The sequence below is a fragment of the Streptomyces sp. NBC_00239 genome (genome assembly GCF_036194065.1).
GTDB lineage: Bacteria > Actinomycetota > Actinomycetes > Streptomycetales > Streptomycetaceae > Streptomyces.
Genome location: NZ_CP108095.1, coordinates 5669915 through 5900600, shown reverse-complemented (window position 1 = coordinate 5900600; position 230686 = coordinate 5669915). Strand labels below are relative to the sequence as shown.

Genomic DNA, 230686 nt, shown 5'->3' with positions numbered 1-230686 from the left:
ACACCGTGCGGATCGGCGACACGGTCGTGGTCGACGGGGAGTGGGGGCAGGTCGAGGAGATCACCCTGACCTTCCTGGTCGTACGGACCTGGGACGAGCGCCGCATCACCATGCCGGTCTCGTACTTCACCGCAAAGCCGTACGAGAACTGGTCGCGCGGCGGGGCCGAGATGACCGGCACGGTCTTCCTCCACCTCGACCACGCGGCCCCGGTCGCCCTGCTGCGCGACCGGCTGGAGAGCGTGCTGCGCGAATGCCCGTCCTGGGACGGCCGCAAGAGCGGGCTGGTGGTCACCGACACCGGCCCGACCGGCATCCAGGTGCGGGCCACGGTCAGCGCGAAGGACGCCGACGACCTGTGGACGCTGCGCTGCGAGGTCCGCGAGCGGCTGATCGCCTGGCTGTGCACGCACCACCCGTACGCGCTGCCCCGGGTCAGCACCGCCGAGGCCCCGCCCCGGCCGGCCGCCGGCACGTCCTGACCCGGCCGTTTTCCCGAGCCCCGACCGTGCCCGGCCGGACCGGCCTTCAGGGCCGCAGGCTGCGCACGTCGAGGTGGCGCAGCACCCGGTCGACGATCTCCGGGTCGGCGCCGGGCTCGCTGCGGGCGGCCAGCACCTCGTGGCGGGCGGCCGACATCATCTCCCGCTGGATCCGCTGGACGGCGCGGACCCGTTCGACCCGCTTCTGGTAGGCCTCGCGGCGTTCCTCGTCGACCATGTCGGGGCTGATCCGGGCGCCGACGTCGTAGGCCCGGCGCAGCAGCGTCTCCATCAGGTCCTCGGGCAGCTCCTCGACTTCCTCGATCTCCTTGAGGCGGCGCTTGGCGGCCTTGGCCGCGCGGATCGCCAGGTGCCGCTCGAACTCCCGCTCCGCGTCGGTGTCGGCCTGCACGCCCAGCCACCGCACCACCCGGGGCAGCGTCAGGCCCTGCACCACGAGCGTGCCCATGACCACGGTGAAGGCGATGAAGACGATGACGTCGCGCTGCGGGAACGGGCCCGCGTGGTCGGTGCCGAAGGGAATGGCGAGGGCCAGGGCCACGGAGGCCACCCCGCGCATGCCGGACCACCACATGACCACGCTCTCCCGCCAGCTGAGCGGGATCTCCTCCTCGTAGTCGCGGCGCTTGTGCAGCTTCTTGGCGAGCCAGGCCGCGGGCAGCAGCCACAGCAGCCGCACCACGACGACCACGCCGAGGATCGCCGCGGCCCAGCCGGTCATCTGCTCGGCACGGCCGGTGGCGGTGCCGAACACGTGGTGCAGTTCCAGGCCGATGAGCCCGAACGCCACCCCGGTGACCAGGGTGTCGACGACCTCCCAGAAGGTGTGCCCGGCCAGCCGGCCGAGCACGTCGTCGGCGTCGCCCGCGTACTCGGCGAGGAACAGCGCGGTGGTGAGCACGGCGAGCACGCCCGAGCCGAGGAACTCCTCGGCGAGGACGTACGCGACGAACGGCACCAGCAGGGTGAGGCCGATCTGCAAGGTGGCGTCCCCGAGCCGGCCCATCAGGCGGCCGGTGCCCCAGCCGAGGCCGAGCCCGACCGCGAGCGCGACGACCGCGGACAGCGCGAACTCCCCCAGCGCCTGCGGCCAGGAGAAGGAGCCGCTGACGGTCGCGGCGATCGCCACGTGGTAGAGCACGATGGCCGTCACGTCGTTGAACAGCCCCTCGCCCTCCAGGATCGACACCAGCCGGCGCGGCAGCCCGAGGGCGCCGGCGACGGCGGTGGCGGCCACCGGGTCGGGCGGTGCGACGAGCGCGCCGAGCGCGACGGCGGCGGCGAGGGGCAGGCCGGGCACCATCGCGCGCGCGACCCCGGCCACGGCCGCGGTGGTCACGAAGACCAGGGCGACGGCGAGCAGCAGGATCGGCCGGGCGTTGGCCGCGAACTGCCGCCAGGAGGTGCGCTGTACGGAGGCGTAGAGGAGCGGCGGCAGCACCAGCGGGAGGATGTACTCGGGCGGGACGTCGACGTTCGGCACCGCGGGGATCAGGGCGAGCGCCGCGCCGCCGAGCGTCATCAGGACGGGCGCGGGCAGCCCGAGCCGGTCCCCGAGCGGCACGCTGACCACGGCCCCGAGCAGCAGGACGAACAAAAGGGCGAGCTGATCCACTCGCCCACCCTGCCACGCCGGTGCGAACAACCCGCGGATACAGGGCATCGCGGCGCCACGGGCCGGGCCGGCCGCGGGTGGCCCGTACGGCGGTCTCCCTAGGGCAGCGGGCGGCGCATGGCGCGGTGCGGCATGCCGGCGTCCTCGAACTCCGGGCCGTACGCGGCGTATCCCAGGCGCTCGTAGAAACCCAGCGCGTGCGTCTGCGCGTGCAGGTCGACCGAGGTCAGGCCGCGCCGGGCGGCTTCCGCCTCGACGGCGCGGACCAGGGCGGCGCCGATGCCGAGGCCGCGGGCGGCCTCGGTGACGGCGAGCCGGCCCAGCGAGCCGGTGCCGGGACCCTCGATGCCGGTGAGCAGCCGGGCGGTGCCCAGCGGCGCGCCGTCGGCGCCGACCGCCAGGACGTGCACGGCGGCCGCGTCGTGCGCGTCGTACTCGATCTCCTCGGGCACCGACTGCTCGGTCACGAAGACCGCGCGCCGGACGGCGAAGCACGCCGCCCGGTCGTCCGCCGTGGCGGCGACCCGCACCTGAGGAGCGGCGGTCACTCGCTCTCCGCCCGGATGATCTCCAGCGCGTGCTGGAGGTCCTGCGGGTAGGTGCTGGAGAACTCGACCCACTCGCCGTCCGACGGGTGGTTGAAGCCGAGGCGCACCGCGTGCAGCCACTGCCGGGTCAGGCCCAGCCGCTTGGCGATGGTCGGGTCGGCGCCGTACGTCAGGTCGCCGACGCAGGGGTGCCGGTGCGCGGACATGTGCACGCGGATCTGGTGGGTGCGGCCGGTCTCCAGCTTGATGTCGAGCAGGGAGGCCGCGCGGAACGCCTCGATGAGGTCGTAGTGCGTGACCGAGGCCTTGCCGTCCTGGATGACGGCCCACTTGTAGTCGTGCTGGGGGTGCCGGCCGATGGGCGCGTCAATGGTGCCGCTCATCGGGTCCGGGTGGCCCTGGACCAGCGTGTGGTAGCGCTTGTCCACGATCCGCTCGCGGAACTGGTACTTGAGCGAGGTGTAGGCGCGCTCGGACTTGGCGACGACCATCAGGCCGGAGGTGCCCACGTCGAGGCGGTGCACGATGCCCTGGCGCTCGGCGGCGCCGGAGGTGGAGATCCGGTAGCCGGCGGCGGCGAGGCCGCCGATCACGGTGGTGCCGGTCCAGCCGGGGCTCGGGTGGGCGGCGACGCCCACCGGCTTCATGATGACGACGATGTCCTCGTCGTCGTGGACGATCTCCATGCCTTCGACGGGCTCGGCGACGATCTCCACGGGGCGCGGGGCGCCGGGCATCTCGACTTCGAGCCAGGCGCCGCCGTGCACGCGCTCGGACTTCCCGACGACACTGCCGTCGACCGACACCTTGCCGGAGGCGGCGAGCTCGGCCGCCTTGGTCCGGGAGAACCCGAACATACGGGCGATCGCGGCGTCCACGCGCTCGCCTTCGAGGCCATCGGGTACGGGCAGGGTTCGGATCTCGGGAATCGTGCTCACCCGTCGAGTATGCAGGACTCCGTCGCCCGGCCCCGCCGCGTCAGTCCTTGTGGACGGTCCCGTCCGGGTCCAGACCCTTGAAGGAGAGCAGCACGATCAGGATGCCGCCGCACACGATCGCGGAGTCCGCGAGGTTGAAGACGGCGAAGTTCGCCGGCGCGATGAAGTCGACCACGGCGCCCCGGAAGATCCCCGGGGAACGGAAGATCCGGTCGGTGAGATTGCCCAGCGCGCCGCCCAGCAGCAGACCCAGCGCGATCGCCCAGGGCAGGCTGTACAGCTTGCGCGCCAGGCGCACGATGACCACGATCACGGTCGCCGCGATCAGCGTGAAGATGATCGTGAAGGCCTCGCCGAAACCGAAGGCGGCGCCCGGGTTGCGGATCGCGTCGAACCTGAGCAGGTCGCCGACGATCTCGATCGGCGCCCGGTGCTCCAGCTTCGCCACCACGAGCATCTTGCTGCCCAGGTCCAGCAGGTACGCGAGCACGGCGACGACCAGCAGGGCCGTGATCCGCCGCCGCCCCTTGGGCTGCGCGGCCTCCGGCCCGGCTTCGCCGACCTCTGGCGTACCGGTGATGCTCTCCGCCTCTGCCACGTGGATTCCCTCAACCTAGGTGCTCGACCACCACGAGGGTACGTCACACCCGTCGAGGCACCGCAGGTCGTCACGGCCTTCCTAGTGCCGGCGCTCCTGCTGCTGCTTGCACTCCACGCACAGCGTGGCCCGTGGGAAGGCCTGCATGCGCGCCTTGCCGATGGGCTTGCCGCAGCTCTCGCAGACCCCGTACGTGCCCGCCGCCAGGCGCTCCAGGGCCCGCTCGCTCTGCTCCAGCATCTCGCGGGCGTTCGAGGCCAGCGAGAGCTCGTGCTCCCGGGTGATGTTCTTCGCCCCGGTGTCCGCCTGGTCGTCGCCCGCGCCGTCGCCGGAGTCCCGCATCAGCCCGGAGATGGCCTGCTCGGAGGCGTCCAGCTCGGCGCGCAGCCGCAGCACCTCGCTCTCCAGCTCGGCCCGGGCCCCGGCCACCTCGTCCGGGGTCCAGGGGTCCTCGCCGGGGCGTACGGCGAGCTCGCCCGGCTCCACCGGCCCGGCGCCGGTCGCGCGGGTCCTGGGCAGGCCGCTGGTGGCCGCCTCGGCCGTCTTCCTCGCCGTGGAGGTGCGCGCCGTACCGCTTGCCGTGCCGGTGCTCTTCTTCGCGACCACTTCGGCTCCCGTCTCCTGCTGCTCGGCGGCCGCGGCCGCCTCGGTGGTGGCGGCCCCGGCCGGGGCCTTGCCCGCTGCGGTCCGCCGGGCGGGCGCGGCCTTCCCGGCCGCCGCCGGAGCCGCGTCGCCGTGCGCCGCCTTCGTCGGAGCCCGCTTCGCCGTTGCCCGCTTCGCGGCGGTCTTGCGCGGCGCGGCCTCGCCCGCCGCCTTGCCGGCCGCGGTCTTGACCTGCACGGTCTTGCCGGCCGCGGTCTTGACCGGTGTGGTCGTGGCGGCCGCGGCCTTGTCCACCGCCGTCCCGTTCGGCGCGGCCTTTCCGGAAGCCGTCTTGCGGGGCGTCGCGGAACCCTTCACGGCGGCCTTCTTCGCGGCCGTCGCGGTGCTCTTCTTGCCGGCCACGCCCTTGGCCGTGCCGGCGGACTTCTTGGACGCCGTCTTCTTCTCGGCGGTCTTCTTCGCCACCATGGCCGCGGCCCCTTCACATATTGTGATCTTGCGCGCGAATCGTGCTGGGACGATAAATCGACTCCGGCGCCGCGGCAACGGGGCACGCCGCCACCCGGACCCGCCCACTGCCCCCACCAGGTGTGTCTGCCCTCCCTTGTTCCCAGCTCGCCGCCCGGTAATCCGCTCCGCGGGAGCCACCGGCGCCGCGGCGGGCGCGTCGGGCCATTCGGGCGACGCCCGACGGCTCCCGCGCGCCCCCGCCCCGCGGCCGGGACCGCACCCCGCGCGGCGCCCCGCAAACCGGTCTGCCGAGCCGCCCCGCGGCCCTTACACTGGGCCCAGCGAGAGGCATGGATGGGGACGAGTAGCGTCGGACGCAGCCAGGAGCGACCCGGGGACGGTGAGAGCCCGGGGGCGAGCGCGATGCGAAGGATCACCCCGGAGCCGCCGGAAGAAAGCCCGCACGGGGCCCGCAGGGGTCCGTGCGGCGAGTAGAACCGGCTTCGCACCCCAATGAGGGGGTCATCGGGCGCGCACGCGCTCCGGCGGCCAAGGAGGGTGGTACCGCGGGAGCTGCGCGCTCTCGTCCCTCCGGACGGAGACGACAGCCCGCCGGAGGAAGAGTTCAGCCTCATGACCACACCGCCGCAGTACCGCCCGGTCCCCGCCCAGGTCGACCTGCCCGCCCTGGAACACGCCGTCCTGGAGTTCTGGCAGGAGAGCAAGACCTTCGCCAAGACCCTGGAGCAGTCCGAGGGCCGCCCGGAGTGGGTCTTCTACGAGGGCCCGCCGACCGCCAACGGCATGCCCGGCGCGCACCACATCGAGGCCCGCGTCTTCAAGGACGTCTTCCCCCGGTTCCGCACCATGCGCGGCTACCACGTCGCCCGCAAGGCCGGCTGGGACTGCCACGGCCTGCCCGTCGAGCTCGCCGTCGAGAAGGAGCTCGGCTTCAACGGCAAGCAGGACATCGAGGCGTACGGCATCGCCGAGTTCAACGCCAAGTGCCGCGAGTCCGTGACCCGCCACACCGACGCCTTCGCCGAGCTCACGACCCGCATGGGCTACTGGGTGGACCTCGACGACGCCTACCGGACCATGGACCCGGAGTACGTCGAGTCCGTCTGGTGGTCGCTTAAGGAGATCTTCAACAAGGGCCTGCTGGTCCAGGACCACCGCGTCGCCCCCTGGTGCCCGCGCTGCGGCACCGGCCTCTCCGACCACGAGCTGGCCCAGGGCTACGAGACGGTCGTCGACCCGTCCGTCTACGTCCGCTTCCCGCTGACCTCCGGCCCGCTCGCCGGTGAGGCCGCGCTGCTGGTCTGGACGACCACCCCGTGGACCCTGGTGTCCAACACCGCGGTCGCCGCGCACCCGGACGTCACGTACCTCGTCGCCACCAACGGCGAGGAGAAGGTCGTCGTCGCCCAGCCGCTGCTGGAGAAGGCGCTCGGCGAGGGCTGGGAGGCCACCGGCCAGACCTTCACGGGCAAGGAGATGGAGCGCTGGACGTACGAGCGCCCGTTCTCGCTCGTCGAGTTCCCGGCTCCGGCCCACTACGTCGTGAACGCCGAGTACGTCACGACCGAGGACGGCACGGGTCTGGTCCACCAAGCCCCCGCCTTCGGCGCCGACGACCTCGCCGTCTGCCGCGCGTACGGCCTGCCCGTCGTGAACCCGGTCCGCCCCGACGGCACCTTCGAGGAGGAGGTCCCGCTGGTCGGCGGCATCTTCTTCAAGAAGGCCGACGAGCAGCTGACCGCCGACCTCGACGCCCGCGGCCTGCTCTTCCGGCACATCTCGTACGAGCACAGCTACCCGCACTGCTGGCGCTGCCACACCGCGCTGCTGTACTACGCGCAGCCGTCCTGGTACATCCGCACCACCGCCGTCAAGGACGCGATGCTGCGGGAGAACGAGAAGACGAACTGGTTCCCCGACTCGGTCAAGCAGGGCCGCTTCGGCGACTGGCTCAACAACAACATCGACTGGGCGCTGTCCCGCAACCGCTACTGGGGCACGCCGCTGCCGATCTGGCGCTGCGAGGAGAACCACCTCACCTGCGTCGGCTCGCGCGCCGAGCTGTCCGAGCTGTCCGGCGCCGACCACTCGGCCCTGGACCCGCACCGGCCGTACATCGACGACGTCACCTTCACCTGCACGCACGAGGGCTGCTCGCTCGAAGCGGTCCGCGTGCCGGAGGTCATCGACGCCTGGTACGACTCGGGCTCGATGCCGTTCGCGCAGTGGGGCTACCCGTACAAGAACAAGGAGATCTTCGAGAAGCGCTACCCGGCGCAGTTCATCTCGGAGGCGATCGACCAGACCCGCGGCTGGTTCTACACGCTGATGGCGGTCGGCACCCTGGTCTTCGACAAGTCCTCGTACGAGAACGTGGTCTGCCTGGGCCACATCCTCGCCGAGGACGGCCGCAAGATGTCCAAGCACCTGGGCAACATCCTGCAGCCCATCCCGCTCATGGACCAGCACGGCGCGGACGCGGTCCGCTGGTTCATGGCGGCCGGCGGCTCCCCGTGGGCGGCCCGCCGCGTCGGCCACGGCACCATCCAGGAGGTCGTCCGCAAGACCCTCCTCACGTACTGGAACACGGTGGCCTTCCAGGCCCTGTACGCCCGTACGTCGAACTGGGCCCCCTCCGCGGCCGACCCGGCGCCGGCCGACCGCACGGTCCTCGACCGCTGGCTCCTTTCGGAGCTCCACACCCTCGTCTCCGAGGTCACGGAGGCGATGGAGTCGTACGACACCCAGCGGGCCGGCAAGCTGCTGTCCGCCTTCGTCGACGACCTCTCGAACTGGTACGTCCGCCGCTCGCGCCGCCGCTTCTGGCAGGGCGACAAGGCCGCGCTGCGCACCCTGCACGACGTGGTCGAGACGGTCACCCGCCTGCTGGCCCCGCTGACCCCGTTCATCACCGAGCGGGTCTGGCAGGACATGATCGTCCCGGTGACCCCGGACGCCCCGGAGTCGGTGCACCTCTCCACCTGGCCGGTCGCGGACACCTCGGCGATCGACCCGGTCCTGTCCCAGCAGATGCTGCTGGTCCGGCGCCTGGTCGAGCTGGGCCGCGCCACCCGCGCCGAGTCCGGCGTCAAGACCCGCCAGCCGCTGTCCCGCGCGCTGGTCGCGGCCACCGGCTTCGAGGCCCTCTCGCAGGACCTGCACGCGCAGATCACGGAGGAGCTGAACGTCTCCTCCCTGGCCTCCCTCTCCGAGGTCGGCGGCTCGCTGGTGGACACCACCGCCAAGGCGAACTTCCGTGCCCTGGGCAAGCGCTTCGGCAAGGGCGTACAGGACGTCGCGAAGGCGGTGGCCGCGGCCGACGCCGCCGCGCTGTCCCTGGCCCTGCGCGCCGGCAACGCCACCGTGACCGTCGACGGCGAGGAGGTGGCCCTCTCCCCCGAGGAGGTCATCATCACCGAGACCCCGCGCGAGGGCTGGTCCGTGGCCTCCGACGCGGGCGCGACCGTCGCCCTCGACCTGGAGATCACCCCGGAGCTGCGGCTGGCGGGCCTGGCCCGCGACGCGATCCGGCTGATCCAGGAGGCCCGCAAGAACTCGGGCCTCGACGTGGCCGACCGCATCGCCCTGCGGTGGTCCGCCGAGTCCGACGAGGTCGTCACGGCCCTGACGGACCACGCGGCGCTGATCGCGGACGAGGTCCTCGCCACGGACTACGCCGCCGGCGAGGCGGACGGCACGTACGGTGACCCGTTCACGGACGAGTCCCTGTCCCTGACCTTCCGCCTCCGCAAGGCGTAACCGCCCTGCGGCCCCGCCGCCCGAAACGGCGCCCCCTCCGGGGGGCGCCGTTTCTGTTTCCCCACCCCGCCCTTTCCCGAAAGCGGGGGCGCCGGACGGACTCGATGCTGCCGGGCAGCGGCACATTCCAGCCTCGCCGGCGTTTGAGGCGCGGGGGTGTGGCGCCGGACGGACTCGATGTTGCCGCACAGCGGCACATTCCAGCCTCGCCGGCGTTTGAGGCGCGGGGTCCGGGGCGGAGCCCCGGGAAACGGCGAAAGGGCGGGTAGGGGACCAGCCCCGCAGGGCACCCCACGCCGCCCGCCCGGGAACCGGCCCGCACGCGAAAGGGCCGGGCCCCCGGATCCACTAGGGGATCCAGGGGCCCGGCCCTGACAGCCTGCCGACGGCTATGCGCTCAGCGCGCGCCCCGTCAGTTGTCGTCCTCGTCGATCAGGAAGCCGCGCATGGGAGACGGCGCCTGCTGCATCGGCTGCGGAGCAGCCGGCCGCACCGGAGCCATCGGCTGCGTCATCGCGGGCGACATCTGCTGCTGCCCGCCACCGTAGGACGGTCCGCCACCCATCGGCGAAGGCCCACCCATCGGCGAGGGACCGCCCATGGAGTGGCCGCCCATCGACCCGGCGGGAGCCATCGAAGGCTGCGGAGCCGGCGGCAGCGAAGCGGTCGCGGGGGTACGCGGCGGCGCGAGCGAGTCGTCGGCCTGGGTCTCCAGCTGACGCAGCTGGCTCTCCAGGTACGACTTCAGACGCGTGCGGTACTCGCGCTCGAAGCCGCGCAGGTCCTCGACCTTGCGCTCCAGCGTGGCGCGGGCGGACTCCAGGGAGCCCATCGCGACGCGATGCTTCTCCTGCGCGTCCCGCTCCAGCGCGTCGGCCTTGGCGCGGGCGTCCCGCTCCAGGCCCTCGGCGCGCGAACGAGCCTCGCCGACGATCTTGTTGGCCTCGGAACGGGCCTCCGCGATCGCCTGGTCCGCGGTCTGCTGCGCGAGCGACAGGACACGGGCGGCGCTGTCGCCACCAGGACCCTGGCCCTGCGGCAGCTGCGGCGGCTGGTGCTGCTGCATCTGCTGCTGCATCGGCGGCTGCATCTGCTGCTGCATGGGCTGCTGCATCTGCTGACCCATGGGCTGACCCATCGGGTTCTGGCCACCCATGGAGGGGTTGCCCTGCATCGGGTGCTGCATCGGGCCGCCCATGGGGCCGCCCATCGGGCCGGGACCCTGCGGACCGTGTCCACCGGGGCCGGGCGGGAGCTGCGGCGCACCACCGGGCAGCTGGGGCGGACCCATCTGCGGGGGCTGCTGCTGGACCGGCGGGCCGGATATGGCGGCGGGCACGGGTGCACCGGGGCCGCGCTGGTCCTGGGGCTCAGGCTTGCGCATGCCCTGCTGCTGCTGGTTCTGCGCGGCGGCACGCGTCGCGGCGGCCAGCTTCGCGCGCAGGTCCTCGTTCTCGCGCAGCAGGCGGGTCAGTTCGCCTTCGACCTCGTCGAGGAAGGCATCGACCTCGTCCTCGTCGTAGCCTTCTCGCAGGCGGACGGTCGTGAACTGCTTGTTCCGCACGTCCTCAGGGGTCAGCGGCATCTCTTCTTCACCTCTACGTAGTCGTCGGCAGTCGGCAAGACCGTATCGTCCGCGGTCATCCTCATCTGGGTCATCTCGCGAAGCCGCTCACGATGGAGATCAGGATGTAGACGATGATCATCAGAACGAAGAAGGACAGGTCGAGTGCCACGCCCCCGAGACGCAGCGGCGGAATGAACCGCCGCAGAAGCTTGAGCGGTGGATCGGTGACAGTGTAGGTGGCCTCCAGAACGACCACCATCGCCTTCCCGGGTTCCCATGAACGTGCGAACTGGAAGACGTAGTCCATCACCAGTCGGAAGATCAGCACGATGAGGAAGCACATCAGAGCGATGTAGACCACCTGTAGTGCGACGCCCATCCCGCGCTTCCCTCTCCCCTGCCTTCACCGCTCCGGCCGCGTCGGCCGGACCGTTCGTTCCCGGTCTCTCTTCCGGCCCCAGGACCGAAAACCTGTCTAGCTCTGGTTGAAGAACCCACCCTCTGCAATACGGGCCTTGTCCTCCGCCGTGACATCGACGTTAGCAGGAGACAGCAGGAACACCTTCTGAGTCACGCGTTCAATGCTGCCATGCAGGCCGAAGACCAGACCGGCCGCAAAGTCGACAAGTCGCTTCGCATCGGTGTCGTCCATCTCCGTGAGATTCATGATCACGGGGGTGCCTTCGCGGAAGTGTTCCCCGATGGTACGGGCCTCGTTGTACGTCCGGGGGTGCAGTGTCGTGATGCGGTACGGCTCCCGCTCGGACACGACCTTGGGCATGATCACGGGGGCGTTCTTCTCCAGGCTCGGTCGTTCAGGTGTGATGGATGCCACGGGGGCGATTCGCGCCGGACGTCCACTTTCCACCGGTTGTGAGATGGGTTCGCGCTGCGCCGGCGGCTGTACAGCTCGTACCGGTTCGTCCTGTTGTGCGGGCTGATGCGGAGGCTGATGCCGCCGGCGGTCCCGTTCCGGTTCGGGCTCGGGCTCGAACTCGTCGTCGGGGTCGAACCCCGGGCCGTCGTATCCATCGTCCTCCACGAGGCCGAGGTAGACCGCCATCTTGCGCATCGCGCCGGCCATGCTCTGAGTCCTCCGCTCTGTGGTGGATCGGTCTGCCGCCAGTGTCAGTTTTGTCACCAAGGCGCCAAGTGCCCGCGATCCACGTGGTCTGCCCGCTCATCAGTGGGATTGACCATATTTTCTGCTGTGGTCCGACTTGCTTGGCGACGTTACCCGAGGCGGGGTCGGTCTCCGAGTACCGCAGTACCGACGCGCACATGTGTCGCTCCGGCCGCCACGGCCTGTTCGAGGTCACCGCTCATCCCCGCCGAGACCATCGTGGCAGTCGGATGAGCAGCGCGCAGGCGGGATGACAATTCCACCAGTCGTGCGAACGCGGCCTGTTCGCGACCCGCGTACGGACCCGAGAGCGGCGCCACCGTCATGAGGCCGTCGAGGCGCAATCCCGGAGCATCCGTCACGAGCCGGGCCAGTTCGTCGATCTGGTCCGGGGCGGCGCCGCCGCGCTCCCCCCGGGTGCCCGACTCCGCGTCGAGCGCCACCTGGAGGAGGCAGCCGAGTTCGCGGCCGGCCCGCTCGGCCGCCGCGGAGAGCGCGGTGACCAGCTTCGGGCGATCGACCGACTGCACGATCTGCGCATATCCGGCCACGGAACGAACCTTGTTGGTCTGCAACTGGCCGACGAAGTGCCAGGTCAGCGGCAGATCCGCACAGGCCGCGGCCTTCGGGGCGGCGTCCTGGTCCTTGTTCTCCGCCACATGACGGACGCCCAGCTCGGCCAGCAGCCGTACGTCGCTCGCGGGGTAGGTCTTGGTGACGACGACGAGCGTCACCTCTTCCCGCTTGCGCCCGGCCGCGGAGCAGGCGGACGCGATGCGTCCCTCCACCCGCGCCAGGTTCGCGGCGAGCTCTGACTTACGGTCCGTCATCTTTCAATCCAACCAGACATATCCGGCAAGCCGCCCGGTCACCCGGTCGCGGCGGTACGAGAAGTGGTCGCGGGACTCAAGGGTGCAGAACGGCGAACGCCGCACGTCCTCGACGCCCAGGGCGGCCAGCTGCGCGTGCACCCCGGCGACCACGTCGACGGCGGGCGTTCCCCAGCTGGTCTCCGCGTGGGCCTCGGGCACCACCGCCGCCACCTCGTCCCGCATCCGCGCGGGGACTTCGTAGCAGCGCCCGCAGACGGCGGGGCCGGTGCGGGCGGTGATCCGGCCGGGGTCCGCACCCAGTGCGGTCATCGCCTCGACGGCGGCGGGCACGACGCCCGCGACCAGTCCGGGCCGCCCGGCGTGGGCGGCGGCCGCGATCCCGGCGACCGGGTCGGCCAGCAGGACCGGGGTGCAGTCGGCGGTGAGCACCGCGAGCGCCACTCCCCGGCGGGCGGTCACCACCGCGTCCACGGCGGGGACGGCCGCGCCGTCTTCCCATGCCCCGTCGACCACGGCCACGTCCCGGCCGTGCACCTGGTTCATCCAGACCACCCGGCCCGGGTCGATGCCCAGGGCCTGCGCGGCGCGCGTCCGGTTGGCCAGCACAGCGGCCGGGTCGTCCCCCACGGCGCCGCCGAGATTGAGCTCCTCGTACGGAACGGCGCTCACTCCGCCCCACCGGTCGGTGAAGGCGAAGTGCGCGCCGCTCACAGTGTGCTGCTCGCCTATCACTTCAAGAAGTCCGGGACATCCAGCTCTTCGGCGGGGCTGTCCTGGTACGGCCGGGCCGTCGGGACCTGCGGGGCGGTGGCCGTCGGGGTGGCCGGCACCTCGACGACGGGGATCGCCTCGACCGGGGCCGGGGGATCCTCGCGCGGGGTGACCGAGCCGAGGCCGCCGAAGGCGGGCCGGGCCGGCTCGGCGGCGCGGACCGGGGCCGCGGGCTCCTCGCGCTTGGTGGACGCGGCGCCGATCACGTTGTCCCGGCGGGCAGGCGGCTGTCCGCCGTCGAAGCCGGCCGCGATGACGGTGACCCGCACCTCGTCGCCCAGGGCGTCGTCGATGACGGCGCCGAAGATGATGTTGGCCTCGGGGTGCGCGGCCTCGCTGACCAGCTGCGCGGCCTCGTTGATCTCGAAGAGACCGAGGTCCGAGCCGCCGGAGATGGAGAGCAGCACGCCACGGGCGCCGTCGATGGACGCCTCCAGGAGCGGCGAGGAGATCGCCATCTCGGCCGCGGCCACCGCGCGGTCGTCGCCGCGGGCCGAACCGATGCCCATGAGCGCCGAGCCGGCCTCGGACATCACGGACTTGACGTCGGCGAAGTCGAGGTTGATCAGACCCGGGGTGGTGATCAGGTCGGTGATGCCCTGGACGCCCGAGAGCAGGACCTGGTCGGCCGACTTGAAGGCGTCGAGCACGCTGACCTGGCGGTCCGAGATGGACAGCAGCCGGTCGTTGGGGATGACGATGAGGGTGTCGACCTCTTCGCGGAGCTCGGCGATGCCGTCCTCCGCCTGGTTCGCGCGGCGGCGGCCCTCGAAGGTGAACGGCCGGGTGACCACACCGATCGTGAGGGCGCCCAGCGAGCGCGCGATGTTGGCGACGACGGGTGCGCCGCCGGTGCCGGTGCCGCCGCCTTCGCCGGCGGTGACGAAGACCATGTCGGCCCCCTTGAGGACCTCCTCGATCTCCTCGCGGTGGTCCTCTGCCGCCTTGCGGCCGACTGCCGGGTTGGCGCCGGCGCCAAGGCCGCGGGTCAGTTCCCGGCCGACGTCGAGCTTGACGTCGGCGTCGCTCATCAACAGCGCCTGGGCGTCCGTGTTGATGGCGATGAACTCGACGCCCTTGAGACCGACCTCGATCATTCGGTTGATGGCATTGACACCACCGCCGCCGACACCGATGACCTTGATGACTGCGAGGTAGTTCTGCGGTGCTGCCACGTCGAAGGCCTCTCGCCTCGAGTTACGTGTCGCCGCCTCGCGGGCCTGCGGTGCGACGACTGATGCCGAAAAGGGGGCGGTTCGACAGCGCGACTGCCGACCCGAACCCTAACCCTGAAGTTTAGGGTTAACTGTGTGTCTGTTCCTTGGACTCTTCCGAACAGGACACTAAGTCGACAAGTGGCGCGCGTTCAACGAACACGCCGAACCTCCCGTTTTTCTTTTCACCCTATGTGATCACCCGGATCGCTGGCCAACCAGGGTGCGCCGCTGTTCGACCTCGCGTCAACTCCCGCTCACCGCAGGGGCGGTGGGAGCGCTCACATCGAACTGCGTCGCGCCCGGCGCCGCCTTCATCAGAGCGGTCAGCGTGCGGGCCTTCGACTCCCCCTGTTCGGCGCTGCCCCACACGACCGTACGGCCCCGGGTCAACTCCAGTACCACGGAATCGTACGAGCGGACCCGCATCGTCCGGGTGTCCCGCGCGACCGCCGGGGGCAGCTCCGCCGCGATGCCGACCGCCTCGTGCAGCAGCCGCTCCTCGCCGAAGCGTCGCAGACTCGGCGACTCCTCCGCGTCCAGCCGCAGTTCCGGAACGCCTGCGGGAGCCTTGGCGACCGTGGCGAATCGCACACCCGTGGCGTCCACTTCCACGTATCCCGTGCCCTTTTTGACCAGCAGGACGGGTTTGCGCTCCGTCACTTTCAGACCGATTCCGTGCGGCCAGGCGCGGACCACGTCGACGGTGTCGATCCGCGGCAGCGCACCGCGCACCCGGGCGGCGATCTCGTCGGTGTCCACGCTCGCCATCGGCGCGCCGACGGGAACGGCGGCGGCCGTGCGGACCTGTTCGGCGGTCAGCACCCCGGTGCCGGTGATGCCCACCTTTTCGACGCGCAGCCAGGAGGACCCGTACAGCACCCAGGTGCCGCCGCCCGCGAGGAGGACGGCGGCGGCCAGGACCGCCACCGCGAGGACCTTGCGGGAGCGCGGGCCCCGGGGCCGGGCGGCCGCGGAAACCCGTTTCGGCTTCCGCGGCTTCCTCGGGCCGGGCGACGCGGGAGGTCCGGCCGCGTCCTTGGTGCCACCGCGCTGCGCGGTCGTCGGTCCGGCCACTCCTGTCGCCTCCTGCGTCCGTGGTTCCCCTGACCTCGGTGTCAGCGGTTCCTGTGTGCGGCGATCGCCTCGTACACCATGCCGACCAGCAGCTCGTCGGCGTCCCGGCGGCCGAACTCGGCGGCGGCGCGCGACATCTCGTACAGCCGGTGCGGGTCCGCGAGCACCGGGAGGACCTGGCTCTGGATCCATCCGGTGCTGAGCTCCGCGTCGTCGACGAGCAGGCCGCCGCCGGCCTTGACCACCGGCTGGGCGTTGAGCCGCTGTTCGCCGTTGCCGATCGGCAGCGGCACGTACGCGGCGGGCAGCCCGACGGCGGAGAGTTCGGCGACGGTCATCGCGCCCGCGCGGCACAGCATCATGTCGGCGGCGGCGTACGCGAGATCCATCCGGTCCACGTACGGTACCGGGATGTACGGCGGCATCCCGGGCATGTTGTCGACACGCGGCAGTTCGTTCTTCGGGCCGACCGCGTGCAGGATCTGGATGCCCGAGCGCTGGAGCGTCGGCGCGATCTGCTGGATCACCTCGTTGAGGCGGCGGGCGCCCTGCGAACCGCCGGACACCAGCAGCGTCGGCAGGTTGGGGTCGAGGCCGAAGGCCGCCCGCGCCTCGGCGCGCATCGCGGGCCGGTCGAGGGTCGCGATGGAGCGGCGCAGCGGGATGCCGATGTAGCGGGCGCCGCGGAGCTTGCTGTCCGGGGTGGAGACCGCGACTCCGGCCGCGTAGCGGGAGCCGATCTTGTTGGCGAGGCCCGGGCGGGCGTTGGCCTCGTGGACGATGATCGGCACGCCGAGCCGCTTGGCGGCGAGGTAGCCGGGCAGGGCCACGTAGCCGCCGAAGCCGACGACGCAGTCGGCCTTGGTCCGCTCCAGGATCTGCTCGGCGGCCTTGATCGTGCCGCGCAGCCGCCCGGGGACGGTGATCAGTTCGGGGGTGGGCTTGCGGGGCAGCGGGACGGCCGGGATCAGTCCCAGCTCGTAGCCGCGTTCCGGCACCAGACGGGTTTCAAGGCCGCGTTCCGTGCCGAGGGCCGTGATGCCCACGGAAGGGTCCTGCCTGCGCAGGGCGTCCGCGAGGGCGAGCGCCGGCTCGATGTGGCCGGCGGTCCCCCCACCGGCGAGTACGACATGCACCGAAATTCACCGCTCTCCGGACGGACGCTTCTTGACGCGCCGTCTCATCGATTTCCATCTCAGCCCGGTCCGCTTCCAGCCGGTCTTCCTCGGCTGTCGCATCGCGAGCGCCGCGCGCGCCGCCGGTTCCTCCCGCGCGAAGGCGATGAGCAGTCCGACGGCGAACATGGTCGGCAGCAGGGCCGAACCCCCGTAGGAGAACAGCGGGAGCGGGACTCCGGCGATCGGCAGCAGACCGAGCACCGCACCGATGTTGATCACGGCCTGTGCCGTGATCCAGGTGGTCACGCCTCCCGCGGCATACCTGACGAAGGGGTCCTCCGTGCGTCCTGCCACGCGGATACCCGCATAGCCTAGGGCCGCGAACAGGGCCAGCACCGACAGCGTCCCCGCGAGACCCAGTTCCTCCCCGGTGATGGCGAAGATGAAGTCGGTGTGGGCTTCGGGTAGTTGTCCCCATTTTTCCACACTCGCGCCCAGGCCGGAACCGAACCATCCGCCGGACGCCAGAGCGAAGATGCCGTGTACGGCCTGCCAGCAGTCGCCCTTGGGGCCCAGGTCGGTGGCACCGATGCAGGCGAGCCGTTCCATCCGGTGCGGGCTGGTCTTGATGAGCACGGCCACGATGAGACCCGCGACGGCGAGCACGCCGACGAACAGCCGGGTCGGCGCGCCGGCCACCCACAGCAGTCCGAAGAGGATCGCGGTGAGGATGATCGCGGTGCCCATGTCCCCGCCGAGCATGATCAGTCCGAGCAGCATGAACGTCACCGGCACCAGCGGCACCAGCAGGTGCTTCCACTGGCTCAGCAGCTGCTTGTCGCCCTTGCGCGCCAGCAGGTCGGCGCCCCACAGGATCAGCGCCAGCTTGCCGAACTCGCTGGGCTGGAGCATGAAGGGGCCGCCCAGCGAGATCCAGTTCTGGTTGCCGTTGATCGACACCCCTATCCCGGGGACCTGGACCAGCACCATCAGGAAGACGGTCCCGGCGAGCGCCGGGTACGCCAGGGCCCGGTGCAGCTTCACCGGCATCCGGGAGGCGACGAGCAGCAGCCCGGTGCCGATCAGGGCGGCGAGGAACTGCTTCTGGAAGAAGTACGAGGCGGACAGTCCCAGCTGCAACGCCTTGATCATGGATGCCGAGTACACCATGATCAGGCCGAGCACCGTGATCAGCAGACCACTGCCGAAGATCAGGTAATACGCGGTGAGCGGCCGGTCCCAGGTGCGCCGCAACTGCCGGTACGTACGCCGGAACCGCTCAAGCGGTCCGCGGCCGCGGCCGGACGGTCCCGGCCGCGGGGACCTGGGGGTCCTCGGAGATCTCAGGGACCGCTTCCGGCCCGGTGCCTTCGGCACGGACGGCCGCCGCCCCGCGCCCACCGCGACGCGCTGCATGTCTGTTCCCCTCCACTCGTACGAGCAGCCGGCCGGACAGACCCTGCCCCGGCCTAGGCGCTCTCGGCGGCCAGTTCGCGTACGGCGTCGGCGAAAGCGTCACCCCGCGCGTTGTAGTTCGCGAACATGTCCATCGAGGCGCAGGCGGGGGCCAGCAGGACCGTGTCGCCGGGCTCTGCGAGCCGGGCCGCTTCCCGGACCGCCGCAAGCATCGCCCCAGTGTCGGTCCGGTCGAGGTCGACCACCGGGACCTGCGGGGCGTGTCGCGCGAGCGCTTCGCGGATCAGCTCCCGGTCGGCGCCCATCAGCACGGCGCCGCGCAGCCGCTTCGCAGAGTTGCGGACCAGGTCGTCGAAGGTCGCGCCCTTGGCGAGGCCGCCGGCGATCCAGACGATCGGTTCGTACGCGGCGAGGGAGGCCTCGGCGGCGTGGGTGTTGGTGGCCTTGGAGTCGTCGACGTACGCGACCCCGGCGACGTCGGCCACGTGCGCGATGCGGTGCGCGTCGGGGCGGAAGTCGCGCAGGCCGTCGCGGACGGCGCGGGGCTCGACGCCGAAGGCGCGGGCCAGCGCGGCCGCGGCGAGGGCGTTGGCGATGTTGTGCGGGGCCGGCGGGTTGACGTCCGAGACCTCGGCGAGTTCCTGGGCGTTCTTCTGCCGGTTCTCGACGAAGGCGCGGTCGACGAGGATGCCGTCGACGACGCCGAGCATGGAGGGGCCGGGGGCGCCGAGGGTGAAGCCGATGGCCCGGCAGCCCTCTTCGACGTCGGCCTCCACGACCAGGTCCTCGGTGGCCTTGTCGGCGACGTTGTAGACGCAGGCGACGGTGTTGCCCTCGTAGATGCGGCCCTTGTCGGCGGCGTACGCCTCCATGGAGCCGTGCCAGTCGAGGTGGTCGGGGGCGAGGTTCAGCACGGCCGCCGAGTGGGCGCGCACCGAGGGCGCCCAGTGCAGCTGGTAGCTGGAGAGTTCGACGGCCAGGACGTCGTACTCCTGCTCGCCGAGGACCACGTCGATGATGGGGGTGCCGATGTTGCCGACGGCGGCGGTGCGCAGGCCGGCGGCGCGCAGGATCGACGCCAGCATCTGCGTGGTGGTCGTCTTGCCGTTGGTGCCGGTGATCGCGAGCCAGGGCGCGGCGCCGGGGCCGCGCAGCCGCCAGGCGATCTCCACGTCGCCGACCACGTCGACGCCGGCGGCCGCGGCCGCCGCGAAGAGCGGGCTGGAGGGCTTCCAGCCGGGCGAGGTGACCACCAGGCCGGTGCCCTCGGGCAGGGTGTCGGCATCGCCGAGGCGGACCTCGATGCCCAGCCCGGCCAGTTCGGCGGCGCGGGCCCGGTGGTTCTCGCCGTCCCCGCCGTCGACCACGGTCACGCGGGCGCCGAGGCCGGCCAGGGCGCGGGCGGCGCTGATGCCGCTCACGCCGAGGCCGGCGACGGTGATGTTCATGCCCTGCCAGGAGGTCACTTCTCTGCTGCCCATCCCGCGTAGAAGAGTCCGAGACCGACGATCACGCACATGCCCTGGATGATCCAGAAGCGGACCACGACAAGGACTTCGGACCAGCCCTTGAGTTCGAAGTGGTGCTGGAGCGGCGCCATCCGGAAGACCCGCTTGCCGGTGAGGCGGAACGAACCGACCTGGATCACCACGGACATGGTGATGAGGACGAACAGGCCGCCGAGGAGCGCGACGAGCAGCTCGGTGCGGGAGCAGATCGCCAGACCGGCGAGCGCGCCGCCGAGGGCGAGCGAGCCGGTGTCGCCCATGAAGATCTTGGCGGGCGAGGTGTTCCACCACAGGAAGCCGAAGCAGGCTCCCATCAGGGCGGAGGCGACGATCGCGAGGTCCAGCGGGTCGCGCACCTCGAAGCAGGCGGCCGGGTTGGTGAGGGTCTCCGCGTTGGCGCAGGACTCCTGGTACTGCCAGACGCCGATGAAGGTGTAGGCACCGAAGACCATGACGGCCGCGCCGGTCGCCAGACCGTCCAGGCCGTCCGTCAGGTTCACGCCGTTCGACATCGCGAGGATCATGAACAGCGCCCAGATGACGAACAGCACCGGGCCGATGGACCAGCCGAAGTCCATGACGAAGGACAGCTTCGTGGACGCCGGGGTGAGGTTCTTGGAGTCGGAGAACTGGAGCGCGAGCACCGCGAAGGCGATGCCGACGATCAGCTGTCCGGCCATCTTCGCCTTGGCCCGCAGGCCCAGCGAACGCTGCTTGACGATCTTGATGTAGTCGTCGAGGAACCCGACCAGGCCCATGCCGGCCATCAGGAACAGCACGAGCACGCCGGAGAACGTCGGCTCGCTGGACGTGATGACCTTCGTCAGGGCGTACGCGATGAGCGTGGCCAGGATGAAGGAGATGCCGCCCATGGTGGGCGTGCCCTTCTTCCCGGCGTGGCCGCGCGGGCCGTCGTCCCGGATGAACTGGCCGTAACCCTTGCGCGCCAGCAGCTTGATGAGCAGCGGGGTGCCGATGAGGGTCAGGAAGAGCCCGATGACTCCCGCGAACAGGATCTGCCTCATCGGCCCGAGACCTGCCCCTCTGCAGCGGCGCCGTCGAGCAGCGCGAGCGCGACCCGCTCCAGACCGACCGACCTGGACGCCTTCACCAGCACGACGTCTCCCGGGCGCAGTTCACTGCGCAACAGGTCGACCGCCGCCTGTGCGTCGGACACGAGCACCGACTCCTCACCCCACGAACCCTCGTTATATGCGCCCAGTTGCAGCCAGGAGGCTTCCCTGCCCCCGACTGCGACGAGCTTGCTCACGTTGAGCCGGACGGCGAGCCGTCCGACCGCGTCGTGTTCAGCGAGCGAATCGTCACCGAGCTCGGCCATGGGACCGAGCACCGCCCACGTACGTCCCCCCTGCGCCCTGGTGGCGCCTCCCATGGCGACCAGCGCGCGCAGCGCTGCCCGCATGGACTCGGGGTTCGCGTTGTAGGCGTCGTTGACGACCGTCACGCCGTCCGAGCGCTCGGTGACCTCCATCCGCCAGCGGGACAGCGTGCCCGCCTCGGAGAGCGCGCGGGCGATCTCGTCGACGGACATGCCCAGCACATGGGCGACGGCGGCCGCGGCGAGCGCGTTCGACACGTGGTGCTCACCGTACAGCCGCAAGGTCACCGTGCTGCACCCGGTGGGTGTGTGAAGCGTGAAGGAAGGCTGTCCCTGCGGCGTCAGGCGGACGTCCTCGGCCCGGACTTCGGCGTCGGGCGCCTCTCCGAACAGCACGGTACGGGCCCGGGTGCGGGAGGTCATGGCGCGGACGAGCGGGTCGTCGGCGTTGAGGACGGCGACGCCGCCGTCGGCCGCCGCGGGCAGGGCCTCGACCAGTTCGCCCTTGGCCTGGGCGATCTGCTCGCGGCCGCCGAACTCGCCGATGTGGGCGGTGCCCACGTTCAGGACGAGGCCGATGCGCGGCGGGGTCAGGCCGGTGAGGTAGGAGATGTGGCCGATGCCGCGGGCGCCCATCTCCAGGACGAGGTGCCGGGTTTCGGCGGTGGCCTGGAGCGCGGTGAGCGGCAGGCCGATCTCGTTGTTGAGGGAGCCGGGGGTCCACACGGTCGGCGCGTGGTGCTGGAGGACCTGCGCGATGAGGTCCTTGGTGGAGGTCTTCCCGGCGGAGCCGGTCAGGGCCACCACGTCGGTGCCGAGGCGCTCGACGACCGCGCGGGCGAGGGCGCCGAGGGCCTCCTGGACGTCCGGGACGACCACGGCGGGCACGCCCACGGGCCGCGCGGCGAGGACGGCGGCGGCTCCGGCGGCGACGGCGCGCTCGGCGTAGTCGTGGCCGTCGACGTGCTCGCCGACGAAGGCGACGAAGAGGCTGCCGGGCCGCACGTCCCGGGAGTCCTTGACCACGGGCCCGGTGATGCGTGCGGACGGATCCGGTATGTCGTGGGCAAGCCCGCCGGTGATGTCGGCGATCTCGGCGAGGGAGAGGGCGATCACGGTTACACCTCGGCCTGTCGGGCGTGCTCGCGCTGTGCCTCGATGGCGGCGCGCAGCACCTGTCGGTCGTCGAAGGGGCGGACCACGCCGCCGGTGTCCTGGCCCTGCTCGTGGCCCTTGCCGGCGACGAGCACGGTGTCGCCGGGTTCGGCGCGGGCCACGGCCGCCGCGATGGCGGCGGCCCGGTCGGGGTCGACGAGTACGTCGCCGCGGTCGGCGGCGGGCACCGAGACGGCCCCTTCGAACATGGCGGCGAGGATGGCCAGGGGGTCCTCGGAGCGCGGGTTGTCGGAGGTCAGCACGGTGGTGTCGGCGAGCCGGGCCGCGGCGGCGCCCATCGGGCCGCGCTTGGTCTGGTCGCGGTCGCCGCCGCAGCCGATGACGATGTGCAGCCGGCCCTCGGTGACCTTGCGCAGGGCGCGCAGGACCGATTCGACGGCGTCCGTCTTGTGCGCGTAGTCGACGACGGCGAGGTACGGCTGGCCCGCGTCGACGCGCTCCAGGCGGCCGGGGACGCCGGGGACCGCGGCGACGCCGTCGGCGGCGGCCTGCGGGTCGATGCCGGCGGCGGCGAGGGTGACGATCGCGGCGACGGTGTTGGCCACGTTGAACGGGCCGGGCAGCGGGGCGGTGGCCCGCACCCGTACGCCGCCGGGGCCGGTCAGGACGAGGGTGGAGCCGACCGGGCCGGAGACGACGTCCTCGGCGCGCCAGTCGGCGGCCGGGTCGCCGTCGGCGGAGAAGGTGACGACCGGGATGGCCGACTCCTTCGCCAGCCGGCGCCCGTACTCGTCGTCGAGGTTGACCACGCCGAGGCGGGCGCGGCGCTCGGTGAAGAGCTGCGCCTTCGCCTGGAAGTAGTCCTCCATGTCGGAGTGGAACTCCATGTGCTCCGGGCTGAGGTTGTTGAAGACGGCGACGTCGAAGACGGTGCCGTCGACCCGGCCGAGCACCAGCGCGTGGCTGGAGACCTCCATCGCGACCGCCTCGACGCCGCGCTCGCGCATGACGGCGAAGAGGGCCTGGAGGTCGGTGGCCTCGGGGGTGGTGCGCTCGGACTTGATGCGCTCGTCGCCGATGCGCATCTCGACGGTGCCGATGAGTCCGGTGCTGCGGCCGGCGCCGCGCAGGCCGCCCTCGACCAGGTAGGCCGTGGTGGTCTTCCCGGAGGTGCCGGTGATGCCGATGCGCAGCAGTTCGCTGCCCGGGCTGCGGTAGATCGCCGCGGCCAGCTCGCCCATCCGGGCGCGCGGGTCGGGGACGACGAGGACCGGCAGTCCGGTGGCGGCGGCCCGTTCGGCGCCCGCGGGGTCCGTGAGGACCGCGGCGGCGCCGAGGCCGGCGGCCTGCGCTGCGAAGTCGGCGCCGTGCAGGCGGGCACCGGGCAGAGCCGCGTAGACGTCGCCGGGCCGCACGGCCCGCGAGTCGTGCGTGATGCCGGTGATCTCCGCCGGGGCGGAGGCCGTGACGTCGGTTCCCAGCAGCGCGGCCAGCTCACCCAGCGGGGTCGGGCGCAGCGTCGCGGGCCGGGGCGCGCCCGGCGGCACTGCCGGGGCGTCTTTCTGGGCGGTTCTGGGCTGATCAGCGTGGGGCACGGCGGTGAGCGTACCGGGCGCACCCGGCCCGCCGGGAATTGAGGGGGCCGGGGTGCGGTGGTTCCCGGGGTCCTGGGTGATCGTCGTCACTGTGGTGCCTTACGGGGTGAAGGTGACCGGCAGTCCTGCCGGGGCGGTGCCGGAGGGGGCGATCTGCTGGGTCTTGAGGGCGAACTCCATGACCTTCTTGTAGATGGGGCCGCAGATCTGGCCGCCGAAGTAGCTGCCCCTGGTCGGGTTCTGGATGGCGCAGTAGACGGTGATCCGCGGGTCGTCGGCGGGGGCGAAGCCGGCGAAGGAAGCGGTGTAGCCCTTGTAGCGGCCGGTGGCCGGATCCACCCGGTTGGACGTTCCCGTCTTGCCGCCGACGCGGTAGCCGGGGATGCGCGCCTTGGTTCCGGTGCCCTCCTGGTCGTCGACGACCGATTCGAGCATCTGGGCGAGCGTCTTGGCGGTGGCCTCGCTGACGACCCGGGTCTTGGGGGGGTCGGCGGCCGGCGTGAACCGGCCGTCGGGGCCGCGGCTGCCGCGCACCAGGGTGGGTTCGATGCGGACGCCGCCGTTGGCGATGGTCGAGTACACGGAGGCCGCCTGCATGGCGTTGAGGGACAGGCCCTGACCGAAGGGGATCGTGTACTGCTGCGAGGTGGACCAGTCGCGGGGCTTGGCGAGGATGCCGCGGGATTCACCGGGGTAGTCGAGGCCGGTGGGCTGCCCGATGCCGAAGTTCGTCAGGTACGAGTACAGGACGTCGTTGGCGTCGGACTGGGTCTTGCCGAGCCGGCCGGTGGCCATGATGGTGCCGATGTTGCTCGACTTGGCGAGGACGCCGTTGAGGGTCAGGTACCAGGTCGGGTGGTCGATGTCGTCCTTGAAGAGCCGGTCTCCGCGGTGCAGCCGGTTGGGCACGGTGACGTGGGTGAGCGGGCCGGCGGCCTTCTCCTCCAGTACGGCGGCCATGGAGATGACCTTGGCGGTGGAGCCGGGTTCGTACACGTCCTGGAGTGCCGCGTTGCCCATGGCCGCGGAGCGGGCCTTGCTGAGGTCGTTGGGGTCGAAGCCGGGGGCGTTGGCCATGGCCAGGACCTCGCCGGTGCGGGTGTCCTGGACGATGACGTAGCCGCGGTCGGCGGCGGAGGCGCGGACCTGTTCGGTGATGGCGTTCTGCGCGGCCCACTGGATGTCGCGGTCGATGGTGAGTTCGATGTCGGCGCCGGGCACGGCGGGCTTCTCGTGGGAGCCCGCGGTGGGCACGCGGCGGCCGCCGGCCTGGGCGTACCGCAGTTCGCCGTCCTCGCCCGCGAGCTTCTCGTCGAGGGCGGATTCGAGGCCGCCGGCGCCCTTGCCCTCGGCGTTGACGTATCCGATTATCCCGGCGGCGAGGTCTCCGTTGGGGTACACCCGCTTGCTGCTGGGCTCCTGGAAGACGCCGGCGAGGACGTTGGCGCCGGGGCCGGTGCCGCGCTTGTCGGCCTGGGCCTTCTCCGAGAAGGCCTTCTTGAGGTCCTTGATCTGGTTCCAGACCTGCGGGGTCTGGCGGCGGGCCAGGACGACGTACTTGGTGTTCGGCGTCTTCAGGCGGGCCGTGATCTCCTTCGGGTCCTTGTCGAGGAGCGGTCCGAGGAGGGCGGCGGCCTGCTCGGGGGCGTCGAGTGCCTTGCTCTCCTGGGGCGTGAACATCGTGGGGTCGGCCGTGATGTCGTACGCGTCGACGCTGGTGGCGAGCGCGATGCCGGACCGGTCGGTGATCCGGCCGCGCTCGGCGGCCAGGGTGTAGGTGGCGTACCGGTTCTTCTGTGCCTGGGCGGTGTACTCGGAGGCGTCCACGGCCTGCACCTGGAGCAGCCTCACCACGAAGGCCACCATGACCAGGGTCAGGCCGATGCTGACCAGCCGCAGGCGGGGCTTGGGGCTGCCGAGCCGGATGTTGCGCGCGGCCGCGGGCCGGGGCCGGCGGGGCCGCGCGGCGGCGGTCCGGGGGCGCTCGCCGCCGGTACGCGGCCGGCCGGGGCCGGGTACGCGCCGCCGGGGCGGTTCCTGGGGGCTCACCGGGCCTCCCCCGGGTGCCGGGGGCGGGGGGAGCGGGCGGGGCACGGGGCGGGGCCCGTGCCGCGGGCCGGTTCCTGGGCGGTCACAGCGTCACCTGCCGGGGGTCGGGGTGGGCTTCGCGTCGGGGTCGGGGGTGCCGGGTTGAGGGGCGGCGGGGGCACCGGCGCTGGCGCCGGCGCTGTTGCCGGTGCCCGTGGTGTTGCTGCCGGTACCGGCACTGCCCGTGCCGGTGGTGCCGGTGCCGGTGGTGCCCGTGCCGGTGGTGCCGGTGGTGCCGGTGCCGGTGGTGCCGGTGGTGCCGGTGCCGGTGGTGCCCGTGCCGGTGGTGCCGGTGGTGCCCGTGCCGGTGGTGCCGGTGGTGCCGGTGCCGGTGGTGCCCGCTCCGGTGGTGCCGGTGCCGGTCCCCGCGGACGGGGCGGGGCCCGCAGGAGTCGCGAGGGGGCTGCCGCCCGGGTGCGGGGCGGGGGCGGCCGCCGGCGGGGCGGCGACCGGGTCCTGCGGTGGGGCGGAGGCGGTGCTGGGCACGCCGTTGAGCTTGCCGTCGGGGCCGAGGAAGACCGGGCTGCCGCCGGGCACCAGGCCCAGTTCGCGGGCGCGGCGCTCCAGCGCGTCGGGCGCCGAGAAGGCGTCGACGTCCTTCTGCAGGGCCTGCTGCTCGTCGGTGAGCGCGGTGGTGTCCTTCTTGAGCCTGCTGAGGTGGAAGGAGCCCTCGTTGAGGGCCGAGTTCAGCAGCAGCAGGGTGATCAGGCCGCCGCCGAGGAGCACGACGACCAGCAGGACGAACGGGGTCCGCGCCGGCCCGGCGGGCCCGCCGGGCCGGGCCCGGAGCACCCCCCCGAACCGGCCGGCCGGCCCGCCCGCCGGCGTGGACCCCTTGTTCACGCGGCCTCCTCGGGCCCCGGTCCGCGTCCGTCGCTCACAGCTCCTCCTCGCGGATCCGCTCGACGCCGCGGAACCGGGCGGGGGCGGCGCGCCGGTTCTCGGCGACCTCCTCCTCGGTCGGCAGTTCGGCGCCGCGGGTCAGCAGCTTCAGCTTGGGCTGGTACTTCTCCGGGACGACCGGCAGGCCGGGCGGCGCGGTGCTGGTGGCGCCCGCCGCGAAGACCTGCTTGACCAGCCGGTCCTCCAGCGAGTGGTACGACAGGACCGCGATCCGGCCGCCCACGGCGAGGGCCTGCACGGCGGCCGGAACGGCCCGCTCCAGCACGCTCAGCTCGCCGTTGACCTCGATGCGCAGCGCCTGGAAGGTGCGCTTGGCCGGGTTGCCGCCGGTGCGCTTGGCGGCCTGCGGAAGCGCGTCGCGGATCAGCTCGACCAGCCGGGCGCTGTTGGTGAAGGGTTCCTTCTCGCGCTCCCGGACCACGGCCGAGACGATCCGCTTGGCCTGCTTCTCCTCGCCGTAGGCGCGCAGGATCCGTACGAGCTCGCCGGGCGGGTAGGTGTTGAGCACCTCGGCCGCGCTGATCCCGGTGGTCTGGTCCATGCGCATGTCCAGCGGGGCGTCCTGGGCGTACGCGAAGCCGCGGTCGGCCTCGTCGAGTTGCATGGAGGACACGCCGAGGTCGAAGAGGATGCCCTGGACGCCGCGGATCCCGAGCCGGGCCAGGACCTCGGGGAGTTCGTCGTAGACGGCGTGCACCAGGGTGGCTCGGTCGCCGAAGGGGGCGAGCCGCTCGCCGGAGAGCCGCAGGGCCTCCTTGTCGCGGTCGAGGCCGATCAGGCGCGCCTCGGGGAATCGGGTCAGCATGGCCTCGCTGTGGCCGCCGAGGCCGAGGGTGCAGTCGACGACGACAGACCCGGGCCTCTCCAGCGCCGGGGCCAACAGGTCCAGGCACCGCTGGAGCATCACCGGGACATGTCGGGTCTCGCTCATGCGCCCTCTCAGACAATGGCGCGACCTGCGATACGCGCCGCGCACGCGGGAAGATGGAGATGTCGGGCCGGACGCGGGACGGGGCCCCTGGCGCCAGCCGGTTCGCGTCACTTTAGTCCACCGGTCGGCTCGGTCAACGAACCGGCCCGCGCGCCGTGCGGCCCGCGTGACACGAGCCGACAAAAGCCGCGGATCACCCGCTCGGGCGCTTCCGGCCACGCTTGTGGGTTAGCTCACAACAACTGCGAGTGGTGGTCTTTGTCCGTCCTCCCCTCTGCTGCGCACGCCGGTGAGCATTAACGTCGTAGTCATGACGACTTCCGCATCCCTGCCTGCAGAGACCGCCTCCGCACCCGCGGGCGGCACGGTGACCGACCGGCTCGTCGAAGCCAACCGCCAGTACGCCGAGAAGTTCGTGGATCCGGGCATGGACGCCCGCCCCGTTCTCCACGTCGCCGTCGTGGCCTGCATGGACGCCCGAATAGACCTCCACCGGGCCCTGGGCCTGGAGCTCGGCGACTGTCACACCATCCGCAACGCGGGCGGTGTGGTCACCGACGACACGATCCGGTCCCTCACGATCAGCCAGCGCGCCCTCGGCACCCGCGCCGTCGTGCTGATCCACCACACCGGCTGTGGCCTGGAATCGCTCACGGAGGACTTCCGGCACGAGCTGGAGGACGAGGTCGGTCAGCGTCCGGCCTGGGCCGTGGAGGCGTTCCGCGACGTCGACCAGGACGTCCGGCAGTCGATGCAGCGGGTCCGGACCTCCCCCTTCCTGCTCCACCGCGACGACGTGCGAGGCTTCGTCTTCGACGTGACCACCGGGCTGCTCCGAGAGATCGATCCGGCCTCTTGAGTGACATAAGGGCGTAACGCCGTCAAGAATGCGGTGTGGCGCCCGCCCGGAACTCCTTTCCGGCCGGTGTTCCACGTTTCGGGGTGGGCCGGTCATGCGCAAAGGGCGTCGGCCCGGGAAAGGGCCGAGGAGGGCCGGTGACGACCTATGACGATCGAGCGAGCCTCGCTGATCTGACCACCACAGCCGATCGGGTGCGCCGATCGGTGGAGAGTGTGATCGAGGGCAAGCCCGAGGTCGTTCGGCTCGCACTGACCGTGCTGCTCGCCGAGGGCCATCTGCTGATCGAGGACGTGCCGGGCGTCGGCAAGACCATGCTGGCCAAGACGCTGGCACGGTCCATCGACTGTTCCGTGCAGCGGATCCAGTTCACGCCGGACCTGCTGCCGTCGGACATCACGGGTGTGAGCATCTACGACCAGCAGCGCCGCGAGTTCGAGTTCAAGCCGGGCGCGATCTTCGCCCAGATCGTGATCGGCGACGAGATCAACCGCGCGTCGCCGAAGACCCAGTCGGCACTGCTGGAGTCGATGGAGGAACGCCAGGTCACCGCGGACGGGCAGACGTACCAGCTGCCCAGCCCGTTCATGGTGGTGGCCACGCAGAACCCGGTGGAGATGGAGGGCACCTACCCGCTCCCCGAGGCCCAGCGCGACCGCTTCATGGCCCGGGTGTCGGTCGGCTACCCGAGCGCCGAGGCCGAGCTGCAGATGCTCGACGTGCACGGCCGGGTGTCGCCGCTCGACGACCTGCAGCCGGTGGCGCACGCCCACGACATCGTGAAGCTGATCGACGCGGTCCGCGAGGTGTACGTGGCCGAGCCGGTCCGGCGCTACGTCGTCGACCTGGTCGCCGCCACCCGCAGCCACCCGGACCTGCGGCTGGGCGCCTCGCCGCGGGCCACGCTGCACCTGCTGCGCGCGGTGAAGGCCTCGGCCGCGCTGTCCGGGCGGGACTTCGTGCTGCCCGACGACGTGCAGGCGCTGGCCGCGCCGGTCCTCGCCCACCGGCTGCTGCCGACCGCGCAGGCCCAGCTGAACCGCCGCTCGGCGGAGCAGGTGGTCGCCGAGATCCTGCAGCGCACCCCGGTGCCGACCGCGGCCGTGGGGGCCGGCGGCATCGGCGCCCCGGCCGGGCACGGCGATCGGTCGCCTGGCGTCCGGGGGTACTGATGACCGGGGCCGGGGTACGCCCCGCGGCCGGGAGCCGTGACGCCGGCGAGCGCGCGGGACTGCGGGCGGCCCTGTCGGGGCTGACCACGCGCGGCCGCTCCTTCCTGGCCGCGGGGGTCGCCGCCGCCGCGTGCGCGTACGTCCTGGGCCAGGGCGACCTGCTGCGGGTCGGGCTGCTGCTCGCGGTGCTGCCGCTGCTGTGCGCGGTGGCGCTGCACCGCACCCGCCACCGGGTGGCGGCGAGCCGCCGGCTGACCCCGCTGCGGGTCCCGGCGGGCGCCGAGGCGCGGGTGCAACTGCGGATGGACAACGTCTCGCGGCTGCCCACCGGGCTGCTGATGCTCCAGGACCGGGTGCCGTACGTGCTGGGGCCGCGGCCCCGGTTCGTGCTCGACCGGGTCGAGGCGGGCGGCAAGCGGGAGGTGTCCTACCGGGTCCGCTCGGACCTGCGCGGGCGCTACCCGCTGGGCCCGCTCCAGCTCCAGCTCACCGACCCGTTCGGGCTGGTCGAGCTGACCCGGTCGTTCAGCGCGTACGACACGCTCACCGTGATCCCGCGGACCGAGCCGCTGCCGTCGGTGCGGATGACCGGCGAGGCCTCCGGGTACGGGGAGGGCCGGCAGCGCTCGCTCGCGCTGGCCGGCGACGACGACGTGATCCCGCGCGGCTACCGGTACGGCGACGACCTGCGCCGGATCCACTGGCGTTCGACGGCACGGTACGGGGAGCTGATGGTGCGCCGCGAGGAGCAGCCGCAGCGGGCCCGGGCCACGGTCCTGCTGGACACCCGGCGGGTCGCGTTCCAGGGCGCCGGGCCGGACTCGGCCTTCGAGTGGGCGGTCGCCGCGGCCGCCTCGACCCTGACGCACCTGCTCGAACGGGGTTTCTCCGTAAGGCTGTTGACGGACACCGGCGACTCGGTGCCGGCGGAGGGCGCGGGCGGGTTCACCGCCGGCGGCCCGGAGTCGGCCGAGGCGGCCGGGATGATGATGGACACCCTCGCGGTCGTCGGCCACTCCGACGGCGCCGGGCTGTCCCGGGCGAACGACGCCCTGCGCAGCGGCACCGAGGGGCTGCTGATCGCCTTCTTCGGCGAACTCGACGAGGTGCAGGCCGAGCTGGCCGCGAAGATGCGCCGGCGCAGCGGCGCCGCCGTGGCGTTCGTCCTCGACCCGGCGGCGTGGACCGGCGGGGCGGCGGACGGCGGTGCGGCGCAGGAGCGGCTGCGGAGGCTGCGGGAGGCCGGGTGGACGGCGCTTGCCGTGCCGCCGGGTACCGCTTTCGGACAGGTGTGGCGGCAGGCCGGGGACACCCCCGGCGGCCGCGGATTCGCCGGGGACGACGGCACTGCAGGCACGACGGGCACGGGGGGCTGGGCATGAGCGGCCGGGCGAGACTGACACTGTTCGCGCTGCTGGCCACGCTGCTGACCTCGTGTTCGATGGTGCCGCTGGTGCATCCGGACTCCTGGCTGCTGCGGGCGATGATCCTCGTCTCGGTGCAGAGCGGGGTCGGCGCGCTGGCCCGGCGGGTGCCGCTGGCCCGGGTGCTGACCGTCGCCGCGCAGCTGCTGGTCTCCCTGGTCCTGCTCACGCTGTCGTACGCCGGCGAGCGCGCGCTGGCCGGTGTGCTGCCCGGCCCGGGCGTGCTCCGGGAACTGGCCGCGCTGTACGGGCAGGGCGTCGAGGACGTGGGCCACTACGCCACGCCCGCGCCGCTCACCGACGGGATCGGGCTGCTGCTCGTCTCCGGCGTGCTGGTGGTCGGGCTGTGCGTGGACCTGCTCGCGGTGACCCTGCGCAGCGCGGCGCCGGCCGGTCTGCCGCTGCTCGCGCTGTACTCGGTGGCCGCGGGGCTCTCGCCGGGCGGCGCCGCGTGGGGCTACTTCGTCCTGGCCGCGGCCGGCTACCTGCTGTTGCTGCTGGCCGAGAGCCGGGAGCGGCTCTCCCGGTGGGGGCGGGTCTTCGGCGGCCCGGCGGGCGGGCGGTCGAACGCCGGGCTGAGCGCGGGCGGGGCACTGGCCCCGGTCCGCACCGGCCGGCGGCTCGGCATGGCGGCCCTCGGGGTCGCGGTGGCCGTGCCGCTGGCGCTGCCCGCGCTGGACGGCGGGCTGCTGGCCGGGCGCGGCGTCGGTGACGGCGAAGGCAGCGGCGGCGGGACCATCTCGGCGGTCAACCCGCTGGTCTCGCTGCAGAGCAACCTGAACCAGCCGGAGAACCGCGAGGTCCTGCGCTACCGCACCGACAATCCCGACGCGCCCAACCAGTACCTGCGGATCGTGGCCCTCGACGAGTTCGACGGCACCTCCTGGCGGACCTCGGAGCGCGAGATCACGGACGTGCCGGACCTGCTGCCGCCCCCGCCGGGGCTGAGCCCGCAGGTGAAGACCACCGAGGTGCGGACCAGCCTGTCGGCGGCCGGCTGGTACGGGCAGACCTACCTGCCGCTCCCCTATCCGGCCACCCAGGTCGAGATCGGTGGGCGCTGGCGGTTCGAGCCGGTCGGGCGGACCCTGGTCGGCGACCGCAAGCAGGACACCCGCGGCGCCCGGTACACCGTGCGCAGCCTCCAGGTGCAGCCGACGGCGAAGCAGCTGGCGGCCGCGCCTCCGGCGCCCGAGGCGATCCGGGCCGAGTACACGGACCTGCCCGAGACGCTGCCGGCGGTGGTGCGGCAGACGGCCCGCTCCGTGACCCGCGGGGCGACGTCCGACTACGCGCGGGCGGTGGCACTCCAGGACTGGTTCGCCTCCTCGGGCGGCTTCACGTACGACACCAGCGGGACCTCGGGGACCGGCAGCGAGGCCATCGTCCGGTTCCTGAAGGCCAAGCGGGGCTTCTGCGTCCATTTCTCCTTCTCGATGGCCGCGATGGCCCGTGAGCTGGGGATCCCGGCGCGGGTCGCGGTGGGCTTCACCCCGGGCACGGCGCAGTCGGACGGCACCCGCTCGGTGGGGCTGCGGGACGCGCACGCCTGGCCCGAGCTGTACTTCGAGGGGGTGGGCTGGACCCGGTTCGAGCCCACCCCGACCCGGGGCAGCACCCCGGACTACACCGTGCGCGAGGCGACCCCGTCGCGGACCACCGGTCCCAGCGCCGAGGTGCCGACCGGTCAGCAGAGCGGCGCCGCGCCGGCGCCGTCCGCGTCGGGCGGCTGCACGCAGCAGATGCGGCGGCTGGGCGACTGCGGGCCGACCGCGGGCGCGGGCGCCGGGCCCACGGACGGCGGCGCCGCGTGGTGGAGCCGGGTCCTGGTGGCCCTCGCGGTGGCGGCGCCGGTGGCGCTGCTGCTCCTGCTGCCGTTCCTGTGGCGGCTGGCGGTGCGCCGGCGGCGGCTGACGGCCGCGGCGGGACCCGCGCCTTCGGCCCCGACGGTGGACGGGGTGCGGTCCGGCCGGGCCGGCGGCCCCGCGGTCGGCGGGGGGCCCACCCTCGCCGTCTGGCAGGAGCTGACCGACGCGGCCTGGGACGTGGGCATCCTGCCCGACGACGCGCTGTCGCCGCGCCGGACCGCGGAGCGCATCGTGCGGGACGGCCGGCTGGATCCGGAGCCCGCGGCCGCGGTGCACCGGGTGGCCGGCGCGGTGGAGCAGGTGCTGTACGCGCCGGTGGCGCCGCCGGTGGCCGGGCTGTCGGCCGACGTGCTGCTGGTTCGGGCCGCGCTGCTGGCGGAGGTCGACCGGTGGACCCGGCTGCGGGCCCGGCTGGCGCCGCGGTCGTCCGTACGGGCCGTGTGGGCGCTCTCGGACCGCTGGGCGGCGCTCACGGCCGCCGTGTCGGCCCGCGGCAGGGCCCTGCGCCTCAGGATCCCGCTGCGCGGCCGGGGCTGAGCCGGGGCTGAGCCGGGGACGGCGGCCGGGGCCCGGACGGTCCCGGCCGCCGCGGTCGGGCCCCCGGCTGCCCGGCAGGTGCCGGGACGGCGAAGTCCAGAACGCGAAGACGCCGGTGCGGCGAGGCTCGATCCCCCCGAGCCCCGCCGCACCGGCGTCCTGCTGCCGGGACGGACCCGGCACAACCCCCTGCACCTCCGAGAGGTGAACGGCCGAGGCCCGCTCCGCTCCGCCGCCCCGTGCCGGCGGTCCGGCGCGGGCGCCCGTTCCGTTGTCACCAGTCTCCCGTTTGTGCAGGTGGGAGCCCATCCGCGTACCTACTCATCTCTGCGTCTAGGTACGGATACTCAGTTCTACGCGCTCGGCGCCCGCCCGGGGCACCGCCGACCGGGCGTCACCCGTGCGGCCCTGCGATGCCGTCCGGCGCCGCCGGCTGCGTCAGCCGCCGCTGACGCGGCCGCGCAGGAGCAGGGACAGCGCCGAGTGGACGTCGTCGAGCGAGCGCTCGCTCTGGAAGGACTGCCAGTCCAGGGCGGCGACGAGGACCATGCCGACCAGCGCGGCCGCGGTCAGCGGCACGTCGATCTCGGCGCTCAGCTCGCCGCGCTCCACGCCCTCGCTGAGCACCTTCTCGACGACGGCGACGGCCTCGCCGCGGACCACCATCAGGGTGGACTGCCAGGCCCGGTTGGTCCGCCAGAGCTCGGCCACGTACAGCTGGGTGAAGGCCGGGTAGGCGTCGATGAAGACGAGGCCCGCCCGGATCATGGCGTCGAGCGCCTCGACCCGGGTGCCGCCGCGCTCCTCGGTCTCCTCGGCGGCGGCCTTCAGGGACGCGGTCAGCAGCCCGACCCCGTGCCGCAGCAGCTCCTCGAACAGGACGGTCTTGCTGGCGAAGTTGTAGTAGACCGTGCCCTTGGCGACCCCGGCGCGCTCGGCGATCTCGTCGACGGTGGTGGCGGAGAAGCCCTGTTCCGCGATGAGCGTGACGGCCGCTTCGTAGAGCTTCTGCCGCGTGGCCCGCCGTCTGGTGCTGCTGCTGTCCATGGCGCTGATTCTCACAGGTCTACAGGCTCAGTTCCGGGTGCAGCCGGTCCATGGTCCACACCTGCTTGCCGCGGGCGGCGAGGGCGGTGAGGGCGAGGGCCGCGGCGGTGAAGGCCACCAGGACCGCGCTGCCCGTCAGGACCGGGGTGAGGTCGCCGCCGGTGATGAGCCGGCGCAGGCTCTCCACCACGTACGACATGGGCAGGTAGGGATGGATCGCGTTGAAGAAGCCGGGGCTGGTCTGCACCGGGTAGGTGCCGCCCGCCGAGGTCAGCTGGAGCATCAGCGCCACCAGGACCAGGATCCGGCCGGCCGCCCCGAACTTGGCGTTGAGCCACTGCACGACGGCCGCGAAACACCCGGTGACCAGGACCAGGAAGCCGACGGTGAGGGCGGGCGCGGCCATCTCCAGGCCGAGCCCCCAGTGCAGTACGGACATCAGCGCGGCCACCTGGAGGGCGCCGATGCCGGCGACCGGCAGCCAGCCGGCGAGGGCGATCCGCCAGGCGGAGGCGCCCGCGGCCAGGGCCCGCCGGTTGAGCGGCTGGATCAGCATGTACGCCACCATCGCGCCGACCCACAGGGAGAGCGGGATGAAGTAGGGGGCGAAGCCGGTGCCGTAGTTCGGGGCCTTGTGCAGGGACTGCGCGGCGAGCTGGACCGGGTCGGCCATCACCTCGGTGCGCTGGTCGCGCTGCCGCTTGTCGTAGTCGGGGATCTTGGCGACGCCGTCGTGGAGGCCGCCGGCGAGTTCGTCGGAGCCGTCGACGAGCTTGAAGATGCCGCCGTCGAGGCTGTGGGCGCCGTCGTTGAGGCGGCCGACGCCGCTGTCGATGCCCGCGGAGCCGCTGGTGGCGGAGCCGAGGCCGGTGTGGAGCTGCGCCATGCCGGTGGCGACCTTGTGCGCGCCGGTGTTGAGCGCGTTGACGCCTGCGACGGCCGCGTCCAGGTCGTCGGCGAGGCCCGGGGCCTTCTCGACGAGCTCGCGGGCCTTCTTCTCCAGGGCCGCCAGCTGGCGGTCGAGCGTGGCCAGATCGCCGTCGGCGTCCTCGACCAGGGTGTTGACGTCGGTGGCGAGTTCGGCGGCCTCGGCGGCGGCTTCCTTGGCGGCCTTCAGCCTGGGGCAGGCGGCCAGGGGTTCGGCGCCGCCCGTGCAGAGGTCCGCGTACACGTCGTCGAGGTCTTCGGAGGCGGCCTTGGCGGCGCGCTCGGCGGCGGGGGCGGCCTTGGCGAAGGTGCCGAGGTGGTTGCGGACGGTCTTGGCGGTGTCCGCGACGAGTTCGGCGGTGTCCGCGATCTGCCGGGTGTTGTCCTTGAGGAACGGACGGGCCGTGCGGGACAGGCCGTTGACCTTGTCGGCGAGGGACTGGGTGCCGTCGGCGACGGCCTGCGTGCCGGTCTCCAGGCGGCCGGCGGCGGTGTTGAGCTTGCGCAGGCCGCCGGTGAGTTCGCCGGTCTTCTCCTTGGCGGTGGTCAGGCCGTCGGCGAGGCTCTTGGAGCCCTCCTTGGCCCTGTCGATGCCGTCGCTCAGCCGGTCGGCGCCGTCGGCGGCCTCCTGGGTCTTGCCGTGGAGGTCGGAGAAGGAGATGAAGATCTTGTCGAGGAAGGTGCGCGAGGCGTTGCTCGACGCGGAGGCGCGGACCTCGGAGAAGACGGCCTTGGAGATCGAGCCGACGACGTAGTTGTTGGAGTCGTTCGTCCGGACCTGGAGGGCGCCGGTCTCCGGGGAGTCGCCGGAGCTGGACGCGATCCGGGTGCTGAAGTCCGCCGGCATGGTCAGCGAGAGGTAGTAGCGGCCCTCTTCGAGACCCTCGCGGGCCTCGTCGGCGCCGACCTCACGCCAGTCGAAGGTCCTGCTGTCGTGGAGCCCCTTGGTGATCTCGTCCCCGGCGTCGATGCGCTTGCCGTCGACGACCGCGCCCCTGTCGGCGTTGACCAGGGCGACCGGGACCTTGTCCAGGCGGCTGTACGGGTCCCAGAAGGACCAGAGGTAGAGGGCGCCGTACAGCAGCGGCAGGAGGAGCAGCGCGACGAGCGCGGCCCGCGGCATCCGGCCCCGGGCGAAGCGCTTGAGCTCAAGAGCGGCGAGCTTCGGCGAGCGCATCGGCCGCCCCCTTCTCATCGGTCTCCTGCCCGGAGGCCCCACCGGGCTGCTTCTCGGAGTCGGACTCGGGGTCCGGGTCGGACTCGGGGTCCGGGTCGGACTCGGGGTCCGGGTCCGGGTCTGGGTCTGGCTCCGACTCCGGCTCGTGGTCGGGGCCCGGCTCCGGGTCGAGGCCCGGCTCCGGGTCGGCGTCCGACTTCGGGTCGGCCGGGGCGGCGGTCGTGCGCAGGACGACCGCGTCGGCCGGGGCCTCGCTGCACACCGCGAGGACGGTGGTGCCGCGGGCCGCGATCGAGCGGAGCAGCTCCCAGGCCTCGGCCCGCTCCGCGTTCGACAGCTTGAGGTCCGCGTCGTCCACGGCGAGCAGCCGGGGGCGGGAGATCAGCGCGAGGGCTATGGAGAGCCGCAGCTCCTCCAGGCGCGTCAGGTCGCGCACCGAGGTGCGGGGTCCCTTGGGCAGGGCGTCCAGTTCCAGGCCGACGGCGGCGAGGGCCTCCTCGACGCGGGCGGCGAGCTGCCCGGCGCGCTCGGAGCGGGGCCGCAGCAGGGCGCGGACCGGTCCGCCGAAGCGGCCCTGGAGCAGGGCCCGCTCCCGGAGCTGCTCGGCGACGGTCAGCGCGGGGTCGAGGTCCGTGACCCCGGGCACCGGCCCGAGCCCGCAGATCCGGCGGACGGCGGCCATCTTCTTCGGCAGCCGGTGGCCGCCGGTCTCCGCGTGGCCGGCCGTCGGCTTCATCCGGCCGGTGAGGGCGAGCAGCAGGCAGGTGCGGCCGGAGCCCGACGGCCCCTCCACCGCGATCAGCGAGCCGGCCCCGGCGTCGAGGTGCACGCCCTGGAACACCCAGCCGCGCGGGCCCTTCAGTCCGAAGTCCTCGGCCTTGACGGCCGCCCCGGGCGTGTGTTCCACGCCACTCCCCTCCCTTTTTTGAACTGACCAGTCAGTTCAAAAACTACGCAGCCCCGACCTCCCCGTCAAAGCCCCAGGTCAGACCGATTGTCAGTGGGGCCCTTCACGATGGACCCACACGACGAAGACAGGAGGCACGTCATGGCAGCACCTTCCCCCGGCTACGGCTGGGCGGTGCCCCCGATCGATGTCCACCCCGTCCTCCGCCGGGCCTCGGCCCCGCCCGCGGCACTCGACCTGCTCACCAAGGCCCACCGCGGTCTCGACGAAGCCGCCCTGCTGGACCTGCCGCACGAGCGCTACGCCACCGCCCACCTCGCCGCGCTGCGCACCGCGGCCGCCGTCCTCGCCGCCCGGGCCAGGCCCGAGCCCGTCCGGCCGCGCCGTCGGCCGCAGATCCGCAGCGCCTGGGAGCTGCTGCCGGAGCTCGCCCCCGAGCTCACCGAATGGAGCGCCCTCTTCGCCTCCGGTGCGGCCCGCCGGGCCCGTGCCGAGGCCGGCATAGCCGACGCGGCGACCAGTCGCGACGCCGACGACCTGCTGCGCGCCGCCTCGATGTTCCTGCGTCTGGTCGAGCGGATGCTCGCCCTGCCGCCGACCCTGCCCCAGCCGCGGACGGAGCAGCCCGACGCGGGATGATCCGCAAAGCGGTCCCGGGAAAGTGGGGTGCGTGAAGACGTGCCCCACGCCCGGAGCCCGCTCGGGGCGCGGGAGGCAATAGGGTGGATCACGCATGCCGTGTTCCCATCCCCGCCGCCCGCGGCGGTTCCCCGCCGAGGAGTCATCAGCCGTGTCGGACACTTCCCGCCCCCGCGCCTCCCTCCGCACCGCAGTGGTGTGGGAGGTCCTGAAGGAGGCCCTGGATCAGCAGGTCAAGGCGACCGGCAGGGATGTCCTGGACGTGCTCGACACGGGCGGCGGCACCGGGATGTTCGCGGTGCAGCTCGCCCGCCTCGGCCACCGCGTCACCGTGGTCGACCCCAGCCCGAACGCGCTGTTCGGCCTGGAGCGCCGCGTCGCCGAGGCCGGCGTCGCGGACCTGGTCACCGGGGTCCAGGGCGATGCCCAGGGCCTGCTGGACGTGGTCGAGCGCGACGCGTACGACGTCGTGCTCTGCCACGGCGTGCTGGAGTACGTGGACGACCCGGCCGAGGGCGTGGCCAACACCGTCACCGCGCTGCGCGAGGGCGGCACCCTGAGCCTGCTCGCCGCGGGCCTGGGCGGCGCGGTGCTGGCGCGCGCCCTCGCCGGCCACTTCACCGAGGCCCGCACGGCCCTGACCGACCCGGCCGGCCGCTGGGGCGCGGGCGACCCGGTGCCCCGCCGGTTCACCGCCGAGCAGCTCTCCGCGCTGGTCGGAGACGCCGGCCTGAAGGTGGGCTCGGTGCACGGCGTACGGGTCTTCGCGGACCTCGTGCCGGGCGTTCTCGTGGACACCGAGCCGGGCGCCGTGGAAGCCCTCCTGAAGCTGGAGGAGGCCGCGGCGGAACTCCCCGCCTTCCACGCGGTGGCCACCCAGCTGCACGTCCTCGGCCGGAAGCACTCCTGATCTGCGACGCAGTCCCGCATGGAGTACGCCACAGACCCTCCGTTCCGCCGGTCGGCCCCGTATGATCGGGGGACCGGACCGGCATGGCGGATCGATGGTTGGGGAATAAGCGCCTCAATGACCGCCCGCTCGACGGTACGGTTTTGGCGAAGTGGCGTAGAGGGCGGGTGTCACGGGGGCGCTTCCCTGCCTATCCTGGAGGGGACCCCCGGTCGCTACCCCGCGCGACCGACGGATGAGGAGGACTCCCGTGCCGCTCTCGGAGCACGAGCAGCGCATGCTCGAGCAGATGGAGCGAGCGCTGTACGCCGAAGATCCCAAGTTCGCGACAGCGCTTGAGGGAAGCGGGCTGCGTACGTACACCCGGCGACGGGTCTACCAGGCGGTCGCAGGCTTTCTGGTGGGTATCGCGCTCCTCATGACCGGTATGGTCGCGCAGAGCCTGATCTGGATCAGCGTGGTGGGCTTCCTCGTCATGCTGGGCTGTGCGGTCCTCGCGGTCACCGGTTGGCGCAAAGCCCCCAAACCGGGTGAGCAGCCTCCCCCCGGCACCGCCGGCGGCACGGGCCGCGGCGGTCAGGGCCGGCAGCGCCGGTCGGTGATGAACCGGATCGAGCAGCGGTGGCAGCGCCGCCGCGACGAACAACAGGGCCACTGAGCCCGCACGAGTTCCCGTGAGGGGGCGCCGTCCCGGGACGGCGCCCCCTCACGCGTCCGTGCCCCCGTGGGGCATGATGACCGGGTGAGTGTGCTCCCCCTGGTCTTCACCAGCGGCTGGGCCAGCGGGATCAACGCCTACGCGGTGGTCCTCCTGCTCGGCGTCTTCGGCGCGACCGGGCTGACCGACGAGGTGCCCGAATCCCTCCAGCGCACCGACGTGCTCCTGGTCGCGGGCGTGCTCTTCCTCTGCGAGGCCGTCGCCGACAAGATCCCGTACGTGGACTCGGCGTGGGACGCCGTGCACACCGTGATCAGACCCGTCTCCGGGGCCGTGGTGGGCGCGCTGCTCGCCGGCCAGAGCGGCTCGCTGTCCGATCTCGCGGCCGGTGCCGTCGGCGGTTCCACCGCGCTGGCCAGCCATTTCGTCAAGGCCGGCACCCGGATGGCGATCAACACCTCGCCCGAGCCCTTCAGCAACGTCGTGATGAGCACCGCCGAGGACCTCGGCGTCGCCGGCCTCGTGACCTTCGCGATCTTCTACCCGGTGGCCGCCGCGTCCATCGCGGCCGCGCTCCTGATCGCCGGGATCGTGCTGCTCGTCTTCCTCTGGACCCGGATCCGCCGCTACCTGCGCCGCCGGGCCCAGCGCAGGGAGGAGAAGCGGCTGGCCCAGGCCGTCAGGGCCGGGCTGCCACCCGGCTGACCACGGCCGATACAGTCGCGGGCATGGCACGAATTGCGGTGATCGGCGCCGGGATGGGCGCGATGGCGGCGGCCGCCCGGCTGGCCGTGGCAGGGCATCAGGTGACGGTCCACGAGCGCGGGGCGACCTACGGCGGAGCCGTAGGGCAGTACACCCGCGACGGCTTCGCCTTCGACACCGGGCCGGGGCTGCTGCACCTGCCCGCGGTCTACCGCGACCTGTTCGTCAAGACCGGCAAGCAGCCCCTCGAAAGCCGGGTGGAGACCGTCCAGGTCGACCCGGCCGTCCGCCATGTCCTGGCCGACCGGACGACGGTCACCCTGCCGGGCATCTCCCGCGGCGGCGTGGCCGCGGCCCTCGACGAGGCATTCGGCGAGGGCGCCGGCGAGCGCTGGGCGGCCTTCCTGAACCGCGCCCGGGACGCCTGGGACGCCACCCGCCGACCGCTGCTGGAAGAGCCCCTGCGGGCCGACTGGCAGGTGCTGGGCCGCGACCCGTACCCGGCGGTGCGCAAGAGCGGGCTGCTGCGCCGACGGCCCCCCACGCTGGCCGAGGCCGCCGCCCGCGAACTCGGCGGCCCGGTGGCCGAGCTGCTGGAGAACCGGGTGCTGGCCTACGGCCTGGACCCGCGGACCGCGCCCGCCGCCGCCGCGGTGCTCCCGTACATGGAGCAGACCTTCGGCAGCTGGTACGTGCGCGGCGGCATCCGGGCGCTGGCGACCGCGGTGTACGAGCGCTGCCTGGAACGCCGGGTGGAGTTCGCGTTCGGCGCCGAGGTGACCGGCGTGGCCGTCCGGGACGGCCGGGCGGCCGGCCTGGAGCTGGCCGACGGCCGCGAGAGCGCCGCCGACGCGGTGGTCTCCGGGATCGATCCACGCGCGCTGGCCGGGCTGCTGCCGGGCCGCGAGCTGTGGCCCGACGGCGCCCGGCGGCCCGAGCCCGGCGCGGCCGGCACCGGCCGGATCACCGTGTTGTGCGCGCTGCGCGGCGCCCGGCCCGCCGACGCCGTGCACCGCACCCTGGTGCACGCCGCGGACGGCCGACCCGCCGTCACCGTGCTGCGGCCCGACGACCCTGGCACCCGCCCGGACGCGGACCACGAGGCGGTGACGGTGCGCGCGGTGGCCGGACCCGGCGACCGGTTCGGCGCCGCCGAGCTGCTCGACGCGGCCGGGGCCGCCGTACCGGGGCTGCGGGAGCGGCTGCTGTGGCACGAGGTGCGCACCCCGGCCGACGACGAGGAGGCCACGGGAGCGCTCGGCGGCGCGGTGCCGGCCCCGGCCCTCGCGGGCGCGGACGGGCGGCTGCTGCACCCGGCCAACTCCACGGCGCTGCCCGGGCTGTACCTCGCGGGCGGCGGCGCGCACCCCGGCGGCGGACTCGCGCACGCCGGGATGTCCGGGGCCTTGGTGGCCGGGCTGATCGTGGAGGGCGCGGACTTCCGCGGCTCCCGGTAGCCGCCCCCGCGGACTTCCGCGGCTCCGGCCAGCCGCCCCGGAGAAAGCGACCGCCCCGCGCGGACCGGGTCCGGGCGGGGCGGGGTCGGCCGCGGAGGGCCGGCGGGCTCAGTAGCGGTACTGCTCGTACTCGCCGGTGCCCTGGTACGGGTAGGCCTGGCCCTGTTCCTGGCCCTGCTCGGGCACCTGGCCCGGGCCGGCCGGGTACGCCTGCGGCTCCACGTCGCGCTGGGCCGGCACCCACACCCCGCCGGGCGGGGTGTCCATCGCGTACTGGTGGCTCGTGTACGGGTCCTGGTAGCTCTGGTAGGTGTCCTGGCCCGCGCCGAAGTACGGGTCCGGCTGCGGGGCGTAGGCGGCGTACCCCTGCGCGTCCGGCTGGGTCGCCCCGCCGGTGCCGATGTACGGGTCGGAGTAGGCCGGGTAGGCGGGCTGCTCGCCGGTGCCGTAGTCGTACGTGGCCGCGTACGGGACGCCGTACGGGTCCTGGTGGCCGCCCGCGGGCTGCTGCGGGTCGTAGTAGGCGGCCTCGGGGTAGCCGGTGGCGGACTGCTCCCCGTAGGGCGCCGCGTAGGCGTCGCCGCCGCCGAACGGGGCGGGGAACGCGGCCGTCTCGGCCGGGTCCTGCCCGTGGCCCGCTTCCGACGGCATCCCGTCCGCCGCGTCGTCGGAGGTGTCCGCGTCGTAGTCGAGCGCGGTGACCCGCAGGGCGGGCTCCTCGGCCGGCCGCTCGGCGCCGCCGCGGCGGCGGGTGACGGCCGGCTTCTTGCGAAGCGCCCAGCCCGCGTCGAAGCCGCGCCGGAAGGAGAGGGTCACCAGGGTCTGGCCGACGGCGAAGGCGGCCGCGCCGACCCCGATGACGGGCACCGAGGACAGCAGCACGCCCGCGACCACACCGGCGAAGCCCGCGAAGGCGACCAGCCGCCAGCGCAGCCGCGCCTTGTTCTGGAGCAGTACTTCAGCCAGCAGCCACAGCGCGACGAACCCGAACGCGATGTAGAGGACCGTCCAGCCCATGCAGGCCCCTCTCCGTACGGCCGCCGCCTTACGGGGGCGGCCGGTCAGGGCCTCGTGTGCAGGCCCAGGTTCTCGTAGATCTCGAGGGTGGCCGTGGAGTTGTTCGTGATGAAGTGCAGCCCCGGCACGCCCTCGGAGAGCAGCCGCGCGCAGAACTCCGTGGCGAACTCGATGCCAATGGAGCGTACAGCGGCCGGATCGTCCTTGACCGCGAGGATGCGGTCTTTCACATCCTCGGGGAAGTGCGCGTTGCTGAGCTGGGGCAGCCGGTCGAGGGTCCTTGCGTTCACAACGGCCATGACTTCAGGGATGATCGGCGTCTCGCAGCCGGCCTTGGCGACGCTGTCGCGCAGCCGCAGATAGCTCTCCGGGTGGAAAAACATCTGTGTGATCGCATAATCCGCACCGGCGCGGCATTTGTCGACGAAGTGCCGGATGTCCGTGTCCCAGTCCGTGGAGCGCGGGTGCATCTCGGGGAACGCCGCGACGCCGACGCAGAAGTCACCGGACTCCTTGATGAGCCGGACCAGATCGGCGGCGTAGCGCAGGCCCTCGGGGTGCTCGACCCAGTCCGCGAGCGGGTCGCCCGGCGGGTCGCCGCGCAGCGCGAGCATGTTCCGGATCCCGGCGTCGGCGTACTGGCCCAGGACGTTGCGCAGCTCGGCGACCGAGTGGTCGACGGCCGTCAGGTGCGCGACCGGGGTCAGCGTGGTGTCGGCCGCGATCTCCTGGGTGGCCTTGACGGTGCCGCCGCGGGTGGAACCGCCGGCTCCGTAGGTCACGGAGACGAAGCTCGGGGCGACGGCCTCGACCCGCCGCAGCGAGTTCCAGAGGGTGCGCTCGCCCTTCTCCGTCCGGGGGGCGTAGAACTCGAAGGAGTACGAGGCCTTTCCGGACGCCAGGATGTCGCGGACCGTGCGTGCGCGGTCCGTCCGGGTGGACGCGGTTCCAAGGGCCATAACGGCAGGTTAGACGCGGTCCATGATCCCCCAAAGAAGCGTCCACGTATCGGACACGACTTTGGACACTTGGCGGGGCCGCGGCGATCCGGAGCCGGGGCCCGGTCAGGCGGTGCGGGCCCGGACCCTCTTCGCCAGGTCGGCCGCCGCGGCGCCGGGATCGGCCGCCTCGGTGATGGCCCGGACGACGACGACACGGGTGGCGCCGGCGTCCAGCACCTCGTCCAGGTTCCCCGCGTCGATGCCGCCGATGGCGAACCAGGGCCGGTCTTGGCGCAGGGCCGCGGTGTACCGGACCAGGTCGAGGCCGGGGGCGTGGCGGCCGGGCTTGGTGGGGGTGGGCCAGCAGGGGCCGGTGCAGAAGTAGTCCACGCCCGGCTCGGCCGCGGCGGCCGCCACCTCGGACTCGGCGTGGCAGGAGCGCCCGATCAGGACCTCCCCGCCGAGGATGGCGCGGGCGGCGGGCACCGGGATGTCGCCCTGGCCCAGGTGGAGGACGTCGGAGCCGATGGCGTGCGCGACGTCGGCGCGGTCGTTGACCGCGAGCAGCCTGCCGTGCCGGCGGGCGGCCTCGGCGAAGACCTGGAGGTGTTCCAGTTCCTCGCCCGCCTCCATGCCCTTGTCGCGGAGCTGGACGACGTCCACGCCGCCGGCGAGCACCGCGTCGAGGAATTCCGGGAGGTCTCCCTGGCGCTTGCGCGCGTCGGTGCACAGGTACAGCCGGGCGTCGGCCAGCCGGGCTCGGGCGCCTGCATGCGTCGTCGCGGACATCGGAGAACCCCCCGTGGTGGGCGGTGTACGGGCCGTTGCGGGCCCGCACACCGCGTGGAGCGGAATCAGGTCAGACGGCGAGCGCCTGGGCGCGGCGCTTCACCTCCGTGCCGCGATTCTCGCTCAGGGCCTGCGCGGGGGTGCCGGGCAGGGTCGGGTCGGCGGTGAAGAGCCATTCGAGGATCTCTTCGTCCCGGAAGCCGTCGTCCCGGAGCACGGTCAGGAGGCCGACGAGGCCCTTGACCACCTTGTCGCCGTCGATGAAGGCGGCCGGCACCTGGAGGGCGCGGTTCTCACCCCGCCGGACGGCGATCAGCTGGCCCTCCTTGACCATCTGGCGGACCCGGGTCACCTCGATGTCGAGCATCTCCGCGATGTCGGGGAGGTACAGCCAGTCGGGGACGAGGGCATCGATCTTTGCGTCAATCTCGGTCACGGGAACAAGCCTGCCATCTTGGACCGACAGCCGGTAACCGGGCCGGGCGGACGGGCGTCCGCCGGGCGGGTGGGGGCCCGCCGCGCGCGGCCCTTCCGGGGCCCCGCACCGCCCTGCCGCCCGAGCCCGGCACCGTGGCGCCCGGCCGCGGTGCTGCCCCGTACGGCTATCGGAGCGCGGACTTCAGCGGGACCGCGGGGTCCGCGGCGGCGGCCGGGTCGACGGCGGCGCCGCTCTCGATGAGCTTGCGGCCCTGCGCGAGGTCCCGCGGCCGGCCCACGGCGAGCACCGCGACCAGGGCCTCGCCGCGCAGCCAGCACACCGACCAGGTGTCCGCGGCCGGGTCGCCGCGCCACAGCAGGGTGTCGCCGTCGGCGTGGTGGCCGGCGTACTGCACGAAGCGTCCGAACTGCTCGGACCAGAAGTACGGCACCGGGTCGTAAACCGCCTCCGGCCCGCCCGCCGCGTCGGCCAGGATGTTCGCGGCGACCGTGCGGGGGCCCTGGAGGGCGTTGTCCCAGTGGTGGACGAGGAGCCGTTCGCCGTAGCGGGCGGAGGGGAAGGAGGCGCAGTCGCCGACCGCGTACACCTCGGGCAGCGAGGTGCGCAGCCGGCCGTCGGCGGTCACCGAGCCGTCCGCGCCGCGCTCGATCCCGGATCCGGCGAGCCAGCCGGTGGCGGGCCGGGCGCCGATGCCGACGACGACCGCGTCGGCGGGCAGTTCGGTGCCGTCGCCGAGCAGCACCCGGCCCGGCTCCAGGGCGGCGACCTTGGTTCCGGTGAGCAGCCGGGCGCCGGCCGCTTCGTACCAGGCGGCCATGGGGGCGGTGACCTCGGCGGGCAGGGCTCCGGCGAGCGGCCGGCCGGCGGCCTCGACGACCGTGACGGGGCAGCCGGCCTCGCGGGCGGCGGTGGTGAACTCGGCGCCGATCCAGCCCGCGCCGACCACCACGACGGAGTGCCGGTCGGCGAGGACGGGCCGCAGCCGGACGGCGTCGTCGACGGTCCGCAGCAGGTGGACGCCCGGGACGGGGTCGCCGGGCAGGGTGACGGGCTCGGCGCCGGTGGCGAGCACGAGCACGTCGTACGGGACCGGGCCGGCCTCGGTGTCGAGCTCGTGGTCGGCGGCGCGCAGCCCGGTGACCTCCACGCCGAGCCGCAGTTCGACGCCGAGGTCCTCGAAGTCCACCGCGAACGCGGAGTCCTCGGCCTTGCCCAGCAGGACCGCCTTGGACAGCGGGGGCCGGTCGTAGGGCTGGTGGGGTTCGGCGCCCAGCAGGGTCACCGGGCCGGTGAATCCCTGCTCGCGCAGGGCCACGGCCGTCTGTACGCCGGCCATTCCCGCGCCGACGATGACGACGCGCCGCTCTGTCCGACTCTGCTGATCGCTCACGCGGCCCACCCTAACGACCTGATGATTCGTTAGGTAGAGCATCGGTGGAGGGGTGTCCGGGCGGTCGGCGGGCGCCGCCGCCGGGCCGCCTCACCGCCGCTCGCGCCGGCCGCCGAGCGGTCTCGGGGAAGCGGGGCACGGCCCCGCGCCGCCCGGCACGCACCCCCGCCGCACCGGGCGAAGACCCGAGTACTCCGGTACGAGTGCCTTCGGCCGGCACGCCGATCGCACGCACCGGACGACGCGGAGCCGCACCCCGCTTCCCCGAGGCCGCTAGTCTGGCCACCGTACCTATCGCGGGAGTCCGGGCGCACCGGGCTGAGAGGGAGGCTGGGCGGCCTCCGACCGTACGAACCTGATCCGGGTCATGCCGGCGAAGGGAGGGGCTGGACACCCATGCTTGCATCCACTGTGAGATCCGCGGAGCGCCGCGGATCGGACGTCCTCGTCATCGGGGGCGGCATCATCGGCCTGGTCACGGCCTGGCGCGCGGCCCGGCTGGGGCTGCGCACCGCGCTGGCCGATCCGGCGCCGGGCGGCGGGGCCGCGCAGGTCGCGGCGGGCATGCTCGCCGCCGTCACCGAGCTGCACTACGGCGAGGAGACCCTGCTGGGTCTCAACCTCGCCTCCGCGGCCCGCTATCCGCAGTTCGCGGCCGAACTCGCCGACGCGAGCGGCGGCCTGGACATCGGCTACCGCGCCTGCGGCACCCTGGCGACCGCCCTCGACGCGGACGACCGTGCCCACCTGCGGGAACTGCACGCCCTGCAGCGGCGCTGCGGTCTGGAGTCGGAGTGGCTGACCGGCCGCGAGTGCCGGCGCCTGGAGCCGATGCTGGCGCCGGGCGTACGCGGCGGGCTGCGGGTCGACGGGGACCACCAGGTCGATCCGCGGCGGCTCGCGGCGGCGCTGGTCGCGGCCTGCGAGCGGGCCGGGGTGGTCTTCCACCGGGTCCGCGCGGAGCGGCTGACGGTCGTCCGCGACCGGGCCGCCGGCGCGGTGCTCGCCGACGGCACCGCCCTCACCGCCGGCCAGGTGGTCCTGGCCGCGGGCTCGCTCAGCGGCCGGCTGGCCGGGGTGCCCCCGCAGGTCCTGCCGCCGGTGCGGCCGGTCAAGGGCCAGGTGCTGCGCCTGACCGTGCCGTCCGCGTACGCGCCGTTCCTCCAGCGGACCGTACGGGCCGTGGTGCGCGGCAGTCACGTCTACCTGGTGCCGCGCGAGAACGGCGAGCTGGTCGTCGGCGCGACCAGCGAGGAGCAGGGCTGGGACACCACGGTCACCGCGGGCGGTGTCTACGAACTCCTGCGCGACGCCCACGAGCTGGTGCCCGGCATCACCGAACTCCCGCTCACCGAGACCCGGGCCGGGCTGCGGCCCGCCTCCCCCGACAATGCGCCGCTGCTCGGTCCCACCGCGCTGCCGGACCTGCACCTGGCCACCGGGCACTACCGCAACGGGGTGCTGCTGACGCCGCTCACCGGCGAGGTGATGGCCGAGGTGCTGACCACCGGCGAACTGCCGGAGGTGGCCCGCCCGTTCACCCCGTTCCGGTTCACCACCGTCCGTGAGGAGTCCCTCGTATGACCATCTCCGTCAACGGCGAGCCTCGCGAGATCGCCGCCGGCACCACCCTCGACTCGGTCGTCGCCACCCTGACCACGGCCCCGTCCGGGGTCGCGGCCGCGCTCAACGAGACCGTCGTGCCGCGCCGTCAGTGGCCCGCGACCGCACTCGGCGAGGGCGACCGCGTCGAGGTCCTCACCGCCGTGCAGGGGGGCTGACCGCGATGGCCGACGATCTGCTGACCCTCGGCGGGCGGACCTTCTCCTCCCGCCTGATCATGGGCACGGGCGGGGCTCCCAGCCTCGACGTGCTGGAACGCGCGCTGGTCGCCTCCGGTACGGAGCTGACGACCGTCGCGATGCGCCGGCTGGACCCGACGGTCCAGGGCTCGGTGCTGTCCGTGCTGTCCCGACTGGGCATCCAGGTGCTGCCGAACACGGCGGGCTGCTACACGGCCGGGGAGGCGGTGCTGACCGCGCGACTGGCGCGGGAGGCGCTGGGCACCGACTGGATCAAGCTGGAGGTCGTCGCGGACGAGCGCACGCTGCTCCCGGACGGCGTGGAGCTGCTGGACGCGGCCGAGGCGCTGGTCGACGACGGCTTCACGGTGCTGCCCTACACGAACGACGACCCGGTGCTGGCCCGCAAGCTGGAGGACGTGGGCTGCGCGGCGATCATGCCGCTCGGCTCCCCCATCGGCTCGGGCCTGGGCATCCGCAATCCGCACAACTTCGAGCTGATCGTGGAACGGGCCGGGGTCCCGGTGATCCTCGACGCCGGGGCCGGCACGGCCTCGGACGTCGCGCTCGCCATGGAACTGGGGTGCGCGGCCGTGATGCTCGCCTCGGCCGTGACGCGGGCGCAGGCGCCGGTGCTGATGGCTGCCGGCATGCGGGACGCCGTCTCGGCGGGGCGCCTCGCGTACCGGGCGGGCCGGATCCCCCGCCGCCACTTCGCCGAGGCGTCCTCCCCCGTCGAGGGCCGCGCCGCCCTCGACCCGGAACGCCCGGCGTTCTGACCGGGGGGGGCTCCGCCCCCGGACCCCGCGCCTCAAACGCCGGCGAGGCCGGATCGGGCTCTGCCCCGGGGGCGGGGAGGGGCGGGGTGGGGAAGGGTCCCGCGCAGCGGATCCGGGCGCGGACGTCACAGCTGGGCTGCAAGCGGGGACACCCTGGCGGAGCGTGCCGCGGGCGCTCGTAGAATCGGCGGGTGGACACGACCTTGGAAGACCCCCTCGTCGGGCGTGTGCTCGACGGCCGCTACCGCATCGACGCACGCATCGCAGTCGGCGGCATGGCCACGGTCTACCGCGCCGTCGACACCCGCCTCGACCGCATCCTCGCCCTGAAGGTGATGCACCCGGCGCTCGCCGCCGACGCCGCCTTCGTCGACCGTTTCATCCGCGAGGCGAAGTCCGTGGCCCGCCTGGCGCACGCCAACGTGGTGGCCGTCTTCGACCAGGGCATGGACGGCGGGTACGTCTACCTCGCGATGGAGTACGTCTCCGGCTGCACCCTGCGCGACCTGCTGCGCGAGCGCGGCGCACTCCAGCCGCGGGCGGCCCTGGACATCCTGGAGCCGGTCCTCGCCGCGCTCGGCGCCGCGCACCGGGCCGGTTTCGTGCACCGCGACATGAAGCCCGAGAACGTCCTGATCGGCGACGACGGCCGGGTGAAGGTGGCCGACTTCGGTCTCGTACGGTCGGTGGACTCGGTCACGAACACCACCGGCTCCGTCCTGGGCACCGTCTCCTACCTGGCCCCCGAGCAGATCGAGAACGGCGTCACCGACACCCGCGTCGACGTCTACGCCTGCGGCGTGGTGCTGTACGAGATGCTGACCGGCGCGAAGCCGCACTCCGGGGAGAGCCCGGCCCAGGTCCTCTACCAGCACCTCAACGCGGACGTGCCCGCGCCGTCCGCGGCCGTGCCGGGGCTGCCCGCCGGGCTCGACGAGCTGGTCGCGGCCGCCGCCGCGCGCCGCCCCGAGCAGCGCCCGTACGACGCCGTGGCCCTGCTGGGCCTGGTCCGGCAGGCCCGGGCCGCGCTGTCCGAGGAGCAGTTGGACGCCGTGCCGCCGCAGGCCCGCTCCGGCGTCCGGTCCGCCTCGGAGGACCGGACCGGCGTGGTCCTGCGCCCCGCCGGCTCCGGTGGCGCGGCCCCCGTCGGGGACGTGCAGCACACGGCCCGGCTGCAGACCCCGCCGCCGCTGCCGCCCGTACCCGCGTCGCGGGCCGCCGGGCGCGGGCGCCGGCCGGGCCGGGGCACGCTCATGGTGATCGCCGGGGTGCTGCTGGCCCTGGGGCTCGGCACCGGCGTCTGGTACATCAGCTCCGGCCAGTTCACGAGGGTCCCGAACCTGCTCGGCAAGACCGAGGCGCAGGCCCGGGACCGGCTGATCACGGCCGGGCTCGACGTGGAGCGGGTGGAGAAGGAGTTCAGCGACACCTTCGAGCGGGGCACCGTGATGGCCACCGACCCGGAGGGCGGCCAGCAGATCCGCGGCAACGGCTCGGTGACGCTGACCGTCTCGCGGGGACCCGAGATCGTGGCCGTGCCCGACCTGAAGCGGGTCCCGCTGGCCGAGGCCAGGAAGCGGCTGGCCGCGGCCGGCCTGGCCCCCGGCCAGGTGACGCGGGCCTTCAGCGAGGACGTTCCGGCGGGCGCCGTGATCAGCTCCGACCCGGCGGCGCGCGAGCAGCGGGCCCCGGACACGGCCGTGGCACTCGTGGTCAGCAAGGGCCGGCCGGTGCCGGTGCCGTCGGTCGTGGGTGCCCCCGCCGACGCGGCCCGCTCGGCGCTGGAGGACCTCGGCCTCAAGGTCGCGGTCGCGCCGGAGCAGATCCACTCCCCGCAGCCCGCGGGGGCCGTCGCCAACCAGTCGGTGGCCGCGGGCACCCGGGCGGCGGCCGGCGACACGGTCACGCTGACCGTGTCCAAGGGCCCGCGGATGGTCGCGGTGCCGGACGTCACCGGCCGGAACGTGGACGAGGCGAAGCGGATGCTGAAGGCGGCGGGCTTCGAGGTCAAGGTGGACCGGCCGTTCCTGTCCTTCAGCGACGACGTCGCGAGCCAGTCGGTCAAGGGCGGCACGGACGCCCCCGAGGGCAGCACCATCACCATCCGACTCAAGGGACTGTGACAGGCACGTGAGCACGAGCAAGGCCGCCGCACTGCGCAATCCGGTGGGCGGGCACGTCCCCGTGGCCGGCGGACTGGCGTCGACCGGACTGGCGTACGCCCGTGAGCTGGGCGCGGAGACCGTGCAGGTCTTCGCGGCCAACCCGCGCGGCTGGGCCACCCCGACCGGGAACCCGGCGCAGGACGAGCTGTTCCGCGCGGAGTGCGCACGCCAGGGCATGCCCGCGTACGTCCACGCCCCCTACCTGATCAACTTCGGGTCGCACACCGAGGCGACGGTGGAGAAGTCGGTGGAGTCGCTGCGGCACTCGCTGCGCCGGGCCCGGGAGATCGGCGCCCTGGGCGTGGTCGTGCACACCGGGTCCGCGACCGGCGGCCGACCGCGCTCCGCGGCCTACGCGCAGGTACGGGAGCACATGCTGCCGCTGCTCGACGAACTGACCCACGACGACGACCCGTTCCTGCTGCTGGAGTCGACGGCCGGGCAGGGCTCCTCGCTGTGCTCGCGGACCTGGGACTTCGGCCCGTACTTCGAGGCCCTGGACGCGCACCCGAAGCTCGGCATCTGCCTCGACACCTGCCACATCTTCGCCGCCGGGCACGACCTGGCCGCGCCGGGCGGCATGAAGCAGACCCTTGACCTGCTGACCGACACGGTCGGCCCGGGCCGGCTGAAGCTGATCCACGCCAACGACTCGAAGGAGGGCGTGGGCGCGCACAAGGACCGGCACGAGAACATCGGCGCCGGGCACATCGGCGAGGGGGCGTTCCGGGAGCTGTTCACGCATCCGGAGACGGCCGGGGTGCCGCTGGTCATCGAGACGCCGGGCGGCCCGTCGGGGCACGCGGCGGACGTGGCACGGCTGAAGGAGCTGCGGGAGATCCCGTGACACCGGGATCCCGGACGGCGGTGCGGGGCTACAGCTCCGGGCCGTCGCCCGGCTCCTCCTGGTAGGAGAAGCGCTGCTCGCGCCACGGGTCGCCGATGTTGTGGTAGCCGCGCTCCTCCCAGAAGCCGCGGCGGTCGGCCGTCATGTACTCCACGCCGCGCACCCACTTGGGACCCTTCCAGGCGTACAGGTGCGGCACGACGAGCCGCAGCGGGAAGCCGTGCTCGGCGGTCAGCGGCTCACCGCCCTGGTGGGTGGCGAAGACCGTGCGCGGCGAGCCGAAGTCGGCCAGGCGCATGTTGGAGCTGAAGCCGTACTCGGCCCAGACCATGACGTGGGTGACGTCGGGGGCGGGCGGCGCGAGCTCCAGCACGGTCCGTGCGAGCACCCCGCCCCATTCGGCCCCCAGCATGCTGAACTTCGTCACGCAGTGCAGGTCGGCGACGACGGAGGAGAAGGGCAGCGCCGCGAACTCCTCGTGGTTCCAGCAGTGCTTGTCGCCGTCGGCGGTGGCCCCGAAGACCCTGAACTCCCAGCGGTCCGGCTTGAATTTGGGCACCGGACCGTAGTGGGTGACCGGCCAGCCGCGCTGCAGGCGTTGTCCCGGAGGAAGCTCCGGCTGCTCTGCTCCCGGAGATTCCCGGCTTTCCGGCTGACCCATGCCTCCATGGTGACAGACTGGGTGGGGTGGTCATGACCAGGTTGGCCCCGATTCGGGCAACTCCTACTAAGCATGCACTTACTGGACGGCCTCCGGCGGGCGGTGCAAGGATGCGCGCACCTGGCCAGACACTTGCTTGGAAGGAGCCTCTGCAATGCAGGGCGACCCCGAGGTCCTTGAGTTTCTGAACGAACAGCTCACCGGCGAGCTGACGGCGATCAACCAGTACTGGCTGCACTACCGCATCCAGGACAACAAGGGTTGGACGAAGCTCGCCAAATACACCCGCGAAGAGTCCATCGATGAGATGAAGCACGCGGACAAGATCACCGAACGCATTCTGATGCTGGACGGTCTTCCCAATTACCAGCGGCTCTTCCACGTCCGGGTCGGGCAGACCCTGACGGAGATGTTCCAGGCGGACCGGCAGGTCGAGGTGGAGGCGATCGACCGCCTGAAGCGCGGGATCGAGGTCATGCGGGGCAAGGGCGACTTCACCTCGGCGAACCTCTTCGAGGAGATCCTGGCCGACGAGGAGCACCACATCGACTACCTGGACACGCAGCTGGAACTCATCGAGAGCCTGGGCGAGGCGCTGTACATCGCTCAGCTGATCGAGCAGCCCAGCTGAGCGGGCTTCCCGCACCGGGACGGTCGGGCTAGGCGGCTTCCGCGAGCTCCGGCTCGGCGGCGAGGACCTGTCCGCCGGCACCCTGGTCCAGCAGCTGCCGGCGGGGGCACGCCCCCCGGCCCAGGATGCCCTGGATGGCACGGACGCAGTTGCCGCAGTCGGTGCCGGCCTTCGTGACCGAGGCGATCTGGCGCGGAGTGCAGGCGCCGGCCTCCGCGTGCTCCTTGACCTGCTTGTCGGTGATGCCGAAGCAAGAGCAGACGTACACGCGGTTCACCTCCCGGGCGGGTGCGGAAACGATCGGTGCGCCTTCCCGTTCTTTTCGGTGAGGCTAACCTAACCTTACCCGGCAGCTCCCGGCTGTAAAAGTGCCGTGAACGACAGTGGGGCGCGGATCACATCGATCCGCGCCCCACTCTCGTAGATATCTACTTACTGATCGCGGTACATCTCCGCCACCAGGAACGCCAGGTCGAGCGACTGGCTGCGGTTGAGCCGCGGGTCGCAGGCCGTCTCGTAGCGCTGGTGCAGGTCGTCGACGAAGATCTCGTCGCCGCCGCCGACGCACTCGGTGACGTCGTCACCGGTGAGCTCGACGTGGATGCCGCCCGGGTGGGTGCCCAGCTCCTTGTGGACCTCGAAGAAGCCCTTGACCTCGTCGAGCACGTCGTCGAAACGGCGCGTCTTGTGGCCGGAGGCCGCCTCGAAGGTGTTGCCGTGCATCGGGTCGGTGACCCAGGCGACGGTCGCGCCGGAGGCGGTGACCTTCTCGACCAGGGCCGGGAGCTTGTCGCGGACCTTGTCGGCGCCCATCCGGACGATGAAGGTCAGGCGGCCGGGCTCGCGCTCCGGGTCGAGGCGGTCGATGTAGGTGAGCGCCTCGTCCACGCTGGTGGTGGGGCCGAGCTTGATGCCGATCGGGTTGGCGATCTGCGAGCAGAACTCGATGTGCGCGTGATCCAGCTGGCGGGTGCGCTCACCGATCCAGACCATGTGGCCCGAGGTGTCGTACAGCCGGCCGGTGCGCGAGTCGGTGCGGGTGAGCGCCGACTCGTAGTCCAGCAGCAGGGCCTCGTGCGAGGCGTAGAACTCGACCGCCTTGAACTCGGCCGGGTCGGTGCCACAGGCCTTCATGAAGTTCAGGGCGTTGTCGATCTCCCGCGCGAGCTGCTCGTAGCGCTGCCCGGAGGGGGACGACTTCACGAAGTCCTGGTTCCACGCGTGGACCTGGCGCAGGTCGGCGTAACCGCCGGTGGTGAAGGCGCGCACCAGGTTCAGCGTCGAGGCGGACGCGTGGTACATCCGCTTCAGGCGCTCGGGGTCGGGGATCCGGGACTTCTCGTCGAAGCCGAAGGCGTTGACGGAGTCGCCGCGGTAGGTGGGCAGGGTCACGCCGTCGCGGGTCTCGGTGCCCTTGGAGCGGGGCTTCGAGTACTGGCCGGCGATCCGGCCGACCTTGACGACGGGCACGGAGGCCGCGTAAGTCAGCACGGCCGACATCTGGAGGAGGGTCTTGAGCTTCGCGCGGATGTGCTCGGCGGACACGGCGTCGAAGGCCTCGGCACAGTCGCCGCCCTGCAGCAGGAACGCCTCGCCCTTGGCGACGGCTCCCATGCGGGCGCGCAGCTGGTCGCACTCGCCGGCAAAGACGAGCGGAGGATACGACTCGAGGTCCGCGACGACTTCGCGCAGAGCCTCGGCATCGGGGTACTCAGGCTGCTGCGCCGCGGGAAGGTCTCGCCAGGTCGCCTTGGCGGCGAGGGCTTGGGTTTCTGCGTTCACGGTCACGCAGACAACAGTAAGGGTTTGGGCACGTCCGATTCTCCGATGCCCGCTTTGTGAGACGGAGTTCTCAAGTCGGCCGTTCGTCGCTCCGCGGGCCCCCGGGATCCGCTACGCTCACGGCCATGTACACGCACTCCAACCAGAACTGGTGGTGGCTCGCTCATCCGGCGGCCCACTGACTGCGCGTACCCACACTGACGCGAAGGCCGCCCGAGGGGCGGCCTTTCTGCATGTCAGGGGCCGTTCCTCTCCACCTCCCCGGAAGGAACCGCACCATGATCGTCAGCCGTCTGCTCGACCGGCTCACCGAAGCCGACTGCCCGCCCTTCGCCCTGCTGCGCCGCCGCACCCCCGGCCGCGACCACGACACCGTCGAGCTGCTGATCGGCCCGGTGCACGAGGCCGAGCGGCTCGCCGACATCCCGATCGGCCCGCACGGCACGCTCGCACTGGTGCCGTTCCGCCAGATCCGCGAGCGCGGCTTCGACGTCCGCGACGACGGCACCCCGCTGAGCGTCCTCGTCGCCGACGAGGCGTACGAGCTGCCCCTCGACGAGGTGCTGGCCGCGCTGCCCGCCCACCGGGTACGGGTCGAGGGCGGCGGCTTCGACGTCCCCGACGAGGAGTACGCGCGGATCGTCGAGCGGGTCCTGCGCGACGAGATCGGCACCGGCGAGGGCGCCAACTTCGTCATCCGGCGCACGTACACCGGCGAGATCCCCGGCTTCGGGCAGGCCGACGCACTGGCCCTGTTCCGGCGGCTGCTCACGGACGAGCGGGGCGCGTACTGGACGTACGTCGTGCACACCGGGAAGGGGAACGGGCCCGAAGGGCCTTCCCCGGAAGGGCAGCGGGAGACGGGCGGGCGGACCCTGGTCGGGGCCAGCCCCGAGGTCCACGTCCGGATGTCCGGCAGCACCGTGGTCATGAATCCGATCAGCGGCACCTACCGGCATCCCGCCGAGGGCCCGACCGTCGGGTCCTTCCTCTCCTTCCTCGCCGACCGCAAGGAGACGGAGGAACTGTCGATGGTCGTCGACGAGGAACTGAAGATGATGTGCACGGTCGGGGACCAGGGCGGGGTGGTGATCGGACCGCGCCTGAAGGAGATGTCCCACCTGACGCACACCGAGTACGAGCTGCGCGGCCGGTCCTCGCTGGACGTGCGCGAGGTACTGAAGGAGACCATGTTCGCGGCGACCGTGACCGGCTCGCCCGTGCAGAACGCCTGCCGCGTCATCGAACGGCACGAGGTCGGCGGCCGCGCCTACTACGCGGGCGCGCTCGCCCTGCTCGGCCGGGACGCTGGCGGCGCGCAGACGCTCGATTCTCCGATCCTGATCCGCACCGCCGACATCGCCGCGGACGGGCGGCTGCGGGTGCCGGTGGGGGCGACCCTGGTACGCCACTCCGACCCGGCGGGCGAGGTCGCGGAGACGCACGCCAAGGCCGCGGGGGTGCTGGCCGCCCTCGGGGTGCGGCCGCCGGCCCCGCAGCCGCCGGCCGCGCAAGCGCGGCTGGCGGACGACCCCGGGGTGCAGGCGGCGCTGGCCGCACGCCGGGAGGACCTGGCGCCGTTCTGGCTGCGGATGCAGGACCAGGCCGCCGTCGAACCGGACGGGCACGCGCTCGTCATCGACGCGGAGGACACCTTCACCGCGATGCTCGCGCACGTCCTGCGGGCCGCCGGACTGGAGGTGACCGTACGGCGTTACGACGAGCCGGGGCTGCGGGAGGCGGCGCTCGCGCACGTGGGCCCGGTGGTGCTGGGTCCCGGGCCGGGCGATCCGGAGGACGGCACCGACCCCCGGATGCGGCTGCTGCGCCCGCTCGCCGCCGAACTGCTGGCCTCGCACCGGCACGGGCTGTTGGGCGTCTGCCTGGGCCACGAGCTGCTCGCGGCCGAGCTGGGGCTGCCGCTGGTGCGCAAGGCGGAGCCGGCGCAGGGGGCGCAGACGCGGGTGGACCTGTTCGGGCGGCCGGAAGTGGTGGGCTTCTACAACACGTATACGGCGCGCTGTGACGCGGAGGCGGCCGCGGGGCTGGCCGCGCGGGGGGTGGAGGTGGCGCGGGACGAGCGGACCGGCGAGGTGCACGCGATGCGCTCCGCGCACGGTTTTGCGGGCGTCCAGTTCCACCCCGAGTCGGTGCTGACCCTGCGGGGCGCGGAGATCCTCCGCGACCTCCTCACCGCGGTCCGCCCGGCCGTCACCCCCCACGGCTGACCAACCCCTGCTCCGGCCCGGCGGCCCCGATGCCCCCGCCGGGCCGGCGCCTCGGGGCGCAGCGTCCTGCCCCGCCGGTGCCCTACGGCAACCCCCAGCCCCGCCGGCGTTGGAGGCGCGGGGCGCGGGCCTGGGCAGAGCCCGCTCCAGCCCCGCCGGTGCCCTACGGGCAAAACCCAGCCTCGCCGGCGTTTGAGGCGCGGGTCCGGGCGGAGCCCGGTGCCCGGCGCCAGCCGGGTTGCCCCTCTGGGGCTCCGCCCCAGACCCCGCGCCTCAAACGCCGGCGAGGCTGGGGAATGGCCGTCGAGGCAGGGTTGCCCCCGCGCCGGCGAGGCTGGGGATGGCCGACGAGGCGGGGTTGCCCCCGGTCAGCGGCAAGGCTGGGGATGGCCACCGAGGCAGGGTTGCCCCCGGTCAGCGGCAAGGCTGGGGATGGCCACCGAGGCAGGGTTGCCCCCGGTCAGCCGGCAGGGCTGATGTCGCGTACGGAGGGCTACGGGCGGGGATGGAGGCGCCGGCGGGTGGCCATGACGGCGTAGGCGAGGGATCCGGCGAGGATGGCGGGGACGCTTTCGGCGGCCATGCCGAGGGCGAAGACGGCCGACCCCGCCCAGTCGAACGCCTCCGCGGCCCGCTGCCCCCGCACCCACCCCGGCCGCGCCCGCACCACCCGTACCAGATGGTCAAGCGTGCCGACGGCGAGGACCGCGCCCCACACCACGCACACCCACTGGAGCCAGTCAGGTATCTGCACACGGCGAATCTAGGGGCCCTCGGCGGCCGCCGCCCCGGCCGTCCGCTGAACGGAAGCGGAACTTCACCCAACGGGCGTGAGCGTGTTCTCCGAGCGCCGGCCCGCCACGTGCTCCGCCACGTTGGCGACGGTGGTGTCGATCGCTCTCGCCGTTCGCTGTTCCTCGCGCCTCGTGCCTCGTGCCGGACCATGGACCGTTGGTCGCGATACGGTCCATGGTCCGCACCCGCCGTCCGGCTCGGCCGCGGAGCCGGACGGGTCAGCCGAAGAAGACGCCGACCTCCGCGTAGAGCGCCGGGTCCACCGTCTTCAGCCGGGCCGTGGCCTCGGCGATCGGCACCCGGACGATGTCCGTGCCGCGCAGGGCGACCATCTTGCCGAAGTCCCGGTCGCGCACCGCCTCGATCGCGTGCAGCCCGAAGCGGGTGGCGAGCCAGCGGTCGAAGGCGCTCGGGGTGCCGCCGCGCTGGACGTGGCCGAGGACGGTGGTGCGGGCCTCCTTGCCGGTGCGGGACTCGATCTCCTTGGCCAGCCACTCCCCCACGCCCGAGAGCCGTACGTGCCCGAAGGAGTCGAGGGTGCCGTCCTTGAGGACCATGTCGCCGTCCTTGGGCACGGCGCCCTCGGCGACCACCACGATCGGCGCGTAGCTCGCCTTGAACCGGGAGGTGACCCAGGCGCAGACCTGGTCCACGTCGAAGCGCTGCTCGGGGATGAGGATGACGTTCGCGCCGCCGGCCAGGCCCGAGTGCAGGGCGATCCAGCCGGCGTGCCGGCCCATCACCTCGACGACCAGGACGCGCATGTGCGATTCGGCGGTGGTGTGGAGGCGGTCGATGGCCTCGGTGGCGATGCCGACGGCGGTGTCGAAGCCGAAGGTGTAGTCGGTGGCCGAGAGGTCGTTGTCGATGGTCTTCGGCACGCCGACGCAGGGGATGCCGTACTCCTCGTACAGCCTGGCGGCCACCCCGAGGGTGTCCTCGCCGCCGATCGCGACCAGGGCCTCGACCTCGAACTTGGCGAGGTTCTCCTTGATCCGGCGGACCCCGTGCTCGGTCTTGAAGGGGTTGGTGCGGGAGGAGCCGAGGATCGTGCCGCCGCGGGGCAGGATGCCGCGGACGGCGGGGATGTCGAGCGGCACCGTGTCGCCCTCGACGGGGCCGCGCCAGCCGTCCTTGAAGCCGATGAAGTCGTACCCGTATTCCTGGACGCCCTTGCGCACGACGCCGCGGATGACCGCGTTGAGCCCGGGGCAGTCGCCGCCGCCGGTCAGCACTCCGACCTTCATGGAATCATCCCTTCGCCAGAAGGGCCCAGGCACGCCGGGCCCGCTCGGCGGTCACGCTAGTGGTGACGCGGGTCACAGCAAGGGGCGCGGCAGGGGCAATTCCGGTCGGCGTACGGGGCGTTGCGTACGCCCGTTCACTCGTACGAGGGTCTACTCGTCGTCAAGTCCGCGTTCTATCGCGTACCGCACCAGCTCGACGCGGTTGTGCAGCTGGAGCTTGCCGAGGGTGTTCTGGACGTGGTTCTGGACGGTCCGGTGCGAGATGACGAGCCGCTCGGCGATCTGCTTGTACGACAGGCCCTTGGCGACGAGCCGCAGCACCTCGGTCTCGCGGTCGGTGAGTTGCGGTGCCTTCGGCTCGTCGGAGGCGGCGGGGGCCGGGTCGGCGGCCAGCCGCCGGTACTCTCCGAGCACGAGCCCGGCCAGGCCCGGGGTGAACACGGGGTCGCCGGCGGCGGTGCGGCGGACCGCGTCGATGAGCTCCTCGGCGCCCGCGGACTTCAGCAGGTAGCCGGTGGCGCCGGACTTGACGGCCTCCAGCACGTCGGCGTGCTCGCCGCTCGCGGAGAGCACGAGCACCCGCAGCGCCGGGTTGAAGGCGACCAGTTCCTTGCAGACCTGCACGCCCGGCATGCCGGGCAGGTTGAGGTCGAGGACGAGGACGTCCGGGTCGACGGCGCGGGCGCGGCGGACGGCCTGCGGGCCGTCCCCGGCGGTGGCCACGACCTCGCAGCCGGCGGCGGCCAGGTCACGGGCGACGGCGTCCCGCCACATCGGGTGGTCGTCGACGACCATGACCCGGATGGCGCCGGTGCTCCCGCCGCTCGCCGGGTTGCCGCTGCTCGTCGCGTTCTCGCTGCTCATCGGTTGTTCGTCCTCCCCCTGGAAACCTTCGGAACCTTCAGCTCTACTTCCGTCCCCTGGCCCGGCACCGAGACCAGCTCGGCGGTACCGCCCAGGTCCCGCAGCCGGCCGCGGATCGACTGGGCGACCCCGAGCCGTCCCTCGCCCTCGGCCTGGGCGAGCCGCCCGGCGGGGATGCCCGGCCCGTCGTCCCGGACGGTCACGATCACCTCGTCCGGCTCGTCCTCGATGAGGATCCAGGCCCGGGCGTCCTCGCCGGCGTGCCGGCGTACGTTCTCCAGCGCGGCGGCGGCCGCGGCGGCCAGCTCGCGGGCGGCGGCGGCCGGCAGCAGGACCGGGGCGCCGGGCTCGGCGAAGCTCACCGTCGACCCGGCGTGCGGGGCAAGCAGGGTGCGCAGGTCGACGTCGCCGGTCGGCTCCGCCTCCTCCACTGTCGTCACCAGCGCGCCGTGGGCCGCGTCCCGCGAGACCCGGGAGGCGGGCAGCAGCCCGCTGGAGACCAGGGTGCGCAGGGCGATCTCCTGTTCGCCCGCCATCCGGCCCAGCTCGGCGGCCTCGCCGCCGACCGCGGCGCCGCGCCGCTGCACCATGGCCAGGACCTGGAGCACCCCGTCATGGATGTCCCGGGCGAGCCGCTCGCGCTCCCGGGTGGCCGCCTCGATCTCCAGGGCGCGGGCGAGCGTGGCCTCACTGGCGCGCGCCACCTCGACCACGTAACCGACGGCGATCGAGGCCACCCAGACCAGCAGCACGTTGTGGGCGGTGTCCCGGGTGATCTCGCCGCGCTGGAGGACGTTGGCGACCGCCACGAAGGTGGAGGCGACACCGGCCCAGCGCCAGCCGCCCTTGAGCGCGAAGGCCAGTACCGAGCCGGCCGTCCAGATCGAGGGCAGGGTGGGGCCGCCGTCGGCGATGCGGGCGGCCGAGTCGGCGAGCGGGGTCAGCAGGACCCCGGTGAGGGCGAGGGCCAGGTCGGCGACCAGGAAGCGCCGGGTGCAGCTGACTGCGTTCGCGACCTTGGGCAGGGTCGCCAGCGTCCACCCCGCGAGGACCGCGAGGTAGCCGATGGCGAGCCAGGGCCGGACGAACTCGCCGTACGAGGACGCGAACAGCAGCGCCGCGTAGCCCATGGCGAGCACCCGGTACCCGGTCAGGGCCTGCCACAGCGGCTGCTCGACCGACATGCGCACGACCCGCTCGCGCTTGGTCATCCCCCCACCCCCCGGGGTGTCGCGGGCCTAGCGGCCCGGTTCCTCGGGCTGTTCCGGCGCCCCGGGCGTGCCCGCCGCGGCGGTGTGCCCGGCCTTCGCGGCCTTCTCCGCCTCCGCCTTGTCGGCCTTGGCGGCCTTCTCGGCGTCGGCGATCTGGCGCTTGGCGGCCGTCGCGTAGATGTCGACGTATTCCTGCCCGGAAAGCTTCATGATCTCGTACATGACCTCGTCGGTCACCGAGCGCAGGATGAAGCGGTCGCCGTCCATGCCGTGGTAGCGGCTGAAGTCCAGCGGCTTGCCGATCCGGATGCCCGGGCGCATCAGCTTCGGGACCACCTTGCCGGGCGGCTGGATCTTCTCGGTGTCGATCATCGCGACGGGGATCACGGGGGCGCCGGTGGCCAGCGCCACCCGGGCCAGGCCGCCGGGCTTGCCGCGGTACAGGCGGCCGTCGGGGGAACGGGTGCCCTCGGGGTAGATGCCGAAGAGCCCGCCGCCCTTGATCACGTCGATGCCGGCCTTGATGGCCGCCTCGCCCGCGCCGCGCGCGCCCGAGCGGTCCACGGGGAGCTGGCCGACGCCCTTGAAGAACGCCGCGGTCAGCTTGCCCTTGACGCCAGGGGAGGTGAAGTACTCCGCCTTCGCGATGAACGTGACCTTCCGGTCGAGCACCGCGGGCAGGAAGAAGGAGTCCGAGAACGACAGGTGGTTGCTCGCGAGGATCGCCGGCCCCTCGGCGGGAATGTTCTCGAGGCCCTCCACCCAGGGCCTGAAGGCGACCTTCAGGGATCCCCCGATGGAGAACTTCATTGCGCCGTAGATCAACTCGAATGCCTTCCTGTGTCTGTCGAACAGACCTTAACCCCTGGCGGGCCCGCGCTCCCGCCCGCACCGGGCGCACGGCGGGCCGCCGGTCCCCGTGACGGCCCTGGTCGGTGTCACCCCGGTCGCGTACCGTGAAGTACACACTGAGCGCACCCCCTCATCCGTGCTGATCGAACAGGAGATTCTGGTGCCCGTCCTCCCTGGAGCCGAGCCGTTCCGCCACGAGGGCGGGGAGGTCGGCGTCCTTCTCTGCCACGGCTTCACCGGCTCCCCCCAGTCCATGCGCCCCTGGGCCGACTTCCTGGCCGAGCGCGGGCTGACGGTCTCGCTGCCCCTGCTGCCCGGCCACGGCACCCGCTGGGAGGACATGCAGCTCACCGGCTGGCAGGACTGGTACGCGGAGGTGGACCGCGCGCTGCGGGAACTCCTGGACCGCTGCACGCAGGTGTTCGTCTTCGGCCTGTCCATGGGCGGGGCGCTGAGCCTGCGGCTGGCGGCGAAGCACGGTGACGCGATCACCGGCGTCGTGCTGGTCAACCCGGCCAACAAGGTGCACGACCCGCTCGCCGTCGCCCTCCCGGTAGCCCAGCACTTCATACGGTCCACGCCGGGCATCGCGAGCGACATCGCCAAGCCGGGCGTCGCCGAGCTGGGCTACACCCGCGTCCCGACCCGGGCCGCGCACTCGCTGCGGCAGTTCCTGCGGATGCTGGACACCGAGCTGCCCCAGGTCACCCAGCCGGTGCTGCTGCTGCACAGCCCGCAGGACCACGTGGTGCCGCCGGTCGACTCGGCGCGCATCCTGAGCCGGATCTCGTCGACCGACGTTACGGAGACTCTGCTGGAACAGAGCTACCACGTCGCGACGTTGGACCATGATGCAGAGCGAATTTTCGAGGACAGTCACGCATTCATCGGCCGGCTCGCTCCGAGTGTCGGCAAGGAGGGGACGGCCACCGTTGGCTGAGCACGAGGACCGCGATCCCCAGGCCTCCGGGAGCGGTGAACCGCTCGACGAGGAGGCGGCCTGGGCCGCCATCGTCGCGGGGTACGGGGAGGAGCCGCCGGACCCGCCGGGCTCGAAGCCGTTCAAGCCGATCGAGGACCTGCTGCTGCCCGAGGGCGATGTGAACGTGCTGCCCGGGCCGGAGCCGGAGGGCGCCGGCGGTGCCGGGGACGGCGGGGCCGCCGCGGACGCCGGGGACGGCGTCGGGAGCGGTGCGGGGAGTGCGGCGAAGCCGCCGCTGGGCAGCTCGGTGGTGTTCGCCCCCGGGGTGGGGCCGCGCGACCACTCGCTGCCGGAACCGGCCGAGGGCGACGACAGCGACGAGGGGCACTTCGTGCCGCCGGAGCCGCCGCCGCTGCCGCCGGCCGACGCGACGGCGAAGTTCGCGTGGCTGGCCGTGGTGGGCGGTCCGGTGCTGCTGCTGCTGGCGATACTGCTGCAGTGGGACATGACGTGGTGGCTGACGACGCTGGGCGTCGGCGGCTTCCTCGGGGGGTTCGCCACGCTGGTGGCGCGGATGCAGGGTGACGACGACGAGGACGGCGACGACCCGGGCCGCGGCGCGGTCGTATAGCGCCGGGCTCCGCCCCCGTGCCCGTGCGCCTCAAACGCCGGCGGGGCTGGATTTGTCCTTCGGGCAACCAGCGCCGCCGGCGTTTGAGGCGACTACGCAGCCGGGATGCGGAGGGCGGCCAGGACCGGAAGGTGGTCCGTGGCCGTGCGGAGGTCTTCCGGGCTGAGGCCCGGGACCGCGCCCGGGGTCGGAACCCCGCACCCCAGCACCTCGACCCCCTCGGTGGCGAAGACCGCATCGATCCGCTTACGCGGATCCCCCGCCGGCCAGGTCGGCCCCCCGCCCCACGGCCGCACCGCGTGACAGTCCTGGAGGTCGCCGGCCAGCCGGCGGAACGCCGCCCCGCCGGGCTCGTCGTTCACGTCCCCCGCGGCAAGCGCGTACTGCGCGTCCAGGCCCGCGATCTGCTTCAGCAGCGCCTCGGACTGTTTGAGCCTCTCATCGGCCCGCAGCGACAGGTGCGCGCTCACCACCCCCATCCGCGCCCCGGCGAAGCGGACGACCGCGGTCGCGAAGCCCCGCCGGTGCAGACCGGGGGTCCGCGGCAGCAGGACGTCCTCGGTGCGTTCGACGGTGGCCCGCAGGGAGCACAGCAGCAGCGGGCCCGCCGCGGTGGCGCCGCCGCTCAGCATCACCAGGTCGGTTTTGGCGGCGAGCCGGGCCGCGTGTTTGCGCCAGCGGAAGAAGATCGGGGCCTCCTGGACGAAGACGAGGTCCGGGGCGCAGGCCCGGATGACCCGGGCCAGGGCCTCCTCGTCGTCGCGCAGGGACCGGATGTTGTAGCTCAGCACCCGGATCACGGCGGAACCATCAGCTTCGGTACGGGAGTTGGGCAGATCCATAGCGCCCAACATATGCAGCTGCCCGCCGCGGCCACAGGGGGCGCGACGGGCAGCGTGGAGAAGAAAATCAGCCCTGGCGGGCCAGGTCGGCGGCGCCGACGAGCCCGGCCTTGCCGCCGAGCTGCGCGGCGAGCACCTGCGCGTGCGGCCGCCACTGGCCGCCGATCAGCCAGCGCCGGAAGGACTTGCGGATCGGGTCGAGGACGAGTTCGCCCTCGTCGGAGACGCCGCCGCCGACGATGAACGCCGACGGGTCGAAGAGCGAGGCCAGGTCTGCGAGCCCGGCGCCGGCCCAGCGGGCCAGCTCGCGGAAGGAGTCCACCGCGACCTTGTCGCCCTGCCGGGCGGCCGCGCTGATGTGCTTGCCCTCGATGCCTTCGACGGTGCCGTCGCCGAGGCCGAGGAGGATCTCCGCGTGCTCGGGGGTGGCGTTGGCACGCTGCTTCGCGTACCGGACGAGCGCGCGCCCGGAGGCGTACTGCTCCCAGCAGCCCTGGCTGCCGCAGCCGCACAGCAGGCCGTCGGGGACGACCCGGATGTGGCCGAACTCGGCGGCCACGCCGAAGCGTCCGCGGCGCAGCTTGTTGCCGATGATGATGCCGCCGCCGAGGCCGGTGCCCAGCGTGATGCAGATGACGTCCTCGTGGCCCTGGCCGGCGCCGAAGCGGTACTCGCCCCAGGCTGCGCAGTTGGCGTCGTTCTCGACGACGACGGGGAGGCCGATGCGCTGCTCGACCTTGTCCTTGAGCGGCTCGTGGCGCCAGTTGATGTTGGGGGCGAACAGCACGGTGGCGCGCTTGTCGTCCACGTAGCCGGCCGCGCCGATGCCGACGGCCTCGATGGTGTGGCCCTTGCCGACTTCGGCGACGGCGGTGCCGATCGCGTCCGTCACGCCGTCGGGGGTCGGCGGGGTGGGCACCTTGTACGTCTCAAGGATGGTGCCCTCTTCGTCGACCACTCCGGCCGCGATCTTCGTGCCGCCGATGTCGACGCCGATGGTGAGTCCCATTAGTCCCTCGGTTTCCGGTCAAACCCCGCCACGGCCCACCGTACCCGAGGGCGGGGGCCGGTCAGTCGAGGTCGATGCGCTGCGACGGGCCGGTACCGCCGTCGTCGGGCCCGTCGTCGTTCCCGGTGTCCGGGCCGCCGTCCTGCGGGCGCGGGCCGTCGGGGCCGCGGGTCCAGCGGCGCTCGTGGCCCTCGACCGCGGTCCGGTAGGCGGCGAGGAGTTCGGTGCCGGCGGCGGCGAGGTGGTCGAAGACCTGGGGGTTTCGCTCGATGACGGGCTCCACCGCGGACTTCGCCTGGTTGACGAACTGGCGTACGGCGCCCTGGGCGGCCGCCCCGAACAGCGGGTTGTTGAGCGCGGACACCTTGTCGGCGACCGCCTCGACCAGTTTGAACAGCTCCTCGGCGGCGCTGCCGGTGCTCCCGGCGCCGCCGCCCTGCTCCGCGCGGATCCGCGCCTGCTCGGCGGCGAGGTCCTCGGCGCAGGCCCGGGCCCAGGCGTCGTCGTCGGCGGGACGGTCGGTGGCCTCGCTCATGGGGGCTCCTGGGACGGCGGCGGGCTGGACCGCGGCGGGCTCTGTCACCTTCGACCGTACCCGAACGGGCGCACCGGGTTCAGCGGGCGGGCCACAGCGCGGGGTCGGGGGTGAAGCGGATGCTCAGCTCGCCGTCGCGCAGGGCGGCGCCGGAGACGGTGCAGCGGCGCAGCGCGGCCGGCAGGGAAACGATCCTTCGGAACGGTCCCGCCGTGAGGAGGAGTTCGTCGCCGCGCCGGACCAGGTCCAGCCCGTCCTTCGTGACGCCGGGCAGCGGGACCCGCCAGACCAGGACCCCGTCGGCGGCGCGCAGGTCCTCGACGTCCCACGGGGTGCGGGCGGCGGCCGTGCCGGGGCCGGGGTCGAGGAGGGCCAGGTCGGGGGCCTCCCGCGGGTCGCGGCCCAGGTGGGCGAGTTCCGCGACGGGGAGGTCCGCGGCGGCCCAGCCGGCCAGGCAGGCGTCCTGCTGGGCGGCCAGGCCCGCCAGCCACGGGTCGGCGGAGCCGGCGGAGCCGCGGGGCAGCACCCGGTTGGCGACGAGCAGGTCGAGGGGAAGCTGGTGGAGCGCGAGGGCGGTGACGGCGGCGCGGACCGCGTCGGCGCCAGCCGGTCCGGGTTCGGCGACCAGGCGGACGGCGGTGGTGTCCGCCTCGATCACCGCCTGGACCTCGGCCAACTCCTCGTGCCAGCGGGCGGCGGTCTCGTACAGCCACTGCGCGGGCATCGGCACCCCGGCGAGCTGGGCGAGGACCGGGCGCAGGGAGCGGGCGGCCTGCCGTTCGGCGGGGAGCAGGCGGCGCAGGTAGCGGCGCAGCTGGGCGGGGAGGGCGAGCAGATCGATCGCCTCGCGGACGGCGGGGAGGTCGGCGACGAGCAGGTCGTACGCGCCGCTCGCGGCGGCCCGGCGCAGGGCGCGGAGCAGGGCGAACTGTTCGGCGCCGGGCACCGCGGTCAGCTCCTCGGCCTGCAGCGGGCGGGCGCCCAGCAGGTCGAACACGGCGGAGCCGCGCTCTTGCAGGGCGACGATCTCCGCGCGGAAGCGGGCGTCGGGGTCGAGGTGGGAGACGTCCAGGAGCGGGTGCTCGGGCAGCTCGGGCAGCGCCCCGCCGACGAGCAGCACGCGCTCGCCCCGTGCGGCGGCGGCCAGGGCGGTGGCGGCGGCCACGGTGGTTCGGCCGGAGCCGCCGGGGCCGGTGACGAGGAGGGTGCGCATGCGGTGCTCACTTGCGTGGGGGGTGGACGTACGAAAGGACCTCCGGCCCGACCCGGCTGCCTACCCACGACCCCGGCCTTGCCGGTGCCCTGGCGCAATACCCAGCCTTGCCGGCGCTGCGTGCGGCAATCCCGGCCTCGCCGGTGCCCTGGGGCGCAACATCCAGCCTCGCCGGTGCCCTGGGGCGCAACCTCCAGCCTCGCCGGCGTTTGAGGCGCGGGGTTTGGGGCGGAGCCCCAAGACAACCCGGCTGACGCCGGGCACCGGGCTCCGCCCGGACCCGCTCCTCAAACGCCGGAGGGGCTCAAGGGTGCTAGCGCCGGAGGGGCTGGAGGGTGCCCCGAGGCCGGGCGGGGCGGGCCCGTCAGACGGATTCGACGCGCTTCTTGAGGCCGGCCAGGGCCCGGTCGATGATGACCTTTTCGGCCTTGCGCTTGATCATGCCCAGCATGGGGATCTTGACGTCGACGGTCAGCTGGTAGGTGACCTCCGTACGGTCACCGCCGAGCGCAGCGAGCCGGTACGACCCGTCCAGCACCCGCAGCATCTGCGACTTGACCAGCGTCCAGCTGACTTCGTCCGCCCCGGTCCACGTGTAGGCGAGCGTGTGGTCGTCCTTGATCGCACCCGCGTCGAGCAGCAGCCGCACCTGCTCCGCGCGCCCCGTCGCGTCGGTGGCCAGCACCTCGGCCTCCTTCACCTCTCCCGTCCACTCCGGGTAGCGGGCGAAGTCGGCGATCACGGCCATGACGTCGGCCGGGGCCGCCTCGATGGTGATGCTAGAGCTGGTGTGTTCCGCCATCGCTGCGGCTCCTCCAGAGGTGGGTTCGCGGGGAAGAAGCGCCGCGTGGCGCCGCGTGAAGGCTACCGCGCACCGCGCGGGTCACCACTCCAGGGCCCACGGCTGCCCGGTCGAGGCGAAGTGTCCGACGTTCACGCACTCGGTCGCCCCGATCCGCATCCGGCGGGCCATCGGCTGGTGGACGTGTCCGAAGAGCGCGTAGCGGGGGCGGACCCGGTGGATCGCGTCCAGCAGCGCCGCGCTGCCGCGCTCGAAGCGGCGGGCGACGGTGTCGTAGCAGAGCTCGGGGACCTCGGGCGGAATGTGGGAGCACAGGACGTCGACCTCGCCGAGCGCCTCGACCTTGGCCGCGTAGTCGTCGGGGTCCACCTCGTAGGGGGTGCGCATCGGGGAGGGCAGGCCGCCGCCGACGAAGCCGAAGACGAGGCCGCCGATCTCGACGCGCTCGCCGTCGAGCACGGTGGTGCCGGGGCGGGCGTACTCGGGCCACAGGTCGGGGATGTCCACGTTGCCGTACGTGGCGTAGGTGGGGGTGGAGAAGGCCGCGAACATCTGTGCGTACTGGCGGCGCACCGCCTCCTCGATGAGGGCCTCGCGGTCGAGCCCGGCCCACAGCCGGGCGCCGAGCACGCGGGCCTCCTCGAAGCGGCGCTCGGTGCGCAGCTGCACGATCAGGTCGGCGTTCTCGACCCCGAAGAGGTCGGGGAAGATGCCGCGCGAGTGGTCCGCGTAGTCGAGGAAGAGGATGAGGTCGCCCAGGCAGATCAGGGCGTCGGCGCCGTCTCCCGCCCGGGCGAGGGCCTCGGTGTTGCCGTGGACGTCACTGACGACGTGGACTCGTGTGCGCTGCCTGGTACCACCCATGCGGATCACCCTAGGGCGGGCCGGGCACGGCCGGTAGGGGCGCTGGTGGCGGCGGCTGTGGAGCGCTCCGGCGGCCGTCGGGGCCGGGCGTCCTACCTGCGGTTACTTCCGAGTCCTCGACCGCGTCGACTACTGTCGGCCAGGAAAGGCCGCGGTATGTGACGCATGGAACATCTGGCCGGTTCCCTCTATCCGGAACCCACTACCGGTGGGTAACGTCCGGTCGGTCCGCATCGTGGCGATGGCGCCCAGAGGAGCAGCAGTCTTGCGCGAGTTCAGCCTTCCGGCTCTGTACGAGGTCCCGTCGGACGGGAACCTCACGGATCTCATCCGCCGCAATGCCGCTCAGCATCCCGACACCGCCGTCATGAGCCGCAAGGTCGACGGCGTGTGGCAGGACGTCACGGCCACCGAGTTCCTGGCGGAGGTCCGGGCCACCGCCAAGGGCCTGATCGCCGCCGGCGTGCAGCCCGGCGACCGGGTCGCGCTGATCTCCCGTACCCGCTACGAGTGGGTGCTGACGGACTTCGCGATCTGGGCCGCCGGCGCGGTGACCGTGCCGGTGTACGAGACCAGCTCCCCCGAGCAGATCCAGTGGATCCTCGGCGACTCCGGCGCGGTCGCGGCCGTGGTCGAGGGCCCCGGGCACCACGAGGCCGTCGCCGGCCTGCGGGACCGGCTGCCGGACCTGGCGCACGTGTGGGAGATCGACCGCGGCGGGATCGAGGAGCTGCGCGCCTCCGGCGCCGGCGTCTCCGACGAGCTGGTCGACGAGCGCAGCTCGCTGGCGAACGCCGACGACCCGGCCACCATCGTCTACACCTCCGGCACCACCGGCCGCCCCAAGGGCTGCGTGCTCACGCACCGCAACTTCTTCGCGGAGTGCGGCAACGTGGTGGAGCGCCTGAAGCCGCTGTTCCGCACCGGCGAGTGCTCGGTGCTGCTCTTCCTCCCGGCGGCCCACGTGTTCGGGCGGCTGGTCGAGGTGGCGTCGGTGCTCGCGCCGATCCGGCTGGGCTGCGTACCGGACATCAAGAACCTCACCGACGAGCTGGCGAGCTTCCGCCCGACGCTGATCCTCGGCGTGCCGCGGGTGTTCGAGAAGGTCTACAACTCGGCGCGCGCCAAGGCGCAGGCCGACGGCAAGGGCAAGATCTTCGACGCGGCTGCCGACACGGCCATCGCGTACAGCCGGGCGCTGGACACCCCGTCCGGCCCGGGGCTGGGCCTCAAGCTCAAGCACAAGCTCTTCGGCAAGCTGGTCTACAGCAAGCTGCACACGGTGCTGGGCGGGCGCGGCGAGTACGCGATCTCCGGCGGCGCACCGCTCGGCGAGCGCCTGGGCCACTTCTTCCGCGGCATCGGCTTCACCGTGCTGGAGGGCTACGGGCTGACCGAGTCCTGCGCGGCGACGGCCTTCAACCCGTGGGACCGGCAGAAGATCGGTACGGTCGGCCAGCCGCTGCCGGGGTCCGTGGTGCGGATCGCGGACGACGGCGAGGTGCTGCTGCACGGCGAGCACGTCTTCTCGGGGTACTGGCAGAACGAGACGGCGACCGCCGAGGCGCTGACCGACGGCTGGTTCCACACCGGTGACGTCGGCACCCTCGACGAGGACGGCTACCTCGCGATCACCGGCCGCAAGAAGGAGATCATCGTCACCGCGGGCGGCAAGAACGTCGCTCCCGCGGTGATCGAGGACCGGATCCGGGCACACGCGCTGGTCGCGGAGTGCATGGTGGTGGGCGACGCCCGGCCGTTCGTCGGCGCGCTGGTCACCCTGGACGAGGAGTTCCTGGGCCGCTGGGCCAAGGAGAACGGCAAGCCGGCCGATGCCACGGCCGTCTCGCTGCGTGAGGACGCGGACCTGCTCGCCGCCGTGCAGAAGGCCGTCGACGACGGCAACGCGGCGGTCTCCAAGGCCGAGTCGGTGCGGAAGTTCAGGATTCTCGGCTCCCAGTTCACGGAGGAGTCGGGCCACATCACGCCGTCGCTGAAGCTGAAGCGGAACGTGGTGGCGAAGGACTTCGCGGACGAGATCGAGGCCCTCTACCGCGGCTGACCGCGGCGCGCGGACTCCCCTTCCGGATCAGGCGGTCAGCGCGGATCCTCGGCGAGGACCCGTTCCAGATTGCGCTCGGCGAGCGCGGTGATGGTCACGAACGGGTTGACGCCGAGGGATCCGGGCACGAGCGAGCCGTCGGTGACGTACAGGTTCCGGTAGCCCTTCACCCGGCCGTACGCGTCGGTGGCCCGGCCGAGCACGCAGCCGCCCAGCGGGTGGTACGTGAAGGTGTCGGCGAAGGCCTTGTTGTCGCCGAAGAGGTCGTAGCGGTAGATCGTGAAGTTGGCCCGGTTGACGCGGTCGAAGAGGCGCTTGGCGGCCTGCACCGACGGGGTGTTCTGGTCGCGGGTCCAGTTCAGGCGGGCCGAGTCGGTGGCCGCGTCGTAGCGGAAGGCGCCGCGCTCCGGGTTCTTGGTGATCGCCAGGTACATCGAGATCCAGTGCTCCAGGCCCATGGGCAGCGGGGCGATCTCGGCGAAGACCGGGTTCGCCGCGTTGTCCCAGTCGTCGATGCCGAGGGCCGGCATGGTGGCCTGGCGGGCGCCGACGGTGTCCCACAGGTGGTTGGCGCGGGCGGTCATGACGTTGCCGTTGGGTCCCCAGCCGAGGCCGACCTCGGGGCTGAGCCCGGGCAGCGCGCCGGTCTCGCGGGCGCGCAGCAGGATCTCGGTGGTGCCGAGGCTGCCGGCGCCCAGGAACAGCTGCCTGCAGCCGAGTTCGCGGGTTTCGACCACGCGGCCGGTGAGGTCGATGCGGCTGACGGTGAGCACGTAGGTGCCGTCGGGCTCCTGGCGGACGGCGGTCACCCGCTGGAGGGTCTCGATGGTGACGTTCCCGGTGCCCAGTGCGGCGGCCAGGTAGGTCTTGTCCAGGCTCTGCTTGCCGTGGTTGTTGCCGTAGATGACCTCGCCCGCGAGCGCCGACCGGACGGCGGTGCCGGCCGCCTCGCGCTGCATGTAGCCGAAGTCGTAGACGTTCGGGACGAAGACGGTCTTCAGTCCGGTGTTGGCGGCGTGCTTGCGGGAGATCCGGGCGAAGCGGTACCACTCGGTGGACTCGAACCAGGCCGGGTCGATGTCGTTGACGCCGAGCATCCGGCGGGCCCGCGGGAAGTACGTGCCGTACATGTCGTCGGCGTTCACCCCGGGGAAGACCTCGGAGAAGTACGCGCGCCGGGGCGTGGGCGCCATGCCGCCGTTGACGAGGGAGCCGCCGCCGACGCCGCGGCCGACGTACACGGACATGTCGCCGTGGTTCACGCGGTCGAGGACGCCCGGGTAGGGCGAGATGTTCCTGTTGACGACGTCGAGCCAGAGGAACTGGGCGAGCGGGGCCTCGGTGCGGGTCCGGAACCACATCGAGCGCTGGTCGGGCGCCGAGGTGGACGGGAAGACCTTGCCGTCGGGCCCGGCGGAGTCCCAGAGCCGGCCCATCTCCAGGACGACGGTGCGTACGCCGGCCGCGCCCAGGCGCAGGGCGGCGACGGCGGAGCCGTATCCGGAGCCGACGACCACGGCGGGGGCGTGGTCGCGGGTCGCGGGCTCGGCGGCGGCCGCCGATTCCAGGCCGATTCTGGTGAACCCGAGCGCAGCGGCCGTCTGCAGGGCGCCGAGACCCAGCAGGTGACGGCGCGTCAGATGAGGTGTCATGGCCGCATCATGAGCGGAATCCAGCCGTCCGCCCAGATGCGGCGTTGACAGACATCTGAGTGACAGTCAGATACGTCGCACGCCCCCCGGCCCCCGGGGGTACCCCCGGACCGAGTCTGGCGGAGTTCGACGAGCGGGGTCCGCGACGGAACCCCGGCTGCCGACCCCCAGCCTCTCCGGCGATTGAGGAGCGGGGCCCGGGGGCGGAACCCCGGCTCCCGACCCCCAGCCTCTCCGGCGATTGAGGAGCGGGGTCCGGGGCGGAGCCCCGGTTACGGGAAGGGGCGGGGAGGGGAACAGCCCCGCGCAGCGGCCCCCGGACGTGCCGGCCGACCGGCGACCGCGGGACGGCAGCCGGCACGACCCGACCCGACCCGCGGGTCAGAGCAGGTCGCGCAGCCGCTCCGCCAGCAGATCCCAGCGCCACTTCTCCTCGACCCAGGCGCGCCCCCGCTCGCCCATCCGGGAGCGCAGCTCCGGGTCCTGGAGGAGGCTCACGATCCGGTCGGCGCTCTGCTCGGCGTCACCACCGCGCACCACCCAGCCGGTCTCCCCGTCCAGCACCGCGTCCGGCGCACCGCCGGAGTCGCCCGCCACCACCGGCAGACCGGTCGCCGACGCCTCCAGGTACACGATGCCCAGGCCCTCCACGTCCAGGCCGCCGCGCCGGGTCCGGCAGGGCATCGCGAACACGTCGCCCGCCCCGTAGTGCGCCGGCAGCTCCGCCCACGGCACGGCGCCCGTGAAGCGCACCGAGTCCCCGACGCCCGTCTCGGCCGCGAGCCGGCGCAGGTCCTGCTCGTACGGGCCGCCGCCGACGATCAGCAGCACCGCGTCCGGCACCTCGGCCAGGATCCGCGGCATGGCCAGGATCAGCGTGTCCTGGCCCTTGCGCGGCACCAGCCGCGACACGCACACCACCACGGGCCGGTCGGTCAGGCCCAGCCGGGCGCGCACCTCGGCGCCGCCGGACTCCGGGTGGAAGGTCTTCTCGTCGACGCCCGGCGGCAGCTGCACCATCCGGGCCGCCGCACGGTCCGTCAGCGCGCCCGCGATCCGGGACCGGGTGTACTCACCCAGATAGGTGATCGTGTCCGTGCCCTCGCCGATCCGGCGGAGCAGCTGCCGGGCGGCGGGCAGCTGCGCCCAGCCCGCCTCGTGCCCGTGCGAGGTGGCCACCAGCCGCTTCGCACCGGCCCGGCGCAGCGCCGGGCCCATCAGCCCGAGGGGGGCCGCCGCGCCGAACCACACCGACTCGCAGCCGTGCGCGCGCAGCAGCCCGGCGGCCTTCCGGGTGACCGCGGGCGTGGGCAGCAGCATCGTCGTACGGTCCCGGACCACCCGGAACGGCTGCTCGGCGTCGAAGGCGGCGGTCGCCTCCCGGCCCTCGGCGCCGCGCTTCCACGTGGAGGCGTAGACGACGACCTGCTCGGGGTCCAGGCGCAGTGCCATGTTGTGCAGGAAGGCCTGGATGCCGCCGGGGCGGGGCGGGAAGTCATTGGTCACGATCAGCGTCTTGTGCATCGTCTGCGACAGTACCGAACGGCCGCGCCTGATCGCTGCGGGCCCCTTCCGACCGGCATCATGGCGCGATGCTCATCACCGCGTGGACCGCGAGCCGGGCCGTGCTGCTGCTCTGCGTCTTCCGGGTGCTCGTCGTACCCGGTCCGGACGTCACCACCGACGTCCACGTGATCTACCAGGGTTGGTACCAGGTGCTCCGCACCGGCACGTTCCCGCTGGACGACGTCACCTGGCAGTACCCGCCGGGCGCGGCGCTCGCGATCCTCTCCCCCGCCCTCCTGCCCTTCCTCGGCTACGCGGCCGCCTTCTTCGCGCTCTGCCTGGCCGCCGACGCGCTGGTCACCTGGCTGCTGGTCCGCGAGGGCCGCCGGACCGGGCGGCGGCGCCTGGGCGCCTGGGCGTGGACCACGGGCCTGCCTCTGCTGGGCCCCACCGGGTACGCCCGCTACGACCTGATGGTCACGGCGGTCGCGGTGGCCGCGCTCCTGCTGCCGCGGGCCCGCGGGCCGCTGGTGGGGCTGGGCGCGCTGCTCAAGGTGTGGCCGGCGCTGCTGCTCGCCGGCGTGCGCGGCCGCCGCACCCCGGCTGCGGCGGCGGCCACCGGCGCCGCGCTGCTGCTCGGCCTCGTGCTGGCGATGCCGGGGGCGCTGTCGTTCCTGACCTTCCAGCGGGACCGCGGCACCGAGGTGGAGTCGCTGGGCGCGATGGTCTTCCACGTGGCACGGTGGCACGGCTGGTCGGGACGGGTGCAGCTGAACTACGGCTCGGTGGAGTTCCTCGGCCCGTACGTGCCCCTGGTCAGCCGGGCCGCGCTGGCGCTGACCGCGGTGGCCCTGGGGTGGCTCGTGTACTGGCGGCTGCGGGCCCGGGTGTTCGGCGAGCACACGGTGGCGGACGCGGCGCTGACCGCCGTGCTGCTCTTCACGACGACCAGCCGGGTGCTCAGCCCGCAGTACCTGGTGTGGCTGGTGGGGCTGGCCGCGGTGTGCCTGACGCTGCGCTCCACGCGCATGGAGCGGCCGGCGCGGCTGGTCCTGCTCGCCGCTCCGCTGACGCTGCTTGAGTTCCCGGTCTGGTTCTCCGGGGTGGTGCACGGCGACTGGCCGGGCGTGACGGCGCTGTTCCTGCGCAACGCGCTCCTGGTCGCGGCCACCCTCACGGCGTGCCGGGCACTGTGGCGCGACACGGTGCCCGGCGCCCGGGCCGCCCCCGGTCAGCCGAACAGCTCGCGCAGGTACGCCCGCCAGGACGCGGTGAACTCCCGCTCGTCGGTGCCGAGCACCGACGCGAAGGCCGCCGCCGGGGAGGACCGCGACACCGCCGCGTAGAAGTCGGCCGGGGCCCGCTCGCCCCACCGCTGCGCCATCATCCGGCAGGCCAGCCAGGCCCCTTCGTACGAGGCGGCCAGCGCGTCCGCGTCGCCGCCGAAGGCGAAGTCCCGGTCGGCCGGCAGGGCGCCCGGCGGATCGCCGCGGCGCACGGCGCGCGCCAGCGCCGGCGCCGCCTCCTCGGGCGTCCGCCCGCTCCCCCGGTACGCGGCCCAGTCCGCGAACCCCTCGGACAGCCACAGCGGGGTCGCGGCCGAGGTCGCCGCCCGGGTCGCGACGTGCGTGACCTCGTGGGCGAGCACCACCCGGCGGCCCAGCGCGCCGAGCTCCCCGTACGCCTGCGGGTTGACGGTCACCCGGTCCGCCGGGACCGGGCCGTCGCCGACCCGGCCGGTGGTCACGGCCGCCATCCCCCGGTACGTGGCCGGCGGCTCGCCGAGCAGCGCCGCCATCGCGTCCAGCGAGCCGGGCACCAGGACGACGGCCTTGCGGGCCCACGGGCGCGGCCAGGCCGCCGACGCCGCCGGAACGGCCCGCTCCGCCGCGGCCGAGACGTCCGCGAGGAGTTCCCGGCGGGCGGCGCCGCCGCCCTCGACGCCCAGGACCAGGCTGTGCGCGCCGCGCACGGCGGTCACCCGGCCCTGGTCCCACAACTGGGGGTGCGCGCCGGGGCCGGGCCGGTCGGCGACGATCCGCCAGCGGCCGCCGGTACGGGCGAGTTCGAGGTCCCGGGCGGTGGTCGCGGGGACGGTGTCGTACCCGGCGAGCCGGTAGCGGAGCTCGGCCGCGGCGAAGGCCCGGCCGCCGCCTTCCGTACGCAGCGAGGTGAGGGCGTACTCCCAGGAGTCCAGGGGCAGCGCGGCCGGCCGGGCGAAGTCCTGCCGGGCGGTGGGCCGGGCGTCCTCGGCGAGGTACCCCGCCGCGTCGCGGGCGAGCAGCGCGGCCGACCACCGGCCGAGCACCGCCCGGACCTCCCCCCGCTCGCCGCCGTCCGACCCCGCGGTTCCGGCACACCCGGTGAGGGCCAGAGCGAGCACCACCGCGATCGCCGCCCGCCCCACCCCACGCCGCTCTGCCGCCACACCCCGATCGTACGTCCGCCCCCCGGGCCCCCTCGCCGGCGCCCTGCGGTGCGACGTCCAGCCCCGCCGGTGCCCCGGGGCCCAACCCCCAGCCCCGCCGGTGCCCCGGGGCCCAACCCCCAGCCCTTGTCGGCGCTACGTGCGGCAATCCCAGCCTCGCCGGTGCCCTGGGGTGCAACTTCCAGCCCTTGTCGGCGCTACGTGCGGCATCCCAGCCTCGCCGGCGCCCCGGGGCGCAACCCCCAGCCTCGCCGGTGCCCCGGGGCACAACATCCAGCCTCGCCGGCGTTTGAGGCGCGGGGTTTGGGGCGGAGCCCCAAGAACAACCCGGCTCCGCCGGGCACCGGGCCCTGCCCGGACCCGCTCCTCAAACGCCGGAGGGGCTGAAAGGTGCGGGGGGGGGTTACCGGGCTCCGCCCGGACCCGCGCCTCAAACGCCGGCGGGGCTGGATGTTGCCGCCCAGGCGGGCTGTGCCGCCCGGGCACCGGGAAGGCGGGCTGGGGGCGGTGCGGGCGGGCGGGTCAGACGCGGGTGATCGCGGAGACCGGCATCATCCCGACGGGGTCATACCGCACCGGCGCCCCCGGATACGGCGCGTGCACGACCTGGCCGTTGCCGACGTACATGCCCACATGGCTCGCATCGGACCGGTACGTGACGAGGTCACCGGGGCGGGCCTCGGAGAGGGACACGTGCCGACCCGCGTGCCGCTGCGCCTGCGAGGTGCGCGGCAGCGCGACACCCGCCTGCCGGTACGACCAGACCATCAGCCCGGAGCAGTCGAAGCCGGAGGGACCCGTGGCACCCCAGACGTACGGGCGCCCGACGGCGGCCCGCGCGGCCGCCACGGCGGCCGCGGCCCGGCCCGACGGCGCGCCCGCACCGGACAGTTCGGGCATCGCCATCGACTGGCCACGGTCGGAGGACCGGTTCGCGCGCTCGAACGCCGCCCGCTCCTCGGTCGGCATCGCGTTCAGGATCCGCCGCGCCGCGGCCAGCTTCGCCGTGACCGCGCGCTTCTGGCGGGCCACGTCGGCGCGCAGCGCGTCGAGCTCGGCCAGCTTGTGGGAGGCCTCGTGGCGCTGCTGGGCGAGTTCGCGCTGGGCCTCGCGGAGTTCGGCGAGCTTGCCGGTCTGGCGGCTGGTCAGCCGGTCCAGGGCGGCGGCCTTCTCCAGGTAGTGGTCGGGGTCCTCGGACAGCATCAGCTCGACCGCGGGGTCCACCCCGCCGGACCGGTACTGGGCCCCGGCGTAGCTGCCGAGCAGGCCCCGCATGGTGTTGATCCGGTCCTGGCCGCGGGCCACGGCGTCCTGCACGCGGCGGATCTCGGCGCGCACCCGGGCGGCCTTCTCACCGGCCTCGTTGAAACGCTCGGTGGCCTGCTCGGCCTCCTCGAAGAGCCGGTCCACCCGCGCCCGGGCGCTGTCGGCCGGGTCGTGCGGCGCCGCGCTCGCGGGGGCGGCGGCCAGAGCGGCCGCCGCGGTGGCAGCGGCGGCGGACAGGACCGTGATCGTGGTGCTGCGGTCCGCGCCCGATGACACGGGCCGGCGATGGGACGTCACAGGAAGCCCCACTCCCTTCCGCGGTGCGGGCCCCGTGTCCGCCCCCGTGGACGGCCGTGTCCGGGTGCCGCGCTGGCCGACAGTAGCCCCGGGAGCACACCCCCACCAAAGACCCCAGCAGCCACAGAGAGTGACGCCCCGCCGGAGAACACAGGTCACCGGCGGGGCGCGAGGTCAGCGAAAGGCGCGTTAATTCGCCCGGATGGGCGGTGTCGGCGTGTGGGGACCGAGGAGGTCAGCCCCCGACGCGGACGCCGAACTGGAACGGCATGTTGTCCATCGACTCGTACTTGACGCCGCTGCGCGGGTTCGAGGCGTGCAGCGTCATGTTGTTGCCCGCGTACAGGCCGACGTGGTGCAGGTCGCCGTAGAAGAAGACGAGGTCGCCGGGCTGGAGCTCGCTGCGGCCGATCCGCTTGCCGTCGTTGACCTGCGTGAAGGTGACACGGCTGATGTCGACGCCGGCCTGCCGGTACGCCCACTGGGTCAGACCCGAGCAGTCGAAGGAGTTGGGGCCCTCGTTGCCGGAGATGTACGGGAAGCCGATCTTGGTCTGCGCGGCCGCGAGGGCGGCGCCGGCCCGGCCGGAGGCCTTGACGTTGCCGAGGTCGGGGCGCTCGCCGCCGCCACCGCCGCCGGCACGGCTGGCGCGGTTCTCCTGCTCGTCGAGCTTGGCCTTCTCCGCGGCGGTCAGGGTGTTGAGGAGGCGCTGCGCCTCGCCGAGCTTCGCCTGGACCTGCTTCTTCTTCTCGCCGAGTTCCTTGCGGGTCTCCGCGAGGTCCTTCAGCTTGCCGGCGGCCTCCTGGCGCTGCTGCGCGAGGGTCCGCTGCTTGGCCTGGATCTGGGTGACGGCGTCGGCCTGCTTGGCGCTCAACTGGTCGAGGACCGAGGCCTTCGACAGGTAGTCGTCCGGGTCAGCGGAGAGGAACAGCTGTATGGAGCTGTCCATGCCGCCGGAGCGGTACTGGGCGCTGGCCATCGAACCGAGCGTGGAACGCAGGTCGTTGAGCTCGCCCTGGCCGCGGGCGACCTTGTCCTGGAGCTGGCCGATCTGCTTTTCGAGCTTGGCCTGCTGCTCCTTGGCGGCGTTCCACTTCTCGGTGGCCTGCTCCGCCTGCTCGTAGAGGGCGTCGACCTTGGCCTTGACCTCACCCTTGCTCGGCTGCGCGGGGGCAGCGGAGGCCCCCTGGGAGGACAGGGCGACGGCCGCGGCGGCAGTAGCGGTGAGCACGGTCACACGAGCGCGGGTCGGCTGCTTGGGTCGACGGTGGGACGCCACGGGGGCGAGCTCCTTCTTCCTAGAGCCGCCGACCGGGACAACCCCGGAGAACACAGACTCGGCGGTCCTCCGCCCGTCACCCCGAATGGGTGATCAACCGCACGAAGGTTTGAGCCCAGACCCTAGTGACCTTCTTGTGATCAGTTCAAATCCTGTTGTGCAAAATCTCGCCGCTCGACCAGGTTATTTACGCACTCCGCACGCGCAGTAGCGGCCACTTGACCGTCTGTTCCGTGAAATCGGGCATTACACCCAGGAGTTACGAGATGCGCGAAAGCCGCTTCAGCAACAAGGCGGAAGCAACCGGACGCGCGCCCGATTTGGCCACGCCGTCGGCGACCTCGCGGTCGGTGGACACCACCACCACCGGGCGGCCCGCGGGCTCGGCCCGCACCAGCTGCCGGATCAACTCGTCCGCGGTCACACCGGGCTTGGAGAACAGCACCCGCACCCCGCGCGGCGGTGCGAGCAGCACCGGGGCGGCCAGCTCCGCGCCGTCGAAGACACAGGTCATCTCCGCGCCGGTCTGGGCGGCCAGCATCGACAGCCCGCCCAGCAACCGCAGCCGCTGCTTCTCCAGCGGCATGGTCGGGTAGCCGGTCTTGGTGACGTTGTAGCCGTCGACGACCAGGTGCACCTGCGGCAGCGCCAGCAGCTGGTCCAGGAGCGCCGGGTCGGTCTCCGACAGCGCCCGGGCCGCGATGTCCTTCGGCGTCATCCGTCCCGGCTCGACCGCGTCGACGGTCTCGGCGGGGCGCACCGACACCGGCGGCAGCGCCAGTTCGCGCCGCAGCCCCTGCGCCGACTCCAGCACGGTGTCGAGCAGCAGCCGCACCCGCATGTCCTCGACGCTGCGGCCCTCGCGGGTGGCCCGCCTGCTGGCCTCCAGGGCCGCCTCGGTCTCCGACAGCCGGGACTTGAGCCGTCGGCTCTCGCTCTCGGCGGAGGCCACCTGGTGGGCGGTCTCGGTGCGGATCACGTCGAGTTCCGCGGACGCCTTGCGCAGCGCCGCTTCGGCCCGCTTCACATCGCTCTGGGCGCTGCGCAGCTTGCGCTGAAGCGATTCCGCTTCCTTCCGGGCGGCCTCCAGCTCGTGCCGCAGGTGCTCGCCGCCGGACTTGTGCTGCTCGCGGACGGCGGCGAGTTCCTCGCGCAGCCGCTCCAGCTCCCGCTGCGCTTCTTCGCCCACCCGCTCGGCGTCGGCCCGCTGGGCCTCCTCACCGGCGGCGGCGACCAGCTTGACCCAGCCCGCCGGGCGCAGCACGTACGCGGCCGCCGCCACGTCGAGGGGGTCGGCGGCCGCGGGCGGCGCGCCGGAGTCCAGGGCGCCCGCCAGCTCCGGCTGGGCCTCCTTCAGCTTCTCCCCGATGCGCCCGCGGAAGACCGGGTCGCTCTCCAGCGCCGAGGCCATGGCGTTGCCGGCGAACTTGGCCCGCCGGGTCGGGGTGAACCGGGCGTACTGGCGCAGCTGCGCCGGAAGGTCGGCGAGCGTCAGTCCGCCGAAGGCGTCCGACACGAAGGCGACGACCCGGCGCCGTACGCCCTCGGGCAACGGTCGGTCGAGCGCCTCGGCGGCGTCGCCGGCGCCGCTTGCAGGCTCCACAATCCGTCACCCCTACCGTCAGAAACCATCCGTGCCGCGACTCCCTCAGGAGTCCGAGCCCGGCCTGTCCACGAGTTCGATCTGGTCCACCGCGTTGCACCAGCGGCAGCGGACCGACTCGATGGTCTCACTCACCACCTCACGCTCCTCGACCTTCGGCTCCCCGGCAAGGTCGAGGTGCACGTACTCCACCACCTTCGACGAACGGGTGACGTCGAACCGGGTGAGGTTGCCGCACAGCGTGCAGCGCCACCGGGTCGTGGCGGTCGGGAGGGGAACCGTCATCGGGAAGTCGTCTCCTTCAAGGCGCGTCCTGTGTACCGCTCGTAACCCTACGGCCTTCCGGCGTCCCCGCGCGGGCCCCCGTCCCGCATGCGAGACACGGCGGGGCAACCCGTCCCCTTCGCCCCCGTACGACATGCTCTGGTCATGATCGCTCCGGACCTGACCACGAAGCGGGGATCCGGCCCCGTGATCACCCACTCCCTGATCGCCGTCTGCTCCGTGATCTTCCTGATCGGCCCGCTGTCGGGCATGAATCCGCTGTACGGCACCGGGGACGAACTGCTCGCCGCCCAGACCGCCTACCTGCGCCGCTGGGGCGTGATCCCGGACGAGCTCTTCACCGTCACGGCCCGCACCGCCCTCACCCCCCTGACCGCACTGTTCGTCCACGGCAGCTGGCTGCACCTGCTGGGCAACATGCTCTTCCTGCACGTCTTCGGCGTGATGGCCGAGGAGCGGATGGGCCGCCTGGAGTTCACCGCGTTCTACCTGGTCTGCGGCTACCTCTCCCTCGTGGCCTACGCGGCCGCCAACGCGAACTCCGACCAGACGCTGGTCGGCGCGTCCGGTGCGATCTCCGGCGTGCTGGGAGCCTTCCTGCTGCTCTTCCCCCGCGCCCGCGTCACCAGCCTGTTCCCCTTCCTCTTCTTCCTCCCGCTGCGCTTCCCCGCGTGGATCGTGCTGGTGTTCTGGTTCGCCCTCCAGGGCCTGGCCGCCCACCGCGCCGGCAGCGGCCCCGGCGTCGCCTACCTGGCCCACCTGGTGGGCTTCGCCCTCGGCTTCGGCTACGCGTGGGTCCGCTACCGCCATACGACTAGAGTGAAGAACCCAGCCCCGGCCACCGAGGGAGACTTTCCACCGTGATCACCGCTCTTGTCCTCATCAAGACCAGCGTGGACCGGATCCCCGAGATCGCCGAGTCGATCGCCGCGCTGGAGAACGTCAGCGAGGTCTACTCCGTCACGGGTACGTACGACCTGATCGCCCTGGTCCGCGTCGCCCGCCACGACGACCTGGCCGACATCATCCCCGGCCGCATCAGCAAGATCCCCGGCGTCGAGGGCACCGACACGCACGTCGCCTTCCGCACGTACTCCCAGCACGACCTCGAAGCGGCCTTCGCCATCGGCCTCGACGCCTAGCACCGGTCCGCTGCGCTTGGCGGGCGGGTCCACGTGTCACGCCCGCGCCGGGCGGGGCGTACGTGCCCGGCTCCCGCCGCGGCTGTGCCCGTGCCGGGCGGGGCTTTCGTGTCCGGCTGACCGCCGGTGGGCGTTCCCGCGCTCCGCGCGGTGGTGTTCTCCCACCTGCTCCACCCGTACAGCGGCATCGAGTTGCCGAGGTTTCCAGTGGGGGCCGGGGCGCCGTCGGCGGCTGCCCGCGCCTCGATCGACGATTCGGGGCCGCTGAGCGGCTGGGACACGATTCGTTTCCGAGATCCCCCACCCTCCTCGCCCAGAGCAATCACCCCTCCACAAAACCGCAGGTCAGAGGCCTGAACCGCAGACGGTCCGGCTGCCGCCGAGACGAGTGGTGGGAGCAGCCATCCGACGCGTGCCTGTGTCCAGGCACGGACGGTCCGGCTGCCGCCGAGACGAGTGGTGGGAGCAGCGATCTGATGCGGGTCCTTCGCCCGGAGGGCGGGCCTAGCCGTCATCCCGCGCGCCTATCCACAAGGGAGTCGAAGGGTGGGCCGTCCCCCATGCCGCTTCTTCCCCCGGGGGGTGGTCGCAAGGCCTGGGGCCTTCCGGGGCGGGGCGTGGTGTCAAGGGTGGCCCGAAGGGCCATCGCGCAGCGACGCGACCGAAGGGAGCGCCCTTGACGCCACGACCCGACCCGGACGGACACTGGACTGGCGGGCAGCCACCGGAACCCTCACAACCCCGCCCGCCGACAACCCCCGCCCCCGCCCCCATCCCCACCCCTCACACCGCCGGCACGCACCTTCCGTCCTCCGTGCGGTACTGCCACCGGGCGCCGTCGGCGACGAGTTCGCGCACCGCGCCCACGAACCGCTCGACGTGCTCGTCCGGCGTGCCCGCGCCGAAGCTGACGCGGATGGCGTTCAGGGACCGCTCGCCCGGCGCGGCTTCCGGCGCACCGCACTCGCCCGGCTCCTGCGGCTCGCTGCCGAGGAGGGTCCGTACCAGCGGGTGCGCGCAGAACAGGCCGTCGCGTACTCCGATCCCGTACTCCGCGGACAGCGCGGCCGCGAAGTGGGAGCTGTTCCAGCCTTCGACCACGAAGGAGATGACGCCGACCCGCGGGGCGTCGTCGCCGAACAGCGAGAGGACCTTCACCTCGGGGACTTCCGCCAGCCCGGAGCGCACCCTGCGCACGAGCTCCTGCTCGCGGGCGACCAGGCCGTCGAAGCCGGCTTCGGTGAGCGCCCGGCAGGCGGCGGCGATGGAGTAGACGCCGATGACGTTCGGCGAGCCGGCCTCGTGGCGGGCGGCGGTGGTGTGCCACTCGACGTCCACGCCGCCGTCCTCGCGCCGGGCGACCTTGCGGGAGGCGCCGCCGCCGGCCAGGTACGGCTCCGCCGCCTGCAGCCAGTCGGAGCGTCCGGCCAGGACTCCGGAGCCGAAGGGCGCGTACAGCTTGTGGCCGGAGAAGGCCACCCAGTCCACGTCCAGCTCCTGTACGGACACAGGGTGGTGCGGGGCCAGTTGGGCGGCGTCGAGCACGATCCGGGCGCCGTGCGCGTGCGCCGCCGCGGCGAGTTCCCGTACCGGCCACAGCTCGCCCGTGACGTTGGACGCGCCGGTGACGCAGACCAGGGCCGGGCCGTAGGGGTCGCGGTCGGCGAGCGCCCGCTCCAGGGTGGCGACGGCCTGCCCGGGCGTCCGGGGGGCGTTGAGGTAGGTGACCCGGGCGTCGCGCCACGGCAGCAGCGAGGCGTGGTGCTCGGTCTCGAACACGAAGACCTGGCAGTCGGCGGGGAGCGCCTGGGCCAGCAGGTTCAGGCTGTCGGTGGTGGACCGGGTGAAGATCACCTGGTCGTCGGCGCGGCAGTCGAGGAACTCGGCGACCGTGACCCGGCTCTGCTCGAACAGGTCCGTCGACAGCTGCGAGAGGTACCCGGCGCCGCGGTGCACGCTGCCGTAGTACGGGGCGTACGCGGCCACGTCGTCCCAGACCCGCTGGAGGGCCGGCGCGCTGGCGGCGTAGTCGAGGGCCGCGTACGTGACTTCGCCGCCGGTGACGAGCGGCACCGTGACGTCGCGCCCCAGCACGGGCAACGGCTGCCCGGCACAAACGGACTCACCGGCGGCTTCGGAGGTGTCGGCGTGAACGGCGGCGGTGGCACGGGTGGCATCGGCGGAGGCGGAGTTCGGGTACGAGGACATGGCGGTATCTCCCGGCAGGCAGGTCTGAATGGCTTCGTGCGGCCCGTACGCGAGGACACCGCGGCGGGTACGCCGAACGCGGCACGCAGGTACGGGAGTTGCCTCGACACACAGACGGGGATCCGCCACCGAACCAAGACAGCTCTGCGCTGACGGGAAACGACGGAATCCACGGACGGGACGGGATGGACCGGACGAATCAGCCGCCCGACCCGGTCTGTGCGGAGGGGTGAAGAAAGGGCGCCAGGCGCCTATCGCATTCGCTTGCTCACGGAAACGCTCCTCGAGAGACCAGGATCCCTGGTGTCGAGGGATCCGCGCTTGCCGTAGACCTCGCTGCCTACGACCTGGTCATCACCCGGGGCACCCCGCCACGGAAGGAGGGTTGCCGGACAGCAAGCCGGGGCCTAAACGCTGTCACTCGTGACCTGGTCAGCATCCTGCCACATGATCCGCGGCCCGCAAGCGGCTGTCCGCATGCCGGACTTATAGGGCACCACCGGTGGCCGAATTCCGCCCGTCGACATCAGGCCACCCGGGGGGCGGGTCAGTCCACCCCGGCACCGGGGGGGTGGGCCAGACCACCCCGGCACCCCGGGGGCGGGGTCAGCCGCGCTCCCAGACCCGCACGCCGAGAGTGAGCGTCTGGGAGTCCGGCGCGTCCACCACCCGCGCGTAGCCGACGCGGCCGCCCTCCGTACCGAAGCAGGCCCGGTCCCCCACCCGTACGGACAGCCCGCGCCCGCCCGGCTGGCTGTTCAGCAGGGCGGCGCACTGCTGCCGGGTGGCAGCGCCGCCGCCGGTCCACGCGGCGAGCCCGTAGTTGCTGTACATCTCGTACGCCCCACGGATGGCGAGGTCGCCGACCGGCGCCCGGGACGGCGGCACGCCGTCCAGGAACCAGCCGCGGACCCCGGCGCTGCCGTCCAGGGTCAGACTGCCGCTCCACTGCTCACGCGCGGGCCGCGGAGCGGGGACGGGGGGCTCCACGGGCGGCGGGTCGGGCAGGGTCGGATCCGGCGGGTCCGGCGGGGCGTCGGGGGTCGGGGCGGGCGACGGCGGGGTCGGAGACAGGGAGGCCCTGGACGGGGACGGGGACGGGGAGGGCGGGTCGGACTCCTCGGACGACGAATCCGGCCCTCCGGCCGTCCCGCCCGCGGGCGGCGAGGACTGGGAGGGAAACGGCCGGGGAGACTCGGTCATGGCGGACGAATCGCCGTCCGGCGCGTTCATCACGACGACGAGGGTTCCCACCAGGCCGATCAGCGAGGCGAGGAGACTGCCGACGAGGGCGATGAGCGCCGCCTTCACCGAGGTGTCCTGCCTGCGGTACCAGGCGGCGAGCTTGCGCAGGCCACCACCGGCCCCCGGAGCCGGGCCGCCGGCCGGACCGCCACCGGAACCGCCACCCGAACCGCCGCCGGATCCTCCCGGCCCCAACGGACGCCCCCCGCCCGGACCAGGCCCCGGACCCCCGCCCAGACCCCCGCCCGGACCGCCCCCGGGCCCACCCTGAGGCGCGTGCTGATCGCCCATGTCTTCCCCCGCGAAGATGAGGCCAACGAGGGGTCAACTCTAGTCAGACCGAAGGCAGTTGCACCCGGAGATCACACAGCCCGGCGAGGCCGGGCAGACGACCGCAGCCGCCCGCCCACCCACCGCGTCACCGCACCACCGGATAACCGCGTCACCGGATCGCCGCGCCCCCGGAACCGGGAACCGGATCACCGCACCCCCCGCCCCCCGGAACCGGGAACCGGGAACCAGATCACCGATTGCTGCAAGCCACCCACCGCTCCAGCGCCGCGCGCGCCGCGCCGGAGTCGATGGCCTCGGCCGCCCGCGCGATCCCGCCGCGGATCCGCTCCTCCAGCGACCCCCCGCCGAGCGATCCCCCGCCCAGCGAGTCCGCCGCGTCCCCGCCGGAGGCATCCGCGTCCAGCGCCACCAGCGCCGCCGCCGAGTTCAGCAGGACCGCGTCCCGGACCGGGCCGGTCTCGCCGGCCAGCAGCCTGCGCGCCACGTCCGCGTTGTACGAGGCGTCCGCGCCGCGCAGCGCGGAGACGTCGACCAGGCCGATGCCGACGTCGCGCGGGTCGAAGGGCTGTTCCTGCACCTTGCCGTCGCGGACCCACCAGACCCGGGACGTGGCCGTCGTGGTCAGTTCGTCGAGGCCGTCGTCCCCGCGGAACACCAGGGCCGAGGAGCCGCGCTCCGCCAGCACGCCCGCCACGATCGGGGCCATCCGGGCGTCCGCGACGCCGGTGGCCTGGGCGCGCACCCGTGCCGGGTTGGTCAGCGGGCCGAGGAAGTTGAAGGTGGTGCGAATGCCCAGTTCCTTGCGGGCCGCGGCCACGAAGCGCAGGGCGGGGTGGAACTTCACGGCGAAGCAGAAGGTGATCCCGGCTTCCTCCGCCACCTCGGCCACCCGGGCCGGGGTGAGGTCCAGGTTGACGCCCAGCTTCTCCAGGACGTCCGAGGCGCCGCTCGCCGAGGAGGCGGCCCGGTTGCCGTGCTTGACGACCTTGGCGCCGGTCCCGGCGACCACCACGGCCGACATGGTCGAGATGTTGACGGTCTTCGCGCCGTCGCCGCCGGTGCCCACGATGTCCACGGTCCGGCCGGGCACCTCGATGAGGTTGGCGTGAGCGTACATCGCGCGCACCAGGCCGCTGATCTCGGCGACCGTCTCGCCCTTGGCCCGCAGGGCCACGGCGAAGCCCGCGATCTGCGCGTCCGTGGCCTCGCCGCGCATGATCCGGTCCATGGCCCACGCCGTCTCGTCGGCGGAAAGGTCGTTGCCGGTGAGCAGCGATTCGAGGACGACCGGCCAGGACCGGGCCGCCACGCTGTCGCCGCCGACCGGGGTCACAACGTTCATGGTCCACTCCTGGGTCCACAGCCGAATACGAAGGGCTTCAGCCTATCCAGCCGCCCGGGACGGCGAAGAGCCCCGTCCATACGCTGGACGGGGCTCTCACCGTGGCGATCAGTTTTCAGCCAGACCGTTCACACGGCCCGGCCGGTTTCAGCCGTTCGGGGATCAGTGGTGGCCGTGGCCGCTCTGGATCTCCTTGTATTCCTCGGCCGAGGCCTTCGGAATCTGGTTGTCCTGCCCGTAGTAGCCCTTGCTGAGCTTCACGCGGAGCTTCTCCATGAGCTTCACCTTGCGCTCGACACCGTTCTCGTCGACCGTCGGGCCGATCTCGGCGGGCTTGTACTGCTCGTGCGAGGTGAGGGTGTGGAGCTGGCCCGGCGACAGCGGCTCGTGGACCTCGACGAACTCACCGTGCGGCAGGCGCTTGATGATGCCGGTCTCGCGACCGTGCAGCACCTTGTCGCGGTCCCGGCGCTGGAGGCCCAGGCAGATCCGCTTGGTGATGATGAAGGCGATGACCGGGCCGACGAAGAAGCCGATCCGCGCGAACCACGTGATCGAGTTGATCGACAGGTGGAAGTACTGCGCGAACATGTCGTTGCCACCCGCGATGAGCAGGATGACGTACCAGGTCAGCCACGCCACACCGAAGCCGGTACGGGTCGGGGCGTTGCGCGGGCGGTCCAGGATGTGGTGCTCGCGCTTGTCGCCGGTGACCCAGGACTCGATGAACGGGTAGACGGCGATCGCGGCCAGCACCAGCGGGAAGATCACCAGCGGGATGAACACGCCCAGGACGAGCGTGTGGCCCCAGAGGTTGATCTCCCAGCCCGGCATCGCACGGATCAGGCCCTCGGAGAAGCCCATGTACCAGTCGGGCTGCGCACCGGTGGACACGTGGTCCGGGATGTACGGGCCGAGCGCCCAGATCGGGTTGATCGAGGCGATCGCCGCGACGACCGAGATGACACCGAAGACCAGGAAGAAGAAGCCTCCGGCCTTGGCCATGTAGACCGGCAGCAGCGGCATGCCGACGACGTTGTTGTTCGTCCGGCCGGGACCCGCGAACTGCGTGTGCTTGTGGTAGAAGACCAGGATCAGGTGCGCCACCAGCAGGCCGAGCATGATGCCCGGCAGCAGCAGGATGTGGATCGAGTAGAACCGGGCCACGAAGTCGTGGCCGGGGAACTCGCCGCCGAAGAGGAACATCGACAGGTACGTGCCCACGATCGGCACGGACAGGATCGCGCCCTCCATGAAGCGGACACCGGTGCCCGAGAGCAGGTCGTCCGGCAGGGAGTAACCGGTGAAGCCGGTGAACATGCCGAGGACCAGCAGCAGGAAGCCGAAGACCCAGTTGACCTCGCGCGGCTTGCGGAACGCGCCGGTGAAGAACACGCGCATCATGTGCACGAGCATCGCGGCGACGAAGATCAGCGCCGCCCAGTGGTGGATCTGCCGGATGAGCAGACCGCCGCGGACGTCGAAGCTGATGTCCAGGGTCGAGGCGTACGCCTCGGACATCCGGACGCCCTGCATCGGCACGTACGAGCCGTGGTACACGACCTCGTTCATGCTCGGGTGGAAGAACAGCGTCAGGTACACACCCGTGAGGATGATGATGATGAAGCTGTAGAGGCAGATCTCACCCAGCATGAAGGACCAGTGGTCCGGGAAGATCTTGCGCATGTTCGACTTGGCGAGGCTGTAGATGCCCAGGCGGCCGTCCGCCCAGTCGGCTACGCGCTCGCCCGCCGGCGCTTTGCGCTTGTCGGTGGCAGTGGCAGTGCTCATCCGCGCTCCCAGAAGGCAGGACCGACGGGCTCTTCGAAGTCGCCGAGCGCCTCGAGGAAGCCTTCGTCATTCACGCCGATCCGCAGCTGCGGGAGGGCGTGACCGGCCGGGCCGAAGATGACGCGGGCGCCGTCGGAGAGGTCGAAAGTGGACTGGTGGCACGGGCAGAGCACGTGGTGGGTCTGCTGCTCGTACAGGCTGATCGGGCAGCCGACGTGGGTGCAGATCTTCGAGTAGGCCACGATGCCGTCGTGGGACCACTCGAGTTCCTGCTTGTCCTTGATGTTCTCCGGCTGGATACGGACGATCATCAGGGCAGCCTTGGCGATCTGCTGCATGTAGTCGTGCTGGTCCTCTTCCAGGCCCTCGGGCATGGCGAAGGTCAGCGAACCGACGGCGACGTCCTCGGGACGCAGCGGCTCCATCGTGTTCTGGTTGATGAGCAGCTTGCCCTTGGCCCAGATCGTCTTGCGGAGCTTGTCCTCGGGCAGCGGGCCCAGGTCGCGCAGCAGGACGACGCCGGAGAGCGGCACCATGGCCATCGCGCCGATCATCGTGTTGCGGATCAGCTTGCGGCGGCCGATGGCGGACTCGCGCGCGCCGTCGGCGAAGTCCGCGAGGACCTTCGCCTTGACCTCGGGCGCGGCCTCGATCGGGTGGCGCTCGTCGGCGACCTCGACGTCGGACATCAGGGTGCGGGCCCAGTGGACCGCGCCCGCGCCGATGCAGAAGAGGGCGACGCCGAGGGTCAGGCCCAGGGCGAAGTTCAGACCGCTCACGTGGCCGAAGGGCCAGATGAAGACGATCTTGTCGACCGGGATGGCCACGTAGGCGGCGATGAAGCCGATCGTGGCCAGCATCGACAGGGTGAAGAGCAGTGCGACCGTGCGCTCGGAGCGCCGGGCCGCAGCCTCGTCGATGTCCTGGATGCGCGGCTTGTGGGCCGGCAGACCGGGGTCGGCGAACGGGTCGTCCGCCACCGCCACACCACCGTGGTGCGCGTCGCCCTGCTCGCTCGGCAGGTGCTTGTCTTCGGGAATGTCTTGGCTACTCATGACTTCTTGGCCTTAGCGGTGTGGGCCGCGACCCAGACGGCGACAGCGATGAGCGTTCCCAGACCGAAGATCCAGCCGAACAGGCCTTCGCTGACGGGGCCGAGGCCGCCCAGCTTGAGCCCGCCGGGGCTCTCCGACTTGTCGCCGTTGACGGTCTGGAGGTACGCGATGATGTCCTTCTTCTCCTTCTCCGGCATGGTGCTGTCCGGGAAGGAGGGCATGTTCTGCGGGCCGGTGAGCATGGCCTCGTAGATGTGCTTCGGCTCGACACCCTCAAGGTTGGGGGCGTACTTGCCGTGCGTCAGCGCGCCGCCCTCACCGGTGAAGTTGTGGCACTGCGCGCAGTTGTTGCGGAAGAGCACACCACCGCGGGCGATGTCCGCGCCGGCCGGGTCGTACTGCTTCTCGGTCGGCGTGATCGGGCCGGCTCCGAGGGAGCTGATGAACGCGGCGAGCTGGTCGATCTGCGCCTGGGTGTAGATGGCCTTCTTCTTCGGCACCTGGGCGCCGGGCTGCTGGGCGGGCATACGGCCCGTGCTCACCTGGAAGTCGACGGCGGCAGAACCGACGCCCACCAGGCTCGGGCCGTCAGTGGAACCCTGACCCCCGGCTCCGTGGCAGCTTGCGCAGCCCACGGCGTAGAGCTTCTGGCCCTCCTCGATGGCGAGGGACTGGGCGGTTTCGTCGGCCTGCGCCCTGCCCGCAGGCGCGAACGCGGCGTACAGCCCCCCAGTGGCCGCCAGCGCGAGGAGTAGAACGACGACCGCCGCCAGCGGATGGCGTCGTCGTGCGGAGAGCTTTTTCACGGATTACCCCGGTGTCAGGATTTTCTGCGTCGGTGCTTGCTGGATGGTTGCCGGGGCTTGGGCCCGGCGACGTGATCGCTACTTGATCAGGTAGATCGTGGCGAAGAGGCCGATCCAGACGACATCGACGAAGTGCCAGTAGTAGGACACGACGATGGCCGAGGTGGCCTGTTCGTGGGTGAACCTCTTGGCCGCGTACGTCCGGCCCAGGACCAGCAGGAAGGCGATGAGACCGCCCGTCACGTGCAGACCGTGGAATCCGGTGGTCAGGTAGAAGACCGAGCCGTACGCGTCAGACGAGAGCGAGAGGCCCTCGTGCTTGACCAGCTCGGTGTATTCGAACACCTGGCCGCCAATGAAGATCGCACCCATCACGAAGGTGATCACGAACCAGGTGCGGAGCTTCTTCACGTCACCGCGCTCGGCGGCGAAGACGCCGAGCTGGCAGGTGAGCGAGGAGAGCACCAGGATCGTGGTGTTCGTCGCCGAGAACGGGAGGTTGAGAAGGTCCGCCTTCTCAGTCCAGAACTCGGTGCCCGTCACCGATCGCAGGGTGAAGTACATCGCGAAAAGGGCCGCGAAGAACATCAGCTCGGAACTCAACCAGATGATGGTTCCGACGCTGACGAGGTTCGGCCTGTTGACCGTCGGGTGCGCGTGCCCGGTATCTACTGTCGTTGCTGTCGCCACGACCGACATTATGTCGGTCGCTTATCCCGCCCTCACCCCGGGGGGTGCCGTTCGGAGTGTCAGGGGGGTCTGCAAGGCCCGAACGGCCCATCAAACGGTCCTCGTCGGGCCGTCCGAACCGATGCTGACAGGACGTCGGGAGGAGTACGATCCCGCGCATCATCACTATCACTGTGATTCCTGTGACGCGTGGAGGAACGATGCGGGCGACTGCGAGGGTTCTGGTCTACAGCGACGACGCCAACACCAGGGAGCAGGTGCGGCTGGCGTCCGGACAGCGGCCTGCCGCGGACGTTCCGCCGGTGGAGTTCCTTGAGTGCGCCACGCTGCCCGCCGTGTTGGCGGCCCTGGAAGAGGGCGGCATCGACGTGTGCGTGCTGGACGGGGAGACCGTCCCGGCTGGCGGGATGGGCGTCTGCCGCCAGATCAAGGACGAGATCTTCCGGTGTCCGCCGGTGCTGTTGCTGATCGGGCGTCCGCAGGACGCCTGGCTGGCCACCTGGAGCCGCGCGGACCGCGCGGTCACCCTTCCGGTGGACCCGGTGGAGTTCGCGGACGCCCTGGCGGGGCTTCTGCGGGCCCGGCTGGCCGTGACGCGGTAGTTGGATCACCAAGGAGGCGTTCAGGGCCCCACGGGGCTCTGAACGCCTCCTGACGTGTGCGTGACGTGCGCTAGACCTGCGGGCGAAGCCTGGCCGTGTCGACGGGGGTGCGGCCGTCCTGGGTGCCGGAGAGCAGGGCGCTGCCCTCGCGCCACTTCTTCCAGGGCACGTTCCAGTCACCGAAGCCGTTCCCGAACGGGTCCATGTCCTCGCCGTAGCTGTTGACGACGCGGACGATGTCGCCCTCGGTGATGTTCTCGTAGAACCAGGCGGCGTTGCCGGTGCTCATGCCGGTGCAGCCGTGGCTGACGTTCTCGTAGCCCTGGGAGCCCACGGACCACGGCGCGGCGTGCACGTATTCACCACTCCAGGTGACGCGCGTCGCGTAGTAGACGGGCAGGTTGTAGTACTCGCTGCTGCCCTGCGAGATGCCGACCGTGTCGCCGCGCATCTGGACGTAGTACTGCTTGCCGAGCACGACCTTGTAGCCGTTGCGGGTGGAGAAGCCGGGCTTGCCGGTGGTCACCGGAATGGTGTTGATCACTTCGCCGTTCCGGCGGAACGTCAGGGAGTGCGAGGAGGCGTCGGTGACGACCTCCACCCGGTCGCCGATCTCCAGCTTCAGGGCCTTGCCGGCGGCTCCGTAGAGGCCGGGGGCGACCTTGATGCCCTCCAGGTTGCTCTCCACCGAGACCGTGGAGTGGGCGGCCCAGTAGTCCTTCGGCCGGTAGTGGAGCTTCTTGTCGTCGACCCAGTACCAGGCGCCGTCCGCGCGGGGGGTGGAGCGCACCACCAGGGCCCGCTCGACGACCGCCCGGGCCGCCTTGTCCTTGACCGGCTCGCTGAGGTCGGCGGTGATGGGCTGGCCGACCCCGTACTTGCCCGCGTCCGGGCCGAATTCGACCTTGAGGACCTTCTGGGCGGGGGTCGTGTCGAACGACAGCGTGCGCTGCCCCGGGGAGCCGTCCGCGTCCTCGGTGCCGACGACGACGGTGTAGCGGACGCCGGCCGCCAGCGGCACGGTGCTGTGCCAGCGGTCGCCGTCGGCGGAGAGTTCGCCGGCGAGGCGGCGGCCGTGCGTGTCGACGGCGGTGACGTCGGTGATCCGGCCGTCCTTGCCCTTGGCGGTCACCTCCAGCGGCCGGTCGGGGTCGACGGGGCGGCCGCCGTCGCGCTGGTTGAAGGTGACCTGGTCAGCCGCGTCGTAGGGGCGGTCGGCCAGCGGGTCGTCGCCTCCGGACCCGCACGCCGTGGCGCCGGCTCCGAGGGACGCGACCAGCATCGAGCAGCTGATGACGGTCCAAAGACGCGGTGAGTGGCTCATGAGCACACGCTATGAAGATATGCCCGTAACGGCGCGCCGGATGACTGCAAACGAGGGGCCCGGACTCCTCCTGACGAGGTGTCCGGGCCCCACGTGTGGTGCGGTGTGCCGTCCGGCCTGGGCCGTACGGCTCAGGTGCTACTGGTTCTGGTTCTCACCGCGGTAGTACTCGTACACCCAGCCCCACAGACCCACGAGGATCAGCGGCGCGGAGAAGTACAGCAGCCACCAGCCGAAGATGACGCCGCAGAACGCGAACGCGCCACCGACGGCCAGGGACAGCGGCTGCCAGCTGTGCGGGGAGAAGAACCCCAGCTCGCCGGCCTCGTCCGCGACGTCGGCCTCCAGGTTGTCCTGGGCCATGGCGTCCACGCGCTTGGCGGTGAAGGCCAGGTAGTAGCCGATCATGACGCTCAGCCCGAAGGCGAGGAAGAGCGCCGTGGTGCCCGCCGGCTCCTTGGACCACACGCCATACACGATGGCCATGATCAGGATGAACAGCGAGAGCCAGAGGAACATCTTGCCCTGGACCTTCACTTGCCGGCCTCCTTGTCACCGGTGACGGCCTTGGCCGGCTCGCCGTGGTTCTCGAGGTGGTCGAGAGCGGCGATCTCCGGGTGGTGCAGGTCGAACGCCGGGGATTCGGAACGGATCCGGGGCAGCGTGAGGAAGTTGTGCCGCGGCGGCGGGCAGGACGTCGCCCATTCGAGCGAACGGCCGTAGCCCCACGGGTCGTCGACCTCGATCTTCTTGCCGTACTTGGCGGTCTTCCAGACGTTGTACATGAACGGAAGCATCGACAGGCCGAGCAGGAAGGAGCTGATCGTCGAGATCGTGTTCAGCGCGGTGAAGCCGTCGGCGTCGAGGTAGTCGGCGTAACGGCGCGCCATGCCCTCGGCACCCAGCCAGTGCTGCACCAGGAAGGTGCCGTGGAAGCCCACGAACAGGGTCCAGAAGGTGATCTTGCCCAGGCGCTCGTCCAGCATCTTGCCCGTGAACTTCGGCCACCAGAAGTGGAAGCCGGAGAACATCGCGAAGACCACGGTGCCGAAGATGACGTAGTGGAAGTGCGCGACGACGAAGTACGAGTCGGAGACGTGGAAGTCCATCGGGGGCGAGGCCAGGATGACGCCGGTCAGACCACCGAAGGTGAAGGTGATCAGGAAGCCGACGGCCCAGAGCATCGGGGTCTCGAAGGACAGCGAGCCCTTCCACATGGTGCCGATCCAGTTGAAGAACTTCACACCGGTCGGTACCGCGATCAGGAAGGTCATGAAGGAGAAGAAGGGCAGCAGCACACCGCCGGTGACGTACATGTGGTGCGCCCACACCGTCACGGAGAGGCCGGCGATCGCGATCGTCGCACCGATCAGGCCGATGTAACCGAACATCGGCTTGCGGGAGAAGACCGGGATGACCTCGGAAATGATGCCGAAGAACGGTAGCGCGATGATGTACACCTCTGGGTGTCCGAAGAACCAGAAGAGGTGTTGCCACAGCAGCGCTCCGCCGTTCGCGGAGTCGAACACGTGCGCACCGAACTTGCGGTCCGCCTCCAGCGCGAAGAGCGCCGCGGCGAGCACCGGGAAGGCGAGCAGGACCAGCACACCGGTCAGCAGCACGTTCCAGGTGAAGATCGGCATGCGGAACATCGTCATGCCGGGCGCGCGCATGCAGATGATCGTGGTGATGAAGTTGACCGAGCCGAGGATCGTGCCGAAGCCGGAGAAGGCCAGACCCATGATCCACATGTCGGCGCCGATGCCCGGCGAGCGGACGGCGTCCGACAGCGGGGAGTAGGCGAACCAGCCGAAGTCGGCGGCACCCTGCGGGGTGACGAAGCCGGCCACCGCGATGGAGGAGCCGAAGAGGTACAGCCAGTACGCGAACATGTTCAGCCGCGGGAACGCCACGTCGGGCGCGCCGATCTGCAGCGGCATGATCCAGTTCGCGAATCCGGCGAACAGCGGCGTCGCGAACATCAGCAGCATGATCGTGCCGTGCATCGTGAACGCCTGGTTGAACTGCTCGTTCGACATGATCTGCGTGCCCGGACGGGCCAGCTCGGCGCGCATGAAGAGCGCCATGATCCCGCCGATGATGAAGAACACGAACGACGTGACCAGGTACATCGTGCCGATGGTCTTGTGGTCGGTGGTGGTAAGCCACTTCACGACCACGTTGCCCGGCTGCTTGCGCCGTACCGGCAGCTCGTTCTCGTACGAGGCGTCAGCTGCCGCGGCACCCTGAGGTTCGTTGAGGATGCTCACAGTTTGTTCGTCTCCGAGTTCCGGGCCGGGTCGGTCTGCTTGATACCGGCCGGGAGGTAACCGGTCTGCCCCTTCTCGGCCAGCTCCTTGAGGTGCGCCTGGTAGCGCTCCGGGGAGACGACCTTCACGTTGAAGAGCATCCGGGAGTGGTCGACGCCGCAGAGCTCGGCGCACTTGCCCATGAAGGTGCCCTCACGGGTGGGGGTCACCTCGAAGACATTGGTGTGGCCGGGGATGACGTCCTGCTTGAACAGGAAGGGAACCACCCAGAAGGAGTGGATGACGTCGTTCGACGACAGGATGAAGCGGACCTTCTCGCCCTTCGGCAGCCACAGGGTCGGGCCCGGGTTGCCGGTCTGCGGGTTCCGGTCACCGGGGACGCCCTTGGTGTAGACGCCTTCGGCGCCCGCGGGGAAGTCCTTGGTGTACTTGTCCGGGATCGAGGAGAGCTCCTTGGGAACCCGGGGAGCCTTCTTGGCCTCGCCCTTCGCCCCGTGGGCCTTGCCGTCCTCGGCATGACCCGCTTCTTCCTCGGCCACCAGGGGAAGCTTCGGAGTGGCGAGGTCGCCGTCGACGTTCTCGATGTAGTTGAAGCCCCAGCTCCACTGGAAGCCGACCACGTTGATCGTGTGCTTCGGCTTCTCGGAGAGGGCGAGCAGCTTCGACTCGTCACGCGCGGTGAAGTAGAAGAGCACCGAGACGATGATGAGCGGGACCACGGTGTACAGCGCCTCGATGGGCATGTTGTACCGGGTCTGCGGAGGAACCTCCACCTTGCTGCGGCTGCGCCGGTGGAAGATGACGCTCCACAGGATCAGGCCCCAGACCAGGATGCCCGTAATGAGTGCAGCCGCCCAGGAGCCCTGCCACAGGGAGAGGATGCGCGGCGCCTCCTCGGTGACCGGAGTGGGCATTCCGAGGCGGGGAAAGTCTTTCCAGGTATACGAGCAACCAGTGGCGGTCGCCAGGACCACACCCGCAGTCAGCGCCTGCAGCAGCTTCCGCCGCATCGGGCGCCGCGGCGAGCGGTCGGAGCCGTAGGGACTCACGTAGCGCCTTCCCGAGAGTCTCGGCCCGCGCGGCCGGCTGCGGCCGTCTCTCGGGTCGGTCGCCGGCCCTGACACGGGCAGGGGTTTGGATGTTTATGCGGACCAAACCCTACTGGACGCTATTTGGGGTCGCGCGGGGAGGGTGCCCAACGCGCCGCGACAGCCCCCGAAGGGATGGTTCCTTCTTCCGGGGGATGCCTCCAACAGCCCCGACCGGCAGGCCGGTAGGGCCATCTGACGGCCCCTGACCTGAGGAGCTTCGGCGGCGGGTTAGCGTGCCCGTATGCCGTACTTCGACTCCGCTTCCTCCGCTCCGCTGCACCCCGTGGCCCGTCAGGCCCTCGTGGCGGCGCTCGACGAGGGCTGGGCGGACCCGGCCCGCCTGTACCGGGAGGGGCGCCGGGCCAGGCTGTTGCTCGACGCGGCGCGCGAGGCCGCGGCGGAGGTGGTGGGATGCCGCCCCGACGAGCTCGTGTTCACTCCTTCGGGGACGCGCGCAGTTCACACGGGCATGGCGGGAACCCTCGCAGGACGTCGGCGCGTCGGCGGGCATCTGGTCGTATCGGCGGTGGAGCACTCTTCCGTACTCCATGCGGCCCAGACCCACGAGGCGGAGGGCGGGAGCGTCACCGAAGTGCCGGTGGAACGTACGGGCGCCGTCGCCGTGGACTCCTTCGCCGCCGCGCTGCGCCCGGACACGGCGCTGGCCTGCCTGCAGTCGGCCAACCACGAGGTGGGCACGGAGCAGCCGGTGGCCGGGGCCGCGGAGGTGTGCCGGGCGGCGGGCGTGCCGCTGCTGGTGGACGCGGCGCAGTCGCTGCCGTGGGGTCCGGTGCCTGAGGGCTGGTCGCTGCTGGCCGCGAGCGCGCACAAATGGGGCGGTCCGGCCGGAGTCGGACTGCTCGCGGTCCGCAAGGGGGTCCGCTTCGCGCCCCAAGGGGCCGTGGACGAAAGGGAGTCGGGGCGTTCGGCCGGCTTCGAGAACATCCCGGCGATCGTCGCGGCCGCCGCCTCGCTGCGGGCGGTACGGGCGGAGGCCGAGGAGGAGGGCCGGCGGCTGCGGGTCCTGGTGGACCGGATCCGGCGCCGGGTGGCCCGGCTGGTGCCGGACGTGGAGGTGGTGGGCGACGCCGAGCGGCGGCTGCCGCACCTGGTCACCTTCTCCTGTCTCTATGTCGACGGGGAGGTCCTGCTGCACGAGCTGGACCGGGCGGGCTTCTCCGTCTCGTCGGGCTCCTCGTGCACCAGCTCGACGCTGACCCCGAGCCACGTGCTGAGCGCGATGGGGGTGCTGTCCGAGGGGAACGTGCGGGTCTCGCTGCCGCCGGGGACGACCGCGGCGGACGTCAACCGCTTCCTCGACGTGCTGCCGGCGGCGGTGGCCGGGGTCCGGGAGCGGCTCGGCGTGCCGTCGGCGGGGGCCGCGGACACCGTCCCGGTGTCGGACGCGCTGGTCGTGGACGCCCTGGGGATGCGCTGCCCGCAGCCGGTGATCGAGCTGGCGAAGACGATCGGCGGCGTGCCGGTGGGCGGCACCGTCACCGTCCTGTCGGACGACGAGGTGGCGCGGCTGGACATCCCGGCGTGGTGCGCGATGCGGGGCCAGGAGTACCTGGGCGAGTCCCCCGCGGCCGGGGGCGTGGCCTACCGGGTGCGCCGCCTGGTGTGACCCTGCGGGGCCGCGCTCAAACGCGGCGCAGGCTGGGATGTCCAGCCTCGCCGGCGTTTGAGGCGCGGGGTCCGGGGCGGCGCCCCCGGGATCAGACGGCGAAGTGGGCCTGGACCTCGGCGGCGGCCTCGTCCCCGTAGGCCTTGGTGAAGCGCTCCATGAAGTGCGCCCGGGCCAGGGTGTACTCCTGGGTGCCCAGGGTCTCGATGACCAGGGTGGCCAGCATGCAGCCGACCTGCGCGGCCCGCTCCAGGCCGACGCCCCAGCCGAGGCCGGTCAGGAAGCCGGCGCGGAAGGCGTCGCCGACACCGGTCGGGTCGACCTTGGCGGTCTCCTCCGGGCAGCCGACGGTGATCGGCTCGTGGCCGGCGCGCTCGATCTTGACGCCCTGCGAGCCGAGGGTGGTGACCCGGGTGCCGACCTTGGCGAGGATCTCCGCGTCGGTCCAGCCGGACTTCGACTCGATCAGGCCCTTCTCGTACTCGTTGGAGAAGAGGAAGGTGGCGCCCTCCATGAGGGTGCGGATGTTCTCGCCGTCCATACGGGCGATCTGCTGCGAGAAGTCCGCGGCGAAGGGGATGCCGCGGGTACGGCACTCCTCCGTGTGGCGGAGCATCGCCTCGGGGTCGTCGGCGCCGATCAGCACCAGGTCGAGGCCGCCGACCCGGTCGGCGACCGACTTCAGCTCGATCAGCCGGGCCTCGCTCATGGCGCCGGTGTAGAAGGAGCCGATCTGGTTGTGGTCGACGTCCGTGGTGCACACGAAGCGCGCGGTGTGCAGGACCTCGGAGATGCGGACGGAGTCGGTGTCGACGCCGTGCCGGTCGAGCCAGGCGCGGTACTCGTCGAAGTCGGATCCCGCGGCGCCGACGAGGATCGGGCGGGCGCCCAGCTGCCCCATCCCGAAGCAGATGTTCGGTCCGACACCGCCCCGCCGGACGTCGAGGTTGTCGACGAGGAAGGAGAGGGAGACCGTGTGCAGCTGATCGGCGACCAGCTGGTCGGCGAATCGGCCGGGGAAGGTCATGAGGTGGTCGGTGGCGATGGAGCCGGTGACAGCGATACGCACGGCGTGGATGCTCCTGCGTCGGGCGGAAGGGGACAGTCAAAGCTACCCGCTCGGAACTGCGTTCGTGGACGGTGCGAAACTACCCCGTAGTAGCTCTTTCTTCGCATAGAGCGACATGCTTACGGTGCCCGCATGAGGACATACCCCGACTCCGCCACGTCCACCGCCGACCGGACGGCCGAATCCGGTCTCGCGCAGCTGCTCGGCGACTGCGCGCGGATGGCCCCGCACTGGGCGGTGCCCGCCGGGCCGGCGCCCGTCCGGGTGGCGCCCTCCCAGATCCACGGGATCAGCGTCCCGCCCTCCTCGGCCCGGCTGATCGCCGGCACGGCCGCGTACGGGGACTGACCCGCCGCCCGGGCCCCGGCCGACCCCCGCCCGGCCCCATCGCGGGAACCGGATGGCGTCCGGGTCCGTCCCACCGGCACCAAGGACGGCGAAGGAGCGATGCGGTGACCGGTGAACGCACCACCTCACGGAAACGGCGGCCCTCCCTGACCGTCGCCTCGATCGCGGCCGCCGTGCTGCTCGCGGGCGGCGGTACGGCGTACTGGGCGACCACGGCCTACGGCGGCCAGAGCGCCGCTCCGGCGGCCGCGCGGACGCCCGCCCCGGGGCCCACCACTCCCCCGCCGGGCATCGCGCCCGGCGAGCCGGACCCGGGCGGCGGCGGGGTCGCCTACCGGGCCGCGGTGGCACTGCCGCAGGGGCCGGGATCGGCGCCCGACTACCGGTTCGCCGCGGAGGTGACCGGGGCCGAGGTGGCCCGGCTGGCCGCCGCCCTCGGCATCGACGGCGCGCCCCGGCTGTCCGGCGGCATGTGGCGGGCCGGGGTCTTCAAGGACCCGTCCGGCCCCCGCCTCCAGGTGAACCGGGAGGCCCCGGGCGCCTGGACGTACACGCGCTACCAGGCGGGCGGCGGGGACGACTGCGCACGCGGCAAGGACACCTGCGGACCCGTGGCGCCCCAGGAGGGCGGCGCCGACCCGGGCTCCGGCGCACCGGTGGGCGAGGCGGCGGCCAAGGCGGCCGCGCAGCCGGTGCTGAAGGCGGCCGGCCTGAGCGGCGCGAAGCTCGACGCCTCGCTGGTGGCGGGCGCCGTACGGGTGGTGGCCGCGGATCCGGTGGTCGGCGGACTGCCCACCCACAACTGGCAGACCAAGGTGCAGATCGGGCCGGACGGGCAGGTGGTCGGCGGCAGCGGCGAGCTGGCGGCGCCGGTCCGCGGGCCCGTCCGCGACGTGCTGACGGCGGAGCAGGCGCTGGAGCGGCTGAACGCGGCCGCGCCCAGGCCCCGGATCGGCGGCTGCGCCACCCCGGTGCCGGACCGCGCGGGCATCACCGACGAGGGCGCGGCGCGGGACATCGCGCCGGACGCGGCGCAGGACACCCCGCAGGTGCCGTGCCTGCCCGACGGCACCGGCCCGGCGGAGCCCACGCGGACCGAGAAGGTCACGGGGGCCGTGCTGGGGCTCACCCCGGGCACCGAGGGCGGGGTCCGGCAGCTGGTGCCGGCGTGGCTGTTCTCGGTGGCGGGCCAGGACGGCGGGCCGGGGCACGTCGTGGCCCAGCCGGCCGCGGCGGACGGGCCGCGGACCCCGCCGGAGACCCGTACCGTGCCCGGCTTCTCGTACGCGGAGAACGGCCGGAAGCTGACGGTGAACTTCTGGGGCGGGGTGTGCAGCACCTACGCACTGGAGGTGCGGGAGCACCCGCGGACGGTGGCGGTGCGGGTGATCGACACCCCGACCGACCCGGACCGGGCCTGCATCCTGATCGCCAAGGAAATGACCCTGACGGCGACGCTGGACGAGCCGCTCGGCACCCGCCGGGTCGTCGACGCCACGACGGGCGAGGCGCTGCCCCGGCAGTAGGGGCGGCCTCGCCCGCGGGGACGTCGGGTACGTCGGAGGGGCGGTGCCGGAAATCGGCACCGCCCCTCCGGCGTGCGTGCGGAGCGGCCCCGCGCGGGGGCCGGTCCGACTAGCTGAACGAGTCGCCGCAGGCGCAGGAGCCGGTGGCGTTCGGGTTGTCGATCGTGAAGCCCTGCTTCTCGATGGTGTCGACGAAGTCGATGGAGGCGCCGCCCAGGTACGGGGCGCTCATGCGGTCGGTGACGACCTTGACGCCGTCGAAGTCCTTCAGGACGTCGCCGTCGAGCGAGCGCTCGTCGAAGAAGAGCTGGTAGCGCAGGCCGGAGCAGCCGCCGGGCTGAACGGCGACGCGCAGCGCCAGGTCTTCCCGGCCTTCCTGCTCCAGCAGCGCCTTGACCTTGGCCGCAGCGGCGTCGGACAGGAGGATGCCGTCGGTCACAGTGGTCTTGTCGTCCTGAACGGACATCTGCATTCACTCCCGAAGTGGGCGGCTCCCCGGCGGGGGAGGAAACGTCGGACTCTTGCCGTCGGTGGCAACCGACGGGGCCGCGGATTCATTCCGGGCCTGACGCATGTCTCAGACATTCATGCTCGCACACCGGGGCACAGGGGTGGACCCCCTCGCGGGCCGGACCCGAATTCGTCACATCGACACTATCGGCATCGTCAAAGTGACGTGAAGCAGTTATGATAGATAACGTCAACTAGACGAGAAGTCGTGTAGTCGCTGATTGCAGACTTGCCAGTCGCAGAAACAGAAAGGGTGCGTGTCGTGACCACCGCCCAGCCTTTGGACGTCCAGCCGACGCCCCTTGCCCTGCTGCTGCTCGGCCGCGAGGCCGACCCCAAGAGCGAGCGCGGCGTCGAGTGCCCGGGCGACCTGCCCTCGCCGTCCGACCCGGACCTCGTGGCGCGCGCCCGCGCCGCCAAGGAGAAGCTCGGGGACAAGGTCTTCATCCTCGGCCACCACTACCAGCGTGACGAGGTCATCGAGTTCGCGGACGTGACCGGCGACTCCTTCAAGCTGGCCAAGGACGCGGCCGCCAAGCCGGAGGCCGAGTACATCGTCTTCTGCGGCGTGCACTTCATGGCCGAGTCGGCGGACATCCTCACCACCGACGACCAGAAGGTGGTCCTGCCGGACCTGGCCGCGGGCTGCTCGATGGCCGACATGGCCACCGCCGAGCAGGTCGCCGAGTGCTGGGACGTGCTCACCGAGGCGGGTGTGGCGGGTGTCACCGTCCCCGTCTCGTACATGAACTCCTCCGCCGACATCAAGGCCTTCACCGGCAAGCACGGCGGCACGATCTGCACGTCGTCCAACGCGAAGAAGGCCCTGGACTGGGCCTTCGAGCAGGGCGAGAAGATCCTCTTCCTGCCGGACCAGCACCTGGGCCGCAACACCGCCGTCCGCGACATGGGCATGTCCCTGGACGACTGCGTGCTCTACAACCCGCACAAGCCCAACGGCGGTCTGACCGCCGAGGAGCTGCGCGCGGCGAAGATGATCCTGTGGCGCGGCCACTGCTCGGTGCACGGCCGGTTCTCGGTCGACTCGGTCAACGACGTGCGGGCCCGCATCCCCGGGGTGAACGTCCTCGTGCACCCGGAGTGCAAGCACGAGGTCGTCGCGGCCGCGGACTACGTCGGCTCGACGGAGTACATCATCAAGATGCTGGAGGCGGCCCCGGCCGGCTCCAAGTGGGCCATCGGCACGGAGCTGAACCTGGTCCAGCGTCTGGCGAACCGTTTCGCCGCCGAGGACAAGGAAGTCGTCTTCCTCGACAAGACGGTCTGCTTCTGCTCCACGATGAACCGCATCGACCTCCCGCACCTGGTGTGGACGCTGGAGTCGCTGGCCGAGGGCAACCTCGTCAACCAGATCCAGGTCGACAAGGAGACGGAGAGCTTCGCGAAGCTCGCGCTGGAGCGGATGCTCGCCCTCCCGTAACCCGCGCACGGCCCCGTCCCCGTACGGGCCCCGTCCGCGTACGCGGGCGGCACCGCGCACACGCAACGCCCGAAGGGGCGCCCCTCCGGTGAGGGGCGCCCCTTCGGCGTGTCCGGGCCCGCTGCCGCCGGACCCGGACCCGGACCCGTCAGACCTTGGCCGAAGCCTCGTCGTCGTCCGGCGCCGCCTGCGCCGGGACCACCGCGAGGCGGGTGGCCCGCTTCGCGGCGCGCCTGGCCGCCCGGCGCTCCTTGCGGAGCTCGACCATCGCGTAGAGCGTCGGCACCAGCAGCAGCGTCAGCAGGGTCGAGGTGACCAGGCCGCCGATCACCACGATCGCGAGCGGCTTGGAGATGAAGCCGCCCTCGCCGGTGACGCCGAGCGCCATCGGCAGCAGCGCGAAGATCGTCGCCAGTGCCGTCATCAGGATCGGGCGCAGCCGGTGCCGGCCGCCCTCGACGACCGCTTCCACCACGCCCAGGCCCTGGGCCCGGTACTGGTTGATCAGGTCGATCAGCACGATGGCGTTGGTGACCACGATGCCGATGAGCATCAGCATGCCGATCATCGCCGGGACGCCCATCGGGGTGCCGGTGACGAGCAGCAGGCCGATGGCGCCGGTGGCCGCGAACGGGATCGACACCAGCAGGATCAGCGGCTGGACCAGGCTGCGGAAGGTCGCGACCAGCAGCATGAAGACGATCGCGATGGCCGCGAACATGGCCAGGAACAGCGAGGCGAAGGCCTCGTCCTGGTCCTCCGAGACGCCGCCGAGGGAGGCCGTGGCGCCCTCGGGCAGGTCCAGGGCCTTCAGCTTCGTCTGCAGCGCCGAGCTGACGGCGCCGGTGTTCTCGCCGTCGGGCTTCGCCGAGATGGTGGCGGCGCGGTTGCCGTCGATCCGGGTCATCGCGACCGGGCCGGGGACGAGTTCGACCCGGGCGAGGTCGCCGAGCTTCGCGGGGCCGACCGGCAGCGCCCGCAGCTCGGCGAGGGTCCGCGCCGGGTGCGTGGAGGTGATGACGATGTCCCGCTCGGTGTCGTCGAGGACCGCCTTGCCGACGGTCGTGCCGCGCACCGCCTGGGCGACGATCCGGCCCAGCGCGGCCTGGTTCAGGCCCGCGTCCGCCGCCTTGGGGCCGGCGCTCACGGAGATCCGGGGCACCGACTGGGAAAGGTCGCTCTGGACGTCGCTGACGTCGTCGAGACCGGCCACCATGTCCCGTACCTGCTGGGCCGCCTGCTTGAGCACGGCCGCGTCGCCGGCCTTGACCACGACCTTCAGGTCCTGGTTGGCGAAGCCGTCGCCGGCGGCGATGGTCGTCTCGCCGATGCCGTCGAGGCCGGCCAGGGACTTCGCGATGCTGTCCCGGGTCCGCTCGTACGAGGAGGAGTCCTCCAGCGTCACGTTGTACTGGGCCTGGTTGGAGTCCGTGCCGCCGCCGAAGGCCGCGAGGAAGCCGGCGGAGCCGACCCGTACCTGGTACGTCTTGACGCCGTCGGTCTCGGCGAGGACCTGCTCGACCTTGCGGGCCGCCGCGTCGGACGCGGACAGGCTGGTGCCTGCCGGGAGTTCCTGCTTGACCGTCAGGATGTCCTGCTCGCCCTGGTCGAAGAAGTTGGTCTTGAGCAGCGGGGCCATGGCGAAGGTGGCGACGAGCACCACGAGGGCGATGGCGACGCTGGTCAGCCGGCGCCGGGTGGCGAAGCGCAGCACCGGCACGTAGCCGCGCTGGAGGCGGCTGCGGGCCTCCTTCTCCTCGGCGGCCCGGCGGGCCTCGGCCGCGCTCTCGGCGTCGGCCGGGTCGATGCCCTTCGGGGCCCGCAGGAACCAGAACGACAGGACCGGGACGACGGTCAGCGAGACCAGCAGCGAGGCGAGCAGGGCCGCGGTGACGGTCAGCGAGAACGAGCCGAAGAGCTCGCCGATCATGCCGCCGACCAGGCCGATCGGCAGGAAGACGGCGACGGTGGTGAGGGTGGAGGAGGTGACCGCGCCGGCGACCTCCTTGACCGCGGTGATGATCGCGGACTCGCGCTCCTCGCCGTAGCCGAGGTGGCGCTTGATGTTCTCCAGGACCACGATCGAGTCGTCGACGACCCGGCCGATGGCGATGGTCAGGGCGCCCAGCGTGAGCATGTTGAGCGACAGGTCGCGGGTCCACAGCACGATCAGCGCGAGCACGACCGAGAGCGGGATGGAGACCGCGGTGACCAGGGTCGAGCGCAGCGAGGCGAGGAAGACCAGGATCACGATCACGGCGAAGGCCAGGCCGAGCATGCCTTCGGTGGTGAGGCTGGAGATCGATTTGGCGACGGCCGGGCCCTGGTCGCTGACGACGGTCAGGGCGGCGCCGGCGCCGAGGTCGGCGCGCAGCTCGGGGAGCTTGTCCTTGACGGCGTCGGAGATGGCGACGGCGCTGCCGTCCTTGTCCATCGTGATGACGAGGGCGAGGCTGGGCTTGCCGTCGGTACGGGTGATGGCGTCGGCGGGGGCGGGCCGCTGGGCGACCTCGGCGACGTCGCCGAGGCGGACGGCGGGCTTGCCGCGGCCGACGGGCACCCGCAGGTCTTCGAGCTGGGCGAGCGAGGTGAAGCCGGTGCCGACGCGGACGGTGCGGTTCTTGCCCTCCTCGTCGAAGGCGCCGGCCGGGACGGTGGCGCCACCGGCCTGGAGGGCCTGGCCGAGGGCCTCGGTGTCGAGTCCGGCCCGGGCGAGCCTGGCGTCGTCGGGGGTGACGGTGACGAGCAGGTCGCGGACGCCGTCGATGCTGACCAGGCCGACGCCGTCGATGTCCTCCAGGACCGGGACGACGGTGCGTTCCAGCTGGTCGGCGAGTGCCTGCTGGTCCTTGCCGGAGCTGGCGGCGAGGATCACCGTCGGGATGTCGTCGGTGGAGCCGGCCACGACCTGCGGGTCGACGTCGGCGGGGAGTTGGACGCGGGCCCGGTTGACGGCCTGCTGGACGTCGGCGACGAGCTGCTTGGTGCCGGAGTCGCCGTAGTCGAAGGTCGCCATGATCAGGGCGTTGCCCTCGCTGGCGGTGGAGGTGACCCCCGTGATGCCGTCGACGGCCTTGATGGTGGCTTCGAGCGGTTCGACGACCTGCTTTTCGACCACGTCGGGCGAGGCGCCCTGGTAGGGCGCGATGACGGAGACGACGGGCAGCTCGATGGACGGCAGCAACTGCTGCTTGAGCTGCGGTATCGCGATGGCGCCGAACACGAGCGCGACGATCGAGACGAGTCCGATCAAGGCACGTTGTGCGAGGCTGAAGCGGGACAGCCAGGACATGGGCGGTGATCTCTCTGCTGTGAGACTGGGGGCCGCCCCGGTGGTGAGACCGGGGGTAACCCCACCCTGTCGGACCCCGGTGTCCGCCGCCTCGCCCGCAGGTCCCTTCCTTTACCGCCCGCATACAGCGATCGGAGTACGCGGGGGGCCGCGGACTACTGCGCCCGCTCGCCGCGCGGGCGCACCAGGCCCGATTCGTAGGCGATGACCACCAGTTGGGCGCGGTCGCGGGCCGAGAGCTTGGCCATGGCCCGGTTCACGTGGGTCTTGACGGTGAGCGGGCTGACCTCCAGCCGCTCGGCGATCTCGTCGTTGGACAGGCCCGCGGCCACGTGGACGAGGACCTCGCGTTCGCGGACGGTGAGCGCGGCGAGGCGTTCGGCGTGGCCGGCGGCGGCCGGGGCGGGTCCGGGGCCGCCGCTCTGGGCGAGGAACGAGGCGATCAGCCCTTTGGTGGCGGCCGGGGAGAGCAGGGCGTCGCCGGCTGCGGCGATGCGGATGGCGCCGAGCAGGTCCTCGGGTTCGGCGCCCTTGCCGAGGAAGCCGGAGGCGCCCGCGCGCAGCGCCTGGACCACGTACTCGTCGACTTCGAAGGTCGTGAGCATCACGACGCGGACGTGGGCGAGGTCGGGGTCGGCGCTGATCATGCGGGTGGCGGCGAGGCCGTCGGTGCCGGGCATCCGGATGTCCATGAGGACGATGTCCGCGCGGTGTTCGCGGGCGAGTTCGACGGCCTGGGCGCCGTCGGAGGCCTCGCCGACGACCTCCATGTCCGGCTCGGAGTTCACGAGGACCTTGAAGGCGCTGCGCAGCAGGGCCTGGTCGTCGGCGAGCAGCACCCTGATGGGGCGTTCGGTGCTCATGCGTCCTCCCTGACGTTGTCGAGGGGCAGGATCGCATGGACCCGCCAGCCGCCTCCGTAACGGGGTCCGGCCGCGCAGCTGCCGCCGAGCGCCCCGGCCCGTTCGCGCATGCCGAGGAGGCCGTGGCCGCCGCCGGGGTCGGCGGGGGCGGGGACGGCGAGTGCGGTGCCGCCGTCGTCGATGACGGTGACCTCCAGGGCGCGGCCCACCCGTACGACGCTGACCTCGGCGCGGGCGCCGGCGCCGGCGTGCTTGCGGACGTTGGTGAGGGCTTCCTGGATCACCCGGTAGACGGCGAGGTCGGCGGCGGCGGGCAGCGGGGGCTGGCCGGGGTCGCGGGCGACGTCCACGGGGAGGCCGGCGTGCCGGAAGGTGTCGACGAGTTCGTCGAGTACGGCCAGTCCCGGGGCGGGTTCGGTGGGGGCCTCGGGGTCGCCGGACTGGCGGAGCAGGCCGACGGTGGCGCGGAGTTCGCCCAGTGCGGAGCGGCTGGCCTCACGGACGTGGGCGAGGGCTTCCTTGGCCTGGTCGGGCCGCTTGTCCATGACGTGGGCGGCGACGCCGGCCTGGACGTTGACCAGGGCGATGTGGTGGGCGACCACGTCGTGGAGGTCGCGGGCGATGCGCAGGCGCTCCTCGGCGACGCGCCGGCGGGCTTCTTCGTCGCGGGTGCGTTCGGCGCGTTCGGCGCGTTCGCGGATGGCGTCGATGAAGGCGCGGCGGCTGCGGACGGCGTCTCCGGCGGCCGCGGCCATGCCGGTCCAGGCGAAGAGGCCGAGGTTCTCCTGCGCGTACCAGGGCATGGGGCCGGCGAGCATGGCGGCGCCGGTCAGGCCGGTCATGGTGAGCAGGCCGACCCGCCAGGTGGTGGGGCGGTCGGTGCGGGCGGCCACGGTGAACAGGGCGACCACGGCGCACATGGCGACGGGCGCCCGGGGCGGGCCGGCGAGGAGTTCGACCAGGGAGACGGCGCAGCTCGCGGCGAGGACCGTGCGGGGGCGGCAGCGCCGGAACACGAGCACGGCCGCGCCGAGCAGCATCAGCCCGAGGCTGGGCAGGTCGGGGGTGCGGGTGCCGAAGACGGGCCCGTTGGCGCCGTGCGGGTCGGCGAAGGAGCCCATCACCATCGCGGCGAGGACCGCGACGGCGAGCATGGCGTCGGTCGCGAGGGGGTGCGCGCAGAGCCAGTCGCGGATGCGGGCCGTTCGGGTGCCTGGGGGTGTCGCCGTCACGGGGCACCACGGTACGCGGTGGCGGTCGGGCGGTGGCGGGCCGCTGCGCGGGGCCGCTCCCCCACCCGGAACCGGGGCTCCGCCCCGGACCCCGCCGCGCCGGCTCGATGTGGCTGCTGTCCGCCGACCGGCTACGGGGGCAACTCCCAGCCCCGCCGGCGTTTGAGGCGCGGGGCCGGGGGCAGAGCCCCGGAGGCCTGGCGGGGACGCCCGCGGAGCGCCAGGACCCCGCACAGGGCGAGGACCGCGGCGATGGCCGCCAGGTGCTCCTTGCCCGCGAGGTTGTTCTTGACCAGCACTTCGATGACCATCACCAGGACGACCAGGCCGCCGGTCCAGTACGCCCGGTAGCGCCAGCAGACGTACACCGCGAGGCCGACGACCGCGGCGGAGGGGCCGGTGTCGTTGACGAGGCGGTCCGAGTCGGGCAGGCCCAGCGGATGGACGGCGCCCATGCCCAGGCCGACGCGCGCGTACGTGGTGCCCGCGAGGGTGGCGACGTAGCCGATCAGCAGGGTCCGCCACCAGCCGATGCAGATCTCCGCGATGCCGAAGACCAGCAGGATCTGGGCGAGGGCGCCCCAGACCGGCAGGTCCAGGGCGGGCACGAACAGCGACAGCGGAGTGCGCAGGAGGGCCAGCCACAGCGGGTCGGTGGCCCGGACGGAGCCCAGGTTCTGGACGAACTGGAAGCCCCAGGGCTGGTTCTGCACGACCTGGAAGACCGAGGTGAGGGCCACCGCGCCGAGGGTCATGGGGGCGGCCCGCCACCTGCGGCGCACGAGCGCGTCCCGGACCGTCCCGTACAGCGGCCCCCACTCGCGGCGGGCGAAACCTGCGGCCGTGCCACTGATCAACGCTTGGTCTCCAGGTGCTTGCGGTGCAGCCACTTCGGGAGTCCTGGAGCCTCCAGGAAGCCTTCGGCGCGGCCCGCCGCGATGCCGATGCGCAGCAGGTCCGAGCTCTTCTCGAAGAGCATGAACCGCGGTTCCCAGATCGGCCGGTATTTGGCGTTGGCCCGGTAGAGGGATTCGATCTGCCACCAGCGCGAGAAGAAGCTGAGCAGGGAGCGCCACATCCGCAGGACGGGGCCGGCGCCGAGCCGGGAGCCGCGCTCGAAGACGGAGCGGAACATCGCGAAGTTCAGCGAGACCTGGGTGACGCCGATCTCCCGGGAGCGTTCGAGGAGTTCGATGACCATGAACTCCATGAGGCCGTTCTCGGAGTCGCGGTCACGGCGCATCAGGTCCAGGGAGAGGCCCTTGGGTCCCCAGGGGACGAAGGAGAGCACGGCGCGCAGGTCGCCGTTGCCGTCGGTGCACTCCAGCATCACGCACTGGCCGTCGGCGGGGTCGCCCAGCCGGCCCAGCGCCATCGAGAAGCCGCGTTCGGTGGCGCCGTCGCGCCAGTCGTCGGCGCGGCGCAGCAGTTCGTCCATCTCGGCGGCCGGGATGTCGGCGTGGCGGCGGATGCGGACGTCGTATCCGGCCCGCTTGACCCGGTTGTAGGCCTGCCGGACCGTGCGCATGGCGCGGCCTTCGAGGGTGAATTCGGCGGTCTCGACGATGGCCTCGTCGCCGAGTTCGAGCGCGTCCAGGCCGTGCCGGGCGTAGACGGTGCCGGCTTCCTCGCTCGCGCCCATGACGGCGGGGACCCAGCCGTGCACGCGGGCCTCGGCCAGCCAGGGCTCGATGGCGCCGGGCCAGGCCTCGGGGTCGCCGATGGGGTCGCCGGAGGCGAGCGAGACGCCGCCGACCACGCGGTAGGTGACGGCGGCCTTGCCGGTGGGCGACCAGATGACGCTCTTCTCGCGGCGCAGCGCGAAGTAGCCGAGGGAGTCGCGGTCGCCCTGCCGGGCGAGCAGGGCGCGCAGCCGTTCCTCGTCCTCCTCGGTGAGCGGGTCGACGGCCCGGCGGGAGCGGAAGGCGGCGAACAGCACGGCGACGAGGAGCAGCATGGACAGGACGTTGATGGTGACGTCCACCCAGGCGGGGGTGCTGATGCCGCGGTAGGCGGAGTCGTCGGCGGCCAGGGTGACCAGCCGCATGACGCCGTACCGCCAGCGGTCCATGAAGGAGGATCCGGCGCCGTGTGCCTGGTTGGTGAGGCCGACCAGGACGGCGGCGGCCAGCGAGGTGAAGAGCAGGCCGAACACGCCGACTGCGGCGGCGAGCTTGGGGTTGGAGCGGTCGCCCTTGGCGTAGAACTCGCGGCGGCCCAGCAGCAGGGCGAGGAAGAAGGCGCCGGTCAGGACGAGCGACACCCAGTTCTGCGGGTGCCGGCTGATGTCCTCGTCGCTGAATCCGTAGCCGAGTCCGAGCAGCAGGAGGCCGCTGAGGACCAGGTTGAGGATCCAGGAGGCCCGCTTGCGGCGGCCCATGGTCACGGCGAGCAGAAGCGTGAACATCCCGGAGGCGAAGCCCGCAGTGAGCATGTACGGGGTGTAGAAGTCGTCGATGTTGTGCTGGCGCAGGTCCTGGCCCAGCGACACCCACACGGCGCTCAGGAAGTTGACGAAGGTGACCGCTCGGAGGTACCACACGGCGAAGCCGGCGCTGCGGCGCGACCGGGCGGTGCTGCGGCGGGCGCTCGGGCCGGCGCCGCGGTCGGTGCTCGGGTCGGTGCTGCGGCCGGGGCCGTGGTCGGTACTGCGGCCGGGGGTCTCCCGGCCGCCGCCCCGTCCCGGTTCCCGGCCACTGTCACGGCCGGGTTCGCGGCCTGCTTCTCGACTGGACTCGACGGTAGCCAAACGGACTTCTCCCATAAAAAGCGATGATATGGGGCATCTCAGTCCGTAGAGGAGCAGGGCACGGCGGGGTCAGGGCCGTCCCCGAAGCTCAGACCACCGGCTCAGCCGTCTCGTCGTCCTCGCGGACCGGCAGCTCGGCCGCGAGTGCGGCAGCCGCCTGGACGAGCGGGAGCGCCAGCAACGCCCCGGTTCCTTCTCCCACAGTGACGCCGTGGTCGAGCAGAGGGTTGAGTGCCATCCGGTCCAGCGCCTTGGCCTGGCCCGGCTCACCGCTCGCCTGCCCCGCCAGCCACCAGTCCGGGGCCCGGAACGCGGCCCGCTGGGCCACCAGTCCGCAGGCCGCGGCGACCACGCCGTCGAGGATCACCGGCATCCGGCGCACCGCACACTGGAGCAGGAAACCCGTCATGGCGGCCACGTCGGCGCCGCCGACCGCGGCCAGCAGCTCCAGCTGGTCGCCCAGCACCGGCCGGGCGCGGCGCAGCGCGTCGCGGATCGCCGCGCACTTGCGCATCCAGGCCAGGTCGTCGATGGGGGCGCCGCCGCGGCCGGTCACCACGGACGCGTCCGTGCCGCACAGGGCGGCGATCAGGGTGGCGGCGACCGTGGTGCCGCCGACGCTGAGGTCGCCGAGCACGATCAGGTCGGTGCCGGAGTCGGCTTCCTCGTCGGCGATCGCCATGCCGAGGCGCACTGCGGCCTCGGCCTCCTCGGCGGTCAGCGCGTCCTCGATGTCGATACGGCCGCTGCCGCGGCGCACCCGGTGGCGTACGACGTCGGCGGGCAGCAGCTCGGGGTCGCAGTCCACGCCCACGTCGACCACGCGGACGCCCGCGCCGAAGCGGCGGGCCAGCACCGCGACCGGGCTCTCGCCGTCGAGGACGGCGCGCACCAGCAGGTGGGCGCCGGCGGCCGGGCGGGCCGAGACGCCGAGGGAGGAGACGCCGTGGTCGGCGGCGAACAGCAGCACCCGCGGCCGCTCGACCGGGCGCACCGGCACCGAGCCCTGTGCGGCGGACAGCCAGTCGGCCAGCTCGTCGAGCCGGCCGAGGGCGCCCGGGGGCACGGTCAGCCGGTCGCGGCGTTCTTCGGCGTCACGCCGTACGCCCGCGTCGGGGCGTTCGATCAGATCGGAGAAGTCGTCGAGGTTCAGCCTGTCCATCTGCCGAACAGTACAGGCGGTCAGGCGGTGCCCGGGGGTCCCGGCGGGGGTCCCGGCCGGGCGGGGCCCGAGCCCCGGCGTCGCCGCCCCCGCGGGCGCGAATTCCAGCCTCGCCGGCGCCTTGGGGGCAACTTTCAGCCTCGCCGGCGTTTGAGGCGCGGGGTTTGGGGCGGAGCCCCAAGGCAACCCGGCTCCGCCGGGCACCGGGCTCCGCCCGGACCCGCGCCTCAAACGCCGGCGAGGCTGGAATGCACGCGGGGTTGCCGGGTTCCGGCCGGACCCGCTCCTCAAATGCCGGAGGGGCTGACGGGTGCGCGGGGTTCCGGGGGCCCCCAGGCGAGGCTGGTGGTACTACGGGGGTCAGAGGGGCTGGGGCGGGTGACCCTTCAGCCGTCCTTCAGGACGAGCGCTTGGCCGGCCACGACCAGGAGGACGTGCTCGCACTCGCCCGCCACAGCCACGTTGAGCCGACCCAGCTCGTCGCGGAACCGGCGCCCCGACGCGGTCGCGGGGACGACTCCGGAGCCGACCTCGTTGCTGACCGCGACGACCTGCCGGGAGGTGGCGCGCAGGGCCGCCACCAGCTCCGCGACGCGCTCGGCGAGTTGCTCGCGGCCGCCGCCCGTCCAGGTCTCGTCCGACCAGGCGCCGGCCCGGTCCATGGCGTCGGTGAGCCACAGCGCCAGGCAGTCGATCAGCAGCGGCGGGCCGTCCGCCGCCAGCAGCGGCACCAGCTCGCAGGTCTCCGTGGTCCGCCAGCTGCCGGGGCGGCGCTCGCGGTGCAGCGAGACCCGCTGGGCCCACTCCCGGTCGCCCTCGCGGGTGCCGCCGGTGGCCACGTACTCGACCGTCGGGAAGGCCTCCAGCCGCCGCTCGGCCTCCACGGACTTGCCGGAGCGGGCGCCGCCGAGCACCAGGGTGCGGCGCGGCAGGTCCGGCACCGCGTGGTACTCCCCCACCACCAGGGTGGTGCCGTCGGGCACCGCGCGGGCGCCGGCCGCCGCGAGCCGCCGGTGCAGCTCCTGGCCGGTCGGGGCGTCGTGGCCGAGGTGGACGGCGACGACGTCGGTGGTCGGGCCGACCGCGCCGGTCTCCCGCAACAGGGCCAGCCCGTCCGGGCGGCCGGTGACGTCCGCGAGGACCATGTCGTACGGGGCCGTGTGGTTGCCGCGGGCGCCTGCCGGGGAACCGCCGGGCGGCAGGTACAGCAGCCGGTCGCCGTCCGGTCCGGTCACCTCGTACCCGGTGCCGGGCGCGTCCATCGGCACGGCCCGCACCCGGTGCCCGCTGATCACCGCCAGCTCCCGTCCGTCCGGGACGCGTCCCGCGGCCGGCAGCCCCGGCGGCAGTTCCACGGCGGGCCCGCCGTGCGGATGGGTCAACAGCACCTGCCGCACCCCGGCCAGCGAGTGTCCGGCACGGGCCGCGGCCAGCACCGCCCCCGGGGTGAGGTCCAGCAGGACGGAGCCGTCGACGAGCACGGCGGTGGCCGCGCGGCTGCGGCCGCCGACGGATACCGCACAGGCGGCGCAGGGACAGCCGGGACGGGGGAGGCCTTCGGGGGCGCCGGTGCCGAGGAGAGTCAGTTCCACGAGGAAGATCCTCCCGCGTCGGCGCGAGTGGTGCGCGCCCGGCTACGCTGCGGGCAAGCTTACGGCGGACCCATCTGACCTGTGGAGGCGGACATGGCGTGGACGTGGCGGTTCGAGACGGCCGACGGATCGGAGACCTCACCGGCGGTGGAGCCGGAGGAGTTCACGACCCAGGGCGACGCGGAGTCCTGGATCGGCGAGGTGTGGAAGGAGCTCCTCGACGGCGGCGTCGAGCGGGTGAAACTGTCCGATGACGAGGGGGCGGCGATCTACACGATGAGCTTGCGCGAGGCCCTCAACGCCTGACGCGCACCCGCGCGCCCAAAACCGGCCCCCAGCCCCATCCCCTGGGGGCCGGTACCCCAACCCCCGCCGTGGCGGCACCCCGAGCCGCAGCCCGCTCCGGCCTCGCCGGTGCCCTGGGGCGCAACCCCCAGCCTTGCTGCGCCCGGGCGGCGCACCCCGCCTGGCCGGCAACTTCCAGCCTCGCCGGCGTTTGAGGCGCGGGGTTTGGGGTGGAGCCCCAAGCAACCCGGCTGACGCCGGGCACCGGGCCCTGCCCGGACCCGCTCCTCAAACGCCGGAGGGGCTGGAGAGGGCGAGGGGGTTGCCGGGCTCTGCCCTGACCCGCTCCTCAAACGCCGGAGGGGCCAAGGATGCGCGGGGGTGCCTGGCCCCGCCCGGACCCGCCCGCAAGCGCCGGAGGCGCTGAAGGGGGTGCCGGGCCCTGCCCGGGCCCGCTCCTCACGCGCCGGAGGGGTTGACGTACGCGCGTCGCGGGTGGGCGGGTTCCGGGGTGGGCGGAGGGGGGTCAGCCGCGGACGCCGCAGAGGTGGAGGAGGGCGGCTACCGCGCGGTAGGGGTCGGTCCGGCCGGCTCGGTCTTCCGCGGCCAGCAGCCGACTCCGCTCAGGCTCCTCCGGCAGCCCCGCACCGTCCCCGACGGTGTCGGTGAAGACCCGCACCCCGTACCACGCCTGCAGCGGCGCACCGATCCCCGAAAGCGTGTTCGTGAGGTGCGCGAGCCGGTCGGCCCGCACCGGCAGCCCCAGCCGGTTCGTGTACTCGGCCGAGTCGAAGGCGGCGGTCGCCGCCGCCCAGTCGCCGCCGAGCCCCGGCCGCATCGCCAGCGCGTCCGCGTTCCGTACGAGCAGGGACAGCAGCCCGCCGGGCGCCAGCATCCGCGCCAGTCCGGCCAGCATCGCGTCCGGCTCGGGCACGTACATGAGGACGCCGTGGCAGAGCACCACGTCGAAGCTGCCCGGCAGGAAGTGCGCGCCGGTCTCCCGGCCGTCGCCCTCCATCAGGCGGACCCGTTCGCGGATCCCGGCCGGCTCGCCGGCCAGCGCCTCGCGGGCGGCCGCGAGCATGTCGGGGTCGGACTCCAGCCCGGTCACGCGGTGACCGGCCCGGGCCAGGCGGAGCGCCTGGGTGCCCTGGCCCATGCCGACGTCGAGTATCCGCAGCCGCTGCCCGACCGGGAAGCGCTGTCCCACCTGCTCGTCGACCTGACGGGCGACGAGCTCCTGGCGGACGGCGTTGCGGAGGCCGCCGAGACCCGACAGCCAGGGGCCTGCGCCCCCCGCGAAGCCGTCCGCTCCGGTCAGGGCCGCTCTCCGCGCTTGACCTGCGGCTTCGGAAGCCGCAGTCGGCGCATCTGGAGGGTGCGCATCAGGCCGTACGCGACGGCGCCGCGCTTCGGCTGGTCCGGGAAGCGCTGGTTGAGCGCCTTGCGCAGGCGGAACACGAGGCCGACCGAGTCCAGGAGGATCAGGGCGATGACCACGAGCCACAGGAGCAGGGAGACGCTCTTCAGGACGGGCACGTTGATCATGCTCATCACGAGGATGATCACCGCGAGCGGCAGGAACATCTCGGCGACCGAGAAGCGCGAGTCCACGTAGTCGCGGACGTACTTGCGGACCGGTCCCTTGTCGCGGGCCGGCAGATAGCGCTCGTCGCCGCTGGCCAAGGCCTCACGCTGACGGGCCATCTCCGTCCGGCGCCGCTCGCGAGCGCGCTTGGCGTCCTCCTTACGGTCTCCGGTAGAAGCCGCCACGCTGCGGCGCTGAGACTGTGCTTCAGCGCGCTTCGGCGTGGGGCGGCCCTTGGGGGCCTGCGGGTCACGGGGCTGCTTGGAGAGGTCCGCAGTCACCTTGTCGGTGGGGACCTTCTCTTCCTTGGAGGAACGGCTACCAAACACAAAACCCAAGGGTACGGGCTACGGAGCACGGACCCCACCCCCGCGGGGAACGATCCGGCAACGACGGGCGTCTTCACGGGTGTGACTGCGGGTCGCACCTAATCCTCAAGCCGGAGGACGGAGGCACCATGCTCGTCCTCCAGGAGGAGCGCAGAAGCAGTGGAACAGTGAGCTAATGGAAGCAGGGCCCGCGTACTGTGGGTGCTGTGTGAGTGCCGAGCCGAAGTCCGTCGAGAAGGGGGCGCGCGAAGCCCATGAGCGGTGTCATGAAGCGTATGGGGATGATCTTCCGCGCGAAGGCGAACAAGGCCCTTGACCGGGCCGAGGACCCTCGCGAGACCCTCGACTACTCGTACCAGAAGCAGCTGGAACTGCTGCAGAAGGTGCGCCGCGGTGTCGCCGACGTCGCGACCTCGCGCAAGCGCCTGGAACTCCAGCTGAACCAGCTGCAGGGCCAGTCCGCCAAGCTGGAGGACCAGGGCCGCAAGGCGCTCGCGCTCGGCCGCGAGGACCTGGCCCGTGAGGCCCTCAGCCGCCGCGCATCGCTCCAGCAGCAGGTCAGCGACCTCGAGGTGCAGCACCAGACGCTCCAGGGCGAGGAGGAGAAGCTCACCCTCGCCGCCCAGCGCCTGCAGGCCAAGGTCGACGCCTTCCGCACCCGCAAGGAGACGATCAAGGCCACGTACACGGCGGCCCAGGCGCAGACCCGGATCGCCGAGTCCTTCTCCGGCATCTCGGAGGAGATGAGCGACGTCGGTCTGGCGATCCAGCGCGCCGAGGACAAGACGGCGCAGCTCCAGGCCCGCGCCGGCGCGATCGACGAGCTGTTGGCCTCCGGCGCCCTCGACGACCGGTCGGGCCTCGGCTCCAAGGACGACATCCAGGCCGAGCTGGACCGGCTCTCCGGCGGCACCGACGTGGAGCTGGAGCTCCAGCGCATGAAGGCCGAGCTGGCCGGCGGGTCCCCGCAGGCACCGGCCATCGAGGGCGGCGCGCAGAACGGCGGCACCCGTCCCGCGCAGCCCCACCGCTTCGACAAGCAGTAGGGAACGGGGCCCGTCATGATCGTCCGCATCATGGGGGAAGGCCAGGTCGAGCTCGCCGACGCGCACGTCGCCGAGCTCAACACCCTGGACGACGAGCTCCTCGCCGAGATGGAGAGCGGCGACGAGGACGGTTTCCGGCGCACCCTGCACGCGCTGCTCGACAGGGTGCGCGAGCTCGGCTCGGCACTGCCGGACGATGCGCTGGAACCCTCCGAGCTGATCCTGCCGGCGCCCGACGCGGGCCTCGAAGAGGTCCGCCGGATGCTCAATGACGACGGTCTGATTCCGGGCTGACGCTCCGGTCGGGGGCCGGGTCCGGGGCGCCGCCGATCCAGTCGTGGATCTTGCGGCCGGGCCCCGCCCACCGCCGGTCGTGGCGGTACGCCCGCAGTCCCGCCTTCGCGCGGGCCCGCGGGCGGTTCGCGTAGAACTTCCTGGCGTACGGGGAACCGGGCCGGGCCAGCCGGACCGCGCCGACCAGCGCCACGAAGGGGATCACGGTGCCGAACAGGGCCGTGCGCGCCTTCCCCTTCCACAGGGCGATCAGGGCGAGGAAGAAGTTCGTGGCCGTGTTCAAGACGACCAGCCCGCGGCTGTGCCGCTCCTCCTGGGTCAGCTCGTTCACGCCGAACGGCAGGAAACCGCCGAGCACCAGGGCCACCAGCGCGGCGGTGAGCACCACGATCTCCACGCTCTTGCGGCCCTGCTCGCTCCAGTAGACGTCGTCCAGGTGCAGCACCAGGGCGAACTCGTCGAGGACCAGACCCGCCCCGAGGCCGAAGAGCACGGCGGAGACCATCCCCCCGACGCTGTGGTGGGCGCTGCCGATCGAGCCGAACCCGCCGATGACGGTGAGGATCACGCCGGGGACCACGTGGTGGACGTGCACACCGCCCGGGGTGATGTTCTTGAAGGGGCCCCGGCCGGCCCGGATCAGGCGGGTGATCGTACGGGTGACCAGGAAGGACATCACGAACGACACGAGCGCCAGCAACAGTGGGAGCTTGCCCGGTTCGATGATGTTCCGATACCACCAGTGACCCATACCACCAGCTCCCGTTTTGGTGCGTAATGCGTAACTTACCCGGGTGGCGGGCCGGGTAGCGTTCGCGGCGATGACCGAAACGCCTCCACCCACGCCCCCGCCCGCCGAGCGGGCGCACCTCGTCGACGGCCTCCGCTTCGCCTTCGGCACCCTGACCGTGCTGCCCGCCCGGATCACCCGCTGGGACCGGCCCGCCGCCCGCACCGGCATGGCCTGCGCCCCGGTGGCCGGGCTGGTCGTCGGCCTGGGCTCGGCCGCGCTGGGCTGCGCCCTGCTGCTGCTCGGGTCCGGTCCGCTGCTCGCCGCGGTGGCCACCACGGCGGTACCCGCCCTGCTGACGCGGGGGCTGCACCTGGACGGGCTCGCCGACACCGCGGACGGCCTCGGCAGCGCCAAGCCCGCCGAGGACGCGCTGCGCATCATGAAGCAGTCCGACATCGGGCCGTTCGGCGTCATCGCCCTGCTGCTGGTCCTGGGCCTGCAGACCGCGGCACTCACCGAGCTGTACGGGGAGGGCTGGGCGCACGGCGCGCTCGCGGCCGTCGTCGCGGGGGTGACCGCGCGGCTCGCCCTCACCCTGGCCTCGCGGGCGGGCGTCCCGCCGGCCCGGCCCGAGGGTCTGGGCGCGACGGTGGCGGGTGCGGTGCCGGTACGGGCCGCGCTGGCGGCGGCCGTGGCGGTGACGGCCGGCTGCGCGGCGGCGGCGCTGCCGTTCGGGATCCCGGCGGCCGCGCAGAGCGGGGCCGCCGTGCTCGCGGGGCTGGCGATGGCCGAGTTCGTGCTGCGGCGGTGCGTGGGCCGGTTCGGCGGGGTGACCGGGGACGTGTTCGGCGCCACCGCCGAGTGCTCCGCGACGGCCGCCCTGGTGGTGCTGACCTTCGGCTGACCGCCGACGCGACGGCTTACGGCTGACGGCTGACGGCTGACGGCTGACGGCTGACGGCTGACGGCTGACGGCGACGATTGACCGCCGACGCGCCGAGCGCCGACGGCCGGCGGGGCGTGCGTCAGCAGGTGCGGCGCCAGGGGCCCAGTTCGTACTCCTTCAGCAGGGAACTCAGGCCCAGGCGCCGGCTCTGCGCGCAGAAGCGGGCCACGGGCAGCTCGTACTCGGCGTGGAAGACGGCCTTGCCCGCGCGGACGAAGGGCGTCAGCCGCTCGCACTCGGCGTACTCGGCGCACTGCTCGTTGACCGCGAAGTCGAAGTCGCCCACCAACTGCGGGATCTGGTCCAGGTCGTTCTTCAGGCCGACGGCCAGGCCGCGCTCGTGCGCGAGGCGGGCGACCAGCCGGTTGTAGCGGAGCTGGTCGGCGGCGGTCAGCGGGAAACCGGTGCGGTTGCGGTAGCCGTCCATGTTGTCCGGCTCGACCGCGTCGAAGCCCTTCGCCCGGCACATGTCCAGGCGGCGGGCCATCAGCGGCTCCAGCACGCGGATCCGGCGGATGTCGAGCCAGCGTTCGCCCTCCCAGCCGTTGGGGCGGCCGACGACCGCCCGCGGGAAGTCCCCGGCGTCCGGCCGGAAGTCCTCCCAGGCGCCGGTGGACAGGTAACAGATGACCCGGCGGCCGTCCCGGTGCAGGGCGGCCACGTCGGCGGCGCCGGTCGTGAACCCGTCGACGTCGTAGACGGGCACGTCCACCGAGCGGTCGAGGCGCCCGCTCAACTGCCACTGCCAGGCCAGTCCCGGGCGCGGCTGCCAGTGCCCGCCGGCCGGCCGCTCCCGGCCCCCGTCCCCGTCCCGGCCCTGCTTCGGATCCTGCTGCCGGCCCTGCTGCCGGTCCGGCGGCGGCGCGGTGCAGGCCGCGAGCAACAGGGCCAGCAGGACCGGCAGGAGGACGGGCAGCCGCCGCGCGGCCCGCCGGCTCATCCGGCGGGCTCCAGGGTGTGCGGCAGGGTGCCCCACGGGTGGGTGCCCGCGCCGGGCACCGCGCAGTGCACGGCGGCCCGGCGGGCCAGGGCGAGTTCGGCGGTGGGGGCGCCCGCCGGGACCGCGTACACGAGGTGGCAGAACCGCTCGGCGGGGTGGCCCGCCGTCCACTCGGGCACCACCGCCTCCTGGTAGGCGTCCCAGGGGCCTTCGAACGTGACCAGCAGGTCGGCGAGTTCGGCGAATCCGGGGTGCGGGTGGGCACCGTGGTTGAGCACGACCGTACGGGCACCCGCGGCGCGGGCGGCCACCGACAGCCGCCGGTAGTGCGGCAGCAGCTCCCGTTCGGCGGCCGCCTGGTCGAGGAAGGCGCCGTCGGCGCCGTACCAGTCCCGGTAGCGCAGCAGGTCTTGGACGACGTCGGGGTGCGGGCGGCGCCCGTAGTCGGTGTCGGTGTAGCCGAGCACCGGCACGTCGGCGGCCCGCAGCCGCTCCGAGACCGCGGCGAACCGCTCGTCGGGCGCGGCGCCGGGGCCGCTGTCGGGGTTGAGCACGACCGCGTACAGCCGGTCGGCGGACCGGATGACGGCCTCCCAGGCCTCGGGCCGGTCGGCGGGGTGCTCGTAGAGCGGCACCAGCAGCATGGCGTCCTTCTGTCTCCGGGTCCGTTTCGGTGTGCGCATCGATGTCGCTCAGCGGTGGGCCGTCGCGCGGCCGAGGAGTACGCAGACCAGGGCGGACAGCACCGCGGCGGCCACGGCCGCCACCGCCGCCTGCACCAGCCTCGGGTGTCCGGCGCCGGTCAGGAACGCGGCGCTCTGCGCGGCCGCGGCCAGCGCGCACACCCCGGCCGCGAGCCGGACCGCGCCGAACGACTGGAGCAGCAGCCCGGTCCACATGACCGCGCCGAGCAGCAGCAGCGTGGCCAGCCGGACCCCGCCGAGGCCGGGCGCGCCGGGCCACAGCAGGGTGCCGGTGACGCCGAGGGCCAGCAGCACGCACAGGTAGACCGCCAGGCAGCGGGCGAGGGTCAGCGCCATCTGCCGCCGGAAGCCGGCGGGGGTGCGGGCGGAGCGCAGGCCGGCCAGGCTGCCGCTGCGGAAACGGTGCAGCAGCCATTCGGCCGGGCCCATGCTGAGGGTGAGCGCGACCGCGGAGGGGGCGGCGGCGGCCGCCGCGGGCCCGCCCGCCAGCACCTCGCCCAGCGCCGCGTACAGCACGAGCACGCCGGTGCCCAGCCCGAACACCCCGTACGGCACGGAGTCGGTGAAGCGGGGGCCGCGCGGCACGAACTCGTCCTCCGCGCCCCGCAGCATCCGCCAGCGCACCGCGCCGCCCGGCACCCGGGCCGCTCGCCGGTCGCGCAGCCGGGCGGCCGCGGCCCGGGCCCCTTCGGCGACCGGGAGTTCGCGGACGGCCAGCGTGCAGGCGGCCAGCAGCGAGAGGGCCAGCAGGGCCACCCGTACCGGTGTGGGCAGGCCGACGGCGAGGGCCACGAGGGAGCCCACGGCCATCGGGGCGAGCGCGCACAGCAGCAGGCGTTCGCGGCCGAGCACCAGCAGGACGGTGGCCGCGCCGACGTAGCAGGCCTGGCCGGCGGCGAAGGCCACCGAGAAGCCCGGGCCGGGCACGGCGAGGGCGGCCGCGCCGCCGAGCAGCGCCCCGGCGGGGGCGCCGACCAGCAGGGTGCGTCCGGCGGCGGCCCGGTCGCCCAGGCCCAGCCAGGAGTACGCCCGGTGGGAGAGGGTCTGGTCCCAGACCCAGCCGATGAGCGCGCCCGCCAGCAGGGTGAGGGTGCCCGAGGGCAGCCCGAGGCGGTCCGGGGGGCCTTCGAGCAGCGGCGCCCCCAGCACGTACGCCAGTCCGGGCAGCGCGAAGACGACTCCCCGCAGGAGGCAGGCGACGAGCGAGACCTTCCAGGGGTCGCCGCCGCCCTCCGGTTCGGGGAAGGCCCGCGGCACCCGCGCGTACAGCGCCTCGGCGAGGGCGAAGGAGTCGTGGCGGCCGTAGGTGAGGCGGATGTGCTCGTCGGTCATCCCGTCGGATTCCAGGATGGCGGCGATCTCGTCGGGGTGGACGGCCGCCTCGACGAACCGTTCCAGCCGGGTGGCGAGCTCCTCCATCGGGTCGGCGGCCGCCGCCGGGGCGCCGCGGCGCGGGCGCGGGATCAGCGCCAGGGTGTCGTCGCCGGAGCGGCTGCCGGGCGTCAGCCACAGCCCGCCGCTCACCAGGCGCTCCCGTCGGCGGCGAGCTCCCGGTACCAGGGGTCGGCCATGGTCCAGGCGTCCTGCGAGGCGCGCGGCGGGTCCACCGGCACGGGGCCGCGGGCGAGTTCGCGGTAGATGTGGCGGAAGCCGTCGACCGAGCGGTGCAGGGTGAACTTCTCGACCACGCGCTGCCGGGAGAGCCGGCCGAGCTCGGCTCTTCGCTCGTCGTCGCGCAGCAGGGCGAGGGTGGCGCGGGCCATCAGTTCGGGTTCGCGGGGCGGGACGACGAGGCCGGTGTCGCCGACGGCCTCGCGGACTCCGCCGACGTCCGTGGAGACGGTCGTGCGGCCGCAGGACATGGCCTCGATGATGCTGAAGGGGAAGCCCTCGCTGATGCTGGAGAGCATCACGATGCTGCCGGCCGCGTACGCCTTGGCGACCTGGCTGATCCTTCCTTCGTACGTGATTCCGTCGCTCACACCGAGTTCGGCGGCGAGTTTCTCCAGGCGCGTGCGGTAGTCCTCGCAGCCGGCCGGGACCGGGCCGAACAGCCGCAGCCGCAGGGCGGGCAGCTCGGCGCGCATCAGCGCGTACGCCCGGACGAGGGTCTCCAGGTCCTTGATGGGGTCGATCCGGCCGCACCAGCTGAGGGTGGGGACTTCCGGTTCGGCCCCGGCCTCGGGGAAGACGTGCGGGTCCACGCCGTTGTAGACGGTGCGGATCCGGTCGGCGGGCGCGCCGCCGCGCTCTTCCCAGCGGCGGTTGTACTGGTTGCACGGGGTGATGAGGTCGGCCTGCCGGTAGCCCTCGGAGTTGAGCTCGCGGTAGAAGCCGAGCATGAGCGCCTTGACCGGCCAGCGCTGGGCGGCGCTGCGGTAGCCGAGGTAGCGCTCGCGCAGGTAGATGCCGTGCTCGGTGAGGAGGAACGGCACCCCGTCGAGGCGTTTGGCGGCGAGCGCGGGCAGGGTGGCGAGGCCGCTGCTGACGGCGTGCGCGACGCAGTCCTGCGGGATGCGCACGGACAGCGGCCGCAGCGCGTGTTCCAGCAGGTCGGTGGCGGTGAGCGCGTCGTGGATGGTGGGGCGGGCGGCGGCGGTGGCCAGCCCCGGCCGCACCCAGACGGACATCAGGGTGCGCAGGACGGACTCGGAGCGCATGGCCGTCGAGAGCCGCCCGGCGCGGGCGAGTTCGGCGAGTTCGTACAGCGCCGCCGAGAAGCCGTCGGTGCCGGGATCGAGCAGGGAGTGCAGGAACCGCTCGTACGTCTCGGTGAACCGGCGGTGGGCGCGGCCCCGGAGGGGTGCGCGGCGGCTGCGGTGCGGCGGCGGGCCCCAGAGCGGTACGGCGCTGTGCCGGTACACGTTGCGCGGGAGTTCCCAGGTGACGGGCTCGCGACCGGTGCCGGTGAGGGCGACGACGTTGAAGTCGACCTCCGGCATGCCGCGCACCAGTTGGTCGCACCAGGTGCTGACGCCCCCGTGGACGTGCGGGTAGGTGCCTTCGGTGAGCATGGTGACGTGACGCCCATGACTCATGCGGTGTGTCCCCCCAGGACGGAAAGGTGCCGGCGCCCGTCTGAGCGGGAAGAGCGCCGGCGCATGGTGCGGCAGTGTGCTGTTGTGGCGGTGCTGCGTACGGGTCGGACGTACGTGTCAGACGTACGGGCCGGGCGTACGGGGTCGGACGTGGTGCCCGGTCGGGCGGCGGTGGCCGACCGGGCGGCGGCGGGGCCGGGTCAGCTGGGCAGCTTCAGGGTCACGGCCGACTGGAGCAGTTCGGGCTCGGTCCACGCCGAGCGGGCTCCGGCGTAGGCGCTGCCGTAGACGGCGGTGCCCAGGAACAGCTGCTTGCGGGTGCCCTCGGGGGCGGTGACCGGGGCGGTGACCCCGGCGGGCGCCTTGACGGTGACCGTGGTGCCGATCCGGTAGGCGGTGACCTTGCCGGCGGCGAGGGCCTGGTCCCAGGCGGCGCGGCGGCCGAGTTCGGTGCCGAGGTCGCGCTGGCGCTGGTTCACCAGCGGGGTGTTGGCGGCGAACAGGGTGCGGTAGGTGTCGATGACCTCGTCGAGCACCGGGTACAGGATCCGGTCCTCGGCCAGGTTGGACTGGTGCACGTAGTGCGGGCGCGGGTCGTTGGCGAGCACGTGCCGCAGCGCGGTGCGGGCCTCCTGGGGCACGATGTACGAGGTGTAGCCGGTGGCGGTGTCCAGCGGCTGGGGCAGGCAGGTGGAGGCCGGGTTGGACTCGCAGATGCCGCTGCCGCCGTCCTCGCTGCTGCTGTAGATCCAGTTGTACTCGTCGGCCATCTCGGCGCGGGTGCCCGTGTTGTAGTACACGTTCATCGGGTGCCGGGGCACGGTCAGGGCGCTGCCCACGGCCCGCTGCCGGGGCTCGCGCGAGTTGTCGCTCGCGATCCACTTGACCCCGTTGTCGGCGAGCGCGCCGGCCAGGTTGGGGTTGTCCTGCGCCTGCTGCGGCAGGGTCTTGAGGCCCGAGTGCTCGCCGGTGACGAGTTCGCTGCGGTCGACGGAGATGCCCTTGCCGACGGCCCAGTTGTGGTTGTCGCGGATCTGCGCGGAGATCTCGGAGCGGCCCATCCACTGGGTGCCGCCCTGGGCGTTCACGGTGCAGGTCCACGGCACTGTGGTGACGTCCTGGACGCAGCCGAGGAAGGGGTGCGTGAAGGTGTGGTTGATCCACCGGTACTTGGCCCGGTCGGCGACGAGCTGCGCGGTGAGGGCGTCGGCGCCGCCGTTCTCGGTCTTCCACTCCTCCCCGGCGCCCGCGTTGTAGACCATGTCGAGCGTGAAGCCCTTGGTCTGCTGCCACTGGGCCGCGTACTGGGCGTCGGCGGCGGTCATCCGGATGGTGCTCTCCTGGCCCTCGCCGCCGGCGCAGGCGTAGTCGCCGGGCGTGCAGTCGAGGTCCGGGTTCCAGCGGGCGTCGGGCGCGAAGACGTCGTCGACGTGCACGGCGAAGTAGTTGCGGCTCTGGCCGAGGTGGACGCCCTGGGTGAGCCACTCGACCATGCCGCGGGCCAGCAGCCGGTACTGCCGCTGGTACTGGTTGTAGCCGAAGGTGACGACCAGTTCGGTGCGCCCGTCGTGGACGTACTCGCCGACCAGCGAGGCCCGTCCGGAGCCGACCGGCGCGTCCAGGTAGCTGGTGTAGCCGGGGCGCGGCCTGCCCATGAACCCGTAGCTCTCCGGAATCAGGGCGGAGTTGTCCTCGAAAGTGACCGGACCGCCGAGGTAGCCGAACGGGCCGGCCTTCCCGGCGGCGGTGACGGCGGCCTGCGTGCCGTCGAGGGTGCCCGCGTACCCGCCGTTGTCGGTGTACTCCAGGCCGACGCCCGGGTGGGCCCACGTGTACGCGTCGATCTGGCGGATGCCGAACGCGCTCTCGTACGCGGCCAGGGCGGCCATCTCGGCGGAGCCCGCGCCGAACGGGTCCTCGCTGGGCAGCACCACGCCCTGGTACTTGGCGCGCGGCCGGCCGTCGACCGTGTCGCTGAGGAACGCCGCGTCGATCACCGGCCGGCCGCCCTCCCCGAGGCCGATCCGGGTGTACGGCACCCCGGTGTCGCGCAGTTCGGCGGTGACGGCCTCGACGGCGCTGCCCCCGTCGTCGACGACCAGCACCTTCAGGTCGATCCGGGGCGTGAGCGCCTCTTCCGCGGCCTGCGCCGACACCGCGGGTACTGCTACCGAGACGAGCGCTGCCGCAACGCATGCGGCGGCAGCGCGGTTCATCCGGTTCCTGTTGACCATGGTGGCCTTTCCCCCCGCAGCAGCCCGACCCGGCGGCCGTGGGGAGGCCGAAAGGGTGAGGCTCTGTGGAAATCATGCAAAGGAACCCCGCGTCCCCTTGCGAGAGTGGCTCGAGTGTTGCCCACGGCCTCCTGTGTAGGCGGCAAACCTGGAGCAGAAACCACAGATGGGTGAACCGCACGGCCCGGTGATCGAACAACCTGACCAACCTTCGAGTGCCGTACGGATGAGTGCGGGCGCGTAGGCTCATTTCCGGCGGCCGCCGGGCCCGAATACGATCGCGGGAGTACGGCCGGCCACCCCACGGCCTTCACAGACAACCGGAAGAGAGACCTCACCACCGTGACTGCTCTGACTCTCAGCACTGCCGGCGCGGCCACGCTGCGCGCCGACGCCCTCGTCGTCGGCGTCGCGAAGGGCGCCAAGGGCCCCGTCGTCGCCCCCGGCGCCGAGGCCGTGGACCAGGCGTTCGACGGCAAGCTCGCCGCCGTCCTCGACGCCCTGGGCGCCTCGGGCGCGGACGGCGAGGTCACCAAGCTGCCGGCTCCGTCCGGCCTCAAGGTGCCGGTCGTGCTGGCGGTCGGCCTCGGCGCCGTCCCGGAGAAGGCCGAGTCCTACGACGAGGACGCGCTGCGCCGCGCCGCCGGCGTCGCCGCCCGCGCCCTGACCGGCGCCAAGAAGGCCGGCTTCGCCCTGCCGCTGGAGGACGCCTCCGCCGTCACGGCCGTCGCCGAGGGCGCGCTGCTCGGCGCGTACGCCTTCACCGCCTACCAGGGCATGGACAAGAAGGGCAAGGCCGACAACGGCGCCCGCCTCCCGCTGGCCGAGGCCGCCCTGCTGGGCGCCAAGCCGCGCGACAAGGAGCACAAGGCCGCCGTCGAGCGCGCCAAGATCGTCGCCGGCGAGGTCAACATCGCCCGTGACCTGATCAACACCCCGCCGAACGACCTCACCCCCGAGGCCTTCGCCGCCGTCGCCTCCACGACCGGCAAGGAGCTCGGCCTCAAGGTCCAGGTCCTGGACGAGAAGGCCCTGCTCAAGGGCGGCTACGGCGGCATCATGGGCGTCGGCAAGGGCTCGGAGAACCAGCCCCGCCTCGTCAAGATCGCCTACACCCACCCGAAGGCGGAGAAGCACCTCGCCTACGTCGGCAAGGGCATCACCTACGACTCGGGCGGCATCTCCCTGAAGCCGGCCGGCCACAACGAGACGATGAAGTGCGACATGTCGGGCGCGGCCGCCGTGTTCGCCGCCGTCGTCGCCGCCGCCCGCCTCGGCCTCCAGGTCAACGTGACCGGCTGGCTGGCGCTCGCCGAGAACATGCCCTCCGGCTCCGCCACCCGCCCCGGCGACGTGCTGCGCATGTACAACGGCAAGACCGTCGAGGTCCTGAACACGGACGCCGAGGGCCGCCTGGTCCTGGGCGACGCCCTGACCAAGGCCTCCGAGGAGAACCCGGACGCGATCGTCGACGTGGCGACCCTGACCGGCGCGATGGTGCTGGCCCTGGGCAACCGCACCTTCGGCATCATGGCCAACGACGACGCCTTCCGCACGTCGATCCACGAGATCGCCGAGGAGGTCGGCGAGGCCTCCTGGCCGATGCCGCTCCCCGCGGACCTGCGCAAGGGCCTCGACTCCCCCACCGCCGACCTCGCCAACATGGGCGAGCGGATGGGCGGCGGCCTGGTCGCCGGCATCTTCCTCCAGGAATTCCTGGGCGAGGGCATCACCTGGGCGCACCTCGACATCGCCGGCCCGGCCTTCCACGAGGGCGCGCCGTACGGCTACACCCCGAAGGGCGGCACCGGCTCCGCCGTGCGCACCCTGGTCCGGCTCGCCGAGCGCACCGCCACCGGCGACCTGGGCTGACGGGTCCGCCCGTAACTTTTCGTCGTGATCTCGGCCCCGGACCGGAGACGGTCCGGGGCCGTGTTCACTCTCGACGAAATCCGTAGGTTTCCACGCGGCGGTGGCCGTGCCTTCGGGCATAACGACCTGCTGCACCCCGGGCCCGGCGTCCCGCGTTCCCTCGACAAATGCGAAGATGGGTTCTCGGCAGGACAGGGCCCCCACCACAGGGCCGAAGAAACAGCGGCCGAATACCAGCCGCCGCCCGGTCACAGAGGACCGGTGCCCGGCGCACATGCATGGAGGACGTGACGTGGCGAACGACGCCAGCACCGTTTTCGACCTAGTGATCCTCGGCGGTGGCAGTGGCGGTTACGCCGCGGCGCTGCGCGCTTCCCAGCTGGGTCTGGACGTTGCCCTGATCGAGAAGAACAAGCTCGGCGGCACCTGCCTGCACAACGGCTGCATCCCCACGAAGGCTCTGCTGCACGCGGGCGAGATCGCGGACCAGGCCCGCGAAGCCGCGCAGTTCGGCGTCAAGGCCACCTTCGAGGGCATCGACATCGCGGGTGTGCACAAGTACAAGGACGAGATCATCGCGGGCCTGTACAAGGGTCTGCAGGGTCTGGTCGCCTCCCGCAAGGTGACGTACATCGAGGGTGAGGGCCGCCTTTCCTCGCCGACCTCCGTCGACGTCAACGGCCAGCGCATCCAGGGCCGCCACGTCCTGCTGGCGACCGGCTCCGTGCCGAAGTCGCTGCCGGGCCTGGACATCGACGGCAACCGCATCATCTCCTCGGACCACGCGCTGGTCCTGGACCGCGTGCCCCAGTCCGCGATCATCCTGGGCGGCGGCGTCATCGGCGTCGAGTTCGCCTCGGCGTGGAAGTCCTTCGGCACCGACGTCACCGTCATCGAGGGCCTCAAGCACCTCGTGCCGGTCGAGGACGAGAACAGCTCGAAGATCCTGGAGCGCGCGTTCCGTAAGCGCGGCATCAAGTTCAACCTCGGCACCTTCTTCGAGAAGGCCGAGTACACCGAGAACGGTGTGCGCGTCACCCTCGCCGACGGCAAGACCTTCGAGGCCGAGGTGCTGCTGGTCGCCATCGGCCGCGGCCCGGTCTCGCAGGGCCTCGGCTACGAGGAGCAGGGCGTCGCGACGGAACGCGGCTACGTCCTGGTCGACGAGTACATGCAGACCAACGTGCCGACCATCTCGGCCGTCGGTGACCTCGTCCCCACCCTTCAGCTCGCGCACGTCGGCTTCGCCGAGGGCATCCTGGTCGCGGAGCGTCTGGCCGGTCTCAAGACCGTCCCGATCGACTACGACGGTGTCCCGCGCGTCACGTACTGCCACCCCGAGGTCGCTTCCGTCGGCATCACCGAGGCCAAGGCCAAGGAGATCTACGGCGCGGACAAGGTCGTGGCCCTGAAGTACAACCTTGCGGGCAACGGCAAGAGCAAGATCCTCAAGACCGCGGGCGAGATCAAGCTCGTCCAGGTCAAGGACGGTGCCGTGGTCGGCGTCCACATGGTCGGTGACCGGATGGGCGAGCAGGTCGGCGAGGCCCAGCTGATCTACAACTGGGAAGCCCTGCCGGCCGAGGTCGCGCAGCTCATCCACGCGCACCCCACGCAGAACGAGGCGATGGGCGAGGCCCACCTGGCCCTCGCCGGCAAGCCGCTGCACGCACACGACTAATCGTCCCGGGCGCGACGACCACTTCCGCACTTTCGTAAGGAGCAACAGAAACCATGGCGGTTTCCGTAACCCTTCCGGCGCTCGGCGAGAGCGTCACTGAGGGCACTGTCACCCGTTGGCTGAAGGCCGAGGGCGAGCGCGTCGAGGCCGACGAGCCGCTTCTCGAAGTGTCGACCGACAAGGTCGACACCGAGATCCCCTCGCCCGTCTCCGGCATTCTGGCGTCCATCAAGGTGGCCGAGGACGAGACCGTCGAGGTCGGCGCCGAGCTGGCCGTCATCGACGACGGCTCGGGCGCGCCGGCCGCGGCCGCCTCCCCGACCGCCGAGACGGTCGTGGCCGAGGCTCCGGCCCCGGCCGCCGAGGCCCCCGCGGCTCCGGCTCCCGTGGCCGAGGCCCCTGCGGCCGCGGCTCCGGCCCCGGCCGCTTCCGGCACCGATGTCGTGCTCCCCGCGCTGGGCGAGTCCGTCACCGAGGGCACCGTCACCCGCTGGCTGAAGTCGGTCGGCGAGACGGTCGAGGCCGACGAGCCGCTGCTCGAGGTCTCGACCGACAAGGTCGACACCGAGATCCCGGCGCCGGTTTCCGGCACCCTGCTGGAGATCCTGGTCGGCGAGGACGAGACCGCCGAGGTCGGCGCCCGTCTCGCCGTCATCGGCGTTGCCGGTGCGGCTCCGGCGGCTGCGGCCGCTCCCGCCGCCCCGGCCCCGGCGGCCGCCCCGGCCCCGGCTCCGGCCGCCCCGGCTCCGGTGGCGCCGCAGGCTCCGGCCCCGGTCGCTGCTCCGGCTCCGGCTCCGGCTCCGGCCGCGCAGGCTCCGGTGGCCGCTCCGGCTCCGGTCGCCCCGGCCGCCCCCGCCGCCCCGGCTCCGGCCGGTGACGAGGGCGCGTACGTGACCCCGCTGGTGCGCAAGCTCGCCTCGGAGTCCGGCGTCAACCTGGCGCAGGTCACGGGCACCGGTGTCGGTGGCCGGATCCGCAAGCAGGACGTCGTCGCCGCCGCGGAGGCCGCCAAGGCCGCCGTCGCCGCGCCGGCCGCCGCTGCCGCCCCCGCCGCGAAGGCCGCCGTCGAGGCGTCCCCGCTGCGTGGCCAGACGGTCAAGATGACCCGCATGCGCAAGGTCATCGGCGACAACATGATGAAGGCCCTGCACTCGCAGGCGCAGCTGACCTCCGTGGTCGAGGTGGACATCACCAAGATCATGAAGCTGCGCGGCAAGGCCAAGGACTCGTTCCTGGCCCGTGAGGGCGTCAAGCTCTCGCCGATGCCGTTCTTCGTCAAGGCCGCGGCCCAGGCGCTGAAGGCCCACCCGGTCGTCAACGCCCGGATCAACGAGGACGAGGGCACCATCACCTACTTCGACTCGGAGAACATCGGCATCGCCGTGGACTCCGAGAAGGGCCTGATGACCCCGGTCATCAAGGGTGCGGGCGACCTCAACCTGGCCGGCATCTCCAAGGCCACCGCCGATCTGGCCGGCAAGGTCCGCGGCAACAAGATCACGCCGGACGAGCTGTCGGGCGCGACCTTCACGATCAGCAACACCGGCTCGCGCGGTGCGCTGTTCGACACGGTCATCGTGCCGCCGAACCAGGTCGCGATCCTGGGCATCGGTGCCACCGTCAAGCGTCCCGTGGTCATCAACCACCCGGACCTGGGCGAGACCATCGCCGTGCGCGACATGACCTACCTGTCGCTCTCCTACGACCACCGTCTGGTGGACGGCGCGGACGCCGCCCGCTACCTGACGGCGGTCAAGGAGATCCTCGAGGCCGGCGAGTTCGAGGTCGAGCTGGGCCTGTAGAGCCCCGCGCTTGTAACGAGCCTCACCTCGACGCCCTCGCCCGGAGCACTTCCGGGCGGGGGCGCCGCCGTATTGTCTACGCCAAGACACTCCCCCAGGCCCCACGACCTGTCCCTGCGCGCCCCCAGGAGATGAAGCCCCGATGATCACCCCACCCGTCGTGCACTCGCTGCGCGAGCAGATCCGCGAGCACATCGTGGAGGGGATCGTCAGCGGCCGCTGGAAGCCCGGCGAGCGGATCGTGGAGCGCCGGATCGCGGTGGAGCTGGAGGTCAGCCAGACCCCCGTACGGGAGGCGTTGCGTGAGCTGGAGACCCTCCGGCTGATCGAATCCGCCCCGAACAAGGGCGTACGGGTACGCAATCTGACCGCGTCCGACCTGGACGAGATCTACCCGGTGCGCGCCGGCCTGGAGCAGATCGCCGCGGAGCTGGCCGCTCCCCGGCTGGCCTCGGACACCGCCCTGCTGGAGCGGCTGCTGGAGCCGCACGTGATCGCCCTGCGCGAGGCCGACCGTACGGAGGACAGCACCGCTCAGGTGCGGCACACGGTGGCCTTCCACCGGGGGATGGTGGGCGCGGCGGGCAACAGCGTGCTGCTGCACACCTGGGAGAGCCTGGGCATCGAGGTGTTCACGGCGCTGTCGATCCGCTGGCTGGGCACCGTGCAGAAGGCCTTCGCGGAGGAGCACGAGATGCTGGTCGAGGCCTTCCGGAGGAACGATCCGGAGATCGGTCTGCTGGTCAAGCGGCACGTGCTCGGATGTGCGCCGCGCGCCTAGGGTGTGCAGCGGGTGTCCGACTTGCCCTGATATCAAGTGGCACCGCGTGCCCGGTTCAGCGGCACGCAATGCCGACTTTGCTAATTCGATCAGTTTTTCGTGGCAATTGTTTGATCGATCATCGATCAGGCGCTTACAGTCTTCGCGGACCACAACCAGGTCCGCCCGCCCTGTCCTGCCCAGTCAGGGACCCCCTTTCTCCACCCCCGTTTCCAGTCCGGAAGGCGGCGCACACCGATGTCCGACCCCGTAGCCAAGCTTCCGAGCGAGCTCGACCAGCTCCCGGACCGCGACAGCGAGGAGACCGCCGAATGGGCGCAGTCCCTCGACGCCGTCGCCAAGGCCGCCGGCACCCGCCGCGCCGAGTACCTGCTGCGCCGTACGCTCCACCACGCCGAGGCCGCCGGGCTCGCCCTGCCGAAGCTGCTGGAGACGGACTACGTCAACACCATCCCCACCGCCGCGGAGCCGGAGTTCCCCGGTGACGAGGCGATGGAAGCCAAGATCACCGCCTGGAACCGCTGGAACGCGGCCGCCATGGTGACCCGCGGCTCGAAGTACGGCGTCGGCGGCCACATCGCCACCTTCGCCTCGGCGGCCTGGCTCTACGAGACCGGCTTCCAGCACTTCTTCCGGGGCAAGGAGGCCGACGGCTCGGGCGACCAGCTCTACATCCAGGGCCACGCCTCCCCCGGCATCTACGCCCGCGCCTTCCTCGACGGGCGCATCTCCGAGCAGCAGCTCGACAACTTCCGGCAGGAGTCGGGCGGCAACGGCCTCCCGTCCTACCCGCACCCGCGGCGCCTGCCCTGGCTGTGGGAGTTCCCCACGGTCTCCATGGGCCTCGGCCCGCTCTCCGCGATCTACCAGGCGCGCTTCAACCGCTACCTGCAGAACCGGAGCATCAAGGACACCGCCAACTCGCACGTCTGGGCCTTCCTGGGCGACGGCGAGATGGACGAGCCCGAGTCGACCGCCGCCCTGGCCCTGGCCTCCCGCGAGCAGCTCGACAACCTGACCTTCGTCATCAACTGCAACCTGCAGCGCCTCGACGGCCCGGTCCGCGCCAACTTCCGCGTGGTCCAGGAGCTGGAGGCGCAGTTCCGCGGCGCCGGCTGGAACGTCATCAAGACGCTGTGGGGCTCCGCCTGGGACGAGCTGTTCCGGCTCGACACCACGGGCGCCCTGGTCCGCCGCCTGCGCGAGGTGCCGGACGCGCAGTTCCAGACGTACGCGACCCGCGACGTGGCGTACATCCGCAACCACTTCTTCGGTGCGAACCCCGAGCTGGTCCAGCTCGCCGCGGTGGTGTCCGACGCGAAGATCGCCGAGTGCTTCCACACCTCGCGCGGCGGCCACGAGCCCCGCAAGGTCTACGCCGCGTACAAGGCCGCCCTGGAGCACAAGGGCGCGCCGACGGTCATCCTGGCGCAGACCGTCAAGGGCTACACGCTGGGTGCCGGGTTCGAGTCGAAGAACGCGAACCACCAGATGAAGAAGCTGACCATCGACGAGTTCAAGAGCATGCGCGACAAGCTCGGACTCCCGATCCCGGACAGCGCCTTCGCCGACGGCCAGGTCCCGTACGGCCACCCGGGCGCGGACAGCCCCGAGGTCCGGTACCTGAACGAGCGCCGCGCGGCCCTCGGCGGCCCGGCCCCGGCCCGCAAGGTCCACCACGTGGCCCTGCCCGCCCCCGCCGACCGCGCCTTCGCCCCGCTGATCAAGGGCTCCGGCAAGCAGGAGATGGCCACCACCATGGCCTTCGTCCGGCTCGTCAAGGACCTGATGCGGGACAAGGAGACCGGCAAGCGCTGGGTGCCGATCGTCCCCGACGAGGCCCGCACCTTCGGCATGGAGTCGCTCTTCCCGTCGGCCGGCATCTACTCGCCGCTGGGCCAGACGTACGAGCCGGTCGACCGCGACCAGCTGATGTACTACAAGGAAGCCAAGGACGGCCAGATCCTCAACGAGGGGATCACCGAGGCCGGCGCCATGGCCGACTTCATCGCCGCCTGCACGTCGTACGCGACGCACGGCGAGCCGATGATCCCGTTCTACATCTTCTACTCGATGTTCGGCTGGCAGCGGACCGCCGACCAGATGTGGCAGCTCGCCGACCAGCTCGGCAAGGGCTTCATCGTGGGCGCCACCGCCGGCCGCACCACGCTGACCGGTGAGGGCCTCCAGCACGCGGACGGCCACTCGCACCTGATCGCGTCCACGAACCCGGCGTCGCTCAACTACGACCCGGCCTTCGCGTACGAGATCGCGGTGATCGTCAAGGACGGTCTGCGCCGGATGTACGGCGAGACGCCGGAAGACGTCTTCTACTACCTGACGGTCTACAACGAGCCGAAGGTGCAGCCCGCGATGCCCGAGGGCGTCGAGGAAGGCATCATCAAGGGCCTGTACCGCTTCAACCGGGCGACCGACCTGGAGAACGCGCCGGCCGCCGAGGCCCCGAAGATCCAGCTGATGGCGTCCGGCACGGCGATCCACTGGGTCCTGGAGGCGCAGCGCCTGCTGGCCGCCGACTGGAACGTGGCCGCCGACGTCTGGTCCGCCACCTCCTGGGGCGAGCTGCGCCGCGAGGCGCTGGAGTGCGACGAGGCCCTGCTCCGCGGCGAGGTGCGCACCCCGTACGTCACGCAGGCCCTGGAAGGCGCGCCCGGCCCGGTCCTCGCGGTCTCCGACTGGATGCGCCAGGTCCCGGACCAGATCAGCCAGTGGGTCGAGCAGGACTACTCCTCGCTGGGCACGGACGGCTTCGGCCTGTCCGACACCCGTGAGGGCGCCCGCCGCCACTTCGGTGTCGACGCGCAGTCGATCGTGGTCGCGGCCCTTGCCCAGCTGGCCCGCCGCGGCGAGGCCCCGGCCTCCGCGGTCAAGGAGGCCCGGGAGCGCTACGGCCTGTAGGCCCGAACGCCCGTAGGCCCGTACGTGAAAGACCCCCTGCCGCATTCCGCGGCGGGGGGTCTTCGCGTACGGGATCGGGTGCGCGCGGCGGGCGCGGGCCGTCAGCGGTAGTGGTCCGGGGAGCGGTCTTCGCCGCCGATCTCCACTTCCTGGATGTACGCCCAGGCGTCCGGGCGGCTGCCGTCGGCGTCGGTGAAGCCGTACGCGCGGGACAGCTGCGCGCTGGAGAGCGACTGACCCTCCCAGCGGGTGACCGCGTCCGGGTCGGCGGCCAGGGCGGCGACGGCCCGGGCGATGTACACGGGGGACTCGGAGACCGCGAAGCCGGGGACCTTGGCGACGGCATCGCGCCAGTTCGCCTCGGTGACCCCGAAGGCCTCCAGCATCTGCTCCGAGCGGAGCCAGCCGGGGGTGACGGACACGGCCGTGCAGCCGGTGCCGCGGAGGTCGTGGGCGAGGGTGCGGGCCATCCGGATCGGGCCGTTCTTGGCCAGGTCGTAGAAGAAGTTCTCGCGGAAGCGGTCGTTGGTCTCGGCCGTGCCGTCGGTGATCTCCACGACCAGCCCGCCCGGGTTGCGGATCAGCAGCGGCAGGGCGTACCAGCTGGTGAGGATGTGGCTCTTCACGCCGAGGTCGAGCATCCGCAGGCCCCGTTCGAGCTCGGTCTCCCACATCCGCTTCCCGAAGACGACCAGGTGTTCGCCGCCCCACAGGTCGTTGACGAGGAGGTCGAGGCGGCCGTGGTCGGCGTCGATGCGCTCGACGACGGCGCGCACCTGCCCCGGATCGAGGTGGTCGGCGACCAGGGCGATGCCCTCGCCGCCGGCCTCGGTGACGAGGTCGGCCGTCTGCTCGATGGTCTCCGCCGTACGGCCCACTTCGCTGGCGCGGTTCCGGCTGGTCCGTCCGGTGACGTACACGGTGGCGCCCGCCGCGCCCAGTTGGACGGCGATGGCCCGTCCCGCGCCCCGGGTGGCTCCGGCCACGAGGGCGATCCTGCCTCTGAGACTTCCCGTCACAGTTCCCATACGACGCATTCTCGCGGTGGCGGGGCACTCGCGCAGCGGTGATGCTGTGCTCGTGATGGACGAGACGGAATTCTGGGAGATCGTCGACAGCACCCGCGAGGCCGCCGAGGGCGACCCCGAGGACCATGCCGACCTGCTCGTCGAGCGACTGCTGCAGCTCGACCCCGATTCCGTCCTGGACTTCGCCCGCCACTTCGAGGCCCGGTACAACCGGGCGTACACCTGGGACCTGTGGGGTGCGGCCTGGGTGCTGCTCGACGGGGCCAGCGACGACGCGTTCGACTTCTTCCGGTGCTGGCTGATCGGGCAGGGCCGAGAGGTGTTCGAGGGCGCGGTGCACGACCCGGACCACCTCGCCGAACTGCTCGGCGAGTTCGACGAGGCCGTCGACGGGGACGGCGAGGAGCTGGGGTACGCGGCCGACGAGGCGTACGAGCAGCTCACCGGCGCGGTGGCGCCGGAGCTGGGGGTGGCGATGCAGGCGGCCGAGCCGGAGGGCGCCGCGCTGGACTTCGAGAACGAGGCCGTGCTCGCGGAGCGCTACCCCCGGCTGTGGGACCGCTTCCGGTCCTCCTGAGTCGGCCGCCTGCCGCCGCGCCCTCAGTAGTGCGTGCCGCCGTCGATGCGGATCTCGGTGCCGGTGATGAAGGCGCCGTCGTCGGAGCCGAGCATGGCGACCACGCCGGCGACCGTCTGCGGGCCGGCGAAGCCCTGGCCGAGGCCCGGGGCGAGCTTCGCGAACAGGCTCCAGTCGGTGTCCTCGGGCAGGCCGGGGCCGTTGCCGGTGGTCATGCCGCTCTCGATGGAGCCGGGCGCGACGCAGACGGCGCGCAGGCCCTGCTTGCTGTACTCGGCGGCCAGGGAGTGCGTCATGGACTGGATGCCGCCCTTGGAGGCCGCGTACGCCGACATGTACGGGTGCGCGAACGAGGCCGAGGTGGAGCTGAAGTTCACGATGACCGGCCGGTCGCCCGCCAGCAGGGCCGGGACGGCCTCGCGGACCATCAGGAACGTGCCGGTCAGGTTGACCGAGATGATCGTGTTCCAGAGCTCCAGGGTCGTCTTGTGGGTGTGCTCGGAGCGCAGGATGCCGGCGGCGTTGACGAGGACGTCGAGCCCGCCGAGGTGCGCGACGGCGGCCGCCACGCCCTCCCGGACGGCGTTCTCGTCGGAGATGTCGAGGAGCGCGGTGGTCAGGCGTCCGTCGGTGCCCTCGGCGGCGGCCTGCGCGGCGGTGGCCTTGAGGCCGGCCTCGTTCACGTCGACGGTGTGGACCCGGCCGCCTTCGGCGAGGATCCGGTGGACGGTGGCCTGGCCGATGCCCGAGCCGCCTCCGGTGATCAGGACGCGGCGGCCTTCGTAGCGGTTCATGTCGGGGTCTCCGTAGCTCTGCCGGTTGGGGGGTGACACGAGGGTACCGAGGAAGTGGCACGTTTTGCCAGAGTGGCATATCACGCCACACTGGATCTCGCCGGCGTATTCTTCGGACGTGAGATCGCCTCGTCCCTACGCCCCCGACACCGCGCCCGGCCCCAAGTCGCTCACCGAGCGCCGCAAGGCCGCCACCCAGCTCGACATCGCACGCGCCGCGTGCGCGCTCTTCGCCGAACACGGTCCGGACGGGACCACCGCGGAGGACATCGCGCACCGCGCGGGCGTCGCGCTGCGGACCTTCTACCGCTACTTCCGCAGCAAGCAGGACGCCGTGGCGCCGCTGCTCGCCCGCGGCGGCGACGAGTGGCGGGCGCTGCTGGCGGCCGAGGAGCCGGGGACGCCGCTGCGGGAGGCCGTGCTGCGGGCGGTGGTCCGCTCGCTGTCGGTCGCGCCCGAGGACGAGGAGGCCCTCCGGTGGACCCGCGGGCTGCTGCGCGCGGCCGTGGACGACCCGGCCCTGCGCGCGGTCTGGTACCGGGTCAACCAGGACTCCGAGGAGCGGCTGGTGCCGGTCCTGGGCCGGCTGGCGGGCCCGGACGCCGACCCGCTGGAGGTCCGCCTGCTGGCGGCGGCCTCGACGGACGCGATCCGGGTGGCGCTGGAGGTCTGGTCGGCCACCGACGGCCCCGCCGCCGGCCCCGGCTCCCCCGCCGACGTGGCCGCCCGCTGCCTGACCGAACTCACCGGCGGCATGAGCATCCTGGCCGAGCCGCGCGCCGACGCGTAGGGAGCCGCCCTCGTCGCGCAGGGAGTGCCCTTGTCGTGCAGGGAGTGCCCTCGTCGCGCAGGGAGCGCCCTTCGGCGCGTGGGAGTGCCCTTCAGAAGGCCGGGCGGCCGGGCGGGGGCCGCGGCCCGTCGGAGGCGTCGGGGACGTCGGAGGCTTCGGTGACGTCGGCGGCCTCGGGGACATCAGCGGCTTCGGGGACGTCGAGCGAGAGGACCAGCAGGGCCACGTCGTCGGTCAGGCCGGCCGTGAACCGCGTCAGGTCCTTCCACACGGCAGCGGTCAGCGCGGCACCGTCGGCGCCCGCCCCGGCCAGTACGGGCAGCCGCGCCACCAGCGGGTAGAAGGCGCCCGACGTGTCGCGCGCCTCGGTGATCCCGTCCGTGTGCAGCAGCAGCCGGTCCCCCGCCGCCAGCGGCAGCGTGGTCACCACGGCCGGCAGCACATCGGCCATGCCCAGTCCGAGGGGCATCCCGGGATCCGCCGCGACCTCCCGTACGGACCGCCCGCGCAGCAGCACCGCCGGCGGGTGCCCGCAGGACAGCACCCGTACCAGCGCGCGGCCGGGCGGGAACTCCAGCAGCACCGCCGTCGCGAAGATTTCCGCGTGTTCCTCGCCCGCCGCGTCCGCGACCAGCCGCCGGTCCAGCCGGGCGGCCACCGCCGTCAGTTCCGCGTCGTCGAGCACCGCCTCGCGGAAGGCCCCCAGCAGCGCGGCCACCGTGGCCACCGCCGCCAGACCGTGCCCCTGCACGTCCCCGACCAGCGCCCGCACCCCGAAGGGGCCGGCCCGCACGTCGTACAGGTCGCCGCCGACCAGGGTGCCGAGCTGGGCCGCCCGGTACAGCCCCGAGCAGCGCACCGGGCCGACCCGTTCCGGCAGCGGCGGCAGCACCGCGAGCTGCGCCGCCTCGGCGACGGTCCGCACGCTCACCAGCTGCGCGTCGCGGCGCCGCCGCACCCAGGAGAGGACCACGCTGAGCAGCCCCACCGCGGCCACCGTCGCCAGGTCCGTGCCGCGGGCGTGCGCCACGCTCAGGTGCGGCACGCCCAGCAGGACCAGGACCACCGCGGCGAACACCGCCGTGCCCAGCGCCCCGTACGAGAAGGCCGCCACCGGTGGCACCGCCGCGAGGAAGAAGCCCAGCTCGACGGTGGCGGGGGTGAGCAGCTGCGCCGACGACAGCACGACCAGCGCGACGGCGGGCGCCACCCGTGCCCACCGGGGCGGCGGCGCACCGCGCAGCCAGCCCGGTTCCGCCGCTCCGCGCCTGACCCTCACCCCTTCACCCTCGTACGGCCGCGGCGCGCCCGCACGCCGGGTGGCCCCGGACGGGCGGGGGGCCGACAGTGTTCCCGTGACGGAACAGAACCAGTCGGCCGCGATCAGCACCCGCCTCAACTGGTTGCGTGCGGGCGTGCTCGGCGCCAACGACGGCATCACCTCCACCGCGGGGCTGGTCGTCGGCGTCGCCGGGGCCACCACCTCGCGCGCGGCGCTGCTCGCCGCAGGGGTGGCCGGGCTGCTGGCGGGCTCGCTGTCGATGGCGGCGGGCGAATACGTGTCCGTCAGCTCCCAGCGGGACTCCGAGCGGGCCGCGCTGGACGAGGAGCGCCGGGAGCTGGCCGCCGACCCCGAGGCCGAACTGGACGAACTGACCGACCTCCTCCAGGGCCGCGGGCTGAGCCGGGACGTGGCCCGGGAGGCGGCCCAGCAGCTCACCGAACGGGACGCGCTGCGCGCGCACGCCCGGGTGGAACTGGGCATCGAGCCGGACGAGCTGGCCAATCCGTGGCACGCCGCGTTCGCCAGCTTCACGGCCTTCACGGCCGGGGCGCTGCTGCCGCTCCTGGCGATCCTGCTGCCGCCGGCGCAGCTGCGGGTGCCGGTGACGGTGGCCGCCGTGCTGGCCGCGCTGGCCGCGTGCGGGGTGCTGAGCGCCGGGCTGGGCGGTGCGCCGCGGCCGCGGGCGGTACTGCGCAACGTGGCCGGCGGCGCGCTCGCCATGGCTGTCACCTACGCGGTAGGCCACTGGCTCGGCAACACCTGATTGCTCCCCGCCGCGCCGGGCATTCAGCCCCGCCTGCGCCTGACCCCGCACCCTCCAGCCCCTCCGGCGCTTGACGAGCGGGCCCGGGCAGAGCCCGGCAACCCCCCGCGCCCTCCAGCCCCTCCGGCGCTCGAAGAGCGGGCCCGGGCGGAGCCCGGCAACCCCCCGCGCCCTCCAGCCCCTCCGGCGCTCGAAGAGCGGGCCCGGGCAGAGCCCGGCAACCCCGCGCACCCCCAGCCCCTCCGGCGTTTGAGGAGCGGGTCCGGGCGGAGCCCGGTACCCGGCGGAGCCGGGTTGCAGTCTTGGGGCTCCGCCCCAAACCCCGCGCCTCAAACGCCGGCGAGGCTGGAATTCGCGCCCGCAGCACCGGCAAGCCCGGGGGTCGCGCCCCAGGGCCCCGGCAAGGCTGGAGGTTGCACCGCAGGGCACCGGCAAGGCCGGGGGCCGCGCCCGGGCGAGGGGGCGTCGGCGGGGCCGGGGGTTGCCCGCAGCGGCGTCGGGCCGGGCGCGCCCGGGAGTCGGGAGGGGGCGGGCAGGATGGGGGTATGCGTATCGCGGTCACCGGCTCGTCCGGACTCATCGGCACGGCATTGGCACGGTCCCTCCGCACGGACGGGCACGAGGTGGTCCGCCTGGTACGCCGACCACCGGCCGGCCCCGGCGAGGCGGCCTGGGACCCCCGCCGCGGCACAGTCGACCCGGCCGGGCTGAAGGGCTGCCGGGCGGTCGTCCACCTGGCGGGCGCCGGCATCGGGGACCACCGCTGGACCGAGGCGTACAAGAAGGAGATCCGGGACAGCCGGGTCTCGGGCACCACGACCCTCGCCCGCGCCCTGGCCGCACTGGCCGAGCCCCCCGAGGTCCTCGTGAGCGCCTCCGGCGTCGGCTACTACGGCGACACCGGCGACCGCCCGGTGGACGAGGACGCCCCCGCCGGGTCCGGGTTCCTGCCCGGGGTGTGCGTGGACTGGGAGGCGGCCACCGCCCCGGCCGCGGCGGCGGGCGTGCGGACGGTGCTGGCCCGCAACGGCCTGGTGGTGTCGGCCCACGGCGGCGCCTGGGGCCGGATGTTCCCGCTGTTCCGGGCGGGGCTCGGCGGGCGGCTGGGCGACGGCCGGCAGTACTGGAGCTTCATCTCCCTGTACGACCAGATCGCCGCGATCCGGCACCTGATCGACACGCCGTCACTGTCCGGGCCGGTGAACATGACCGCCCCCGAGCCGCTGACGAACCGTGAGATCACCGCCGCGATGGGCCGGGTGCTGCACCGGCCGACGGTCTTCGCGGTGCCGGAGTTCGCGCTGCGGCTGGTGCTGGGCGAACTCGCGCAGGACGTGCTGGGCAGTCAGCGGGCGCTCCCCCGGCGGCTGCAGGAGTCGGGTTTCCGCTTCGCCTTCCCGAAGATCGACGACGCCATCAGGGCAGCTCTGACCGCCCGGAAGGGCTGAGGAAGGGGTCCCGGGCGGCTTGCCGCGACTACGGCAGGTAGACCGAAAGCGACCGTCGTGCGACCGTCGTGCGACCGTATGCGACCGGACTTGCGCCCATTCACGTGCCGAACGCGGGTATTTCCGAAGCCCGTTGGGGGAAGGAGGTTCCCCACCAGCCGCGCCGACCTCGGGGAGGGGCACGTGCTCAGCAGCGCACACCACGCGGACGTAGTCATTGTCGGAGCCGGAGTCTCGGGACTGTCGGCCGCGCACCACCTGATCAGTTCCGGCATCACCGTCACCGTCCTGGAGGCGGGCCCGGCGTCCGGCGGCCGGATGGCCACGGACGAGATCGACGGCTTCCTGCTCGACCGGACGGGGCACCTGCTCACCACCTCGTCCCCGGAACTCGGCCGCACCGCCGCACTCGCGGACCTGCGGCTGCGGACCTTCGCGCCGGGGGTCCTCGTGCAGAGCGAGGGCCGCCGGCTGGTCGTGACGCCGCCCGGCAGCCGGGGGCGGGTCGGCCCGGGGGCCCGTACCGCCGCCCGGGCGCTGGCCAGCCGCTCCCTCGACCAGGCCCGGCTGAGCGCCGCGCTGGGCCGGCTCGCGGCCACCCCGGAGGACCGGCTGCTGGCCCGGCCGGACCGGACCGCCGCGGCCGCCCTGCCACGCACCTTCCACGGCGTCCTGCGCCCCCTGCTGACCTCACTGCTCGGCGATCCGGAGCTGACCACCTCGCGGCGGTGCGCGGACCTCGCGCTGCGGGCGTTCGCCCTGGGCCGGCTCGCGGTGCCGGAGGGCGGCGCGGCGCAACTGCCCGCCCTGCTGGCCGCGGGACTGCCACCGGGCACCGTCCACACGGGCGTCCGGGTCCGTTCGGTGTCCACGAGCGCGGTGACCACCGAGGAGCACGGCGTGTTCCGCTGCCGGTCCGTGCTGCTGGCCACCGGGGCGCGGGCCGCCGCCGACCTGCTGCCGGGGCTGCGGGTGCCGGACTTCCACCCGGTCACCGTGCTGCACCACACCGCGCCGTCGGCGCCGGCCCTCGACACCGCCCTGCTGATCGACGGCGACCGGCGCGGACCGGTCGCGCACACCGCGGTGATGAGCGCCGTCGACCCGTCGCGGGCGCCGCGCGGCCGCACCCTGATCACCTCCACGGTGCTGGGCGCCGAGCCGTCCGAGCGGGAGGTGCGGGCGCAGCTGGGGGCCCTGTACGGGGCCTCCACGGCGGACTGGGAACTGCTGGCCGTCCACCACACGCCCGAGGCCGTACCGGCGATGCCGCCGCCGCAGGAGGTGCACCGGCGGGTGCGGGTACTGGCGGGCCTGTACGTGTGCGGCGACCACCGGGACCTCAACACGGTGCAGGGCGCCCTGCACTCGGCGCGCCGCGCCTCGCACGCGGTGCTGCGCGACCTGGGCGTCCCGGCCGTACCACCCCGGCTGGCCGTCCCGGCCGCCGCCTGACCGCGCAGCCCCGGGCCCGACCCGGGCCGTCCGGACCCCGCCCCGCCGTCCCCGGCTCCACCCCCGCCGGGCGGAGCCGGCGCTGGGGGGCGGGGACCCGCCCGCCAGCCAGGCCCCGGGTCCCCGGGGACCGCCTCGGGCTACAGCAGGGCGGCCACCCGGTCGCGGTAGTTGCGTACTGCCGTGGCGTCCCGGTAGGGCTCCAGCCGGCGTTCGAAGTCGCGTACGTACTCCACCGCCCGCGCGGAGCGCATCTCCATGGCCTGCTGGGCCGCTTCGGCCCCCAGCGCGCACGCCTGGTCGAGTTCGCCGAGGCCCAGCCGGGCCGTGGCCAGCACGATCCGGCAGAACAGCCGGGAGCGGGCGTAGGCGGGCGAGCGCAGTTGCAGGGAGCGCTCGGCGTGCTGGGCCGAGGCCCGGTACTGCTGGAGGTCCCGGTGGCAGTGGCCGAACTCGTCCGCGAGGTGCGCCTCGTCGAAGGACCTCGCCCAGTGCGGCGTGTCGTCGCCGGGCCGGGCCGCGCCCAGCGCGCGTTCGGCCCGGACCAGCGAGGCGGTGCAGGCCCGGACCTCGCCGAGCACCCCGTGCCCGCGCGCCTCCGCCGCGTGCAGCAGCGCCTGGACCACCGGCGGGGCGCCCGAGCCGACGCCCTGCTGGGCGACCCGGGCCAGCTGGACGGCCTCCCGGCCGTGTCCGAGGTAGACGGCCTGCCTGCTCATGGTGACCAGCACGTACGCGCCGTACGCCCGGTCCCCCGCAGCCTGCGCGAGCCGCAGCGCCTGCACGTAGTAGCGCTGGGCGAGCCCGTGCGCCGCGATGTCGTACGAGGTCCAGCCGGCCAGCCGGGTCAGGTCGGCGGCGGCGGCGAACAGCCGCCGCCCGGTGGTCTCTCCGTAGGTGCCGCGGAGCATCGGCTCGGCCTCGTGTTCCAGGTACCGCACCAGGGCCTGCCGGGCGTGGCCGCCGCCGTAGGCGTGGTCCAGGGCGCGGAACAGCTCGGAGACCGAGCGCAGGGCGGCGATGTCGCCGCCGGTGACCCGCTGTCCGGGGCCGCGGTCGATCTGCCGCTGCCGGGGCACGGCGGCGGTCCGGGGCTGGCCGGGCACCCGCACGGCCGGCGGGGCGTCGCCGCGGCCGACCCGCTCGTCGGCCCGGCCGATCAGCCAGTCGCGGCTGGGGACCACCAGCCCGGCGGGGGTGAAGGCGATCTTCCGCAGTTCGGCGTGGCTGCCGGAGTCCTTGCGCCACAGGCCGCTCGCGATGTCCACGGCCTCTTCGGGGGTGGCCGCGAACTCCAGGCCCGCGTAGACCGGGGCGCACGCGTCCAGGCCCAGGTCCTGGGCGGACAGCCGGCGGCCGAGCCGCCGGGTGAAGACCTCCGCGATCAGCGCGGGGGTCGTGCCGCGCGGCTGCTGGCCGCGCAGCCAGCGGGTCACGGAGGTCTTGTCGTAGCGCAGGTCGAGACCGTGCTCCAGGCCTAGCTGATCGACCCGGCGGGCGAGCCCGGCGTTGGAGAAACCCGCTTCCGCGATCAGCGCCGCAAGCTGCCGGTTGGGGACACGCTGCGGGGGTCGTTCCGTCATCGGCTCCACGGTCTCCTGACTTGCCGGACCGGAGTCCCGGCCCTGATGAACGGCGTGAATGTAGCGGCCAACTCCGCACTTGCCGCCCCCTCTGCCCCACATTCATCCGATCGTGCGAAGAACCGGGAGGCCCCTTTACGGATCACCCCGGGTGCCCCGCGTACGCTGCGCGGCATGACCGCGCACGATCCGACCGCCCCCGCACCGGAGTCCGACCGCGGGAGCCCGCTGTCCGCACCGGAGATCACGGAGGCGGAGTGCCGGCGCTGCGGGACGCTGATCGCGGGACTCGACGGCCGGTACGCCTGCGGGGTCTGCGGCTGGGTGAACGACCACTCCGAGGGCCACCGGCGGCTGCCGCGCGCCGACGAGGACCCGGACCGGCCGCGCGGCCGCCGGACCGCCCGGCCGCCACGGCCCCCGCGGCCGGCGCAGCCCGCGCCCGCGCCCCCGCCGACGCCGTAGCCGTAGTCGTAGACCCCGCCGACCGAGACCCCCCTGCCACCGGAACGGGCGCCGCCGTACCCTTGCCGAGTGCGATGGATGCACACAGCAGGTTCTACGAGGAGGCGCTGCGGTGTCTGAGCTGCGGTTTGTCCGTCTGGGCTTCGGGCCGGAATCCGTCGAGTACACCGAGGCGTGGGAAGAGCAGCGCCGGGTGCACGCGGCGCGCTTCGCCGACGAGATCGACGACACCTGCCTGCTGGTGGAGCACCCGCCGGTGTACACCGCGGGCCGGCGCACCGCCGACAACGAGCGGCCCCTCGACGGCACCCCCGTCGTCGACGTGGACCGCGGCGGCAAGATCACCTGGCACGGCCCGGGCCAGCTGGTCGGCTACCCGATCATGAAGCTGCCGCGGCCGGTGGACGTGGTCGCCCACGTCCGCCGCCTGGAGGACGCCCTGATCCGCACCGCCGCCGACTTCGGCGTCGAGACCACCCGCGTCGAAGGGCGCTCCGGCGTCTGGGTGCTGGGCGACCCGGTCGAGGAGCGCCCGTCGCTCGGCGGCCTCTCCCTCGACTTCGACCCGCGGCTGACGGACGAGGAGTTCGACCCGCGGCTCAACGGCCCCGAGTACGCGCCGTCCAACGCCGGCCAGCGCCGCGAGGACCGCAAGCTCGCCGCCATCGGCATCCGCGTCGCCAAGGGCGTCACGATGCACGGCTTCGCGCTGAACGTGAACCCCGACAGCACCTGGTTCGACCGGATCATCCCCTGCGGGATCCGGGACGCCGGTGTGACCTCGCTCGCGGCCGAACTGGGCCGCGACCTGACCATCGAGGAGGTGCTCCCCGTCGCGGAACGCCACCTGAAGGACGTCCTGGAGAAGGCCGAGCTGCGCCCCCGCGCGGTCGAGCAGCCGGCGAGCACCTGAGCCCTCCGGGAATGCCGTCGTGCACTCCCAGGTTGGCCGGACGTAAGAGCGTACGAATTACGGGCGTACCCTGGTGGGCGCCGAACAATCGAAGTCAGAGGGAGCCGGTCGTGTCCGCAGTCGCACCCGACGGACGCAAGATGCTGCGCCTCGAGGTCCGTAACGCCCAGACCCCCATCGAGCGCAAGCCCGAGTGGATCAAGACCCGGGCGAAGATGGGTCCCGAGTACACGAAGATGCAGAACCTCGTGAAGGGCGAGGGGCTGCACACCGTGTGCCAGGAGGCCGGCTGTCCGAACATCTACGAATGCTGGGAAGACCGCGAGGCCACCTTCCTCATCGGCGGCGACCAGTGCACCCGGCGCTGCGACTTCTGCCAGATCGACACGGGCAAGCCCGAGGCCCTGGACCGGGACGAGCCCCGACGCGTCGGCGAGTCCGTGGTCACGATGGACCTGAACTACGCCACGATCACCGGCGTCGCCCGCGACGACCTGGCCGACGGCGGTGCCTGGCTGTACGCGGAGACCGTGCGCCAGATCCACGAGCAGACCGCCGGCCGCGCCACCGGCCACACCAAGGTCGAGCTGCTGGCCCCCGACTTCAACGCGGTCCCGGAGCTCCTCGAAGAGGTCTTCGCCTCCCGCCCCGAGGTCTTCGCGCACAACGTGGAGACGGTGCCCCGCATCTTCAAGCGGATCCGCCCCGGCTTCCGGTACGAGCGCTCGCTCGACGTGATCACCAAGGCCCGCGAGTACGGCCTGGTGACCAAGTCGAACCTGATCCTCGGCATGGGCGAGGAGCGCGAGGAGGTCAGCCAGGCGCTGAAGGACCTCCACGAGGCGGGCTGCGAGCTGATCACGATCACGCAGTACCTGCGGCCCTCGCCGCGGCACCACCCCGTCGAGCGCTGGGTGAAGCCGGCGGAGTTCGTCGAGCTCGCGAAGGAGGCCGAGGAGATCGGCTACTCCGGCGTGATGTCGGGCCCCCTGGTCCGCTCCTCGTACCGCGCGGGCCGGCTGTACCAGCAGGCGATGGAGAAGCGCGCGCAGAGCGTCTGATCCCGACCCGAGCCACCGCTCGATCCGCGCTCGATCCCGCGCCCGGAGGGCGTGTGAATTGGCGCACAAGATACTACCCGGCAGTAACGCCGTGGCGAAGCGGCCCGTCCGCACTCTCCCAGGTGGAGGGTGTGGACGGGCCGCTTCCGTATTTGACGCGCCTCTGACCGCTTCCCGTCAAGGTTTCATCACCGTTTGACCGGCCGGTCACGCGCTGGTAACACCGTTCAGTGATGCTTGATGCACACACCGCATGCAGCACCTGAGAAGGGATCGACACCATGCAGGCCGCGCCTGTACACGCCATCGCCGTCCCGAGAGTCTCCGACGCCTTCCGGGCGGTGGAGTCCCTGCTCATGCGCACGGCCCGCCGCAACGCCTGGACCGCGGTCCTGGAGGACCGCCGACGGGCCCACGACCGGGTCGAAACCGAGCACGTACTCGAGGCCGCGGCTTCCCGTACGCCGTAAGCCACGTAAACTTCGCTACATGGCGAGGAAGGCAAACGCAGCTGCCGCTGCGAACCCCGGGCGACTCAAGCAGATCGCACTGACGTACAAGATGACCCGAAAGGCCGACCCCAAGGTCGGGCTGATCGTCGCGGGCATCGGCATCATCACCCTCGGCGTCTTCCTCGGGATCGGCTTCCTGATCGGGCACCCGGTCTACCTGGGCATCCTGGGCTTCCTGGTGGCGTTCCTGGCGATGGCGATCGTCTTCGGACGACGTGCCGAGCAGGCGGCCTTCGGGCAGATGGAGGGCCAGCCGGGCGCGGCCGCGGCCGTACTGGAGAACGTCGGGCGGGGCTGGACCACGACCCCGGCGGTCGCCATGAACCGCAGCCAGGACATCGTGCACCGCGCGGTCGGCAAGGCCGGCATCGTGCTGGTCGCCGAGGGCAACCCGAACCGGGTGAAGACCCTGCTGGCCGCCGAGAAGAAGCGCATGGCGCGCGTCGTCCCCGACGTCCCGGTGCACGACATCATCGTCGGCAACGGCGAGGGCGAGGTCCCCCTCAAGAAGGTCCGCACCACGCTGCTGAAGTTCCCGCGCGTGCTGGCCGGCGGCCAGATCACCGCGACCAACGACCGGCTGCGCGCGATGGGCGACCTGATGAGCAACATGCCGCTGCCGAAGGGCCCCATGCCGAAGGGCATGAAGATGCCCCGCGGCGGAAAGATGCGCTGACCCGCACCGCACCCCGCAGCACCGCTCCACCGCGCACCACACTCATACGCTGACCCGCTTTGCATACGAGAGGGCCCCGGACCAGTCGGTCCGGGGCCCTCTCGTACGACGTGGCCCGAGGTTCTAGATGCGGACCTGGACGGCGCGCGCGAGGCGGTCGTGCAGACCGCGGCCGTCGCGGTCCCAGACCACCGCCGGCACGACCAGGGCCAGCAGGAGCGTGCGGAGCACCACCCGGCCGAAGCCGAGCCGGCCGCCGGCCTCGGAAACGACCCGGAGGCCGACGATCCGCTTGCCGGGAGTGAAGCCGACCGTACCCACGGTCAGGATGGCCAGCGCGACGAAGAGGCCCAGGGTCCAGTTGCCCGTGCCGGCCATGTCACCGCCGGTGATCAGCCCGTATGCGATCAGCTGGCAGGCCACCCAGTCGATGGCGAGTGCGGCCAGGCGGCGGCCGAACTTCGCGACCGAACCCGGTCCCTGCCGCGGCAGCCCGAGCTGCTCGCCCGGGTATCCGAAGTCGACACCCATGTCCTCGGCGGTCTTGCGGGGGCCGGAAAGCCAGGATCCGATTGCTTGCCTGTTGTCCACCCGACCACGGTACCCGGAGCGTCGGACGCGCCCTCGGGGCCCCCTCGGCCCGGCCCTGGTTAACTTGTGCGAAACAAATGGGTCATGCTTGAGAAATCCCGCGTGCCTATGGTCGGGACCAGCGTGCGCCACCGCACTGGACGCACCACGAGCTATGCAGCCCGCCCCTGCCCGGGGGGTCGGGAGTAGGAGGAGTTGGATGTTCAAGAACGCCGACGAAGTGAAGCAGTACATCGAGGAGAACGACGTCAAGTTCGTCGACGTCCGCTTCTGCGACCTGCCTGGTGTGATGCAGCACTTCACCATCCCGGCGCGAGCGTTCGACCCGGCGGAGGAGCTCGCCTTCGACGGATCCTCGATCCGCGGCTTCCAGGCGATCCACGAGTCCGACATGGCGCTGCGTGCCGACATCACCACCGCGCGTCTGGACCCGTTCCGCAAGGACAAGACGCTCAACATCAACTTCTTCATCCACGACCCGATCACGGGTGAGGCCTACAGCCGCGACCCGCGCAACATCGCGAAGAAGGCCGAGGCGTACCTGGCCTCGACCGGCATCGCCGACACCGCGTACTTCGGCCCCGAGGCCGAGTTCTACGTGTTCGACAGCGTGCGCTTCGCGACCTCCGCGAACGAGGGCTTCTACCACATCGACTCCGAGGCCGGCGCCTGGAACACCGGCTCCGAGGAGAACAACCGCGGCTACAAGGTCCGCTACAAGGGCGGCTACTTCCCGGTCGCCCCGGTCGACCACTTCGCCGACCTGCGCGCCGAGATCTCCCTGGAGCTCGACGCCCAGGGCCTCCAGGTCGAGCGCCAGCACCACGAGGTGGGCACCGGCGGCCAGGCCGAGATCAACTACAAGTTCAACACGCTGCTCGCCGCGGCCGACGACCTGATGCTCTTCAAGTACATCGTGAAGAACGTCGCCTGGCGCAACGGCAAGACCGCGACCTTCATGCCGAAGCCGATCTTCGGCGACAACGGCTCGGGCATGCACGTGCACCAGTCGCTGTGGGCCGGCGGCGAGCCGCTGTTCTACGACGAGACCGGCTACGCGGGCCTGTCGGACACCGCCCGCTACTACATCGGCGGCATCCTCAAGCACGCCCCGTCGCTGCTGGCGTTCACCAACCCGACGGTGAACTCCTACCACCGCCTGGTGCCCGGCTTCGAGGCCCCGGTCAACATGGTCTACTCGCAGCGCAACCGCTCCGCGGCCATGCGCATCCCGATCACGGGCTCGAACCCGAAGGCCAAGCGCGTCGAGTTCCGCGCGCCGGACCCGTCCTCGAACCCGTACCTCGCCTTCGCGGCGCTGCTCCTCGCGGGCCTCGACGGCGTCAAGAACAAGATCGAGCCGATGGAGCCGATCGACAAGGACCTCTACGAGCTCGCCCCCGACGAGCACGCGGCCGTGCCGCAGGTCCCGACCAGCCTCGAGGCCGTGCTGAAGGCCCTGGAGGAGGACCACGAGTACCTCCTGGCCGGCGGCGTCTTCACCCCCGACCTCATCGAGACCTGGATCGACTACAAGCGCACGCACGAGATCGCCCCGATCCAGCTGCGCCCGCACCCGCACGAGTTCGAGCTCTACTTCGACCTCTAGCCGGACCCGGCCCGCCCGACGGGCCGCTGCGTGACGAACACCCCGGCGGGGGCCGCCGATCCACTTGTGGGTCGGCGGCCCCCGCTGTTTTGCTGGGTCCCGCCCGGGATCCGCCGGGTGTACGCGGGGACCGAGGGGCGCACCGGGATGGGGCAGGACGTACACGGCGCGGCGGCGCGGCGCACCGGGACGGCGCACGCGGCCGGCGGGAGCGTGGCCGTCAGCGGGGTGCTGATCGGCGACGTCGTCCAGCACCTCGCGGCGCCCGTACGGTCCGGGTACCTCCAGCAGGTGCACCGGATCGCACCGCCCGAGCTGTGGGACCGGCAGGCCGAGCTGGCCGAACTCGCCGATTTCTGCCGGGCGCCGGGGACCGGGCCGTACGCGTGGTGGCGGGCGCCCGCCTGGTCGGGGAAGTCGGCGCTGATGGCGCACTTCGTGCTCGCCCCGCCGCCCGGGGTGCGGGTGGTGTCGCGGGGCGGGGGCGGACCCCGTCGGTCCGGCTGCGGGCCGGACCGGGATGGCCTCCGGGCCGGCCGCCGGTGCGCGTGGCACGGCGGCGCCCGGAGGGCCATGGCGCGGATCCGTCAGCGGTCGGCTATCAGGCCTCGGACCATGCGGCACGTGGTGTTGGACGGGCGGTGGATGCCGGTGCGGACGGCCATCGTGCGGATCTTCCGGTTGGTGGCGCGCTTCGCGTCGTAAGTGCCGGCGTCGAGCAGGGATATCGCCAGGCGCATGGCCTTGAGCCGGCGGTTGTGCGCCTCGTACCACTCGCGGGGCAGGCCCGCCGGCAGCTTCTTCTTCTGCGGCGGGGAAACGGATACGGCAGCGGTCATCGGCAGCCTCCCGGAGGCGGGTGTCGGACTGTTTGGTACTGCTTCGATTTTACTGCGGGGCACTGACAAAAGGGCCTGGCCAGCAGGCACTTCAACGGGCTGGCGGTACGGTGGCCGGCATGGAGATCTGGATCAATCCCGCATGCTCGAAGTGCCGCAGCGCGCTGCATCTGCTGGACGAGGAGGGCGCCGCGTACACGGTGCGGCGCTACCTGGAGGACGTCCCCTCGGAGGACGAGATCCGGGCGGTGCTCGACCGGTTGGGGCTGGAGCCGTGGGACATCACGCGGACCGCGGAGCCGGCCGCGAAGGAGGCCGGTATGAAGGACTGGCCGCGGGATGCGGGGGCTCGGGACCGGTGGATCGCGCAGTTGGCGGCTACGCCGAAGCTGATCCAGCGGCCGATCATCACGGCGGACGACGGGTCCGCGCTGGTCGCCCGCACCGACGAAGCCGTCCGAGAGGCCCTCTCCCGCACCCCCTGACCCCCACCCGGCCTCGCCGGCGCCCCGCCGGCGCCACCCCCGACCCGTCGGTGCCCGGCGGCCCGACCCCGGCCTCGCCAGTGCCCCGCGGCCCGGCTCCCGGCCTTGTCGGCGCCCTGCGGCCCGACCCCCGGCCTTGTCGGCGTTGCCGGGTGCAACCTCCAGCCTCGCCGGCGTTTGAGGCGTGGGGTTTGGGGCGGAGCCCCAACGAACAACCCGGCTGACGCCGGGCACCGGGCTCCGCCCGGACCCGGTGGGGGTGGTCGTAGGGTCGGGGGGTGGGGAACGTACACGTATCCGACGGGGCGGCCGGGGCCGCCACCGCACTCGGCAGTGATCTGCACCTCGACCTGACCGAACCCGGCAGCCGCCGCACCGCCCTGGCACGCGCCCTGCGCGAGGCCGTACGCAGCGGCCGGCTGGCGGGCGGCACCCGGCTGCCGCCGTACCGCTCGCTCGCCCTCGACCTCGGCATCGCACGCAACGTGGTGGCGGACGCGTACGCGGAACTCGTCGCGGAGGGCTGGTTCACCGCCCGGCAGGGCTCCGGCACCCGGGTCGCCCAGGGCGTGGCCGCGGCGCCCGCGCCGGCCGCGCCCCGGCGGCCCGCCGTCGCGGGCCCGCGGCACGACCTGGTCCAGGGCAAGCCCGATCCGGCCGCCTTCCCGCGCACCGCGTGGTCGGCGGCCGCCCGCCGGGCACTGGCCGCGGCGCCCGCGGACGCGTTCGGGCCGGGCGATCCGCGGGGCCGCCCCGAACTGCGGTACGCGCTGGCCGAGTACCTGGCGCGGGCCCGCGGGGTGCGCACCGATCCGGAGCGGATCGTGGTGTGTTCCGGCTTCGCCAACGGGCTGCGGCTGCTGGCCCGGGTACGGCCCGGGGCGTGGGCGGTGGAGGAGTACGGGCTGGGCTTCCACCGCGGCATCCTCGACGCGGCCGGGATCCGCCAGCATCCGCTGCCCGTGGACGGGGAGGGCGCCCGGACCGGCGCGCTGGCCGCGCTCCCCCGGCCGGTGCGGACCGCGCTGCTGACGCCTGCCCACCAGTTCCCGACGGGCGGTCCGCTGCTGCCGTCCCGCCGTACGGAGGCGGTGGAGTGGGCGCGTTCCCGTGACGGGATCCTGCTGGAGGACGACTACGACGGCGAGTTCCGCTTCGACCGCAAACCGGTGGGTGCCGTGCAGGGGCTCGATCCCGAACGGGTCGTCTACGCGGGCTCGCTGAGCAAGAGCCTGTCCCCCGCGATCCGGCTGGGCTGGCTGGTCCTGCCGGACGCGCTCGTGGACGAGGTGCTCGCGGCGAAGGGCGTACGGGAGTCCTGGGCGAGCGCGCTGGAGCAGCTCACGCTCGCCGAGTTCCTGGTCTGCGGGGCGTACGACCGGCACGTGCGGCGGATGCGGCAGGGGTACCGGGACCGGCGCGACCGGCTCGTGTCCGTCCTCGCCGAACGGGTCCCGGCGGTGCGGGTGACCGGGATCGCGGCCGGGTTGCACGCGGTGCTGGAGTTGCCGGCGGGTACCGAGCGGGCGGCCGTGGCGGCGGCCGCCGCGGAGGGGGTCGCGCTGGACGGTCTGTCCGGGTACCGGCACCCCGGGGCGGCCGGGTCGCCGTCGCGGGAGGGGCTGGTGGTCGGGTACGCGGCGCTGCCGGAGCGTGCCTTCGCGCACGCCCTGGACGCCCTCACCGCGGCCCTGACCCGCGCCACGGCCCCGCCCCGCCCGTAAGGGGCAGTCCCAGCGGCCTCGCCGACGATCCCCGCCTCGCCGGCAGCCCCCAGCCTCGGCGGCCACCTTCCAGCTTCGCCGGCAATACCCGGCCTCGCCTGCGACCTCCAGCTCCGCCGGCGTTTGAGGCGCGGGTCCGGGCGGAGCCCGGTGCCCGGCGCCAGCCGGGTTGTCCTTGGGGCTCCGCCCCAAACCCCGAGGCTGGAATTGCCGCCCAGGAGGTCACGCCGGGCAGCCGGCGCGGCCGGGGTGTTGCGCCTCAGCGCGTCGGCGAGGCTCAGGGTGGCGCCTCAGGGAGCCGGCGGGGGTGGGTGGGCGTGTCGGGTGGGGGTGGGGGCGGGGGGGTCGTACGTTGGCGGCGATCGGAGGGCGGGGCACGGCGGCGGAAGGAGCCCTTTGGCCGAGCAGGCGATCCCTCAGGAGCAGCCACGGCGGCGGCCCCCGGGCCACGCGCCCGGGCGACGCGGCGCGGACTGGATGTTCGGCGGGGTGTACGGGACCGTCCTCGCGAGCGCGCTGCTGGCCGCGCTCCAGAACAAGTCCGACCCGTACACCCCCTACTACGACGCCGCGTGGGTGCTGGTGACGGCCGCCGCGGCCGGCCTGGCGCACGGCTACTCGCACCACATGGCCACCCACCGCCGGGGTTCGGCCGGGCACCGCTGGCGGCAGCTGGTCCTCGCCCTGTTCGACGAGTGGCCGCTGGTGGTGGCCGCCCTGCCGACGGTCCTGCTGCTGCTCGCGTCCGGGCTCTGGGACTGGAGCGAGCCGTCCACGACGGCGCTCGGGCTGGGGCTGAACACGGCACTGCTGTTCGCGTGGGGTGCGTTCGTGGCGCTGCGCCTCGGCTACGGGCTGGGCTCAGCGGTCCTCATCGGCATCGCGGACGCGGCGATCGGCGTGGCGATCGTGGCCGCGAACGCCGTCATCAAGTGACCCGGCCGCCCTGTTCGCGAGGCGGGGCCCCCGTACGGAAGTCCCCGTACGGAAGCCCCCCACGGGAGCCCCGTACGACCGCTGCCGCCGCGCCTCACGCCAGCTGCGCTTCGGCCTCCGCCAGGAGTTCGGTGAGGCGTAGGCCGAAGGTGGCGTCGCGCGGGTCGGGGGTGCCGGTGCGGGCTGCGGTGAGCAGCGCGTCGAGGGCTCGGCCGAAGGCGCCCGGCACGTCGGTCCAGTCCGGCAGCGTGACCACGCCGTGGGTGCCGCGCAGTTCGATGCCGACGCCGGAGCCGGCCCGGGGGGCGCCGAGGGTCAGCGCGCTGGTGCTGACGGTGCCGGAGGTGTGGCGCAGCACCAGGTGGACGGTGCCGGCGGCGCCGCGGACCGCCGTGACACCGGTGACCTCGCCGAGGACCGGGATGAGGACGGACAGGGCGTGCGGGCCGACGTCCCACAGCCCGCCCTTGTCGCGGCGCCAGGGCGAGGCCGCGTACGGGCTCTGCGGGCCCTCCTCGGCGTAGAGGGAGCCGTACCAGTGCGCGTGCGCGGCGAACCAGCCGTCCCGTGCGGCCTGTTCGGCGATCCAGCCGGCGGCGGGCTCGGCGAAGCGGAGGGTGAGGAAGACCACGGAGGCGACGCCGGCCCGGTCGGCGGCCTCGGCGACCGCGCGGGCGCCCTCGACAGTGGTGGCGACGGGCTTGTCGAGGAGCAGGTGACAGCCGGCCTCGGCGGCCCGGACGGCCAGCGGGGCCTGGACGTCCGGGGGCAGCGCGAAGGCCACGGCGTCGCACTGCGCGAACAGTTCGTCGGGGTCCTCGTAGACGGGGACGCCGTAGGGCTGCGCGAGTGCGGCGGCTGCCTCGGGCCGGCGGCCCCAGATCCCCGCGAACACGGAGCCGGCGTGGCCGGCGAGGGCGGGGGCGTGGGTGCGGGCGGCCCAGGGTCCGGTGCCGAGGAGACCGACCCGCGGCAGCCGGCCACCGTCCGGACCGGCACCCTCGGCACCCGGCCCCGGCCCCGGTCCCGGGCGCAGGCCACCGTCCGGACCGGCACCCCCGGCACCCGGTCCCGGGCGTGGTGTGTCGTCCGGACCGACAGGCGTGAAATCGTACGAAATGCTCACGCGGACAGTGTGCCTCACACCTGGCAGGACACCGGGGAGGCCGCTGAAACGTCGGTAACACGGGGTTCACACCCGGGCAACGGCCGGGAAATCGCGGATTGGCACGCTGCGGGCATCACCGCAGCACCCGCAGAGTCTGCGCCGGAGTGAAGCACCGAAGGATGGGGCCCGTGGCTATCAAGGCTGAGTACATCTGGATCGACGGCACCGAGCCGACGGCGAAGCTCCGCTCCAAGACGAAGATCCTCGCCGACAGCGCCGAGCTGCCCATCTGGGGCTTCGACGGGTCGAGCACGAACCAGGCCGAGGGCCACGCCTCCGACCGGGTGCTGCAGCCGGTGTTCTCCTGCCCGGACCCGATCCGCGGCGGCGACAACCTCCTCGTCCTGTGCGAGGTCCTGAACATCGACATGACCCCGCACGCGTCCAACACCCGCGCGCTGCTGCGCCCGGTCGCGGAGAAGTTCGCCGGGCAGGAGGCGATCTTCGGCATCGAGCAGGAGTACACCTTCTTCGACGGCGACCGCCCGCTCGGCTTCCCGATCGGCGGTTTCCCGGCGGCGCAGGGCGGCTACTACTGCGGTGTCGGCGCGGACGAGATCTTCGGCCGCGAGATCGTCGAGAAGCACCTCGACCACTGCCTCGCGGCGGGCCTGAGCATCTCCGGCATCAACGCCGAGGTCATGCCCGGCCAGTGGGAGTTCCAAGTCGGCCCCGTCGGCCCGCTGGAGGTCTCGGACCAGCTGTGGATCGCGCGCTGGCTGCTGTACCGCACGGCCGAGGACTTCAACGTCTCGGCGACCCTCAACCCCAAGCCGGTCAAGGGCGACTGGAACGGCGCGGGCGCGCACACCAACTTCTCCACGAAGGCGATGCGCGAGGACTACCGCGCGATCGTGGCCGCGTGCGAGGCGCTGGGCGAGGGCTCGAAGCCGATGGACCACGTCAAGAACTACGGCGCGGGCATCGACGAGCGCCTGACGGGTCTGCACGAGACCGCCCCGTGGAACGAGTTCAGCTACGGCGTCTCGGACCGCGGCGCCTCGGTCCGCATCCCGTGGCAGGTCGAGAAGGACGGCAAGGGCTACATCGAGGACCGCCGTCCGAACGCGAACGTGGACCCGTACGTGGTGACCCGCCTGATCACGGACACCTGCTGCACCGGCCTGGAGCAGGCCGGCCTGGTCTGACCCGCCGGTCCGACCTGCCCGGTGTGACCCACCCGGTCCGACCTGCCCGGTGTGACCCACCCGGTCCGACCTGCCCGGTGTGACCCACCCGGTCCGACCTGCCCGGTGTGACCCGGCCGGGCCGAGCCGCCCGGTCCGGCCTGCCGGACCCGCCGCACCGCCCGTGGAGGCGCCCGCTGTTCGAGTGCGGGCGCCTCTTCGCACATTCGGAAGTCCAGGTTCCGTATCACCTGGTGAGAGGGGGTCTGATGCCGGACGGGACCATCTGCTTCAATGGGCGCATGGCCAGCCACTCGCACACCTCGATCGGTCGCAGCGACCTCGAGCCGTTCTGGCCCTCTCGTCAGCACCACGATTTCGACCGGGTGTGTTGCCGCGCGAAGAACGCGCCGGCCCTCTAACGCCTCCAGGCATCCACAGTCCTGCTAGGCCTTCGGTCTGCGCGGCCGACGTACGTCTCCTGCCGACGACTCCGCGTGAAAGAGCTGACCACTCATGGCGAACACCCGCACCTTCTCCACCGCTGCCACCTCCGCTGCGACCGCTCCCCTGACGTTCCCCTCCCACCGCCACCGCCTGCGCGCCGTCGACCGCGACGAGGTGCAGGTGCCGCGCGTGGCCGACTTCCTGCCGCCGGGCGCGACCTGGCTGCCGGCGCCGCCGCACACCCTGCCCGCGCTGCCGGGCCAGCCGCCGATGGTCGGCTACCTGGTCCTCGTACCGGCCGACCAGCAGCCGCCGGTCGCGCTCGCCGCGCAGGCCGCCGCGGCGGCCCGGGCGGCGGCTCCCGCAGCCCACGCCCCGGCACACACCTCCGCCCCGGCCCCGGCCGGCACCCGCGGGGACGCGCTCGTACGGATCGACCCCGCGCAGCGCACCGCCGAGGTCGACGGCGAGGTCCTCGACCTGACGTACCTGGAGTTCGAGCTGCTCGCCCATCTGGTCGCGCACCCGCACCGGGTGCACAGCCGGGACCAGCTCGTCACCACCGTCTGGGGGTACGGCCACGTGGGCGACGGCCGGACGGTGGACGTCCACGTCGCCCGGCTGCGGCGCAAGCTGGGGCCCGCGCACCGCGGGGCGATCCAGACGGTTCGGCGGGTCGGCTACAAGTACGCGCCCTGAGCACGCCGTCCCTGTCTCCTCCCCGCTGCCGAGACCACGTCCCGAGACGGCCGTACCGGCATCCGAACGACGGTGGGCCCGCACTCCGAACGAGGAGTGCGGGCCCACCGGCCGTCGGGGGTGCCGCGCCGCGGCACCGGCCGACGGAGGCGCCGTTACGCGGCCGTCCTGCGGCGCGCGACCACGCCGAGCGCCGCGTCCAGTATCAGGAAGACGACCAGGCTGATGCCGAGCAACGGGACGAACCAGCCGATCAGGGCCGTGACCGCGGCCAGCGGCAGCAGCGCCGTCACCGGCAGCCGGCGCCAGGCGCCGCGCGGCTGCGGGCGGCCGAACGCGAGCCGGTCGGACTTCGTCGGGCGGCGCAGCCACCACATCCGGTAGCCCCAGAAGACGAGGAACATCACGGAGAGCGCCAGTGCGGCCAGCACCACCTGGTTGGCCAGGCCGAACATCAGGCCCATGTGGGCGTCGATGCCGAACCGGGTGAGCTTCGCGAGCAGCGGGTGGTCGGCGAAGCGGAGGGTGTCCATCACCCGGCCGTCCGCAGGGTCCACGGACACCGCGTCCAGGTGGACGGGGACCTGCCGGTCCTTCTCCTTGATCACGTAGCCCTTGCCCTCGACGGGCAGGGTGATCTGGAGGGACTCGGTGACCCCGGCGGCGCGGGCGGCCGCGAGGGCCCGGTCGATGCCGACGTCCTGGCCGGCGGGCGCGGGCTTCGCGGTGCCGCCGCCGTGGTGGCCGGCATGCTGGTCGCCGCCGCCCGCCGCGCCGTCGAGCGTGGCGGAGACGGACGGGGTGGCGCCGCCGAGGCCGGTCTGGAGTTCGTCGATGTTCGCGCCGGCGTACGTGGACCAGGTCAGGCCGGTCGCGGAGAGGACGACCAGGCCGGCGGAGGCCCAGAGGCCGACCGTGGCGTGCCAGGACAGGGTCTTGCGGCGGCCGGTGGCCTTGCGGTCGGGCAGTACCAGCTCGCTGCGGCAGGCGCGGCGGCGGCCGATCCACAGGGCCAGGCCGCCGAGTGCGACGACCCACATCCAGCTGGCGGCGAGCTCGCTGTAGATCCGGCCGCTCTCGCCGAGTTGGAGGTTCGAGTGGAAGTCGGACAGCCAGGCGCGCAGCGGCAGCGCGTCGCTCACGGTCTCCAGCTGCCCGCGCACCTGCGCGGTGTACGGGTCGACGAACACGGTCAGCGTCGCGTCCTCGGCCAGGCCCGGGCCCTCCATGATCACCCGGGTGGTCGCCTCGCGGTCCGGCGCGGGCCACACGGCGACGACCTCGCCCTGCGGGGCGGCGGCCGTGGCGGCGGCGACCTGCTCGGACAGCGGCCGGGCCGCGGCGCCGGCGGGCGCGGCGGCCACCGTCAGCTCGTCCGCGTAGACGAACTTCTCGGCCTGGAAGGAGAGGGCGTAGAGCAGGCCCGTCGTGGCGGCGAGGAACAGCAGCGGGGCGATGAGCAGGCCCGCGTAGAAGTGCATGCGCAGCAGGAGCGGGCGCACGGCCGCCCAGGTGCCGGAGGAGCGGCCGCCGGCGGACGCGGGCGAGGCCCCGTCGGCCGCGGGGTCGGTGTCGCCCGCCGGGTCGGTGGTGGCGCCGGTCGCGGTGCTGGTGGTGGTGTCGGGGACGGACGCGTCGACGACGGAGGCGTCCTTGGCTTCTTCGATGGCCATGGTGGTCCTAGCTGTGGGCGAAGACATGGGGAAGGCGGCCCCAGGTCACGCCCGTTCGCCGTCAGGCGCAGGCAGGACGGCCGGGGGCCGTGGTGCGGAAAGCCCACGGGGCCGGGGGCCCGCGCCGGACCAGGGCGTGGGCGGGCACGGCTCCGCGCAGCCGGCGCGGCCGCGGGAGCGTACGGGGGCGCCGGGCGGGCCCGGCCGGCGCGGGCACGGCGGCCCGGACGAGGACGAGGGCGCGCAGCAGCGGCCGGGCGGCCAGCACACCGAGCGCACGCAGTGCCCGGGCCAGCCGGAACACCGCGCTCTCGCCCCAGGCCAGCCAGAACGCGCAGAACAGGGCGGCGACCGCGTGGGCCGCGAGCATCCCGAGGGTGCCGTGGCCGGCCATGCCCGCCATGGTGCCGGCCGCCTCCGCGAGCCCGCCCGCCGTCGCGCCGGCCAGGTCGCCGGTCATCGCGCCGGCCGCACCGTCGGGCATCCCGCCGCCGATCGCAGCGCTGACCGCGGCGGCCGTGTCGCCGGCCGTGTCGCCCGCCATCCGGCCGGCCGGGGCCGCCGCGCCGGCGCCGTCCACCGGCAGGCCGCGCGGGTCCGCCATGGGATGCATGCCGTGCGCGGAGTGCATCCCCCGCATGGCGTGCACCCCGTCCATCGCGCGCGTCCCGTGCTGCGGGCCGTACACGGCCGCGGCCGCGCCGGCGGACTCCGTACGGGCGAAGAGCAGGTGCAGGGCGCCCTGTGCGGCGAGCAGTCCGCCGCCGATGGCGAGGGGTCCGCGGCGGCGCCCGGTGGCCGGCCAACCGAGGACGACAATCACCCCGAAGGCGGCCAGAAGTACCCCGAACGGAAGGTCGTGGCCAGACATGTACGAATGCCCCACAGCGGCCAAGGCCACGCACACCGCCGCGAACATCGCGGCCCGCGTGGCGCGCATCGGCGGCCGGGCTCCTGTCATGGTCCGCACATGTTCGCACCTCCCGGGGCGTCCGGAAACAGGTGGGTACCGGTGGAGCGCCCGCCGCCGCCGTGCCGGATCATGATCAGGTGATACCCCTGGTGATGAGCCCCGCGTACGCGGCCGGCGTGCAGCTCGGCGCGTACGCGCTGGAGCGGCTGGATCCGGCCGAGCGGATACGCGTCCTGCGCCGCTGCTCGACGAATGCCGACAACCTGGCCGCGGGCCGCTGGGACACCCTCCTCAGCAGCGCGTTCGTGGTCGAGGAACCGATGCCGCTGCCGTACGCGCTGCTCCTGCTGGCGGTGCTCGGGTACGCCGAGTACACGTACGGCGCCTGGTGGGCGGCCGGGGTGTTCCTGCTCGGGCACGCCGGCGCGACCCTGCTGGTGTACGGCGGGCTGCGGATGGGGCGGGCCGGGGCCGCGACCCGCCGGGCGGTGGACGTGGGCACCAGCTACGGCTTCAACGCGGTGCTCGGCGCCCTGACCTCGGCGCTGCCGCGCGGGGCCGTGCGGAACACGGCGCGGGCGGGGCTGCTCGCGGTGGCGGCCGCCCCGGTGGCGGCTCGCGGCCGGACCTTCACCGACGTGGGGCACCTCGCCGCGCTGGCCCTGGGAGTGGGGCTGTCGCTGACCGTCGACTACCGTGCCCATAGAGGCGGATAAGACTTAAATCCGCATATGGGCACACCTGAAGACCTGACGACCTGAACAGCTGAACAACTGAAGACCGGGGCACCTCGAACGCGCGGGTGCACCCGAAGATCCGTCCCGCCGCCGGAGCCTGGAGCCGCCACCATGACCGCCACCCCGTCCACCACCGTCGCCAACCTCCGCGACCTCGGCGGCACCCCGCTGCCCGGCGGCCGCACCGTACGCTCCGGCCTGGTGCTGCGCTCCGGCCAGCTCGACCGCATGGACCCGGCCGCCGACCCGGCCGTGGCCTCGCTCGGCCTGCGCACGGTCATCGACTTCCGTACGGACGCGGAGCGCGACGACCACCCGGACCGGGTGCCCGAGGGTGCCGTGCTCGTCGTGGCGAACGTGCTGGCCGACAAGGTCAGCTCGGGCGAGATGCCGGCCGCGGCGCAGCTCAAGCACATCCTGAGCGACCCGGCCGTGGCCGAGCGGCAGCTGGGCGGCGGGAAGGCCGAGGCGCTGTTCGCGCAGACGTATCGTTCCTTCGTCAGCTCCTCGTCCGGGCAGGCCGCGTACAGGACGCTGCTCACCGAGCTGGCCGCGCCGGACGCCGGGCCGCTGCTCTTCCACTGCACGGCGGGCAAGGACCGGACGGGCTGGGGGGCGACGGTGATCCTTTCCCTGCTCGGCGCGGACGAGGAGACGGTGATGGCGGAGTACCTGTCCGTCAACCCGGCGGTCCGGCAGGCGTTCGCGCCGCTGATCGAGGGGTTCACGGCGTCGGGGGGCGACCCCGACATCGCCCTCGCGCTCATCGGGGTCGTGCCGTCGTATCTGGAGGCCGCGCTCGACGAGGTCGCGACCCGCTACGGCTCCATGGAGAAGTACGTCCGCGAGGGCCTGGGCGTCCCGGACGAAACCGTGGAATCGATCCGCCTCCGCCTGACCCCCTAGCCCGAACCCGGTCGGGACCCGCCACCGCCTCGTCAGTGCGCCGGGCATTCCCCGCCTCGCCGGCGTTTGAGGCGCGGGGTTTGGGGCGGAGCCCCAAGCAACCCGGCTCCGCCGGGCACCGGGCTCCGCCCGGACCCGCGCCTCAAACGCCGGCGAGGCTGGAGGTCGCCGCCACGGCACGGTGCGCCGCCCGGGCAGCCGGCGAGGCTGGAGGTCGCCCCTCGGAGGTCGGCGGGGTCCGCCGCGGGGCGGGCCGGTGACCATCTGACGAATCGCTCGTTCTGCTGAACGTGACCGTCCCGGATGCCGCCACCCGCCCCGCCCCCACCGCTCCCGACCCCGACCTCGTCGACGTGGAGCGCGCCGAGGCCGCCATCGTCGAGCACTACACGCGGCTGGTGCGGATCGGCTATCTGGTACTGCCCCCGGCCCTCGGCCGGAACCGGCGGGTGCTCACCGCGCACGCGCTCGCCCAGCGCGCCCTGCCGCCCGGTCGGGGCGCGCCGGCCCCGGCCGCCGGGACCGTACCCGCCCCCCGCCAGGGCAGGGGCACCCCGGACCGACCCGACCGCGGGTACGCGTACGTACGCCTGCGGGTGCTGCGGTCCGCGCTGGAGGCCGGGCTCCCGCTGACCTTCCGGGCCTGGCCCCGCCGCGCCCAGCTGCCTCCGCTGCTCCCGCAGGTCTGGGGCCTGCGACTGTTCCCCCGGTCCGGCGGCGCCGAAGAACTCGCCCTGGACCAGCGGCTGTCCGCGCTGACCGGCCCGGGGCGGGCCGCGCTCGTGCTGCGGTCCCTCGAAGGGCTGCCGGAGGCGGAGACCCTGCGGGTGCTGGCCGAGGCCGGGGTCGCCGACCCGGCCGCGGCCCTCGCCGAGACCCCGCCGGCCGCGCTCGCGCAGGCCGGGCTGCTGGACTCCCCCGAGTTCGACCCGTGCGTCCTGCAGGCCCGGCCCACCGATCTGATGCGCAGGCGGGCCCACCTGAAGGCCGCCGGCGCGGCCGTGGCGGCCGCCCTCGTGTGCGGGGCGCTGGTGGGCCTGCCGGGCGGCGGCTGGGGCGCGCGCGGCGCCGCGGCGCCGGTGTACGCGCAGAACACCGCCGCCGAGCAGGCCCTGGACCCCGCCCGGCTGACCCTGGTCGGGCCCGCCGCCTGGCGCACGTCCTCCCGTACCGACTTCTCGGTGTGGCCGGCCCGCGGCGGCCGGACCGGCGACCGGGACCTGCTGCGGCGGGCCCTGGCCGTCTGGGCGCGCCCCGGCTCATCCGTACAGGTGTCGGCCACCCCCGGCACCCCGTCGGGACCGCCGATGGGCCCCTCGCAGCTGCTGTACGCGGGCGAGGTGGACCAGGCGGTCGTGGTGCTGCTGTACGACGGGCTGCGCGTCGTCCGGTACGCCGAGCCGCTCGGCTCCACGGCCGCCGCGGCCCTCGACTTCGCCCGGACCGACGGGGCCGCGGCCGACACCGCGAACGCGCTGGTGCTCAGCCGGGTCGACGGCAACGTCCGCTACCTGACGGCGCCCTGGGTGCGCGGGGTGGCCGTCCGGGACCTGCTGCGCCCGGGTGCCCCCTCCGTGCCCCTGACCGTCTCGGCCGAGGGCGCCACCGCCCCGGTGGCCGCGCCCGCCGTGACGACCTCCTGCAAGGAGTGGAACGCGCTGGCCCTGACCACGCAGAACTCCGTACGACTGATCACCGACCTGGGTGAGCTGACCCCGGCCCGGCTGACCTCCGGGCCGCCCGGGGCGCCGCACGAGGTGGCGGGCGCGGTGGACCTGGAGCACTGGTCGCACACCGCGTGCCTGCTGCCGACGGTCCGCTCGCACGGGATCCGCTCGGTCAACTCCTGGCCGTACGCGCAGCAGGAGCTGCCCGAGTCCGACGGCACCGCGCACTGGGTGTGCACCCGGGCCGAGACCTGGCGGGGCACGGCCGACCGGGTGCTGGCGCAGTTCCACGCGCCTGGCGCGCGGACGGGCGCGCCGGCCGCGCGGGCCGAGGGCTCGGCGGCCTGCGGGGTGCGCGAGTCGCGGGTGCTGGCGGGCGTGCTGTGGAAGTCGCGGGCCGGGCACTGGTACGTACTGGCCGCGGGCAGCGAGCAGTTCGCGTCGCTGTCGGCGACCGGCGGGGTGACCGGCACGGCGTCGGGCAGCCTGCTGGCCCTGCCGGCGAAGGCGGGGGCCCGGGCGGAACTGACGGGCCGGCTGCGGGACGGGACTTCGGCGGGCGTGCTGAAGTAGCGCCCGGGGCGGGGCGGGAGCGGCGACCCCGACGGGGCCCGCGGCGGGGCGGGCGGGAGCAGCGACCCCGACGGGGCCCGCGGCGGGGCGCGAGCAGGGTCTCGGCCGGGCCTGCGGGAAGATGTCATGGCCCGTGCCGCGAGAAGTGGGTGCGCGGGGGGTGTTGCCGGGGCGTACCCCTCAGTACATTGACGCCATGTCTAATACGCAGCCTGCCCCGGTGGCGTCCGAGCACATAGACCTCAAGGCCCGCAAGGTGTCCTTCGAGTGGGACGGGACGCCCCTGCACTGGCTCCCCGGCGACCCGTTCGCGACCCACACCATCAACGTGCTGCACCTCCTGCTGCCCGCGGGCGAGCGGTGGTTCGTCCACGTCTACAAGCAGGTGCTGCCGTACATCACGGACGACCGGCTGCGCGAGGACGTGATCGGCTTCATCGGGCAGGAGGCGATGCACGCCGCCGCGCACGACGACGTACTGCCGCACCTGCGCCGCCAGGGCCTGGACCCGACCCCGTACACCGCCCAGGTGGACTGGCTGTTCGAGAAGCTGCTCGGGGACCGCACGCTGCCGCCCGGCAAGGCCCGCCGGTGGTGGCTCATGGAGCGGGTCGCGATGATCGCGGCGATCGAGCACTACACGGCCTTCCTGGGCAACTGGGTGCTGAACGCGACGGAACTGGACCGGCGCGGCGCCGACCCGGTGATGCTGGACCTGCTGCGCTGGCACGGCGCCGAGGAGGTCGAGCACCGCTCGGTGGCCTTCGAGCTGTTCATGCACGTCGACGGCAGCTACCGGCGGCGGGCCCGCACCTGGGCGACCGCCTTCGGCGCGCTGGTCTTCCTGTGGCAGCGGGGCGCCCGCTTCTTCCTGGAGAACGACCCGACCCTCACCGAAGGCCGGGCCTCCTTCGGCCAGTTCTACCGGGCGGGCAAGCAGGGCGTCCTGCCCTCCACCCCCGCCATGCTGCGCTCGATCCCCCGCTACCTGTCGCGCGCCTACCACCCCTCCCAGGAGGGGTCGACGGCCCAGGCCGCGGCCTATCTGGCGGCCTCCCCCGGCGCGAACGGGGGCGCGCACTGATGCCCGGACCGAACGCCCTCCCGTCCCGGACCGTGGCGCTGGCCGCGGTCGCGGGCGCCGCCTGGCTGACCCGGCGGGCCCTGCGCACCCGGATCCGGCGCTCCCCGCTGTGGCCGCTGCCGGCCCTCGACACACCCGTCTCGGGCTACTCCCCGCGCCGCTCGGTACGCGCCCGGGTCCTCGCCCGGACCGAACCGGCCCAGGGCGTGGTCCGGCTGCGCCTGACCGCCGCCGGCGCCGCCGACCCGCTGCCGCCTTGGACCCTGGGCTCGCACGTGGACGTGGTGCTGCCGTCCGGGCTGGTCCGCCAGTACTCGCTGTGCGGCGACCCGTTCGAGGCGGGCGTGTACGAGATCGCCGTCCGCCGCATCGAGGACGGCCGCGGCGGCTCCCGCGAGGTCCACGACACCCTGGTCGAGGGCACCGAGGTGGACCTGCGGCCGCCCCGCAACCGCTTCCCGCTCGCGGCGTCCCCGCGGTACGTGTTCGTCGCGGGCGGCATCGGCATCACCCCGCTCCTCCCGATGGTCCGCGCCATGGGTCCGCGGGACGAGTGGACCCTGGTCTACGGCGGCCGCAGCCGCGCCACCATGCCGTTCCTGCCGGAGCTGGCCGGGTACGGCGACCGCGTCTCGGTCCACGCGCAGGACGAGACGGGCCTGCCCGACCTGTCCTGGCTCGGGTCGCTCGGCACGGACACGGCGGTCTACTGCTGCGGCCCGGAGCCCCTGATGGCCGCGGTCCGCGCCGCCGTCCCCGAGGGGACCGCGCTCCACCTGGAACGCTTCACCCCCGCCGCCCCCTCGGCTGCCGCGGCCCCCTTCACGGTGGAACTGCGCCGCTCGGCCACGACGGTGGAGGTCTCCCCCACGGAAACCACCCTCGCCGCGGTCCGCCGCGTCCTCCCCGACACCCCGTACTCCTGCCAACAGGGCTTCTGCGGCACCTGCCGCCACCGCGTCCTCGCCGGCGAGGTCGACCACCGCGACGACCTCCTCACCGACGACGAACGCCGGACCTCCATGCTCCTGTGCGTCTCCCGAGCCGAAGGCGACCACCTGACCCTGGACCTGTAACGGGGCCTACGGCGCCACGACGCAGTCGGACCACGGGCCGTCGGAGCCGACCGTCGGCCCGGCCGCGGTGGCGAAGCGGAATGTTCGGTGGTGTTGTGCAGTCATCAACCCGCCCCTGGAGCGGGGGCTCCCCGGCCCCCGGAAATTCGATCACGTGACGGTATGCGGCGAGGCCGGGCGGGGACAAGCGGATTCGGGGTGCTGGGTGATACGCAGCGAATCCGGTGGTCGGTAGGGTGGTTCATATGACAACCAATGTGCGGCGCAGGATGGGTGTCGAGGAGCGGCGGCAGCAGCTGATCGGTGTCGCGCTGGAGTTGTTCAGCCACCGGTCCCCCGACGAGGTCTCGATCGACGAGATCGCGGCCGCCGCCGGGATCTCGCGGCCGCTCGTGTACCACTACTTCCCGGGCAAGCTGAGCCTGTACGAGGCCGCGCTGCGGCGGGCCGCCGACGATCTGGCCGGGAGGTTCGACGAGCCCCGCGTGGGGCCGCTCGGGGCGCGGCTGTTGCGGGTGATGGGGCGCTACTTCGAGTTCGTCGAGGAGCACGGGCCCGGGTTCTCCGCGCTGCTGCGGGGCGGCCCGGCGGCCGGGAGCAGCCGGGCGAACGCGATGATCGACGAGGTGCGGCAGGCCGCGTACGAGCAGATCCTCGCGCACCTGGAGGTGACGCGGCCCGTGGCGCGCCTGGAGCTGGTGGTGCGGTCGTGGGTCTCGCTGGCCGAGTCGACCGCGCTGATCTGGCTGGACGGGCGGCGGATCCCGCGCGCGGAGCTGGAGTTGCAGCTGGTGCACGACTTCGCGGCGCTGATGGCGGTGAGCGCGGCGTACGACGCGGAGATGGGCGCGCTGGTGGGGCGGATGCTGGCCGCCGAGCCGGCTGACGGGCCGTTCGGGGACCTGGTGGGGCGGCTGGTCGCGCTGGTCCCCGACCCGGCCACGGCTTCCGACCCGGCCACCGACCCGGACCCGGCCACGGCCACGGCCATGGCCACAGCCACAGCCACAGCCACAGACTCGTCCCTGGTCTCCACCCCGGCTCCGGCCACGGGCCCGGACCCTGCTGACGTGTCCGCCGACGCGGGGCCGGGCGGGTCCGGCGGGGCGGGTGGGCGGGTGCCGCCGCCCCGGTGACCGGGCACGTGCCTTCGGCAAGGCGATAATTCGCGTCGTGATCATTGACGACGGAATGGTGTTCCGGCAGGCGGAGGAGAAGGACGCGCACGTCCTGGTCCGGCTGTACGACGAGGCCGCGCGGTGGATGCGGACGAACGGGATCCAGCAGTGGAAGCCCGGGGAGAAGGACACGGCACACTTCCGGGAGCGGATGCGCGACGGCGAGGTGTGGCTGGCCCGCGACGAGGACGGGCGGGTGTGCGGCGCGTACGAGCTGTGGTGGTCCGACGAGGAGGCCTGGGGGGTGCAGCCGCCGGTGGCGGGCTATGTGCACCGGCTGATGGTGGACCGGGAGTCGGCGCCCGCCGGGGCCGGCCGGCGGCTGCTGGAGCACGCCGAGCGGCGGATCGCGCGGACCCGGCGGGAACGGGCCCGGCTGGACTGCCAGTCGAACAATCCGCACCTGCTGGCGTACTACCGGGACGCCGGGTACCGGGTGGTCGGCGAGTTCCCGAACAAGGTGGGCAGGGACGGCCGGGTGTACGGGGTGATCCTGCTGGAGAAGCGGCTCGACGTGCTGCGGGCGCTCGACGGCAGCTGAGCCCTGGACAACCCGCCTGGGACGGCTCCGGGGGCCAGGGGTCACCGGCGGCATGACCACCGTGGCCACCGCCGCCAGCAGCGCCCTCTCCGGAGCCGACGCGCTTCGGGCCAACGGGCTCCGGGGGCAACCCGCTTCGGGGCAACGGCGAAGGGGTGCCGGGCGGTCGCACCGCCCGGCACCCCTTCGTCCGGCTCCCGCGGCCGGTCAGCCGCGGGTGAAGACCGCCACCGTGCGGGCCGGGACCGTGAAGGTGCCGGTGGCGCGGTCGTAGGCGGACCGCTTGACGACCGGGTCGGCGCCCGCCGCCTGGAGCGGGTGCAGCCGGTAGGGCCGGTCGGCGAGGGTCTCGGCGTGCTGCCGCTGCTCGTCGGGGGTGGCGTTGAAGACGACGACCAGGTCGCCCAGCGCCATGGTGATCACGCCGGGGGTCTCGGCGGCGCCGGAGAGCGGGAAGGACAGCCGCTGCTGGACCTCGGCGGCGGTGGTGAGCGCGAAGGCCGGTTCGGTGGTGCGGATCTTCAGCAGGGTCCGGTAGGCCTGCGAGGCGCCGGTGGTGTCCTGGCAGGCCGGGGTGGTGATACCGGTCAGCAGGGGCTTGGCGTACGGCCACTTGGCGCGGTTGTCGGCGGCCGGCGGCAGGCCGCGGCCGAAGCCGTTGCCGTCACGGCAGTCCCAGTGGATGGCGTTGAACCAGTCGCCGCTGTCGTAGGAGTTGCGGTCCAGGGACTTGGAGCGCAGCAGGTCGCTGCCGGCCTGGGTGAGGGACGGGCCCTGGGAGAGGGCCGGGACGGCCATCGCCAGGGTCTGCATGCGGGCCCGGTCGGCGGCCGTGGTGCCGGCGGGCAGTTTGAAGGCGAGCGCGTCGAACAGCGACTCGTTGTCGTGGGCGTCGGCGTAGCCGAGGGCGTCGCCGGGTGCGGCCGCGTAGCCCGCCGGGGAGCCGTTGTAGTCGACCTGGGCGCCGGTGACCGTGCGGCCGGAGCTGTCGGTGAAGGAGTAGCCGGCGAGGTTGCCGGAGAGGCCGACCTTGATGAGGTCCTGGGCGTGCAGGAGGCGGGCCTTCTGCTGCTCGGGGGTGCCGTTGGCGGGTGCGCCGTTGGGCGCGGTGAACAGACCGGAGGCGAAGCCCTGGACCCGCGGGTCCTCGTCGAAGGGGCCGCCGCCGCGGACGGCGTCGCGGGCCCGGTCGGAGAAGGTGGCGATGCCGGTGCCGGCCATGTTCTTCTGCGTGGCCTGCACGAAGCGGGCGTCGTCGGCGACCTCGCCGAAGTTCCAGCCCTCGCCGTAGAGGACGATCTGCTTGCCGTCGACGCCGTCCTCGGCGACGGTGAGGGCGTCGAGGGCCTTGCGGACGGCGAGGATGTTGGCCTTGGGGTGGTGGCCCATCAGGTCGAAGCGGAAGCCGTCGACCTTGTACTCCTTGGCCCAGGTGACCACGGAGTCCACGACGAGGCGGCCCATCATGGCGTTCTCGGGGGCGGTGTTGGCGCAGCAGGTGGAGGTGGCGACGCTGCCGTCGGCGAGCAGCCGCTGGTAGTAGCCGGGCACGATGCGGTCCAGGACGGACTTGTCGGACTGGCCGGCGGCGACGGTGTGGTTGTAGACGACGTCCATGACGGTGCGCAGGCCGGTCTTGTTGAGGGACTGGACCATGCGGCGGAACTCGACGGTGCGGCGGGTGCCTTCGGGGTCGCTCGCGTACGAGCCCTCGGGGACGGTGTAGTGCAGCGGGTCGTAGCCCCAGTTGTAGGCGTCCTTGGCCGCGGCCTTCGCGGTGCAGTCCTGCTGTTCCTCGGAGTCGGGGGCGTACACGGAGAGGTCGCAGGCCGGTTCGGTGCGGTCGGCGGGCTTCTCCGGGATGGTGCCGATGTCGAACGCCGGCAGCAGGTGGACGTACGAGGTGCCGGCGGCGGCCAGGTCGCGCAGGTGCTTCATGCCGGCCGAGTCGGTGTCCGTGAAGGCGAGGTAGCCGCCGGGGTGCTTGGTGGTGCGGTCCGCGACGGAGAAGTCGCGGATGTGGAGTTCCTGGATCTGGGCCCCGGCCATGCCGGGGGCGGCGGGCTTCCTCAGCGTCGACCAGCCGGCGGGCCTGAGGGCCGGGTCGGTGAGGTCGACGGCGAGGCTGCGGGCCGAGTCGGTGGTCAGGGCGGTGGAGTAGGGGTCGGTGACCAGGTTGGTGACGAGCTGCCGGACGGTGGGCGCCCAGACGGTGACGGCGTACCGGTACGGTTTGCCGCGCCAGGTGCGGGGTCCGGTGGCCGACCACACGCCGGTGGCGTCGTCGCGGCGCATGGGGAGGGCGCGGCCGTCGAGTTCGAGGGCGACCTGCCGGGCGGTGGGCGCCCATACGGAGAGCTTGACGCCGGCGGTGGTGAAGACGGGGCCGAGCGGGGTGGCGGCGGCTTCGGCCGCGTACAGGTCGTCGAGGACGCCGGCGGTCTGGACGCCGGTGGCGGCGAGGACGGCGCCGTTGGCGGCGCGGGCGCTCGCGACGAGCTGGCCGCGCAGGGCGTCGCGGACCCGGTCCCGGTCGCGCGGGTCGACGGTGAAGGCGGGGTACTTCGCGAGGTGCGGGAACTTCGCCTTCTGGGCGTCGGTCAGCGCCGACCGCGTCAGGCGGAGCAGGGCCGCGTTGCCGGTGAGGGTGCCGTTCTCGGCCTTGACGCTGCCGTCGCGGGAGGCGAGCAGCTGGGCCGAGGCGGCGGCCTCGGGGGCCTGCCAGGCGAGGGTGTCGCGGTCGATCCAGACGGCCTTGGCGGTGGTGAGGTCGAGGGCGGCGGCGGAGCCGGCGGGCTGCGGCAGGAGGTGCTTCTCCCGGCCGGCGAGCAGCCAGACCTCGTGGCCGGCGGCCTTCAGGTCGAGGGACTGGTCGGAGGGCAGGTCCTTCTGGTCGCCGTTGTGGAGGATGTACGAGAGGGAGGTGGCGCCGGCGGCGAGCGGCACCTCGTAGACCGCCCCGTAGGGGTCGGTGCGTACGGGCATCAGGGGCTTGGACCAGTCGGTGGGCTGGGCGGCGCCGGTCCAGGTGTGCAGGCCCCAGCCGTCGTAGGCGCCGTCGGCGCGCTGGTAGTGGAGGACGGCCTTGGAGGTGTCGGGGGCCGGGTAGGCGGGGCGGTCGGTGCGGGCGGCCTCCTTGCCCTGTTCCAGCCAGATCTCACCGGTCTTCGTCACGTCGATCGTGCGGTCGGCGCCGACGTCCTTGGTGCCGTTCTTGTCGATGACGAGGTAGCCGACCGAGGTGGCGCCGGGCTTGAGGCGTACGTACGCGAAGGCGCCGTACGCGTCGCGGCCGGTGAAGCCGTGGCCCTCGGGCCAGGGGGTGGCTTCGCCGTCGGCGATGTCGCCCCAGGCGTAGAGGCGCCAGTCGGTGTAGTCGCCGTCGGGGCGGTTGTAGTGGACGACCGCGTAGTCGCGCTGGGTGGCGGTCGGGATCTCCTTGGGCGGAACGGCTCCGGAGAGGGACTCGGCGCGGGCGCTCGCGGTGCGGCCGGACGCGTCCACGACGACGGCCTTGTAGCGCAGCGGGGTGCCGGCCGGGGCGGTGACGTGCTGGGTGACGCGGTAGGGGGCGTGGTCGGCGGAGCCCAGTACCTGCCACTTGGCGTCGCCGGTCTGGGCGGCGAACACGACCCGGTTGCGGCCGCCGCCGGTGACCTGCGCGGAGAGCTCGACGGTGCCGGTGGCGCCGGCGGCGGGGGCCTTGAGGGTGAGGGCGGGGGCGGTGGCCGGGGCGGGGAGCGGGTCCTCGGCGCGCAGGACGAGGGAGCCGAGCGCGGGCACGGTGACGGTCAGCTTCCCGTCGGCGGCGGGGCGGACCGGGGTGTCGCCGGCGGCCGGGCCCGAGCCGGAAGCTCCGTACAGGGTGCGGAAGTCGGTGTCCGGTGCGCTGTCGACGGGGATGTCCACGGTCTTGGGCGCGGCGGCGTTGTTGACGGCGACGAGGTATTCGGCGCCGCCGTAGGTGTCGGTGCGGGTGAAGGCGTAGACGGAGTCCTGGGCGAGGCGCTCGGTCTGGACGCCGTTGCGCAGCGCCGGGTGGGCCTTCGTCAGCTTCGAGAGAGCAGCGATCTGCCGGTAGAGCGGGTGCTCCGGATCGTAGGCGTCGCTCTCGTGGGTGCGGGCGGTGCCGAGCTGGTCGTCGTCCAGGTAGTCGGCGGTCTTCGAGGCGAAGAGCGACTGGCGGGCGTCCTTGTCCCCGCCGGCGCCGGTGAAGCCCTGCTCGTCGCCGTAGTAGACGACCGGGTTGCCCCGGGAGAGGAACATCAGCTCGTTGGCGAGGCGGTAGCGGGCCAGCAGCTCGGCCTCGGCGGCGCCCGGCCGGTCCTGCTTCAGGAAGGTGCCGAAGCGGCCCATGTCGTGGTTGCCGAGGAAGGTCACCTGCTCGTAGGCGTTGGCCTTGTCGCTGGTGTACCGGTAGTCGTCGGCGAAGACGGAGGCGAGCCGGCCGGCCGGGGCGCCCTGGGCGGCGTATCCGCGGATGGCGTCCTGGAGCGGGAAGTCGAGGGTGGCGTCGAGCCGGCCGCGGGTCACGTACGGCGAGGTGATCGCGGTGTCGGCGGAGTACACCTCGCCGAACATGAAGAAGTCGGGACGGCCCTTGCGGGCGGCGTAGGTGTCGAGGGCGGTGGCCCAGCGGGTCCAGAACTCGGTGTTGACGTGCTTGACCGTGTCGATACGGAAGCCGTCGATCCGGAAGTCCTCGACCCACTTCTGGTAGATCTTCTCCATCCCGGCGACGACCTCGGGACGCTCGGTCCACAGGTCGTCGAGGCCCGAGAAGTCGCCCTGGTCGGAGGATTCCCCGGCGAAGGTCGAGTCACCGCGGTTGTGGTACATCGTCGGGTCGTTCAGCCAGGCCGGGACCTTGAGGTCCTTCTTCGCCTCGGGGACCACCGGGGTGCGCGGGAAGGAGTCCGCGGACACCTCGGGGAAGGCGCGCTTCCCGTCGGCCGTACGCGCGCTCCCCGCGGCGTAGTCCGCGTCGTCGAAGGGCACGCCGTCCTTGGTCAGGTACGGGAAGGCGCCCTTGGAGAGGTACTGGTAGGACTTCTCGCGGTAGTCGACGACGTCGGCGGTGTGGTTGGTGATGACGTCGAAGAAGACCTTGATGCCCTTGGCGTGGGCCTTGTCGATCAGCCGCGTCAGGTCGGCGTTGGTCCCGAAATGCGGGTCGACCTGCGTGAAGTCGGTGATCCAGTAGCCGTGGTAGCCGGCCGAGGCGTCCTTGCCGCTGCCCTGCACCGGCTGGTTCTTGAAGATCGGCGCCATCCAGATGGCGGTGGTCCCCAGCCCCTTGATGTAGTCGAGCCGCTCGGTCAGGCCCTTGAGGTCGCCGCCCTGGTAGAAGCCCTTGTCCTCGGGGTCCAGGCCGGTCTCCAGCCGGGTGCCGGTCAGCCCTCCGCGGTCGTTGCCCCGGTCGCCGTTGGCGAACCGGTCGGGCAGGACGAAGTAGAACTGCTCGCGGGTCAGGTCGTGCCGGGCGGGCTGCGCCGCGAGGGCGGCGTCCGAGGGCGGTGCGGGTGGCGGCGCGGCCGCGGCCGTCGCGGAGACGGCCGGCGCGAGGGTCGCGGCCAGCACGGCGGCGACGGTACCGGCCGCGGTGCGCAGGGCAGGGCGTATCAAGGGAGGGTCTCCTTGAAGCAGACGGGTGTGACCGGATGAGGGCCGCCCGGCGGTGGCAGGGTTGGTGGTGCCGGGCGGCCCTGGTTCAGGGGCGTGCGGGGGTCAGCTGCGCCAGGTGTCGGACAGCGTGACGGTGCCGCTCGCGGGGACGGTGGCGGTGCGGTTGGCGCCGCTCTCCCAGGTGACGTTTCCGGCCGCGTCCTTGCGGACGTACTTGTACGCGAAGGACGTGCCGGCGGGCAGGGTGACGTCGAGCTTCCAGACCGGGTAGGCCGCCGGGTCGAGCTTGAGGGCGGCGCCGGTGTTCCAGTTGCCGAGGGCGGCTTGGTCGCCGGTGACGTAGATGTTCTGGCCGACCACGGTGGTGGCGTTGACCTGGAAGGAGGCGCCGGTGGTGGCGGGCGGCGGGGTCGAGCCGCAGCTGCGCGCGTTCACGTGCAGGGCGAGCGCGGTGTGGGCGCCGAGGGTGGCGGTGAAGCGGCCCGCGGAGTCGACGGTGACGGCGGTGCCGCTCTGCACGTCGCAGTAGGCGCCCGCGGCGAGCGAGGTCTGGAAGGTGCGGGTCAGCGCGGCCGGCTCGTGGTTGACGGCCACGTACGCCTTGGTGCCGCGGCCGAAGGCGATCCGGTCGCCGCCGTCGTCCCACCAGTTCGTGACGCCCTGACCGCGCGCCGCGTTCCGGAAGGCCACCATCGAGGAGATCTCGCGCCAGGCGTGCTGGCACTTCCAGCCGTCGCTGTAACAGGCGTTCACGGTACCGGCGTTGGGCGGGCCGGCGTCCTTGTCGGTCCACTCGTACCCGGAGTGGACGTCCGGCGAGCCGTACGGCCAGGCCAGCATGAACACGGAGGCGAGGGTGTAGGCGGCGCCGTCCTTGTAGGTCAGGGTGTCGCCGCCGCGCTCGGTGTCGTGGTTGTCGACGAAGACGGCGGACTGGCCGGACGGCATGTGGCCCCAGGCCTCGCCGAAGTTCTTCAGGTAGGCGAGGTTCTCGTTCTGGAAGACCCGCTTGAGGTCGCGGGCGTAGCGGAACTCCTGGACGTCGCCGGTGCCGAGGTACTCGCTCGGGGAGACGGCCTCGCCGGCGCCGTGGATGGCCTCCTGCTTCCAGTAGACGGAAGGGTTCGTCAGCCGGGACTTGATGTTGGCGAGGTCGGCGGCCGGCATGTGCTTGACGGCGTCCACCCGGAAGCCGTCGACGCCGAGCGAGAGCAGGTCGTTCAGGTACCCGGCGATCCGGCCGCGGACGTACTCCTCGCCGGTGTCGAGGTCGGCGAGCTGGACGAGTTCGCAGTTCTGGACGTTCGCCCGGTCCTGGTAGTTCGAGATGGTGGCGCGGCAGTCGTCGAGGTCGGAGCCCGAGTAGATGCCGGGGTAGTTGTACTTGGTGTACGGGGAGCCGCCGGTGCCGGTGCCGTCGCCGGCCGCCATGTGGTTGATCACCGCGTCCGCGACCACCTTGACGCCCGCCGCGTGGCAGGTGTCGACCATGTTCTTGAAGGCGGCGCGGTCGCCGAGCCGGCCGGCGATCTTGTAGCTGACGGGCTGGTACGAGGTCCACCACTGGCTGCCCTGGATGTGCTCCTGGGGCGGGGAGACCTGGACGTAGCCGTAGCCGGCCGGGCCGAGGGAGTCCGTGCAGGCCTTGGCGACCGAGGCGAACTTCCACTCGAAGAGGACGGCGGTGACGTCCTTGTCGCCGGGCGGGGCGGCGGCGGCCTGCGGGGCGGCCTGGACGCCGGCCGCGGCGAGGGCCGCGAGGGCCAGGGCCGATATCGGGGCTCTGCGGGGGCGGGTGCGGGTGCGGGTGCTGGCGGGCATGGGGGGTCCTCCTGGCGAAGGGGGCCTCGTTTGGCAACGCGCCGTGCCCGCAAGGCCGAGATGCATTGAAAGTTGACTGAAACTTCTTGCGGACGCGACGGTATGAGTCGGTCGGCGTGCCGTCAACCCTTTGGACGCGGGTTGGTCACCGGGGCGAAACGCTGCGGCTTTTTGGCGGCAACAACTTACGCAAGAGATTGCGGCGGTGTTACGTTCAATCGGCGCTCGGGCTGGTCGGACGGGGACGCCGGCGCCCCGGCGAAGGCGTCCCACGCGCCCGCCCCCCAGCCCGAGCGCACCCCCGCCGCCCCTCCCGGCCTCGTCGGCCTCGCCGGGTCCCCGAGGGGCAACAGCCTTGCCGGCTGACGCCGCGCAACTTCAGCCTCGCCGGCGTTTGAGGCGCGGGTCCGGGCGGAGCCCGGTGCCCGGCGCCAGCCGGGTTGCAGTCCTGGGGCTCCGCCCCAGACCCCGCGCCTCAAACGCCGGCGAGGCTGGATGTGCCCCGCTCAGGCCCACACCTCAGGCGAGGGTGGAGATGCCCCGCTCAGGCCCGCACCTCAGGCGAGGCTGGAGGTGCCCCGCTCAGGCCCGCACTTCCAGCGCCGCCGCGGGATATGGCCCGCTCAGGCCGAGGGCCGCCTCAAAACGCCAGCGCGGCTGGATACGGCTCGCTCGGGCCGAGGGCCGCCTCGACGCCGCCGCGGCTGAGGGGTCGCCCGCCAGGGCAGCGGCGGGGCCGGCCAAGGCCGGCCGGGCCGGAGGGGAAGGTCCGCTAAGGGCGGGGGGCCTGGGCGGTGGAGCCTCGGACCACGAGTTCTGGTTGGAAGACGAATTCCGTGCGCTCCACCGGGTTGCCCCCGACCGCTTCCAGCAGCGCCCCCACCGCCGCCGTGGCCATCGCCCGCACCGGCTGCCGCACCGTCGTCAGCGGCGGGTCGGTGAACGCGATCAGCGGCGAGTCGTCGAAGCCGACGACCGAGACGTCCTGCGGCACCCGCAGCCCCCGCTCCCGGGCGGCCCGGATCACGCCGAGCGCCATCGGGTCGCTGCCGCACACGATGCCCGTGCAGCCCTGGTCGAGCAGGGAGCCGCCGGCCGCGTGGCCGCCTTCGACCGTGAACAGGGTCCGCTGGATGCGCTGTTCGGCCTCCTGCGCCCCCGTACCGCGGAGTTCGGCCAGCGCGGCCGTGAAGCCCTCGGCCTTGCGCAGCGAGGGCACGTACCGGGTGGGACCGATCGCCAGCCCGATCCGCTCGTGGCCCAGCTCGGCGAGGTGGCGCACCGCCATCCGCGCCGCGGCCCGGTCGTCCGGGGAGACGAAGGGCGCGCTGATCCGCTCGTTGTAGCCGTTGATCAGCACGAACGGCACGCCGCGCGCCGCCAGCCGCAGGTAGCGGGCCGGGTCGGCGCCGGCGTCCGCGTGCAGCCCGGACAGGAACACGATGCCGGTGACCCCGCGCTCCTCCAGCTGTTCGACCAGCTCGTCCTCGGTGGCGCCGCCGGGGGTCTGGGTGCACAGCACCGGCGTGTAGCCGTGCCCGGCCAGTGCCTGCTCGATGACCTGCGCGAACGCCGGGAAGATGGGGTTGGTCAGTTCCGGGATGAGCAGCCCCACCAGGCCGTTGCTCTTGCGGCGCAGCCGCACCGGACGCTCGTAGCCGAGTACGTCCAGTGCGGCCAGCACCTTGTGCCGGGTGGCGGCGGCCACCCCGGCCTTGCCGTTGAGGACCCGGCTCACGGTCGCCTCGCTGACGTTCGCCTGTTCGGCGATGTCCGCGAGCCGCGGGGCCGCCGGATCGGCGGCCCGCGGCGGGGGGACCGTCACACCGCCCACCAGGCGGCGCTGTCCGCGGGGAGCACCGCGTCCGCGCCGGTGACGGCGGGCTCGGCGCTGGCGAGCAGCAGCCGGCCGGGCAGCGGCACGGTGACCGGCGCGCCGGTGGTGTTGACGGTGCAGACGAACGCGGTGCCGTCGGCGGCCGTGCGGCGGAAGGCGAGCACGCCCTCGGGCGCCGGCATCCAGGCCACGTCCTCGCCCGCGCCGAGCGCCGGGTGCGAGCGGCGGACGGCGAGCGCGCTGCGGTACAGCTCCAGCATGGAGTCCGGGTCGCCGCTCTGCGCCTCGACGCTCAGCTCGGCCCAGGATTCGGGCTGCGGCAGCCAGCTGGGGCCGCCCGCGACGGGGCCGAAGCCGTACGGGGCCTCCCGGCCGGACCACGGGATCGGCACCCGGCAGCCGTCGCGGAACCCGTCCTGGCCCGCGGCGCGGAAGAACGACGGGTCCTGGCGCACCTCGTCGGGCAGGTCGGTGACGTCGGGCAGGCCGAGCTCCTCGCCCTGGTAGACGTACGCGGAGCCGGGCAGCGCGAGCATCAGCACGGTGGCGGCGCGGGCCCGTCGCAGGCCCAGTTCGCGGTCGCCCTGCTCGCGCAGCTGGGTACCGAGGCCGGGCGGGTTCGCGAAGCGGGTGGCGTGCCGGGTGACGTCGTGGTTGGACAGCACCCAGGTGGTGGGGGCGCCGACCGGGCGCATCGCGGCGAGCGAGCCGTCGATGACCTCGCGCAGCTCCGCGGCGTCCCAGGCGGTGGTCAGGTACTGGAAGTTGAAGGCCTGGTGCATCTCGTCGGGCCGGACGTAGAGGGCGGTGCGCTCCACGGTCGGGGTCCAGGCCTCGGCGACCAGGACGCGGTCGCCCTCGTACTCGTCGAGGATCCGTCGCCAGGAGCGGTAGATCTCGTGCACGGCGTCCTGGTCGAAGAACGGCATGACGTCGTTGCCGAGCAGCTTGAGCTGGTCCTTCGCGCCGAGGTCGGGCAGGCCGGGGGCCTTGACCAGGCCGTGGGCGACGTCGACGCGGAAGCCGTCGGCGCCGAGGTCCAGCCAGAAGCGCAGGATCGAGCGGAACTCGTCCTGGACGGCCGGGTGCTCCCAGTTGAAGTCGGGCTGCTCGGGGGCGAAGAGGTGCAGGTACCACTCTCCGTCCGCGACCCGGGTCCACGCGGGGCCGCCGAAGATGGACTCCCAGTCGTTGGGCGGGAGTTCGCCGTTCTCGCCCTTTCCGGGGCGGAAGTGGAAGCGCTCGCGGAGCCGGGAGCCCGCGCCCTCGCGCAGCGCCTGCTTGAACCAGTCGTGCTGGTCGGAGCAGTGGTTGGGGACGAGGTCGACGATGATGCGCAGCCCCAGCCCGTGGGCCTCGCGGATCAGCGCGTCGGCGTCGTGCAGGGTGCCGAACATCGGGTCGATGGCCCGGTAGTCGGCGACGTCGTAGCCCGCGTCGGCCTGCGGGGAGGCGTAGAAGGGGCTCAGCCAGACGGCGTCGACGCCGAGCTCCTTGAGGTACGGCAGTCGGCTGCGGACGCCTTCGAGGTCCCCCATACCGTCACCGTTGCTGTCGGCGAAGCTGCGCGGATAGACCTGGTAGATCACCGCGTCTCTCCACCAGCCCGTGTGCGTGCCGGTGGTGCCGGTGGTCGGGGCGGCCGGAGCAGCGAGGTGCTGGGTCATGTCGTCCTTGGAAGTGTGGTGGTCGGGTGGGACCGGCGGGCGCGCCGGGTGGTCAGCCCTTGGTGGCGCCCGCGGTCATGCCGGCGACGAGGTGCCGCTGGGCGAAGAGGAAGAAGGCGGCGGCGGGGATCGCGATGACGACGGAAGCGGCGGTCATCGGGCCCCAGTTGGCCGTGTACTGGGTGACGAAGGTCTGGAGGCCTCCGGCGAGCGTGAGGTTCTCCTCGCCGACCATGAAGGCGGAGGCGTACGCGACCTCGCCCCAGGCGGTGATGAACGAGTAGAACGCGGTGACCGCGAGGCCCGGCTTGGCGAGCGGGAGGATCAGCCGCCAGAAGGTGCCGAAGGGGTTGAGTCCGTCGACGCGGCCCGATTCGTCGATCTCCACGGGGATGGTGTCGAAGAAGCCCTTCATCATCCACGCGCAGAACGGCACGGCGATGGTGAGGTACGTGACGATCAGGCCGACCGGCTGGTTGAGCAGGCCGAGCTGCCCCATCAGGTTGTAGAGCGGCACGATGAGGATGGCCATCGGGAACATCTGCGTGATGAGCAGGGTCCACATCAGCGGCCGCATGCCGGGGAACTTGAAGCGGCTGACCGCGTACCCGGTGGTGGCGGCGATGAACACGCCGAGGACGGTGGTGACGCCGGCCACGAAGACCGAGTTGCCGAACCAGGTGAAGAAGGACGTCGACTCCACCAGGTAGCGGTAGTTGTCGAGGGTCGGGTTCTTCACGAAGTCCGTGGTGATGGCGTCCTTGGCGGGCTTGAGCGAGGTCAGCAGGACCCACAGCACCGGGAAGACGGCGATCACGGACGCCACGACGAGCGTGCCGTGGAGGCCGACGGACGCGAGCGGGGAGCGCTGGCCGCGCTTCCGTACGGGTGTCGTCACGGTCACCACACCTCTCCCTGCTTGCGCAGCGAACGCCGGTACACCAGCGCGAAGATCATGAGCAGGGCGAGGATCAGCACGCCCCAGGTGGCGGAGCCGGCGAAGTCGCGCGGGGACTCCACGAAGGCCTCGCGGAAGGCCTGGGTCACGAGGATCTCGGTGGCGTCGCCCGGGCCGCCCCGGGTGAGCAGGAAGATCACCGGGAACATGTTGAACGTCCAGATGGTGGAGAGCAGGATCACGGTCATGCTCACCGTGCGCAGTCCGGGCAGGGTGATGTAGCGGAACCGCTGCCAGGCGCTCGCGCCGTCCATCTCGGCGGCTTCGTACAGCTCGCCGGGGATGGACTGGAGGCCGCCGAGGAGGGCGACCATCATGAAGGGGACGCCGAGCCAGACGTTCACGGTGATCACCGCGATCTTGGCCCAGGTCGGGTCGTCGAGCCACGGGATCGCGGAGATCCCGCCGCCTTCGAGGAGCTTGTTGAGGATGCCGTTGTCGCGGTTGAACAGGAACCGCCAGGCGAAGACGGAGACGAAGCCGGGGACGGCCCACGGCAGGATGAGCGCCATCCGGTAGGCGGAGCGGCCCCGGAAGCTCCGGTTGAGCATGTTGGCGAGGACCAGGCCGAGCGTGAAGGTGACGGACACGCAGGCGACGGTCCAGATCACCGTCCACACCAGGCGCTGGAGGAAGACCGGGTCGCTCAGCACGGCCGTGTAGTTGTCGAGGCCGACGAACGAGTACGTCGCCTCGATCTCGTTGACGCCGATGGTGCGGGCGACGTTGCGCTCGTTGGCGTCGGTCAGCGACAGGTAGATGCCGCGGACCAGCGGCCAGCCGATGATCACGCCGAGCACGAGCACGACGGGCGCCACCATGGCCCACGCGTACCAGTGCTTCGCCATCGTGCGCCGGACGCCCCCCGGGCGCTGTTCAGTCCTGCGGCTCCGGCCGCGGGCGAGGTCGTCCTCGCCCGCGGCCTTCGCCACCGACTGGCTGGTGTGAGCAGCCATCTCAGTCGGCCTGCCTTCCTCTACCGCTTCCGGTCCTGCTACTTCCAGCCCTTGAGGATCTTGCGGAACTCGACGCCGGCCGCCTTGGCCGCGTCCTCGGGGCTCGTGGCGCCCGTCACGGCCTTGGTGTACTGGAGCTTCAGCGGCTCGAACAGGCTGCCGTTCTCCGGGATCCAGGCGCGCTCGACGGCCTTGTCCACGGCGGGCTTGAAGAACTGGACCATCTCGTTGCTCTTCACGTCCGGCAGCTCGTAGGCCGCGGTGCGCGTCGGCAGCAGGCTGAGTTCCTTGGCGGACTGGGCCTGCACGTCCTGCGAGGTCATGTACTCGACGAAGGCGTGGGCGGCGTCGCGGTTCTTGGAGCCGGCGTAGACCGCGAGGTCGTGTCCGCCCTGCGGGGCGCCCTGGGCGGCCGAGCCGGCCGGGACGGCGGCGATGCCGAGGTTGGCCTTGTCCTTGAACGCGTCACCGGCGTAGGCGTCGGCGACGGCCCACGGACCGTTGATCATCATGGCGACCTTGCCCGACTTGAAGGCGGTCTGCATGTTGTTCCAGCCGTCGGTCGCGTTGGTGATCGCGGCGCCGGAGGTGACGAGGTCGCGGGCGGCCTTGAAGGCCTTCACGCCGGCCGGGCCGTCGACGGTGACCGTCTTGTTCTTGGCGTCGACCAGGTCGCCGCCCTCGCCGTAGATGAGCGGCAGGAACCAGTACGAGTCGTCGCCGCGCAGGTACAGGCCGGTCTTGCCGGTCTTCTTCTTGATGGCGGCGGCGGCCGTCTTCAGCTCGGCGAGGGACTTCGGGGCCTCGACGCCGGCGTCCTTGAGGATCTTCTTGTTGTAGAAGAGGCCCATGGTGTCGATGACCTGCGGGACCGCGTAGGTGGTGCCCTCGTACTTGCCGGAGGCGGCGGCCTGCGGCAGGAAGTCGGCGTCGACCTTCTTGGCCTGCTCGGCGGGGACCTTGTCCAGGTAGCCGAGGGAGGCGAAGTCGGCGACCCAGCCGACGTCGGCGCGGATCACGTCGGGGGCGTCGGCGCCGCTGCTGAAGGCGTTCTTCACCTTGTTCTGGGCGTCGCCGTACGGGACGTTGACGTACTTGACGGTGACCTTCGGGTGCTTGGCGGTGAAGGCCTTGGCGATCTTCTCGAAAGTGGCCTTCTCGGCGTCGTTCGAGGTGTCCCACCAGGTGACGGTGCCGGCGAGCTCGCCGCCCGGCTTCGTGTCACCGCTGCCGCCGTCGTTCTTGTCGCCGCCGCAGGCCGTCGCCGCGAGCGCGAGGGCCGCGACCAGCGCGGTGGCCGCTATGCCACGCCGCATGTGAACTCCTTCAGTGATCCCGTCCGCCCCGTCGCGGTCCCGAGTTGCCAGGAACCTAACAAGGCCGAAAGCCGTCCGAAAGAGCTTGCGGCAATTTTCTGCAAGCCGGGGCGATCGTTACGTCCACGTGTCCATAAGGTTGCCGCAGCTTGCTGTTTGTTCGAGGCCGGACGCCCGCAACCAGGGGGCACACCGTCGCGTTGACCCCGATATGACCCACGAGCTGACCGATCCGCGCCTTGCAAGCCCTTCCAGCAACGCGACCGGCTGGTGGCGCGACGCCGTGATCTATCAGGTGTACGTACGCTCCTTCGCGGACAGCGACGGGGACGGCGTCGGCGACCTGCGCGGCGTGCGCGAGCGGCTGCCGCACCTGGCCAGGCTCGGGGTCGACGCCGTGTGGCTCACCCCCTTCTACGTCTCCCCGCAGGCCGACGGCGGCTACGACGTCGCCGACTACCGGGCCGTCGACCCGCTCTTCGGCGACCTCTCCGACGCCGACGACCTGGTCCGGGCCGCGCACGCGCTGGGGCTGCGGGTGATCGTCGACGTGGTCCCCAACCACACCTCCGACCGGCACGCCTGGTTCCTGGCCGCGCGGGCCGACGCCCCCGGCGGGCCGGACCGGGCCCGCTACCACTTCCGCCCCGGCCGCGGCCCGGGCGGCGCGCTGCCGCCCAACGACTGGGAATCGGTCTTCGGCGGCCCCGCCTGGACCCGGCTCCCGGACGGGGAGTGGTACCTGCACCTCTTCGCCCCCGAGCAGCCCGACCTGAACTGGGAGCACCCGCAGGTGCACGAGGAGTTCGCGGCGATCCTGCGGTTCTGGCTGGACCTGGGCGTGGACGGCTTCCGCGTCGACGTCGCCCACGGCATGGTCAAGCCGCCCGGCCTGCCCGACGTCGGCGCCGCCGAGCAGGCCACCCTGATCGGCTCCCAGCCGCTGCCGTTCTTCGACCAGGACGGCGTCCACGACATCCACCGCTCCTGGCGGCGGCTCCTCGACTCGTACGGCGGCCAGCGCATCGGGGTCGCCGAGGCCTGGGCCCCCAGCTCGGAGCGGCTGGCCCGCTACGTCCGCCCCGACGAACTGCACCAGGCCTTCAACTTCCGGTTCCTGAACTGCCCCTGGGAGGCCGGCCGGATCCGCGAGGTGATCGACGAGTCGCTCGCCGCCACCACCGCGGTCGGCGCCCCCACCACCTGGGTGCTCTCCAACCACGACGTGGTCCGGCACCGCACCCGCTACGGCAGCGGCCCGCAGGGCCTGCGCCGGGCCCGCGCCGCCGCCCTCCTCATGCTGGCCCTGCCCGGCTCGGCCTACCTCTACCAGGGCGAGGAGCTGGGGCTGCCCGAGGTCGCCGACCTCCCCGACGCCCTCCGCCAGGACCCGGCCTTCCACCGCGGCGGCGCGACCGCGCCAGGGGCGGGCGCGGGCGCGGCGGGGGCAGGCGCGGCGGCGGCGACCACGGCAGGGGCGGGCGTGATCACGGCTGGGGCGGGCGCGGCGGGGGCGGGCGCGATCACGGCAGGGGCGGGGGCGGGCGCGGCGGGGGCCCGGACCGACGCCCCCAGCGAGGCCGCGGGGCAGGAGGGACTGCGCGACGGCTGCCGGGTGCCGATCCCCTGGTCCGGCGCGGAGCCCCCGTACGGCTTCGGGCCGGGCGGCGCCTGGCTCCCGCAGCCCGCCGGCTGGGCGGGCCTGACCGTCGCCGCCCAGACCGGCGACCCGCACTCCACCCTGGAGCTCTACCGGGCCGCCCTGGAACTGCGCCGGGCCCTGCCCGGCCTCGGCGCCGGCGACGAGGTCGACTGGCTGCCCGCGCCCCCCGGAGTGCTGGCCTTCGCCCGCCCCGGCTTCGTCTGCACCGTCAACACCCGCGACACCCCCGTCGAACTCCCCGTGCCCGGACGCCCGGTGCTCTCCAGCGGACCCGTCGACCCCGACGGCCGCACGGTGCAGATTCCCGCTGATTCCTGCACGTGGTGGGCAATCTGACATGCGACCGGTACAGTCCAATCCCATGACCGCGAGGCTTGTCGACATCGCAGCCCAGGCGGGGGTCAGCGAAGCCACAGTCAGCCGCGTGCTCAACGGCAAGCCCGGTGTGGCCGCGGGCACCCGCGAATCCGTGCTGGCCGCCCTCGACGTACTCGGGTACGAGCGCCCCGTCCGGCTGCGCCAGCGCAGTGCGGGCCTGGTGGGCCTGATAACCCCCGAGCTGGACAACCCGATCTTCCCGGCGCTCGCCCAGGTCATCGGGCAGGCGCTGACCCGCCAGGGCTACACCCCGGTGCTCGCCACCCAGACCCCCGGCGGTTCCACCGAAGACGAGCTGACCGAGATGCTGGTCGACCGCGGGGTCTCCGGGATCATCTTCGTCTCGGGACTGCACGCGGACACCACCGCCGACATGACGCGCTACGACCAACTGCGCGGCCAGGGCGTCCCCTTCGTCCTCATCAACGGCTTCTCCCCCAAGGTGCAGGCGCCCTTCGTCTCCCCGGACGACCGGGCGGCGATGCAGCTCGCGGTCACCCACCTCACCTCGCTCGGGCACACCCGGATCGGCCTCGCCGTCGGCCCCAAGCGGTTCGTGCCCGTGCTGCGCAAGATCGAGGGCTTCCGGCTCGCCCTGGAGGAGCGGCTCGGCCTCGACGCCGAGCAGTCCGAGGAACTGATCCAGCACTCTCTGTATTCACTGGAGGGCGGCCAGGCCGCCGCCACGGCGCTGATCGCCCGCGGCTGCACGGCCGTGGTGTGCGCCAGCGACATGATGGCGCTCGGTGCCATCCGGGCGGCCCGGCAGCAGGGGCTGCGGGTGCCGCAGGACGTCTCGGTCGTGGGCTTCGACGACTCCCCGCTGATAGCGTTCACCGACCCGCCGCTCACCACCATCCGCCAGCCCGTCCAGGCCATGGGACAGGCGGCGGTGCGTACGCTGCTGGAGGAGATCGGCGGCACTCCGGCCCCGCACAGCGAGTTCGTCTTCCATCCCGAACTGGTGGTCCGCGGATCCACCGCCTCCGGCCCGGACCGGGGCCGGGAACCCCTCCCCGGGTAGTTCTCAGGTGGTCGTTCCGACGACTGACGGGCTGCACCGAAGACCGTCCCGAGGGATGATCGGGGCAGGAAACGTATCTGGCAGACTCTTTCCCTATGGGTGAAGCGAGCGTGAAGACACTGGAAACCCGGACGGATGTCCCGTCACCCACGGTGACCGAGGACCGCCCGGAGCCCCGCCACGCACTGCTGGACCGACTTCGGTCCCCCCGTCGGCCGCGGCTGTGGTTCGAGATCCTCCTGATCGCGGTCAGTTACTGGACGTACTCGCTGATCCGCAACGCCGTGCCGGAGCAGAAGGCGGCCGCCCTCCGCAACGCCGACTGGATCTGGCAGGTGGAGCACACCCTCGGCATCGCCGTGGAGAAGTCCGTCAACCATGCCGTCGACTCGGTGACGTGGCTGATCGTCGGCATGAACTATTACTACGCCACGCTGCACTTCCTGGTGACCATCGGCGTGCTGGTATGGCTCTTCCGCCGCCACCCCGGCCGGTACGCGGCCACCCGCCTGGTGCTCTTCGCGACGACCGCGGTGGCCCTGGTGGGGTACTACTTCTACCCGCTGGCACCGCCCCGGCTGATGAACGGCGAGAACTTCATCGACACCGTGCTGGTCCACCACACCTGGGGCTCGATGGCCTCGGGCGACCTCAAGCACATGTCGAACCAGTACGCCGCGATGCCGTCCATGCACATCGGCTGGTCGCTGTGGTGCGGGCTGACGATCTTCGCGCTGGCCAGTGCGCCGTGGGCGCGGATCCTGGGGCTGCTGTACCCGGCCGCGACGCTGGTCGTGATCGTCGCGACCGCCAACCATTTCTGGCTGGATGCGGTGGGCGGCATGCTGTGCCTGGCGTTCGGCTACGCCGTGTCGTACGTCTGGTACGGCACGACGGCCCGGCGGCTGCCGCGCTACCCCGAAGACCCCGACGCCTCCTCGGCGACCGCCACCCTCCTCAACCGCTTCCGCAGCCCCCGCCCCTGACCCGGCCCCGCCGGCGCGAGTCCGGGCAGAGCCCGGCAACCCCGCCGCACCCTCCAGCCCCTCCGGCGCTTGAGGAGCGGGTCCGGGCAGGGCCCGGTGCCCGGCGACCCCGCGCACCCTTCAGCCCCTCCGGCGCTTGAGGAGCGGGTCCGGGCAGAGCCCGGTGCCCGGCGTCAGCCGGGTTGTCTTGGGGCTCCGCCCCAAACCCCGCGCCTCAAACGCCGGCGAGGCTGGAATTGCCGCACGCAGGGCCGGCGAGGCTGGAATTGCCGCACGCAGCGCCGGTGAGGCTGGAGGTTGCCCGCCCGCAGGGCCGGCGAGGCTGGAATTGCCGCACGCAGCGTCGGTGAGGCTGGAGGTTGCCCGCCCGCAGGGTCGACGGGCACGCGGCGTGGCGGTTACGCGGCGTAGAAGAGGTCGTCCACTACCGCGCGTGCGCGGCGCGTGGCGCGGCGGTAGTCGTCCAGCATCTCGCCGACACGGCCCTCGCCATAGCCCAGGTAGCGCCCCACGGCAGCCAGCTCCCGCGCGTCGGTGGGAAACGTGTCCCCCGCCCGCCCCCGCACCAGCATGACCGCGTTGCGGACCTGCGTGGCCAGCACCCACGCCTCGTCCAGGGTCTGTGCCTCCTCCGTCCCCAGCAGCCCGGCCGCGTGGGCCGCGGCCAGCGCCGGCCGGGTGCGGGTGGTGCGCAGCCCCGGTTCGGCCCAGGCGTGCCGCATCTGGAGCAGCTGCACGGTCCACTCGACGTCGCTCAGCCCACCCCGGCCCAGCTTGGCGTGCAGGGTCGGGTCGGCGCCCCGCGGCAGCCGTTCCGCTTCCATCCGGGCCTTGAGCCGCCGGATCTCGCGGGCCGGTTCCTCGCCGATGCCTTCCATCGGGTAGCGCAGCGGGTCGATCAGTTCGATGAAGCGGCGGCCGAGGTCCTCGTCCCCGGCGACCGGTTCGGCGCGCAGCAGCGCCTGGCTCTCCCAGACCAGTGACCACCGCCGGTAGTAGGCCGCGTACGAGGCCAGGGTGCGCACCAGGGGGCCGCTGCGGCCTTCGGGGCGCAGGTCGGCGTCGATGAGCAGCGGCGGGTCGGCGGTGGGCAGCTGGAGGAGCCTGCGCATCTCGGCGATGACGGCCTGGGCGGCCTTGGCGGCCTCCTGCTCGCCGACGCCCTCGCGGGGCTCGTGGACGAAGAGCACGTCGGCGTCGGAGCCGTACGACAGCTCGTGCCCGCCGAAACGTCCCATGCCGATGACCGCGAACCGGGTGGGCAGCGTCTCGCCCCACTGGGCGCGCACGGCGGCCCGCAGCGCGCCGGCCAGGGTGGCGGAGGTCAGGTCGGAGACGGCGTCGCCGACCCGGTCGACGAGCGCGCCGCGGTCCTCCTCGGCGGGGCTCTCCTCGGTCCCGTACGAGGCGATGATGTCGGCGGCGCAGGTGCGGAAGAGTTCGCGGCGGCGCACGCCGCGGGCCGCGGCCACGCCCGCCTCGGCGGTGTCGGCGCGGCCGACGGCGGCGAGCACCTCCTGTTCGAGGGCTTCGTGGCCGCGGGCCTTGAGGCCTTCGGGGTCGCCGAGCAGGGCGACCGCCTCGGGGGCGCGCATCAGCAGGTCGGGGGCGAGCCGGCCGGCGGACAGCACGCGGGCGAGGTTCTCGGCGGCGGCGCCCTCGTCGCGCAGCAGCCGCAGGTACCAGGGGGTCTTGCCGAGCGCGTCGGAGACCTTGCGGAAGTTCAGCAGGCCGGCGTCCGGGTCGGCGGAGTCCGCGAACCAGCCGAGCATGACGGGCAGCAGGGTGCGCTGGATGGCGGCCTTGCGGGTGACGCCGGAGGCGAGGGCCTCCAGGTGGCGCAGGGCCGCGACGGGGTCCGCGTACCCGAGGGCTTCGAGGCGCTGGCCGGCGGCGCGCGGGCTGAGTCGGGTCTCGCCGGGGGCGAGCTGGGCGACGGCGTCGAGCAGCGGGCGGTAGAAGAGCTTCTCGTGGAGCCGCCGGACCACGGAGGCGTGCCGGCGCCAGGCCTTGTTGAGTTCGACGACGGGTTCGGTGCGCAGGCCCAGGGAGCGGCCGAGGCGGCGCAGGTCGGCCTCGTCCTCGGGCACCAGGTGGGTGCGGCGCAGCCGGTACAGCTGGATGCGGTGCTCCATGGCCCGCAGGAACCGGTACGCGTCGTGGAGCTGCGCGGCGTCGGTGCGGCCGACGTAGCCGCCCGCGGCGAGTGCGTGCAGGGCGTCGAGGGTGGTGCCGGAGTGCAGGGTGGCGTCGCTGCGGCCGTGGACGAGCTGGAGGAGCTGGACGGCGAACTCGACGTCGCGCAGGCCGCCGGGTCCGAGCTTGAGCTCGCGGTCCACCTGGGCGGCGGGGATGTTGTCGACGACGCGGCGGCGCATCTTCTGCACGTCGGCGACGAAGTTCTCGCGTTCCGCGGCCTGCCAGACCAGGGGGGTTATGGCGTCGACGTAGGCGGCGCCGAGTTCCTCGTCGCCCGCGACGGCCCGGGCCTTGAGCAGGGCCTGGAACTCCCAGGTCTTGGCCCAGCGCTGGTAGTAGGCGAGGTGCGAGGAGAGGGTGCGTACGAGGGGGCCGTTGCGGCCTTCGGGGCGCAGGTTGGCGTCGACGGGCCAGATCGCCCCCTCGACGGTCGTCTCGGAGCAGATCCGCATGAGGTGCGAGGCGAGTCGGGTGGCGGCCTGAAGGGCCTTGGCCTCGTCGGCGCCGGGCGCCGCCTCCCCGACGAAGATCACGTCGACGTCGGAGACGTAGTTGAGTTCGTGGCCGCCGCACTTGCCCATCGCAATGACGGCGAGCCGGCACTGGGCGGCGTCCTCGGGGGCGGCGGCGCTCGCGATGCGCAGGGCGGCCCGCAGGGTGGCGGTGGCGAGGTCGGCGAGTTCGGCGGCGGCCTGCGCCACGTCGGTGGTGCCGCACACGTCGCGGGCGGCGATGGACAGCAGGCAGCGGCGGTACGCGATGCGCAGCGTGACGGGGTCGTGGGCGTCCGCGAGGCCCTGCTCGAACTCGGCGATGCCGGGGTGCAGGTCGGCGGACTCGTACGTGACGAGGGCCCGCCAGTCCTGCGGGTGGCGGGCCAGGTGGTCGGCGAGCGCCTCGGACGCGCCGAGCACGCCGAGCAGCCGGTCGCGCAGCGGCTTCGCGGAGACGAGGGTGGAGAGCAGGGCGGTCCGGCCGTCGGCGTCCTGGGCCTCGGCGAGGCGGACCAGGCCGCGCAGCGCGAGGTCGGGGTCGGCGGTGGCGCCGAGCCCGTCGAGGAGCACCGGATCGGTGCGTACGGCGGCGAGTTCGGGGGCGTCGAGCAGCTCCCCGGCCGCGGACGGGTCCGTGAATCCGTGCCGCAGCAGCCGGATGAACGTACTGCTCCTGCGTCCGGGAACCGTCATCCCGCCGCCTCCGTTCCGTGCCGCCCCTCCGGGACGCCCACACCAGATCCGGCTCCCGACCCTATCCCGGCCCCCCGACCACCCGCCCGGCCCCCGCGCGGGACAACCCCCGACGGAGGGCGAGTCGCCGCGCAGGGCAACCCCCGACCGACCCGTGCGCGCGCGGGGCAACCGCCGACGGACCGACCGGTTCCCACGCGGTGAGACCTCCGACCGACCGATCGGCGCGAGGGGCGGCCTCCGACCGACCAGTCGACACGAGGGGCAACCTCCGACGGACCGCCCGGTCCCAGCGCAGGGCAGCCTCCGACCGACCGGTGCGCGCGGGGCGGCCTCCCGACCGGCTAGTCGGCGCGCAGAGCGACCCCCAGCCCCGCCGGCGTTTGAGGCGCGGGTCCGGGCAGAGCCCGCTACCCGGCCCTCGGCCGCGGACCCGTACGGCCCGGCCCGCCCCCGCCTACAGCACCGGAAGGTTCTTGCGCAGCTCGAAGGCGGTGACCTCGGAGCGGTACTCCTCCCACTCCTGCTTCTTGTTCCGCAGGAAGAAGTCGAACACGTGCTCGCCGAGCGTCTCGGCGACGAGCTCACTGCGCTCCATGAGCGCAATCGCCTCGCCGAGGTTCTGCGGCAGCGGTTCGATGCCCATGGCGCGGCGTTCGGCGTCGGAGAGGGCCCAGACGTCGTCGTCGGCGCCCGGCGGGAGTTCGTAACCCTCCTCGATGCCCTTGAGGCCGGCGGCGAGCAGGACCGCGTACGTCAGGTACGGGTTGGCGCCGGAGTCGATCGAGCGGACCTCGACCCGGGCCGAGCCGGTCTTGCCCGGCTTGTACATCGGGACCCTGATGAGCGCCGAGCGGTTGTTGTGTCCCCAGCAGATGTACGAGGGGGCCTCGCCGCCGGAGCCGGCGGTGCGGGAGGAGCCGCCCCAGATGCGCTTGTAGGAGTTGACCCACTGATTGGTGACGGCCGCGGTCTCCGCCGCGTGCTTGAGCAGGCCCGCGATGAAGGAACGGCCGACCTTGGAGAGCTGGTACTCGGAGCCCGACTCGTAGAACGCGTTGCGGTCGCCCTCGAAGAGGGAGAGGTGGGTGTGCATGCCCGAGCCCGGGTACTCGGAGAACGGCTTGGGCATGAAGGTGGCCTGGACGCCCTGCTCCAGCGCGACCTGCTTCATGACCAGGCGGAAGGTCATGATGTTGTCGGCGGTGGAGAGCGCGTCGGCGTAGCGCAGGTCGATCTCCTGCTGGCCCGGGGCGCCCTCGTGGTGGCTGAACTCGACGGAGATCCCCATCGATTCGAGCATGGTGATCGCCTGGCGGCGGAAGTCCATGCCCACGTTCTGCGGGGTGTGGTCGAAGTAGCCGGAGTTGTCGGCGGGCACCGGGCGGGTGCCGTCCAGCGGCTTGTCCTTCAGCAGGAAGAACTCGATCTCCGGGTGGGTGTAGAAGGTGAAGCCCAGGTCGGAGGTCTTGGCGAGGATGCGCTTGAGGACGAAGCGCGGGTCCGCGAAGGACGGCGAGCCGTCCGGCATCAGGATGTCGCAGAACATCCGGGCGGTGCCCGGGGCCTCCGCGCGCCACGGCAGTATCTGGAACGTGCTCGGGTCCGGCTTGGCGATCATGTCGGACTCGTAGACCCGGGCGAAGCCCTCGATCGCGGAGCCGTCGAAGCCGATGCCTTCGTCGAACGCCTGCTCCAACTCGGCGGGGGCGACGGCGACCGACTTGAGGAAGCCGAGCACATCGGTGAACCACAGGCGCACGAAGCGGATGTCGCGCTCTTCAAGCGTCCGGAGGACGAATTCCTGCTGCTTGTCCATGCCTTCATCCTCGCAGTTCAGACGGCCTGTGCACCACCAGCGGGGCGTCAGGGAGCCGACCCAGTATCGCGGCCGGTGGTTTCGGCCACATTACGGGCCCCCTCGCGGCTGTGACACCCCCGCTCTGACCGTCGGAGCGTCACGCGCATTACCATCTGCGGCCATGGGGGGCAGGGATCACATCGGCCACCGGCGCGTCGTGCGACCGGTCGCTCTGGCGTGCGCTCTGGCGACCCTCGTGGCGGCCCTCTTCCTGTGCGCGCGCCCCGTCGCCGGGCACGGGACGGGCTCGGACCGTGCCGCGACGGCCGTGCTGTCGCACCCGTCGTCGCCGTCGTCCCCGTCGTCCCCGGGGCACGGCGCGTACGACTGCCCCGGCGGCATGCCCGGCTGCTCGGGCTTCGTACACGGCACGCCGGCCGTCCTGACCGTGCCGCTGCCGGCCGCCCCGGCGGCCGGCCCGCCGGCCCCGGTGCCGATGCCCCGCCCGGTGAGCCGGGTGCTGCCGCCGCAGCCCCTCGCCCGCGCCCCCGACCTGCATGTCCTTCAAGTGCTGCGGACGTGAGTCCGCCGCCGCACCGCCCGCTCCACCCCACCCCCCTTTCGAGTAGGACAAGGACAACAGCAGCCATGGCCACCAAGCCCGCCAGCACCGACAACTCCCGCAAGGCCCGCATAGCCGAGATGCGCAAGGCCGAGCAGTCCCGGGAACGGCGCAACAAGATCCTCGCGATCACCGTCTCCGCCGCGGTCGTCGCCGGCCTCGTCGGTTTCGGCGCGTACGTGCTGAACAAGGAGTCGGACAAGAAGGAGGCCGCCGAGGAGGCCGCCAAGGCGCCCGTCACCGGTGAGCAGAGCTGGGACGCGAAGAAGCTGGGCCGCAACCACGTCACCAAGGCGGTCTCGTACCCGATGAACCCGCCGGTGGGCGGCGACCACCACCAGGTGTGGATGAACTGCGACGGCGACGTCTACAAGAAGCCGCTGGCCAAGGAGAACGCCGTCCACTCGCTGGAGCACGGCGCGGTCTGGGTCTCGTACAACGACAAGGCGCCCGAGGCCGAGGTGAAGAAGCTGGAGGAGAAGGTCGCGAAGACCCCCTACACGCTGATCAGCCCGGTGAAGGACCAGACGGGCGCGATCATGCTCAGCGCCTGGGGCAAGCAGGTCACCGTGGACAGCGCGAGCGACCCGCGGGTGAACCAGTTCTTCAGCAAGTACGTGCAGGGCCCGCAGACCCCCGAGCCGGGCGCCGCGTGCACGGGCGGGCTGGCCCAGCAGTGACCCGTACGCACTGGGCGGCCATCGCGGCCGTCGTCCTCGCCCTGCTGTTCGCGGGGACGGCAGCCGTCACCGCGAACAGCGCGGCGGACCCCGCGGCGAAGCTCCCGGACGGGGACTCGGCCGACGCCGGTTTCGCCCGGGACATGTCCGTGCACCACCAGCAGGCCGTGGAGATGTCCTTCATCGTCCGCGACCGCACGGCGGACCCGGAGGTCCGGCGCCTCGCCTACGACATCGCCAACACCCAGGCCAACCAGCGCGGCATGATGCTGGGCTGGCTGGACATGTGGTCCCTGCCGAAGGTCGCGCCGGCGCAGGAGCCGATGGCGTGGATGGCGTCGGGCGACGCCGGGGACGCCCCGGGCGTCAAGGGCGGCGGCGGTGAAGGCGGTGCGGCCGGGCACGGCGGCCAGGGCGCCCACGGCGGCCACGGCGGCTCCGGTGCGCCGACGGCCAAGGCGGGCGCGCTGATGCCCGGCATGGCCACCAAGGCGGAGCTGGCCGCGCTCGCCAAGGCGGACGGCAAGGCGGCGGAGGTGCTCTACCTCCAGCTGATGACCGACCACCACAAGGGCGGCATCCAGATGGCCTGGGGCTGCGCCACCCTGTGCACGACGCCCGTCGAACGGGACCTCGCGCGCGGGATGGTGGCGGGCCAGCAGTCCGAACTGGACCTGATGGCCATGCTCCTCAACGCCCGAGGCGCAAAACCCCGCGCGTAGCGCCGTGCCCTTACGGCCTTGCGGGGCTGCGGGCTTACGGGCCACGGGCCCTACGGGCCCACGGGTGAGGAGGGCGACCTCCTCACCCGTACGCCCGTATGCCCCGGCCCCAGCCCCAGCCCTGGCGCGCAACCTCTGCCAGCGTTGCCTGCGGCAACATCCAGCCTCGCCGGCGTTCGAGGCGCGGGGTCTGGGGCGGAGCCCCGGGACTGCAACCCGGCGGGTGCCGGGAACCGGGCTCCGCCCGGACCCGCGCCTCAAACGCCGGCGAGGCTGGGTGTTGCCCCTCACGCGCCCGCGGGGCTGAAGAGCGCGTCACGGCCAGCCGCCAAGGCTGGATGCGCGCGTCACGGCCGGCCGGCGGGCTGGAGTCGCGCGAGCGCGCGGCCGGTCAGGGCGGGGCGAGTACCGCTCGTGCCACGCGGTCCGGGCGGTCCAGCATGAGCAGGTGACCCGCCGGCGCAACCACCTCAAGGCGCGCGCCCAGCGCCTCGGCGAGCGCCGCCTGCCGCGCCAGCCACCGCACCGCGCCCCGCCCCCCGGACCCGTCGTACGCCGCGAGCACGCGGACCGGCGCCCGCAGCGGACGGCGGCCGCGTCGCAGCGCGAGAAGCCCGGCGGCGGTGTCGGCGTAGCGGGCGTTCTCGCGGAGGGCGCCCCGCCAGACCCTCCCGGTCCGGTAGCAGCGGCGTACGAGCTCCCGCGGGGCCGGGTCGGGCCCGCCGGTCCGCCCGGCCCGGACCACGGCCCGGCGGGCGAGCGGCCCCAGGGCGGCGGGCAGCCCGGCCGCGGTCAGGGCCCCGCCCAGCACCCGGGCGCCGGCCGTGCGCAGCGCCGGCGCGGGCGCGTACGGCCGGCGCTCCTCCACGCTGCTGTCGACGAGCACGAGCGCGGCGGTGCGGGCCGGGTAGAGGCGGGCGAAGGCCTCCGCGTGAAGGCCGGCGAGTGAGTGGCCGACCACGGTGACCGGTCCCGGCGGCAGCGCGGGCCCGAGCGCGTCGAGGAGCCCGGCGATCCGGTGCGCCTCGCCGACCGCGCCGGCGGGGGCGGCCGAGGCGCTGAGCCCGTGGCCGGGCCGGTCGAACCTGACCACCGTGCGGTGCGGGGCCAGTAGCGGGACGACGGCGTCCCAGTCGAACCAGGCGAGCCCGAGCCCGGCGCTGAGCACACAGACCGGCCCGACCCCCTCGACCCGTATGTGCAGCGGCACCCCGCCGACCCGCACGAACCCCTCACGCACGCGCCCGCCGGGGGCGGGGTCGTGGGCCGGGGTCACGGTCGGGGGCCGGGGCGGGGCGGGGTGCGGTCCGCGGCCAGCGCGCAGGCGAGGACGCCGAGCCAGAGGGCGACGAGGAGCACCTGGAGGCGTTGGCCGGCGCCCAGCGCCCAGGTGCCGTGTCCGGCGCTGAACAGCGCGATGGCGGTCAGGGTCCAGACGGTGGCGGCGAGTTCCAGCATGACGAGCGCCGGGCCGAACCGGGCCAGCGGCGGCCACCAGCGGTAGCGGCGGGCCGCGACGGTGAGGGCCACGATGCCGGCCAGCGCGCCGCACATGGCGAGGCTGGAGCTGATGGCGTGTGCCTGGTGGGTGGCGGGGACCAGGCCCGCGGTCTCGCGGGCGGCGCACTCCGGGTCGACGGTGGGCTTGCAGCTGAGCGGCAGCCACGCGTCGGCGGCGGTCGCGGCGCCGAACAGGGCGAGCCCGCACCAGCCGGTCAGGGACCAGGGGCGGCGCGCCTCGGGCACTTCGGCCAGCCGCAGCAGCGCGAGCAGGGAGCCGGCGAGGACCAGCACGCCGGCGGTGAAGTCCGTGGCCCGGAACAGGCCGCCGAGCGGCTGGTCCTGGGCGGCGAGCTCACTGACGTACGTCTCGACGGGGTTGAGCCCGGTGGAGAAGACGACTTCGAGCACCCAGGCGGTGTACGTGGCCGCGCCGAGGCCGATGAGGGCGGCGACGGGCCGCGTACCAGTGAGGGACATAATGGGATCAATCCTACTCAGGGCGGGGGTTGAACCTGGTCCCGGATACCCACCCGGGGTAGGGTTCGGCGCATGACGCCCCCGGCAGATCCGCGAGCCGCCGCCCGGTGGCCCCGGTTGCTGCTGCTCGCCGCGCTGCTGCTGGGCATCGCCGCGATGCACACGCTGGGGCACCCGGCCCAGGCGCACGCGCCCACGCCCACGACCCCGGCCACGACTCCGCGCGCCACCGGGGAAGACGCACTCCCGGCCACTTCCGTTGCCCACCACTCTCCGGCGCGGCCGCAAGCACCGGCCCAGGCGCAGACACGGACGCAGGGATCGACTCAGGCCCAGGCTCAGGCACTCGTGGCGCGCACCCACTCACCGCACCACGCCTCGGCCACCGCCGCCTTCCCCGGCGCAGCCGATACCCGCGCCCTGACCCACGCCCTCGCCCAGACCGGCACCGGCACCGGCACCGGCATGGACATGGACATGGACATGGACCCCATGAGCCTGTGTCTCGCCGTGCTCGCGGGTCTCGGGGCGGTGTTCGCGCTCGGGGTCGGGCGGCGTGCCGGGGTCGGGCGCGGGGGTGTCGGCGGCGGCCGGGCGGCCGCGCAGGTCCGGTGGACGCGCCCGGAATCCCCGCCGCCCCGCAAGACCCTCGTGAAGCTGGTGGCGCTGCGCGTATAGGAGGGCCGGTTCAGCCCGCGCCCGTCCCTCCGCATCACCCCACTCACCACAACGAGGTGCTCCCATGCGCTCTCTTCACACCCACCACACCCGCCGCACCCTGCTCGGCGCCGGTCTCGCCGTGGCCGGCAGCGGGCTGCTCGGCGCCTGTTCCGACGGCTCCGGCACGGGCCACGGCTCCATGGACCACGGGGCCCCGGGCCACGCCCACGGTGCCTCCCCCGCCGCCACGCCGGCCGGCTACGTGACGCCGAACGGCAAGGAGGTCCTGGCCGCCGAGGCCGCGCGCGGTTCCGGCGGCCGGGTCCGCGAGGTCCGGCTCACCGCCACCCCCACCCCGATCGACCTCGGCGCCGGACGCACCGTCAAGTCGTGGGCGTACGGGGACCGGCTGCCCGGCCAGGAGGTCCGCGTCACCGCGGGCGACACCCTGGCGCTCACCCTCGCCAACCACCTCCCGCAGGCCACCTCCCTGCACTGGCACGGCCTCGCGCTGCGCAACGACATGGACGGCGTGCCCGGCCTGACCCAGCAGGACATCCGGCCCGGCGGCTCGTTCGCGTACCGGTTCAAGGTGGCGCACCCGGGCACGTACTGGTTCCACCCGCACTCCGGCGTCCAGCAGGACCGCGGCCTCTACGCCCCGCTGATCGTCGAGGACCCCCGCGAGCCGCTCGCGTACGACAAGGAATGGGTGGTGGTCCTGGACGACTGGGTGGACGGGGTCGACGGCTCCACGCCCGACGCGGTGCTGGCCGAGCTGTCCAAGGGCATGGCCGGCGGCCACGCCGGACACGGCGCCGCTCCCGCCCCCGCCCCGAGCGGCAGCGCCGGCGGCGGCCCGTCCCGGGTCATGATGGGCGCCGCCAGCGACGTGCTCGGCGCCGATGCGGGCGACGTCGCCTACCCGCACTACCTGGTCAACGGGCGCACCCCGGAGGATCCGACGGTGTTCGCGGCCCGCCCGGGCGACCGGATCCGGCTGCGGATCGTCAACGCCGGCGGCGACACCGCCTTCCGGGTCGCGCTCGGCGGCCACGAGATGACGGTCACCCACACCGACGGCTACCCCGTCACGCACGCGAAGACCCGCTCGCTGCTGCTCGGCATGGGCGAGCGGTACGACGTGCTCGTCACCGCCGGGGACGGGGTGTTCCCGCTGACGGCGCTCGCCGAGGGCAAGGACCGCACCGCCCTCGCCCTGCTGCGCACCGGCGGCGGCGCGGCCCCGGCGGCCGGCGTCCGGCCCGCCGAGCTGGCCGCCCGCCCGCTGACCGCCGACCGGCTGCGGGCCGCCGCCGCGGTCGCCCTGCCGGAGCGGGCCCCGGACCGCACCGTGAAGATCCGGCTCACCGGCGGGATGGAGAAGTACGACTGGGCCTTCGACGGCGCCCCCTACCGGGCGGACCAGCGGCATCCGGTCGAGGCCGGCGAGCGGGTCCGGCTGGTGTTCTCGAACGCGACCGCGATGTGGCACCCGGTGCACCTGCACGGCCACACCTTCGGGCTGGCCCACGCGCGCGGCGGGGCCCGCAAGGACACCGCGGTCGTGCTGCCGAACGGGACGCTGACCGTGGACTTCGACGCCGACAACCCGGGCCTGTGGATGATCCACTGCCACAACGTCTACCACGCGGAGGCCGGGATGATGACGGTGCTCGGCTACCGCAGCTGACCGTCCGGCCACACCGCCCACCCCGGCCCGGCCGCCCCGCGGCCACCCCCGCCCCGCGGCCGGGCCGGACCCCCTCCCCCGCCCCACGCGCAGCGCGAACACCCCGCCCGCGGCGCGAAAAGCACGCTCCGCCCAGGACATCGCGTCAGAAAGACGATTACACTGGCGGGCGTGCCTCAACTACGCCTCGCGCTGAATCAGATCGACTCGCACGTCGGCGACATCGCCGCCAACGCCGACTCGGTCGTCCACTGGACCCGGCACGCCGCCGAGCAGGGCGCCCACCTGGTGGCGTTCCCCGAGATGGTGCTGACCGGCTACCCCGTCGAGGACCTCGCCCTGCGTGAATCCTTCGTCGAGGCCTCCCGCACCGCGCTGACCGGCCTCGCCGCCCGGCTCGCCGCCGAGGGGTTCGGCGACCTGCCCGTCGTCGTCGGCTACCTCGACCGCGCCGAGCAGGCCCGGCCCCGGCTCGGCCGGCCCGCCGGCTCCCCGCTGAACGCCGCCGCCGTGCTGCACCGCGGCTCCGTCGTACTCCGCTTCGCCAAGCACCACCTGCCGAACTACGGCGTGTTCGACGAGTTCCGGTACTTCGTGCCCGGCGACACCCAGCCGGTGGTCCGCGTACACGGCGTGGACGTGGCGCTGGCCATCTGCGAGGACCTCTGGCAGGACGGCGGCCGGGTGCCGGCCACCCGCTCCGCCGGGGCCGGGCTGCTCGTCTCGATCAACGCCTCCCCTTACGAGCGCAACAAGGACGACGTCCGCCTCGACCTGGTCCGCAAGCGGGCCCAGGAAGCCGGATGCACCCTCGCGTACGTGGCGATGACCGGCGGCCAGGACGAGCTGGTCTTCGACGGCGACTCGATCGTCGTCGACAAGGACGGCGCGGTGATCGCGCGCGCCCCGCAGTTCTCCGAGGGCTGCGTGCTCGTCGACCTGGAGCTGCCGGCGGCCGCCGCCGACGCGCCCACGGGCACAGTCGACGACGGGCTGCGGATCGACCGGGTCGTGCTCTCCGAGGAGCCGCTGCCGGCGTACGAGCCGGTCGTCACCGGCGGCTACGCCGAACGCCTCGACGACGACGCCGAGATCTACGAGGCGCTGGTCACGGGGCTGCGCGCGTACGTCCGCAAGAACGGCTTCCGGTCGGTCCTGATCGGGCTCTCCGGAGGCATCGACTCGGCGCTGGTCGCCGCCGTGGCCTGCGACGCGCTGGGCGCGGCGAACGTGTACGGCATCTCGATGCCCTCCAAGTACTCCTCCGACCACTCGCAGGGGGACGCGGCCGAGCTGGCGCGCCGCACCGGGCTGAACCTCCGCACGGTCCCGATCGTGCCGATGTTCGACGCGTACATGGGCTCGCTGGGCCTGACCGGTCTCGCCGAGGAGAACCTCCAGGCCCGGCTGCGCGGCACGATGCTGATGGCCGTCTCCAACCAGGAGGGCCACCTCGTGCTGGCCCCGGGCAACAAGTCCGAGCTGGCGGTGGGCTACTCCACGCTGTACGGCGACGCGGTCGGCGCGTACGGGCCCATCAAGGACGTCTACAAGACGGACGTCTTCCGGCTCGCGAAGTGGCGCAACGCGGCCGCCGCGGAGCGCGGCGAGGTCCCGCCGATCCCGGAGAACTCGATCGGGAAGCCGCCGAGCGCCGAGCTGCGTCCCGGACAGGTGGACACGGACTCGCTGCCGGACTACCCGGTGCTCGACGCGGTGCTCGACCTGTACGTGGACCGGGACCAGGGCCTGGAGCAGATCGTCGCGGCCGGCTTCGACCGCGAGCTGGTCGCGAAGACCGTGCGGATGGTGGACACCGCCGAGTACAAGCGGCGCCAGTACCCGCCGGGCACGAAGATCTCCCGCAAGGGCTTCGGCAAGGACCGCCGGCTGCCGATCACCAACGGCTGGCGCGAGCGGGCGTAGCCCCCGTACGGGGTGCTGGACGGCTGGACGGCCTACGGGCGGACCGTGAGGCGGGCGGCGACGGGCAGGTGGTCGCTGCCCGTGCGGCCCAGGGTCCAGGAGGCCTCGGGGGTGACGCCGCGGACCATGATCTGGTCGATCCGGGCCATCGGGAACCCGGCCGGCCAGCTGAAGCCGAAGCCGTCGCCCGCCGCGCCCTGCGTGGAGCGCATCTGCGAGGTCACCGGCGACAGCGCGCGGTCGTTCATCGTGCCGTTGAGGTCGCCGAGCAGGACCACCCGCTCCAGCGGTTCGGCGGCGAGCGCGTGCCCGAGGGCGTCCGCGCTGTTGTCGCGCTGGTTGGCGGTGAAACCGGCGTTGAGCTTGACCCGTACGGACGGCAGGTGGGCCACGTACACGCCGATCGGGCCCTGCGGGGTGTCGACGGTGGCGCGCATGGCCCGGGTCCAGCCCATCTTGATGTCGACGGGCCGGCTCGCGCTCAGCGGGTACTTGCTCCAGATCCCGACCGTGCCCTCGACGGCGTGGTACTTGTACGCGTCCGCGAGGACCTCGGCGTAGCCGGACACGGCGCCCGCCTTGAGCTCCGTCAGAGCGAGCACGTCGGCGCCGGAGCCGGCGATCTTGCGGGCGGTGCCCTGCGGGTCGGGGTTGTCGGCGTCGACGTTGTGGGTGGCGACCATGAGGTTGCCGCCGCCGCCGGACTTGTCGGTGACCAGGCCGCCGAAGAAGTTCAGCCACACCCCGGCGAGCACCGCGACGGCCAGCAGCGCGGTGGCGGAGCGGCGCAGCGCGCCCACCACCAGCAGGACCGGGACGAACAGGCCCAGCCAGGGCAGGAACGTCTCGATGAGGCTGCCGGTGTTGCCGACGGTGTTCGGGAGCCGTGCGTGGAGGACCATCACCAGGGCGACCACGAGGGCCACCGCGCCGGTCACGATCCCGCGCCGCCAGATGCCCGGATCCCGGCGCAGCTCGGCCAGCCGGCGCCGGAACCGGGATCCGGTGGGCTCGTCCCCCGAGCCGCCGTTCCCCGTCTCCGTCATGTACGCCTGTGCCATGCCTCTGCCCTCACTGCTTTGCTCGCGTACTGTCGCCGCCCTCGACCCTAGGCGATGATCAGCGTCTTGCCTGCCGTCCGGTACGGCTGTTCGGCAGCGAGGACGGCAAGAGCGGCGGCACAGGTTCCCCTTGTAACGAAACGCGCATATTCGAGCGGTTCTCGATGCGTGTGCGAGGCCACGTCCGTCTCCGCCTTCCTGCTTTCCTCCGCAGGATGCCACCATGGGGAGTGAAGTCCGGGGACGCCGTAAGGGTGCCTCGAGATGACACAAGGAGCAGTTGCAATGACGCATGCCGTTTCGCCTGCCCAGGCAACCGGCCCGAAGGCGGCCCTGTCCCTGTACGGGGGCACCACCGCCCGCCGGATCACCATCCGCGACCTGGCCACCGCCAAGGAGCGCGGCGAGAAGTGGCCCATGCTCACCGCCTACGACGCGATGACCGCCTCCGTCTTCGACGAGTCGGGCATCCCGGTCATCCTCGTCGGCGACTCGATGGGCAACTGTCACCTCGGCTACGAGACCACCGTGCCGGTGACCCTCGACGAGATGACCCTGCTGTCGGCGGCCGTGGTGCGCGGCACCAAGCGCGCCCTGATCGTCGGCGACCTGCCGTTCGGCTCGTACCAGGAAGGGGCCGTGCAGGCGCTGCGCAGCGCGACCCGGCTGGTCAAGGAGGCGGGCGTGGGCGCGGTCAAGCTGGAGGGCGGCGAGCGCTCGCTGGCCCAGACCGAGCTGATCGTGCAGTCGGGCATCCCGGTCATGTCCCACCTGGGGCTGACCCCGCAGTCCGTGAACGCCATGGGCTACCGGGTGCAGGGGCGTTCCGACGAGGCCGCCCACCAGCTGCTGCGCGACGCCAAGGCCGCGCAGGACGCGGGCGCCTTCGCGGTGGTCCTGGAGCTGGTGCCGGCCGAGCTGGCCGCCGAGGTGACCCGCTCCCTGCACATCCCGACCGTGGGGATCGGCGCGGGCGCGGAGTGCGACGCGCAGGTGCTGGTGTGGACGGACATGATGGGCCTGACGGCGGGCAAGCTGCCGCGCTTCGTGAAGCAGTACGCGAACCTGCGCCAGACCATGGGCGACGCGGCGAAGGCCTTCGCCGCGGACGTGTCCGGCGGATCGTTCCCGCAGGAGGAGCACAGCTTCCACTGATCACCGCACCGGTTCCTGCGGCGGTCACGTCGGCGGTCAGTGCGCCGACCCTCGGGTGATCGGGTGATCGTGTCGTGATCCCTACGGCCCGCCGACAGCTGTCGGCGGGCCGTAGGCGGTCGTATAGGCGGCTTGTCGGTGCGTTGTCGGTGGCGGCTGGTCCCATAGGGGGCATGACGCGAATCGATGACAAGGCCGGCAGCGGCGCCCACGCCGTGGAGGTGCGGGGACTGGTCAAGCACTACGGCGAGACCAAGGCCCTCGACGGGGTCGACCTGGACGTCCGCGAGGGCACGGTCCTCGGGGTGCTCGGCCCCAACGGCGCAGGCAAGACGACCCTGGTGCGCTGCCTGTCCACCCTGATCGTCCCGGACGCGGGCACCGCCACCGTCGCCGGGTACGACGTGGTCCGCCAGCCCCGCCAGCTGCGCCGCACCATCGGCCTGACCGGCCAGTACGCCTCCGTGGACGAGAGGCTGTCCGGCTGGGAGAACCTGTACATGATCGGGCGGCTGCTCGACCTGTCCCGCAAGGACGCCCGCAAGCGGGCCGACGAGATGCTGGAGCGCTTCTCGCTGACCGACGCGGCGAAGAAGGTGGCCGGGATGTACTCCGGCGGCATGCGCCGCCGTCTGGACCTCGCGGCCTCCCTGATCGGGCACCCGGCCGTGATCTACCTGGACGAGCCGACCACCGGCCTCGACCCCCGCACCCGCAACGAGGTGTGGGACGAGGTCCACCGGCTGGTCGCCGAGGGCGCGACGGTCCTGCTCACGACCCAGTACATGGAGGAGGCCGAGCAGCTGGCGAGCGAGCTGACGGTCATCGACCGCGGCAAGGTCATCGCCAAGGGCAAGGTCGACGAGCTGAAGGCCCGGGTGGGCGGCCGCACGCTGCGGGTCCGGCCCGCCGACGCCGCCGATCTGCCGGCCATGGCGCGGGCGCTGTCCGAGGCCGGACTCGACGGGCCCGCGGGCTCTCAGGCCGTGCCGGACGAGGGCGCGCTGCTGGTCCCGATCCTCAGCGACGAGCAGCTGACCGCGGTGGTGGGCCTGCTGGGCGCCCGCGGGTACGGCATCACGGACGTGAGCACGTACCTGCCCAGCCTCGACGAGGTGTTCCTGGCCATCACCGGCCACCGCAGCGCCTCCGCGGAAGACGTCAACCACAAGGCCGAGGAGGTCGCAGCATGAGCACGACGACTACCAGTGCGCCGGTGCGCGGCAGCGCGGCCCCCGGCTCCCCCGCCCCCGACCGGTCGCCGGCCGGCGAGGGCAAGATCGGCCTGCGGGCCAACCTGCGCCACATCGCGGCCCTGTCGCGCCGCAACGCCCTCCAGATCAAGGCGAACCCCGAGTCGATCTTCGAGGTCGTCCTCATGCCGATCGTCTTCATCCTGCTGTTCGTGTACGTCTTCGGCGGGGCGATCGCGGGCAAGGGCAACCAGGACGCCTACGTCAACTACCTGGTGCCCGGCATGATGGCGATGATGGGCCTGAACATCGCCATGGCGGTGGGCACGGGCGTCAACGAGGACTTCCAGAAGGGCGTGATGGACCGGTTCCGGTCCATGCCGATCGCCCGTTCCTCGGTCCTCATCGCGAAGATCGTGGTCGAGATCGGCCGGATGCTCATCGCCACCGCCATCCTGCTCGGCATGGGCTTCATGCTGGGCCTGGAGGTCAAGACCTCGGTGCTCGACCTGTTCGCCGCGGTCGGCCTGTCGATGGTCTTCGGCGCCTCGCTGATGTGGATCTTCATCCTGCTCGGTCTGACCATGAAGACGGCCCAGGCCGTCCAGGGCGTCGCGATGCTGGTCCTGATGCCGCTGCAGTTCGGCAGCTCGATCTTCAGCCCGCCGTCCTCGATGCCCGGCTGGCTGCAGAGCTTCACCGACTACAACCCGCTGTCCAACCTGGCCGACGCGGCCCGGAACCTCATCAACGGCGGGCCGGTCGCCCACTCGGTGTGGATGACCCTCGGCTGGACGGTGCTGATCACCGTGGTGACGGCCCCGCTGGCGGTCGCCAAGTTCCGCAAGAAGACCTGATCCGGCCCTCCGGATCGCGTCCCGGAGGATCCGGGTCAGACGAGGGCGGCGGCCTCCTCCAGGGTGAGGGCGCCGCCTTCGGCGTACGCGGCCTCGTACGCGGCGTCGCCGAGCTGCAGCCTCGCCCCCTCCTCTGCCACGGCGGACCCTTCGCGTTCGATCAGAGTGGGGAAGTGCCCCGCCGGCAGCAGGGCCCGGTACGCGCCCAGCAGGCGGGCCGCGTCACGGGCCCGCTCCACGCCGCCGAGCCCGGCGAGGGAACCGGCCGCGGTCATCAGGTAGACGGCCGGCATCTGCGGCGCCACCATCTGGACCAGCGGGTCGGCCGCGGCCTCCATCGCCTGCCGCAGCGAGGGCAGGGCGTCCTCGTACCGGCCTTCGAGGTTGTCCAGCCAGGCCATCATGCCGAGGAGGAAACCGTCGAAGATGGCGTACGCGCCGAAGGCGAACTCGTCGCGCAGGGACCGGAGCTGGGCGCGGGCCTCGCCGGTGCGGCCGGTACGCGCCAGCCGGGTGGCCAGGAACATCCGGGCCGCGGGCATCGCCTCGTTGCCGAACTGCTGCCGGGTGGCCACCACTTCCGCGAGGATCTCCTCGGCCTCCTCGCCCTCGCCGAGTTCGGCGAGCACCCCGGCCAGCCGTACCCGCAGCACCGTCTCCTGGGCCTCGGCCCCGAGCCGGCGGGCGTACTCACCGGCGGCGCGGAAGTCCTCGGCGGCAGCGGCGAACTCGCCGCGGCGTTCTCGGGCCTCGCCGCGGGCGGAGAGCGCTTCGGCGCAGCCCCAGTCGTCGCCGAGGTCCGCGAACAGCGCGAGGCTCTCCTCGGCGTCCCTGGTGGCGCTGCCGACCCAGTCGGCCCTGTTGGCCAGGACGTTGGCGCGCAACTGGAGGGCCGAGGCGAGGTCCCAGGTGTAGCCGAAGGCGCGGCAGGCCTCGACGTTGGCGTCGATGACCTCCTTGAGCAGGCCGGCGTCGCCCGCGATCATGACGGCGTAGAACCACAGCCCGCCGGGGTTGCGGCAGAGCTGCGGCAGACCGGGCCGGTAGGCGGAGACGATGCCCTGGATCAGCGCCCGGACCTCCGGGGACTGCCAGTCGGCAGTGCTCTGGTCGCGGGAGGCCAGTTCGATGAGGCGGATGCCGCGCCGGGCCTCCGCGAGCAGCTCCCCGGCGTAGGGCGGGGCCGAGTCGACGACCTGCTCGTGCACGGGTGGCACGGGGGCCACCGGCGGGGCGAACGGGTCCGGGCCGAGGGCGGCGGCCGCCCGGGACCAGTGCCGGGATTCCGCGCGCAGATCGTGCATGTGCCAGTACCAGACCATCGAGTGGACCAGGCACATCATCTCGCCCTCGTCGCGGGCGGCGGCGGCCCGGCGCAAGGCGGTGCGGAGGTTCTCGTACTCGGTGCGCAGCAGGGCGGCGGCGGCGCGCTGGGTGCGGCCGCGCAGCAGGGGTTCGGTTCGGCGGGCGAGTTCGCGGTAGTGGACGAGGTGGCGCCGCTCGGTGGCGGCGCGGTCGGGGCCGGCCGCGTCGAGGCGTTCGGCGGCGTACTCGCCGACCGTCTCGAGGAGCCGGTAGCGCATCTCGCCGCCGGCGCCGGCAGCGGCCACCACCAGGGACTTGTCGACGAGCGAGCCGAGGACGTCGGCGACGTCGAGCGGGTCGAGGGTGTCGCCGTCGGCGCACACGGTCTCGGCGGCGGCGAGGTCGCAGCCGCCGGCGCACACCGACAGACGGCGCAGGACGGCGCGTTCGGGCTCTTCGAGGAGGTCCCAGGACCAGTCCACGACGGCGCGCAGGGTCTGCTGGCGGGGCAGTACGGTGCGGCTGCCGCTGGTGAGCAGCCGGAACCGGTCGTCGAGGCGGTCGGCGATCTGGCGCGGGCTGAGCAGCCGCAGCCGGGCGGCGGCGAGTTCGATGGCGAGCGGCAGGCCGTCGAGGCGGCGGCAGATCTCGGCGGCGGCCTCCGGGTCCTCGTCGGGGCTGAAGCCGGGCCGGGCGGCGGCGCCGCGGTCGGCGAGCAGGCGCAGGGCCATCGGGTCGGGCAGCGGCTCCACGGGGCGCAGGGTCTCGCCCGGTACGCCGAGGGGTTCGCGGCTGGTGGCGAGGACCTGCACGCCGGGGCAGTGCGCGAGGAGGTCCTCGGCGAGGCGGGCCGCGGCGTCGACGACGTGCTCGCAGTTGTCGAGGAGCAGCAGCATGCGGCGGCGGGCGCAGTACTCGGTGAGGCGGAGCATCGCGTCGTCGTGCCGGTCGGTGAGGACGCGCAGCTCTTCGGAGGCGACGCCGCGGCGGGAGCTCTCGCGGACTCCGAGCGTGGAGAGTACGGCCTCGGCGACGTCGTCGGGGTCCTCGACGGGGGCGAGTTCGGCGAGCCAGACGCCGTCCGGCCAGTGGCCGGCCGGGGCGGCGGCCTCGGCGGCCTCCTGCGAGAGCCGCGTCTTGCCGGCCCCGCCGGGGCCCAGCAGCGTCACGAGCCGGGCGCGGCGCAGGTCGTCGCCGATGGCGACGATGTCCCCCTCCCGTCCCACGAACGTCGTGAGCCGAGCCCGCACGTTCCCATAGGGCCGCTCCCCCACTCCACCCGCACCCCTCGCCCCCGGTGCCCCGGGTGCAACTCCCAGCTCTGCCGACCGGCCTGAGCCCGCTCCCAGTGCCTCGGGTGCAACCCCCAGGCCGACCGGCGCCTCGGGGGCACCATCCAGCCCCGCATCGGGGGCAACCTCCAGCCCCGCCGGCGTTTGAGGCGCGGGTCCGGGCGGAGCCCGGTGCCCGGCGGAGCCGGGTTGCTCAGGGCTCCGCCCCGAACCCCGCGCCTCAAACTCCCCCAGACTCCGTCCGGGGGCACCCCCAGGCGAGGCTGGAGGTTGCGCAGCGGAGGCCGGCGGGGCGGCCCCAGGGTGGGCCGGAGAGGCCGGGTGCTGCGCAGGGTCGGCCGGAGAAGCCGGGTGTTGTACGCCAGGGGGCCGCGCGGCTGGAGGGGACTGCGGGTGGGACGGCACGGCCTGGGGGCGCGCCGGGGAAGCCGGGTAGGGCGGCGGGGTGGCCGGGGTGAGGAGGTCGGTGTGGAGGGATCGGAGGTCGGGGCCGGGGGTGGTGCCCAGGCGGGCGGCCAACTCCCGCCGGACCGACTCGTAAGCGGCCAGCGCCTCGGCCGCCCGCCCCGCATCCCGCAACGCACGGATCCGCAACCCCTGCAGCGGCTCGTCCAGCGGCCGCTCCGCACACAGCGCGGTCAGCTCGGGCAACGCCCGCTCCGCCTCCCCGGCGGCCAGCGCCGCCGCCAGCCGGCCGCGCCTGACGTCGAGCCGCACCGCGTCCCAGCGGACGGCCTCGGCGGACCGGTCGGGAAGATCGGCGAGCGCGGGCCCGCGCCACAGCGCGAGCGCCTCTTCGTACCGTGCGGCCGCCTCCCCGGCGGCCCCCGCCTCCAGCGCCCGCGCCCCCTCCCCCGCGAGCCGTTCGAAGCGGAACAGGTCGACGTCCTCGCGGGTGGCGGCCAGCCGGTAGCCGCCCTCCACGGATTCGACGGCGCTGTGTCCCAGCGCCCGCCGCAGCCGCCCGACGAGCGCCTGCAACGCGGCCGTCGCGTCGGCGGGCGGGTCGCCGCCCCACACCTCGCCGACGAGCAGGTCGGTGGGGAGCGGCCGGCCGGGCCGCGCCGCGAACACGGTGAGGAGCGCGCGCAGCCGGGGACCGCCGAGGGCGGCGGGGGTCCCGTCGTCGCGGAGGGCTTGGGTGGTGCCGAGGATCGCGTAGCGCACCGGCCCATTGTCCCCGCCCGCCGCGCCGGCTCGTACGCGCGGTAGGTTCGGCGGCATGGGTGGACAGACGCGTCACAGTGACCGACGGGTGAGCCCCGTCTTCCTCGGCATCACCGCCGTCATGGCGGTCACGGGGTGGGCGGTGTGGACGGAGTTCGCGTCGAGCACCGGCTTCGCCGTTTTCCTGTTCGTCACGTCGGCGTGGGTGGTGTCGCTGTGCCTGCACGAGTACGCGCACGCCCGTACCGCGCTGCACGGCGGGGACATCTCGGTCGGCGCCAAGGGCTATCTGACGCTCAATCCGCTGAAGTACACGCACGCGCTGCTCAGCATCGTGCTGCCGGTGGTGTTCGTGATCATGGGTGGCATCGGCCTGCCCGGCGGCGCGGTGTTCATCGAACGCGGCCGGATCCAGGGCCGCTGGAAGCACAGCCTGATCTCGGCCGCGGGCCCGCTGACGAACGTGCTGTTCGCTCTGGTGTGCACCGCGCCGTTCTGGCTGGACGCCCTGGACGGGGTGCCGTTCGCGTTCCGCTTCGCCCTGGGCTTCCTGGCGCTGCTCCAGATCACGGCCGCGATCCTGAATTTCCTGCCGGTTCCGGGCCTGGACGGCTACGGCGTGATCGAGCCGTGGCTGTCGTACAAGGTGCGGCGGCAGGTCGAGCCGTACGCGCAGTTCGGCCTGCTGGCCGTGTTCGTGGTGCTCTTCATCCCCGAGGTGAACGAGGTGTTCTTCGACGCGGTCCACGGACTGCTGCGCGGCCTCGGCGTGAGCGACCTGGAGTCGTACTGCGGTCGCGACCTGTACCGGTTCTGGCAGGAGACCAACCCGGTGTGCGAGGAGCTCAGCTCGTGACGGACCGGGCCGCGGCCGCCTTCTCGGCCTTCGCCTTGCGCAGGTAGTACCAGGCCATGTTGGAGGACAGGCCGGCCATCAGCACCCAGATGATCCCGAGGAAGCTGCCCTCCACGAAGGCGACCACGGCTGCGGCGACGGCGAGGACGCAGACGGCAAGGGCGAATACGGCGAGGCGGGGCATGGGGGGAGGCTCCTAGCGGCGGACGGGCGGCGTTGCCCGACCAGTGTCCCCCATGCCCCGCAGTGTTTCCGTAAGGGCCCGGCCGCCGGGCCGCACGGAGCCCGGACGCCGGGTGCGCGGGGACCCGGACGGCGCATGCGGCGGAGGCCCGGGCACCGGCGGCGGAGGGATCAGACGTCGGTGACGCGGAGGCCTGCGTGGGCCTTGTAGCGGCGGTTGACGGAGATCAGGTTCGCCACGAGGGACTCGACCTGGTGGGCGTTGCGCAGACGGCCCGCGAAGACGCCCCGCATGCCGGGGATGCGGGCGGCCAGGGCCTGGACCAGGTCGGTGTCGGCGCGGACCTCGCCGAGCACCATCACGTCGGTGTCGATCTCGTCGATCGACTCGTCCTGGAGCAGGACCGCCGAGAGGTGGTGGAAGGCCGCGGTGACGCGGGAGTCCGGGAGCAGGGCGGCGGCCTGCTGGGCGGCGCTGCCCTCCTCGGGCTTGAGGGCGTAGGCGCCCTGCTTGTCGAAGCCGAGCGGGTTGACGCAGTCGACGACGAGCTTGCCGGTGAGCTCCTCGCGCAGCGATTCGAGGGTCTTGGCGTGGCCGTCCCACGGCACGGCGATGATCACGATGTCGCTGCGGCGGGCGCATTCGGCGTTGTCGGCGCCCTCGACGCCGAGGCCGAGCTCGGCGGCGGCGGCCTGCGCGCGGTCGGCGGCGCGGGAGCCGATGATCACCTTCTGGCCGGCCCGGGCCAGCCGGTACGCGAGGCCCCGGCCCTGGTCGCCGGTGCCGCCGAGGACGCCGACGATCAGGCCGGAGACGTCGGGGAGCTCCCAGGGGTCCTTCGCGGGGGCCTTCGCGGGGGCCTCGGCCGGCTGCTGGGGGGCGGCGCCGGCGGAGGCGCTGTCGGTGGAAGTCATGGCCCCGACCTTACTGCCGCCGTCGCCGCGGCCGAATGGGTGAAGGCGCAACAACTGTTCCCCCGGCCACCGCCCGTGGGGCAGGATTCCGCTTCATGGACGCCGTACGGGTTGCGCTGCTGCGCGAGGTTCTCGCCGGCACCGAGTGGCCGGGGGCGGCCCGCCGGTTCGCGCGCGGCCTGCGGTCCTCGGTGGCGCCGGCCGGCGGCGGGCTGCTGCTGGTGGGCACCGAGCAGTACGAGCCCTGGCACCTGGCCGCGCACCTGGTCGACGAGGCCGCCTGGTCGGGGCAGCCGGAGCTGGCGCCGACCCTGGTGCGGCACCGGGTGCGGCCCGGGGAGCCGCCGCACCTGTCGGTGGGGCTGGGCCGGCTGGAGGCGGCGCGGCGCGGGGAGACCCTGCTGGTGGTCGCGCCGGAGACGCCCGGCGGCGGGCTGCTGGAGCGGGTCCACCGCGCCCGGCGGGCCGGGGCGACCGTACTGTCCCTGGACGGCGGGGACGCCGAGCTCGCGGCGCTGGCGCACGACGCGCTGTCGGTGCCGCCGGCCGCCGGGCTGGACCTGGACACGGTGCAGCACCTGGTGAGTGCGGCGGCCGGGGAGAACAGCCTGCCGGCACAGCGGGCGCCGCGCCGCTTCCGGGACCGGCTGTCACGGCTCGCCGATCAGCTGACCGCCCCGCCGCCGAGCCGCTGGTAGGAGGCGCGCGCCGGACCGTCAGGAGGTGGTGGTGCCGTCTTCCCCGTCGCGGGACTTGTCGTTCCACTTCGGGTCGTTCTGCCACTCCAGATTCCGCTCCTGGGCGGTCTGCATGGCGTGCGAGGCCTCCTCGGGGGTCTCGTAGGGGCCGAACCGGTCCTTGGCCGGGCACTCCGGGCCTTCCTCGACCTTCTGGTGGACGAGGCAGTAGTACCACTCGCCGGCCTTGCCGACCTGGCGCTTCTTGAACAGGGCCATCGCGTGCTCCTTATCCTCTGCCGCCATGCTGCCCGATCCCCGCTCGATACACTCGCATGCATGTCTGGCCAGTCGCTGCTCGTACCAGGGGAGCTCTCTCCCGCCCGTTCCGTCCCCGGCAACATCCGCCGGCCCGAGTACGTGGGCAAGCCCTCGCCCACTCCGTACACCGGACCGGAGGTGCAGTCGGCCGAGACGATCGAGGCGATGCGCATCGCCGGCCGGATCGCCGCGCAGGCGATGGAGGAGGCCGCCAAGCTGATCGCCCCCGGGGTGACCACCGACGAGCTCGACCGGGTCGCCCACGCCTACATGTGCGACCACGGCGCCTACCCGTCGACGCTCGGCTACCGGGGCTTCCCCAAGTCGCTGTGCGCCTCCGTCAACGAGGTCATCTGCCACGGCATCCCGGACTCGACCGTCCTGCGCGACGGCGACATCGTCAACCTCGACGTGACGGCGTACATCGGCGGCGTGCACGGCGACAACAACGCCACCTACCTGTGCGGTGACGTGGACGAGGAGTCGCGGCTGCTCGTGGAGCGCACCCGCGAGTCCCTGAACCGGGCGATCAAGGCGGTCAAGCCGGGCCGCCAGATCAACGTCATCGGCCGGGTCATCGAGTCGTACGCGAAGCGCTTCGGGTACGGCGTGGTCCGGGACTTCACCGGCCACGGCATCAACTCGTCGTTCCACTCCGGCCTGATCATCCCGCACTACGACAGCCCGCACGCGACCACCGTCATCCAGCCCGGCATGACCTTCACCATCGAGCCGATGCTGACGCTGGGCACCCACGAGTACGACATGTGGGAGGACGGCTGGACCGTGGTCACCAAGGACCGGAAGCGGACCGCGCAGTTCGAGCACACGCTCGTGGTGACGGCGACCGGCGCCGAGATCCTCACGCTGCCGTGATCGCGACCCCGTGACGACGACCCGTGACGACGACCCCGCGATCGCACTTTCGTGGTGCGGGCCGGCATGAAGCCGGTTTGAATGGACAGAGATACCGACAGGACGTCGGGAACACATTGACTTAGGTAAGCCTAAGCAGGAAGATCGGGCGGGGCGGCACGGTGTGCCGGCCCGCCCGATCCGCCCTTTCCCGTCCCATCGGCCCCTGGAGGTCCGTCTTGGACGCCTTCTCTACGGTCATCCGCGTCGCCTCGCACGAGCAGCACACCGAGGCGGAGACCTCGACCTTCATGACGGACCTGCTCGGCGGCAGACTCGGCGTGGCCGCGTACACCCGCTACACCGAGCAGCTGTGGTTCGTGTACCGGGCGCTGGAGGACGCGGCCGAGGCCCTGCGCGCCGACCCGGTCGCGGGCCCCTTCATCCAGCCGGAGCTGATGCGGGTTGCCGAGCTGGAACGCGACCTCGCGCACCTGCGGGGCCCCGACTGGCGCGAGACGGCCGTGGCGCTGCCGGCCACCGAGGCGTACGCGGCACGGATAGCGCACTGTGCGGCGCACTGGCCGGGCGGCTACATCGCCCACCACTACACCCGCTACCTGGGCGACCTCTCGGGCGGCCAGATCATCCGGGACAAGGCCGAGCGCACCTGGGGCTTCGACCGCAAGGGCGACGGCGTGCGCTTCTACGTGTTCGAAGCCGTCGCCAACCCGGCCGCGTTCAAGCGGGGTTACCGCGAGCTGCTGGACGCGGTGCCGGTGGACGACCTGGAGAAGCAGCGGATCGTCGACGAGTGCAAGCGCGCCTTCGACTTCAACGGCGCGGTCTTCCGCGAACTCGGCGCGGAGTTCCCGCTGAGCGCGTGACGCGCGGGGCGGACGCCCGGCGCTCGGCGGGCTCAGCTCCCGGCGTCCTGCCCCGCGGGGGCGAAGCGGACCCGGCCGCCGATCTCGATCGTGCCGTCGGGTCCGGGTGCCGTGAGGATCTGCGAGCCCGCGCCCTGGACGATGTTCAGGGCGCGGTTCAGTTCGGCCGTCAGCAGCAGCGCCGCCGAACCGGTGGCCTCGTCCTCGGTGATGATCCCGGGGCAGGCCCCGCCGCCGCAGGAGCCGTCCGTACGGCCGCAGGTGTGCGGGCGGCGCGGGAAGCCGCGGGCGCGGACCCGGCCCGCGGCCTCGTCCTCCCAGGCCCAGGCGTAGAGCCACCCCTCGCCGGGCGGGGGGCCGGGCAGCGCCACCACCTCGGCGGCGCTCGCGTACTGCCGGGTCCGCTTGCCCTCGACCCAGTCGGCGCGGACCGTGATCCAGGTGAACTCGCCGTCGTCGCGCGCCCACACCTCGCCCACCGGCGGGTTGAGCTCCTCGACGTCCAGCAGCCAGGCGACCCCGACCAGCGGATGGCCCGCGAAGGGCATCCGCAGGCCGGGGCTGTGGATGTCGACGACACCGCGTTCGGGGTCGTCCACGAACACCGTTTCGCTGAAGCCGAGTTCGGCGGCGAGCGCTTGGCGGGAGGCGAGGTCGGGGCAGGTGCGGCCGTCGCGTACGACGGCCAGCAGATTGCCGTGGCGGCCGTTGGCCGCGCAGAACACCCGGAGCACGTCGAGATCATTCACGCGCGCATTCAAACACGCCCGCCCGCAGGCTGAGGTGCGCCGCAAGGCGCCGGGGAGGCTGAAAACGGCCCGCCCAGGCAGACCATGGGGGTGCTCGCGCACCACCTCTGGTGGTTCCGGTCCGGGAGCCCGTAGCCCGGGCGGTTTCCCCGCCGGCACAGGCCCCTTGACCATCCCTTGACCCGAGCATGGGGTCACCATGGAGCCGCTGTGACGGCCCCGTGTCCGGATGCGAAAGGTGAGAGCTGAATCACTGGACGGGTGGGTATCGGTCAGGTAAGCCTCGGTTAAGTTAGGTCCGCCTCACCGGCAGCCCCGCCCCCGGGGCGGCCTCATGCCCACCCGCCAGGAGCCTTCTGATGCGACCCGCCCGCTTCTCCGTCGTCACCGCAGCCGCCACCGTGGCCGCACTGACCGCCCTCACCGGTTGCGCCGAGAAGAGCGACGGCAAGGGCGACGGCGCCATCACGGTCACCGCCACGGACAAGTCCTGCGAGGTCTCCAAGACGGAGTTCCCCTCCGGCCACGTCCAGCTGGCCGTGGAGAACAAGGGCTCCAAGGTCACCGAGGTCTACGTGCTCTTCCCGGACGGCCGCATCGTCACCGAGCGCGAGAACATCGGCCCGGGCACCAAGGCCACCATCACCGCCGAGATCAAGGCGGGCGACTACGAGATCGCCTGCAAGCCCGGCATGAAGGGCGACGGCATCCGCCAGCAGGTCAAGGCCACCGGCGGCGCCGCGCCTGCCAAGCGCAGCCCGGAGCTGGACGCGGCGGTCGCCGCGTACCGCACGTACGTGCAGCAGCAGGCCGACGAGACCATGCCGAAGGTCAAGGTCTTCACCGACGCCGTCAAGGCGGGCGACATCGAGGCCGCGAAGAAGGCGTACGCCGACTCGCGCATCGGCTGGGAGCGCACCGAGCCGGTCGCCGAGTCCTTCGGCGACATCGACCCGAAGGTCGACGTCCGCGAGGACGGCCTGGAGGCCGGCCAGGCGTGGACCGGCTGGCACAAGCTGGAGAAGGCCCTCTGGCAGGACAAGAAGATCGGCGACGCCGAGAAGAAGCTCGCCGACACCCTCCTCGCCGACCTGACCGACTGGAACAAGCGCGTCGGCAAGGCCGAGATCACCCCCACCTCGATGGCCAACGGCGCCAAGGAGCTCCTCGACGAGGTCGCCACCGGCAAGGTCACCGGTGAGGAAGAGCGCTACAGCCACACCGACCTCGTCGACTTCCAGGCCAACGTCGAAGGTGCGCGCGAGGCGTTCACCCTGCTGGAGCCGGTCGTGAAGGTGAAGGACCCGGCGCTCGCCAAGCAGCTGAACACCGAGTTCAACGCCCTGTTCGACCTGCTGGAGAAGCACCGCGTCGGCAAGGACGAGTTCTCCTTCGTCTCCTACGACAAGGTCTCCCAGGCCGACCGCAAGGTGCTCTCGGACGGCGTCAACGCGCTGGCCGAGCCGCTGTCCAAGCTCGCTGCCGCGGTCGCCAAGTAGTTCACGAAGGAGGCGACGACATGTCCGAGAAGCCTGAACAGCCCGAGAACGCCGGGACCGCAGTGGACGCCGGGACCGCCGGCGCGCCTGCCGGGTCCGCTGCTGCACCCTCGCGCCGGTCCGTGCTGGGCTGGGGCGGCGCGGGCCTCGCGCTCGGCGCCGCCGCCGCGGGCGGTTCGGTGGCCGCCCTCACCGGCGGCTCCGACCCGGTGCCCGCCGCCCTGACGGGTGCCGCGGTGCCCTTCCACGGCGCGCACCAGGCCGGGATCGCCACCGCGGTCCAGGACCGGCTGCACTTCGCCTCGTTCGACGTGAAGACCAAGGACCGCGCCGAGCTGGTGGCGCTCCTGAAGGAGTGGACGCGGGCCGCCGAGCGGATGGCCGCGGGCCTGCCGGTCGGCGAGGGCGCGGTCGGCGGTCTGCCGGAGGCCCCGCCGGACGACACCGGCGAGGCCCTCGGCCTCAAGCCGTCCCGGCTGACGCTGACGGTCGGTTTCGGCGCCTCGCTGTTCGCGAAGGGCCGGTTCGGCCTGGAGGACCGGCGGCCGGACGCGCTGGTCGACCTGGAGCTGTTCCCGGGCGACAACCTGGACCCGAACCGCTCCGGCGGCGACATCTGCGTGCAGGCGTGCGCGGACGACCCGCAGGTCGCGGTGCACGCGATCCGCCAGCTGGCCCGCATCGGCTTCGGCAAGGTCGTGATGCGCTGGTCGCAGCTCGGCTTCGGCAAGACCTCCTCGACCACGCCGGACGAGCAGACCCCCCGCAACATGATGGGCTTCAGGGACGGCACCCGGAACGTCTCGGGCACCGACACCGAGGCCCTGGAGAAGCACGTCTGGGTCTCCCCCAAGGACGCCCCGGGCGCCTCGGCGTGGATGGCGGGCGGCTCGTACCTGGTGGCCCGCCGGATCCGGATGAACATCGAGACGTGGGACCGCACTCCGCTCCAGGAGCAGGAGGACATCTTCGGCCGGGACAAGGCCGAGGGCGCGCCGGTCGGCAAGTCCAAGGAGCGCGACGAGCCGTTCCTGAAGGCGATGAAGCCGGAGGCGCACGTCCGTCTCGCGCACCCGGACACCAACGACGGCGCCACCATCCTGCGCCGCGGCTACTCCTTCACGGACGGCACCGACGGCCTGGGCCGGCTCGACGCTGGCCTGTTCTTCCTCGCGTACCAGCGCGACGTGCGCAAGGGCTTCATCCCGGTGCAGCGCCGGCTGGCCCGCCACGACGTACTGAACGAATACATCCAGCACGTGGGTTCGGCACTCTTCGCCGTCCCGCCGGGCGTCCGCGACACGGGCGACTGGTGGGGCCGGGCGCTGTTCTCGTAGCGGACGCGGAGGACACAGCGTGTTCAGCAATTATCTGATCGGCCTGCGCGAGGGGCTCGAGGCCAGCCTCGTCGTCTGCATCCTCGTCGCCTACCTGGTCAAGACCGGCCACAAGGGCCGGCTGCCGGCCCTCTGGGCGGGCGTGGGCATCGCCTGCGCCCTCAGCCTGGGCTTCGGCGCGGTGCTGACCTGGGGCACCCACGAGCTCACGTTCAAGGCGCAGGAGCTGATCGGCGGCAGTCTGTCGATCATCTCGGTGGGCCTGGTGACGTGGATGGTCTTCTGGATGAAGCGCACCGCGCGGCACCTGAAGGCCGAACTGCACGGCAAGCTGGACGCGGCGCTGGCCATGGGCACGGGCGCGCTGGTCGCCACCGCGTTCCTGGCCGTCGGCCGGGAGGGCATCGAGACCTCGCTGTTCGTGTGGGGTTCGGTGCGGGCGGCGGGCGACGGCAACGCGCCGCTGACCGGGGCGCTGCTCGGCATCGCCTCCGCGGTCGTGCTGGGCTGGCTGTTCTACCGCGGCGCGCTGAAGATCAATCTGGCCAAGTTCTTCACGTGGACCGGCGGGATGCTGGTCGTCGTCGCCGCGGGTGTGCTCGCGTACGGCGTGCACGATCTGCAGGAGGCGGACTTCGTCGGCGGCCTGCAGGACAAGGCGTTCGACATCAGCGCCACGATCCCGCCGGACAGCTGGTACGGGACGCTGCTGAAGGGCACGTTCAACTTCCAGCCGGACCCGACCGTGCTCCAGGTGACGGTGTGGGCGCTCTACCTGGTCCCGGCGCTCGCCCTGTTCCTGGCCCCGGTAGGGTTCGGACGGCGATCGGTGGGGGCGAAGGGGCAGAAGAGTAGCCATGAGCAGGCTGAGGCAGTCGGCGGTCATGACGGCGGCACTGACGGTGCTGGCGTTGACGGCGAGCGGGTGCACGACGGTGCGGGGCGAGGAAACCCCGGTACCGACGGCGTCCAGGGCTGAGGCCGCACAGACGCTGAAGGCCTTCCTCGCCACCTACAACCGGGCCGAGCAGGCCTACGACGCGAAGCTGATCGACTCGGTCGTCGCCGGTCCCTACGGGGACCGGCGCAAGGCCAGTCTGCGGGCCGGTCGGGTGGCGAAGCCGGGCGGGAACCCGGACTTCAAGCCGCTGGAGCTCACCGACACCAAATTCGTGATCCCGAAGAAGGCCGGCTGGCCGCGCTGGTTCGTGGCCGACGCCGACAGCAACCGGGACGAGGGCACGGACAAGGCCGACCGGCGGGTCGCGCTCGTCTTCAACAAGGAGGCGACGGACCGGCCCTGGAAGGTCACCTACGTGCTGAACCTCGCGGCCGGCACGATGCCCGTCTTCAAGACCGACAAGGACGGCTGGGCCGAGCCCGTCGACCCGCAGGCCCGTGACCTCTCCATACCGGTGGGCGAGCTGAGCAAGCGCTACGGGCGCTACCTGTCGGACGGGGTGCCGAACGGCTTCGCGCCGGGCACCCACACCACCGGGCGGCGGGCCGTACGGGCCCGGGACGCCTACCGCCCCGGCTTCACCACCCAGTACCTGGACCAGCCCGCCGACACCGGCTCGTACGCGCCGGTGGGGCTGCGGACCAAGGACGGCGGGGCGCTGGTCTTCTTCGCCTCGCGCCACTTCGAGCAGATGAAGCTGGACAGGTCGGTGAAGAATCCGAAGCTGCCGCTGAACGACACGGTGAAGGCGATCATGACGGGCACCTCCACCGACACCCTGATCCGCGAGATGGTGTCGGCGCAGGCCGTGACGGTCCCGCCGGCCGGGCGTCCGGAGGCCCGGGTGCTGTTCCTCAGCCGCACGAACGGACTGATCGCGGCCAAGGGCGCGTGAAGGCGGCGCCGCCGCCCGTGGTCACCACAACCGATCGACGGTGCCGGGGTGGAGGGCGATCCGGCTGTCCGGGAAGTCCGCGCGGTGCGCGCGGGCCCGCTCCGAGAAGAAGCCGCCCATGACGGCCTTGTCGAAGCCGGGCGCGTCGCTGGGGAAGGGGTCCTCGGCGGTGCCGCCGACCAGGACCGCGCCGGGCACCTCGGCCCAGCCGGCCGCCGCGTAGAACGGGACCAGGGGGCGGTCGCAGGTGAACAGCGCCAGGTCCACCGCCGGGTCGGCGGCCAGCACCGCGCGGGCCTCGGTGACCAGCCTGCGCCCGTGTCCGCGGCCGCGGACCGCCGCACGGGTGACCACGGTGCTCAGCCCCGCCACGCGGTAACCGTGCCCGGCGTGCCGGAGCTCCTTGTGGAGCAGGTCGAGGGCGGCCAGCACGGTGCCGGTGTCGTCGACGAGCAGCAGCGAGACGGGGTGCAGCAGGGGGTCGTGGCTCGGCCCGTCGGACGCGATGCCGCCCGGGGGCGGCCAGGCGTCGTCCTGCAGCTCCAGCACCTGCCGCCGCAACCCCGCCGGCACCCCGCCCTCAACCCACCGCACGACCCGCATCCCACCAGTAAACACGCCGGGGCGCGCCATCCAGTCCGGGCAGCAACTCCCAGCCCCACCGACTGCCCGCGGCGCACCTTCAGCCTCGGCGGCTGCCCGGGGGCACCTTCAGCCCCACCGGCTGCCCGGGGGGCGCCTTCAGCCTCGGCGGCAATACCCAGCCCCTCCGGCGCTTGAGGAGCGGGCCCGGGCAGAGCCCGGCAACCCCGCGCCACTCAGCCCCTCCGGCGCTTGAGGAGCGGGTCCGGGCGGAGCCCGGTGGCCGGCGGAGCCGGGTTGCAGTCTTGGGGCTCCGCCCCAAACCCCGCGCCTCAAACGCCGGCGAGGCTGGATGTTGCACCCCAGGGCACCGGCAGGGCTGGGGGCGCGCCCCCAGGGCAAGGGCAAGGCCTCGGGGACGGCGACGGCCGGGGCGGGCCGACGGCCGGGCGGGTCAGGTGGTGGGGATGGCGGTGCCTTCGCCGGAGACACGGATGCGGGGGTCACCCGCACGGAGTTCGACGGTAAGGACACCGGGCCGCCCCATGTCCACGCCCTGCCGAAGCGTGAGCACCGAGTCCGCGTCCGCGTCCACCAGCCCCAACTCCCGCGCATACGCCCCGAACGCCGCAGCCGCCGCCCCCGTGGCCGGGTCCTCCACGACCCCGCCCACCGGGAAGGGATCCCGTACGTCGAAGTCCGTCGCCCCGACGCGATGCACCAGCTGCAGCGTCGTCAGGTCCAGCCGCAGCATCAACGCCTCCAGCCGCCCGAAGTCGTACGCGAGATCCGCGAGCCGCGCCCGCGTACCCGCGCCGAGCACCAGGTGGCGCGCGCCCGCGAAGGCGATCCGGGGCGGCAGCGCCGGGTCGAGGTCGGCGGCCGCCCAGTCCAGCGCGGCAAGGGCCTCGGCGAGGTCGGCCGGGTCGATGTCCTCGACCTTCGGCGGCACGCTGGTCAGGGTGGCGCGCAGCCGCCCGTCCGCCGTACGGGCCACGGTGACCGGAACCTCGCCGACGGAGGTCACGAAGACCAGGTCGCCGGGGCCGGTGCGCTCGGCGACCGCGATGGCGGCGGCCACGGTGGCGTGCCCGCAGAACGGCACCTCCGCCTTGGGGCTGAAGTACCGCACGCCGAACCCCCGCCCGCCCGGCCCGTCGCCGCCGTCGGGCCGGGGCGTCAGGAACGCGGTCTCGCTGTAGCCCAGGTCCGCGGCGATCCGCAGCATCGCGGCGGCGTCGAGCGCGGTCGCGTCGAGGACCACCCCGGCGGGGTTGCCGCCCTCGGGGTCCGAGGAAAACGCGGTGTAACGCAGCACGTCAGTAAAGGTCATGATCATGGCAACCGACCACGGTCACCCCACATTCCCGCGCACCCCCTTGAGGCCCGCCGCACCACTTCCAACCTCGCCGCACCACTCCCAGCCCCGCCGGACCACCTCCAGCCTCGCCGGACCACCTCCAGCCCCGCCGGACCACCTCCAGCCCCGCCGGACCACCTCCAGCCCCGCCGGCGTTTGAGGCGCGGGGTTTGGGGCGGAGCCCCAAGACAACCCGGCTCCGCCGGGCACCGGGCTCCGCCCGGACCCGCGCCTCAAACGCCGTCGAGGCTGGGATTTGCCGGACGCAGCGCCGACAAGCCCGGGGCCGCGCCCCAAGGGCCGGCGATGCCGGGAGTTGTGGCGCAGGGCGCCGGCGAGGCCGGGGGTCGACCGGCCCAGGCGCGGGCCAGGCTGGAGGGGGCCGGGGGCCCCGCCCGTCAGCCCCGTCCGATGTACGGCATGGCCGTGGCCATCACCGTCGCGAACTGCACGTTCGCCTCCAGCGGAAGCCCCGCCATGTGCACCACGGTCCGCGCCACGTCCCCCGCGTCCATCACCGGCTCCACCGCCAGCTGCCCGTTCGCCTGGAGGATTCCGCTCTGCATCCGCTCGGTCATGTCCGTGGCCGCGTTGCCGATGTCGATCTGGCCGCAGGCGATCCGGTAGCGGCGGCCGTCCAGCGACAGGGACTTCGTCAGGCCGGTGACGGCGTGCTTGGTGGCGGTGTACGCGATCGAGTTCGGGCGCGGCACGTGGGCGGAGATGGAGCCGTTGTTGATGATGCGGCCGCCCTGCGGGTCCTGTTCCTTCATCAACCGGAACGCGCCCTGCGCGCACAGGAACGCACCGGTGAGGTTGACGTCGACGACCTGCCGCCAGTCCTCGTACCCGAGGTCCTCGACCGGTACGCCGCCGGGCCCGAAGGTACCCGCGTTGTTGAAGAGGAGGTCCAGGCGCCCGAAGCGCTCCCGCACCGCCGCGTACAGCGCCGCCACGTCGTCCGGCGAGCTCACGTCGGCCGGTACGCACAGCACCTCGGCCGCGCCGACCGCTTGCCCGGCCGCCTCGCCCACCGCCTCGGCCGCCGCCGCGCCCGCCGCTTCGGCGGTCGCCCGCAGGGGTTCCGGCCGGCGTCCGGCCAGGGCCAGCGACCAGCCGGCGGCGGCCAGCGCCACCGCGACGGAGCGTCCGATTCCGGAGCCCGCGCCGGTGACCACCGCGATCTTCTTCCCGCTGTTGTCCATGGGGCGGCAATGTACGGGACGGGCCGTGCCGGGCCGGGGACGTTCCACCAGCTGAGAGCACCGGCAGCCGTCCGTGACAGCCGCGGGACGGACTAAACTCTCCGGGTGAACCTCTCCGCCCCCACCGCCGACGCACTGCGCGCCGCGCTCGCCGGCCTGCTGGACGGCCTCCCGCCGAAGCAGGCCGCGCAGGCCGTCGACCGGCTGATCGCCAACTACCGGGGGCGCACCCCCACCGACGCGCCCGTGCTGCGCGACCGCTCCGACGTGGCCGCGTACGCCGCGTACCGGATGCCGGCCACCTTCGAGGCCGTACGGTCCGCGCTGGCGGGGCTCGCCGACGCGCTGCCCGGCTGGGCGCCTGCCTCGCACGTGGACGTCGGCGGCGGCACGGGCGCGGCGACCTGGGCGGTCGACGCCACCTGGGACGGGCCGCGCGCGACCACGGTCCTCGACTGGGCCGAGCCGGCCCTCGCCCTGGGCCGGGAGCTGGCCGAGGCATCGGGCTCCGAGGTGCTGCGCGAGGCGGTGTGGCGCAAGGCCGTCATCGGCAGCGGACTCCAGGTGCCCGAAGCGGAACTCGTCACCGTCTCGTACGTGCTGGGCGAGCTGACGGAGGACGCGCGGCACGCGGTCGTGGCGGAGGCCGCCGCGAAGGCCGGCACGGTGCTGATCATCGAACCCGGCACTCCGGAGGGGTACCTGCGCATCCGCGAGGCGCGGGACCGGTTGATCGCCGCGGGCCTGCGGGTCGCGGCCCCCTGCCCGCACGACGGCACCTGCCCGATCGTGCCCGGCGAGGACTGGTGCCACTTCTCGGCGCGGGTCAGCCGTAGCTCGCTGCACCGTCAGGTGAAGGGCGGCACCCTGGCCTACGAGGACGAGAAGTTCAGCTACGTGGCGGCCACGCGGCTGCCGGCGGTCCCGGCCGCCGCCCGGATCATCCGCAAGCCGCAGATCCGCAAGGGCCTGGTGTTGCTGGAACTGTGCGGCCCCGAGTCCGAGGGCCTCACCCGCACCAACGTGACCAAGCGCCACGGCCCCCTCTACAAAGCCGCCCGCGACACCGCCTGGGGCGCCCCCTGGCCCCCACCCCCCGCAGACTAGGGAGCCACCCCTCACCCCCGCTGCTCTGGGGCCCCGCCGGGTGCCTGGGGGCAACGGCCTCGCCGGGTGACCGTGGCGCGCATATTCAGCCCCGCCGGCTGCCCGAGGGGCAACTCTCAGCCTCGCCGGCGTTTGAGGCGCGGGTCCGGGCGGAGCCCGGTGCCCGGCGGAGCCGGGTTGTCTTGGGGCTCCGCCCCAAACCCCGCGCCTCAAACGCCGGCGAGGCTGGAATCGCCGCACGCAGCGCCGACAAGCCCGGAGGTTGCGCCTCAAACGCCGACAGGCCGGGGGTTGCGCCTCAAACGCCGACAGGCCCGGGGGTTGCCCCCAGGGCACCGGCAAGGCCGGAAGCGGCGCCACACCACGTGGCGCCACCACCGTGGGGCGGGGTCAGGGGCAGGGGCGGAGTTCCTGGGTGCAGCATTTGACGCTGCCGCCACCCTTGAGGAGTTCCCCGAGGTCCATGCCGATCGGCTCGAAGCCCCGAGCCCGCAACGGCTCGAACAACCCCGTGGCAGCCTGCGGCAGCAGCACGTGCCGCCCGTCCGACACCGCGTTCAGACCGAGCGCCTCCGCATCGGCCGTGGTCGCGATCAGCGCGTCGGGGAACAGGTGCCGCAGCACCGCCCGGCTGCCCGGCGAGAACGCCTGCGGGTAGTACATGACCTCGTCGCCGTCGAGCACGCACAGCGCCGTGTCCAGGTGGTAGTACCGCGGGTCCACCAGATCGAGGCCGATGACGGGCCGGCCGAAGAACTCCTGCGCCTCGTCGTGCGAGAGCGGACTGGACCGGAAGCCCCGGCCGGCCAGCAGGTACGTGGCGGTGACGGCGAAGTCCCCCTCGCCCTCGTTGATGTGCGAGGGCTCGTGGATGTCGGTGAAGCCGTGCGCGCGGAACCATTCGAGGTGGGCCTCCGCCTCGGCGGCCCGCTCCGGGTAGGCGAAGCGGGCGCCGAGCACCCGCCCGTCGACGACGGTCGCACCGTTGGCGGCGAAGACCATGTCGGGCAGCCCGGCCCTCGGGTCGAGCAGTTCGACCGTGTGCCCGAGGGACCGGTAGCGGTCGCGCAGGTCCTCCCACTGGGTCAGGGCGAGCTGAAGGTCCACCGGCTTGGCCGGATCCATCCACGGGTTGATGGAGTAGCTGACCCTGAAGTGCACGGGTGGGCACATCAGGTAGCGGCGGGGTGTTGCGTCTCGGTGCACGTACGGCTCCTCACGGGACACGGACCAGGAAGAGACAGAGAAGCAGGAATCGCAGCGATCGCAGGAATCGCGGCGATCGCAGGAATCGCGGCGATCGCATGGAGAGACAGGAAGAGAATCGTCTCTCCTCGGGGCTCACGGCACAGTGCACTGATCGGGTGGTTTGCCCGTCGAAGAACAGTCCGAAGCCTTGCGCTAGGTTTTCCGCCATGTCCGACGCCAATTCCACCCCTCCCGGCCAGGTTCCCAAGGCCCCCGACGCCACCCGGCGCAGTGAGCGGTCCCGCCGCGCGATCCTCGACGCCGCGCTCGCCCTCGTCGGCGAGGTCGGCTACAACAAGCTCACCGTCGAGGCCATCGCCGCCCGGGCGGGCGTCGGCAAGCAGACCATCTACCGCTGGTGGCCGTCGAAGGCCGCCGTCCTCCTCGACGCCTCGCTCGCACTGGCCGGGGACGCGGCCGCGCAGGGCGAGTGGACCGGCTTCCCCGACACCGGGGACCTCGCCGCCGACCTCAAACTGGTGCTGCGGGCGACCGTGGACGAACTGACCGACCCGGCGTACGAGGCACCCGCCCGCGCGCTGACCGCCGCCGGCGCCACCGACCCGGAGCTCGGCGCCCGCTTCACCGAACAACTCCTCATGCCGCAGCTCGCGCTGTACGAGGAGCGGCTGCGGTCCGCCCGGGAGGCGGGGCGGATCGACCCGGACACCGACGTCCGCCTCGCCGTGGAAATGCTGCTGGGCCCGCTGACACACCGCTGGCTGCTGCGCACCGGACCGCTCAGCCACGCGTACGCGGACGCTCTGGTGGACCGGGTGTTGCGGGGAATCGCGACATGACATTCGCCTCACATCCGGCTTCCCGGGCCTCCGGCTTGGGCAGTGCGGTCACCTGGGGCGCAGGATGGTGGGACGATGGGGTGGTCTGCCGGGGCAACGGTGATGGTGAGGGGATTGATGGGGTCTGAGTCCGGCCGCGACAAACGCGGCGAGCAGGGCAGGTTCGCCCAGTGGCTAGGCAGGTTCCGCAAGCCGGCCGTCGACGACCCCGGCCGTGAGCGCGAAGCGCTGCTCCTGGCCTTCGCCGCCGCCGGGATGCCGCTGGCGCCGGCCGCCCATCCGGTGGGCTACCGGTGTTCGTGCGAGCGGATCGGCTGTCCGACGCCCGCCCGGCATCCGCTGTCCTTCGCCTGGCAGACGCAGTCGACCACCGACCGCGCCCAGGTCGAGCGATGGGCCCGCAACCAGCCCCACGCCAACTTCGTCACCGCGACCGGCATGGTCCACGACGTGCTGGACGTGCCGCTGGAAGCCGGGGTCAGCGCGCTGGAACGGCTGCTGGCAGCGGGCATCGACGTCGGACCCGTCGCCGAGTCCGGCGGCACCGGCGGGCACGCGCGCATGCTGTTCTTCACCGCCACGCGGGGTACGCCCGAGGACGAGGACGAGTGGTGGCCGTGCGAACTGGACTGCCATCCCGAGACCATGGACGAGCATCCGGGGCTGCGGTGGCACTGCCGCGGCAGCTACGTGCTGGTGCCGCCGGCGCGGCTGCCGGGTGAGCTGGAAGTCGCCTGGGTGCGGGGGCCGGAGTATCCGCTGCCGGATCCGCTGACGCTGTTGGAGACGCTGACGGATGCGTGTGCTCGGCATGCCGAGGGAGCCGACCACGACCCTCACCCGGTCGCCTGGCCCCTCAGCCGCTGACCCCGCGACCCGCCCCCGCCGGCTGCCCACGGCCGACCCCGGCCTCGCCGGTGCCTTGGCGGCACGTGCCGCCCGGCCGGCAACCCCCAGCGACGTCGGCGCCCTGGCAGCACCTCCCGCCCGGCGGGCAATCCCCAGCGACGTCGGCGCCTTGGGGCGCAACCTCCAGCCTCGCCGGCGTTTGAGGCGCGGGGTTTGGGGCGGAGCCCCAAGACTGCAACCCGGCTGACGCCGGGCACCGGGCTCCGCCCGGACCCGCTCCTCAAACGCCGGAGGGGCTGGAGGGGGCGCGGGGCTGCCGGGCTCCGCCCGAACCCCGGGCGGCTGAAGGGTGCGCAGGGTTGCCGGGCCCCGCCCGGACCCGCTCCTCAAGCGCCGGAGGGGCTGGAGGGGGCGCGGGGTTGGCGGGCTCCGCCCGAACCCCGGGCGGCTGGAGGGGGCGCGGCGCTGGCGGGCTCCGCCCGAACCCCGGGCGGCTGGAGGGTGCGCAGGGTTGCCGGGCTCCGCCCGGACCCCGCTCCGGCTCCGCGCCCCGGCCCCCCCGGCGGAGCCTGATGGGTCGGCGGTCAGTGGATTTCGGTGACGATGATGTCGAGGGGCCAGGACTTCGCCGGCTTCGCGGGGGGCTCCCCCTCGACCACGTACCCCAGGTCCCGCAGCGCGACGACCAGTTCGGCCGGCGACCGAGGGACCGCTCCCGCCCGCAGCAGGTCCCGCACCACCCGCCCCTTGGTCGCCTTGTTGAAGTGGCTCACCACGGACCGCTTCTCGACCCCGTCGACCATCTGCGACTGCAGCACCCGGACCGTAGCGGTCCGCCCGGCGAGCTCGCCCTTCGGCTTCCAGGCGGTCGCGTACGCCGAGGACCGCAGGTCCAGGACCAGCCCGTCGCCGGCCGCCGCCGGCATCACCTCGGCCATCGGGCCCCGCCAGTACGCGCCGAGCGCGCCCAGCGCCGGCAGCTTCACGCCCATCGAGCAGCGGTAGGAGGGGATCCGGTCGGTGACCCGCACGGCACCCCACAGCCCGGAGAAGACGAGCAGCGAGCGCTCGGCGAGGGCCCGCGCGGCCGCGTCGAGCGTGGCCAGGCCCAGGGCGTCGTACAGCACGCCGGTGTAGATCTCGCCGGCCGGGCGGGCGCCGGCGGTCCGCAGCTCCGCGTTCTTGGCGATCTCGCCGCGCAGGCCCTCGCTGAGGCCGAGCACGTCGCGGGCCCGCTCCTCGTCGGTCAGGCACAGTTCGACGAGTTCGTCGAGGACGGCCGCGCGCGCCCCGGCCAGCCCGGGCAGCGACAGCCCCTCGGCCTTCAGGGGTGCGCCGGAGCCGCCGGCGGCCTTTCCTTCGGACGGCGGCAGCAGGACGAGCACGGCGGTTCTCCTTCATTACGTACGAGCAGGGGGTGCGGCCCCTCTGCCAGGGTAGGTGAACCGCCCGCCCCGCCGCGTCGCCCGCTCACCGTGCCGCCCCGCCCCGGCGGCCATAGGCTCGGGCCATGCCACGCCGCCACATGCACATGACCGGCGCAGCCGGGGATCCGCTGCGGGCCGCCCTGCGTGACCTGCGGACGAGCCTGGAGGTGCCCTCTGAGTTTCCGGCCGCGGTGCTCGCCGAGGCGGAACGCGCCGCCCGGGAGCCGCGCCTGCCCGAGTCGGACGCCACCGACCTGCCGATGTTCACCATCGACCCGCCGGGCTCGGTCGACCTGGACCAGGCCGTGCACCTGGCGCGCCGGCCGGGCGGCGGCTTCCGGGTGCACTACGCCATCGCGGACGTGGCCGCGTTCGTCACCCCGGGCGGCGCGCTCGACGCGGAGGTGCACCGGCGGGTGATGACCCTGTACTTCCCCGACGGAAAGGTGCCGCTGCACCCGGCCGCACTGTCCGAGGGCGCCGCCAGCCTGCTGCCCGGGCAGACCCGCCCGGCGCTGCTGTGGCGGATCGACCTCGACGCGCAGGGCCGGGCCGTGGCCACGGAGGTGCGCCGGGCGCTGGTGCGCAGCCGGTCCCGGCTGGACTACGAGGGCGTGCAGCGGGCCATCGACGGAGGTACCGCCGAGGAGCCGCTCGCCCTGCTGAAGGACATCGGGCTGCTGCGCGAGGCGCTGGAGACGGAGCGCGGCGGGGTGTCCCTGAACGTGCCCGAGCAGGAGATCGACGAGCGGGACGGACGGTTCGAGCTGAGCTACCGGGCGCCGCGGCCCGCCGACGGTTGGAACGCGCAGATCTCGCTGCTGACCGGGATGGCCGCGGCGGATCTGATGCTGGCGGCGGGCACCGGCGTACTGCGGACCCTGCCGAGCGCCCCGGACGGCGCGGTCGGCCGGCTGCGGCGGGCGGCGACGGCCCTGCACATCGACTGGCCGCACCACGTCCCGTACGCGCAGCTGGTGCGCTCCCTGGATCCGCGGGTGCCCCGGCACGCGGCGTTCCTCCAGGAGTGCACGGCGCTGCTGCGCGGGGCGGGTTACACGGTCTTCGAGGGCGGCCGGACCCCCGACCCGGCGCTGCACTCGGCGGTGGCCGCCCCGTACGCGCACTGCACGGCGCCGCTGCGGCGGCTGGTGGACCGGTACGCGGGCGAGCTGTGCGTGGCGGCGGTCGCCGGGCGGGAGCCGCCCGAGTGGGCGGTGGCCGCGCTGGCGGACCTGCCGAAGGAGATGGCGGAGGGCGGCAGGCTCGCCAACACGGTGGAGCGGGAGTGCGTGGACCTGGTCGAGGCGGCCGTGCTGAAGGACCGGGTGGGCGAGACCTTCGACGCGACGGTGATCGACGTGAAGGAGCGGGAGCCGCGGGTGGGGACCGTGCACCTGGAGGAGCCCGCGGTGGTGGGCCGGATCGAGTCGGGCTCGCCGGTGCCGCTGGGCGAGCGGATCCGGGTGCGGCTCACGCAGGCCGACCCGGGCACCGCCAAGATCCTCTTCGCCCCGGCCTGAGGCGCCTGGGCCGCCGGGCCGCCCGGACCCGGTGCCGGGGGCGGCCACGGCGGTCGCCCCTGTAGGTGCCCGAGGCGTGGTCCACTTCGGTGCCGCCGGTGACGGTGATGGCGCAGCCGCTCGCGCTCGTGAGCGTTTCGAGGCCGTCGACCGTGGCTCGGTTGATCTGCTCGTACGAGGTGCAGGTGGGGTTCGAGCGGGTGGTGCAGCCGCCGGAGGAGACCGCGGTGATTCCGTAGGCGCCGCTGCTCGGACCGGTGGAGGTCGAGCGGGCCCCGGGGCAGCCGGTAGCATGGCAGGCGCAGAACAACCAGAGCGGGCGGCCGCGACGGGACTCCGGTCCCGCCGAGGAACGTCCGGGCTCCACAGGGCAGGGTGGTGGGTAACGCCCACCCGGGGTGACCCGCGGGACAGTGCCACAGAGAACAGACCGCCTGCGGCTTCGGCCGCCGGTAAGGGTGAAACGGTGGTGTAAGAGACCACCAGCGCCTGAGGTGACTCAGGCGGCTAGGTAAACCCCACCTGGAGCAAGGTCAAGATGGGTCGGCCGTCTTCGGACGGCGGGCCCTGCGCGGACGATTGAGGGCTGCCCGCCCGAGTTCGCGGGTAGACCGCACGAGGCCGGCGGCAACGCCGGTCCTAGATGGATGGCCGTCTCCCCGGCGACCGCGAGGTCACCGGGCGACAGAACCCGGCGTACAGCTCCGGTTGTTCTGCACATGCGTGAGAAGGGGCCCGCACCGGTTGGTGCGGGCCCCTTCGTACGTGGTGGTCCCCGTCAGCGCAGGTGCGAGGTGTCGTTCAGGAGCCGCAGCGAGGCGTTGCCGTCCGCGTAGTAGGCGACCGCCGACAGCGAAGCGGCCGACAGCTCCATCTTGAACAGCGACTCCGGCGGCGCCCCGAGGGCCAGCCGGACCAGCGTCTTGACCGGGGTGACGTGGCTGACCAGCAGCACCGTACGGCCCCGGTGCGCGGCGAGCAGCCGGTCGCGGGCGGCGGCGACCCGCCGGGCGACCGTCGCGAAGCTCTCGCCTCCGCCGGTCGGGGCGGCCTTCGGGGAGGCGAGCCAGGCGTCGAGGTCGGCGGGGAAGCGCTCGCGCACCTCGGCGAAGGTGAGGCCCTCCCAGGCGCCGAAGTCCGTCTCGCGCAGTCCCTCGTCGACGGTGACCGCGAGCCCCAGCCGGTCGGCGACCGCCTGGGCGGTCTGCCGGCAGCGGCGCAGCGGCGAGGAGACCACCGTCTCGATGGTGCCGCGGGCCGCGAGCGCCCGGGCGACGGCGTCGGCCTGGCGCAGGCCGGTCTCGGACAGTTCCGGGTCGGTGCCGCCGCTGCCCGAGAACCGCTTCTCGGGGGTCAGGGCGGTCTCGCCGTGCCGC

195 protein-coding genes, 1 other RNA gene, 1 pseudogene and 2 riboswitches (2 of these 199 cut by a window edge) are annotated in these 230686 nt (G+C 73.0%); of the genes and pseudogenes, 87 read left to right on the top strand and 110 right to left on the bottom strand.

What is annotated here, in order from left to right:
* Window positions 1-482, top strand: the 3' end of a protein-coding gene (locus OG764_RS25920; RefSeq protein ID WP_328970829.1) for a mechanosensitive ion channel family protein. It extends 574 nt beyond the left edge of the window; 482 of the gene's 1056 nt are visible here — the last part of the coding sequence; the start codon falls outside the window, past its left edge; the stop codon is at window positions 480-482.
* Between the two features lie 46 nt (window positions 483-528).
* On the opposite strand, the gene OG764_RS25915 is transcribed toward OG764_RS25920, so the two are convergent.
* From OG764_RS25915 to OG764_RS25895, 5 genes are all read right to left on the bottom strand, one after another.
* Complete coding sequence (locus OG764_RS25915) at window positions 529-2118, bottom strand: Na+/H+ antiporter (protein WP_328970828.1); 1590 nt, start codon at window positions 2116-2118, stop codon at window positions 529-531.
* A gap of 98 nt (window positions 2119-2216) precedes the next feature.
* A complete protein-coding gene (locus OG764_RS25910; protein ID WP_328970827.1) occupies window positions 2217-2666 on the bottom strand; it encodes a GNAT family N-acetyltransferase in 450 nt (149 codons plus the stop codon).
* A complete protein-coding gene (locus tag OG764_RS25905; RefSeq protein ID WP_328970826.1) occupies window positions 2663-3604 on the bottom strand; it encodes an RluA family pseudouridine synthase in 942 nt (313 codons plus the stop codon). The genes OG764_RS25910 and OG764_RS25905 overlap by 4 nt, the downstream gene beginning before the upstream one ends.
* A 40-nt stretch (window positions 3605-3644) precedes the next feature.
* Window positions 3645-4202, bottom strand: coding sequence for a signal peptidase II (gene lspA / locus OG764_RS25900; RefSeq protein ID WP_328970825.1), 558 nt, complete (start codon window positions 4200-4202; stop codon window positions 3645-3647).
* Between the two features lie 81 nt (window positions 4203-4283).
* On the bottom strand, window positions 4284-5273 hold the full coding sequence (locus OG764_RS25895; RefSeq protein WP_328970824.1) for a TraR/DksA family transcriptional regulator: 990 nt from the start codon (window positions 5271-5273) through the stop codon (window positions 4284-4286).
* Between the two features lie 615 nt (window positions 5274-5888).
* On the opposite strand from OG764_RS25895, the gene ileS reads away from it, so the two are divergent.
* Window positions 5889-9035 carry an isoleucine--tRNA ligase gene (gene ileS, locus OG764_RS25890; RefSeq protein WP_328970823.1) on the top strand — a complete coding sequence of 1049 codons (3147 nt, stop codon included), beginning with the start codon at window positions 5889-5891 and terminating at the stop codon, window positions 9033-9035.
* Window positions 9036-9447: 412 nt separating this feature from the next.
* Here ileS and OG764_RS25885 read toward each other — a convergent pair whose 3' ends face one another.
* The 16 genes from OG764_RS25885 to rsmH form a co-directional block, all read right to left on the bottom strand.
* On the bottom strand, window positions 9448-10620 hold the full coding sequence (locus tag OG764_RS25885) for a DivIVA domain-containing protein (RefSeq protein WP_328970822.1): 1173 nt from the start codon (window positions 10618-10620) through the stop codon (window positions 9448-9450).
* A gap of 70 nt (window positions 10621-10690) precedes the next feature.
* Window positions 10691-10981 carry a YggT family protein gene (locus OG764_RS25880; protein ID WP_226739480.1) on the bottom strand — a complete coding sequence of 97 codons (291 nt, stop codon included), beginning with the start codon at window positions 10979-10981 and terminating at the stop codon, window positions 10691-10693.
* A 96-nt stretch (window positions 10982-11077) separates the two neighbouring features.
* Window positions 11078-11686 carry a cell division protein SepF gene (locus OG764_RS25875; RefSeq protein ID WP_328970821.1) on the bottom strand — a complete coding sequence of 203 codons (609 nt, stop codon included), beginning with the start codon at window positions 11684-11686 and terminating at the stop codon, window positions 11078-11080.
* Window positions 11687-11835: 149 nt separating this feature from the next.
* Window positions 11836-12555 (bottom strand): YggS family pyridoxal phosphate-dependent enzyme, encoded by a 720-nt coding sequence (locus tag OG764_RS25870; RefSeq protein ID WP_328970820.1) that lies wholly within the window; start codon window positions 12553-12555, stop codon window positions 11836-11838.
* Between the two features lie 3 nt (window positions 12556-12558).
* Window positions 12559-13290: a peptidoglycan editing factor PgeF gene (gene pgeF, locus OG764_RS25865; RefSeq protein ID WP_328970819.1), complete on the bottom strand. Its 732-nt coding sequence runs from the start codon at window positions 13288-13290 to the stop codon at window positions 12559-12561.
* Window positions 13287-14504 (bottom strand): cell division protein FtsZ, encoded by a 1218-nt coding sequence (gene ftsZ / locus OG764_RS25860; RefSeq protein WP_328970818.1) that lies wholly within the window; start codon window positions 14502-14504, stop codon window positions 13287-13289. The genes pgeF and ftsZ overlap by 4 nt, the downstream gene beginning before the upstream one ends.
* A 285-nt stretch (window positions 14505-14789) precedes the next feature.
* The gene (locus OG764_RS25855; RefSeq protein ID WP_328970817.1) at window positions 14790-15620 is read right to left on the bottom strand and encodes a cell division protein FtsQ/DivIB; all 831 of its coding nucleotides are present in this window, start codon (window positions 15618-15620) and stop codon (window positions 14790-14792) included.
* A 41-nt stretch (window positions 15621-15661) separates the two neighbouring features.
* Window positions 15662-16756, bottom strand: coding sequence for an undecaprenyldiphospho-muramoylpentapeptide beta-N-acetylglucosaminyltransferase (gene murG, locus OG764_RS25850; RefSeq protein WP_328970816.1), 1095 nt, complete (start codon window positions 16754-16756; stop codon window positions 15662-15664).
* Between the two features lie 6 nt (window positions 16757-16762).
* A complete protein-coding gene (gene ftsW / locus OG764_RS25845; protein ID WP_328970815.1) occupies window positions 16763-18154 on the bottom strand; it encodes a putative lipid II flippase FtsW in 1392 nt (463 codons plus the stop codon).
* A gap of 53 nt (window positions 18155-18207) precedes the next feature.
* Window positions 18208-19635, bottom strand: a complete 1428-nt coding sequence (gene murD / locus OG764_RS25840; RefSeq protein WP_328970814.1) for a UDP-N-acetylmuramoyl-L-alanine--D-glutamate ligase — start codon at window positions 19633-19635, stop codon at window positions 18208-18210.
* Window positions 19617-20687, bottom strand: a complete 1071-nt coding sequence (gene mraY / locus OG764_RS25835) for a phospho-N-acetylmuramoyl-pentapeptide-transferase (protein WP_328970813.1) — start codon at window positions 20685-20687, stop codon at window positions 19617-19619. The genes murD and mraY overlap by 19 nt, the downstream gene beginning before the upstream one ends.
* Window positions 20684-22117, bottom strand: a complete 1434-nt coding sequence (locus tag OG764_RS25830; RefSeq protein WP_328970812.1) for a UDP-N-acetylmuramoyl-tripeptide--D-alanyl-D-alanine ligase — start codon at window positions 22115-22117, stop codon at window positions 20684-20686. The genes mraY and OG764_RS25830 overlap by 4 nt, the downstream gene beginning before the upstream one ends.
* 2 nt (window positions 22118-22119) lie before the next feature.
* Window positions 22120-23802 carry a UDP-N-acetylmuramoyl-L-alanyl-D-glutamate--2,6-diaminopimelate ligase gene (locus OG764_RS25825; protein WP_328970811.1) on the bottom strand — a complete coding sequence of 561 codons (1683 nt, stop codon included), beginning with the start codon at window positions 23800-23802 and terminating at the stop codon, window positions 22120-22122.
* A 9-nt stretch (window positions 23803-23811) separates the two neighbouring features.
* Window positions 23812-25761, bottom strand: coding sequence for a peptidoglycan D,D-transpeptidase FtsI family protein (locus OG764_RS25820; RefSeq protein WP_328970810.1), 1950 nt, complete (start codon window positions 25759-25761; stop codon window positions 23812-23814).
* 90 nt (window positions 25762-25851) lie between these two features.
* Window positions 25852-26643: a hypothetical protein gene (locus OG764_RS41765; protein ID WP_443056044.1), complete on the bottom strand. Its 792-nt coding sequence runs from the start codon at window positions 26641-26643 to the stop codon at window positions 25852-25854.
* Window positions 26644-26677: 34 nt separating this feature from the next.
* Window positions 26678-27634 (bottom strand): 16S rRNA (cytosine(1402)-N(4))-methyltransferase RsmH, encoded by a 957-nt coding sequence (rsmH, locus tag OG764_RS25810; protein WP_328970809.1) that lies wholly within the window; start codon window positions 27632-27634, stop codon window positions 26678-26680.
* A gap of 310 nt (window positions 27635-27944) precedes the next feature.
* Between rsmH and OG764_RS25805 the strand changes: the two genes are divergently transcribed.
* The 4 genes from OG764_RS25805 (at window position 27945) to OG764_RS25790 (ending at window position 33494) form a co-directional block, all read left to right on the top strand.
* Complete coding sequence (locus OG764_RS25805) at window positions 27945-28493, top strand: beta-class carbonic anhydrase (protein WP_328970808.1); 549 nt, start codon at window positions 27945-27947, stop codon at window positions 28491-28493.
* 137 nt (window positions 28494-28630) lie between these two features.
* Complete coding sequence (locus OG764_RS25800) at window positions 28631-29665, top strand: AAA family ATPase (protein ID WP_328970807.1); 1035 nt, start codon at window positions 28631-28633, stop codon at window positions 29663-29665.
* Window positions 29665-31047 carry a DUF58 domain-containing protein gene (locus OG764_RS25795; protein WP_328970806.1) on the top strand — a complete coding sequence of 461 codons (1383 nt, stop codon included), beginning with the start codon at window positions 29665-29667 and terminating at the stop codon, window positions 31045-31047. The genes OG764_RS25800 and OG764_RS25795 overlap by 1 nt, the downstream gene beginning before the upstream one ends.
* Window positions 31044-33494, top strand: coding sequence for a transglutaminase family protein (locus tag OG764_RS25790; RefSeq protein ID WP_328970805.1), 2451 nt, complete (start codon window positions 31044-31046; stop codon window positions 33492-33494). The genes OG764_RS25795 and OG764_RS25790 overlap by 4 nt, the downstream gene beginning before the upstream one ends.
* A 438-nt stretch (window positions 33495-33932) precedes the next feature.
* Here OG764_RS25790 and OG764_RS25785 read toward each other — a convergent pair whose 3' ends face one another.
* Genes OG764_RS25785 through OG764_RS25775 form a run of 3 tightly spaced genes read right to left on the bottom strand, consistent with a single transcriptional unit; the run spans window position 33933 to window position 37552 of the window.
* Window positions 33933-34541 (bottom strand): TetR/AcrR family transcriptional regulator, encoded by a 609-nt coding sequence (locus OG764_RS25785; RefSeq protein ID WP_328970804.1) that lies wholly within the window; start codon window positions 34539-34541, stop codon window positions 33933-33935.
* 19 nt (window positions 34542-34560) lie between these two features.
* Window positions 34561-36645, bottom strand: coding sequence for a YhgE/Pip domain-containing protein (locus tag OG764_RS25780; RefSeq protein ID WP_328970803.1), 2085 nt, complete (start codon window positions 36643-36645; stop codon window positions 34561-34563).
* The gene (locus OG764_RS25775; RefSeq protein ID WP_328970802.1) at window positions 36617-37552 is read right to left on the bottom strand and encodes an ATP-binding cassette domain-containing protein; all 936 of its coding nucleotides are present in this window, start codon (window positions 37550-37552) and stop codon (window positions 36617-36619) included. The genes OG764_RS25780 and OG764_RS25775 overlap by 29 nt, the downstream gene beginning before the upstream one ends.
* Window positions 37553-37693: 141 nt before the next feature.
* Here OG764_RS25775 and OG764_RS25770 point away from each other — a divergent pair, with 141 nt between their 5' ends.
* The 5 genes from OG764_RS25770 (at window position 37694) to OG764_RS25750 (ending at window position 41921) form a co-directional block, all read left to right on the top strand.
* On the top strand, window positions 37694-38191 hold the full coding sequence (locus tag OG764_RS25770; RefSeq protein ID WP_328970801.1) for an SAV_6107 family HEPN domain-containing protein: 498 nt from the start codon (window positions 37694-37696) through the stop codon (window positions 38189-38191).
* A 151-nt stretch (window positions 38192-38342) separates the two neighbouring features.
* The gene (locus OG764_RS25765; protein ID WP_328970800.1) at window positions 38343-39101 is read left to right on the top strand and encodes a methyltransferase; all 759 of its coding nucleotides are present in this window, start codon (window positions 38343-38345) and stop codon (window positions 39099-39101) included.
* 250 nt (window positions 39102-39351) lie between these two features.
* A complete protein-coding gene (locus OG764_RS25760) occupies window positions 39352-39759 on the top strand; it encodes a DUF3040 domain-containing protein (RefSeq protein WP_328970799.1) in 408 nt (135 codons plus the stop codon).
* Window positions 39760-39843: 84 nt separating this feature from the next.
* Complete coding sequence (locus OG764_RS25755) at window positions 39844-40464, top strand: DUF4126 domain-containing protein (RefSeq protein WP_328970798.1); 621 nt, start codon at window positions 39844-39846, stop codon at window positions 40462-40464.
* Window positions 40465-40487: 23 nt separating this feature from the next.
* Window positions 40488-41921 (top strand): phytoene desaturase family protein, encoded by a 1434-nt coding sequence (locus OG764_RS25750; protein WP_328970797.1) that lies wholly within the window; start codon window positions 40488-40490, stop codon window positions 41919-41921.
* A 108-nt stretch (window positions 41922-42029) separates the two neighbouring features.
* Here the strand turns inward: OG764_RS25750 and OG764_RS25745 are convergent, their stop codons facing one another.
* The 5 genes from OG764_RS25745 to OG764_RS25725 all read right to left on the bottom strand — a co-directional run bounded on the left by OG764_RS25745 (window position 42030) and on the right by OG764_RS25725 (window position 46443).
* Window positions 42030-42938, bottom strand: coding sequence for a hypothetical protein (locus OG764_RS25745; protein WP_328970796.1), 909 nt, complete (start codon window positions 42936-42938; stop codon window positions 42030-42032).
* A gap of 44 nt (window positions 42939-42982) precedes the next feature.
* Window positions 42983-43897 (bottom strand): methylenetetrahydrofolate reductase [NAD(P)H], encoded by a 915-nt coding sequence (metF, locus tag OG764_RS25740; RefSeq protein WP_328970795.1) that lies wholly within the window; start codon window positions 43895-43897, stop codon window positions 42983-42985.
* A 105-nt stretch (window positions 43898-44002) separates the two neighbouring features.
* Window positions 44003-44668 (bottom strand): thiamine phosphate synthase, encoded by a 666-nt coding sequence (thiE, locus tag OG764_RS25735; RefSeq protein WP_328970794.1) that lies wholly within the window; start codon window positions 44666-44668, stop codon window positions 44003-44005.
* 70 nt (window positions 44669-44738) lie between these two features.
* Entirely contained in the window at window positions 44739-45104 is a 366-nt protein-coding gene (locus tag OG764_RS25730; RefSeq protein WP_328970793.1) for an Rv2175c family DNA-binding protein, read from the bottom strand.
* Window positions 45105-45270: 166 nt separating this feature from the next.
* Window positions 45271-46443, bottom strand: a complete 1173-nt coding sequence (locus tag OG764_RS25725) for an NAD(P)/FAD-dependent oxidoreductase (protein ID WP_443056244.1) — start codon at window positions 46441-46443, stop codon at window positions 45271-45273.
* Window positions 46444-46783: 340 nt separating this feature from the next.
* Window positions 46784-46896, top strand: a riboswitch (TPP riboswitch).
* Between OG764_RS25725 and thiO the strand changes: the two genes are divergently transcribed.
* The 5 genes from thiO (at window position 46894) to OG764_RS25700 (ending at window position 52090) form a co-directional block, all read left to right on the top strand.
* The gene (thiO, locus tag OG764_RS25720; RefSeq protein WP_328970791.1) at window positions 46894-48081 is read left to right on the top strand and encodes a glycine oxidase ThiO; all 1188 of its coding nucleotides are present in this window, start codon (window positions 46894-46896) and stop codon (window positions 48079-48081) included. It overlaps the preceding riboswitch by 3 nt.
* Window positions 48078-48278 (top strand): sulfur carrier protein ThiS, encoded by a 201-nt coding sequence (thiS, locus tag OG764_RS25715; protein ID WP_328970790.1) that lies wholly within the window; start codon window positions 48078-48080, stop codon window positions 48276-48278. The genes thiO and thiS overlap by 4 nt, the downstream gene beginning before the upstream one ends.
* Window positions 48279-48283: 5 nt before the next feature.
* Window positions 48284-49078 carry a thiazole synthase gene (locus tag OG764_RS25710; RefSeq protein ID WP_328970789.1) on the top strand — a complete coding sequence of 265 codons (795 nt, stop codon included), beginning with the start codon at window positions 48284-48286 and terminating at the stop codon, window positions 49076-49078.
* A gap of 191 nt (window positions 49079-49269) precedes the next feature.
* Window positions 49270-51201: a Stk1 family PASTA domain-containing Ser/Thr kinase gene (gene pknB, locus OG764_RS25705; RefSeq protein WP_328970788.1), complete on the top strand. Its 1932-nt coding sequence runs from the start codon at window positions 49270-49272 to the stop codon at window positions 51199-51201.
* A gap of 31 nt (window positions 51202-51232) precedes the next feature.
* The gene (locus OG764_RS25700) at window positions 51233-52090 is read left to right on the top strand and encodes a deoxyribonuclease IV (protein WP_328973170.1); all 858 of its coding nucleotides are present in this window, start codon (window positions 51233-51235) and stop codon (window positions 52088-52090) included.
* 28 nt (window positions 52091-52118) lie between these two features.
* Here the strand turns inward: OG764_RS25700 and OG764_RS25695 are convergent, their stop codons facing one another.
* Window positions 52119-52751: a sulfite oxidase-like oxidoreductase gene (locus OG764_RS25695; RefSeq protein WP_328970787.1), complete on the bottom strand. Its 633-nt coding sequence runs from the start codon at window positions 52749-52751 to the stop codon at window positions 52119-52121.
* A gap of 154 nt (window positions 52752-52905) precedes the next feature.
* Here OG764_RS25695 and bfr point away from each other — a divergent pair, with 154 nt between their 5' ends.
* Window positions 52906-53382: a bacterioferritin gene (gene bfr / locus OG764_RS25690; RefSeq protein ID WP_328970786.1), complete on the top strand. Its 477-nt coding sequence runs from the start codon at window positions 52906-52908 to the stop codon at window positions 53380-53382.
* A 28-nt stretch (window positions 53383-53410) separates the two neighbouring features.
* Here bfr and OG764_RS25685 read toward each other — a convergent pair whose 3' ends face one another.
* Both OG764_RS25685 and OG764_RS25680 read right to left on the bottom strand, forming a co-directional pair.
* Entirely contained in the window at window positions 53411-53650 is a 240-nt protein-coding gene (locus OG764_RS25685; RefSeq protein WP_328970785.1) for a (2Fe-2S)-binding protein, read from the bottom strand.
* Between the two features lie 164 nt (window positions 53651-53814).
* Window positions 53815-55170, bottom strand: coding sequence for a class II 3-deoxy-7-phosphoheptulonate synthase (locus OG764_RS25680; RefSeq protein WP_328970784.1), 1356 nt, complete (start codon window positions 55168-55170; stop codon window positions 53815-53817).
* Window positions 55171-55289: 119 nt separating this feature from the next.
* Here OG764_RS25680 and OG764_RS41760 point away from each other — a divergent pair, with 119 nt between their 5' ends.
* Both OG764_RS41760 and OG764_RS25675 read left to right on the top strand, forming a co-directional pair.
* Window positions 55290-55346, top strand: coding sequence for a trp operon leader peptide (locus OG764_RS41760; RefSeq protein WP_443056243.1), 57 nt, complete (start codon window positions 55290-55292; stop codon window positions 55344-55346).
* Between the two features lie 96 nt (window positions 55347-55442).
* A complete protein-coding gene (locus OG764_RS25675) occupies window positions 55443-57392 on the top strand; it encodes an anthranilate synthase family protein (RefSeq protein WP_328970783.1) in 1950 nt (649 codons plus the stop codon).
* A gap of 493 nt (window positions 57393-57885) precedes the next feature.
* Here the strand turns inward: OG764_RS25675 and OG764_RS25670 are convergent, their stop codons facing one another.
* The 5 genes from OG764_RS25670 to OG764_RS25650 form a co-directional block, all read right to left on the bottom strand.
* A complete protein-coding gene (locus tag OG764_RS25670; RefSeq protein ID WP_328970782.1) occupies window positions 57886-58146 on the bottom strand; it encodes a hypothetical protein in 261 nt (86 codons plus the stop codon).
* A gap of 259 nt (window positions 58147-58405) precedes the next feature.
* A complete protein-coding gene (locus OG764_RS25665) occupies window positions 58406-59434 on the bottom strand; it encodes a 6-phosphofructokinase (protein WP_328970781.1) in 1029 nt (342 codons plus the stop codon).
* 150 nt (window positions 59435-59584) lie between these two features.
* The gene (locus OG764_RS25660) at window positions 59585-60298 is read right to left on the bottom strand and encodes a response regulator transcription factor (protein ID WP_328970780.1); all 714 of its coding nucleotides are present in this window, start codon (window positions 60296-60298) and stop codon (window positions 59585-59587) included.
* Complete coding sequence (gene macS / locus OG764_RS25655) at window positions 60295-61509, bottom strand: MacS family sensor histidine kinase (RefSeq protein WP_328970779.1); 1215 nt, start codon at window positions 61507-61509, stop codon at window positions 60295-60297. Before macS ends, OG764_RS25660 begins: the two co-directional genes overlap by 4 nt.
* Before the next feature lie 27 nt (window positions 61510-61536).
* Complete coding sequence (locus OG764_RS25650; RefSeq protein ID WP_328973169.1) at window positions 61537-62319, bottom strand: lysophospholipid acyltransferase family protein; 783 nt, start codon at window positions 62317-62319, stop codon at window positions 61537-61539.
* 199 nt (window positions 62320-62518) lie between these two features.
* Here OG764_RS25650 and OG764_RS25645 point away from each other — a divergent pair, with 199 nt between their 5' ends.
* Together OG764_RS25645 and OG764_RS25640 are read left to right on the top strand one after the other, a co-directional pair.
* The gene (locus OG764_RS25645) at window positions 62519-63301 is read left to right on the top strand and encodes an alpha/beta hydrolase (protein ID WP_328973168.1); all 783 of its coding nucleotides are present in this window, start codon (window positions 62519-62521) and stop codon (window positions 63299-63301) included.
* A complete protein-coding gene (locus OG764_RS25640) occupies window positions 63294-63914 on the top strand; it encodes a hypothetical protein (RefSeq protein ID WP_328970778.1) in 621 nt (206 codons plus the stop codon). The genes OG764_RS25645 and OG764_RS25640 overlap by 8 nt, the downstream gene beginning before the upstream one ends.
* Window positions 63915-64006: 92 nt before the next feature.
* On the opposite strand, the gene OG764_RS25635 is transcribed toward OG764_RS25640, so the two are convergent.
* The 6 genes from OG764_RS25635 to OG764_RS25610 form a co-directional block, all read right to left on the bottom strand.
* On the bottom strand, window positions 64007-64765 hold the full coding sequence (locus OG764_RS25635) for an endonuclease/exonuclease/phosphatase family protein (RefSeq protein ID WP_328973167.1): 759 nt from the start codon (window positions 64763-64765) through the stop codon (window positions 64007-64009).
* Window positions 64766-64823: 58 nt separating this feature from the next.
* A complete protein-coding gene (locus OG764_RS25630) occupies window positions 64824-65765 on the bottom strand; it encodes an ROK family glucokinase (RefSeq protein WP_328970777.1) in 942 nt (313 codons plus the stop codon).
* A 61-nt stretch (window positions 65766-65826) separates the two neighbouring features.
* Entirely contained in the window at window positions 65827-66300 is a 474-nt protein-coding gene (locus OG764_RS25625) for a DUF5304 domain-containing protein (protein WP_328970776.1), read from the bottom strand.
* A gap of 79 nt (window positions 66301-66379) precedes the next feature.
* Window positions 66380-67513 (bottom strand): ArsA family ATPase, encoded by a 1134-nt coding sequence (locus OG764_RS25620; RefSeq protein WP_328970775.1) that lies wholly within the window; start codon window positions 67511-67513, stop codon window positions 66380-66382.
* A gap of 364 nt (window positions 67514-67877) precedes the next feature.
* Window positions 67878-68315: an SRPBCC family protein gene (locus OG764_RS25615; protein WP_328970774.1), complete on the bottom strand. Its 438-nt coding sequence runs from the start codon at window positions 68313-68315 to the stop codon at window positions 67878-67880.
* A gap of 81 nt (window positions 68316-68396) precedes the next feature.
* Entirely contained in the window at window positions 68397-69179 is a 783-nt protein-coding gene (locus OG764_RS25610) for a metallophosphoesterase family protein (protein WP_328970773.1), read from the bottom strand.
* Between the two features lie 265 nt (window positions 69180-69444).
* Between OG764_RS25610 and OG764_RS25605 the strand changes: the two genes are divergently transcribed.
* Window positions 69445-71241, top strand: coding sequence for an AMP-dependent synthetase/ligase (locus OG764_RS25605; RefSeq protein ID WP_328970772.1), 1797 nt, complete (start codon window positions 69445-69447; stop codon window positions 71239-71241).
* A 35-nt stretch (window positions 71242-71276) separates the two neighbouring features.
* On the opposite strand, the gene OG764_RS25600 is transcribed toward OG764_RS25605, so the two are convergent.
* Both OG764_RS25600 and OG764_RS25595 read right to left on the bottom strand, forming a co-directional pair.
* Entirely contained in the window at window positions 71277-72893 is a 1617-nt protein-coding gene (locus OG764_RS25600) for a GMC oxidoreductase (protein ID WP_328970771.1), read from the bottom strand.
* A 381-nt stretch (window positions 72894-73274) separates the two neighbouring features.
* Window positions 73275-74417 carry a glycosyltransferase family 4 protein gene (locus OG764_RS25595; RefSeq protein WP_328970770.1) on the bottom strand — a complete coding sequence of 381 codons (1143 nt, stop codon included), beginning with the start codon at window positions 74415-74417 and terminating at the stop codon, window positions 73275-73277.
* Between the two features lie 68 nt (window positions 74418-74485).
* Here OG764_RS25595 and OG764_RS25590 point away from each other — a divergent pair, with 68 nt between their 5' ends.
* The gene (locus tag OG764_RS25590) at window positions 74486-75745 is read left to right on the top strand and encodes a glycosyltransferase family 87 protein (protein WP_328970769.1); all 1260 of its coding nucleotides are present in this window, start codon (window positions 74486-74488) and stop codon (window positions 75743-75745) included.
* Here OG764_RS25590 and OG764_RS25585 read toward each other — a convergent pair.
* The 5 genes from OG764_RS25585 to OG764_RS25565 form a co-directional block, all read right to left on the bottom strand.
* Window positions 75631-76827 carry a hypothetical protein gene (locus OG764_RS25585; protein ID WP_328970768.1) on the bottom strand — a complete coding sequence of 399 codons (1197 nt, stop codon included), beginning with the start codon at window positions 76825-76827 and terminating at the stop codon, window positions 75631-75633. The two genes, OG764_RS25590 and OG764_RS25585, sit on opposite strands and share 115 nt — an antisense overlap.
* Before the next feature lie 522 nt (window positions 76828-77349).
* Window positions 77350-78390 (bottom strand): C40 family peptidase, encoded by a 1041-nt coding sequence (locus OG764_RS25580; protein ID WP_328970767.1) that lies wholly within the window; start codon window positions 78388-78390, stop codon window positions 77350-77352.
* 235 nt (window positions 78391-78625) lie between these two features.
* Window positions 78626-79669 (bottom strand): C40 family peptidase, encoded by a 1044-nt coding sequence (locus tag OG764_RS25575; protein ID WP_328970766.1) that lies wholly within the window; start codon window positions 79667-79669, stop codon window positions 78626-78628.
* A 259-nt stretch (window positions 79670-79928) separates the two neighbouring features.
* Complete coding sequence (locus OG764_RS25570; protein WP_328973166.1) at window positions 79929-81275, bottom strand: NYN domain-containing protein; 1347 nt, start codon at window positions 81273-81275, stop codon at window positions 79929-79931.
* 42 nt (window positions 81276-81317) lie between these two features.
* Entirely contained in the window at window positions 81318-81557 is a 240-nt protein-coding gene (locus tag OG764_RS25565; protein ID WP_328970765.1) for a hypothetical protein, read from the bottom strand.
* Window positions 81558-81701: 144 nt separating this feature from the next.
* Between OG764_RS25565 and OG764_RS25560 the strand changes: the two genes are divergently transcribed.
* Window positions 81702-82421, top strand: a complete 720-nt coding sequence (locus OG764_RS25560; RefSeq protein WP_328970764.1) for a rhomboid family intramembrane serine protease — start codon at window positions 81702-81704, stop codon at window positions 82419-82421.
* Complete coding sequence (locus OG764_RS25555; RefSeq protein WP_328970763.1) at window positions 82418-82699, top strand: Lrp/AsnC family transcriptional regulator; 282 nt, start codon at window positions 82418-82420, stop codon at window positions 82697-82699. The genes OG764_RS25560 and OG764_RS25555 overlap by 4 nt, the downstream gene beginning before the upstream one ends.
* 783 nt (window positions 82700-83482) lie before the next feature.
* Here the strand turns inward: OG764_RS25555 and OG764_RS25550 are convergent.
* The 7 genes from OG764_RS25550 to ctaE form a co-directional block, all read right to left on the bottom strand.
* On the bottom strand, window positions 83483-84907 hold the full coding sequence (locus OG764_RS25550; protein ID WP_328970762.1) for an aminotransferase class V-fold PLP-dependent enzyme: 1425 nt from the start codon (window positions 84905-84907) through the stop codon (window positions 83483-83485).
* Window positions 84908-85219: 312 nt separating this feature from the next.
* Window positions 85220-85336, bottom strand: a riboswitch (SAM riboswitch).
* Window positions 85337-85513: 177 nt separating this feature from the next.
* Window positions 85514-86347 carry a hypothetical protein gene (locus OG764_RS25545; protein WP_328970761.1) on the bottom strand — a complete coding sequence of 278 codons (834 nt, stop codon included), beginning with the start codon at window positions 86345-86347 and terminating at the stop codon, window positions 85514-85516.
* 328 nt (window positions 86348-86675) lie between these two features.
* On the bottom strand, window positions 86676-87788 hold the full coding sequence (gene trpD / locus OG764_RS25540) for an anthranilate phosphoribosyltransferase (protein WP_328970760.1): 1113 nt from the start codon (window positions 87786-87788) through the stop codon (window positions 86676-86678).
* Between the two features lie 162 nt (window positions 87789-87950).
* Window positions 87951-89579 (bottom strand): cytochrome bc1 complex cytochrome b subunit, encoded by a 1629-nt coding sequence (gene qcrB / locus OG764_RS25535; RefSeq protein ID WP_328970759.1) that lies wholly within the window; start codon window positions 89577-89579, stop codon window positions 87951-87953.
* Entirely contained in the window at window positions 89576-90634 is a 1059-nt protein-coding gene (gene qcrA / locus OG764_RS25530) for a cytochrome bc1 complex Rieske iron-sulfur subunit (protein WP_328970758.1), read from the bottom strand. Before qcrA ends, qcrB begins: the two co-directional genes overlap by 4 nt.
* On the bottom strand, window positions 90631-91440 hold the full coding sequence (gene qcrC, locus OG764_RS25525; RefSeq protein WP_328970757.1) for a cytochrome bc1 complex diheme cytochrome c subunit: 810 nt from the start codon (window positions 91438-91440) through the stop codon (window positions 90631-90633). Before qcrC ends, qcrA begins: the two co-directional genes overlap by 4 nt.
* Window positions 91441-91518: 78 nt before the next feature.
* The gene (gene ctaE, locus OG764_RS25520) at window positions 91519-92139 is read right to left on the bottom strand and encodes an aa3-type cytochrome oxidase subunit III (RefSeq protein ID WP_328970756.1); all 621 of its coding nucleotides are present in this window, start codon (window positions 92137-92139) and stop codon (window positions 91519-91521) included.
* A gap of 191 nt (window positions 92140-92330) precedes the next feature.
* Between ctaE and OG764_RS25515 the strand changes: the two genes are divergently transcribed.
* Entirely contained in the window at window positions 92331-92732 is a 402-nt protein-coding gene (locus tag OG764_RS25515) for a hypothetical protein (protein WP_328970755.1), read from the top strand.
* A 70-nt stretch (window positions 92733-92802) separates the two neighbouring features.
* On the opposite strand, the gene OG764_RS25510 is transcribed toward OG764_RS25515, so the two are convergent.
* From OG764_RS25510 to ctaC, 4 genes are all read right to left on the bottom strand, one after another.
* Window positions 92803-94056, bottom strand: coding sequence for a L,D-transpeptidase (locus OG764_RS25510; protein WP_328970754.1), 1254 nt, complete (start codon window positions 94054-94056; stop codon window positions 92803-92805).
* Between the two features lie 138 nt (window positions 94057-94194).
* On the bottom strand, window positions 94195-94593 hold the full coding sequence (locus OG764_RS25505; RefSeq protein WP_328970753.1) for a cytochrome c oxidase subunit 4: 399 nt from the start codon (window positions 94591-94593) through the stop codon (window positions 94195-94197).
* On the bottom strand, window positions 94590-96326 hold the full coding sequence (ctaD, locus tag OG764_RS25500) for an aa3-type cytochrome oxidase subunit I (RefSeq protein ID WP_328970752.1): 1737 nt from the start codon (window positions 96324-96326) through the stop codon (window positions 94590-94592). The genes OG764_RS25505 and ctaD overlap by 4 nt, the downstream gene beginning before the upstream one ends.
* A complete protein-coding gene (gene ctaC / locus OG764_RS25495) occupies window positions 96323-97375 on the bottom strand; it encodes an aa3-type cytochrome oxidase subunit II (protein WP_328970751.1) in 1053 nt (350 codons plus the stop codon). The genes ctaD and ctaC overlap by 4 nt, the downstream gene beginning before the upstream one ends.
* Before the next feature lie 283 nt (window positions 97376-97658).
* On the opposite strand from ctaC, the gene OG764_RS25490 reads away from it, so the two are divergent.
* Complete coding sequence (locus tag OG764_RS25490) at window positions 97659-99044, top strand: cysteine desulfurase/sulfurtransferase TusA family protein (RefSeq protein WP_328970750.1); 1386 nt, start codon at window positions 97659-97661, stop codon at window positions 99042-99044.
* 91 nt (window positions 99045-99135) lie between these two features.
* On the opposite strand, the gene OG764_RS25485 is transcribed toward OG764_RS25490, so the two are convergent.
* Window positions 99136-100113 carry a carbohydrate kinase family protein gene (locus tag OG764_RS25485; protein ID WP_328970749.1) on the bottom strand — a complete coding sequence of 326 codons (978 nt, stop codon included), beginning with the start codon at window positions 100111-100113 and terminating at the stop codon, window positions 99136-99138.
* A 132-nt stretch (window positions 100114-100245) separates the two neighbouring features.
* Here OG764_RS25485 and OG764_RS25480 point away from each other — a divergent pair, with 132 nt between their 5' ends.
* Both OG764_RS25480 and OG764_RS25475 read left to right on the top strand, forming a co-directional pair.
* Window positions 100246-100461 carry a hypothetical protein gene (locus tag OG764_RS25480; protein ID WP_328970748.1) on the top strand — a complete coding sequence of 72 codons (216 nt, stop codon included), beginning with the start codon at window positions 100246-100248 and terminating at the stop codon, window positions 100459-100461.
* A 104-nt stretch (window positions 100462-100565) separates the two neighbouring features.
* Window positions 100566-101987, top strand: coding sequence for a hypothetical protein (locus OG764_RS25475; RefSeq protein ID WP_328970747.1), 1422 nt, complete (start codon window positions 100566-100568; stop codon window positions 101985-101987).
* A 109-nt stretch (window positions 101988-102096) separates the two neighbouring features.
* Here OG764_RS25475 and OG764_RS25470 read toward each other — a convergent pair whose 3' ends face one another.
* The gene (locus OG764_RS25470; protein WP_328970746.1) at window positions 102097-102453 is read right to left on the bottom strand and encodes an iron-sulfur cluster assembly accessory protein; all 357 of its coding nucleotides are present in this window, start codon (window positions 102451-102453) and stop codon (window positions 102097-102099) included.
* A 297-nt stretch (window positions 102454-102750) separates the two neighbouring features.
* Between OG764_RS25470 and nadA the strand changes: the two genes are divergently transcribed.
* Entirely contained in the window at window positions 102751-103938 is a 1188-nt protein-coding gene (gene nadA / locus OG764_RS25465; RefSeq protein ID WP_328970745.1) for a quinolinate synthase NadA, read from the top strand.
* 148 nt (window positions 103939-104086) lie between these two features.
* Here nadA and OG764_RS25460 read toward each other — a convergent pair whose 3' ends face one another.
* The 7 genes from OG764_RS25460 to OG764_RS25430 form a co-directional block, all read right to left on the bottom strand.
* Window positions 104087-107230, bottom strand: a complete 3144-nt coding sequence (locus OG764_RS25460; RefSeq protein WP_328970744.1) for an efflux RND transporter permease subunit — start codon at window positions 107228-107230, stop codon at window positions 104087-104089.
* Window positions 107231-107385: 155 nt separating this feature from the next.
* Window positions 107386-108093, bottom strand: a complete 708-nt coding sequence (locus OG764_RS25455; protein ID WP_328970743.1) for a response regulator transcription factor — start codon at window positions 108091-108093, stop codon at window positions 107386-107388.
* On the bottom strand, window positions 108090-109325 hold the full coding sequence (locus tag OG764_RS25450) for a sensor histidine kinase (protein WP_443056041.1): 1236 nt from the start codon (window positions 109323-109325) through the stop codon (window positions 108090-108092). The genes OG764_RS25455 and OG764_RS25450 overlap by 4 nt, the downstream gene beginning before the upstream one ends.
* Before the next feature lie 131 nt (window positions 109326-109456).
* Window positions 109457-110179 carry a hypothetical protein gene (locus OG764_RS25445; RefSeq protein WP_328973164.1) on the bottom strand — a complete coding sequence of 241 codons (723 nt, stop codon included), beginning with the start codon at window positions 110177-110179 and terminating at the stop codon, window positions 109457-109459.
* Entirely contained in the window at window positions 110179-111867 is a 1689-nt protein-coding gene (locus tag OG764_RS25440; protein WP_328973163.1) for a phosphatidylglycerol lysyltransferase domain-containing protein, read from the bottom strand. Before OG764_RS25440 ends, OG764_RS25445 begins: the two co-directional genes overlap by 1 nt.
* Window positions 111868-112162: 295 nt before the next feature.
* Window positions 112163-113227 (bottom strand): nicotinate-nucleotide--dimethylbenzimidazole phosphoribosyltransferase, encoded by a 1065-nt coding sequence (cobT, locus tag OG764_RS25435; RefSeq protein WP_328973162.1) that lies wholly within the window; start codon window positions 113225-113227, stop codon window positions 112163-112165.
* A 395-nt stretch (window positions 113228-113622) separates the two neighbouring features.
* Window positions 113623-114828, bottom strand: a complete 1206-nt coding sequence (locus OG764_RS25430) for a bifunctional adenosylcobinamide kinase/adenosylcobinamide-phosphate guanylyltransferase (RefSeq protein WP_328970742.1) — start codon at window positions 114826-114828, stop codon at window positions 113623-113625.
* A 93-nt stretch (window positions 114829-114921) separates the two neighbouring features.
* Here OG764_RS25430 and OG764_RS25425 point away from each other — a divergent pair, with 93 nt between their 5' ends.
* Window positions 114922-115134, top strand: coding sequence for a hypothetical protein (locus OG764_RS25425; protein ID WP_328970741.1), 213 nt, complete (start codon window positions 114922-114924; stop codon window positions 115132-115134).
* Between the two features lie 505 nt (window positions 115135-115639).
* Here the strand turns inward: OG764_RS25425 and OG764_RS25420 are convergent.
* Together OG764_RS25420 and OG764_RS25415 are read right to left on the bottom strand one after the other, a co-directional pair.
* The gene (locus tag OG764_RS25420) at window positions 115640-116392 is read right to left on the bottom strand and encodes a methyltransferase domain-containing protein (RefSeq protein ID WP_328973161.1); all 753 of its coding nucleotides are present in this window, start codon (window positions 116390-116392) and stop codon (window positions 115640-115642) included.
* A gap of 38 nt (window positions 116393-116430) precedes the next feature.
* On the bottom strand, window positions 116431-117030 hold the full coding sequence (locus OG764_RS25415; RefSeq protein ID WP_328970740.1) for a DUF3043 domain-containing protein: 600 nt from the start codon (window positions 117028-117030) through the stop codon (window positions 116431-116433).
* Between the two features lie 254 nt (window positions 117031-117284).
* Here OG764_RS25415 and OG764_RS25410 point away from each other — a divergent pair, with 254 nt between their 5' ends.
* Both OG764_RS25410 and pspAA read left to right on the top strand, forming a co-directional pair.
* Complete coding sequence (locus OG764_RS25410) at window positions 117285-118076, top strand: PspA/IM30 family protein (protein WP_328970739.1); 792 nt, start codon at window positions 117285-117287, stop codon at window positions 118074-118076.
* 15 nt (window positions 118077-118091) lie between these two features.
* Window positions 118092-118370 carry a PspA-associated protein PspAA gene (gene pspAA / locus OG764_RS25405; protein WP_328970738.1) on the top strand — a complete coding sequence of 93 codons (279 nt, stop codon included), beginning with the start codon at window positions 118092-118094 and terminating at the stop codon, window positions 118368-118370.
* Here the strand turns inward: pspAA and OG764_RS25400 are convergent.
* On the bottom strand, window positions 118342-119121 hold the full coding sequence (locus tag OG764_RS25400; RefSeq protein WP_328970737.1) for a hypothetical protein: 780 nt from the start codon (window positions 119119-119121) through the stop codon (window positions 118342-118344). The two genes, pspAA and OG764_RS25400, sit on opposite strands and share 29 nt — an antisense overlap.
* Before the next feature lie 70 nt (window positions 119122-119191).
* Here OG764_RS25400 and OG764_RS25395 point away from each other — a divergent pair, with 70 nt between their 5' ends.
* Complete coding sequence (locus OG764_RS25395) at window positions 119192-120007, top strand: adenosylcobinamide-GDP ribazoletransferase (protein WP_328970736.1); 816 nt, start codon at window positions 119192-119194, stop codon at window positions 120005-120007.
* A gap of 121 nt (window positions 120008-120128) precedes the next feature.
* Here OG764_RS25395 and OG764_RS25390 read toward each other — a convergent pair whose 3' ends face one another.
* The 5 genes from OG764_RS25390 to OG764_RS25370 form a co-directional block, all read right to left on the bottom strand.
* Window positions 120129-120989 (bottom strand): endo alpha-1,4 polygalactosaminidase, encoded by an 861-nt coding sequence (locus OG764_RS25390; protein ID WP_328970735.1) that lies wholly within the window; start codon window positions 120987-120989, stop codon window positions 120129-120131.
* A complete protein-coding gene (locus OG764_RS25385) occupies window positions 120986-121633 on the bottom strand; it encodes a spherulation-specific family 4 protein (RefSeq protein ID WP_328970734.1) in 648 nt (215 codons plus the stop codon). The genes OG764_RS25390 and OG764_RS25385 overlap by 4 nt, the downstream gene beginning before the upstream one ends.
* A gap of 48 nt (window positions 121634-121681) precedes the next feature.
* A complete protein-coding gene (locus OG764_RS25380; protein ID WP_328970733.1) occupies window positions 121682-123217 on the bottom strand; it encodes a hypothetical protein in 1536 nt (511 codons plus the stop codon).
* Entirely contained in the window at window positions 123214-124731 is a 1518-nt protein-coding gene (gene pelF, locus OG764_RS25375) for a GT4 family glycosyltransferase PelF (protein WP_328970732.1), read from the bottom strand. The genes OG764_RS25380 and pelF overlap by 4 nt, the downstream gene beginning before the upstream one ends.
* A gap of 200 nt (window positions 124732-124931) precedes the next feature.
* Entirely contained in the window at window positions 124932-126965 is a 2034-nt protein-coding gene (locus tag OG764_RS25370) for a hypothetical protein (protein WP_328970731.1), read from the bottom strand.
* Window positions 126966-127307: 342 nt separating this feature from the next.
* Here OG764_RS25370 and OG764_RS25365 point away from each other — a divergent pair, with 342 nt between their 5' ends.
* The 5 genes from OG764_RS25365 (at window position 127308) to aceE (ending at window position 136020) form a co-directional block, all read left to right on the top strand.
* Window positions 127308-128837 carry a leucyl aminopeptidase gene (locus tag OG764_RS25365; RefSeq protein ID WP_328970730.1) on the top strand — a complete coding sequence of 510 codons (1530 nt, stop codon included), beginning with the start codon at window positions 127308-127310 and terminating at the stop codon, window positions 128835-128837.
* A 292-nt stretch (window positions 128838-129129) separates the two neighbouring features.
* Window positions 129130-130518 carry a dihydrolipoyl dehydrogenase gene (gene lpdA, locus OG764_RS25360; protein WP_328970729.1) on the top strand — a complete coding sequence of 463 codons (1389 nt, stop codon included), beginning with the start codon at window positions 129130-129132 and terminating at the stop codon, window positions 130516-130518.
* 53 nt (window positions 130519-130571) lie between these two features.
* The gene (sucB, locus tag OG764_RS25355; RefSeq protein WP_328970728.1) at window positions 130572-132320 is read left to right on the top strand and encodes a 2-oxoglutarate dehydrogenase, E2 component, dihydrolipoamide succinyltransferase; all 1749 of its coding nucleotides are present in this window, start codon (window positions 130572-130574) and stop codon (window positions 132318-132320) included.
* Window positions 132321-132465: 145 nt separating this feature from the next.
* Entirely contained in the window at window positions 132466-133101 is a 636-nt protein-coding gene (locus tag OG764_RS25350) for a GntR family transcriptional regulator (protein ID WP_328973160.1), read from the top strand.
* Between the two features lie 237 nt (window positions 133102-133338).
* On the top strand, window positions 133339-136020 hold the full coding sequence (gene aceE, locus OG764_RS25345) for a pyruvate dehydrogenase (acetyl-transferring), homodimeric type (protein ID WP_328970727.1): 2682 nt from the start codon (window positions 133339-133341) through the stop codon (window positions 136018-136020).
* 101 nt (window positions 136021-136121) lie between these two features.
* Here the strand turns inward: aceE and OG764_RS25340 are convergent, their stop codons facing one another.
* Entirely contained in the window at window positions 136122-137048 is a 927-nt protein-coding gene (locus OG764_RS25340) for an SDR family oxidoreductase (RefSeq protein ID WP_328970726.1), read from the bottom strand.
* Between the two features lie 55 nt (window positions 137049-137103).
* Here OG764_RS25340 and OG764_RS25335 point away from each other — a divergent pair, with 55 nt between their 5' ends.
* A complete protein-coding gene (locus OG764_RS25335; RefSeq protein ID WP_328970725.1) occupies window positions 137104-137625 on the top strand; it encodes a DUF4240 domain-containing protein in 522 nt (173 codons plus the stop codon).
* Window positions 137626-137648: 23 nt separating this feature from the next.
* Here the strand turns inward: OG764_RS25335 and OG764_RS25330 are convergent, their stop codons facing one another.
* Window positions 137649-138419 carry an SDR family NAD(P)-dependent oxidoreductase gene (locus OG764_RS25330; protein ID WP_328970724.1) on the bottom strand — a complete coding sequence of 257 codons (771 nt, stop codon included), beginning with the start codon at window positions 138417-138419 and terminating at the stop codon, window positions 137649-137651.
* Window positions 138420-138537: 118 nt separating this feature from the next.
* Between OG764_RS25330 and OG764_RS25325 the strand changes: the two genes are divergently transcribed.
* Window positions 138538-139209: a TetR family transcriptional regulator gene (locus OG764_RS25325; RefSeq protein WP_328970723.1), complete on the top strand. Its 672-nt coding sequence runs from the start codon at window positions 138538-138540 to the stop codon at window positions 139207-139209.
* Window positions 139210-139300: 91 nt separating this feature from the next.
* Here the strand turns inward: OG764_RS25325 and OG764_RS25320 are convergent, their stop codons facing one another.
* Window positions 139301-140452 carry a PP2C family protein-serine/threonine phosphatase gene (locus tag OG764_RS25320; protein WP_443056241.1) on the bottom strand — a complete coding sequence of 384 codons (1152 nt, stop codon included), beginning with the start codon at window positions 140450-140452 and terminating at the stop codon, window positions 139301-139303.
* Between the two features lie 112 nt (window positions 140453-140564).
* Here OG764_RS25320 and OG764_RS25315 point away from each other — a divergent pair, with 112 nt between their 5' ends.
* The 3 genes from OG764_RS25315 (at window position 140565) to OG764_RS25305 (ending at window position 144160) form a co-directional block, all read left to right on the top strand.
* Window positions 140565-141257 carry a VIT1/CCC1 transporter family protein gene (locus OG764_RS25315; protein ID WP_328970721.1) on the top strand — a complete coding sequence of 231 codons (693 nt, stop codon included), beginning with the start codon at window positions 140565-140567 and terminating at the stop codon, window positions 141255-141257.
* A 545-nt stretch (window positions 141258-141802) separates the two neighbouring features.
* The gene (locus OG764_RS25310; RefSeq protein ID WP_328970720.1) at window positions 141803-142705 is read left to right on the top strand and encodes a TIGR01777 family oxidoreductase; all 903 of its coding nucleotides are present in this window, start codon (window positions 141803-141805) and stop codon (window positions 142703-142705) included.
* Window positions 142706-142888: 183 nt separating this feature from the next.
* Window positions 142889-144160 carry an FAD-dependent oxidoreductase gene (locus OG764_RS25305; RefSeq protein WP_328970719.1) on the top strand — a complete coding sequence of 424 codons (1272 nt, stop codon included), beginning with the start codon at window positions 142889-142891 and terminating at the stop codon, window positions 144158-144160.
* A 140-nt stretch (window positions 144161-144300) separates the two neighbouring features.
* Here OG764_RS25305 and OG764_RS25300 read toward each other — a convergent pair whose 3' ends face one another.
* Window positions 144301-145743, bottom strand: a complete 1443-nt coding sequence (locus OG764_RS25300; protein ID WP_328970718.1) for a regulator — start codon at window positions 145741-145743, stop codon at window positions 144301-144303.
* 174 nt (window positions 145744-145917) lie between these two features.
* Here OG764_RS25300 and OG764_RS25295 point away from each other — a divergent pair, with 174 nt between their 5' ends.
* The 5 genes from OG764_RS25295 to OG764_RS25275 all read left to right on the top strand — a co-directional run bounded on the left by OG764_RS25295 (window position 145918) and on the right by OG764_RS25275 (window position 149370).
* Window positions 145918-146208 carry a hypothetical protein gene (locus OG764_RS25295; RefSeq protein WP_328970717.1) on the top strand — a complete coding sequence of 97 codons (291 nt, stop codon included), beginning with the start codon at window positions 145918-145920 and terminating at the stop codon, window positions 146206-146208.
* 112 nt (window positions 146209-146320) lie between these two features.
* On the top strand, window positions 146321-147121 hold the full coding sequence (gene lipB, locus OG764_RS25290) for a lipoyl(octanoyl) transferase LipB (protein ID WP_328970716.1): 801 nt from the start codon (window positions 146321-146323) through the stop codon (window positions 147119-147121).
* A 110-nt stretch (window positions 147122-147231) separates the two neighbouring features.
* Window positions 147232-148182, top strand: coding sequence for a lipoyl synthase (lipA, locus tag OG764_RS25285; RefSeq protein WP_328970715.1), 951 nt, complete (start codon window positions 147232-147234; stop codon window positions 148180-148182).
* Between the two features lie 281 nt (window positions 148183-148463).
* Window positions 148464-148652, top strand: a complete 189-nt coding sequence (locus OG764_RS25280; RefSeq protein ID WP_328970714.1) for an SCO2195 family GlnR-regulated protein — start codon at window positions 148464-148466, stop codon at window positions 148650-148652.
* 19 nt (window positions 148653-148671) lie between these two features.
* Window positions 148672-149370: a DUF4191 domain-containing protein gene (locus OG764_RS25275; protein WP_328970713.1), complete on the top strand. Its 699-nt coding sequence runs from the start codon at window positions 148672-148674 to the stop codon at window positions 149368-149370.
* Window positions 149371-149493: 123 nt separating this feature from the next.
* Here the strand turns inward: OG764_RS25275 and OG764_RS25270 are convergent, their stop codons facing one another.
* A complete protein-coding gene (locus OG764_RS25270; protein ID WP_328970712.1) occupies window positions 149494-149961 on the bottom strand; it encodes an RDD family protein in 468 nt (155 codons plus the stop codon).
* Between the two features lie 199 nt (window positions 149962-150160).
* Here OG764_RS25270 and glnA point away from each other — a divergent pair, with 199 nt between their 5' ends.
* A complete protein-coding gene (glnA, locus tag OG764_RS25265; protein ID WP_328970711.1) occupies window positions 150161-151570 on the top strand; it encodes a type I glutamate--ammonia ligase in 1410 nt (469 codons plus the stop codon).
* Between the two features lie 587 nt (window positions 151571-152157).
* Here glnA and OG764_RS25260 read toward each other — a convergent pair.
* Window positions 152158-152409, bottom strand: a complete 252-nt coding sequence (locus OG764_RS25260; protein ID WP_328970710.1) for a hypothetical protein — start codon at window positions 152407-152409, stop codon at window positions 152158-152160.
* 119 nt (window positions 152410-152528) lie between these two features.
* On the opposite strand from OG764_RS25260, the gene OG764_RS25255 reads away from it, so the two are divergent.
* From OG764_RS25255 to OG764_RS25245, 3 genes are all read left to right on the top strand, one after another.
* A complete protein-coding gene (locus OG764_RS25255) occupies window positions 152529-152894 on the top strand; it encodes an ArsC/Spx/MgsR family protein (protein WP_328970709.1) in 366 nt (121 codons plus the stop codon).
* Window positions 152895-153172: 278 nt separating this feature from the next.
* A complete protein-coding gene (gene pdxR, locus OG764_RS25250) occupies window positions 153173-154618 on the top strand; it encodes a MocR-like pyridoxine biosynthesis transcription factor PdxR (RefSeq protein ID WP_328970708.1) in 1446 nt (481 codons plus the stop codon).
* Between the two features lie 396 nt (window positions 154619-155014).
* On the top strand, window positions 155015-155554 hold the full coding sequence (locus tag OG764_RS25245; protein WP_328970707.1) for a hypothetical protein: 540 nt from the start codon (window positions 155015-155017) through the stop codon (window positions 155552-155554).
* Between the two features lie 94 nt (window positions 155555-155648).
* On the opposite strand, the gene OG764_RS25240 is transcribed toward OG764_RS25245, so the two are convergent.
* Window positions 155649-156530 carry a Gfo/Idh/MocA family protein gene (locus OG764_RS25240; protein ID WP_328973159.1) on the bottom strand — a complete coding sequence of 294 codons (882 nt, stop codon included), beginning with the start codon at window positions 156528-156530 and terminating at the stop codon, window positions 155649-155651.
* A gap of 320 nt (window positions 156531-156850) precedes the next feature.
* Here OG764_RS25240 and glnII point away from each other — a divergent pair, with 320 nt between their 5' ends.
* Window positions 156851-157870 (top strand): glutamine synthetase, encoded by a 1020-nt coding sequence (gene glnII, locus OG764_RS25235; protein WP_328970706.1) that lies wholly within the window; start codon window positions 156851-156853, stop codon window positions 157868-157870.
* A gap of 495 nt (window positions 157871-158365) precedes the next feature.
* Window positions 158366-158995 carry a winged helix-turn-helix domain-containing protein gene (locus tag OG764_RS25230; protein WP_328970705.1) on the top strand — a complete coding sequence of 210 codons (630 nt, stop codon included), beginning with the start codon at window positions 158366-158368 and terminating at the stop codon, window positions 158993-158995.
* A gap of 155 nt (window positions 158996-159150) precedes the next feature.
* On the opposite strand, the gene OG764_RS25225 is transcribed toward OG764_RS25230, so the two are convergent.
* A complete protein-coding gene (locus tag OG764_RS25225; protein WP_328970704.1) occupies window positions 159151-160668 on the bottom strand; it encodes a PepSY-associated TM helix domain-containing protein in 1518 nt (505 codons plus the stop codon).
* 61 nt (window positions 160669-160729) lie between these two features.
* Window positions 160730-161608 (bottom strand): hypothetical protein, encoded by an 879-nt coding sequence (locus OG764_RS25220; protein ID WP_328970703.1) that lies wholly within the window; start codon window positions 161606-161608, stop codon window positions 160730-160732.
* Window positions 161609-161718: 110 nt separating this feature from the next.
* Here OG764_RS25220 and OG764_RS25215 point away from each other — a divergent pair, with 110 nt between their 5' ends.
* The 7 genes and pseudogenes from OG764_RS25215 (at window position 161719) to OG764_RS25185 (ending at window position 169343) form a co-directional block, all read left to right on the top strand.
* Entirely contained in the window at window positions 161719-162297 is a 579-nt protein-coding gene (locus tag OG764_RS25215) for a rhomboid-like protein (RefSeq protein WP_328970702.1), read from the top strand.
* 132 nt (window positions 162298-162429) lie between these two features.
* Window positions 162430-163224 (top strand): tyrosine-protein phosphatase, encoded by a 795-nt coding sequence (locus OG764_RS25210; protein WP_328970701.1) that lies wholly within the window; start codon window positions 162430-162432, stop codon window positions 163222-163224.
* 290 nt (window positions 163225-163514) lie between these two features.
* Entirely contained in the window at window positions 163515-165464 is a 1950-nt protein-coding gene (locus OG764_RS25205) for a hypothetical protein (RefSeq protein WP_328970700.1), read from the top strand.
* A gap of 196 nt (window positions 165465-165660) precedes the next feature.
* Window positions 165661-166548 (top strand): metal-dependent hydrolase, encoded by an 888-nt coding sequence (locus OG764_RS25200; RefSeq protein ID WP_328970699.1) that lies wholly within the window; start codon window positions 165661-165663, stop codon window positions 166546-166548.
* Entirely contained in the window at window positions 166548-167624 is a 1077-nt protein-coding gene (locus OG764_RS25195; RefSeq protein ID WP_328970698.1) for a PDR/VanB family oxidoreductase, read from the top strand. The genes OG764_RS25200 and OG764_RS25195 overlap by 1 nt, the downstream gene beginning before the upstream one ends.
* A 245-nt stretch (window positions 167625-167869) precedes the next feature.
* A pseudogene (locus OG764_RS25190) lies at window positions 167870-168559 on the top strand (TetR/AcrR family transcriptional regulator); the annotation flags it as partial.
* A gap of 238 nt (window positions 168560-168797) precedes the next feature.
* Window positions 168798-169343: a GNAT family N-acetyltransferase gene (locus OG764_RS25185; protein WP_328970697.1), complete on the top strand. Its 546-nt coding sequence runs from the start codon at window positions 168798-168800 to the stop codon at window positions 169341-169343.
* A gap of 207 nt (window positions 169344-169550) precedes the next feature.
* On the opposite strand, the gene pulA is transcribed toward OG764_RS25185, so the two are convergent.
* The 7 genes from pulA to OG764_RS25150 form a co-directional block, all read right to left on the bottom strand.
* Complete coding sequence (gene pulA, locus OG764_RS25180) at window positions 169551-174968, bottom strand: pullulanase-type alpha-1,6-glucosidase (protein WP_328970696.1); 5418 nt, start codon at window positions 174966-174968, stop codon at window positions 169551-169553.
* Between the two features lie 102 nt (window positions 174969-175070).
* On the bottom strand, window positions 175071-176789 hold the full coding sequence (locus tag OG764_RS25175) for a carbohydrate-binding module family 20 domain-containing protein (protein WP_328970695.1): 1719 nt from the start codon (window positions 176787-176789) through the stop codon (window positions 175071-175073).
* 772 nt (window positions 176790-177561) lie between these two features.
* Window positions 177562-178614 (bottom strand): LacI family DNA-binding transcriptional regulator, encoded by a 1053-nt coding sequence (locus OG764_RS25170; protein WP_328970694.1) that lies wholly within the window; start codon window positions 178612-178614, stop codon window positions 177562-177564.
* Window positions 178611-180293 carry a glycoside hydrolase family 13 protein gene (locus OG764_RS25165; protein WP_328970693.1) on the bottom strand — a complete coding sequence of 561 codons (1683 nt, stop codon included), beginning with the start codon at window positions 180291-180293 and terminating at the stop codon, window positions 178611-178613. Before OG764_RS25165 ends, OG764_RS25170 begins: the two co-directional genes overlap by 4 nt.
* 52 nt (window positions 180294-180345) lie before the next feature.
* Complete coding sequence (locus OG764_RS25160; protein ID WP_443056040.1) at window positions 180346-181197, bottom strand: sugar ABC transporter permease; 852 nt, start codon at window positions 181195-181197, stop codon at window positions 180346-180348.
* Entirely contained in the window at window positions 181194-182207 is a 1014-nt protein-coding gene (locus tag OG764_RS25155) for a carbohydrate ABC transporter permease (RefSeq protein WP_328970692.1), read from the bottom strand. The genes OG764_RS25160 and OG764_RS25155 overlap by 4 nt, the downstream gene beginning before the upstream one ends.
* A gap of 38 nt (window positions 182208-182245) precedes the next feature.
* Complete coding sequence (locus OG764_RS25150) at window positions 182246-183523, bottom strand: extracellular solute-binding protein (protein ID WP_328970691.1); 1278 nt, start codon at window positions 183521-183523, stop codon at window positions 182246-182248.
* Between the two features lie 211 nt (window positions 183524-183734).
* Between OG764_RS25150 and OG764_RS25145 the strand changes: the two genes are divergently transcribed.
* From OG764_RS25145 to OG764_RS25135, 3 genes are all read left to right on the top strand, one after another.
* Complete coding sequence (locus OG764_RS25145; protein WP_328970690.1) at window positions 183735-185522, top strand: glycoside hydrolase family 13 protein; 1788 nt, start codon at window positions 183735-183737, stop codon at window positions 185520-185522.
* Window positions 185523-185547: 25 nt separating this feature from the next.
* Complete coding sequence (locus tag OG764_RS25140; protein ID WP_328970689.1) at window positions 185548-186588, top strand: LacI family DNA-binding transcriptional regulator; 1041 nt, start codon at window positions 185548-185550, stop codon at window positions 186586-186588.
* 95 nt (window positions 186589-186683) lie between these two features.
* A complete protein-coding gene (locus OG764_RS25135; protein ID WP_328970688.1) occupies window positions 186684-187574 on the top strand; it encodes a phosphatase PAP2 family protein in 891 nt (296 codons plus the stop codon).
* A 398-nt stretch (window positions 187575-187972) separates the two neighbouring features.
* On the opposite strand, the gene OG764_RS25130 is transcribed toward OG764_RS25135, so the two are convergent.
* Window positions 187973-190960, bottom strand: coding sequence for a bifunctional [glutamine synthetase] adenylyltransferase/[glutamine synthetase]-adenylyl-L-tyrosine phosphorylase (locus OG764_RS25130; protein ID WP_328970687.1), 2988 nt, complete (start codon window positions 190958-190960; stop codon window positions 187973-187975).
* A gap of 457 nt (window positions 190961-191417) precedes the next feature.
* A complete protein-coding gene (locus OG764_RS25125) occupies window positions 191418-192779 on the bottom strand; it encodes a glutamine synthetase family protein (RefSeq protein ID WP_328970686.1) in 1362 nt (453 codons plus the stop codon).
* 163 nt (window positions 192780-192942) lie between these two features.
* Between OG764_RS25125 and OG764_RS25120 the strand changes: the two genes are divergently transcribed.
* The 3 genes from OG764_RS25120 to OG764_RS25110 all read left to right on the top strand — a co-directional run bounded on the left by OG764_RS25120 (window position 192943) and on the right by OG764_RS25110 (window position 194785).
* Entirely contained in the window at window positions 192943-193344 is a 402-nt protein-coding gene (locus OG764_RS25120; protein ID WP_328970685.1) for a hypothetical protein, read from the top strand.
* 65 nt (window positions 193345-193409) lie between these two features.
* Window positions 193410-194063 carry a DUF3105 domain-containing protein gene (locus OG764_RS25115; protein WP_328970684.1) on the top strand — a complete coding sequence of 218 codons (654 nt, stop codon included), beginning with the start codon at window positions 193410-193412 and terminating at the stop codon, window positions 194061-194063.
* Window positions 194060-194785: a DUF305 domain-containing protein gene (locus tag OG764_RS25110; RefSeq protein WP_328970683.1), complete on the top strand. Its 726-nt coding sequence runs from the start codon at window positions 194060-194062 to the stop codon at window positions 194783-194785. Before OG764_RS25115 ends, OG764_RS25110 begins: the two co-directional genes overlap by 4 nt.
* A gap of 391 nt (window positions 194786-195176) precedes the next feature.
* Here the strand turns inward: OG764_RS25110 and OG764_RS25105 are convergent, their stop codons facing one another.
* Both OG764_RS25105 and OG764_RS25100 read right to left on the bottom strand, forming a co-directional pair.
* A complete protein-coding gene (locus OG764_RS25105; RefSeq protein WP_328970682.1) occupies window positions 195177-196025 on the bottom strand; it encodes an alpha/beta fold hydrolase in 849 nt (282 codons plus the stop codon).
* Between the two features lie 32 nt (window positions 196026-196057).
* Window positions 196058-196765: a DUF998 domain-containing protein gene (locus tag OG764_RS25100; RefSeq protein WP_328970681.1), complete on the bottom strand. Its 708-nt coding sequence runs from the start codon at window positions 196763-196765 to the stop codon at window positions 196058-196060.
* A gap of 72 nt (window positions 196766-196837) precedes the next feature.
* On the opposite strand from OG764_RS25100, the gene OG764_RS25095 reads away from it, so the two are divergent.
* The 3 genes from OG764_RS25095 (at window position 196838) to OG764_RS25085 (ending at window position 201044) form a co-directional block, all read left to right on the top strand.
* Complete coding sequence (locus OG764_RS25095; RefSeq protein ID WP_328970680.1) at window positions 196838-197443, top strand: hypothetical protein; 606 nt, start codon at window positions 196838-196840, stop codon at window positions 197441-197443.
* A 64-nt stretch (window positions 197444-197507) separates the two neighbouring features.
* Window positions 197508-199118: a multicopper oxidase family protein gene (locus OG764_RS25090; RefSeq protein ID WP_328970679.1), complete on the top strand. Its 1611-nt coding sequence runs from the start codon at window positions 197508-197510 to the stop codon at window positions 199116-199118.
* Between the two features lie 171 nt (window positions 199119-199289).
* Window positions 199290-201044: an NAD+ synthase gene (locus OG764_RS25085; RefSeq protein ID WP_328970678.1), complete on the top strand. Its 1755-nt coding sequence runs from the start codon at window positions 199290-199292 to the stop codon at window positions 201042-201044.
* Between the two features lie 32 nt (window positions 201045-201076).
* Here the strand turns inward: OG764_RS25085 and OG764_RS25080 are convergent, their stop codons facing one another.
* The gene (locus OG764_RS25080; protein WP_328970677.1) at window positions 201077-202105 is read right to left on the bottom strand and encodes an endonuclease/exonuclease/phosphatase family protein; all 1029 of its coding nucleotides are present in this window, start codon (window positions 202103-202105) and stop codon (window positions 201077-201079) included.
* 285 nt (window positions 202106-202390) lie between these two features.
* Between OG764_RS25080 and panB the strand changes: the two genes are divergently transcribed.
* The 3 genes from panB (at window position 202391) to OG764_RS25065 (ending at window position 205310) form a co-directional block, all read left to right on the top strand.
* Window positions 202391-203260, top strand: coding sequence for a 3-methyl-2-oxobutanoate hydroxymethyltransferase (gene panB, locus OG764_RS25075; RefSeq protein ID WP_328970676.1), 870 nt, complete (start codon window positions 202391-202393; stop codon window positions 203258-203260).
* Window positions 203261-203433: 173 nt separating this feature from the next.
* Window positions 203434-204453 (top strand): ATP-binding cassette domain-containing protein, encoded by a 1020-nt coding sequence (locus tag OG764_RS25070; protein WP_328970675.1) that lies wholly within the window; start codon window positions 203434-203436, stop codon window positions 204451-204453.
* Window positions 204450-205310, top strand: a complete 861-nt coding sequence (locus tag OG764_RS25065; protein WP_328970674.1) for an ABC transporter permease — start codon at window positions 204450-204452, stop codon at window positions 205308-205310. Before OG764_RS25070 ends, OG764_RS25065 begins: the two co-directional genes overlap by 4 nt.
* 35 nt (window positions 205311-205345) lie before the next feature.
* Here the strand turns inward: OG764_RS25065 and OG764_RS25060 are convergent, their stop codons facing one another.
* On the bottom strand, window positions 205346-209131 hold the full coding sequence (locus OG764_RS25060) for an AfsR/SARP family transcriptional regulator (RefSeq protein ID WP_328970673.1): 3786 nt from the start codon (window positions 209129-209131) through the stop codon (window positions 205346-205348).
* Between OG764_RS25060 and OG764_RS25055 the strand changes: the two genes are divergently transcribed.
* On the top strand, window positions 209130-209930 hold the full coding sequence (locus OG764_RS25055; RefSeq protein ID WP_328970672.1) for a site-2 protease family protein: 801 nt from the start codon (window positions 209130-209132) through the stop codon (window positions 209928-209930). The genes OG764_RS25060 and OG764_RS25055 overlap by 2 nt on opposite strands.
* On the opposite strand, the gene OG764_RS25050 is transcribed toward OG764_RS25055, so the two are convergent.
* The gene (locus OG764_RS25050) at window positions 209920-210114 is read right to left on the bottom strand and encodes a hypothetical protein (RefSeq protein ID WP_328970671.1); all 195 of its coding nucleotides are present in this window, start codon (window positions 210112-210114) and stop codon (window positions 209920-209922) included. The two genes, OG764_RS25055 and OG764_RS25050, sit on opposite strands and share 11 nt — an antisense overlap.
* Before the next feature lie 170 nt (window positions 210115-210284).
* Entirely contained in the window at window positions 210285-211028 is a 744-nt protein-coding gene (npdG, locus tag OG764_RS25045) for an NADPH-dependent F420 reductase (RefSeq protein ID WP_328970670.1), read from the bottom strand.
* A gap of 95 nt (window positions 211029-211123) precedes the next feature.
* Here npdG and OG764_RS25040 point away from each other — a divergent pair, with 95 nt between their 5' ends.
* The gene (locus OG764_RS25040) at window positions 211124-211726 is read left to right on the top strand and encodes a hypothetical protein (protein WP_328970669.1); all 603 of its coding nucleotides are present in this window, start codon (window positions 211124-211126) and stop codon (window positions 211724-211726) included.
* An 18-nt stretch (window positions 211727-211744) separates the two neighbouring features.
* Here the strand turns inward: OG764_RS25040 and OG764_RS25035 are convergent, their stop codons facing one another.
* Window positions 211745-211984 carry a hypothetical protein gene (locus tag OG764_RS25035; protein ID WP_328973157.1) on the bottom strand — a complete coding sequence of 80 codons (240 nt, stop codon included), beginning with the start codon at window positions 211982-211984 and terminating at the stop codon, window positions 211745-211747.
* 60 nt (window positions 211985-212044) lie between these two features.
* Between OG764_RS25035 and map the strand changes: the two genes are divergently transcribed.
* Window positions 212045-212902, top strand: a complete 858-nt coding sequence (map, locus tag OG764_RS25030; RefSeq protein WP_328970668.1) for a type I methionyl aminopeptidase — start codon at window positions 212045-212047, stop codon at window positions 212900-212902.
* A gap of 218 nt (window positions 212903-213120) precedes the next feature.
* Entirely contained in the window at window positions 213121-213768 is a 648-nt protein-coding gene (locus tag OG764_RS25025) for a biliverdin-producing heme oxygenase (protein WP_328970667.1), read from the top strand.
* A gap of 32 nt (window positions 213769-213800) precedes the next feature.
* Here the strand turns inward: OG764_RS25025 and OG764_RS25020 are convergent, their stop codons facing one another.
* Window positions 213801-214517: a PhzF family phenazine biosynthesis protein gene (locus OG764_RS25020; protein WP_328970666.1), complete on the bottom strand. Its 717-nt coding sequence runs from the start codon at window positions 214515-214517 to the stop codon at window positions 213801-213803.
* A 359-nt stretch (window positions 214518-214876) separates the two neighbouring features.
* Between OG764_RS25020 and efeO the strand changes: the two genes are divergently transcribed.
* Genes efeO through efeU form a run of 3 tightly spaced genes read left to right on the top strand, consistent with a single transcriptional unit; the run spans window position 214877 to window position 218332 of the window.
* Window positions 214877-216016 (top strand): iron uptake system protein EfeO, encoded by a 1140-nt coding sequence (efeO, locus tag OG764_RS25015; protein WP_328970665.1) that lies wholly within the window; start codon window positions 214877-214879, stop codon window positions 216014-216016.
* Window positions 216017-216036: 20 nt separating this feature from the next.
* The gene (gene efeB / locus OG764_RS25010; protein WP_328970664.1) at window positions 216037-217353 is read left to right on the top strand and encodes an iron uptake transporter deferrochelatase/peroxidase subunit; all 1317 of its coding nucleotides are present in this window, start codon (window positions 216037-216039) and stop codon (window positions 217351-217353) included.
* Window positions 217354-217372: 19 nt separating this feature from the next.
* On the top strand, window positions 217373-218332 hold the full coding sequence (efeU, locus tag OG764_RS25005; protein WP_328970663.1) for an iron uptake transporter permease EfeU: 960 nt from the start codon (window positions 217373-217375) through the stop codon (window positions 218330-218332).
* An 898-nt stretch (window positions 218333-219230) separates the two neighbouring features.
* Here the strand turns inward: efeU and OG764_RS24995 are convergent.
* The 3 genes from OG764_RS24995 to OG764_RS24985 form a co-directional block, all read right to left on the bottom strand.
* A complete protein-coding gene (locus OG764_RS24995; RefSeq protein ID WP_328970662.1) occupies window positions 219231-219812 on the bottom strand; it encodes a GNAT family N-acetyltransferase in 582 nt (193 codons plus the stop codon).
* 433 nt (window positions 219813-220245) lie between these two features.
* Window positions 220246-221124, bottom strand: a complete 879-nt coding sequence (locus OG764_RS24990; RefSeq protein WP_328970661.1) for a PhzF family phenazine biosynthesis isomerase — start codon at window positions 221122-221124, stop codon at window positions 220246-220248.
* Window positions 221125-221549: 425 nt separating this feature from the next.
* Window positions 221550-222356, bottom strand: a complete 807-nt coding sequence (locus OG764_RS24985) for an SDR family oxidoreductase (RefSeq protein WP_328970660.1) — start codon at window positions 222354-222356, stop codon at window positions 221550-221552.
* Between the two features lie 105 nt (window positions 222357-222461).
* On the opposite strand from OG764_RS24985, the gene OG764_RS24980 reads away from it, so the two are divergent.
* Window positions 222462-223463 (top strand): small ribosomal subunit Rsm22 family protein, encoded by a 1002-nt coding sequence (locus OG764_RS24980; protein WP_328970659.1) that lies wholly within the window; start codon window positions 222462-222464, stop codon window positions 223461-223463.
* A 390-nt stretch (window positions 223464-223853) separates the two neighbouring features.
* On the opposite strand, the gene ddaH is transcribed toward OG764_RS24980, so the two are convergent.
* Entirely contained in the window at window positions 223854-224669 is an 816-nt protein-coding gene (gene ddaH, locus OG764_RS24975) for a dimethylargininase (protein ID WP_443056037.1), read from the bottom strand.
* 209 nt (window positions 224670-224878) lie between these two features.
* Between ddaH and OG764_RS24970 the strand changes: the two genes are divergently transcribed.
* Both OG764_RS24970 and OG764_RS24965 read left to right on the top strand, forming a co-directional pair.
* Window positions 224879-225511, top strand: coding sequence for a TetR/AcrR family transcriptional regulator (locus tag OG764_RS24970; RefSeq protein ID WP_328970658.1), 633 nt, complete (start codon window positions 224879-224881; stop codon window positions 225509-225511).
* Window positions 225512-225628: 117 nt separating this feature from the next.
* Complete coding sequence (locus OG764_RS24965) at window positions 225629-226378, top strand: bifunctional DNA primase/polymerase (RefSeq protein ID WP_328970657.1); 750 nt, start codon at window positions 225629-225631, stop codon at window positions 226376-226378.
* A gap of 566 nt (window positions 226379-226944) precedes the next feature.
* On the opposite strand, the gene yaaA is transcribed toward OG764_RS24965, so the two are convergent.
* Window positions 226945-227745, bottom strand: coding sequence for a peroxide stress protein YaaA (yaaA, locus tag OG764_RS24960; RefSeq protein WP_328970656.1), 801 nt, complete (start codon window positions 227743-227745; stop codon window positions 226945-226947).
* Window positions 227746-227870: 125 nt separating this feature from the next.
* On the opposite strand from yaaA, the gene OG764_RS24955 reads away from it, so the two are divergent.
* The 3 genes from OG764_RS24955 to rnpB all read left to right on the top strand — a co-directional run bounded on the left by OG764_RS24955 (window position 227871) and on the right by rnpB (window position 230025).
* The gene (locus OG764_RS24955) at window positions 227871-229310 is read left to right on the top strand and encodes an RNB domain-containing ribonuclease (protein ID WP_328970655.1); all 1440 of its coding nucleotides are present in this window, start codon (window positions 227871-227873) and stop codon (window positions 229308-229310) included.
* A 65-nt stretch (window positions 229311-229375) separates the two neighbouring features.
* Window positions 229376-229549 (top strand): hypothetical protein, encoded by a 174-nt coding sequence (locus OG764_RS24950; protein ID WP_328970654.1) that lies wholly within the window; start codon window positions 229376-229378, stop codon window positions 229547-229549.
* A 68-nt stretch (window positions 229550-229617) separates the two neighbouring features.
* An RNA gene (gene rnpB / locus OG764_RS24945) (RNase P RNA component class A) lies at window positions 229618-230025 on the top strand.
* 63 nt (window positions 230026-230088) lie between these two features.
* Here the strand turns inward: rnpB and OG764_RS24940 are convergent.
* On the bottom strand, window positions 230089-230686 hold the 3' end of the coding sequence (locus tag OG764_RS24940) for a bifunctional RNase H/acid phosphatase (protein ID WP_328970653.1). It continues 770 nt past the right edge of the window; the window shows 598 of its 1368 coding nt (coding positions 771-1368); the start codon falls outside the window, past its right edge — the gene reads right to left on this strand; the stop codon is at window positions 230089-230091.

Excerpts from the sequence above, each read along its gene's own strand:
- OG764_RS25880 (WP_226739480.1), bottom strand. The coding sequence starts at position 10,981 with ATGGGCGTCGCACTACAGGTGGTCTACATCGCTCTGATGTGCTTCCTC.
- metF (WP_328970795.1), bottom strand. The coding sequence starts at position 43,897 with ATGGCCCTTGGAACCGCGTCCACCCGGACGGACCGCGCACGCACGGTC.
- OG764_RS25280 (WP_328970714.1), top strand. The coding sequence starts at position 148,464 with ATGCAGGCCGCGCCTGTACACGCCATCGCCGTCCCGAGAGTCTCCGAC.
- OG764_RS25225 (WP_328970704.1), bottom strand. The coding sequence starts at position 160,668 with ATGGCCATCGAAGAAGCCAAGGACGCCTCCGTCGTCGACGCGTCCGTC.
- OG764_RS25210 (WP_328970701.1), top strand. The coding sequence starts at position 162,430 with ATGACCGCCACCCCGTCCACCACCGTCGCCAACCTCCGCGACCTCGGC.
- OG764_RS25370 (WP_328970731.1), bottom strand. The coding sequence starts at position 126,965 with ATGGTCAACAGGAACCGGATGAACCGCGCTGCCGCCGCATGCGTTGCG.
- glnA (WP_328970711.1), top strand. The coding sequence starts at position 150,161 with ATGTTCAAGAACGCCGACGAAGTGAAGCAGTACATCGAGGAGAACGAC.
- sucB (WP_328970728.1), top strand. The coding sequence starts at position 130,572 with ATGGCGGTTTCCGTAACCCTTCCGGCGCTCGGCGAGAGCGTCACTGAG.
- OG764_RS25335 (WP_328970725.1), top strand. The coding sequence starts at position 137,104 with ATGGACGAGACGGAATTCTGGGAGATCGTCGACAGCACCCGCGAGGCC.
- OG764_RS25065 (WP_328970674.1), top strand. The coding sequence starts at position 204,450 with ATGAGCACGACGACTACCAGTGCGCCGGTGCGCGGCAGCGCGGCCCCC.
- efeB (WP_328970664.1), top strand. The coding sequence starts at position 216,037 with ATGTCCGAGAAGCCTGAACAGCCCGAGAACGCCGGGACCGCAGTGGAC.
- OG764_RS25070 (WP_328970675.1), top strand. The coding sequence starts at position 203,434 with ATGACGCGAATCGATGACAAGGCCGGCAGCGGCGCCCACGCCGTGGAG.
- OG764_RS25395 (WP_328970736.1), top strand. The coding sequence starts at position 119,192 with ATGACCGAAACGCCTCCACCCACGCCCCCGCCCGCCGAGCGGGCGCAC.
- OG764_RS25710 (WP_328970789.1), top strand. The coding sequence starts at position 48,284 with ATGGCCGACGATCTGCTGACCCTCGGCGGGCGGACCTTCTCCTCCCGC.
- OG764_RS25745 (WP_328970796.1), bottom strand. The coding sequence starts at position 42,938 with ATGGGCTGGACGGTCCTCTACATCGCGTTCGGGTTCGTCGCGCTGTGG.
- OG764_RS25230 (WP_328970705.1), top strand. The coding sequence starts at position 158,366 with ATGGCGAACACCCGCACCTTCTCCACCGCTGCCACCTCCGCTGCGACC.
- OG764_RS25095 (WP_328970680.1), top strand. The coding sequence starts at position 196,838 with ATGACGCCCCCGGCAGATCCGCGAGCCGCCGCCCGGTGGCCCCGGTTG.
- OG764_RS25040 (WP_328970669.1), top strand. The coding sequence starts at position 211,124 with ATGGACGCCGTACGGGTTGCGCTGCTGCGCGAGGTTCTCGCCGGCACC.
- OG764_RS25665 (WP_328970781.1), bottom strand. The coding sequence starts at position 59,434 with ATGAAGGTCGGAGTGCTGACCGGCGGCGGCGACTGCCCCGGGCTCAAC.
- OG764_RS25120 (WP_328970685.1), top strand. The coding sequence starts at position 192,943 with ATGGGGGGCAGGGATCACATCGGCCACCGGCGCGTCGTGCGACCGGTC.
- OG764_RS25590 (WP_328970769.1), top strand. The coding sequence starts at position 74,486 with ATGCTCATCACCGCGTGGACCGCGAGCCGGGCCGTGCTGCTGCTCTGC.
- OG764_RS25455 (WP_328970743.1), bottom strand. The coding sequence starts at position 108,093 with ATGAGCACCGAACGCCCCATCAGGGTGCTGCTCGCCGACGACCAGGCC.
- OG764_RS25770 (WP_328970801.1), top strand. The coding sequence starts at position 37,694 with ATGGCAGCACCTTCCCCCGGCTACGGCTGGGCGGTGCCCCCGATCGAT.
- OG764_RS25780 (WP_328970803.1), bottom strand. The coding sequence starts at position 36,645 with ATGCGCTCGCCGAAGCTCGCCGCTCTTGAGCTCAAGCGCTTCGCCCGG.
- OG764_RS25200 (WP_328970699.1), top strand. The coding sequence starts at position 165,661 with ATGTCTAATACGCAGCCTGCCCCGGTGGCGTCCGAGCACATAGACCTC.
- OG764_RS25310 (WP_328970720.1), top strand. The coding sequence starts at position 141,803 with ATGCGTATCGCGGTCACCGGCTCGTCCGGACTCATCGGCACGGCATTG.
- OG764_RS25610 (WP_328970773.1), bottom strand. The coding sequence starts at position 69,179 with ATGGGTGGTACCAGGCAGCGCACACGAGTCCACGTCGTCAGTGACGTC.
- bfr (WP_328970786.1), top strand. The coding sequence starts at position 52,906 with ATGCAGGGCGACCCCGAGGTCCTTGAGTTTCTGAACGAACAGCTCACC.
- OG764_RS25805 (WP_328970808.1), top strand. The coding sequence starts at position 27,945 with ATGACGACTTCCGCATCCCTGCCTGCAGAGACCGCCTCCGCACCCGCG.
- pelF (WP_328970732.1), bottom strand. The coding sequence starts at position 124,731 with ATGAGTCATGGGCGTCACGTCACCATGCTCACCGAAGGCACCTACCCG.
- OG764_RS25150 (WP_328970691.1), bottom strand. The coding sequence starts at position 183,523 with ATGCGGCGTGGCATAGCGGCCACCGCGCTGGTCGCGGCCCTCGCGCTC.
- thiS (WP_328970790.1), top strand. The coding sequence starts at position 48,078 with ATGACCATCTCCGTCAACGGCGAGCCTCGCGAGATCGCCGCCGGCACC.
- OG764_RS25080 (WP_328970677.1), bottom strand. The coding sequence starts at position 202,105 with ATGGCACAGGCGTACATGACGGAGACGGGGAACGGCGGCTCGGGGGAC.
- OG764_RS25560 (WP_328970764.1), top strand. The coding sequence starts at position 81,702 with ATGATCGCTCCGGACCTGACCACGAAGCGGGGATCCGGCCCCGTGATC.
- panB (WP_328970676.1), top strand. The coding sequence starts at position 202,391 with ATGACGCATGCCGTTTCGCCTGCCCAGGCAACCGGCCCGAAGGCGGCC.
- macS (WP_328970779.1), bottom strand. The coding sequence starts at position 61,509 with ATGACCAAGCGCGAGCGGGTCGTGCGCATGTCGGTCGAGCAGCCGCTG.
- OG764_RS24995 (WP_328970662.1), bottom strand. The coding sequence starts at position 219,812 with ATGCGGGTCGTGCGGTGGGTTGAGGGCGGGGTGCCGGCGGGGTTGCGG.
- OG764_RS25550 (WP_328970762.1), bottom strand. The coding sequence starts at position 84,907 with ATGTCCTCGTACCCGAACTCCGCCTCCGCCGATGCCACCCGTGCCACC.
- OG764_RS25725 (WP_443056244.1), bottom strand. The coding sequence starts at position 46,443 with ATGGCCGGCGTACAGACGGCCGTGGCCCTGCGCGAGCAGGGATTCACC.
- npdG (WP_328970670.1), bottom strand. The coding sequence starts at position 211,028 with ATGACTTCCACCGACAGCGCCTCCGCCGGCGCCGCCCCCCAGCAGCCG.
- OG764_RS24965 (WP_328970657.1), top strand. The coding sequence starts at position 225,629 with ATGGGGTCTGAGTCCGGCCGCGACAAACGCGGCGAGCAGGGCAGGTTC.
- ileS (WP_328970823.1), top strand. The coding sequence starts at position 5,889 with ATGACCACACCGCCGCAGTACCGCCCGGTCCCCGCCCAGGTCGACCTG.
- OG764_RS25460 (WP_328970744.1), bottom strand. The coding sequence starts at position 107,230 with ATGTCCTGGCTGTCCCGCTTCAGCCTCGCACAACGTGCCTTGATCGGA.
- OG764_RS25785 (WP_328970804.1), bottom strand. The coding sequence starts at position 34,541 with ATGGACAGCAGCAGCACCAGACGGCGGGCCACGCGGCAGAAGCTCTAC.
- OG764_RS25060 (WP_328970673.1), bottom strand. The coding sequence starts at position 209,131 with ATGCCGCCGAACCTACCGCGCGTACGAGCCGGCGCGGCGGGCGGGGAC.
- OG764_RS25600 (WP_328970771.1), bottom strand. The coding sequence starts at position 72,893 with ATGACACCTCATCTGACGCGCCGTCACCTGCTGGGTCTCGGCGCCCTG.
- pspAA (WP_328970738.1), top strand. The coding sequence starts at position 118,092 with ATGATCGTCCGCATCATGGGGGAAGGCCAGGTCGAGCTCGCCGACGCG.
- OG764_RS25385 (WP_328970734.1), bottom strand. The coding sequence starts at position 121,633 with ATGCTGCTGGTGCCGCTCTACGAGCACCCCGCCGACCGGCCCGAGGCC.
- OG764_RS24990 (WP_328970661.1), bottom strand. The coding sequence starts at position 221,124 with ATGACCTTTACTGACGTGCTGCGTTACACCGCGTTTTCCTCGGACCCC.
- OG764_RS25155 (WP_328970692.1), bottom strand. The coding sequence starts at position 182,207 with ATGGCTGCTCACACCAGCCAGTCGGTGGCGAAGGCCGCGGGCGAGGAC.
- OG764_RS25050 (WP_328970671.1), bottom strand. The coding sequence starts at position 210,114 with ATGCCCCGCCTCGCCGTATTCGCCCTTGCCGTCTGCGTCCTCGCCGTC.
- OG764_RS25135 (WP_328970688.1), top strand. The coding sequence starts at position 186,684 with ATGGGTGAAGCGAGCGTGAAGACACTGGAAACCCGGACGGATGTCCCG.
- trpD (WP_328970760.1), bottom strand. The coding sequence starts at position 87,788 with ATGAACGTTGTGACCCCGGTCGGCGGCGACAGCGTGGCGGCCCGGTCC.
- OG764_RS25340 (WP_328970726.1), bottom strand. The coding sequence starts at position 137,048 with ATGGGAACTGTGACGGGAAGTCTCAGAGGCAGGATCGCCCTCGTGGCC.
- OG764_RS25145 (WP_328970690.1), top strand. The coding sequence starts at position 183,735 with ATGACCCACGAGCTGACCGATCCGCGCCTTGCAAGCCCTTCCAGCAAC.
- OG764_RS25410 (WP_328970739.1), top strand. The coding sequence starts at position 117,285 with ATGAGCGGTGTCATGAAGCGTATGGGGATGATCTTCCGCGCGAAGGCG.
- OG764_RS25220 (WP_328970703.1), bottom strand. The coding sequence starts at position 161,608 with ATGCGCGCCACGCGGGCCGCGATGTTCGCGGCGGTGTGCGTGGCCTTG.
- OG764_RS25650 (WP_328973169.1), bottom strand. The coding sequence starts at position 62,319 with ATGAAGTTCTCCATCGGGGGATCCCTGAAGGTCGCCTTCAGGCCCTGG.
- OG764_RS24985 (WP_328970660.1), bottom strand. The coding sequence starts at position 222,356 with ATGGACAACAGCGGGAAGAAGATCGCGGTGGTCACCGGCGCGGGCTCC.
- OG764_RS25875 (WP_328970821.1), bottom strand. The coding sequence starts at position 11,686 with ATGGCCGGCGCGATGCGCAAGATGGCGGTCTACCTCGGCCTCGTGGAG.
- OG764_RS25390 (WP_328970735.1), bottom strand. The coding sequence starts at position 120,989 with ATGAGCCGGCGGGCCGCGCGGCGGCTGCCCGTCCTCCTGCCGGTCCTG.
- mraY (WP_328970813.1), bottom strand. The coding sequence starts at position 20,687 with ATGAGGCAGATCCTGTTCGCGGGAGTCATCGGGCTCTTCCTGACCCTC.
- OG764_RS25630 (WP_328970777.1), bottom strand. The coding sequence starts at position 65,765 with ATGGGACTCACCATCGGCGTCGACATCGGCGGCACGAAGATCGCGGCC.
- map (WP_328970668.1), top strand. The coding sequence starts at position 212,045 with ATGTCTGGCCAGTCGCTGCTCGTACCAGGGGAGCTCTCTCCCGCCCGT.
- OG764_RS25130 (WP_328970687.1), bottom strand. The coding sequence starts at position 190,960 with ATGACGGTTCCCGGACGCAGGAGCAGTACGTTCATCCGGCTGCTGCGG.
- OG764_RS25490 (WP_328970750.1), top strand. The coding sequence starts at position 97,659 with ATGCCGTACTTCGACTCCGCTTCCTCCGCTCCGCTGCACCCCGTGGCC.
- OG764_RS25790 (WP_328970805.1), top strand. The coding sequence starts at position 31,044 with ATGAGCGGCCGGGCGAGACTGACACTGTTCGCGCTGCTGGCCACGCTG.
- OG764_RS25035 (WP_328973157.1), bottom strand. The coding sequence starts at position 211,984 with ATGGCCCTGTTCAAGAAGCGCCAGGTCGGCAAGGCCGGCGAGTGGTAC.
- OG764_RS25100 (WP_328970681.1), bottom strand. The coding sequence starts at position 196,765 with ATGTCCCTCACTGGTACGCGGCCCGTCGCCGCCCTCATCGGCCTCGGC.
- OG764_RS25620 (WP_328970775.1), bottom strand. The coding sequence starts at position 67,513 with ATGCGCACCCTCCTCGTCACCGGCCCCGGCGGCTCCGGCCGAACCACC.
- OG764_RS25750 (WP_328970797.1), top strand. The coding sequence starts at position 40,488 with ATGGCACGAATTGCGGTGATCGGCGCCGGGATGGGCGCGATGGCGGCG.
- OG764_RS25330 (WP_328970724.1), bottom strand. The coding sequence starts at position 138,419 with ATGAACCGCTACGAAGGCCGCCGCGTCCTGATCACCGGAGGCGGCTCG.
- qcrB (WP_328970759.1), bottom strand. The coding sequence starts at position 89,579 with ATGAGCACTGCCACTGCCACCGACAAGCGCAAAGCGCCGGCGGGCGAG.
- OG764_RS25115 (WP_328970684.1), top strand. The coding sequence starts at position 193,410 with ATGGCCACCAAGCCCGCCAGCACCGACAACTCCCGCAAGGCCCGCATA.
- OG764_RS25295 (WP_328970717.1), top strand. The coding sequence starts at position 145,918 with ATGACCGCGCACGATCCGACCGCCCCCGCACCGGAGTCCGACCGCGGG.
- OG764_RS25625 (WP_328970776.1), bottom strand. The coding sequence starts at position 66,300 with ATGAGCGAGGCCACCGACCGTCCCGCCGACGACGACGCCTGGGCCCGG.
- OG764_RS25510 (WP_328970754.1), bottom strand. The coding sequence starts at position 94,056 with ATGAGCCACTCACCGCGTCTTTGGACCGTCATCAGCTGCTCGATGCTG.
- aceE (WP_328970727.1), top strand. The coding sequence starts at position 133,339 with ATGTCCGACCCCGTAGCCAAGCTTCCGAGCGAGCTCGACCAGCTCCCG.
- murD (WP_328970814.1), bottom strand. The coding sequence starts at position 19,635 with ATGGGCAGCAGAGAAGTGACCTCCTGGCAGGGCATGAACATCACCGTC.
- OG764_RS25895 (WP_328970824.1), bottom strand. The coding sequence starts at position 5,273 with ATGGTGGCGAAGAAGACCGCCGAGAAGAAGACGGCGTCCAAGAAGTCC.
- efeO (WP_328970665.1), top strand. The coding sequence starts at position 214,877 with ATGCGACCCGCCCGCTTCTCCGTCGTCACCGCAGCCGCCACCGTGGCC.
- rsmH (WP_328970809.1), bottom strand. The coding sequence starts at position 27,634 with ATGAGCGAGACCCGACATGTCCCGGTGATGCTCCAGCGGTGCCTGGAC.
- OG764_RS25165 (WP_328970693.1), bottom strand. The coding sequence starts at position 180,293 with ATGACCCAGCACCTCGCTGCTCCGGCCGCCCCGACCACCGGCACCACC.
- OG764_RS25260 (WP_328970710.1), bottom strand. The coding sequence starts at position 152,409 with ATGACCGCTGCCGTATCCGTTTCCCCGCCGCAGAAGAAGAAGCTGCCG.
- OG764_RS24970 (WP_328970658.1), top strand. The coding sequence starts at position 224,879 with ATGTCCGACGCCAATTCCACCCCTCCCGGCCAGGTTCCCAAGGCCCCC.
- OG764_RS25515 (WP_328970755.1), top strand. The coding sequence starts at position 92,331 with ATGCGGGCGACTGCGAGGGTTCTGGTCTACAGCGACGACGCCAACACC.
- OG764_RS25595 (WP_328970770.1), bottom strand. The coding sequence starts at position 74,417 with ATGCACAAGACGCTGATCGTGACCAATGACTTCCCGCCCCGCCCCGGC.
- OG764_RS25140 (WP_328970689.1), top strand. The coding sequence starts at position 185,548 with ATGACCGCGAGGCTTGTCGACATCGCAGCCCAGGCGGGGGTCAGCGAA.
- OG764_RS25565 (WP_328970765.1), bottom strand. The coding sequence starts at position 81,557 with ATGACGGTTCCCCTCCCGACCGCCACGACCCGGTGGCGCTGCACGCTG.
- OG764_RS25275 (WP_328970713.1), top strand. The coding sequence starts at position 148,672 with ATGGCGAGGAAGGCAAACGCAGCTGCCGCTGCGAACCCCGGGCGACTC.
- OG764_RS25300 (WP_328970718.1), bottom strand. The coding sequence starts at position 145,743 with ATGACGGAACGACCCCCGCAGCGTGTCCCCAACCGGCAGCTTGCGGCG.
- ftsW (WP_328970815.1), bottom strand. The coding sequence starts at position 18,154 with ATGCAGCGCGTCGCGGTGGGCGCGGGGCGGCGGCCGTCCGTGCCGAAG.
- OG764_RS25675 (WP_328970783.1), top strand. The coding sequence starts at position 55,443 with ATGATCGTCAGCCGTCTGCTCGACCGGCTCACCGAAGCCGACTGCCCG.
- OG764_RS25255 (WP_328970709.1), top strand. The coding sequence starts at position 152,529 with ATGGAGATCTGGATCAATCCCGCATGCTCGAAGTGCCGCAGCGCGCTG.
- OG764_RS25090 (WP_328970679.1), top strand. The coding sequence starts at position 197,508 with ATGCGCTCTCTTCACACCCACCACACCCGCCGCACCCTGCTCGGCGCC.
- OG764_RS25660 (WP_328970780.1), bottom strand. The coding sequence starts at position 60,298 with ATGAGCAGCGAGAACGCGACGAGCAGCGGCAACCCGGCGAGCGGCGGG.
- OG764_RS25125 (WP_328970686.1), bottom strand. The coding sequence starts at position 192,779 with ATGGACAAGCAGCAGGAATTCGTCCTCCGGACGCTTGAAGAGCGCGAC.
- OG764_RS25695 (WP_328970787.1), bottom strand. The coding sequence starts at position 52,751 with ATGGGTCAGCCGGAAAGCCGGGAATCTCCGGGAGCAGAGCAGCCGGAG.
- qcrA (WP_328970758.1), bottom strand. The coding sequence starts at position 90,634 with ATGAGTAGCCAAGACATTCCCGAAGACAAGCACCTGCCGAGCGAGCAG.
- OG764_RS25885 (WP_328970822.1), bottom strand. The coding sequence starts at position 10,620 with ATGCCGCTGACCCCTGAGGACGTGCGGAACAAGCAGTTCACGACCGTC.
- OG764_RS25795 (WP_328970806.1), top strand. The coding sequence starts at position 29,665 with ATGACCGGGGCCGGGGTACGCCCCGCGGCCGGGAGCCGTGACGCCGGC.
- thiO (WP_328970791.1), top strand. The coding sequence starts at position 46,894 with ATGCTTGCATCCACTGTGAGATCCGCGGAGCGCCGCGGATCGGACGTC.
- OG764_RS25615 (WP_328970774.1), bottom strand. The coding sequence starts at position 68,315 with ATGGCGGAACACACCAGCTCTAGCATCACCATCGAGGCGGCCCCGGCC.
- thiE (WP_328970794.1), bottom strand. The coding sequence starts at position 44,668 with ATGTCCGCGACGACGCATGCAGGCGCCCGAGCCCGGCTGGCCGACGCC.
- OG764_RS25425 (WP_328970741.1), top strand. The coding sequence starts at position 114,922 with ATGGCGTGGACGTGGCGGTTCGAGACGGCCGACGGATCGGAGACCTCA.
- ctaE (WP_328970756.1), bottom strand. The coding sequence starts at position 92,139 with ATGTCGGTCGTGGCGACAGCAACGACAGTAGATACCGGGCACGCGCAC.
- OG764_RS24955 (WP_328970655.1), top strand. The coding sequence starts at position 227,871 with ATGCCACGCCGCCACATGCACATGACCGGCGCAGCCGGGGATCCGCTG.
- OG764_RS25400 (WP_328970737.1), bottom strand. The coding sequence starts at position 119,121 with ATGGGTCACTGGTGGTATCGGAACATCATCGAACCGGGCAAGCTCCCA.
- OG764_RS25870 (WP_328970820.1), bottom strand. The coding sequence starts at position 12,555 with ATGACGGACCGTAAGTCAGAGCTCGCCGCGAACCTGGCGCGGGTGGAG.
- OG764_RS25175 (WP_328970695.1), bottom strand. The coding sequence starts at position 176,789 with ATGCCCGCCAGCACCCGCACCCGCACCCGCCCCCGCAGAGCCCCGATA.
- OG764_RS25480 (WP_328970748.1), top strand. The coding sequence starts at position 100,246 with ATGAGGACATACCCCGACTCCGCCACGTCCACCGCCGACCGGACGGCC.
- OG764_RS25055 (WP_328970672.1), top strand. The coding sequence starts at position 209,130 with ATGGGTGGACAGACGCGTCACAGTGACCGACGGGTGAGCCCCGTCTTC.
- OG764_RS25470 (WP_328970746.1), bottom strand. The coding sequence starts at position 102,453 with ATGTCCGTTCAGGACGACAAGACCACTGTGACCGACGGCATCCTCCTG.
- OG764_RS25195 (WP_328970698.1), top strand. The coding sequence starts at position 166,548 with ATGCCCGGACCGAACGCCCTCCCGTCCCGGACCGTGGCGCTGGCCGCG.